This window comes from Arthrobacter sp. SLBN-53, from assembly GCF_006715585.1.
Taxonomy (GTDB): domain Bacteria; phylum Actinomycetota; class Actinomycetes; order Mycobacteriales; family Mycobacteriaceae; genus Mycobacterium; species Mycobacterium neoaurum_A.
On record NZ_VFNN01000001.1, the window covers coordinates 4,977,251 to 5,207,936 of the forward strand.

The window sequence follows — 230,686 nt, forward strand, 5'->3', positions numbered from 1 at the left end:
GGTTCGTAGGCGGGCGCGGAGGCGGCGACATCGGTCATGATCGAAGTCTTGCAGCCACGCGCGTACCGCGCGCGCTCAATGCGCGTCGGCCCGGTGAACGGATATGAGACGCTGCCCGCATGTCCGGTGTGCCCGAACTCGTCGACGTCCTGCCCCAGCATCGGTTCGACGAGCAATCGCTGGCCCGTTTCCTGGGCGGGCACGGTATCGACGGTCCGCTGCAGATCCGCCAGTTCCAGGGCGGGCAGAGCAACCCGACCTTTCACATCCGTAGTGCGACAGGACAATTCGTCCTGCGCAAGAAACCGCCCGGCGTGCTGCTGCCCAAGGCGCACGATGTGGCACGCGAGTACCGGGTGATGTCCGCGCTGGCCGACAGCGCGGTGCCGGTGCCCAGGATGCGGGTGTTGTGCACCGACGACTCGGTGCTGGGCACCCCGTTCTTCGTGATGGACCATGTGCCGGGCCGGATCTTCGCCGACCGGGTGCTGCGCGACGGGACACCCGCCGAGCGGGCCACGGTGTACCGGGACCTGGCCAGGGTGCTGGCCGCCCTGCACGCCGTGGACTGGCGGTCCGCGGGATTGTCCGATTTCGGGCGCCCGGAGGGTTATCTGGCGCGGCAGGTGGTGCTGTGGACCAGGACGTGGGAGACCGTCAAGGTCGAGGAGTGCGCCGAGATGGACCGGCTGGCGGCATGGCTGCCCGCGCACCTGCCGAGCACCGACGAGGCCTGTATCGCCCACGGTGACTACCGGCTGGGCAATGTGCTGCTGCATCCCACCGAACCACGCATCGTCGCCGTGCTGGACTGGGAGCTGTCCACCATCGGCCATCCGCTGGCCGATCTCGGCTATGCGGCGATGACCTATCACCTGCCCGGGGACAGCGACCCGCTGATGGGGGTGGCGGGGGAGGACCTGACCGGCACCGGGATCCCGGACGAATCCGCCTTCGTCGCCGAGTACTGCCGCCACGCCGGCCGCGAGATCCCGCAGGATCTGCCGATCTTCGTCATCTTCTCGATGTTCCGGTTGGCCGCGATCGTGGCGGGGGTGTGGCGGCGCGGTCTGGACGGTAATGCCGCCGACGCCCGCGCAGGCACCGAGTTGTTCCGCTCCCGCTACCGCGGGTTGGCCGAACGGGCCTGGGCGCTGGCCGGTGGGTGAGTGCGCGTCCGCTACACCGCGCTCAGATAGCGGCGGGTGATCACCCGCTGCGCCAGCCGGGTCACCGGACCGCCCAGCTTGCTCCACCACGTCGCGTGTCTGGAAAAGGCGGTCACCTCGGCATGCACCGAACCGTCGGTGGGGTCGTAGCGGACCGCGAACAGTTCCTCGCCGGTCTCGGGGTGCCCGGGCAATGTTCCGTAGGCGAAGCCACGGCGGTCCGGTTCGTCGAGCAGATAGACCACCCGACACGGCGCTCGCAGCGGCCAGAATCCCACGGTCACCTCGACCCCGACGGCGGCCGACGCGGCATCGGCATGGACCAGCACCCCTGCGCCGCGCTGCATGCCCCAGTGCAGGACGGCATCGGCGGCCTCCTCGAAGCGGGCGCGCCCGTGCCCGATCACCGCGGAGACCCGGACGTGCTGGTAGCCGGCGGGCAGCGGGCCGTTGGTCGCACCCACCTCGGCATAGGTCAGATCCATCCCTGCCACTATCGCAGGCGCGTGCGCTGCGGCGGTGCGGTCGTGCAATAACGTGACTGCCGTGACCATCGGCACCGCGCACCCCGGCGGCGGGTTCAACCCGCCCGAGCCGACCGACAAGGGTGGCCCCGACTACGGACGTTTCGTCGAAGCGGTCCGGACCCTGCAGGACCACGCGCGGGCCGCGGACGCGCCCGACGAGGTCATCAGCGAAGCGGCCGATCTGATCGAGAAGGCCTCGGCACTGCTGGCGCCCTATGAGGCCGACGAATGGCATTCCCCGTCGGGCCGCAGGCTCGACCTGCCCAACCGGGGCAACATCATGTCGGTCCCGATGGATCTGCGCGTCGCCGACGACCGGGTCACCGGCACCGTGCTGTTCCGCCGCTACCACCTCGGCCGCAACAGTGCCGTGCACGGCGGGGTGCTCGGACTGCTGTTCGACTCACTGCTCGGGTTCACCACCGCCAAGCTCACCAAGAGCTCCTACCAGCGCACGGCGCATCTGGGCATCGACTACCGCAAGATCGTTCCCATCGGGCGCGAGCTGCAGGTCGAGGCCGGTATCGACCGCATCGAGGGCCGCAAGATGTTCGTCAGCGGACGGCTGCTCGATGGTGCCGAGGTGCTCACCGAGGCCGACGCGCTGTTCGTGCGGCTGAAGCCGGGGCAGCCATGACCGATGCCGGTAAGCCCGACAAGCGGGCCTGGGCACGGTGGCGCGACACGCTGCGTGAGCGGCCGGTCGCCGACCTGATCTACCGATCGGTGGTGGGCGTGGTCGGCACCCTGGTGCTGATCGTCGGCATCATCGCCATCCCGTACCCGGGTCCGGGGTGGGCCATCGTCTTCCTGGGGCTGGGGATCCTGGCTACGGAGTTCCGCGCCGCGCAGGTCGTGCTGCAGTGGGTGCGGATCCGCTATGACCGCGCGATGGACTGGTTCGCCAGACAGCACATCGCCGTGAAGGCGCTGAGCGCGCTGTTGACGGCGGCCGTCGTCATCGCATCGCTGTGGCTGTTCGGGGCGCTCGCGCTGGTCGCCGGCTGGGTCGGAATCGATTGGTCCTGGCTGAAGAGCCCGATAGGCATCGGGTCGTAGGTATTGCGCTGGCCCAACACCGATAGCATGGTCGCGATTCACTCGAGCCGATGAGGAGATCCACCGATGACCGCCGCCGCCAGTAAAGCCCCCGCAGCCCCGATCCGGGTGGCTGCCGGGACTACCGCCGGGGCGGCGGTGCGCGAGGCGGGACTGCCCGAGCGCGGCGCGCCCGACGCCATCGTCGTCGTGCGGGACGCCGAGGGCCGGCTACGCGACCTGAGCTGGTCGCCGGACACCGACGCCGACGTCGAGCCGGTGGCCGCCGACACCGAGGACGGCCGCAGCGTCATCCGGCACTCGTGCGCCCACGTGCTGGCCCAAGCGGTGCAGGAGCTCTTCCCACAGGCCAAGCTCGGCATCGGCCCGCCCATCACCGACGGCTTCTACTACGACTTCGACGTCGCCGAACCGTTCACCCCGGAGGACCTGGCCAAGCTGGAGAAGCGGATGGCCAAGATCATCAAGGACGGTCAGCTGTTCTCCCGGCGCGTCTACGAGTCCAAAGAGCAGGCGCGCGAAGAGCTTTCCGGTGAGCCCTACAAGCTGGAACTGGTCGACGACAAGTCCGGGGCCGATGATCCGGAGGTGATGGAGGTCGGCGGCGACGAGCTCACCGCCTACGACAACCTCAACCCGCGCACCAAGGAGCGGATCTGGGGCGACCTGTGCCGCGGCCCGCACATCCCGACCACCCGCTTCATCCCCGCCTTCAAGCTGACCCGCAGCAGCGCGGCGTACTGGCGCGGCAACCAGAACAACGCCAGCCTGCAGCGGGTGTACGGCACCGCGTGGGAGTCCCAGGAAGCCCTCGACAAGCATCTGGAGCTGATCGAGGAGGCGCAGCGCCGCGACCATCGCAAGCTCGGCGTCGAGCTGGACCTGTTCAGCTTCCCCGACGAGCTCGGCTCGGGACTGCCCGTCTTCCACCCGAAGGGCGGCATCATCCGCAAGGAACTGGAGGACTACTCGCGGCGCAAGCACGAGCAGGCCGGCTACCAGTTCGTCAACACCCCGCACATCACCAAGGAAAATCTCTACATCACCTCGGGGCACCTGGAGTGGTACGCCGACGGCATGTTCCCGCCGATGCAGATCGACGCCGAGTACAACGAGGACGGCACGGTCCGCAAGCCCGGCCAGGACTACTACCTGAAGCCGATGAACTGCCCCATGCACCACCTGATCTACCGGTCGCGGGGCCGCTCCTACCGCGAATTGCCGCTGCGGCTCTTCGAGTTCGGATCGGTGTACCGCTACGAGAAGTCCGGCGTGGTGCACGGCCTGACCCGGGTGCGCGGCATGACCCAGGACGATGCGCACATCTACACCACCCGCGAGCAGATGCGCGATGAGCTGACCTCACTGCTGCAGTTCGTGCTCGACCTGCTGTCCGACTACGGCCTCGACGATTTCTACCTGGAGCTCTCGACCAGGGACCCGGAGAAGTCCGTCGGTTCCGACGAGTTGTGGGAGGAGGCCACCGCCACGCTGCGCGAGGTGGCCGAGGCCTCCGGGCTGGACCTGGTGCCCGATCCCGGCGGCGCCGCCTTCTACGGTCCCAAGATCTCGGTGCAGGTCAAGGATGCGTTGGGCCGTAGCTGGCAGATGTCGACCATCCAGCTCGATTTCAACATGCCCGACCGGTTCGAGTTGGAGTACACCGCCCCGGACGGCAGCCGGCAGCGCCCCGTGCTGATCCACCGTGCGCTGTTCGGTTCCATCGAGCGGTTCTTCGGGGTGCTCACCGAGCATTACGCCGGTGCGTTCCCGGCGTGGCTCGCGCCGGTGCAGGTGGTCGGGGTGCCCGTTGCCGACGCGCACCTTCCGTACCTGGAAGATGTTGCCGCGCAACTGCGTTCCCGCGGGGTGCGGGTCGAGGTGGACGCCAGTGACGACCGGATGGCCAAGAAGATCGTCAACCACACCAACCAGCGGGTGCCGTTCATGCTGCTGGCCGGTGACAAGGACGTCGACGCGGGGGCGGTCAGCTTCCGGTTCGGCGACCGCACCCAGGTCAACGGGATCGCCCGCGATGCCGCCGTGGACGCGATCGCCGACTGGATCGCCCGCCGCGAGAACGCCACTCCCACCGCGGATCTGCTGTCGGTGCCGACATGAGCGAGGACTCCGACGGCAACGACGCGATAGTCGACACCGGGGTCGGTGACCCCGATCATCTACAGCGGTTGTGGACTCCGCACCGGATGAGCTATATCGCCGAGTCGCCGATGAAGAAGGGTTCCGGTTCGGCGCAGTCGAAGGAACCCTTCACCGACATCCCCGCGATGTCGGATGAGGACGGCCTGATGGTGGCGCGCGGTGAACTGGTGTACGCGGTACTCAACCTGTACCCCTACAACCCGGGGCACCTCATGGTGGTGCCGTATCGGCGGGTGTCCGAGCTGGAAGACCTGAGCGCCGACGAGACCGCCGAGTTGATGGCCTTCACCCAGAAGGCCATTCGGGTGATCAAGGCGGTGTCCCGTCCGCACGGTTTCAACGTCGGGCTGAACCTGGGCACCTCGGCGGGCGGATCCCTGGCCGAACACCTGCACATGCACGTCGTGCCCCGCTGGGGCGGGGACGCCAACTTCATCACCATCATCGGCGGGTCGAAGGTGATCCCGCAGCTGCTGGGTGAGACACGCACACTGCTGGCCGACGAATGGGTAAGGCAGTCGGAGCAGCCCCCGCGATGAGCAACTTCTACCTGATGACCCGGGCGGCCTACACCAAGATTTCGGGACCGGTCGCCAGGGCGGCACTGCGCACCGGGCTCACCCCGGACAGCATCACCATCCTCGGGACGGCCGGCTCCATCGTGGCGGCACTGACGCTGTACCCGATGGGGCAACTGTGGTGGGGCTCGGTGGCGGTGTTCTTCTTCGTGCTGGCCGACATGCTCGACGGCGCGATGGCCCGAGAACGTGGCGGTGGAACGCGATTCGGCGCCGTGCTGGACGCGACCTGTGACCGCCTCAGCGACGGTGCGATATTCGGCGGACTGGTGTGGTGGGCGGCATTCAGTGCGCACAACAGCGCCCTGGTGGCGGCCGGACTGATCTGCTTGGTCACCTCCCAGGTCATCTCCTATATCAAGGCCCGCGCCGAGGCCAGCGGTCTGCGCGGTGACGGTGGCATCATCGAACGCCCGGAACGGCTGGTCATCGTGCTGATGGGCGCCGGATTCGCCGGGCTGTTCGGGTTGCCGATCCTGCTGGACGTGGCGATGTGGGGTCTCGCGGTCGCCAGCCTGGTGACCCTGGCGCAGCGGTTGCATGCCGTGCGGACCTCGCCGGGGGCCATGGATTCACTACCTGCCCCGGCCGAACCCGCCGAGGACGGTCAGTGAGCACGCCGTCGGCCGGACTGCCGAATGTGCGCGGTTTCCGGGTGCCGCTCGGCGGTCAGCTGTCCGACCTCGGGTACGCGGCGGGCTGGCAACTGGTGCGCGCCATGCCGGAGTTCGCGGCCCGCAACATGTTCGACGCTGGTGCGCTCTACGCAGCGCGCGGCGGCGGCCCCGCCCAGTTGCGCAAGAATCTGGCGCGCGTCATCGGGGTGCCGCCCGACCAGGTACCCGACGCCCTGGTCCGCGCCTCGCTGGCCTCCTACGGCCGGTATTGGCGCGAGGCGTTCCGGCTGCCGTCGATGGATCACGCCGCGGTGGCCGCGCGAGTGCAGGAACGTGTCGAGGGCCACCTCCATGTCGAGCAGGCGTTGCAGGCCGGGCGTGGGGTGATGCTTGCGCTGCCGCACAGTGGCAACTGGGATATCGCCGGGGTATGGATGGCCAACACCTACGGTCGGTTCGCCACCGTCGCCGAACGGCTCAAACCCGAGTCCCTGTACAACAGGTTCGTCGCCTACCGCGAGAGCCTGGGCTTCGAGGTGCTGCCGCTGACCGGTGGACCCCGCCCACCCTCGGAGATCCTTCAGCAACGGTTGCGCGACAACGGAATCGTCTGCCTGATGTCCGACCGCGACCTGACCCGGTCCGGTGTCCCGGTGACCTTCTTCGGTGAGCAGACCCGGCTGCCGTCGGGTCCGGCGAGGCTGGCGTGTGAGACCGGTGCGGCCCTGCTGCCCACCCACACGTGGTTCGACGGTGACGGGTGGGGCCTGCGGATCCACCCCCCGCTGGATACCTCCTCGGGTGATATCGCAGTGATCACCCAGGCGATGGCCGACCTGTTCGCCGACGGTATCGCCGAACACCCCGAGGATTGGCACATGCTGCAGCCGCAGTGGCTCGCCGATCTGTCGGCCGAGCGCCGCGCTCGCCTCGAAGGAAGCTAGGGGAGCGCATGCGCATCGGGATGGTGTGCCCGTACTCGTTCGACGTACACGGTGGGGTCCAGGCGCACGTGCTGCAGTTGGCCGAGGTCTTCCGCGCCCAGGGGCACGAGGTCAGTGTGCTGGCCCCGGCCTCCCCACACGTCAGCCTGCCCGAGTACGTCGTCTCCGGCGGCCGGGCGGTCCCGATCCCGTACAACGGTTCGGTGGCGCGGCTGCGTTTCGGCCCGGCCACCCACCGCAAGGTCAAGAGGTGGCTCATCGACGGCCAGTTCGACGTGCTGCATCTGCACGAACCGAACGCGCCGAGCGTCTCGATGCTGGCGTTGATGATCGCCGAGGGGCCGATCGTCGCGACCTTCCACACCTCGACGACGAAATCGTTGACGCTCAGCGTCTTTCAGGGAATGTTGCGGCCGCTGAACGAGAAGATCGTCGGCCGCATCGCGGTGTCCGATCTGGCCAGGCGCTGGCAGATGGAGGCCCTCGGCTCGGATGCGGTGGAGATCCCAAACGGGGTCAACGTCGCCGAGTTCGCCGACGCGCCGACGCTGGACGGTTACCCGCGGCCGGGGTGCGCGATCCTGTTCCTCGGCCGCTTCGACGAGCCGCGCAAGGGGATGGCGGTGTTGCTGGCGGCCCTGCCGCGGCTGGTCGAGCGGTTTCCCGATATCGAGGTGCTGATCGTCGGTCGTGGGGATGAGGCCGAATTGTCGGAGCACGCCGGCGAATACGCGCGCAATCTGCGTTTCCTGGGCGCGGTGGATGATGCGACCAAGGCGTCGGCCTTGCGCAGCGTCGACGTGTACTGCGCGCCGAACACCGGCGGTGAGAGCTTCGGCATCGTCCTGGTGGAGGCGATGGCGGCGGGCACCGCCGTGGTCGCCAGCGATCTGGACGCCTTCGGACGGGTGCTCGAAGGGGGAACGGCCGGTCGGTTGGTGGCCGTCGATGACGCCGATGCATTGGCCGATGGTCTGATCGAGGTCCTCGGCGATGACGAGGCCCGGCATGGTTACATCCGGGCCGCCGCAGTTGCCGTGCGGCGCTATGACTGGTCGGTGGTGGCCGGCGAGATCATGCGCGTGTACGAGACGGTGGGTGGCTCCGGTAACAAGGTGCAGGTCACGGGTACGGCGGGGCGGAGCACCGCATGATGATCTGGCTCGTCGTGCTGCTGGTGGTGCTGGGTGCGGCCCTGTTGCTGACCGGTAGCTGGGCGTATCTGACCGCCAACCGGCTCGATCGGTTACATGTCCGCTACGACATGTCCTGGCAGGCCCTTGATGCGGCGCTGGCCCGCCGCGCGGTGGTCGCGCGGGCGGTCGCGCTCGACGCCTACGGACACGGCCCGCAGGCGCAGCGGCTCGCCGCGCTGGCCGACGCGGCCGAGCGCGCCGACCGCCCGTCGCGGGAGGCCGCCGAGAATGCCCTCTCGGCGGCGCTGACACTGGTCGATCCGGCGGTCCTGTCCGCGGCGCTGGTGGCCGAACTGGCCGATGCCGAGGCGCGGGTACTGCTGGCGCGTCGCTTCCACAACGACGCGGTGCGCGACACCCTGGCGCTGCGCGAACGCCCCATGGTGCGGTTGCTGCACCTCGGCGGCACCGCCGCGCTGCCCACATATTTCGAGATCGCCGAACGTGCGGGCCTTGCCGCGCGCCACGGCGTGGCCCAACGGGTGTCGGCCCGGATCGTGCTGCTCGACGAGCACGGCTGTGTGCTGCTGTTCCGGGGTTCGGACCCGGCAGGCGACGGCAGCCGGCGCTGGTGGTTCACCGTCGGCGGGGCGGTGGAGCCCGGTGAGGAGCTCGCCGACGCCGCGGCGCGTGAACTGTTCGAGGAGACCGGCCTGCGGTTGACGGGGGAGCAGCTGGTCGGACCCGTCTGGCGTAGGGACGCCCTGATCGATTTCAACGGGTCGGTGATGCGCAGCGAGGAACACTTCTTCGTGCACCGCACCCGGCGGTTCGACCCGTCCAGCGCCGGCTACGACGAGCTGGAGCGCCGCTACATTCAAGGCCATCGTTGGTGCGATGCGACAATGATCGCCGAGCTGGACGCCAACGGAGAATCCGTATACCCCCGACAGCTCGGCGCGTTGTTGGCCAAGGCCGGCGAGCTCGCCGATGTGCGGGGTGCGGGACCGGGTACGCAGCCTCAGATCATTCGCTGAGGCTGCGGATTCAATTGTTTTGGTGCCACCTTTAGACTGGATCGGTACCTGAGTAGAGGAGATTGCGATGGAATTCGGCGAGCAGGGCAGCCAGACCGGTACCGCGCGGGTGAAGCGCGGGATGGCCGAGATGCTCAAGGGCGGCGTCATCATGGATGTCGTCACCCCCGAGCAGGCGCGCATCGCCGAAGCCGCCGGTGCCGTCGCGGTGATGGCTCTGGAGCGGGTGCCCGCCGATATCCGGGCCCAGGGCGGCGTCTCGCGGATGAGCGATCCGGACATGATCGAGGGCATCATCGACGCGGTCACCATCCCGGTGATGGCCAAGGTGCGTATCGGCCATTTCGTCGAGGCGCAGATCCTGCAGAGCCTCGGTGTCGACTACATCGACGAGTCCGAGGTCCTCACCCCGGCCGACTACACCAACCACATCGACAAGTGGCGCTTCACCGTTCCGTTCGTGTGCGGGGCGACCAACCTCGGTGAGGCGCTGCGCCGGATCACCGAGGGCGCGGCGATGATCCGCTCCAAGGGCGAGGCCGGTACCGGCGATGTCTCCAACGCCACCACCCACATGCGCAAGATCGGTGGCGAGATCCGCCGTCTCACCTCGCTGAGCGAGGACGAGTTGTTCGTGGCCGCCAAGGAACTGCAGGCGCCCTATGACCTGGTGGTCGAGGTGGCCAAGGCGGGCAAGTTGCCGGTCACGTTGTTCACCGCCGGTGGCATCGCGACGCCGGCCGATGCGGCGATGATGATGCAGCTCGGTGCCGAGGGCGTGTTCGTCGGGTCGGGCATCTTCAAGTCCGGCGATCCGGCGGCGCGCGCCGCGGCGATCGTCAAGGCCACCACCTTCTACGACGATCCCGACGTGCTGGCCAAGGTCTCGCGCGGGCTGGGTGAGGCCATGGTCGGTATCAACGTCGACGACATTCCGGCACCGCACCGGCTCGCCGAACGCGGCTGGTAGCCGGTGATGAGCGCTTGCGCGAAGAGCGGACGATAGTGGCGATCGAAGAGATCCTCGACCTGGAACAGATCGAGGTCAACATCTATCGCGGGGGTGTCTTCAGCCCCGAATCAGGTTTCCTGCAACGCACATTCGGTGGTCACGTGGCGGGGCAGTCGCTGGTGTCGGCGGTCCGGACCGTCGACCCGAAATTCCAGGTGCACTCGTTGCACGGGTATTTCCTGAAGGGCGGGGACGCGCGGTCTCCGACGGTGTACAGCGTCGAACGGCTTCGTGACGGCGGCTCGTTCTGCACCCGCCGGGTTTCGGCAATCCAGCACGGCGAGACGATCTTCTCGATGTCGGCATCGTTTCAGACCGATCAGAGCGGTATCGAGCACCAGGACGTCATGCCGACGGCGCCGCCGCCGGACGATATTCCCGACTTCAAGTCGGTCAGCCGGGTCTTCGACGATGCCAGCTTCCGCCAGTTCGACGAGTGGGATGTCCGCATCGTGCCGCGCGATCAAACCAATCTCTTGCCGGGCAAGGCATCTCAACAGCAGGTGTGGTTCCGCCACCGCGACCCACTGCCCGATGATCCGGTGCTGCACATCTGTGCGTTGGCCTACCTGTCGGATCTCACCCTGCTGGGGTCGGCGCAGGTGAACCATCCCGAAGAGCGCAAGCACCTGATGATCGCCTCGCTGGACCACGCGATGTGGTTCATGCGCCCGTTCCGCGCCGACGAGTGGCTGCTCTATGACCAGTCCTCACCCTCGGCCTGCGGTGGTCGCGCACTGACCGAGGGCAAGCTGTTCAACCAGTACGGCGAGATGGTCGCCTCGGTGATGCAGGAGGGACTGACCCGCTATCAGCGCGATTTCGTCCCGACGGCGAAGTGACGGTCAGGGTCGGGGTTCTCGCGCTGCAGGGTGACACCCGCGAGCACCTCGCGGCGCTCACCGAGGCCGGTGCACAGGCCTGCACGGTGCGTCGGCTCGCCGAACTCGATTCGGTGGACGCCCTGGTCATCCCGGGCGGTGAATCCACCGCGATGAGTCATCTGTTGCGCGAGTTCGAGTTGCTCGAACCGTTGCGGGCCCGGCTCGCCGACGGTATGCCCGCCTACGGGTCGTGCGCGGGGATGATCCTGCTGGCCACCGAGATCCTCGACGCCGGGGTGCCCGGCCGCGAGGCGCTCGCGCTACGCGGCATCGATATGACCGTGCGTCGCAACGCTTTCGGACGCCAGGTCGATTCCTTCGAAGAGTCCATCCCGTTCGCCGGGCTGGACTCCGACGTGCACGCCGTCTTCATCCGGGCGCCGTGGGTGGAACGGGTCGGAGAATCGGTGGAGGTGCTGGCCACCGCCGCCGGCCATCCGGTGGCGGTGCGCCAGGGCAAGGTCCTCGCGACGTCGTTCCATCCCGAGGTCACCGGCGACCGCCGGGTGCACCGGATGTTCGTGGAGTCGCTGCGCTGACTAGCGGATGGCCAGCCCGGTCAGGGTGCGGGCCATCACCAGGCGCTGGATCTCGCTGGTGCCCTCGAAGATGGTGAAGATCTTGGCGTCGCGGTGCATCCGCTCCACCGGGTACTCGCGGGTGTAACCGTTTCCGCCCAGGATCTGGATGGCCTCGTCGGTCACATAGGTGGCGGTCTCGCTGGCGACCAGCTTGGCCATCGACCCCTCCGCGGACTCGAAAGCCTTGCCGTTGCGCGCCATCCAGCCCGCCCGGTAGACCAGCAGGCGGGCGGCATCGATGCGGGCCTTCATATCGGCCAGCTTGAACGCCACACCCTGGAACTCGCCGATCTTACGGCCGAATTGCTCACGCTCGCAGGCATAGTCGAGGGCGTACTCGTAGGCGGCGCGAGCCACCCCGACGGCCATGGCACCCACGGTGGGCCGGGTGCGCTCGAAGGTGGCCATCGCGGCCTGGCCGTTGGTCCGCTTGCCTTCGCGCACCCTGGCGATGCGCTCGTCGAACTTCTCCTTGCCGCCCAGGATCAGGTTTCCGGGGATGCGCACGTCCTCCAGGACCACCTCGGCGGTGTGCGAGGCGCGGATGCCGTGCTTGAGGAACTTCTGGCCCTGGCTGAAGCCGGGGGTGTTGGGCGGGATGATGAACGACGCCTGCCCGCGGCTGCCGAATTCGGGATACACCGAGGCGACCACGATGTGGACCTCGGCGATACCGCCGTTGGTCGCCCACGTCTTCGTGCCGTTGAGCACCCACTCGTCGGTGGCTTCGTCGTAGCGCGCCTTGGTCAGGATCGAGCCGACATCGGAGCCGGCGCCGGGCTCGGAGGAACAGAACGCCGCGACCTTCGGGTCCTCGACGCTGCCGAACATCTGCGGCAGCCACTCGCCGACCTGTTCGGGAGTGCCGCCGCCGGCCAGCGATGCCGCGGCCAGGCCCGTGCCCAGAATGGACAGCGCGATGCCGGCATCACCCCAGAACATCTCCTCGAAGGCCACGATCATGCCGAGGCCGGAGGGCTCGGCGGCCTGCTCGGCGAAGAATTCCATGGAGTAGAGGCCGATCTTGGCGGCCTCCTTGATGATCGGCCACGGAGTCTCCTCGCGCTCGTCCCATTCGGGGGCAGCGGGCCGCACGACATCGGCGGCGAACTCGTGAACCCACTTCTGCACGTCGAGCAGGTCGGAGGACAACTCCAGGGAGAAGGTCATGGCCGAATCTTACTTTGGAGTAAGTTAACCAGGGAAGTGACTGTGGCTCAGTTAACACTTGTTCATCGGACGGTGCGACCGGCCGGAGCGTGCCCCGCCGCGCCGGTCAACCCAGTCTCTGCCCGTAGACTGGCCAACTGACGTTTCACCAGAAAGAGGGCGTACCTGCATGAGCGGCCATTCCAAGTGGGCCACCACCAAGCACAAGAAGGCGATCATCGACGCCCGTCGTGGCAAGAACTTCGCCAAGCTGATCAAGAACATCGAGGTCGCCGCCCGCACCGGCGGCGGTGACCCCGGCGGCAACCCCACGCTGTACGACGCCATCCAGAAGGCGAAGAAGAGCTCCGTGCCCAACGACAACATCGAGCGCGCGCGCAAGCGCGGCGCCGGTGAAGAGGCCGGCGGCGCCGACTGGCAGACCATCACCTACGAGGGCTACGGGCCCAATGGTGTCGCCGTCCTCGTCGAGTGCCTGACCGACAACAAGAACCGCGCGGCCGGTGAGGTCCGCGTCGCCATGACCCGCAACGGCGGCAACATGGCCGACCCGGGTTCGGTGTCCTACCTGTTCTCCCGCAAGGGCATCGTGACGCTGGAGAAGAACGGCCTCTCCGAGGATGACGTCCTTGCCGCGGTGCTGGAGGCCGGTGCCGAGGAGATCAACGACCTCGGCGACAGCTTCCAGGTGGTCTCGGAGCCCACCGACCTGGTGGCCGTGCGCACCGCGCTGCAGGATGCCGGTATCGACTACGACTCCGCCGAGGCCAGCTTCCAGCCCTCGGTGAGCGTTCAGGTCGATCTGGAGGGCGCCCGCAAGGTGCTCAAGCTGGTCGACGCCCTCGAGGACAGCGATGACGTGCAGGACGTCTACACCAACGTCGACATCCCCGATGATGTCGCCGCGCAGCTCGACGAAGACTAGGGCCCGAGGACTAGAACAGCGCGCTGATCGGGGTCTCCCCGGCGATCAGCTCGAAGGTGCGTCCCGCGGTGTCGGTATGGTCGAGCACCGCCAGTAGTACCGCCGCGACATCGGCACGCGGGATCTCGCCGCGACCGGTGGATTCGGCGATGTGTACCCGTCCGGTGCCGGCATCGTCCGTCAGCCGTCCCGGCCGCACGATGGTGCTGTGCAGGCCGGAGCGTGCCCGCACGTCGGCGTCGGCGTCGGCCTTGGCGCGGATGTAGGCGCGGTACACCTCGTCGTAGGCGTCATCGAGGCTGCGATCGTCGGCCGAGATGGCCGAGACCATGACATAGCGCGGCACCCCCGCGGCCTCGGCCGCATCGGCGAGCAGGATCGCGGCATCGCGGTCGACGGTCTGCTTGCGCGCCACGCCACTGCCCGGGCCTGCGCCCGCGGCGAAGACCACGGCATCGGCCCCGCGCAACACCTCGGCAAGAGCGGACGCCGATGTGTGCTCCAGGTCGAGCACCTCGGCGCTGGCCCCGACGGCCTCCAGGTCCGGCACGTGTGCCGGATTGCGCACCAGGCCCACGGCGGTGTCGCCGCGCTCGGCCAACAGCCTTTCCAGGATGAGGGCTATCTGACCATGTCCACCGGCGATGACGACGCGCATGTGTCCAGCCTGCCATGGCGTGTCCCTGCCGGGCGGTGTCGGTCCGGGCGGCTAACCTATCGAACAGGTGTTCTGATGTGAAGGGGTTGGCGTGCGGGTAATGGGAGTCGATCCCGGTTTGACGCGCTGTGGGCTGTCCATGATCGAGAGTGGTCGTGGCAGACATGTGACGGCGCTCGATGTCGACGTCGTGCGCACGCCCGCCGACGAACCGTTGCAGAAGCGGCTGCTGACCATCAGCGACACGGTGGAGCACTGGATGGACACCCACGTCCCCGATGTCATCGCGATCGAGCGGGTGTTCGCCAACCACAATGCCAACACCGCGATGGGCACCGCCCAGGCCGGCGGGGTGATCGCGCTGGCCGCAGCCCGCCGAAATATCGACGTGTATTTCCACACCCCCTCGGAGGTGAAGGCCGCAGTGACCGGTAACGGGCGCGCCGACAAGGCCCAGATCACCACCATGGTGACCAAGATCCTTGCGCTGCAACAGAAGCCGACCCCGGCCGATGCCGCCGACGCGTTGGCGCTCGCCATCTGCCACTGCTGGCGCGCGCCGATGATCGCCAGGATGGCCGAGGCCGAGGCCAAGGCGGCCGAACAGAAGAAGCGCTATCAGGCGCGGCTCAAGGCGGTGCGGGCATGATCGCCTCGGTGCGCGGTGAGGTCCTCGACATCGCCCTCGACCACGTCGTCATCGAGGCCGCCGGCGTCGGTTACAAGGTGATGGCCACACCGTCGACACTGTCGACGCTGCGGCGCGGGGCCGACGCCCGGCTGATCACCGCGATGATCGTGCGCGAGGACTCGATGACGCTCTACGGTTTCGCCGACGGCGAGGCCCGCGATCTGTTCACCACCCTGCTCGGGGTGTCCGGTGTGGGGCCGAAGATCGCGCTGGCCACGCTGGCGGTCTATGACGCCCCGGCGCTGCGGCAGGCGCTCGCCGACGGTGACGTCGCCGCGCTGACCCGGGTGCCCGGCATCGGTAAGCGCGGCGCGGAACGGATGGTGCTGGAACTGCGCGACAAGATCGGCGCGGTGCCCGGTTCCGGTGGTGTGGCCACGGCCACCGGACACGCGGTGCGCACCCCGGTGGTGGAAGCCCTTGTCGGCCTTGGGTTTGCGGCCAAACAGGCCGAGGAGGCCACCGACAAGGTGCTCGCCGACGATCCGACCGCCACCACCTCCGGCGCCCTGCGCGCCGCGCTGTCGATGCTGGGTAAGAAGTAGCCATGGGCCGTTTCGAGGACGAGGAACCCGAGGAGCGTGATGTCTCGCCGGCGTTGACCGTCGGCGAGGGCGATGTCGACGCCAGCCTGCGGCCGCGGTCGCTCGGCGAGTTCATCGGCCAGCACCGGGTGCGCGAACAGCTGCAGCTGGTGCTGGAGGGTGCCAAGAATCGCGGCGGCACACCGGATCACATCCTGCTGTCCGGGCCACCCGGCCTGGGCAAGACCTCGTTGGCGATGATTATCGCCGCCGAATTGAGCTCGGCGCTGCGGGTCACGTCGGGCCCGGCGCTGGAGCGCGCGGGCGATCTGGCGGCCATGCTGTCGAATCTGGTCGAGGGCGATGTGCTGTTCATCGACGAGATCCATCGCATCGCCCGGCCCGCCGAGGAGATGCTCTACCTGGCGATGGAGGACTTCCGGGTCGACGTCGTCGTCGGCAAAGGCCCTGGTGCGACGTCGATTCCCCTCGATGTCGCGCCCTTCACCCTGGTCGGCGCGACGACCCGGTCCGGAGCGTTGACCGGACCGCTGCGCGACCGGTTCGGGTTCACCGCCCACATGGACTTCTACGAACCCGCCGACCTCGAGCGGGTGCTGCATCGCTCGGCAGGCATCCTCGGTATCGGGTTGGAGGCCACCGCCGGTGCCGAGGTCGCGCGCCGTTCCCGCGGCACCCCACGTATCGCGAACAGGTTGTTGCGCCGCGTGCGTGATTACGCCGAGGTACGCGCCGACGGGGTGATCACCCGCGATATCGCCAAGGCCGCGCTGGCGGTGTACGACGTCGACGAACTCGGGCTGGATCGGTTGGACCGGGCGGTGCTCACGGCGCTGACCCGCAGTTTCAACGGCGGCCCGGTCGGGGTTTCGACGCTGGCGGTGGCGGTCGGGGAGGAGGCCACCACCGTCGAGGAGGTGTGCGAGCCGTTCCTGGTGCGCGCCGGGATGATCGCCCGCACCCCGCGCGGGCGGGTGGCGACCCCGTTGGCGTGGACACATCTCGGGCTGGAACCACCGGTTCGCGGTCTCGGTCAGCAGAGCGGCCTGTTTGAATAGTGGGCATGCTTGTCGCCGCACTGATCATCGCCGGCATCGCCGCGCTGCTGCACGTCTACATCTTCGTCATGGAATCGGTGACCTGGACCTCGCCGCGGACCCGCGCGACGTTCGGGATGAGCGCCGAGGAGGCGGTCGCCACCAAGGAGCTCGCCTTCAACCAGGGCTTCTACAACCTGTTCCTGGCGATCGTGTCCGCGATCGGGATCGCCGCCGTCGCAATGGGGCACAGCGGTATCGGGGCTGCGTTGATCCTTGCCGGGGTCGGCTCGATGCTGGCCGCGGCGCTGGTGCTGCTGATCTCCTCGCCGGACAAGGCGCGCGCCGCGATCAGTCAGGGTCTGTTCCCGCTGATCGCCGTCGTGCTGCTGGTGATCCACCTCGTCGGCTAGCGGTTTTCGCGGGGTCCGAGCTGGGTAAACACCGTTCGGCAGAGGAGGCCCCCATGACCGGTACACATGTTTCCCCCCGCGGCGGCAGGTTGCATATCGCGCGCAGCCGCGGTGCCCTCAGCGGAGTCCTGTTGATCGTCCTGGGGTTGTGGGGCGCCCTCATCCCATTCGTCGGGCCGTACTTCGACTTCGCCTACACACCCGATACGCCGTGGGCATGGACCATGGGCCGGGGCTGGCTACAGCTGCTTCCCGGCGTGGTGGCCGTCATCGGTGGCCTGTTGCTGCTGGTCTCGCGCAACCGCGCCACCGCCATGCTGGGCGGCTGGCTCGGCGTGGCCGCGGGTGCCTGGTTCGTGGTGGGTCGGGTGCTGGCCGCGCCGCTGGGTCTCGGCACGCCGGGCAGCCCCGTCGCGGTGACCGAGGCCAAGAGCGTGGCACTGGAGCTGGCCTACTTCTCCGGCCTCGGCGCGCTGATGGTGTTCCTGGCCGCCGCCGCCATCGGCCGCGTGTCGGTACGCAGCGTGCGCGATGTCCGGCTGCGTGACGATGACCGCGTGGATGACCGCTTGGATGACACGGTCACCAGGGACGGCGTCGACCACGACGACCACACCAGGGCCATCCCGCTGCACCACACGCCGGCACAGAGTCCGACCGCGACCGGTCCCATCGTGGCGACCGAACCGGACCACACGACGGTCCCGACCCGTCGCAGGGGACTCAAGGACCGCCTGTTCGGGTCGTCCAAGACCCCGGTGGCGCGCTGAGCGGCGGCCCGGGACCGGTCAGCGCAGTGCGGCGAGCGCCTCGGCCAGGATGTCGAGGGCCTCGTTCAGCAGTTCGTCGCTGATCGCCAGCGGCGGCAGGAAACGCAACACGTTGCCGTAGGTACCGCAGGACAACACGATGACACCCTTGGCGTGGGCGGCCGCGCACAGCGCCTTGGTCAGATCCGCATCGGGTTCGGTACCACCGGACTTGACCAGCTCCACGGCGATCATCGCGCCGCGGCCACGCACATCGCCGATCCGGTCGTCATCGGCCTGCATCCGGTGCAGCCGGTCCTTCATCAGCCGTTCGATGGCGCCGGCGCGGGCCACCAGGCCATCGGTCTCGATGGTCTCGATGGTCGCCAACGCCGCGGCGCAGGCGATCGGATTGCCGCCGTAGGTTCCGCCGAGCCCGGACACGTGCGGGGCATCCATGATCTCGGCGCGCCCGGTGACCGCCGAGAGGGGCAGCCCGTCGGCGATGCCCTTCGCGGTGACGATCAGATCAGGGTCGATGCCCTCGTGCTCACAGGCGAACATCGCGCCGGTCCGCGCGAAACCGGTCTGCACCTCGTCGGCGATGAACACCACATTGTTGTCCCGGCACCAGGCGAGCAGTGCGGGCAGGAATCCTGGTGCGGGGACGATGAATCCGCCCTCGCCCTGGATGGGCTCGATGATGACGGCGGCCAGGTTGTCGGCGCCGATCTGCTTGTCGATGACGGTGATGGCGCGCTTGGCCGCCAGTTCGCCGTCCTCTGCCAACTCCTTGCCGAATTCTGCGTCGCGGAAGGGATACGACAGCGGAGCCCGGTAGATCTCCGGGGCGAACGGGCCGAAACCGCTCTTGTAGGGCATCGATTTGGCGGTCAGCGCCATCGTGAGGTTGGTGCGGCCGTGATAGGCGTGGTCGAAGGACACCACGGCCTGCTTGCGGGTGTAGGAGCGGGCGATCTTGATCGCGTTCTCGACCGCCTCGGATCCGGTGTTGAACAGCGCCGAACGCTTGTCCCCGCTGCCGGGGGTGAGCCGATTGAGGTGTTCGGCCACGGCGACGTAACCCTCGTAGGGCGTCACCATGAAGCACGTGTGGGTGAACAGATCGACCTGGGCGGTCACGGCGTCGACCACCCGCGGAGCGGCGTTGCCGATGGTGGTGACGGCGATGCCCGAGCCGAGGTCGATCAGCCGGTTGCCGTCGATGTCCTCCAGGATGCCGCCGGCGGCACGTGCGGCGTAGACGGGCATCGTCGTGCCGACACCGCGGGCGACCGCGGAATTCTTGCGCTCGATCAGCGCCGAGGATTTCGGGCCGGGAATGGCGGTGGCGAGATGGCGGCTCTGTTCGACGGCAGGCACGGCTGACTCCTGTGGCGTTACGGGTGAAAACAGCAACTCAATCGCGGTCCATCTTCGAATCGCGTCGGTTCCACCCCATTGTGTCACGGTTTCCGTCGGTCGGGGCCGGGTTGCCCGGGTGACCGGCAAATCGGGGGAGCCGATAGTGGCACACTGGTGTGCCGTACCCGCTGACAACTGCGAAGGACAGCAGCTCCATGGATCTCGTCGTATTCCTGCCCCTCTTCATCATTCTGGGCGCCTTCATGTTCTTCGCGTCGCGCCGCCAGAAGAAGGCCATGCAGGCCACGATCGATCTGCACGAGTCGTTGACCGTCGGTGACCGGGTGCACACCACCTCGGGTCTGAAGGGCACCATCGTCGGTATCACCGACGACTACGTCGACCTGGAGATCGCCCCCGGTGTGGTGACCACCTGGATGAAGCTGGCCATCCGCGATCGCATCGAAGACCTCGACGACGATGATGACGCCGCCGACGATGACGAGACGTTCGAGAGCCAATCGGGCGCCGTCGAACTCACTGACCGCCCGACACCCAAGACTGACAGCAACTGAGCCAGGCTCACCGCGTACCCTCCCGGTAACGCAGTCCCTGTCAACGCCGTCCTTAATCGTTTCGAGGAGACCCAAGAACCGTGGCATCGTCTTCGGCGCCGGTCCACCCTGCCCGCTATCTGTCGCTCTTCCTGGCACTCCTCGTCGGTGTGTATCTGCTGGTCTTTCTGACCGGCGATAAGAATCCCGAGCCCAAGCTGGGTATCGACCTGCAGGGTGGCACCCGCGTCACACTCACCGCTCGTACACCCGACGGCTCGCGGCCCACCCGCGACGCTCTGATCCAGGCGCAGGAGATCATCAGCTCGCGCGTCGACGGTCTCGGCGTCTCCGGCTCCGAGGTCGTGATCGACGGTGACAACCTGGTCATCACGGTCCCCGGCAACGACGGAACCGAGGCTCGCAGCCTCGGCCAGACCGCCCGCCTCTACATCCGGCCGGTCATCCACGCGATGCCCGCCCAGCCGGCCGGTGACCAGCCGCCCGCCGAGGGTGCGCCCCCGGGGCTGCCGCCGGGTGGTCAGATCCCCGGCATGCCGCCCGGTATGGACCCCGGCGGTATGCCGCCGCTGATCGCACCGGCCGAGCCCGAGGCGCCCGTTCGGACGCCCGGTCAGCCGGGCGTCCCCGCCGCGCCGCCGGCCGCTCAGCCGCGGCCCTACCCACTGGAACCGGCACCCTCGCCGTCTCCGTCTCCGTCGCCCACACCCGCTCCGTCACCCGCACCGGCTCCCGGTACGCCCGCCTCGCAGGCACCTGGCGCGCCCAACGAAGACGCCTCGCTGGCCCAGCGCATCGCCGACGAGAAGCAGCTGCGCCAGAGCACCGATCAGAGCATCCAGCTGTTGGCACTGCAGTTCCAGGCCACCCGGTGCAACGAGGACGACGTGCTGGCCGGTAACGACGACCCGAACCTGCCGCTGGTCACCTGCTCGACCGATCACAAGAACGTCTTCCTGCTGGACAAGTCGATCATGAGCGGCGAGGAGATCCAGACCGCCGGATCCGGCTTGGACCAGCAGCGCGGCGATTACGTCGTCGACGTCGAGTTCAAGAGCGGCGGTTCGAAGATCTGGGCCGATTTCACCGCGGCCAACGTCGGGACCCAGACGGCCTTCACGCTCGACTCGCAGGTCGTCAGCGCCCCCGAGATCCAGGAGGCGATCCCCGGCGGACGCACCCAGATCACCGGGCAGTTCACCGATTCCTCGGCCCGCGAACTGGCCAACGTCCTCAAGTACGGCTCGCTGCCCCTGTCGTTCGAATCGTCGGAGGCCGAAACCGTCTCGGCGACACTGGGTTTGACCTCGCTGAAGGCCGGTCTCATCGCCGGTGCCGTCGGTCTGGCGCTGGTGCTGCTGTACTCGCTGCTGTACTACCGGGTGCTCGGCCTGCTGACCGCGCTGTCGCTGATCCTTGCCGGGGCCATGGTCTACGCCCTGTTGGTGTTGCTCGGCAGATGGATCAACTACACCCTCGATCTGGCCGGTATCGCCGGTCTGATCATCGGTATAGGCACGACCGCCGACTCGTTCGTGGTGTTCTTCGAGCGCATCAAGGACGAGATCCGTGAGGGCCGTTCGTTCCGATCGGCCGTGCCGCGCGGTTGGGCCCGTGCCCGCAAGACGATTCTTTCCGGTAACGCGGTGACCTTCCTGGCCGCGGCGGTGCTCTACATCCTGGCCGTCGGCCAGGTGAAGGGCTTCGCGTTCACCCTGGGCCTGACCACCATCCTCGACGTGCTGGTGGTGTTCCTGGTGACCTGGCCGCTGGTGTACCTGTCATCGAAGTCCACGACGCTGGCCAAACCGGCGTTCAACGGTCTCGGTGCCGTCCAGCAGATCGCCCGCGAACGGCGTGCCGCGCCCACGACAGGACGGGGTTAGTCAGATGTCGGCCAAGAATTCTTCTCCGGAGACGCTCGGGACCGAGGCAGGCACCGGATCGGCTCAACAGCACGGCTTCTTCGTGCGGCTCTACACCGGCACCGGCGCCTTCGAGGTCATCGGTAAGCGCAAGCTGTGGTACGCCGTCAGCGGTGTGATCGTCGGTATCTCGCTGCTGGCCATGCTGATCCGCGGGTTCGCCTTCGGTATCGACTTCGAGGGCGGCACCAAGATCTCCATGCCGGTCGACGGCGCCAAGGGGCAGGCCACCACCGAACAGGTCGAGACCGTGTTCGGTGAGGCCATGGGCGGCGCCCCCGAGACCGTCGTCATCGTCGGCAGCGGGCCGTCGGCCACCGTGCAGATCCGCACCGAGACGCTGAGCAACGAGGACACCGAGAAGGTGCGCACCGCGCTGTTCGATGCGTTCGCGCCCAAGGGCACCGACGGCCAGCCCAGCATTCAGGCCATCAGCGACTCGGCCGTGTCATCCACCTGGGGCGGCCAGATCACCCAGAAGGCGCTGATCGCGCTGGTGGTGTTCCTGATCCTGGTGTCGATCTACATCACCGTGCGCTACGAGCGATACATGGCGCTCGCTGCCCTGGCGGCGATGTTCTTCGACCTCATCGTCACCGCAGGTGTGTACGCGCTGGTGGGCTTCGAGGTCACCCCGGCCACCGTGATCGGTCTGCTCACCATCCTCGGCTTCTCGATCTATGACACCGTCATCGTGTTCGACAAGGTCGAGGAGAACACCGAGGGCTTCGAGCACACCACCCGCCGAACGTTCGCCGAACAGGCCAACCTGGCGGTCAACCAGACCTTCATGCGGTCGATCAACACCAGTCTGATCTCGGCACTGCCGATCATCGCGCTGATGGTCATCGCCGTCTGGCTGCTCGGCGTGGGCACCCTGCAGGACCTGGCGCTGGTGCAGCTCGTCGGCGTGCTCGTCGGTACCTATTCGTCGATCTACTTCGCCACGCCGCTACTGGTGACCCTGCGTGAGCGCACCGATGTGGTGCGCAACCACACCCGCAAGGTCATGCGCCGGCGCGCGGCGGTGGCCGCCAAGTCCGAAGGGGCCACCGAGCTCGACGATGACGATGCCGCCCAGGATCTGACCGCCGACGCCGTCGAGGTCAGCACCCCGGCCGGTCCGGCACCGGACAAGCCCGCGCCCGGTGCCAAACCGCTGCGGCCCAACCGACCGTCGGGCAAACGGCGGCCATAGTGCCGAGCGTGCGAGGCACCCGCAGCACCGTGCCGAGCGTGCGAGGCACCCGAGTGATAGTGCCGAGCGTGCGAGGCACCCGCCGCGCAGCTGCCGCCCTGGCCCTGGTGGCGGGGCTGGTCGTGGCGGGCTGTTCGGCAGGCTCCGACGGTGTCATCGACTACGCCGTCGACGGCACGCTGACCAGCTACAACACCAATACCGTCAGCGGTGCCGCCTCCGGCGGCCCGCAGGCGTTCGCTCGCGTGCTCACCGGATTCACCTATCGCGGTCCCGACGGGCAGACGGTCAGCGACCGGGACTACGGCACCGTCGCCGTGGTCGGCCGCGCACCGCTGATCCTGGACTACGAGATCAATGCGGCCGCCGTGTACTCCGACGGCAAGCCGATCACCTGTGACGACATGGTGCTGACCTGGGCCGCGCAGTCCGGGCGATTCCCGTTGTTCAACGCGGCCAGCACCGCGGGGTACCGCGATATCGCGACCGTCGACTGCGTGCCCGGACAGAAGAAGGCCCGGGTGACGTTCAATCCGGACCGCGGAATCGTCGATTACGGTTCGCTGTTCGGCGCGACCGCGCTGCTGCCCGCCCACGTGCTCGGCGATCAGCTCGGACTTGGGGAGGCCGGGGTCACCCGCGCCATCCAGAACCAGGATCTCCCGGCGGTCGACCGCATCGCCGCGGCGTGGAACGCCAGCTGGAATCTCGGTCCCGACACCGACATCAAGCTGTTGCCCTCGTCCGGGCCCTACAAGGTGGAGTCCATCACCGACCAGGGCGCGGTGGTGCTGACGGCCAACGACAAGTGGTGGGGCGCGAAGCCGGTGACCCCGCGGGTGACGGTGTGGCCGCGCGGAGCCGATATCCAGGACCGGATCAACGACGGCACCTTCGATATCGTCGATATCGCGGCCGGATCATCGGGCATCATCAACCTGCCCGCCGGTTACACCCGCACCGACACCCCGTCGGCGGGTATCGAGCAGCTGATCTTCTCCGCGCAGGGCTTGATGGCCGCGCCCCCGAACCGGCGGGCTCTGGCGTTGTGCACCCCGCGGGAGAACATCGCCCGCAACGCGCAGGTGGCGGTTGCCAACGCGCGTCTGAACCCGACCGCCGAGGACGCCCTGTCGGCCGCCGAGAGTGCCGTCGCGGCAGGGCAGTTCGTGGCGCCGGATATCGAGGGCGCCCGGCTGGCGCTGAACAATCAACCGCTGACCGTGCGCATCGGATACCAGAGCCCGAACCCACGGCTGGCCGCCACGGTGGGTGCCATCGCGCAGGCGTGCGGACCGGCGGGGATCACCGTCACCGATGCGGCGGGCGCCGGTGTGGGCCCGCAGAGCCTGCTCGACAATTCCGTCGACGTCCTCATCGGCAGCACCGGCGGCGCCGTGGGCAGCGGTTCCACCGGTTCGAGCTCGCTGGATGCCTACGACCTGCACACCGGTAACGGCAACAACCTCTCCGGGTACAGCAACGAGCGCATCGACGGCATCATCGACGCGCTGGTGGTGACCGCCGACCCCAAGGAGCAGTCCCGGCTGTTGGGGGAGAGCGGCCCCATCCTCTGGGCGGACGTGCCGACCCTTCCGCTGTACCGTCAGCAGCGCACCTTGCTGACCGCCAAATCGGTGGGTGCCGTCAGCAGCAACCCGACCCGCTGGGGAGCAGGATGGAACATGGACCGATGGACACTGTCGTGAGTTCGGATGCTGTCGTGAGTTCGGACGCTGTCGTGAATCCGGCACTGTCGTGAGTGATGCTGCGGCACTGATCAGCCGGCTGACCCGCGAGGTGGACGACTTCCCGAGCCCGGGTGTGCAGTTCAAGGACCTCACCCCGGTGCTTGCCGACCCGCAGGGCCTGGTGGTGCTGACCGACGCGCTGGCCGAGGTCGCCGAGGGAGCCGACCTGATCGCCGGCGTCGACGCCCGCGGCTTCCTGCTCGGCGCGGCGGTGGCACTGCGCCGCGGTACCGGGGTGCTGGCCGTGCGCAAGGGGGGCAAGTTGCCGCCGCCGGTGCATACCGTGTCCTACGACCTGGAGTACGGGTCGGCGACCCTGGAGATCCCGGCCGACGGTATCGAACTGGCCGGTCGCAACGTTCTGGTGATCGATGATGTGCTGGCCACCGGCGGCACGCTCGCCGCGGCAGCCCAGGTGCTGGAAAAGGCCGGGGCCAGGGTGATCGGTGCGGCCGTGGTGCTGGAACTGGTGGGTCTGAACGGGCGCGCCGCGATCCAACCACTACCGGTCACCAGTCTCATCACAGGCTGAGAGATATCCTCGAAGTCTTGACGATGGCGAGGAGGTGAACGTGGCCGGCGAAGACAACGTTGCGAGCGGCACCGGGCAGGTGGTCCAGACTCCGCCGTCGGCCGAGGCCGCCGCGGATACCGCCAAGATCAGCGCCTCACGCCGGGTGCGGGCCCGGCTCGCCCGGCGGATGACCGCCCAGCGCAGCCCCGTCAACCCCGTGCTCGAACCGCTGGTGGCGGTGCACCGCCAGTTCCACCCGAAGGCAGATCTGGCCATCCTGCAGCGCGCCTATGATGTCGCCGAACAGCGCCACGCCGACCAGATGCGCCGCTCCGGTGATCCCTACATCACCCATCCGCTGGCCGTGGCGAACATCCTCGCCGAACTGGGTATGGACACCACCACGCTGGTGGCCGCGCTCCTGCACGACACCGTGGAGGACACCGGGTACTCCCTCGACGAGCTCACCAACGACTTCGGCAGCGAGGTCGGCCATCTCGTCGACGGGGTGACCAAACTCGACAAGGTCGCCCTCGGTAGCGCCGCCGAGGGCGAGACCATCCGCAAGATGATCATCGCAATGGCCCGCGACCCCCGGGTGCTGGTGATCAAGGTCGCCGACCGGCTGCACAACATGCGCACCATGCGTTTCCTGCCGCCGGAGAAGCAGGCTCGCAAGGCCCGCGAGACGCTGGAAGTCATTGCCCCGCTGGCACATCGGTTGGGCATGGCGACCGTCAAATGGGAGCTGGAGGATCTGTCGTTCGCGATCCTGCACCCCAAGCGATACGAGGAGATCGTCCGACTGGTCGCCGACCGTGCGCCGTCGCGGGACACCTACCTGGCCAGGGTGCGCGCCGAGATCGGTTCGTCGCTGGCGGCCATGAAGATCAGCGCCACCGTAGAGGGCAGGCCCAAGCACTACTGGTCGATCTATCAGAAGATGATCGTCAAGGGCCGCGACTTCGACGATATCCACGACCTGGTCGGCGTCCGCATCCTGTGTGACGACATGCGTGACTGTTATGCCGCCGTCGGTGTGGTGCATTCGCTGTGGCAGCCGATGGCGGGCCGGTTCAAGGATTACATCGCCCAACCGCGGTACGGGGTGTACCAGTCGCTGCACACCACCGTCATCGGCCCGGAGGGCAAGCCGCTGGAGGTGCAGATCCGCACCAACGACATGCACGACACCGCCGAGTTCGGCATCGCGGCGCACTGGCGATACAAGGAAGCCAAGGGGCGCAACGGTGTTCCCGGTGGGCACACCGCCGCCGAAATCGACGAGATGGCGTGGATGCGACAGCTTCTCGATTGGCAACGGGAAGCCGCCGACCCCGGTGAGTTCCTCGAATCGTTGCGTTATGACCTTGCGGTGCAGGAGATCTTCGTTTTCACCCCGAAGGGTGACGTCATCACTCTGCCGACCGGGTCGACACCGGTGGACTTCGCCTACGCCGTGCACACCGAGGTCGGTCACCGCTGTATCGGGGCGCGGGTCAACCATCGCCTGGTCGCGCTGGAGCGCAAGCTCGAAAATGGCGACCAGGTCGAGGTTTTCACCTCCAAGGCCGCCAACGCCGGGCCGTCGCGGGACTGGCAGACCTTCGTCGTATCGCCGCGGGCTAAGGCCAAGATCCGGCAGTGGTTCGCCAAGGAGCGCCGCGAGGAGGCGCTCGAAGCGGGCAAGGATGCGATCGTGCGTGAGGTCCGCCGCGGTGGGCTCCCGTTGCAGCGGTTGATGAGTGCGGACTCCATGACGAACCTGGCCCGCGAACTGCACTACGCCGATGTCTCGGCGCTCTACACCGCGGTCGGTGAGGGCCACACCTCGGCTCGGCACGTCGTGCAGCGCCTGCTTGCCCAGTTCGGCGGCGACGAAGAGGCCGAGGACGAGATCGCCGAGCGGTCGACGCCGGCCACCATGCCGATGCGGCACCGCACCAGCGATGACGTCGGGGTGTCGGTTCCCGGCGCGGTCGGGGTGCTGACCAAGCTGGCCAAGTGCTGCACCCCGGTCCCCGGCGATGTCATCATGGGCTTCGTCACCCGCGGCGGCGGGGTCAGCGTGCACCGCACCGATTGCACCAATGCCGAATCACTTCAGGAGCAGTCCGAGCGCATCATCGAGGTGCAGTGGGCCCCCTCGCCGTCATCGGTGTTCCTGGTCGCCATCCAGGTCGAGGCGCTGGACCGGCATCGGTTGCTCTCCGATGTCACCCGCGTGCTCGCCGATGAGAAGGTCAACATCCTGTCGGCGTCGGTGACCACCTCCAACGACCGGGTTGCGATCAGCCGGTTCACGTTCGAGATGGGCGACCCCAAACACCTGGGTCATGTGCTCAACGTCGTGCGCAATGTCGAGGGTGTGTACGACGTGTACCGGGTGACTTCCGCGGCGTGAGCCGCGGTCCGGCTTGCGCGGCGTGAGCCGTTACTGCACCACGACTGCTTCGATGGTCACCGTGGTCGCGGGCTCGCCGTCGTCACCACCGCCGGCGACCCCAGCTGCCGCGATCTCGTCGAGCACCTTGAGCCCGCTGGGGTCGATGGCGCCGAACACCGTGTACGTCGGCGGTAGCTGGGAATCCTTGTACACCAGGAAGAACTGGCTGCCGTTGGTGCCCGCCCCGGCATTGGCCATGGCCAGCGTGCCGCGCGGATACAGCATGGGGGCGCGGATGGCCGGGTCGGTCAGCCGGAACTGGTTGGTCGGGTATTCGTTGGGAAATTGGTAGCCCGGTCCGCCGTCGCCGCTGCCCGTGGGATCGCCGCACTGCAACACTCCGAGCGTGTCGCTGGTGGTCAACCGATGGCAGGTGGTGTCGTCGAAGAAACCCTGCGCCGAGAGGCTGGCGAAATTGTTCACCGTGCAGGGCGCCTGGCCGTTGTCGAGCTGCAGGCCGATATAGCCGCGGTCGGTGCTGATCTCGGCCTCGATCGTCGCCGGTGTCGTGGGCACCCGGCCCATCAGCGGCGGATCCACCGGCTTGGCCGCCTTTTCCGGGGTCGGCAGGTACTGGCAGTTCGAACCGAGCGTCGCCGGCGCCTTGAACTCCGGCAGCGGTTCGACGACACCGGGGGTGGCCGAGTATCCCGGTGCGGACGGGTTGTAGTGCCGGATGTCCTCGATGACCGCGCGGGTGGCCACGATGGCCACGATCAGCACCAGCACACCGAAGGCGGTCAGCAGGTAGCCGAGCACCAGTCCGGCGATGGCCATCCCGCGGCCCTCGTCACCGCTGCGCTTGATCTGGTACAGCGAGATGTGCCCGAACACGATGCCCAGCGGGGCCACCAGGATCCCGCAGATCAGCGCCGCCACCGCCAGTGAGTTGGTGGGCCGCCGCTGCGGCGGATACCCGTACTGCTCCGGCGGGTAGCCGTACGGCGGCGGGACGCTCATCGGGTCGGTCGACAGCTCGGTCGGTCGCTCAGTCGACCGCGATGGTCTTCACCATCACCTTGGTCGCGGGTTCGCCGTCCTGTCCGCCCCCGGCTACGCCGCCCGCGGCGATCTTGTCCAGGGTGGCCAGTCCGGTCTCGTCGATGGTGCCGAACACGGTGTAGCCCGGCGGCAGCTGGGAGTCCTTGTACACCAGGAAGAACTGGCTGCCGTTGGTGCCCGCGCCGGCGTTGGCCATGGCCAGCGTGCCGCGTGGGTACAGCACGGGCTGCTGCAGCGCCGGGTTGTCGGGCTGGTACTGGTTGGTCGGGTACTCGTTGGCGAACTGGTAGCCCGGCCCGCCGGTGCCCTGGCCGGTCGGGTCGCCGCACTGCAGCACAGACAGGCTGTCGCTGGTGGTCAGTCGGTGGCACGGGGTGTCGTTGAAGTAGCCCTGCTGGGCCAGACTGGCGAAGCTGTTGGTGGTGCAGGGCGCCTGCGCGTTGTTCAGCTGCAGACCGATATTGCCCTGGTCGGTCGACATGCTGACGCTGACCTCGGCCTCATCCATCGGGATGGCGCCGGTCCGCGGCGGGTTGACCGGTTTGCTGGCCTTCCCGGCCGCCGGGTACTGGCAGTTCTGGCCGAGGCCGGCCGGCGCGACGAACGCGGGCAGCTTGCCGTCGGCGGCGGGCTGCGGGGCGTTGGGGTCGACCGTCGTGGTGGTGGACGCCGAGGCCGTGGTGTCGGAATCCTTGGTGGTGATCACGACCGTGGCCACCACGGCGCCGATGACGACGACCGCACCCACCGCCGAGGCGATGATGGTGAGCAGTCGCTGCCGCTTGGCCTGTGCGGCTCGTCGCTCCAGCTGCCGCTCCAGCTTGCGCTTGGCCGCTGCCCTTCGCTGTTCGTTGGTCGGCACCGCCGCTGTCCTCCTCATTCGCCGAACACGTCGGCAACGAGTGTGCCAGGCGTTTCTGAGTGTCGGCCGTGCGACCCGCGCGAATACCGGTCCGTCGAGTGGACATGGGAAACTGACCGGGTGCTGATGACCGGATTCCCGACGGGGGTGCTGGCGTGCAACTGCTACGTGTTCGCAGCGCACGCGGGCGCCGATGCCGTCATCGTCGACCCCGGGCAGTCGGCGTCGGCGCGGCTGCAGCGCATCCTCGACGAGCACCGGCTCACCCCGGCCGCGGTGCTGCTGACCCACGGTCACATCGACCACATGTGGTCGGCGCAGAAGGTGGCCGACCGGTACGGCTGCCCGGTGTACATCCATCCCGCCGACCGGGCCATGCTCACCGACCCGGTGCAGGGCCTGACCAGCGGCGGGCTGTGGGGGACGCTGGGCCGGCTGACGCTGGGCGCGGTGTTCTCCGAGCCCCGCCAGCTCGTCGAACTGCGCACCGATGGTCAGGTGTTGGACCTCGGCGGCATCCGGGTGAGCGTCGACCACACGCCCGGTCACACCCGCGGGTCGGTGTGTTTTCGCACCCAGGGGCAGGTGTTCACCGGTGACACGCTGTTCCAGGGTTCGGTGGGGCGTACCGACCTGCCCGGCGGCAGCGGTAATTCCCTGATCGACTCGATCATGACCAAACTGATGGTGCTCGACGACGACACCGTGATACTCCCGGGCCACGGCCCGAGGTCCACGATCGGCATCGAACGCCGCACCAACCCATTTCTCGAAGGCCTGGTTCTGTGACTGATTTCCGCGCCCCCAAGGGTGTGCCCGACTACTTCCCGCCCGATTCGGCGGCGTTCGTCGCCGTGCGAGACGGTCTGCTCGGGGCGGCCCGGCGGGCCGGCTACGGCGATATCGAGTTGCCGATCTTCGAGGAGACCGCGCTGTTCGCGCGCGGCGTCGGCGAGTCCACCGATGTGGTGAGCAAGGAGATGTACACCTTCGCCGATCGCGGTGACCGGTCGGTGACGCTGCGCCCGGAGGGCACCGCCGGGGTCATGCGGGCCGTCATCGAGCACGGTCTGGACCGTGGGGCGCTGCCGGTCAAGCTCTGCTACTCGGGGCCGTTCTTCCGGTACGAGCGTCCGCAGGCGGGCCGGTACCGACAGCTGCAGCAGGTCGGTGTGGAGGCCATCGGTATCGACGACCCGGCGCTGGACGCCGAGGTGATCGCCGTCGCCGACGCCGGATTCCGCGCACTGGGTCTCGACGGTTTCCGGCTGGAGATCACCTCCCTCGGCGATGACACCTGCCGTCCCCAGTACCGGGAGTTGCTGCAGGACTTCCTGTTCGCGCTCGACCTCGACGAGGAAACCCGCCAGCGCGCCCGGCTGAACCCGCTGCGGGTGCTCGACGACAAGCGACCGCATGTGCGGGAGATGACCGCCGACGCCCCGGTGATGCTCGATCACCTCTCCGATGCGGCCAAGGTGCATTTCGAGACCGTGCTGGCTCACCTGGACGCACTCGGTGTGCCCTACGTGGTCAATCCGCGGATGGTGCGCGGCCTGGATTACTACACCAAGACGACGTTCGAGTTCGTGCACGACGGGCTGGGCGCGCAGTCCGGTATCGGCGGCGGCGGCCGCTATGACGGCCTGATGAGTCAGCTCGGCGGGCAAGATCTTTCCGGGATCGGGTTCGGTCTGGGTGTGGACCGCACCCTGTTGGCGTTGCGTGCCGAGGGCCGCACGGTCGGTGCGACGAACCGGGTGGACGTGTTCGGGGTTCCGCTGGGCGAGGCGGCCAAGCTGGAGCTCGCCAAGCTGGCGGCTGCCCTGCGCGCCAACGGTGTCCGGGTGGATCTTGCCTACGGGGATCGCAGCCTGAAGGCGTCGATGAAGGGTGCCGACCGCTCCGGTGCGCGCTTGGCGCTGGTGGCGGGCGACCGTGATATCGAGGCGGGCACGGTCGGGGTGAAGGACCTGTCCAACGGTGAGCAGACCGATATCGCTGTCGACGCCGTCGTGGCCGAGGTGCTCTCCCGGCTGGGCTGACTTCCCGGCGAGCGTGCGTGTCTGCACCCCGACACGCCGCGGTCAGGGGTGAGTCGGCGCACGCTCGCCGGCCGAACCCGCACCAGCCCGCCGTGCTCGGCGATGATCCGCAGCGTGGGCACCCTCTAGGGTCGGGTGATGCGAGTTCTGGTGCAGCGGGTGAGTTCGGCGCGGGTGAGCGTCGACGGTGTGACGGTGGGGGAGATCAACCCCACCGGTCAGGGCCTGCTCGCGCTGGTGGGCATCACTCACACCGATGATGTGGCGCTGGCGGCGAAAATGGCCGAAAAGCTCTGGCGGCTACGCATTCTCGATGACGAGGCCGCAGCTGCCGATATCGATGCGCCGATCCTGGTGGTCAGCCAGTTCACCCTGTACGCCAACACCGTCAAGGGTCGGCGGCCGTCCTGGAACGCGGCCGCCCCGCGTCCGGTGGCCGAACCGTTGATCGACGCCTTCACCGCCGCGCTGCGCGAACTGGGCGCGCAGGTCAGCACGGGGGTGTTCGGCGCCGATATGCAGGTCGAGCTGGTCAACGACGGCCCGGTGACGGTGCTGCTGGAGCTGGATGCGTGATCGGTCGGCGAATGTCAGATGGCCACGACGGCGGTGCCGTCAGATTGCCATCGCCGCGCGCACCTCGGCCTCCGAGGACGATCCACCGGCGCCGCGTGAGGTGACCCGGCCCGACTCCAGGATGTAGTAGCGCTGCGCGGATTCCAGCGCGAAACCGATGTGCTGTTCGACCAGCAGCACCCCGAGATCGCCCCGCTGGGTCAGCGCGGTGATGGCCTGTTCGATCTCGTGCACCACCGAGGGCTGGATGCCTTCGGTGGGCTCGTCGAGGATGAGGCATTTCGGTGTGGTGATGAGGGCGCGGGCGATCGCCAGCTGCTGGCGTTGACCACCGGAGAGCAACCCGGCCCGCCGACCCAACAATTCCTTCAATGCCGGGAACAGGTCCAACTGTTCGTCGATGAGTGCCTTGCCGTTCTTACGGCCGTCGGCGACCACCTGCAGATTCTCGGCGGTGGTCAGCTGGCCGAAGGACTGCTGCCCTTGGGGCACATAGGCGATACCGCGCGCGACGCGGGCGCTCGGGCGGAGTTTGGTGATGTCCTCACCGTCGAACCGCACCGTGCCGGCACTGCATTTGAGCAACCCGACCGCGGCCCGCAACAGGGTCGTCTTGCCCGCGCCGTTGTGCCCCATCACGGCGGCCACGCCATCGGAGGGCACCTCCAGGGACACCCCGTGGATGACCTCCGAGCGGCCGTACCCGGAGCGGACGTCGACGAGTTCGAGCATCAGGATTCCTCTTTCAGTTCATCGGGCACGCCCTCGGCGCCTGCGGCCGCGGTGCCCAGATAGACCTCCTGCACCTTGGGGTTGGCCTGAACCTCGGCGACCGAACCCTCGGCGATCACCTGACCGCGGGCCAGTACGGTCACCGAGGTCGCGAACGCCCGCATGAAGTCCATATCGTGCTCGACCACGACGACGGTGCGCTCACCGCCGATGCGCCGCAGCAGGTTTCCGGTCTCCTCGCGTTCCTCGTGGCTCATCCCGGCCACGGGCTCGTCGAGCAACAGCACCTCGGCGTTCTGCACCAGCAGCATGCCGATCTCCAACCACTGCTTCTGGCCGTGTGCGAGCACCCCGGCCGGCTTGTCCGCCAACGCGGTCAATCCCGTTGTCTCCAGGGCCTCTTCGATGGCGGGTAGGACACCCGCACGACGGCGCAGCAGCGTCCACGCCGAGCGGCCCGCTCCCGCGGCGATATCGAGGTTCTGCAGCACGGTCAGCTGCTCGAAGACCGTCGCGGTCTGGAAGGTGCGGCCCACACCGTTACGGGCGATCTGGTGGACCTTCTTGCCCAGCAGTTCCACCCCGGACTTGCTGACCGACCCGGTGCCCGGCACCAGACCGGTGATCGCATCGATCACGGTGGTCTTGCCCGCACCGTTGGGGCCGATCAGGAACCTCAGGTCACCCTGGAACAGCGTCAGGTCGACGTCGCTGACGGCCTTGAAACCGTCGAAATCGACTGTCAGACCTCGTACTTCCAGATACTGGGTACCCATGCCGACGTTACCGCCTGCGGTGGGCTCCGGATGGTTGTCGGTCACGGTGACGCTCATGTGCTGGCTCCGGCCTTCTCGGATTCCGGTTCGGGATCGGGGTCGGGCACCGACACCGGGTCCGGCGCGTCGCCGTCACCGGGGGTGTCCTTGTTCTTGCGGCGCAGGAACACCGCCAGTCCGGCCAGACCCGCCGGGAAGAACCCGACGACCAGGATGAACAGCAGGCCCTGCCCGTAGATCCACCCCGAGGGATACTGCTCGGAGAACAGGGTCTGCGCCCACGCCACACCGATGGCGCCGAGCACCGGTCCCAACAATGTCGTCCGCCCGCCGATGGCCACCCCGATCAGGAACGCGATCGAGGGCAGGATGCCCACCTGCGACGGGCTGATGAAGCCCACGATGGGCGCGAACAGCGCACCGGCGATGCTGGCGAACAACGCGGCGGTCGTGTACGCGACGACCTTGATGTTCGCCGGATCGTAGCCCAGGAACCGGACCCGCTCCTCGCCGTCGCGCACCGCCACCAGCAGTTCGCCGTAGCGGCTCTGCATCAGCTGACGTACCACGGCGACGACCACCAGCAGGATGCCCGCAGCGATGAAGTACAGCATCTGCTTGTTGGCCGGATCGGCAAGGCGGAACCCGAAGAATGTCCGGAACCCGTTGAGCCCGTTGGATCCGCCGAGGCTCATCTGGCCGACGAGCAGGATGGCCAACGCGGCCGCCAGCGCCTGGGACAGGATCGCGAAATAGGCGCCCTTGACGCGGCGCTTGAACACGCCGAGTCCGAGCACCGCGGCGATGGCGGTCGGGATCAGCACGATCGACACCAGCGTCACCAGGGGAGAGGCGAACGGCGCCCAGAAGCCGGGCAGCTCACGGACACCCTGGATCTGCATGAAGTCCGGCACGCTGTTGCCCGCGAACTCGGCGTCGGCGATCTTGAGGTGCATCCCCATGATGTAGCCGCCGATACCGAAGAACACCCCCTGCCCGAGCACCAGCATGCCGCCGCGGCCCCAGGCCAGCCCGATACCGACCGCCACGATGGCATAGCACAGGAACTGGCCGAGCAGGCCGAGCCGGAACGTCGACAGCGCCGCGGGAGCCACGCCGAACAGCAGTACCGCCGCCACACCGAACCCGGCCCATGTCTGCCAGCGTCCAAGGATCGTTCTCACACCAAACTCCTTGTCCGGACGGTGAACAGGCCCTGCGGGCGGGCCTGCAGGAAGATCACGATGATGACGAACAGGATCACCTTGGCCAGCGATGCCGTGGTGTTGTACTCGATCACCGAGTTCAGGAAGCCGATGCCGAACGCGGCGATCACCGTGCCCTTGATCTGGCCGAGGCCACCGACCACGACCACCAGGAAGGCGTCGATCAGATAGGCCTGGCCGATCGTCGGGCTGGTGGAGCCGATCAGCGTCAGCGCCACACCCGCGACGCCGGCCAGACCCGACCCGATGAAGAAGGTCGTGATGTCGGTCTTGCGCGACGAGATACCGCTGGTCTCGGCGAGATCGCGGTTCTGCACCACTGCCCTGATCCGCCGGCCCATCGGGCTGGCCTTGAGCGCGACGGCCAGCGCGGTGACGCACGCGACGGCCAACACCAGGATGAAGATGCGGGTCTTGGGCACGACGGCACCGAAGATCTCGAACCCGCCGGACAGCCAGGACGGGGCGACGACGTTGACCGCCGGCGCGCCGAAGATGTCACGGGCCAACTGCTGCAGGACGAGTCCCACGCCGAAGGTGACCAGCAGGGTGTCCAACGGTCGGTGGTACATCCGCTGGATCAGGGTGACCTCCAGCAGTACACCGAACAATCCGCCGATGACGAAGCCGACGATCAGCGAGATGATCAGCGAGACACCGGCATTGGAGATGATCTGCTGGACGACGAAGGTGGTGTAACAGCCGGCCATGATGAATTCGCCGTGCGCCATGTTGATGACGCCCATCTGACCGAACGTGAGGGACAGGCCGAGTGCAGCCAGCAACAGGATCGAGCCGAGGCTCAATCCCGTTGCCAGCTGTCCGATGAGGACATCCATGCTGTTCTTACCCGGACAGGCCGGCGGCCCACGGGTAGGACTTCAGGTACGGGTCCGGCTCGATGGGTGCGGGGGATTCCCACACGGTGTAGATCAGACCGTCGGGCTTGATCTCACCGATGCGGGCGGTCTTGGTGATGTGGTTGTTCTCACCGTCGATGGTGACCTTGCCCTCGGGGGCGTCGAAGCTCACGCCACCGGCATTGTCCTGAATTGCCTTGACGTCGAACGACCCTGCCTTCTCTACGGTGTTCTTCCACAGGTGCACCGAGACGTAGGCGGCCTCCATCGGATCGGAGGTGGGCTTGTTCGCGCCGTAGGCCTTCTTGTACGCGGCTACGAACGCGTCGTTCACCGGGGTGTCGATGGTCTGGTAGTAGTTCCACGCCGTCAGCTGGTCGGTGACGTTCTGCACACCGATACCGCCGACCTCTTCCTCGGCGATGGACACCGAGACCACCGGCATCGCCTGCGGGGTCAGCCCGACGTTCTTGTATTCACGGAAGAAGGCGACGTTGGAATCACCGTTGAGGGTGTTGAACACCGCGTCGGCATCCGCGGTGCGGACCTTGTTGATGATCGTCGAGAAGTCCGTCGAGCCCAGCGGCGTGTAATCCTCGCCCTTGATCTCGATCCCGTTGGCCGCGGCATAGGCCTTGATGATGCGGTTGGCGGTCTGCGGGAAGACGTAGTCGCTGCCGACCAGGTACAGCGACTTGGTGCCCTTTTCCTTCAAATAGTCCAGCGCCGGGACGATCTGCTGGTTGGTGGTCGCCCCCGTGTAGAAGATGTTGGGGGAGGACTCCAGGCCCTCGTACTGGACCGGGTAGTAGAGCAGGGAGTTGTTGTCTTCGAACACCGGCAGCATGGCCTTACGGCTCGAGGACGTCCAGCCACCGAAGACGGCCGCCACGCAGTCGCTGTTGATCAGCTTCTGCGCCTTCTCGGCGAACACGGTCGGCTCCGAGGCGCCGTCCTCGCCCACCAGTTGGATCTGTTTGCCGAGAACACCGCCGCCGGCATTGATCTCGTCGACGGCCAGTTTGATGGAATCACGCACGGTGACCTCGGAGATCGCCATGGTTCCCGACAGTGAGTTCAGCGAGCCGACCTTGATGGTGTCACCGGAGGTGTCCACGCATGATGCGGCGGCGCTGCCGCCCTCGTCGGTGGCCTTGCTGCCGCAGGCAGAGAGCAGCATCGAGGCGGTGACCACGACGCTTCCCGCTAACAGAAATGATCTCTTCGACGTCGGTCGGAGGTGTGCCATCAACGGCCTTTCGTTCGAGTTCGGCTGTATGAGCGGAACTTTCGGACCCGTGTGGGTGTCGAATCGGCACGTTATGGGCGCGAGGTTTCTGTGAAATTTCTGTTTGTGACGAACAAATTAACCTCTTGCTCACGCCCTGTTTTCTCGCGCTTCGCGGCGTCTGGGCGACCGGTGTAACGATCCGGTAGCGTCCGGCGATGTGTTGGTCATGCGAAAAGCTACGAGCAAGATCGCGGCAAACGTCGGTGCAGCAGCGGGCGCGGCCGCCCTGCTGGCGGGTGCCGCACTGGCCTTCGGGCCTGCGGTCGCCCATGCCGAGCCGGAGGGCCAGTTGGTGCGGTACACCCTGACCTCGGGCGCGCCCTATCAGTTCCAGGTGTTCTATCTGACGGCTCAGCCGCCCAACATGGGTGCCTACAACGCCGACGCCTACGCATACGCCAAGCGCGAGACGATCACCGTCGGACCGGGGGCTCCGTGGGTCTTCGAGACCACGCTCGCCGACCCGCAGTGGGCGATCCTGCAGGTCAGCAGCACCACAAAGGGCAGCGTCGGTGCGCCGAACGCACACTGCGACATCGTGGCGGGTGACCAGGTCATCGCGGCTGCCGACAACCCCTACAGCCCGATCTGCCAGGGCAGTCAGTGGTAGTTCGCTGACCGCTTGACAAACCCTGTCGAACAATTGTTCGATAGGGTCATGCGGTGGGACGGGCAGGGGGTGCGGGTCGACGACGGCGCGTTGCCGGGCCTGGCTCGTCTCGGTTTCGTGCGCAGCGTGCGGACCCCGGAGTTCGACGGGATCACCTTCCACGAGATCCTGTGCAAATCGGCGCTCAACAAGGTGCCCGATGCGGCCATGCTGCCTTTTCGGTACACCGTCAACGGCTACCGCGGGTGCGCGCACGCGTGCCGCTACTGCTTCGCCAGGACCACTCACGAGTACCTTGACTTCGACCCCGGTGCGGATTTCGACACCGAGATCGTGGTCAAGACCAACGTGGCCGAGGTGCTCGCCCGGGAACTCCGGCGCAGATCGTGGACCCGGGAGACGGTGGCGCTCGGCACCAACACCGATCCGTACCAGCGTGCCGAGGGTCGCTATCGGTTGATGCCGGGCATCCTGGCCGCGCTCGCCGAATCCGGCACGCCGTTCTCGATCCTGACCAAGGGCACCCTGTTGCGCCGCGATCTGCCGCTCATCGCCGAGGCGGCCCATGACGGGGCCGGCGCGCGGGTATCGATCTCGTTGGCGATCGGCGATCCGGACCTGCAACGATCGATCGAACCCGGAACGCCGTCGCCGCAAGCCCGGCTGGCGTTGATCTCCGCGGTCCGCGATGCCGGGTTGGACTGTCATGTCATGGTGGCCCCGGTGCTGCCGCGGCTGACCGATTCCGTCGAACATCTCGATGCGCTGCTGTGTCAGATCGCCGATGCGGGCGCGACCGGTGCCACGGTGTTCGGCCTGCACCTGCGGGGCGCGACGCGCGGTTGGTTCATGTCGTGGTTGCAGCGCACCCACCCCCAGCACGTTTCCGAATACCAGCGGCTCTACCGGCGTGGTGCGTACCTGCCTGCCGAATACCGCGACGAACTCCGTACCAGGGCCGCTCCGCTGCTGGCCAGGTACGGACTGACCAGGCGATCGGCTGGTGTCGCGATGTCGGCACCGGCGACGCCAGCCGGCGCCGGTGCCGTTTCCTCCGAAGTCGCGGCACCGGCGCACCCCACCCTGTTCTGAGAAGAAATGTCGGTGCGCCTCGGTAGAATCGCACACAAGTTCGAACAGTTGGAACTGTCGGAGATGAGCGATGAGGCGCTCATCGACGCAGTAGCGGCCGCCACCCGCGAGGAGGCCGCCGCCGCAGCTCGCCGGCTGGCCCTCATCGCCGAGGTCACATCGCGCTGGTGCGATGACGAGGACGAGTTCTCCGCTTTGGCGTTGATCGACGGCTGGGCGCAGGCCAAGGCCCAGATCAGCGCGGCCTGCACCACCCGCCGCCCTTTTAACGCAGTCCCTGCAGCACCGCGCGAGCGACCGGGCTCGGCTCGTCGGCTTCCAGGTCGAGCTCGCCGGTGGGCTCCAGCGGTGGTTGCGCCATGAAGCGCGGCACGTTGCCGCGGTGGGCGGTGCCGGTATGTACGAGGAACGGATGGCACAGGTACACATCGCCGATGCGACCGGTGGCCTTGACGACGGAACAGTCCGCGGTCGCCGGAACGACGTGCTCGCAAACCGACATCCAGGGCGCACCGTCGGGACCATGGTGGGCCAGCACCGTCGGCACCGCAAGGTGGGAGCCGACCCGGATCATGGTGGGTGCGTCGTCCGGGCCGACATCGGAGAACAGGAACAGCATCAACAACGCGCGGCCGCGGGAGCGCAGGCTCAGCCGCATGCCGTCCTCGGCGTAAAAGGATGCTTCGACATGCCAGCCCGCGTCGCGGGCCGGTTCGGTGCTGGGAAAGCGTAGCGGGAAGGTGCCCAGGCCCAATCGGGGCCGCCATCGGCCGGGGCCGACCAAGGCGTTGTAGGCGGCGTGCAAGGCGTCGGTGTTGGCGGCGGCGGTGAACTCCGGCGTGGCCATGCCGGCCACCCGCACCAGTGATTCGGTCCAGGTGCTCGGGTCCGCTGGGTTCAACCCGATGGTCTGCCACAGCTGCTGCTGGCAGCGCAGGCCGAGCTCGCGATCGAAGGCCGACTCGATCTTGACGAAACCGTCGGCGATGAACCGGTCGACATCAAGCATGAGGCCATCGTGGCCAGACCGGCGCAGGAGGTACAAATTGTTTTTGGCGATCGGCTGTCGCCGTAGCCTTGAACCGTGACCCGACCCGCTCGGCGGCCCGACCGACGTACCCTCGCGACCACGGCGACGATCCTGGAGGCCGCCCAGCGGCTGTTCGCCGAGCGCGGTTTCCATGCGGTCACCATGGATGCCATCGCCGAGGAGGCTGCGGTGGCGGTCGGTTCGATCTATCACCACTTCGGCAACAAGGACAGCCTGTATCTGGCGTTGGTGGAGCGCGCGCTGGAGATCAACGAACAGGTGATGGCGCAGGCCTACACCGCCGATCGCACGCCGGTGGAACAGTTGATCGCCGCCAGCGACGCCTACTGTCGGTTCAATCTGGAGAACCCCGGCCACTTCCGCATGGTCGCTCTGCGGACGGTCGACATGCCGCCGGGGGAGCTGGCCGGTGAGGTCGAGCAGCGCATCGCCGACAAGGTGGAAGCGCTCGTCGGTGATGTCGCCGATGCCCTGCGTCGCGCCGATGCCGCCGGTCAGATCAGCTGTCCCGATCCCGGTCGCACCTCGGTGTTCCTGTGGTCGGCGTGGAATGGGGTGCTGGGCTCGCGCTGGCGACCGGACCGGCTCGCCCTCGACGATGCCGAATTGGAGCGGGTGCTCGCGGTCGGCAGAGACATCGTGATCCGCGGTCTGCGTACCGACTAAATTTTCTTGTAGTAGCGTTCAATTTTGTAGTACCGTTCAAAACATGGTGCTGGCGGCGGCGGTGCAACTGGATGCGAAGCTCGGTGATGTGTCGGCCAATCTTGTTGCCTGCCACCGGCTTGCCGATGAAGCGGGCGACGCCGGAGCGAAGATCATCGCGCTACCCGAGTTCTTCACCACGGGCATCGGTTTCCTTCGTGAACTGGTCGACGCGGCACTGCCGGTGGACGGCCCGGCCGCCGACCTGCTCTGCGACGTGGCACGCAGGCACGGCGCGATGGTCGGTGGTTCGTTCCTGTGTCGGGACGTCGACGGTCATATCCGCAACGCCTATCTGCTCGCCGACCCCACCGGCATCGTCGGGCGACACGACAAGGACCTGCCCACCATGTGGGAGAACGCCATCTACACCGGCGGTGACGACGATGGCGTGCTCACCTGCGGCGAGCTTTCCGTCGGCGCCGCCGTGTGCTGGGAGCTGATGCGCACCCGGACGGTCCGGCGGATGCGCGGCAGGGTGGATCTCGCCATGACGGGCTCGGGTTGGTGGTCGATCCCGCCCTGGCCGCCGCGGCGCCTCTTCGACCGTCTCGAGAAGGCCAATGCCGCGACCGCGCGGCGGGCGGCAACCGATTTCGCGCGCTATATCGGCGCCCCCGTGGTGCATGCCGCACACGTCGGCGAACTCGAGTGCCCGATGCCGTGGCTGCCGGTACGGTACCGCGGGCACTTCGAGGGCAATGCGTTGATCACCGACGCCACCGGAACGGTGGTGGCTCAGCGTTCCCGCGCCGACGGCGAAGGTGTTGTGCTGGCCGATATCACGCTCGGTCGGGCCACTCCGGTCGACGTTGCGCCGCACCGGTTCTGGCTGCACCGGCGTGGTGTCCTGCCGGCTGCGGTGTGGCACTACCAGCGTCTGCACGGGCGCCGTTGGTATGAGAGGAATGCGGTGAATCGATGAGCGTACTGGTGCAGATCGGACTGTTCGAGCTGGCCTTCGGAGCACTGCTCGGCTGGGCCGTCGCGGGTAACCTGCTGGCGCCCGAGATGATGAAGAGAGTGGGTATCGTCAGCCCGCGGCGCATCATGCAAGCCCATCTGGACTACATCATGATGGGTGTCATCCTGATCGCCGTCGGGTTGGCAGTGCCGCAGCTGGCGGCATGGATCGCCACCCTCGTGGTGCTGGGGACCCTGCTGAACCCGACGCTGTTCCTGCCGATGGCTTTCAACGAGAAGGTCACGAGCACAACGGTGTTCAAGGCCATCAGCCTGGTGTCCTTCGTGGCGACGAGTGTCGGTCTCGTCGGCGCCGCGGTCAGTGCGCTCTGAGGTGGCTGCTCAGACGGCCCGGCGCTGCGCGGCCGGTGACGATCGCCGGGTGAACCGATAGTCCTGCAGCGGTCCCCGGCGAGCGAACCACCGTGCGGCCGTGATGGTCTGCGGACGGTGATACACCGTCTCGCGGCGAGAGTTGACGAAATAGGTGCGCAGCCCCGGATTGCACTCGGTGAAATACAGATGCGCGGTTTTCCCGCGGCGGACCATCTTGTCGTTCCAACGCGCAAACGCCTCCGCGGTTACCGCGGCCACCTGGTCGGACCGGCCGCGGGTGTGCGCGATCACCCGGGCTGCATGCTGGGCCATCGTCTCGACGAAATCACACCAGGCGAACCCGACGAACCCGGTGGGACCCACGATCTCCCACCTGTTCGGCAGCCGAGGGTGTGCGGTGCCCGCGTAACTCTGCATGCCGTGAGTCCGATAGAACTCGGCCAGGTCGAAACCGTCGGTGCCCATGATCGTTGACGGACGGTATGTTTCGGGATCGGTCCACAGCTCGTAGCCGGTGGCGGCCACCAGCAGGTCGACCGGGCGCTCGACGCCGTCGACGGTGCGGATGCCAGTACCGGTGATGCGCTCGATCGGGGTGGTGATCAACCGGGTGTTCGAATTGTTCAGTGCCCGGAAGAACGCACTGGAGATCACCGGACGTTTGGCCACGATGCCGTAGTGGGGGACCAGCGCCGCGCGGGTCGCAGGATCGCGCACGGTGCACCGCAGCAGCAGCCGGTAGAGCGTCCGGCAGTAGCTGTCGTACAGCGGGATCAGTCGCGTCAACACCCGGTCGGGCAGTCGGGAGAAGACGTGCACCATCGGCGCCAGCATCACCACGTCCATCAGCACGCGGCCGGCGATGTTCACCGCCGGTAGCACCCCGGGGATGCGCAGGATCCGGCGTATCGGTGGGGACAGGTCGAAGTCGATCTTGGGCAGCACCCAGGCGGGGGTGCGTTGGTAGACGTCCAACCGGTCGGCCTCGGCGGACAGGGCGGCGGCGATCTGTACACCGCTGGAACCCGTGCCGATCACCGCGATGCGCTTGCCCGCGGTGTCGTAGGTGTCGTCCCAGGCGTCTGGCCGTAACAGCGTTCCGGTGAAGTCTTCGACGCCGTCGATGTCGAGGCTCGGTTTGGCGTTGACATACCCGCCCACCGAACTGATCAGGAAGCGTGCGGTCAGGTCGGCCCTGCCGCGAATGCTCAGCTGCCACAACCCGGCGTCGTCGTCCCAGCACTGCCGCGTCACCTCGGCATCGGCGATCAGGTGCCGATACAGGTCCATCCCGCGGGCGGTGTCCTGCAGATAGCGGTAGATCTCGGGGCCGGGGGCGAACAGCCGTGACCAGTCGGTGTTCGGGGCGAAAGACAGCTGGTACCACAGGCTGGGGATGTCGACGGCCAGCCCGGGATAGTGATTGTCGCGCCAGGTCCCACCGAAATCGCCAGCGCGCTCGATGATCACGAAATCTGTGATGCCATGCCGGCGCAGGTGATGTGCGGCGGCTATCCCACCGGGACCCGCCCCGATGATGGCCACCTCGTGATCGGGCCTGCTCACGTGCCCGGCTCGTGGGCTCCGGTCGAGACGTCCCACGCGTGATGGACGATATCGTGCAGGTGGTACACAGCGATGGTGGCGACGGTGAATTCGCTTCCGTTGCTACGCAACCCGCGCCGATCCCAGCCCTCCTCGGGCACCGAGTCATACCGCTGGGCCACGGCGTCGGCCGCTGCACGCAGCTCGCCGGCGACCGTCGTCGGATCCTGGCCGCCGTAGTCGTCGGCGATCGCCGTGGCGTCCTGGTCCCAGTTCGGGAACTGCGGATCGGTCTGGCTCAGCATCAACTGCACGCGGTGATCGAAAATGCGGTGCACATCGCGGATATGGCAACCGTATTCGAGATTCGACCAGACTCCCGGCGCCGGGCGGCTGCGAACCCCGGGCCGGGCGAGCCGGAGCTCCCAATCCGCCGCATCGCGCCGGATGTGTCCGGCGACGGCGGTCGGATGCACCGCCGCCGGATCGAATCCGCAGTCCGGGCAGGGCCGCCGCAGCACCCAGGTCCAGTCCTTGGTGTCGGGCTGGATATCGCTCAACGCAGGGCGCCCGGGGCGAAGGTGTCGCACTTGTCGGGCGCACCGGTCTGGTAGCCGGTGGTGAACCATTTCTGACGCTGTTCCGAGGAGCCGTGCGTCCAGGACTCCGGGCTCACCCTGCCGGTGGCCGCCTCCTGGATCCGGTCATCGCCGACAGCCGAAGCTGCCGACAACGCGTCGGCAATATCCTTGTCGCTCAACGGCTCTAGGAAGGTCACATCGGTGCCCTCCTGTTTGGTCGTCGCCGCGTAGTGCGCCCACACCCCGGCGTAGCAGTCGGCCTGTAGCTCGGTGCGCACCCCGCCGCCGGTCGGACCGGTCGGATCCTGCTGGGCGCGCCCCAGCACCCCGAGCAGGTTCTGCACGTGGTGCCCGAACTCGTGGGCCACCACGTACTCCTGCGCGAACGGTCCACCGCTGGAACCGAACTGGTCGCGCAGCACGTCGAAGAAGTCGGTGTCGAAATAGGCGGTCTCGTCGGCGGGGCAGTAGAACGGGCCCACCTCGCTGGTCGCGCCACCGCAGCCGGTGTTCACCGACCCGGTGAACAACCGAACCTGCGGACGGCGGTACTCGGGAAGCAGCTGCGTCCAGACCGCATCCACGGAGTTGCCGGTGGCCACCACCCGACACTGCACCTTCTCGTTGGCATCGGCGCCGGTCCGGCACTGCGCCAGATCGAAGCCGGGGGCCGAGACGCCCTCGGTGTCCATCCCGGACCCCTGATCCTGGGGGAGCACGCTGCTCGGATCGACCCCGAGGAACAGCGCCACCACCACCAGCAACAGGCCGCCGACGCCACCGCCGAGCGCGATGCGCCGGCCACCCCCGCCGCCGCGGCCGCTGCTGGAGGACGTGCTCGTGTCGATCTGCATGCCCTCGTTGAAGGTCATCGTCCCCACCCATCTGACGTGTCGGCGCCGTCTCCTGTTCAGATCGGGCTCAGCTTTGCACACTACGATTGCGCCGTGCCCTCTGTCGCCGAACTGTCGACGATCGTGCCGACCGTCCAAGGCCTGCTGCGCGGTACCACCGAGGGCGGAGTCGGAGTGTGGCGCGGAGTCGCCTACGCCGAACAGCCGGTGGGGGACCGACGGTTCCTCGGTCCCCAGCCGCTGCGCCCCTGGGACGGTGTGCGTGACGCGGTCACCCACGGCCCGCTGCCGCCGCAGGGCCGGTCCTTCGTCGGGGGCGGCCGCGACGACCCGAAGATCCGCGATGAGGCCTGCCTGACGGTCACCGTCTGGTCGCCCGACGTGTCGGCGTCGCTACCGGTCATGGTGTGGATCCCCGGCGGCGCGTTCGTCTACGGCGCGGGTCAGTTGCAGCTGTACAACGGTTCGCGGCTGGCCGCCAACGGCAACGTCGTCGTCGTCAACGTCACCTATCGGCTGGGAGTCTTCGGCGGTTTCGAACTCGGGGACCTCGGACCGGGATTCGACGACAATCTGTGTCTGCGCGACCAGATCGCCGCGCTGCGATGGATACGGGAGAACATCGGATCCTTCGGTGGGGACCCGACCCAGGTGACGGTGTTCGGTGAATCGGCCGGTGCCACCTCGGTGTTGGCGCTGCTGGCCAGCCCGGCCGCCGCGGGATTGTTCGACAGGGCCATCGCGCAGAGCCCGGCGTTGCCGCTGATCGCCGACCGCGAGGTGCGGGCCCGGCAATCGCACGCCTTCCTCGCCGAACTGGGCGTCGAGGCAGACGAGGTCAAGGCGCTGCCGCAGCGCCGGTTGCGCCGCGCCGCGGGCACGCTGCAGCTCAACAGCGTCGCGCACACCCCGACGTTGGCCTATGGGCTGACTCACGGGGTCGACCTGTTACCGCACCACCCGATCGAGGCGGCCCGCCGCGGCGCGGTCGCCCCCATCCCGCTGATCATCGGCACCAACAGCCACGAGGCCTCGATGTTCGCGTGGGGTAAGCCGCCGATGCTGCCCACGACGGCGGCCGGTGTCGAGGGCTTTTTCGCCCGCTGGGCACCGGATGCCCGAGATCGGGTGCTGGCCGCCTATCCGGGCTTCCCGCGTCGCCGGGCGCTGGTCGACTTCGGTTCCGACGCGATGTTCGGCGCGCCCACCTGGGCCTTCGTCGACGCCTACAGCGCGGATGCGCCGACCCACATGTACCGGTTCGACCACACCACCTGGACGCTCAAGGCGTTGGGGCTAGGCGCCACCCACGGCAGCGAGATCGTGCACATCCAGCACAGCTACAGCTCGTATCTGGGCCGCAAGTTGCATCCGCTGGGGCGACGGGTGCAGCCCTCGGTGGGCAGGCGCATGCAACGCACCTGGCTGGATTTCGCCACCGACGGGCTCAGCGAGTGGCCGTGCTTCGACACCCGGACGCGGCAGACCCGGGTGATCCGGTCCACCCGCGATATCACCGTCGCCGACCCCGACGCGGTGCGCCGACAGGCCTGGGCCGGCGTCTACTAGTACCTGGCGTCGGTATAGCGCCGCAGGTTGTGCAGGAAGCGCTGGAACATCCACGCCATCACCGGCCGGCCGGCGGCCATCCCCAGCCGAGCGGCGGCCCCGTTGGGCTTCATCGCCATCACCCAGGTCAGGTGGCAACCCTGGTCGGTCGGCACGATCCAATAGTCCTCGGCGAACGCGGCAATGCTTCTGGTCGAGGCCTGGTTGAAACGAAACGCCATGTGGCTGTGCGGTTCCCAGGCCAGGAACTCCTCGTCGCCGACGATTCCGCCGCGCATGGTGACGGTCCGGGTGGTGCCGATGTCATAGGGCTGGGGGCTGGTCCAGACCACCTTGGTGATGACCGAGGCCCACTGCGGCCAGGATCCGGCGTCGGAGAGCACCTCGAACAACTGTTCCGGGGAGATGGCCAGATCCACGGTACTGACGAACCGGAACGGCGCATCGGAGATGAAGTCCAGGTCGACACGCTCGCACGGATACATCGCCACCAGCCGACGATATATGCAGCCGCCGCCGGTTGGGCGTATCGGGGACGGCGTCGAAACCGGTAGACAGCCGTCTCTAGACTAGGAATTCTGTCGTCCGCTGACCACTCAAGGAGTTTTTCGTGCTGCGCAGTCACCCCGCCGGTTCGTTGCGGTCCACCGATGCCGGTCAGACCGTGACCTTGGCGGGCTGGGTTGCCCGGCGGCGTGACCACGGCGGCGTCATCTTCATCGACCTGCGCGACGCGTCGGGAGTATCTCAGGTGGTGTTCCGGGACGCCACGGTGCTCGAACAGGCCCACCGGTTGCGCGCCGAGTACTGCGTCTCGGTCACCGGCGTGGTCGAGGTGCGTCCCGAGGGCAACGCCAACGCCGAGATCCCGACCGGGGATATCGAGGTGAACGCCACCGAGTTGACGGTGCTGGGGGAGAGCGCGCCGCTGCCGTTCCAGCTGGACGAGACCGCCGGCGAGGAGGCCCGACTCAAGTACCGCTACCTCGATCTGCGCCGCGAGGGACCCGGTAACGCAATCCGGCTGCGCTCCAAGGTCAATGCCGCCGCCCGCGGTGTGCTTGCCGAGCACGACTTCGTCGAGATCGAGACCCCCACACTGACCCGCTCCACGCCTGAGGGGGCGCGAGATTTCCTGGTGCCTGCCCGGCTGCAGCCCGGCAGCTTCTACGCGCTGCCGCAGAGTCCGCAGCTGTTCAAGCAGCTGCTGATGGTCGCGGGCATGGAGCGCTACTACCAGATCGCGCGGTGCTACCGCGACGAGGATTTCCGCGCCGACCGCCAGCCCGAATTCACCCAGCTGGACATGGAGCTCAGCTTCGTCGAGGCCGATGACGTCATCGCGATCTCCGAGCAGGTGCTGCGCGCGGTGTGGTCGACGATCGGTTACGACCTGCCGACGCCGCTACCGCGGATCACCTACGCCGAGGCCATGCGCCGGTTCGGTTCCGACAAGCCCGATCTGCGCTTCGGCGTCGAACTGGTGGAGTGCACCGACTACTTCGCCGACACCAGCTTCCGGGTGTTCCAGGCTCCCTATGTCGGTGCCGTGGTGATGGACGGCGGCGCCTCGCAGCCGCGGCGCACCCTGGACGGCTGGCAGGAGTTCGCCAAACAACGCGGGCACAAGGGTCTGGCCTATGTCCTGATCGGCGAGGACGGCACGCTCACCGGCCCGGTCGCCAAGAACCTCTCCGACGCCGAACGGGACGGGCTGGCGGCCCATGTCGGCGCCAAGCCCGGCGACTGTGTGTTCTTCGCCGCGGGCACCGCCAAGGGCGCCCGCGCGCTGCTGGGTGCGACACGCATCGAGATCGCCAAGCGCCTCGAGTTGATCGACCCCACGGCGTGGGCGTTCACCTGGGTGGTCGACTGGCCGCTGTTCGAGCCCGCCGACGACGCCACCGCCTCCGGTGACGTCGCCGTGGGCTCCGGTGCCTGGACCGCCGTGCACCATGCGTTCACCTCACCGCAGCCCGGTTCGGTGGACACCTTCGATTCCGATCCCGGCTCAGCGCTGGCCAACGCCTACGACATCGTCTGCAACGGCAACGAGATCGGCGGCGGGTCGATCCGTATCCACCGTCGCGATGTGCAGGAGCGGGTGTTCGCGATGATGGGTATCGCCAAGGATGAAGCCCAGGACAAGTTCGGATTCCTGTTGGACGCGTTCACCTTCGGCGCCCCGCCGCACGGTGGTATCGCCTTCGGCTGGGACCGCATCGTGGCGCTGCTCGCCGGCACCGACTCGATCCGCGACGTGATCGCGTTCCCCAAGTCCGGTGGCGGTGTGGACCCGTTGACCGACGCGCCGGCGCCGATCACCGAGTTGCAGCGCAAGGAAGCGGGCATCGATCACAAGCCCGACCCCAAGTCCGACGCCAAGCCCGACGTAAAGGCGTGATTTCGGCGCGCTGACGATCGCTGGACGAACGTCAGCGCGCCGAAATCGGCAGGCGGGGAGTCACAGCCGCTCGAAGATGGTGGCGTTGGCCATCCCGCCGCCCTCACACATCGTCTGCAGCCCGTAGCGCGCACCGCGCTGCCGGAGGGCATGGACCAGCGTCGTGGTGATGCGGGCACCGCTGGCGCCGAGCGGATGTCCGATCGCGATGGCACCGCCATGGACGTTCACCTTCGCCAGGTCGGCGCCCACCTCGTCGGCCCAGCTCAGCACCACCGGTGCGAAGGCCTCGTTGACCTCGAACAGGTCGATGTCCGACAGCGCCAGCCCCGCTTTGTGTAGGACCTTCTCGGTCGCCGGGATGACGCCGGTCAGCATGTAGAGCGGATCGGAGCCGACAACGGTGGTGGTGTGCACCCGGGCCAGCGGGGTCAGACCCAGCCGGCGCGCGGTCGCTCCGCTGGTTATCATCACCGCGGCGCTGCCGTCGGACAACGGTGAGGAGTTGCCCGGGGTGATGTTCCAGCCGATCTGGCCGAAGCGCGCCGCGTAGGCCTCGGAGAAGAATGCCGGCCGCAGACCCGCGAGAGTCTGCACGCTGGTGCCCGGGCGGATGATCTCGTCGGTGCTCAGCCCGGCGATCGGCGCCAGCTCGTCGTCGAACAGCCCGTCCTTGGTGGCGCGGGCGGCCTTCTCGTGGCTGGCGGCGGAGAACTCGTCGAGCCGGGTCCGGGACAGCTGCCACTTGGCCGCGATCAACTCGGCGCTGATGCCCTGGGGGACAAGCCCTTCGGGATAGCGTTCGGCCATGCCGCGGCCGAACGGATCGCTGCCGGGTAGCACCGAGGAACCCATCGGCACCCGCGACATGGACTCCACGCCGGCGGCGATCACGATGTCGTAGGCGCCGGCCAGGACCCCCTGGGCGGCGAAGCTGATGGCCTGCTGGCTGCTGCCGCACTGGCGGTCGACCGTGGTGCCGGGCACTGTCTCCGGGAAGCCCGCGCCCAGCAGGGCATTGCGCGCGATGTTGACGGCCTGGTCGCCGACCTGGGTGACGGCACCGGCGATCACATCGTCGACCAGTGCCGGGTCGACACCGGTCCGGGTGATGAGTTCGCGAAGGCTGTGCGCCAGCAGATCGGCGGGCAGTACGCCGTGCAATGCGCCGCCGGGCTTGCCCTTGCCGATGGGGGTGCGCACCGCGCCGACGATGACCGCATCGCGATCCGAGTAACCACTCATGTTGTCTCCTGACAGGCTGGGTATTGCATTCGTTACTCTGATGGGAACGCGTGCCAGGTGTGATTCCGACCCGCCGACGAGGGTGATCTGCACGACAGTCGCGCGTCACCGAGATGGGCGAAGCACCCCCAAGAAATTATCCAGACCGTTAAAATTTCGCCGTCTACACGTGCAGGGGGGCCCACACGTGCCGGACACACTGTGGCAAGAAAGGGCCCCGGCGCATATGAGCCTTCCGGCTGACAACACGCTGGCGTATATGGATCAGGGTTCTTACCTGGCGCTTCGGGCGTTGGGACGAGGGCCGGTCATCCAATATGTCTGGATCTACGAACGCGGCGTCGACATGGACGGGCTGCGGCGCTTTCAGCGCAATCTCGCCCGTACCCTGCTCGGCCGCCGCCTGGAACGATCCTCCATCCCGTTGGGTCGCCACCACTGGGTGCCCTGCGGGGCATCCGCGGACATCGAGATCGCCGCCACCGAACGGCGCCGCGACGAGGTGTGGGATTTCGTGGCGGAGCGCGGCAATGTCCCGGTCGACCCCGAGCACGGGCCGCCGTGGCATCTGGCCGTCCAACCGCTGGCCGAGGGTGGATCGGTGGTCACGCTGGTGGTGTCCCACACCGTCGCCGACGCCGCCGCCCTCATCGAATCGATCACCCATGCCGTCAACGGCACCGGTCGCGAACTCGGCTATCCCGAGCCGCGATGCCTGAGTCGCCGGCAGGCGTTGCGGCGGGATCTGTTGGTCACCGCACGGTCGGTCCGTGAGGTGCCCGCCGCCGTGCTCGGCGCGGCGCGGCTGGCCCGCGCGCAGGCCGGTGACCTGTCCGAGTCGGCCAAGGCGGTTCCCGTCGCGGCAACCCGCAGGCACAATGAGCGGCTGGTCAGTCTGCCGACGGTCTCGGTGCGCGTGGATGCCGACGAATGGGATGCGCGCGCCAAAGCGCTTGGCGGAAGCAGCAATGTGCTGCTGGCCGGGATCGCGGCGCGCGTCGGGGCGGCCATCGGCCGTGTCGATGAAACCGGGCGGGTGATGTTGTCACTACCGGTCAGCGAGCGCATCGAGGGTGACACCCGGGGCAACGCGCTCAACACCATCACCGTGCTGGCCGACCCGGAACTCGCCCACGGTGACCTGCGCCCGATCCGCGCCGGCATCAAGGCCGCCCTTGTCGAGTTGGCCGCCACCCGCGAACAACTGCTCGCGCCGTTGCCGCTGGCGCCCTACACGCCCAAATTCCTGCTGCGCCGGCTGGAGAAGCTGGTCCTCAAGGTGGGTAAGCCGATCGGATCATCCAACAGCGGCGCGCTACCCGACGAGGTCAACCGGCCGGACGGGACTCCCGCGGACATGTTCGTCGCGCATTCGCCGGAGCCGGGCATCACCGCAGCCGATCTGGATCGGATGGGTGGTCGGTTGTTGCTGGCTGCCGGAACAGTCGGCGGTGCGGTGTGTATCTCGGTCACCTCATGGGAGCCGGGCGCGCCCAACACCAAGGAGGCCCTGATGCAGGCGGTCAAGGAAGCCTTCTACGATTTCGATCTCGTGGCGTCCATGGAGTAGGCCGCGCTGCGCGCCGACCCGCGTTGTGGTGGGATTCGGTGATGGGTATCAAAGTGGCGCTGGAACATCGGACCAGCTACACGTTCGACCGGTTGGTGGACATCCACCCGCATGTCGTCCGTCTCCGTCCGGCACCGCACTCCCGCACCCCCATCGAGGCCTACTCCCTGCAGGTCGAACCTGCCGACCACTTCATCAACTGGCAGCAGGATGCGTTCGGCAATTTCCTGGCCCGCCTGGTGTTCCCCGACCGCGCGCGCAGCCTGACCATCACCGTCGGGCTGATCGCCGACCTGAAGGTCATCAACCCGTTCGATTTCTTCATCGAGGAGTGGGCCGAGCACTTCCCGTTCCGCTACCCCAAAGAGCTGCTGGCCGACCTCGAGCCCTACCTGCGCCCGGTCGACGAGTCCGAAGATGGTTCCGGCCCGGGCGAACTCGTCCGCAAGTGGGTGCAGAACCTCTCCATCGCCGAGGGCACCCGCACCATCGACTTCCTGGTCAACCTGAACGCGGCTGTGCGCGCCGACGTCGGCTACAGCGTGCGCATGGAACCCGGTGTACAGACCCCGGATCACACGCTGCGCACCGGAATCGGCTCATGCCGCGACTCGGCCTGGTTACTGGTGTCCGTCCTGCGCCAACTCGGGCTGGCGGCCCGGTTCGTCTCGGGATACCTGGTGCAGTTGAGCTCCGATGTCGAGGCGCTCGACGGCCCGTCGGGACCCGCGGCCGATTTCACCGATCTGCACGCCTGGACCGAGGTGTACATCCCCGGGGCCGGGTGGATCGGACTGGACCCCACCTCGGCGCTGTTCGCCGGGGAGGGCCATATCCCGCTGTCGGCCACCCCGCACCCGGAATCGGCCGCGCCCATCACCGGGGCCATCGGACCGGCCGAGGCAACCCTGGACTTCAGCAATGTGGTGACCCGGATCCACGAGGACCCCCGCGTCACCCTGCCCTACACCGAGCAGTCCTGGGCGGCCATCAATGCCCTTGGCGACCAGGTCGATGCGCGCCTGGCGGCCGGCGATGTCCGGCTCACCGTCGGCGGTGAGCCGACCTTCGTCTCGGTGGACAACCAGACCGACCCGGAGTGGACCACCGCCGCCGACGGGCCCCACAAGCGCGAACGCGCGTCGGTGCTCGCCGAACGGTTGCGCCGGGTATGGGCACCCAACGGCCTGGTGCAGCGCAGTCAGGGTAAGTGGTATCCGGGAGAGCCGTTGCCGCGCTGGCAGATCGGACTGATGTGGCGCACCGACGGGGAACCACTGTGGAACGACCCAGCCCTGTTGGCCGATCCGTGGGCCGACCCCAAACCCGATCCCGCGCCCGCGGGTGCCGATGCCCAATTGTTGGCCGCCGTCGCCGACGGATTGACCCTGCCCGCCCGACAGGTGCGGCCCGCCTATGAGGACCCGCTGAGCCGACTCGCCGGCGCTGTCCGCCAACCCGCCGGTGACCCGGTCGAGGACGCCGACGACCTGGCCGTCGACGACGCTGCCCGCCGCGTCGCGCTGATGGACAGGCTCGACAAGCCGGTCGTCGAACCGGCCGCCCACGTCCTGCCGCTGCACCGCAGGACCGACGATTCCGGTTGGGCGAGTGCGGATTGGACATTGCGGCGCGGCCGGATCGTGTTGCTCGACGGCGATTCGCCCGCCGGTCTGCGGTTGCCGCTGAACTCGATCAGCTGGCGGCCCCCGCAGCCGACCTTCGCCACCGACCCGCTGAGCCCCCGCGGCGGCTTGCCCCGCGGGCCGGCGCGCCAGGCCCAGGCGGCGGTCGAGGATGCCGAGACCGCGCCGCCGACGGCGCTGGTCGCCGAGATCCGCAACGGCCTGCTGTACGTATTCCTGCCGCCCACCGATGCTCTCGAGCATTTCGTCGACCTGGTCGCCCGGGTCGAGGCGGCCGCCGCGGCCATCGAGACCCCGGTGGTGATCGAGGGTTACGGGCCCCCCGACGACGGACGGCTCACGTCGATGTCGGTGACCCCCGATCCCGGTGTCATCGAGATCAACGTCGCGCCCACCCGCAGTTTCGCCGAGCAGCGGGCGCAGCTGGAGACGCTCTACAACGAGGCGCGGCTGGCGCGGTTGTCCACCGAATCCTTCGACGTCGACGGCAGTCACGGCGGCACCGGCGGCGGTAACCACATCACCCTCGGCGGGGTCACGCCCGCGGATTCGCCGCTGCTGCGCAGGCCCGATCTGCTGATCTCACTGCTGACCTACTGGCAGCGTCACCCGGCACTGTCCTATCTGTTCGCCGGACGGTTCATCGGCACCACCTCCCAGGCGCCGCGTGTCGACGAGGGGCGCAGCGAAGCGCTCTACGAACTGGAGATCGCGTTCGCCGAGATCGACCGGCTGACCCAGGAGGGTGCCGCGCAAGCCTGGGTCACCGACCGCGCGCTACGGCACCTGCTGACCGATATCACCGGTAACACCCACCGCGCCGAGTTCTGCATCGACAAGCTCTACAGTCCGGACAGCCCGCGTGGGCGGTTGGGTCTGCTGGAGCTGCGCGGGTTCGAGATGCCGCCGCACTATCAGATGGCGATGGTGCAGTCGTTGCTGGTGCGGGCGTTGGTCGCGCGGTTCTGGGACGAGCCGCTGCGCGCCCCGTTGATCCGGCACGGGGCGAACCTGCACGGCAGATACCTGTTGCCGCACTTCCTGATTCACGATATCGCCGATGTCGCCGCGGACCTGCGTGAACACGGTATCGACTTCGACACCAGCTGGCTGGACCCGTTCACCGAGTTCCGTTTCCCGCGCATCGGCACCGCGGTATTCGACGGGGTGGAGATCGAGCTGCGCGGCGCCATCGAACCGTGGAACGTCCTCGGCGAGGAGTCCACCGCAGGCGGCACCGCCCGCTACGTCGACTCGTCGGTGGAGCGCGTGCAGGTGCGGCTGGTGGGCGCGGACCGCAATCGCTACATCGTCACCGTCAACGGCCATCCGGTGCCACTGCTGGCCACCGACAAGGCCGATATCCAGGTCGGCGGTGTGCGCTACCGTGCCTGGCAGCCGCCCAGCGCCCTGCATCCGACCATCACCGTCGACGGACCGCTGCGTTTCGAACTCGTCGACGCCGCCTCGGGGGTGTCCCGCGGCGGCTGTACCTATCACATCGCGCACCCGGGCGGCCGTTCCTATGAGCGCCCACCGGTCAACGCAGTGGAGGCCGAATCACGCCGTGGCCGCCGATTCGAAGCGACCGGATTCACACCGGGCCGGGTCGATATGGCCGCTCTGCGGGAGAAGCAGGCGCGCCAATCGACCGATATGGGCGCGCCAGGGATTCTGGACCTCCGCCGGGTGCGTACCGTGCTGCGGTGATGGTTGTACAAACAGAGATGACGGCACGCGCCGAGGACGTGCTCGCCGGTTACCGGAGTCGCCGCGCCCAACAGGCGTTGTTCGACGTCCGGGGCACCGTCGGCAACGGCTTCGACGAGTTCGTCGACGCCGCAGGTGCGATCCGGCCCGCCTGGCAGGAGCTGGCCGAATGCGTGGCCGAGCGGGGCCGCGACGGGTTGGACCGGCTGCGGGTGACCGTGCGCAACCTCGTCGACGACGACGGCATCACCTACGTGCACGTCGACAAGAGCGCCGCGGACACCGCCCCGGACGGTGGCGTCGCCGAGCCGTGGCATCTGGACGCGCTGCCGCTGCTGATCTCCACCGCGGATTGGGACACCCTGGAAGCCGGCCTGGTGCAACGGTCGCGGCTGCTCGACGCGGTGCTCACCGATCTCTACAGCGCGCGCGTCTCCCTCACCAGCGGGGTGCTGCCCCCGCAACTGCTCTTCGCCCACCCCGCCTACGTGCGTGCCGCCCACGGTATCGAGGTACCCGGCAGGCATCAGCTGTTCCTGCACGGCTGTGATGTCAGCCGCGCCGCCGACGGCAGTTTCCGGGCCAACGCCGACTGGACCCAGGCGCCCTCCGGTGCGGGCTACGCGCTGGCGGGCCGTCGTGTCATCGCCCACGCCGCCCCGGACCTGTACGAGCGCATCGCCCCGCGGCCGGCATCCCCGTGGGCACAGGCACTGCGGCTGGCGCTCATCGACGCGGCGCCCGAGGCCGCCGAGGAACCCGTGGTCGTCGTACTCAGTCCCGGCGCGCATTCCGAGACAGCCTTCGACCAGGCCTACCTGGCAAGCGTTCTCGGCTTCCCGCTGGTGGAGAGTGCCGACCTGGTGGTGCGCGACGGAAAACTGTGGATGCGTTCGCTGGGCACCCTCAAACGCGTCGACGTGGTGCTGCGCCGGGTCGATGCCGACTATGTCGACCCGCTGGACCTGCGTGCCGACTCCCGGCTCGGGGTGGTCGGACTGGTCGAGGTGCTGCGCCGCGGCGCGGCGACCGTCGTCAACACCCTCGGCAGCGGCATCCTGGAGAGCCCCGGGCTGATGCGTTTCCTGCCGGAGTTGGCCGAACTCCTGACCGGCGAGACGCCGCAGCTGGCGTCACCGCAGATGTACTGGGGCGGCATCGACGTCGAGCGCTCGCATCTGCTGACCCAGCTGTCGAGGCTGCTCATCAAACCGGTCACCGGGGGCAAGACCATCGTCGGTCCGGCGTTGTCGGTGTCGGCCCGCGAACAGCTCGCCGACCGTATCGGCGCGAACCCGTGGCAGTGGGTCGGCCAGGAACTGCCGCAATTCTCTTCGGCGCCGACCGATTTCCTGCCCGGTGGAGTGTCCGCGGCCGATGTCGGCATGCGCCTGTTCACGGTGGCCCAACGCGGCGGCTACGCCCCCATGATGGGCGGGCTGGGTTTCCTGCCTGCGCCCGGGAACGCCGCATACACCCTGGATACTGTTGCGGCCAAAGATGTTTGGGTCCGTACACCGGACCGCGCCAAGGCGGTGCCGACGCCCTCGGTGGACCTGCCGGTCATGACGCCGAGCCCCACCAGGGCGGTCAGCTCGCCGCGCGTGCTGTCGGACTTCTTCTGGCTGGGCCGCTACGCCGAACGCGCCGAGAACATGGCCCGGCTGCTGACCGTCACCCGCGAGCGCTACCACGAGTACCGATACCGGCAGGACATGGCCGAAAGCCAGTGTGTGCCGGTCCTGTTGGCCGCCATCGGAGTGATCACCGGCACCGACACCGGCTCCGGTGGCGACGATCACGAAGCCATCGCGATCGCACCGAGCACACTGTGGTCGCTCACCGCCGACCGGCGCCGCCCGGGATCGCTGGCCCAATCGGTCGAACGGCTCGGGCTGGCGGCCCGCGGCGTGCGTGACCAGATGTCCAACGACACCTGGATGGTGCTGGCCGCGGTGGAGCGCGCCGTCGGATCCCGGGCCCGCCAGCCGGAGTCGCAGGCCGCCGGCGATGCCTACCTGCTGACCGCGCACACCCAGACACTGGCGGGCATGCTCGCCCTGTCCGGGATGGCGGCCGAGTCGATGGTCCAGGACGTCGGCTGGACGGTGATGGACATCGGCAAGCGCATCGAGCGCAGTCTGGGGCTGACCGCGTTGCTGCGCGCGACCATGACGGCGGTGCGGGCTCCCGGCGCCGCCCAGACCGTCACCGAGTCGATGCTGGTGGCGTGTGAGTCATCGGTCATCTACCGCCGCCGGATGCTAGGCAAGGTCAGCGTCGCCGCGGTGGCGGATCTGGTGCTCTTCGATGCCGAGAACCCGCGCTCGTTGATCTATCAGTTCGATCGGCTGCACGACGGGCTGCGGCGGCTGCCGTCGTCATCGGGTTCGTCACGCCCGGAACGGCTGGCCGACGAGATCACCGCACGGCTGCGCCGGGTCGACCCGGCCGATCTGGAGCTGGTCGCCGCCGACGGCACCCATGCCGAGTTGGCCGATCTGCTCGACGGCCTGCACGCCGACCTGCGTGAGCTGTCCAAACTGATCACCGCCGCGCATCTCTCGCTGCCGACAGGCATGCAACCGTTGTGGGGTCCCGACGAGCGGAGGCAGCTACCGTGACGCAGGCAGCGACCCGGCGCTACGAGATCACCCACCGCACCACCTACCGGTACTCCGACGTCGTCACCGGCTCGTACGGCCGCGGCTACCTCACGCCCCGTGAGCTGCCGGGCCAGCGGCGCCTGTCGCACGAGCTGCTGATCGAGCCGGAGGCATCGGACAGCTCGATCAGTCGGGACGCCTACGGCAACACCAGCTCCTACTTCCACGTCACCGAACCGCATCGCACCCTGACCGTCACCGGTCGCTCGCTGGTCGAGGTCGACCCGCCGGCATCGGAGCTCTACGAGGGGCCGGCCGCGCGGGCACCGTGGGAGATATCGCGCCCCGTCGGCCCCGACGGGGCGCTGGCCTGCGAGTTCACCCTGGATCTCGCGCCCCCGGAGATCACCGACGACGTCCGCGCCTACGCGGCACCCAGTTTCGTTCCGGAACGACCGCTGATCGAGGTCCTGCGTGACCTGAACTCGCGGATCTTCCGCGATTTCACCTATCGGTCGGGCTCGACGACCATCTCGACCGGGGTGGCCGAGGTGTTGGCCGCCCGCGAGGGCGTGTGTCAGGACTTCGCCCGCCTGGCCATCGCATGCCTGCGGGCCAACGGCCTGGCCGCCAGCTATGTGTCCGGATATCTGGCCACCGACCCGCCGCCGGGCAAGGAACGCATGATCGGCGTCGACGCCACCCATGCCTGGGCGTCGGTGTGGACGCCGCAGAACCAGTGGCTGGGGCTGGACCCCACCAATGACCAGCTGGTCGACGAGCGATATGTGGTGGTCGGCTTCGGCCGGGATTACGCCGACGTGCCGCCGCTGCGCGGGATCATCTACACCGAATCGGAGAGTAGCGTTATCGAAGTCTCAGTCGATGTGGCGCCGAACTGACTCCCTGATGGTTTAGGCGTTCGCCGCAGCGGGCACCAGCTAGCGGCCGTGCGAACAGGGGAGAGCGTGCATGCGGGATTTCAATTGTCCGAAATGTGGACAGCGACTGGCTTTCGAGAACTCGAAATGCCTGTCCTGCGGTTCGGCGTTGGGCTTCTCGCTCGACGATATGGCCCTGCTGGTCATCGCCAGCGGTGACGAGAGCGAGCACGCGGGGGCGGTCGATGAGCACAACTATGCGTTGTGCGCCAACCTCTATGCCGCCGAATGCAACTGGTTGGTGAAGGTCGGTGAGGGGTCCGGATTGTGCGCATCATGCGCGTTGACACGGACCAGGCCGGCCGATTCCGACACCGTGGCGATGGCCGCCTTCGCCGCCGCCGAGCGCGCCAAGCGCCGGATGATCGCCGAGCTGACCGAGCTGAAGCTGCCCGTGGTCGGCCGCGATGATGATCCACGGTACGGGTTGGCCTTCGACCTGCTCTCCAGCGAGTTCGAGAAGGTCTTCACCGGCCACGCCGACGGGGTGATCACCCTCGATCTGGCCGAGGGCGACGATGTGCACCGCGAACAGCTACGGGTGTCCATGGAGGAGCCCTACCGCACGCTGCTCGGTCACTTCCGGCACGAGATCGGCCACTACTACTTCTACCGGCTGGTCAGCCCGGTCCCGGAGTACCTGGAACAGTTCAACGAGTTGTTCGGCGACCCCGACCTGGATTACCAGGCCGCGCTGGACCGGCATTACAGCGAGGGCGCGCCCGCGGGGTGGAAGAGCGATTACGTGTCGTCCTATGCCACCATGCATCCGGCCGAGGACTGGGCCGAGACGTTCGCCCACTACCTGCACATCCGGGACACCCTGGACACCGCCGCGGCGTTCGGATTGGCTCCGGCCGGAGCGACATTCGACCGACGGGTGTTGGGCCCCAGTGGTTTCGACACCATCATCGAGATGTGGCTGCCGTTGACGTGGGCGCTGAACATGGTGAACCGGTCGATGGGCCGCGATGATCTGTACCCGTTCGTGCTGCCGCCGGCCGTGCTGGAGAAGATGCGGTTCATCCATGCCGTGATCGACGAGATCACCTCGTCGCCGGACAAGCTGGCCGCGGTCGGCGGTGCGGCCTAGCGGCCGACCGGTTTTCCCTCAGTCGCTCGATCCGTGAGTCCGGCGCCGCTGCGGATCGGTTCGAACGCACCCGCAATCGGCAAAGCTCCGGCACCCAAGAATTCGTGTGGCATCGACGGCCTGCGCATGTGAGCCTCAGGCGTCAGTGTGCTTGCCGACAAGTGGGTGCGGGGATGTTGCGAAGCGCTGGCGCCTGCGACTTTCTATTGCGGTTGACGTGTCAATCAGGTAATTATGGTTGATCTACGCACAGCTGTCGGGGAGGTAGCGGATGTGCCAGTGGTGGGGCAAGGGGGGCCGCGGCCATGAATACGGTGTTGTGCGACGCTCGGGTGACACCCGATGGATCGGTTGTGGTGATCGAAGATGTCGGAGCCCGCGGACTCGGGAGCGTCTATCTGGACGGCGCCACGCCTGTCGTAGATCGGGCAGAACCCGTGCATACGCTGTGGGTGCGCACGATGAGTGTGCACGAAGCGGAGCTCCTCGGCGCGGGGGTTCGTGCGCGAGTGCTGGTCGGCACGGACACGGGCGGGCCCGGCACGCTGGTGTTCCGTGGAGAGCTCGCAGTGGGAAGTGGAGTACTGGCGATCGGAGATGCACGCAGCCCGGATCGTCAGCTTCTGTTTGGTGCGCCGGCCACACTGCATGTCAGCGTTTTCACTGAGAACTGCTTGGGCACAGTCCATTTTACTCATCCGCCGGAGGACTATCCGGTATCTGGCCCATCCGACGTAGTTGTTCTCATTGCGGACAATCCTGGCTTCAATCACGCGGTGTGCAACACGACGTTCGGGCGTTCGTGGTTTCGGCTACTGCCGAAGCATCTCTCCTCGCGACGCCCTCGCGCTCGACCGAGCGCTGCGCCCGGTCACGACAACGCACTATCGGGGCGTCGACCCGTCCGGGGTGGGTGCCATGGTGGGCGGCGGGGGTGAGATCCGCTCGGCCGGCGTTCAGGCTGTCCGTGGGCATGCCAAAGCATCGGCTTTCCTTTATTCGTCGACGGCATCACGGCGCGCAACGGCGGACGAAACCTGGCCTGCGCGTGCCGAGCGCAGAGTGGTCGCAGACAACTCGCCTGACGAACACCCTGTCCGAGCCCGACACCCAGAATCTCTGCCACGCCGATCAGGGCGACGGCGAAGGACCGGGAACCGCGATGTCGCATGACGTGGAAAAGCAGCAACCCCAACGGATCTCGGTCGACACCGCACCGGTTGGGAACGGGCTGGTGATCCGGGTGGCCGGTGTGGTGGACGTGCTGACCGCGCAGACCTTGGTCGAGCACCTCGACCGGGCGCTGGCCACCGCGCCGTCGACATTGATCATCGATCTCACCGAAGTCGGGTTCTTGGCGGCAGCAGGCATCGGGGCCGTGGTGCATGCGCACCGTATCGCCGGTCACGCCTGCAGTGTCGCAGTGGTGGCCGACAGCTACGTCGTACGTCGGCCGATCACCTTGACGAACACCGACCGGGAAGTGGCCCTCTGCGCGTCGATGCGGGATGCGCTCACGTTGCTTGACAGAACAGTCGATTAGCTCAGTCGGGCGGTCCATATGGGCGATCGGCTCGGGGGAGGTGTCGTCGTTGATCTGGTGGCTTGTTGCCGCGTCGCCGCGTGTACGGATTCTGTTCAACGCAGGGTGGGCGTTGCTGTGGTCGCTTGGATATGGCGCGGCAACCCTCGTGCCGCTCGGGGTGCACGGCGTGGGTTGGTGGCTGTCGATTGTCGGGGTCTCGGTGCTTGTCGCCGTTGCCGTCGCGGTATTGACCGCATGGTCCTCGAGTCGGTTCGGCGCGAGCACCGAGGCGGTGCTCGGCTCGTTGAATGCCGATCAGCGCCGCCAGGTTGCCAGGGTGTGGAGACGCGGACCGGTGCCGGCCGATCCGGTGGTGCTGACCGCCGCACTACGGCTGCACGACATTGTTGAATCGTCCCGCCAAGCAACCCGGCGGTCGCGGATCGTCGCGGGGTCCCTGATAGGCGCCGGGGTGGTGATGATTCTCGTTGGCGCGGCGCTGAGCAAATTCCGAACCCTTCCGGGCTCAGGACCGGTGCTCGTGGCGCTCGCGGTGGTTGCCGTTGTGCTCGGCGCGAGTGCTCTCGGGGCGCGTCGGCGGCGGCCGCGGTTGGCGCATTTGCGTGCGGTGGCGCAGTCCGATCCTGAGGTGGCTGCAGCTGTTGCGCAGGCCGATCCGGCTCCGGTGACCAGGGCCCAGCGTCTGCGCTGGGCTATCGCAGTCTTTGCCCTCGTCGGAGTGTGGACCAGCATGCTTAAAATCGGTGTCTGGATGAGCCCGCACCGCGCGGGTTGCCGCGCAGTCACCGCCGTCGTAGGCGAGGTCTACCACAACCGCTACGTTCTGTTGCGAGCCGACGCGGTCAAAGCTGGCGGCCCGGCACTGTCTCAGTTCCAGGAACTCTCAGATTCCCTGCGCCGCAAAGCGGATGGTGACTATGACGCCGACACCGCGCTACACCTGGACAGGATCGCTGTCCTGGCCGTGCAGGCCGTGGGCGTCGTCGAGCGGGCCCGTCAGCCCGAGAATGCGACTTCCCCGGATGCGCTCGCGGACAATCGGCACGCCTACCTCGTCCTGCTCGATGCGCTCATGGACGAGGAGGAAGCAGCCCAGGAGCAGTGCCGACGCTGACAACGAAGCAGGGGGAGTGTCGCCGGCCTGGTTAGCTGCTACTCGGGTGTCGGTCGGGCGATCTTGCAGCCTGGGTGGAGGTGGTGGTATCGGGAATGCCGGCTTTCTTGGCGGTCCGATCGGCGAGGTCCAGTAGTCGTCGAATACGTCCTGCGACAGCATCTTTGGTCATGGGTGGATCGGCGCGGCGGCCCAGTTCACTCAAAGCGAGGTCCGGATTGGCCAGGCGAAGCGCTGCGGTGGCTGTGAGATGCGCGGGTGCGGTGTCGCCGAGGATCTGCATCGCGCGCCGTACCCGTGCAGTGGACTCGGCGGCCGCTTCGGCCGCCCGCCGGGTGTTCGCCGACTCCAACGTGGGGCTTCGTCCGATTCCGTTCCGAGAGTGATTATGGTGGTGGCGATTTGCCCATAGGGCACTTGTTTCGGGAGCGCCGATTCGCGCCAGCAGCGTGGTGACGGCGTCGTCGTTACGCAGGACGACGCAGTCACGGCCGCGGATTTCACGTCGCTGCGCGGTGATCCCCAGGCGGCGTGCGACACCGGCCAGTGCTATCGCCGCTTCCGGGCCGGGGCTGTAGACGGTGAGTCCCCGGCGATGTCCGGTCGACGCCAGGTGACCGGTGGCGAGAATCGCACCGCGCCAGCCAGCTTCCAACTCCTCGCGGGCGCCAGCGACGATCCATGGAGGTATCCCGCTGACCGGTCGACCGCGGTGGTCGATCAGTCCGGTCTGCCGGGCGAGGTTCTCGGCGTGAATGACGCGCAGACGATAGCGATCGGCGCTGCCTGTGCTGGGGTGCACCCTGTTCAGCGTCGGTGCGGCGCCACACAGGTGAAAGATGTTGCTACGTAGGCGTTGGGCAGTGGGGAAGTGATCGAGCTCTGCATCGAGGACGATCGTGTTTCCAATGATGGCCAGCCCGCCGGCGAGCCGTAGCATCACCGCAACTTCGGCCCTGCGGGCCTTGGCCGTTCCTGGCGCAGCGGAGCCGAGCTCGTCCTTGACCAGGGTCACCGGTTGCCTTGGGGTCGACACGTCGTCGGAATAGCCCTGATGGCCAGGTTGATTCGCGGTGTGGGCAGCAGCCAGTCGCGCAGTCCGGGATTCCACCGTGCCGCCGGGGGCCGGTCCTCGGGAGACCATGGGCTGCGTCATCAGCTGCAATCCTTTCGGCTCGATCCGGTTGGTGGAACGGCTCGGGTGAAGACGGATCCACCGGCTATACAGGGGCCGCTGCGTGGCTTGAAAGGCCGTGGAGCTTTCTGATCTGGTGTGTCCATCGTGCTGTCGCGAGCAGCTCACCACCCGTGGACGGGTTCACTTTACATGGTGGTTGACATGTCAGTCAGTTATATGCGACTGTGGCGTTGCGCACGTGCTGAACTGGTCTGCGGGGGTACCGGGCCGTGTGTGGCAACGGGGGTTGTGCGTGTTGGCCAGTAGTCGCGCTGCGACATCGGTTGAAGGCAAGAGCGGTACAAAGCGGCCTGGGCGATGAGGTGGCGAATCGGAACCCGTTGTCGCGGTGGGCGTGCCCGTAAATGCGCATCGGCGCGCGCGATGACTGGGGCCGCCGCTGAGCCCAGCGAGCGCGGGTGGTCCAACGGGCCAGAAGGTACTGGCGTCGGCCGCAGCGTCGCGGCTTTTGCTGTCTGTTGTGGCGTGAGCGCAGTACCTGTTGCCGAGGGGTACGTCGGCCTTGCCGTACCGTATGAAAGGTGACTGTAAGGGAGCGCTCCGGTTGGAAAGCGCAGGTTATAGTTGGCTTTGCGTCGACACTGGTGTTTGCTCTACTCGTGTTCGTCAACTCGTTGCCGACCATTTCTCTCGCCGAGGACGGGACGTACAAAGTCGATGACTGCTCCGACTGCCGGCCTGTGCCCGGTACGTGGCAGACCTACGGCGGAGTCGAGACGCGCTGTGTATGGATGGTTCGCACGGAGGAGAAGGACGTTGTTGACCACGGCGAGTTCGCTCCGGGTGAGAGGGGACGTGTAGTGCTCCAAAAAGGTGAGTACCTCACGACAGTTGGTTGTGAGCCCTGGGTGTTGGTCGGCTGATCGGTCAGCTCGGCATTGTTGCGTGTTGACGTGTGGGCCCGCCGTTGCCGGAGTTTCTTTCCTGCGGTGGGTGAACCGTGTGGCCGGCTGTTCGGCGCGGCCGTTCAATTCAGGCGCAGGTATGTCTGTCCGCGCGGGGACAGCCGATAGCCGGTGCCCAGACTGATGGTCAGCCCGAGCCCTTTCAGCTGTCTGACCCTGCGCTTGACCCGCGCTGTGTCGGTACCGACCCGGGCGGCCAGATCCGGTGCCCGGACACCTTCGTTGTCGCCGATCAGATGCCGGCCTTGACCCGCGGGCGGTCCCACTTGCGCAGCACCAGGGTGATGGCGCCGGCCGCGATACCGTCGGCCGTGGCACGATCGAGCAACACATCTCGATGCTATGACGACCGGCATGTCGAATCGGCGGGTCCGCGGCGGGGCTTTCTAGGATCGGCCGCGTGACTGATCGATACGGCTCCGACATCCTGTCTCGAAACCCGCACACGCCTAAGCGCGTTCGCTCCGTCGAACACCCGGCCGAGCGTGGTCTGGTGGTCGAGGACCCGTCCAGCGGTTTCGTCGGCGCGGTGGTGCGTATCGAGAACAACCGGGTCGACCTGGAGGACCGCAACGGCCGGGTCCGCTCCTTCCCGCTGGGCCCCGGCTTCCTCGTCGAGGGCAAGCCGGTCATTCTGACGGTGCCCAAGCGTGCCCCCGCCGCGCCGGCCCGCACCGCATCCGGGTCGGTGGCGGTCGCCGGTGCGAAGGCGCGTGTCGCCCTGGCCAGCCGGATCTACGTCGAGGGCCGCCACGACGCCGAGCTAGTCGAACAGGTGTGGGGTGCGGATCTGCGCATCGAGGGTGTCGTCGTCGAATACCTGGGCGGTGTGGACGATCTGGCCGGGATCGTGGCCGAGTTCCAACCGGGGCCCGGGCGCAAGCTCGGCGTGCTCGTCGACCACCTGGTGGCGGGCTCCAAGGAATCGCGGATCGCCGCCGAGGCGATGCGCGCCAGCTCAGGTGACCATGTGCTGGTGGTCGGGCACCCGTACATCGACATCTGGCAGGCGGTCAAACCCGAGCGGCTCGGCCTCAAGCAGTGGCCGGTGATCCCGCGCGGTATCGACTGGAAACACGGCATCTGTGAGGCGCTGGGCTGGCCGCATGCCACCCAGGCCGATATCGCCGGCGCCTGGCAGCGCATCCGCGGCCGCGTCCGGGACTGGAACGATCTGGAACCGGCGCTGATCGGGCGGGTCGAGGAGCTGATCGACTTCGTGACCGCTTAGCGTTGAGGGGTGGCCGACAGTCTGTTCGACATGCCCGGAGATCCCCCTCCGGGTGACGCGCTGCCGACCGCCGCCAGTCCGCTCGCCGTCCGGATGCGTCCGGCCACCCTCGATGACGTGGTGGGCCAACAACACCTGCTCAAGCCGGGATCGCCGCTGCGCCGCCTGGTGGAGGGTTCCGGTGCGGCCAGCGTCATCCTCTATGGCCCGCCCGGTACCGGCAAGACCACGCTGGCTTCGCTGATCTCCGGTGCCACCGGCCGTCGGTTCGAGGCACTGTCGGCGCTGTCGGCCGGGGTCAAAGAGGTGCGCGCGGTCATCGAGGAGGCCCGTCGCGCCGCGATCCGCGGACAGCAGACGGTGCTGTTCATCGATGAGGTGCACCGGTTCTCCAAGACCCAACAGGACGCTCTGTTGGCGGCGGTCGAGAACCGGGTGGTGTTGCTGGTGGCGGCGACCACCGAGAACCCGTCCTTCTCCGTGGTGGCCCCGCTGTTGTCGCGATCGCTGATCCTGCAGCTGCAACCGCTGGGTGCCGACGATATCCGCGCCGTGCTGCAGCGCGCCGCCACCGACGAGCGGGGACTGGCGGGAAAGGTCGCGCTCGACGACGATGCACTGGAGCTGTTGGTGGCGCTGTCGGCCGGGGACGCCCGCCGCGCGTTGACGGCGCTGGAGGTGGCCAGCGAAACGGGTGAGCGGATCACCGTCGAGGTCATCGAGCAGTCGCTGGATCAGGCCGCGGTGCGCTACGACCGCGACGGTGACCAGCATTACGACGTAGTCAGTGCCTTCATCAAATCGGTGCGCGGCTCCGACGTCGACGCCGCCTTGCATTATCTGGCCCGGATGTTGACCGCGGGGGAGGACCCGCGCTTCATCGCCCGCCGGTTGATGATCCTGGCCAGTGAGGACATCGGGATGGCGGATCCCAGTGCGCTGCCGACCGCTGTCGCTGCGGCGCAGACCGTGCAGTTGATCGGGATGCCCGAGGCGCAGCTGAGCCTCGCGCACGCCACCGTGCACCTGGCCACCGCGCCGAAGTCGAATGCGGTGACCACGGCGCTGGGCGCGGCGATGGCCGATATCCGGGCGGGCAAGGCGGGGCTGGTGCCCGCGCATCTTCGGGACGGCCATTATGCGGGTGCCCAGAAGCTGGGCAACGCGGTGGGCTACAAATACGCCCATGACGCACCGGGTGGCGTTGCGTCACAACAATATCCGCCGGATGAACTGGTCGGAATCGACTACTACCGGCCCACCGGGTACGGCGCCGAACGCGAGATAGCGACCCGGTTGGAGAAGTTGCGCGCCATCATCCGAAGGAAACGCTGATGAAGACCCACCTGCTCGATCTGGACACCTCGCGTCGCCGCATCGTCGACCTCACCGACGAGGTCGCGCGGTTCTGCACGGGCAGGGGCGACGGACTGTGCAACGTCTTCGTCCCGCACGCCACCGCGGGCATCGCCGTCATCGAAACCGGGGCGGGCTCCGATGACGACCTGATCGACACCCTGGAACGTCTGCTGCCGCGCGACGACCGTTACCGGCACGCCCACGGTTCGCCCGGCCACGGCGCCGATCACGTGCTCCCCGGGCTGGTGTCACCGTCGGTCACGGTGCCGGTGGGTGACGGCACGCCGTTGCTGGGAACCTGGCAGAGCATCGTGCTCGTGGACCTGAACAGGGACAACCCGCGCCGATCGGTGCGGTTGAGCTTCGTGTCGGGCTGAGAACGGCGAACGGTACTGTGGTGCGGTCGTTGTATTCGCAGGTTGAACCAAAGGACAGCAGCACGTGCAGACACACGAGATCAGGAAACGCTTCCTCGATCACTTCGTGAAAGCGGGACATACCGAGGTGCCCAGCGCCTCGGTGATCCTCGACGATCCGAACCTGCTGTTCGTCAATGCCGGCATGGTGCAGTTCGTGCCCTTCTTCCTCGGCGCGCGTACCCCGCCGTACGAGCGGGCCACCAGCGTGCAGAAGTGCATTCGGACCCCGGATATCGAAGAAGTCGGTATCACCACCCGGCACAACACCTTCTTCCAGATGGCGGGCAACTTCAGCTTCGGCGATTACTTCAAGAAGGGCGCGATAGAGCTGGCCTGGACGTTGCTGACCAACCCCGTCTCCGAGGGTGGTTACGGCTTCGACCCGGAGCGCCTGTGGGCGACGGTCTACCTCGACGACGACGAGGCCATTCAACTCTGGCAGGAGGTCGCCGGGCTGCCGCTCGAGCGCATCCAGCGCCGCGGCATGGCCGATAACTACTGGTCGATGGGCATCCCCGGCCCCTGCGGCCCGTGCTCGGAGATCTACTACGACCGCGGACCCGAGTACGGCGTCGACGGCGGGCCGGAGGCCAACGAGGACCGCTACATCGAGATCTGGAATCTCGTGTTCATGCAGAACGAGCGTGGCGAGGGCACGTCCAAGGACGACTTCGAGATCCTCGGGCCGTTGCCACGCAAGAACATCGACACCGGCATGGGTGTCGAGCGCATCGCCTGTCTGCTGCAGGGCGTGGACAACGTCTACGAAACCGATCTGGTGCGACCCGTGATCGACAAGGTGGCCGAGTACGCGCCCCGGGGTTACGGCAAGGGCAATCACACCGACGATGTCCGCTATCGCATCATCGGCGATCACAGCCGCACCGCGGCCATCATCATCGGTGACGGCGTCAGCCCCGGCAACGAGGGCCGCGGTTATGTGCTGCGCCGTCTGCTGCGCCGGATCATCCGCGCCGCGAAACTGCTCGGGGTGGAACAGCCCATCATGAGCGAGCTGATGGTCACCGTGCGTGACGAGATGGGACCGTCCTACCCGGAGCTCGTCACCGACTTCGACCGCATCCACCGCATCGCGGTCGCCGAGGAGACAGCGTTCAACCGGACGTTGGCGTCGGGATCGCGATTGTTCGACGATGCCGCCGAGGCGACCCGCAGCGCCGGGAAGTCCACACTCTCGGGCGTCGACGCCTTCACGCTTCACGACACCTACGGCTTCCCGATCGAGCTCACCCTCGAAATGGCCGCCGAAGCGGGCCTCAGTGTGGACGAGGAGGGTTTCCGTGGCCTGATGGCCGAGCAGCGGCAGCGGGCCAAGGCCGACGCCGCCGCCCGCAAGCAGGCCCATACCGACCTGTCTGCCTACCGCGACCTTGTCGACGGTGGCCCCACCGAGTTCACCGGATTCGACGAGCTCGCCACGCAGGCAACCATTCTCGGCATCTTCGTGGATGGCACCCGGGTCCCTGTGGTCAGCCACGGCGGCGCGGACGGCACCGTCGAGCTGATCCTGGATCGGACCCCGTTCTACGCCGAATCCGGCGGCCAGATCGCCGACGAGGGCACCATCGCCGGCACCGGATCGTCGGAGACCGCCAAGGCGACCGTCACCGATGTGCAGAAGATCGCGAAAACTTTGTGGGCGCATCGGGTCCGGGTCGAATCCGGTGAGTTCGTCGAGGGCGACACGATCATTGCCGAGGTGGATCCGACGTGGCGCCACGGTGCCACCCAGGGACACTCCGGCACCCACATGGTCCATGCGGCGCTTCGGGAGGTGTTGGGCCCCAACGCTGTACAGGCGGGTTCACTGAACCGGCCGGGCTACCTGCGATTCGACTTCAACTGGCAGGGAGCACTGTCGGAGGCCCAGCGCACCCAGATCGAAGAGGTTGCCAACGAGGCCGTGCAGGCCGACTACGCGGTCAACACCTTCAATACCGGACTCGATCAGGCCAAGGCGATGGGCGCGATGGCGCTGTTCGGGGAGAACTACCCCGACGAGGTTCGGGTCGTCGAGATCGGCGGCCCGTTCTCGCTGGAGCTGTGCGGCGGAACGCACGTGCGCAGCTCGGCGCAGATCGGTCCGGTGACACTGCTCGGCGAATCCTCGGTGGGCTCGGGCGTGCGACGCGTCGAGGCATACGTGGGCCTGGAATCCTTCCGGCACCTGTCCAAGGAACGCGCACTCATGGCCGGGCTGGCCTCGTCGCTGAAGGTGCCGTCCGAGGAGGTTCCGGCCCGAGTGGCCAACCTCGTCGAGCGACTGCGCGCCGCCGAGAAGGAGCTCGACAAGGTGCGCCTTGCCAACGCCCGGGCGGCCGCGGCAAACGCCGCGGCAGGCGCCGAGACGGTCGGTAAGGTCCGTCTGGTGGCGCAGCGGATGGCGGGCGGGGTCTCGGCCGCCGACCTGCGCAGTCTGGTCGGCGACATCAAGGGCAAACTGGGCACCGAGCCCGGTGTGGTCGCCCTGATCGCCGAGGGGGAGGGCGACAGCGTGCCGTTCGTCGTGGCGGTGAACGCGGGCGCCCAGGACCTCGGTCTGAAGGCGGGCGACCTGGTCAAGGTGCTTGGCGGTCCGGTCAATGGCCGCGGGGGTGGGAAGGCCGATCTGGCCCAGGGTTCCGGTAAGGGGGCGGCGGGTATCGACGCGGCGTTGGCCGCGCTACGCGCAGAGATCTCCCGGAGCTAGCCGGTGCCACTGGACGTCGACCGCAGCCCCGACCGGCCCGGCCCCGATGACCCGGGACGCGGTCGGCGGCTCGGGGTCGATGTCGGCACCGTGCGTATCGGCGTGGCCAGCAGTGATCCCGACGGGATCTTGGCCACTCCGCTGGAGACGGTCAAACGGGAACGCACCGGACGACACCTTCGCCGGTTGGTGGCGCTGGTCCAGGAGAACGGTGTCGTCGAGGTGATCGTCGGGTTGCCGCGCACACTGGCCGACCGCTCCGGCTCGTCGGCCCAGGACGCCGTCGAGATGGCCGACAAGCTGGCCGAGCTGATCGCGCCGGTACCGGTGCGGCTGGCTGACGAACGACTGACCACGGTGAGTGCACAGCGGGCGCTCCGGGATGCCGGAGTGCGCGCCAAGAACCAGCGGGCCATGGTCGATCAGGTTGCGGCAGTGGGGATTCTGCAGACCTGGTTGGACCAGCGCCGGTCCGCATTAAGGGTGGCCGATGAGTGACCAGTGGGATTCGCAATGGAATACCGACCGCCATGAGCCGATCGCCGTGGGACCACCGCGGCGCCGGATGAATCGCGCCGAGCGCGCGCGGGCGCGGCGGTTGGCCCGACGCAGGCGCACCTACACGATTTTTGCGGTGGTGACGCTCGTGGTGGTCGTCGTCGGCGCGGTGTTCGTCGGTTCGCGACTGTGGCACAACATGTTCGGAAACAGCGGTGACTTCGCCGGCGGCGGTGTCGACGATGTCGTCATCGAGGTGCACAGCGGAGACACCACCACGGCCATCGGTCAGACCCTGCAGCAGCACAATGTGGTGTCTTCGTCGAAGACGTTCGTCGAAGCGGCCGCGTCCAACCCGGCGATCGCTGCGATCCAGCCCGGGTTCTACAAGGTCCGCACCGAGATCCCGGCGGCCAACGCCGTCGAACGCCTCGCCGATCCGGCCAATCGTGTCGGCCAGCTCGTCATCCCCGAAGGTCGCCAGCTCGACGATGTCGCCGACGTCAAGACCGATGCGGTGACAGATGGCATCCTGTCGCTCATCTCGCAGGCCTCGTGCGTCGATCTCAACGGCACCCGCGAGTGCGTCTCCGCCGAGGACCTCAAAAACGCCGCAGCCAGCGCCGACCCTGCGGCGCTCGCCGTCCCGCCGTGGGCGAACCCCGGCCTGGAGGCCATGGGCGACGATCATCGCCGGTTGGAGGGCCTGATTGCCGCGGGGAGCTGGAACGTCGACCCGTCGGGATCACCGGAGAGCATTCTGGCCGGACTGATCGGATCCAGCACGGCGATGTACGAGGCCAACGGCCTGCTCGACGCGGCGACCACCGCCAACATCACCCCCTACCAGGTGCTCGTGGTGGCATCGCTGGTGCAGCGCGAATCCAAGCCGCAGGACTTCTCCAAGGTCGCCAGGGTGATCTACAACCGGCTCGCCGAGAACCGGAAGCTGGAGTTCGACTCCACGGTCAACTATTCGTTGGACCGCACCGAGGTGGCCACCACCGATGCCGACCGGGCGCGCGTGACGCCGTGGAACACCTACGCCTCGCTGGGACTGCCCAAGACGCCGATCTGCTCCCCGGGGGCACCGGCGGTGGTTGCCGCGGAGAATCCGGCGATCGGGGACTGGCTGTACTTCGTCACCATCGATCTGCAGGGCACCACCAACTTCACCCGCGATTACGACGAGCACCTGGCCAATATCGAGATCGCCAGGCGTAACGGTGTGCTCGACAGTGCCCGATAGGCGGCCCGCCGCCGCGGTGCGCGATGGGCGGCCCGCCGCCGCGCCCGATGGGCCAGATGTCCGACGCGCCGCGGTGCTGGGTTCGCCGATCTCGCATTCGCGCTCACCAGATATCCATCTGGCGGCCTACCGGGCGCTGGGTCTGACGTCGTGGACCTACGACCGCATCGAATGCACGGCCGAACAACTGCCGGGACTGGTCGCCGGGCTCGGCCCCGAATGGGTCGGCCTGTCGGTCACCAAACCCGGTAAGTTCGCCGCACTGGCCACCGCCACCGAGCGCACCGAGCGCGCCGCGCTGGTCGGCTCGGCCAACACGCTGGTGCGCACCGACACCGGGTGGCGTGCCGACAACACCGATATCGACGGTGTCGTCGGCGCATTGGCCGACCATGTCGATGCCCCACAACGCGCGGCGGTGTTGGGTTCCGGTGGCACCGCGCCGGCCGCGGTCGCCGCGCTGGTGAGTCTCGGTGTGCGGCATATCGCCGTGTTGGCCCGCGATCAGGCCAAGGCTGCCGAACCGGTCGCCATCGGACGCCAACTCGGTGCCGATACCGAGTGGGTCGAACTGGGCCGGCCGGTCGCCGAGCTCGACGTCGCGGTGAACACGCTGCCCGCCGAGGTCGCCGCGAGATACGCCGACACGATCGCGACGGTGCCGGTGTTGCTCGACGCCATCTACGACCCGTGGCCCACGCCGTTGGCCGACGCCGTGGGCACCGCCGGGGGCCGGGTGGTCAGCGGACTGCAGATGCTGTTGCATCAGGCCGTCGCACAGGTCGAGCAGTTCACCGGCATGACCGCTCCGCAAGAGGTGATGAGAGCAGCCCTCGAACGGCCCTAGCCTCGACATATGGGGTGGGCCGCGGTGGGCGTGTGGTTGACCGCGCTGACCGTCTACGACCTGCGGCAACGCCGGCTGCCCAACGTGTTGACGTTGCCCGGCGCGCTGGTGGTGCTGTGCGCGGCGGCATACTGCGACCGAGGCATGCCCGCGCTCGCCGGCGCGGCCGCGCTGTTCGGGCTCTATCTGGTCATCCACCTCGCCGTACCCGGCCACCTCGGTGCCGGCGACGTCAAGCTCGCGCTCGGCCTCGGAGCACTGACAGGCGCCTTCGGCATCGATGTGTGGGCACTGGCCGCCCTGGCCGCTCCGCTGCTCACCGCGACCTGGGCGCTGACCGCCCGATTGTTCGGCCGTACAGATCCGCTCGCGCACGGGCCGGCCATGTGTGTCGCGAGCGCGGTGACCGTGGTGTTGGCGGTCGGCTGGATTTAGCGGCTCGGCCGCTGGGTTGGATTGAGCGGCTCGGCCGCTGGGCTGGATTGAGCGGCTCGGCCGCTGGGCTGGATTGAGCGGCTCGGCCGCTGGGTTGGATTGAGCGGCTCGGCCGCTGGGCTGGATTGAGCGGCTCGGCCGCTGGGCTGGATTGAGCGGCTCGGCCGCTGGGCTGGATTGAGCGGCTCGGCCGCTGTGGGACAATGGCACCCGTGTTGCGATGGACTACCGCAGGTGAATCCCATGGTCGCGCCCTGGTGGCGATGGTCGAGGGGATGGTTGCCGGGCTGGCGGTGACCTCCGAGGATATCGCCGCCCAGCTGCAGCGCCGTCGCCTCGGGTACGGTCGCGGCGCCCGGATGAAATTCGAGAAGGACCAGGTCACCCTGCTGGCCGGTGTGCGGCACGGCCTCACCCTCGGCGGACCCATCGCCGTCGAGATCGGCAACACCGAATGGCCGAAGTGGGAGACCGTGATGGCCGCCGACCCGGTGTCGGCCGAACAACTCGACAGCGACGCTGCCCGTAACGCGCCGCTGACCCGGCCGCGCCCCGGCCACGCCGATTACGCCGGGATGCTCAAGTACGGCTTCGACGACGCTCGCCCGGTGCTGGAACGGGCCAGTGCCCGCGAAACCGCGGCGCGTGTCGCCGCGGGCACCATCGCCCGGGCCTTCCTGCAGCAGGCACTCGGCGTCGAGGTGGTCTCGCATGTCATCTCCATCGGCGCCTCGGCGCCCTACGACGGCCCGCCGCCGCAGCCGCAGGACCTGGCCGCCATCGACGACAGCCCGGTCCGCGCCTTCGACAAGGACGCCGAGGCCGCCATGATCACCGAGATCGAAGCCGCCAAGAAGGACGGTGACACCCTCGGCGGCGTCGTCGAGGTCGTGGTCAGCGGTCTGCCCGTCGGATTGGGTTCGTTCACCAGCGGCGACAACCGCCTCGACAGCCAGTTGGCCGCCGCCGTCATGGGCATCCAGGCGATCAAGGGTGTCGAGATCGGCGACGGTTTCGAGACCGCCCGGCGCCGGGGCAGTGTTGCCCATGACGAGATCTACCCCGGGCCCGACGGCATCGTCCGGTCCACCAACCGGGCCGGCGGCCTGGAAGGCGGCATGACTAACGGGCAGCCCCTGCGGGTGCGGGCCGCCATGAAGCCGATCTCCACCGTGCCGCGCGCCCTGGCGACCGTCGATATGGCCACCGGCGACGAGGCCGTCGCGATCCACCAGCGCTCCGATGTGTGTGCCGTGCCGGCCGCAGGTGTGGTCGTCGAGACCATGGTGGCGCTCGTGCTGGCGCGCGCGGCCCTGGAGAAGTTCGGTGGTGACTCGCTGACCGAGACCAAGGCCAATGTGGACAGCTACCTGGCCGCGATCGCACAGCGCTCGGCCGGTCTGGAGCGCAGCGACTCGGGGAAAAACTCAGCGGCGCGGGCGGGATAAGCATGGCGCCCAAGGCTGTTCTGGTGGGAATGCCGGGCTCCGGCAAATCCACCATCGGACGGCGGCTGGCCAAGGCGCTGGGAGTTCCCCTACTGGACACCGACGTTGCCATCGTCGAGACCACCGGCCGCAGCATCGCCGACATCTTCACCGATGGTGAGCCTGCGTTTCGCGCCATCGAAGCCGACGTGGTGCGCAAGGCGTTGGCCGAACATGACGGTGTGGTGTCGCTCGGTGGTGGCGCGGTGACCACCCCGGCGGTGCGTGACGCGCTGGCCGGACATACCGTGATCTATCTGGAAATCAGCGCCGCAGAAGGGATTCGGCGTACCACCGGAAGCGCACGCCCGCTGCTGGCTGGGGAAGACCCCGCCGCGAAGTATCGGGCCCTCATGGACGCCCGGGTGCCGCTTTTTCGCGAGGTGGCCACCATGCGGGTCAACACCAACCGGCGCAATCCCGGCGCCGTGGTGCGCCATATCGTCACGCGCCTGCAAGGCTGCGGTCCGTCCCGGCCGCGCCGCCGACGCCGCCCAGCCTGGCGGCGACTCCCGACCGTTCTCAACCCGGCACCGACCACCGAGGCCCCGCCCACTCCGGCGGCGCTGGCCAAACGAGCAGAGGCACGCAATGAGTGAACCCGTGACCGATCCCGTCACCGTCGAAGTGCAGGTAGCACGGCCCTACCCGGTCATCATCGGCACCGGCCTGCTCGAGGATCTGGGCCGCACCCTGACCGGCCGGCACAAGGTCGCGATCCTGTACCAGCCGACGCTGGCGCAGACCGCAGAGGCGGTGCGTGAGCACCTGGCCGGCCTCGGCATCGACGCGCACCGCATCGAGATCCCCGACGCCGAGGCCGGCAAGGAATTGCCGGTCGTCGGTTTCATCTGGGAAGTGTTGGGCCGCATCGGAATCGGACGCAAGGACGCCGTCGTCAGCCTCGGCGGGGGAGCCGCCACCGATGTGGCCGGCTTCGCCGCTGCCACCTGGTTGCGCGGCGTCGACATCGTGCACGTGCCGACCACACTGCTCGGTATGGTCGACGCCGCCGTCGGCGGTAAGACCGGAATCAACACCGATGCCGGTAAGAATCTGGTCGGCGCGTTCCACCAGCCGCTGGCGGTGCTCGTCGATCTGGCGACGCTGCAGTCGCTTCCGCGCAACGAGATCATCGCAGGCATGGCCGAGATCGTGAAGGCCGGCTTCATCTCCGACCCGGTGATCCTCGACCTCATCGAGGCCGATCCGCAGGCCGCGCTGGATCCGGCCGGCACGGTGTTGCCGGAGCTGATCCGTCGTGCCATCGCCGTCAAGGCCGAGGTGGTGGCCGCCGACGAGAAAGAGTCGGCGCTGCGCGAAATCCTGAACTACGGGCACACGTTGGCGCACGCCATCGAACGGCGCGAGCGCTACAAGTGGCGCCACGGTGCCGCGGTCTCGGTGGGCCTGGTGTTCGCTGCTGAGCTCGGTCGCCTGGCCGGCCGACTCGATGATGACACCGCGGACCGGCACGCCCGGGTGCTGACATCGCTGGGGCTTCCGGTCAGCTACGACGCCGACGCGCTACCGCAGCTGCTGGAGTACATGGCAGGCGACAAGAAGAACCGGTCCGGGGTGTTGCGTTTCGTCGTGCTCGACGGATTGGCCAAGCCCGGCCGCCTCGAGGGACCGGACCCGACCCTGCTGGCTGCGGCCTACTCCGTGGTCGGTACGCGGTAGTCAGCTCTTGGCCGGCTCTTCGGGGCCGGGCTGGACCGCGGCGAAGACATCGGTGTCGGCGCGGTCCTCGTCGCCCTCACGGCGCCGGACGAACGGCGGAGCCTTCCGATCGACTCGCCAACGGCCGATGGTCACCGCGACCACGCCTGCCACGAACACCAGCAGCGCGGTGAACGCAGCGAACGAGGTCAGCTCGCTGAGCAGGCCGCCGGTGTAGAGCGCGGGGTAGAACAACCCGATGAACCAGCACACCAGGTCGCCCAGCAGCCCGGCGATCAGGCCGGCGACCAACCACACCATCGCCAGATCCTGGCGGCGGTCCGGGTCGCTCTGCGCGCGGGCGTCGGCGCGACCGTCGGCGTAGGCCCACAGCAGTACCGGAACGGCCAGGAACAAACCCAGCGTCGGGCTGATCCACCCGGCCTGCGTCGGGAAGGAATCCACCAGGACTCCTTGGATCAGACGCAGCACCACCACGACCGCGGCGAACACGAGTCCGCGCAGCAACCACTTGCTCATGAGGGCACAGCCTAGCGAGTAGCGTCATCGACCGTGACGATATCTGCACGCAGAGACCGGTTGCGGCAGCGGCTGGCGGCCGCCGACCTGGATGCAATGTTGGTAACGGACCTGGTCAACGTGCGTTATCTGTCCGGATTCACCGGTTCCAATGCTGCGCTTCTGGTGTTCGCTGAACGGGACACGCCGGTCTTGGCAACCGACGGTCGTTATGTAACGCAAGCCGCCGCCCAGGCGCCCGACGCCGACGTGGTCATCGAGCGGGCGGTGGGCCCCGCCCTGGCCGCTCGGGCCGTCGACGTGGTGCGCCGGCTGGGTTACGAGAGCCATGTGGTGACCGTCGACGGGTTCACGTCGTTGGAGCGCGCCGGAACCGGCGTCGAGTTCGTGCGGGCCGCCGGGATGGTCGAGCGGCTGCGCGAGGTCAAGGATGCCGGCGAGATCGCGATCCTGCGACTGGCCTGCGAGGCGGCCGACGCAGCACTGCACGATCTGGTGGCCAGCGGCGGCCTGCGTCCCGGCCGCACGGAGAAAGAGGTCCGGCGCGACCTCGAGTCGCTGATGCTCGATCATGGTGCCGACGGTGTCTCTTTCGAGACCATCGTGGCGACCGGATCGAACTCTGCCATCCCGCACCATCGGCCCACCGACGCGGTGCTGGCCGCCGGGGATTTCGTCAAGATCGACTTCGGTGCGCTGGTGGCGGGCTATCACTCCGATATGACGCGCACATTCGTGTTGGGCAGCGCCGCGGACTGGCAGCGCGAGCTCTACGCATTGGTGGCGACCGCGCAGGCGGCCGGCCGGGCTGCCGTGGTGCCAGGGGCGGAGCTGGCCGCGGTGGACGCCGCAGCGCGTGAGGTGATCGCCGATGCCGGCCACGCCGAGCACTTCGGGCACGGGCTCGGACACGGGGTCGGACTCCAGATACACGAAGCGCCGGGAATCAGTGCCTCGGCCGTCGGTACACTGCTTGCTGGCGCTGCGGTCACCGTGGAGCCCGGCGTCTACCTGCCCGGCCGGGGCGGTGTCCGAATCGAGGACACCCTGGTCGTCGGCAGCGAGGACGCACCCGAACCCGAATTGCTCACCCGGTTCTCCAAGGAACTGGCTGTCATCACCTGATCTAGGAGCTGTACACACGTGGCATCAACCGCCGACTTCAAGAATGGTCTCGTCCTGCAGATCGAGGGACAGCTGTGGCAGATCACCGAGTTCCAGCACGTCAAGCCCGGTAAAGGCCCGGCCTTCGTACGTACCAAGCTCAAGAACATCCTGTCGGGCAAGGTCGTGGACAAGACGTTCAACGCCGGTGTGAAGGTCGAGACGGCCACCGTCGACCGCCGGGACGCCACCTACCTGTACCGCGATGGTTCCGACTTCGTCTTCATGGACTCCGAGGACTACGAGCAGAACCCGCTGTCCGAAGCCCTGGTGGGCCGCCTTGCCGACTTCCTGCTGGAGGGCATGGCCGTGCAGATCGCGTTCCACGACGGTGCACCGCTGTACCTGGAGCTGCCGGTGACGGTGGAGCTCGTCGTCACCCACACCGAGCCGGGCCTACAGGGTGATCGCTCCAACGCCGGCACCAAGCCCGCGACCGTGGAGACCGGCGCCGAGCTGCAGGTTCCGCTGTTCATCAACACCGGTGACAAGCTGAAGGTCGACTCGCGTGACGGTTCGTACCTCGGCCGGGTCAATGGCTGAAGGCCGGACGAATGGTTGACCGTAAGGGTGACCGCGGTCGGCATCAGGCCCGCAAACGCGCTGTCGATCTGATCTTCGAGGCGGAGGCCCGCGGTATCACCGCCGCGGAGGCGGCCGATTCTCGCAACGCGCTGTCGCACACCCAGGCCGATATCTCGCCGCTGAACCCGTACACCGTGACGGTGACGCGCGGTGTCACCGAGCATGCCGCGCATGTCGACGATCTGATCTCCTCGCACCTGCAGGGGTGGACGCTGGACCGGCTGCCCGCGGTCGACCGGGCGATTCTGAGGGTCGCGGTGTGGGAATTGCTGCACGCCGAGGACGTACCCGAGCCGGTGGCCGTCGACGAGGCGGTCGAGCTGGCCAAGGAACTGTCCACCGACGATTCCCCGGGCTTCGTCAACGGCGTGCTCGGACAGGTCATGCTGGTGACCCCGCAGATCCGGGCCGCCGCTGCCGCACTGCGGCCGTCGGACGGCGCGGAGTAGGACAGTGCCGCAGGACTGGGCGCCGTACACGAGCCTGCAGGACGCGGCGTCGGTGTATCTGCGCGATCCCGATCTTGCGCTGGAGCAGTTGCGATCGGTCGTCGAGTTCCCCGGCATCGCGGCGTTCATCATGTCGCGCGGGGAGTCCGAGGAGCACTGGGGTACCGCGGTGTGGCAGGAGGTGGTGGCCACCGATGGGTTGCGTCTCATCCTGTGGCGCGCCGACGACGAGTTCGATGACGACCGGCGACAGTTGACCTCGTCGGTGCGCACCATTCTGCTCTCGACGATCAGCGACCACATCCTGAGCACCCAGTTCGAGGTGCTCTCCGACGGCACCCGGCGACTGGCCGAGGTTCGGCTGCGGATGTACACCCAGTTGGTGACCAGGGCCCGGCGCACATCGGCCACCGACAGCGATCTGTACTGCGAGTCCTTCCGCTATACGAAGACCGTCGACAGCGGGGGACTGGCGCAGATGGAGCGGCTGCTGCAGTTCGGCCGGGTGTTGTCGCGCTCGCTCTGAGTGCCCCGATTCAGTGCGCGGAGCCGGCCGCGCGTCCGATGACGTCGGCGAGTGCGCGGACTCCCTCGGCTAATTGGGCGGGGCTCGCGGCGCCGTAGGAGAGCCGGAGAAACGGTGCGGGCGGTTCGTTGACGAAGAAATGGCGTCCGTCGCCGACGAGTACTCCGTCGGCATACGCGGCGGCGGTCAGTACCCGGGTGTCGATGCCGTGCGGCAGCCTCACCCAAAGATGAATGCCCCCTTGCGGAATGGTGCCGATGCGGACGTCGGGCAGCGTGGTCCCGATGGCCGCGATCAACGCATCGCGTCGCGTCGCGAGTTCGGTGCGCAGGCGCTTGAGGTGGCGGGGCCAACCGGTCGACGTCAACAGGCTGTGCCCGATCTCCTGGATGAGCGGCGCCACACATATGTCGTCGGCGGTTCGCGCGGCTCGTAATCGTTCGCCGGCGGGTCCGCGCGCGATCACGGCGCCCAGCCGAAGAGCGGGAGAGGCGGATTTCGCCAGAGTCAGGATCGTGACGACGTGCCCGTGCGGATCCGCGGTGAACAGCGGCGGTGGTGGGTGCGCGTCGATGCCCAGATGTCTGGCCCAGTCGTCCTCCAGCAGAAATGCTCCGTACTTGGCCGCGATATCGAGAATCTGGGTCCGGCGTTGCGCACTGAGCACCGCTCCGGTCGGATTGGCGTAGCTGGGCTGTATGTAGACCAGGCGCGCCCTGGTTCGCTCGAGTTCCTCGGCGAGGCGTTCGACGACGATCCCCTCGGCATCGGCGGGCACCGATGCCACCTTCAGTCCCGCGCTCTGTGCGGCCAGAATTGCTCCGGGATAGCTGGGACTCTCGGTGATGACCGTGGCGCCGGGCTCGGCAAGGGTGCGCATGGCGAACACCAGGCCCTGCTGGCCGCCCGACACCACCAGCACATCGTTCGGGTCGGCGCGGTACTCGGCCGCTATGACCCGCCGAAGTTCCGGTAAGCCGGCGACCGGCGTGATCGCGTGGGAGCGAGAGCTCTTCGCCGATCGACTGGCGATGCGATGCAACTCGGCGGTCGGGGACAGTTCCGGCGCGAGGTACCCCCAGGACAAGGGAAGATGATCGGCCGTACCGTATCCGCCCAACCTGGCGGCGCGGTCGGCATCGACCCGTGCCGGGCCGAGAGCTTGCGTCTGCCAGGAGTAATCCGGTTCGGCGAGCCGCTGTCGTCCGGTGACGAAGGTGCCGCGCCCTGGTTCTGCGCGGATCAACCCCAGCGCGCTGAGCTCGGATAGCGCGGCCGAAACCGTTGCGGCACTTGCGTGATACTCACCGGAGAGTGCTCTGACTCCCGGCAGCTTGGTACCCGCGGGCAGGGCGGCGATACGGCCGAGCAGGGTGGTTGATATCTCTGATGCTCTGTTATCGTTATTCATGAGAATACTAGATAACGTTACTCCCTTTGTGAGCAGAGCGTTACTCAATCGCCCCGTTGCGACATTCCGCTCCGTCCGGACCTTCCTGTCAATCGCGATCAGCCGCTCGCCGTAGTGGCTGATCGGTGGCATTCCGGAGTCGAAAGGGGCTGCGAGTCAACACATCGAGCGGAGTAGAACCCGCGTGGCGCCGAACGGGCGCGCCGAACCAAATATCGAAAACACGATTCACATGGGAAAGAACATGGCTGACACAACCGCACCTGTTATCCGCACGCTCGAGGCCGCCGACGAGACTCGATGGCGTTCGCTGTTCCGCGCGTACCGGGAGTTCTACAAACTCGAGGAATCGGAGGAGATCGTCTCTCGTGGCTGGGGTTGGCTGATGGATCCACGCCACGAGTGCAAGGCGATCGTCGCCACGGTCGCCGGCGAACTGGTCGGCTTTGCGCACCACCGCCGGTTCTCCTCGCCGTACACCGGCTCGACGGGGATCTTCTTGGACGACCTTTTCACCGATCCCGTGGTGCGCGGAAAAGGTGTGGGACGAGCGCTCATCGGTCGGCTCACCGAGATGGCGGCAGCCGAGGGACGGTCGGTGGTCCAATGGGTGACCGCTGCGGACAATGTGCAAGCCCAGGCGCTCTATGACACGTTGGCCACGCGGACGGCGTGGGTCACCTACGAGGCTGCACCCGCGGCCAAGTAGTCGACGCCGGGCCCGGCCCACGTCTATCGGGTCGGGCCCGTGTCGCGCTTTCGTCAAAGTCGCTCGCTGACAGCGGGATTGGCGCCTCAGATTTTTCTTTGGTCTCGTCTGTCGCTGGTGTCACATTGTGGCGTGTTGTGTCGGTGGTCGCACGTATGTTCGAGTCATGGGATCGGATGTGGTGGCCAGCCGGGAGTCGGTGCAGCATGCCCTCTCCGATCGCGCCGCGTCGGTCAAAGCACTGTTGGATGCCGATTTCACCTGCTTTGACACGGCTGAGTTGTTGGCGATCCAGTCTGAACGCGAGGAACGTGCCCGCGCCGATGCGGCGGTCGATCACCGGATCCTAGCGGTGTTGATGGATCGGGCGACCGCCCATGAGATCGGGGGCAAGACCTGGGCCGATGTGCTGTCCACTCGGATGCGCCTGTCCGGGGCTGAGGCGGGCCGGCGGGTTCAGGCCGCCAAGCAGTTGGGCCCACGCCACGCCATGGGCGGAGAGGTGCTGGCGCCGTTGCTCCCGGCGTGTGCGGCTGCGTTGGCCGAGGGCACGATCAACGACGGGCATATCCAGGTCATTCGCGGCGCAGTGCACCAGGCCGCGAAACACACCAGTCCGGCCAAGTGTGCGGAGCTCGAAGAGATCCTGGTCTCGGTGGCGGCGGCCGCCGGTCCGGAGACGGTGCAGGCAGCGGCCACGCACGCGTTGATGTTGCTGGACCAGGACGGCCCCGGCCCGGACCTGGCCCGCCACAGGCGCGGGATCAGGATCGGCAAGCAAGATGCCGACGGGCTCACCCATATCAGTGGTTGGGTCGATCCCGAGCTTGCCGCCTATCTGGGGACCGCCTTCGATGCGTGGGCCCGGCCCGGGATCAACAACCCCGACGACGTGCAGCCGCAACACAATCCGGATCCCAATCCACTCGATGGGGACCTCGACGCCGACCTCCAGTCAGACGCAGAAGCAGAGAGTAACGCTGAGCCCGAACCCGAGATGGCGGCCGAGTATGACCTTGGGTCTGAGTGGGCGCCGAGCGTTGCTGATGTGCCCGAGTTCAAGACCTTCGACGATCTGGCCGACAGAATGGATGCCGTTTCTGCCGCCCAGGCCGCTGCTCCTCGGACAAGTATCGACTTCGAGGCGCTGGCCGACCCGACAGCTCTCCGCGACACCCGCACCGCTGCGCAACGCAACCACGACGCCCTCAAGGCCATCCTGCGCGACACCCTGATGTCCAAGAGGCTCGGCCAGCACAACGGGCTACCGGTCACCGTCGTGGTCTCGACCACCCTGGCCGAACTCGAAGCCGCCGCCGGCATCGCGGTCACCGGCACCGGCACCCTCATGCCCATGGCTGACCTGATCCGCCTGGCCGAGCACGCCCACCACTACCTGGTCGTCTACCGACACCACACCGCCGAACCGCTCTACCTGGGCCGCACCAAACGCCTGGCCACCAAAGCCCAACGCCTGCTGCTCCACAACCGCGACCGCGGCTGCACCCGCCCCGGCTGCACCCGATGCGCCAACCACTGCCAAGCCCACCACGCCGACCCCAGCTGGGCCCGCGGCGGACGCACCGACGCCCCCACCCTCGGGCTGGGCTGCCCACCGGACAACCGCCTCGCCGAACTGGGCTGGACCACCGCAATCGACCCCACCAGCGGCCGAGTCCACTGGCACCCACCACCACTACTGGACACCGGCGGCGACACCGTCAACCACCACTTTCACCCCGAGGAACTCCTCGGGAAGTTCCTGGGCGAACAGGGCGACGCCGAACAACCACCAGACCGGGACGAACCGGATGGCCGCGACATTGGCTGATCCCGATCCGTATGACGCGCAGCATTTCGATTCAGCGCGATCGGAAGTCGAACCAGCTTCGGCGAGGTGGCGCAATAACACATCGCGCCGCGATCGTGGCTGGTCCCTCGGGTACGACGGCGGCGTAATGGGTCCGCTGCCGCTATCCGGGCTGCTCAACGATCCGGGCGGCACTCGGATCGGTTTTACGGTGATCGGGTGGCAGCCACCGATCCGACACCGATCCGCCGCGCGCGGGCCGATCAGGCCCGTCCGGTCGCCGATCTGTTGCGCCATCAGATCCACGCCGGCGGTTATCCGGACAGCCTGCCCAGCGAAACCGAACTGGCCGCCGAATTCTCGGTCTCGCGCAACACCATCCGTGAGGCGCTCGGCGTTCTCAAGGACGAGGGCCTCATCGATCGCGGCACCCGAGTGGGCACCCACGTCGCCGTGCGCAAACTCGACCACGGCCTCGATGCGCTGGTCGGGCTGAAGGAGACCTTCAAGCACTACGGCGAGGTGCGCAACCAGGTCAGGGCCGTCCTCACCATGGCCGCCCCGCCCGCGGTGGCCCGCAAGCTCGAACTCGCCCCCGGCTCCGAAGTCGTCTATATCGAACGGCTGCGCTACCTCGGCGACCTCCCGCTGTCGCTCGACCTCACCTACCTCGCACCCGATATCGGGGAACAGGTCATCACCCATCCGCTGGAGACCAATGATGTCTTCGCCCTCATCGAGCAGGTCAGCGGTCGGCAACTCGGCTCGGCCGCGCTCGCGCTGGAGGCCGTCGCGGCCGACCCGCACTCCGCGGACACCCTGCAGGTACCCGACGGCGCAGCCCTGCTGATGCTGGAACGCCTCACCAGCCTCGACGACGGCCGTCCCGTCGACCTCGAGTACATCCGCATGCGTGGAGACCGGATCACCATGCGCGGCAACCTCTCCCGAAACCAGCCCGGTAGGAGCTCAGAATGACCCTCGTGAACAACCGCGTCGACGTCCCGGTGACCATCGACGAATCGCTGTGTATCGAAGGCTGCACTCTCTGCGTCGAGATCTGCCCGCTGGACTCGCTGGCCATCAACCCGGAGAACGGCAAGGCCTTCATGCACGTCGACGAATGCTGGTACTGCGGACCGTGCGCCGCACGCTGTCCCACCGGCGCGGTCACCGTCAACATGCCCTTCCTCATCCGCTGACACCGGCCCGTCGGCTCAGCCCCCACGAAAAAGGCCCCGTTGTGAAGAAACCACTCGTTGCGCTGCTCGCTGCCCTGACCGCGACCGTCACCGCCTGCTCACTGGACTCCAACAACTCCGCCGATGACGTCGTCGATGTCGTGATCGGCTACCAGTCCAAGACCATCAACACCGTGACCGCCGGAACCTTGCTGCGTGCCAAGGGATTTCTGGAACAACGGCTGGCCGACGTCACCGCGGAGAACGGCACCAAATACAACGTCGTCTGGCAGGACTACGACACCGGCGCACCCATCACCGCGCAGATGGTCGCCGAGAAGATCGACATCGGATCGATGGGCGACTATCCGATGCTCATCAACGGATCCAAGACCCAATCCAACGAGCGCGCCCGTACCGATATCGTCTCGGTGACCGGCTACCACCCCAAGGGTGCGCTGAACATGGTCGTCGTCGACCCCGCCTCACCGGCGCAGACGCTCACCGACCTGGCCGGCCAGAAAGTGTCGGCCAGCGTCGGGTCCGCCGGTCACGGCACCCTGGTGCGGGCGCTGGAGCGCGCCGGCCTGGACCCCAAGACCGGTGTCGACGTGCTCAACCAGCAACCGCAGGTCGGCGCCTCGGCGCTGGAATCCGGACAGGTTGACTGCCTTTCGCAGTTCGTCGCCTGGCCGGGACTGCTGGTCTACCAAGACAAGGCGCGGCTGCTGTACGACGGAGCCGAGCTGGACTACCCGACATTGCACGGTGTGGTGGTCCGCGAAGACTACGCCGACCGTCATCCCGAAGTGCTCGACGCCTTCCTGCAATCCCAGCTCGACGCGACCGAGTTCCTGAACGCCGAACCGTTGGAAGCCAGCCGGATCGTCGCCGACGGCAGCGGGTTGCCGCAGGAAGTCGTCTACCTGTACAACGGGCCCGGCGGCACCTCCTTCGACACCACGCTCAAACCGTCACTGGTCGACGCACTCAAAGGTGATGTGCCGTACCTCAAGTCGATCGGCGACTTCGCCGAACTCGATGTCGCAGGTTTCGTCAACGACGCGCCGCTGCGCAAGGCGTTCACCGAACGCGGCCTGGACTACCAGGCGGCGCTGGACGCGAACAGCGCGCCCACCGGCGGTGAACTGTGGCTGCAGGGCTCCGACTCCACCCAGAGCGTGGCCAACGCGACCGAACTGCTGCGCGCGGTGCGCGCTGCGGAGGCCGACGGTGCGACCGTGCGCGCGGCGTATGTCCCCGATGCCGAACTGGGCACCCGGTGGTTCGCCGACAAGGCAGTCTGGGTCAAGGACGGCCAGAGCTATCTTCCGTTCGGGACCCCGGCGGGCGCCCAGCGGCATATCGCGGCCCATCCCGGCGCAGCCGTCATCAGTTATCGCGAGGCCCTGGTGGGTGTGCAATGACCGCGGTACTCGATCCGCCGACCACAGCTAAACCGGTGACGACGAAACCGGTCACGCCGGGGGCTTGGCGACACCGACTGATTCGGCTGGCGTCGGTACTGGCCGCCGTCGGACTCTGGGAAATCCTGACCTCCAACGGTATCCGGTTCTGGTTGCGGTTCGACACGCTGCCGACGGTGACCGAGATCGGCGCCGCCCTGGCCGCCAAAGCCGTTACCCCGGAGTACTGGTTGGACCTCGCGCAGTCACTGATCCGCATCCTCACCGGTTTCGGTCTGGCCGCGCTGCTCGGCGTCCTCACCGGCATCATGCTCGGCCGTTCCGTGCTGTTCGCCGATATCTTCGGCCCGCTCACCGAGCTGGTGCGGCCCATCCCGGCCATCGCCGTGGTGCCGGTGGCGATCCTGCTGTTCCCCTCCGATGAAGCGGGCATCGTCTCGATCACCTTCCTGGCGGCGTACTTCCCGATCATGGTGAGCACCCGGCACGCGGTGCGGGCGCTGCCGACCATCTGGGAGGACTCGGTGCGCACCCTCGGCGGCGGCCGCCTCGACGTGCTGCGCCAGGTGGTGTTGCCGGGAATCCTTCCCGGCCTGTTCGGCGGACTGTCGGTCGGTATGGGCGTGGCCTGGATCTGTGTGATCTCGGCGGAGATGATCTCTGGCCGGCTCGGTGTGGGCTACCGCACCTGGCAGGCCTACACCGTGCTGGACTACCCGGGCGTCTTCGTCGGCATCATCACCATCGGGGTCCTCGGCTTTGCCACCGCCGCGGCCATCGAGCTGATCGGCCGCCGCGCCACCCGCTGGTTGCCGCGCGGCGAGGAAACCAACCGATGAGCACCGCCGTGGCCACCGGCATGGCGCTGGAGCTGCACGATGTCACCCTGTCCTACACCGGATCACCGGTGTTGCGCGGGCTGGAGCTGAGCGTGCAACCCGGCGAGATCCTGGTGCTGACCGGGCCGTCGGGATGCGGTAAATCGACCGTGCTGCGAGCACTGGCCGGTCTGTTGGCGCCCGACGTCGGCCGGGTGCTCGCCGACGGCGAGCTCGTCGCCGGCACCTCGCGGGACCGCGGAATGGTGTTCCAGGACAGCGCATTGCTGCCGTGGCGCACCGTCCGGTCCAATATCGAACTGGCGCTGAAACTTCGCGGCATACCGAAGTCGGGCCGCCGCGAACGCACCGAACGCTGGATAGAGGAGGTCAACCTCACCGGCTACGGCGACTACCTACCCAAGAGCCTGTCCGGTGGTATGCGCCAACGCGTGCAACTGGCTCGCGGCCTGGCCGGCGCCCCGCGCGCGGTCATGATGGACGAGCCGTTCGGGGCGCTGGATGCGCAGACGCGCGCCGCCATGCAGCGCCTGTTGATCGACACTTGGCGGGCGCACCCGACCACCATCGTCTTCGTCACCCACGATGTCGACGAGGCGCTCAAACTCGGCGACCGGGTCGCCGTGCTGGGCGGCGGCGGCCTGCGGCTGGTGCAGGAGGTACCCCGGCCTCGGACCGAGGGGCCGGACCGAAGCGCGCAACGTAGCGAACTCATCGACGCATTGGACAACTCATGATTCCCGATATCACCGATACGATCCGCCTCGACTGTGATGTGCTGGTGATCGGCGGCGGTACCGCGGGCACCATGGCCGCACTCACCGCCGCCGAGAACGGCGCCAGGGTGCTGCTCCTGGAGAAGGCCCATGTCAGGCACTCCGGTGCGTTGGCGATGGGGATGGACGGGGTGAACAACGCCGTCATCCCCGGCAAGGCCGAACCCGAGGATTACGTCGCCGAGATCACCCGGGCCAACGACGGAATCGTCAACCAGCGCACCATCTATCAGACCGCCACCCGCGGCTTCGCGATGGTGCAGCGGCTGGAACGTTACGGCGTCAAGTTCGAGAAGGACGAGCACGGCGAATACGCGGTGCGCCAGGTGCACCGTTCCGGGTCGTACGTGCTGCCCATGCCCGAGGGCAAGGACGTCAAGAAGGCGCTCTACCGGGTGATGCGGCAACGCTCTATGCGCGAGAAGATCCAGATCGAGAACCGGCTCATGCCGGTCCGGGTGCTGGTATCCGACCTGGGCGAGCGAAGCGACGGGAAAATTATGCGCAGGGCAGTCGGTGCCGCCGCACTCAACACCCGCACCGGGGAGTTCGTGTCCGTCGCCGCGAAGGCCGTCATCCTGGCCACCGGCCCCTGCGGCCGGCTCGGTCTGCCGGCATCGGGGTACCTCTATGGCACCTACGAGAACCCCACCAACGCCGGCGACGGCTACTCGATGGCCTACCACGCCGGCGCCGAACTGTCCGGAATCGAGTGTTTCCAGGTCAATCCGCTGATCAAGGACTACAACGGCCCGGCCTGTGCGTATGTGGCCAACCCGTTCGGCGGGTACCAGGTCAATGCCGAGGGGGAGCGCTTCGTCGACTCCGACTACTGGTCGGGGCAGATGATGTCGGAGGTGCACAGCGAGATCGAATCGGCCCGCGGCCCCATCTACCTCAAAGTGTCACATCTGCCGGACGAGACGCTGACCGCACTGGAAAACATCCTGCACACCACCGAACGGCCCACCCGCGGCACGTTCCACGCCAACCGCGGCCACGACTACCGCACCCACGATATCGAGATGCACATCTCCGAGATCGGCCTGTGCAGTGGACATTCCGCCTCCGGGGTGTGGGTCGACGAGCACGCCCGCACCACCGTGCCCGGTCTGTACGCCGCCGGCGATCTGGCCTGCGTCCCGCACAATTACATGATCGGCGCGTTCGTCTACGGCGACCTGGCCGGTGAGCACGCCGCGGGTTCGCTGGCCGATGCGCCTGCGCCGGCGGAGCTGCCCGCCGATCAGCTGGCGGCCGCCCACGAGCTGATCTATCAGCCGCTGCGTCAACCGGACGGCCCGCCACAACCCCAGGTCGAGTACAAGCTGCGCCGATTCGTCAACGACTATGTGGCACCGCCGAAGACCGCCGCGAAGCTGTCCATCGCGGTGCAGACCTTCGAGCGGATGCGCGAAGAGGTGGCCGGTATCGGGGCGCGGACCCCGCATGAGCTGATGCGTGCCGTGGAAGTGTCCTTCATCAGGGACTGCGCCGAGATGGCAGCCCGGTCATCGCTGACACGTACCGAATCCCGTTGGGGCCTCTACCATGACCGTGCCGACGTGCCGATGCGCGACGACCAGGAGTGGGGCTTCCACCTGAATCTGCGCAAGAATGCCGCCGGGGAGATGGAGTTCCTGAAACGCCCGGTTGCGCCCTATCTGGTGCCAGTGCCCGGATTGGACCATGTGCCGGCGAAGAGCCTGGACGCCCCGACGGTCGCGGTCGATCAGCCGGAGCTGTTCGGCGGCAAGGCGCCCGCGACCGTGGCGTCGCGGGTCGCCGAGCCCGCGGTGCAGCCACCGTCGCCGCGGATCGCCGCGGTGCTCGCCCTCGACGAACCGACACTGGTCGAGTTGTCGGAGTACCTCGCCGATGCCGATCCCGGCGTGCGGCGCACCGCAGTGGCGACCCTGGTGGAGAACCTGCCCGACGGGTACTGCCCGGCGCTGCTGGCCGCGCTCGGCGACGCGGACCGCGAGGTGCGCCTGCAGGGCGCGGACTCGGTGCGTGAGCTGGTCGAGGTGCTGCCCGATCCCGAAGCGATTGCCGTGCACCTGAATTCCGATGACCCGGTGGTGCGCGCCGCCACGGTGTACGTGCTGAGTTCCCGGCGCACCGGCGTCGCGGCCGACTACCGCCGGGCGGTGACCGACGGTGATCAGCGGGTCCGCATCGAGGCGGTACGCGCGCTGGTCTCCGTGGACGATGTCGAGGGCGTGGCCGCCGCGGCCACCGATGACAGCCGAGAGGTGCGCATTGCCGTCGCCAATGCGCTGGCGACGCTCGCCGCCGGCGGTGACACCGTGCGCGCGCTGCTCGCCGACCGCGATCCGCTGGTCCGCGCCGCTGCGCTGGCCGCCCTCGGGGTGCTCGGCGACGCCGATGCCGATGTGCCCGTCATCGAGCGGGCGCTGTCCGAACCGGCCTGGCAGATCCGGGTCGGCGCGGCCAGGGCGTTGTCCGGGGTATCGGCACCGCTGGCGGTGCCATCGCTGTCGCGGGCCCTCACCGACACCCATCTGGATGTGCGCAAGGCCGCCGTGCTGAGCCTGACCCGGTGGGCGGGGTCGGAGACCGCGGCGCGGGAGGCACTGGGCCTGGCGCTCAAGGATGTCGACGCCGACGTGCGGGCCTATGCCCGCAGGGCGCTCGAACCCGTCTAGAGTCCCAGTCCCTGATAGGTGCGGCGGACGAATTTCGGTTGCGCCATGCGCAGTTTCGCCAGTGAGGTGTTACCGGCCACCTGGGCGATATCGGAGGTCAGGTCCGGATAGTTCTGGATCAGGTACAGCACGATGACGTCATTGGCCGGGTCGGCCTGCCACCAGGTGCCGAATGCACCCGGCCAGCCGAAGGTGCCCAGCCCACCCGGGCCGAAGAAACGCTCGGACTTCGCGGGATCGGTGACCACCGACATAGACAACCCGAAGCCACGGCCGATCCAGAACGGCACGCCGAGGAAGTTGTCGCTCTTCTGTTCCTCGGTCAACCGATCGGTCCGCATCAGCCGTACGGACTCGGGGGAGAGCACCCGGACACCGTCGACCGTGCCGTCGCCCAGCAGCATCCTGGCGAACGTCAGATAGTCATCGGCGGTGGACAGCAGTCCACCCCCACCGGTGCAGAACTCGGGTGGGGTCAAGGCAGGCGGACCGATCACATCGTCGCGCAGTCCGGTTTTGTCGTCGAGGGCATACATGGTCGCCATCCGGCGCCGCTGGACCAGGCTGAGGGCAAAACCGGTGTCGGACATGCCGAGTGGCTCGAAGATCCGCTCGGAAAGCAATTCGTGCAGCGGCCGGCCGGCGATTCGGGAAATGGCGATACCGAGCACGTCGGTGCCGTGACTGTAGGTGATCCGCGCGCCGGGTTGGTGCACCAGCGGCAGCTTCGTCAGCTCGGTCAACCAACGCTGCTCGTTCTGGCGGTAGGACAACCGCCCGTACGCCTTGGCCAGTGGTCCGGTGATCGAGAACGGATAGGCCAGGCCCGCCCGGTGGGTCATCAGATCGTCGAAGGTGATGGGCCGACGCAGCGCCGTGGTGTCGTCCAGCGGGCCCTGCGGGTCGATGAGTACCCGCAACCCGTCGAGCTCCGGCAGCCATCGCGACACCGGGTCGTCGAGGCGGAAGTGACCCTGCTCCAGCAGTGTCATCGCCGCGGCGACGGTGACGGGCTTGCTCATGGACGCGATCCGGAAAATGGTGTCGCGCTGCATCGGCAGCCCGGCCTGCACGTCGCGGTGGCCGAGCTCGTTGACCTGGACGACCCGGCCGGCATGCCACACCAGCGTCACCGCGCCGGCGAGCAGGCCCGCGTCGATGGCCTCCGAGATGGAGGCGTGGTTGTTGTCGATGTTCATCACCGCTGACGTTAACGTGTGCCACATGCAGATGCGGAAGGTGGCTTTCGCGAGTTTCGTCGGCACCGCCATCGAGTTCTACGACTTCTACATCTACGGGACGGCCGCCGCGCTGATCTTCCCACATGTGTTCTTCCCCGAGATGGGGCCGACGATGGCCACCGTCTCCTCGTTGGGCACCTTCGCCGCGGCCTTCTTCTCCCGGCCGATCGGCGCCGCGGTGTTCGGCCACTTCGGAGATCGATTGGGACGCAAGCGGACGCTGGTGGCCACGCTGCTGATCATGGGCATCTCGACGGTCGGCGTCGGCTTGGTGCCCGGTGCCGCCACCATCGGCATCGCCGCGCCGATCCTGCTGCTGTGTCTGCGGTTGTGCCAGGGATTCGCGGTCGGCGGGGAGTGGGCCGGATCGGCCCTGCTGTCGGCCGAGTACGCACCGGCGGGCCAACGCGGCCGATACGGCATGTTCACCCAGCTGGGCGCCGGTGCCGGTCTGGCGGCCAGCAACCTGGTGTTCTTCACCGTCGCCGTCACCATCGGGGAGAAGAGTCAGGTGTTCCTCGATTGGGGCTGGCGGGTGCCGTTCCTGCTGAGCGGCCTGCTGGTCATCGCCGCGCTCTACATCCGGCTGCGCATCGACGAGACGCCGGTGTTCGCCGACGAACGGCGAAGCGGGCAGGTGCTGCGCGCCCCGCTGGCCGAGCTGATGCGCCTGCAGTGGCGCCAGGTCCTGCTGGCGGCCGGCTGCATGGTGAGCATCTTCACGATGAGCTTCCTGGGCGGCACCTACCTGCTCAGCTATGCCAGCACCACGATCGGGCATCCTCGCGCTCTGATCCTGGCCGTCGGTGTGCTCGCCGGGGTCGCACTGATGAGCACCACGGCGATATCGGCGATCCTGTGCGACCGCTACGGGCGTCGCCGGATCATCCTCGCCGGTTTCCTCGTCGCCCTGCCGTGGGCGTTCGTGGTGATGCCGCTGATCGACACCGGTTCCGCGGCACTGTTCGCGCTCGCCATCGGCGGCACCTTCGCGGTGTTCGGTGTCTCGTACGGACCGATCGCGTCCTTCCTGCCCGAGACGTTCGCCACGCGATACCGGTACACCGGCGCCGGACTGGCCTTCAATCTGGCAGGCATCGTGGGCGGCGCGCTGCCGCCACTGGTCGCGGGTCTGCTCGTCGACGACTTCGGCGGCTGGGCGGTGGGCCTGATGATGGCCGGATTCGTGGCCGTCAGCGTGTTGTGCACCTGGGCACTGCCCGAGACGAAGGGCACATCACTGCGCGACGAGGTCGGCGCGGCGGCCTGATAGGCTCTCCGACAGTTCGACGTCCTTTAACGATCCGTCCAGAGAGGCGGAGAAGGAGGTCCAGGTTGACTGTGGGCGAAGCGGTACCGAGCCCCGACCGGGAATTGATGTCCGCCGCGGATGTGAGCCGGACGATTTCGCGCATCGCGCATCAGATCATCGAGAAGACCGCACTGGACTCGCCGGATGCTCCGCGGGTGGTGCTGTTGGGCATCCCGACCCGCGGCGTCACACTTGCCGCGCGGCTCGCCGAGAAGGTCGAGGAGTTCTCCGGGGTGGCGCTGCCGCACGGGGCGATGGACATCACGCTCTATCGCGACGACCTGAACTTCAAACCGCCCCGCCCGCTGGAGTCCACCTCGATCCCGGCCGGCGGTATCGACGGTGCTCTGGTGATCCTGGTCGACGATGTGCTGTATTCGGGTCGCTCGGTGCGCTCGGCCCTGGACGCCCTGCGCGATATCGGCAGGCCCCGGATCGTGCAACTGGCGGTGCTGGTGGATCGCGGCCACCGGGAGTTGCCCATCCGCGCCGACTATGTCGGCAAGAACGTGCCCACCTCACGCGCCGAGAACGTGAAGGTGCGCCTGCAGGAACCCGACGGGGAGGACAGCGTGCGGATCGCACCGTATGGAGGACCTGACCGCTCATGAAGCATCTGTTGACCGCCGCGGAGCTGTCCCGCGACGAGGCGACTGCGATCCTCGACGACGCCGACCGGTTCCGCGAGGCACTGCTGGGCCGCGAGGTGAAGAAGCTGCCCACTCTGCGCGGGCGCACCATCATCACGATGTTCTACGAGAACTCCACCCGCACCAGGGTGTCCTTCGAGGTGGCAGGCAAGTGGATGAGTGCCGACGTCATCAACGTCAGCGCCTCGGGATCCTCGGTGGCCAAGGGCGAGTCACTGCGTGACACCGCCCTGACCCTGCGCGCTGCCGGTGCCGACGCGCTGATCATTCGGCATCCGGCCTCGGGTGCGGCGCAGCAGCTTTCGGAGTGGACCGCCGAGTCCGGCGGTAAGGGACCGTCGGTGATCAACGCCGGTGACGGCACCCACGAACATCCCACCCAGGCGTTGCTCGATGCGCTGACGTTGCGCCAACGGCTCGGCACCATCGCGGGCAGGCGGATCCTGATCGTCGGCGATGTGCTGCACAGCCGGGTGGCCCGCTCCAATGTCGAACTGCTCTCCACGCTCGGTGCCGAGGTGGTCTTGGTCGCTCCGCCGACACTGCTGCCGGTGGGTGTGGCCGGCTGGCCGGTGACGGTATCGCATGATCTGGACGCCGAGCTGCCCGCCGCGGATGCGGTGCTGATGCTGCGCGTCCAGGCCGAACGCATGAACGGCGGTTTCTTCCCGTCGGCGCGGGAGTACTCGGTGCTCTACGGATTGTCCGAGAAGCGGCAGGCACAGCTCGCCGACCATGCGGTGGTGCTGCATCCGGGACCGATGCTGCGGGGTATGGAAATCGCCTACTCGGTGGCCGATTCCCCGCAATCAGCGGTGTTGCAACAGGTTTCCAATGGTGTCCATGTGCGGATGGCGGTGCTGTTCCACCTGCTCGTGGGTGCCGACGCTGACGGAGTGGGAGTGGTGGCGTGAGTGTTCTGATCAAGGGCGTCCGCCTCTACGGTGAGGGCGACCCCGTCGACGTGCTGATCGCCGACGGCCAGATCACCCGGATCGAAGCGGGGATCGGGTCCGGCTCCGCCGACACCGAGATCGACGCCACCGGCCAGATCCTGTTGCCGGGCTTCGTCGACCTGCACACCCACCTGCGCGAACCGGGTCGCGAATACGCCGAGGACATCGAAACCGGTTCGGCCGCCGCCGCACTCGGTGGCTACACCGCGGTGTTCGCCATGGCCAACACCGACCCGGTGGCCGACAGCCCGGTGGTGACCGACCACGTCTGGCATCGGGGTAGGCAGGTCGGGCTCGTCGACGTGCACCCGGTCGGTGCGGTCACCGTGGGCCTGGAGGGCAAACAGCTCACCGAGATGGGGCTGATGGCAGCCGGTGCCGGTCAGGTCCGGATGTTCTCCGATGACGGTATCTGCGTGCACGATCCGCTGATCATGCGTCGCGCGCTGGAGTACGCCAACGGTCTGGGCGTGCTGATCGCCCAGCATGCCGAGGAGCCACGCCTCACCGTGGGTGCCGTCGCACACGAGGGTCCCCATGCCGCGAAGCTGGGCCTGGCCGGCTGGCCGCGCTCGGCCGAGGAGTCCATCGTCGCCCGTGACGCGATCCTGGCCCGCGATGCCGGCGCGCGCGTGCACATCTGCCACGCCTCCACCGCGGGAACCGTGGAACTGCTCAAATGGGCCAAGGCACAAGGGATCTCGATTACCGCGGAGGTCACCCCGCACCACCTGCTGCTCGATGACGGCGTGCTGGCCAGCTATGACGGCCGCAATCGGGTCAATCCGCCGCTGCGCGAGGCCAGTGACGTTCAGGCGTTGCGGCAGGCACTCGTCGACGGCGTGATCGACTGCGTGGCCACCGATCACGCGCCGCACGCCGAACAGGAGAAATGCTGCGAGTTCGCCAACGCCCGCCCCGGCATGCTGGGTCTGGAAACCGCGCTGTCGGTGATCGTCGAGACCATGGTGCAACCGGGCCTGCTGAGCTGGCGCGATGTGGCGAGGGTGATGAGCGAGGCGCCGGCGGCCATCGTCGGACTGCCCGACCAGGGCCGCCCGCTGGCGGTGGGGGAGCCGGCCAACCTGACCGTCGTCGAACCGGACACCACCTGGACGGTCACCGGATCGTCGTTGGCAAGCCGGTCGGACAACACGCCGTTCGAGTCGATGGAGTTGCCGGCGAAGGTGACGCTGACCCTGCTGCGCGGGAAGATCACCGCGCGTGACGGCCGGAGCCCCGCCGCATGAAGGCCCAGCGAGTAGCGGAGCGGATCGCGCATGAAGGCCCAGCGAGTAGCGGAGCGGATCGCGCATGAATGAAGGCACACTGATCGGGTCGCTCATCCTGGCGGCCGTCATCGCCCTGCTGATCGGGTTCTTCATCCGCAGGCTGCTCACCGGGTGGCGGCATCGCATCGAGCGGCAGGTCGAGATGATCGGCAACCTGCCCCCGCTGCCCGACACCGTCGGGCCTGCGCTGGCCGGGCCCACCAAGGGGCTCTACGTCGGCAGCACCATCGCACCGCATTGGAACGACAAGGTGGCCGCGGCCGCACTGGGCTTCCGGTCCAAGGGTGCGCTGACCCGCTATCCGGAGGGGATCATGGTGCAGCGCAGCGGAACCGGCCCCATCTGGATCCCCGACGAGTCCATCGTCGCGGTGCGCGGTGAGCGGGCGATGGCCGGGAAGGCCCTCACCCACGAGGGCATCGTGGCCATCCGTTGGACACTTCCGTCGGGTACCGAGATCGACACCGGCTTCCGGCCGGACGACCGGACAGAAACAAAGAACTGGGTCAAGGAGGACGAGTGACGGTCAGCGACAAGCGCAGCGGTACCGCGGAGCGTGCCCTGCTCGTGCTGGAGGACGGCCGGGTGTTCACCGGGACCGCCTTCGGCGCGATCGGACAGACGCTGGGTGAGGCGGTGTTCTCCACCGGCATGTCCGGCTACCAGGAGACGCTGACCGACCCGAGCTATCACCGCCAGATCGTGGTGGCCACCGCGCCGCAGATCGGCAACACCGGCTGGAACGGCGAGGACGGCGAGAGCCGCGACGACAGGATCTGGGTCGCCGGTTATGCGATCCGCGACGCCTCGCCGCGCCCGTCGAGCTGGCGTGCCACCGGCACCCTCGACGACGAGCTGCAGCGCCAGGGCATCGTCGGGATCGCCGGGATCGACACCCGGGCGGTCGTGCGGCATCTGCGCACGGCCGGCTCGATGAAGGCCGGCATCTTCTCCGGTTCCGCCCTCGCCGACGGCGCAGATGTGGACACCCTCGTCGACCGGGTGCGCAACCAGCCCTCGATGCTGGGGGCCGACCTGGCCGGTGAGGTGTCCACCGACTCGATGTACACGGTGGATCCCGCCGGCGAGCACCGGTTCACGGTCGCCGCGATCGACCTGGGCATCAAGACCAACACCCCGCGCAACTTCGCCAAGCGCTGCATCCGCACCCACGTGCTGCCCTCGGCCGCCACGTTCGCCCAGATCGCCGAGCTCAACCCCGACGGTGTGTTCCTGTCCAACGGGCCGGGCGACCCGGCCACCGCCGATCACATCGTCGAGGTCACCCGCGAGGTGCTCGGCGCTGGAATCCCGCTGTTCGGAATCTGTTTCGGTAACCAGATCCTGGGCCGCGCGCTGGGCCGGTCCACCTACAAGATGACCTTCGGGCACCGCGGCATCAACATCCCGGTGATCGACCACGCCACCCGCAGCGTCGCCATCACCGCGCAGAATCACGGGTTCGCCCTCGAAGGCGAGGCGGGTGAGGAGTTCGACACCGACTTCGGCAGGGCCATCGTCAGCCACACCTGCGCCAACGACGGCACCGTCGAGGGCATCAAGCTCATCGACGGGAGCGCGTTCTCGGTGCAGTACCACCCCGAGGCCGCGGCCGGTCCGCGTGACGCGGAGTACCTGTTCGACCAGTTCATCGACCTGTTGGGCCGCAAGGCGGGAGAGAAATAATGCCACGTCGTTCCGACCTCAACCACGTCCTGGTCATCGGCTCCGGGCCGATCCTGATCGGCCAGGCCGCGGAGTTCGACTACTCGGGCACCCAGGCCTGCCGCGTTCTGCGCGCCGAGGGCCTGCAGGTCACCCTGATCAACTCCAACCCGGCGACGATCATGACCGACCCCGAATATGCCGACAACACCTATGTTGAGCCGATCACCCCGGGCTTCGTCGAGAAGGTCATCGCCCAGCAGGCCGAGCGCGGCAACAAGATCGACGCGGTGCTGGCCACCCTCGGTGGGCAGACCGCCCTGAACACCGCGGTCTCGCTGTACGAGAACGGGGCACTGGAGCGCTACGGCGTCGAGATGATCGGCGCAGATTTCGATGCCATCCAGCGCGGCGAGGACCGGCAGAAGTTCAAGGACATCGTGGCCAAGGTGGGCGGCGAATCCGCCCGCAGCCGGGTGTGTTTCACCATGGACGAGGTGCGTGACACGGTCGCCGACCTGGGGTTGCCCGTCGTCGTTCGCCCCAGCTTCACCATGGGCGGCCTCGGCTCCGGTATGGCCTACTCGGCCGAGGATGTCGAGCGGATGGCCGGCGACGGCCTTGCCGCGTCACCGAGTGCGAACGTGCTGATCGAGGAGTCCATCTACGGCTGGAAGGAATACGAGCTCGAGCTCATGCGCGATCACCACGACAACGTGGTGGTGGTCTGCTCGATCGAGAACTTCGACCCGATGGGTGTACACACCGGTGATTCGGTGACCGTCGCCCCGGCGATGACGCTGACCGACCGCGAGTACCAGACGATGCGCGATCTGGGTATCGCGATCCTGCGCGAGGTCGGTGTCGACACCGGCGGCTGCAACATCCAGTTCGCCATCAACCCCGAAGACGGCAGGCTCATCGTCATCGAGATGAACCCGCGCGTCTCGCGGTCCAGCGCGCTGGCGTCCAAGGCGACGGGTTTCCCGATCGCCAAGATCGCCGCCAAGCTGGCCATCGGTTACACCCTCGACGAGATCGTCAACGACATCACCAAGGAAACCCCGGCCTGTTTCGAGCCGACCCTGGACTATGTCGTGGTCAAGGCACCGCGGTTCGCCTTCGAGAAATTCCCGGGTGCCGACCCGACGCTGACCACCACCATGAAATCCGTGGGTGAGGCGATGTCGTTGGGCCGCAACTTCATCGAGGCGCTCGGGAAGGTGATGCGGTCCCTGGAGAACAAGCGGGCCGGCTTCTGGACCGGGCCTGACCGCGACGCCTCCCTCGAGGAGCTGCTCACCGATCTGCGCACCGCCACCGACGGCCGCATCTACGACATCGAGCAGGCACTGCGCCTCGGTGGCACCGTCGAGCAGGTCGCCGACGCGTCCGGAGTCGATCCCTGGTTCGTCGACCAGATCAACGGGCTGGTGGCATTGCGCGCCGAATTGGTCGACGCGCCGGTGCTCGACGAATGGTTGCTGCGCCGGGCGAAGCACAACGGACTATCCGACCGCCAGATCGCCGCGCTACGTCCCGAACTCGCCGGTGAGGACGGTGTGCGGGCACTGCGTGAGCGGCTCGGCATCCGCCCGGTCTACAAGACCGTCGACACCTGCGCCGCCGAATTCGAGGCCCGCACGCCGTATCACTACAGCAGCTACGAGCTGGACCCCGCGGCCGAGACCGAGGTCGCCCCGCAGACCGAGAAGCCCAAGGTGCTGATCCTCGGATCGGGACCCAACCGCATCGGGCAGGGCATCGAGTTCGACTACAGCTGTGTGCACGCGGCGACCACGTTGAGCCAGGCCGGGTTCGAGACGGTGATGGTCAACTGCAACCCCGAAACGGTGTCCACCGACTACGACACCGCCGACCGGCTCTACTTCGAGCCATTGACCTTCGAGGACGTGTTGGAGGTCTACCACGCCGAGCAGGACTCGGGCAGTGGCGGTCCCGGCGTCGTCGGCGTCATCGTGCAGCTCGGCGGGCAGACCCCGCTGGGCCTGGCCGAGCGCCTCGAGCGTGCCGGGGTGCCGATCGTGGGCACCAAGCCAGAGGCCATCGACCTGGCCGAGGACCGTGGCCTGTTCGGTGAGGTGCTGGTCAACGCCGGCCTGCCCGCCCCGCGCTTCGGCACCGCCACCAGTTTCGAGCAGGCCCGCCGCATCGCCGCCGATATCGGCTACCCGGTGCTGGTGCGCCCCTCCTATGTGCTGGGCGGCCGCGGTATGGAGATCGTCTACGACGACGAGACCCTGCAGGGCTATATCGAGCGCGCCACCGAACTGTCCCCGGAGCATCCGGTGCTGGTCGACCGGTTCCTGGAGGACGCCATCGAGATCGACGTCGACGCGCTGTGCGACGGCACTGAGGTCTATATCGGTGGCGTCATGGAGCACATCGAGGAGGCCGGTATCCACTCCGGCGACTCCGCATGCGCGCTGCCGCCGGTCACCCTCGGCCGCACCGATATCGAGAAGGTCCGCCAGGCCACCGAGGCCATCGCGCACGGGATCGGCGTGGTCGGACTGCTCAACGTCCAGTACGCACTCAAGGACGATGTGCTCTACGTCCTGGAGGCCAACCCGAGAGCGTCCCGTACGGTGCCTTTCGTTTCCAAGGCCACCGCGGTGCCGCTGGCCAAGGCATGCGCGCGGATCATGCTGGGCACCACCATCGCCGAGCTGCGCGCCGAAGGTGTGTTGGTGCGCACCGGTGACGGGGCCACGGTGTCCCCCCACGCCCCGATCGCGGTCAAGGAGGCGGTCCTTCCGTTCCACCGGTTCCGCAAGGCCGATGGTTCCCAGGTGGATTCGCTGCTGGGCCCGGAGATGAAGTCGACCGGCGAGGTGATGGGTATCGACCGCGATTTCGGCACCGCGTTCGCCAAGAGCCAGAGTGCGGCCTACGGTTCGCTGCCCGCCTCCGGCACGGTCTTCGTCTCGGTGGCCAACCGCGACAAGCGCTCGCTGGTGTTTCCGGTGAAGCGGCTTGCCGACCTCGGGTTCCGGGTGCTGGCCACCGAGGGTACCGCGGAGATGTTGCGCCGCAACGGCATTCCGTGTGACGAGGTACGCAAGCACTTCGAGACCGAGAACGAATCCGGCACCGACGGGCGTCGCTCGGCGGTCGAGGTGATCCGCGCCGGCGAGGTCGACATGGTGATCAACACCCCGTACGGCAACTCCGGGCCACGCATCGACGGGTACGAGATCCGCTCGGCGGCGGTGTCGGTGAACATCCCGTGCGTGACGACGGTGCAGGGCGCGTCGGCCGCGGTGCAGGGCATCGAGGCCGGGATCCGCGGTGATATCGGGGTGCGCTCGCTGCAGGAGCTGCACAGCCAACTGGCCGAGAAGTGACCCCGTTCGGGGTGCGGCTGGCCCACGCCGTCGCGGCAAGGGGCGCGCTGTGCCCCGGGATCGACCCACACCCGGAGCTTTTGGCGGCATGGGGGCTTGGCGCCGGTATCGACGGGCTGCGCACGTTCAGCGAAATCTGCGTGCAGGCCTTCGCCGATGTCGCGATCGTCAAACCGCAGGTGGCCTTCTACGAGGCGTATGGCTCGGCCGGCTTCGCCGTGCTCGAGGCGACCATGGCGGCGCTGCGTGATGCCGGGGTGCTGGTGCTCGCCGACGCCAAGCGTGGTGATATCGGCTCGACCATGGCCGCCTACGCCCAGGCCTGGGCCGGCGATACCGCGCTGGCCGCCGACGCCGTCACCGCGTCGCCGTATCTGGGCTTCGAATCGTTGCGCCCATTGCTCGACCTCGCCGCCGCCAACGGCAGGGGAGTGTTCGTGCTGGCCGCAACGTCCAATCCCGAGGGCGCTGGTCTGCAGGGGGCGCTGGCCGGGGATCGCACCGTGGCGCAGACGATCGTGGACGCGGTGGGTGCGGAGAACCGCCGCACGGGCGCGGGGTCGGTGGGCGTCGTGGTGGGTGCCACGCTGGCGCAGCCGCCGGATCTGGAGGCGTTGGACGGGCCGGTGCTGGCACCGGGGGTCGGTGCACAGGGCGGCCGCGTGCAGGACCTCGGCCGGCTGGGGCCGCGGGTGCTGCCCGCGGTGTCGCGCGAGATCCTGCGCGCCGGTCCGGACGTCGAGGCGATGCGGGCGGTGGTCGCCGGGCTGCGTGAGCAGCTCACCCGGCTGGCCTGAGGGCCCCGTGCACCCTCCTGGCGTGCCGCTGTCGCCTCGATCGGGCGGTCATGCGTGGAAGGTGACCGCCCGCGGTGCGACCGGGCCCGCTCGACGACGCTACCGACCGGTAGCTCCGGGCCGGCGACACGCCCGACACGCCATGACCAGCGAAAATTTCTCATTCCACCGCCAGGATCGGTGTTTACCGGGGGTTCCGGTGACGCGCGCCGAAACCAGCGCCAACCTCGCTGAGGTGCGAAAACCCCCGTTATGCAGGCACATCGTGTGTGCAGGGGGCCGATCGGCAATGTGTCGGATCCGGCGCGGTGCGCTCGGCGCACGCTGTACACGCTGGTCTTTTGGCCGGATTACCCGGGGGTGGGGTTAGCTTTCGTCAGGATGCGTGGGTACGGTCGTCGTCGCTGGCTGGTTACGTGATCCAGCCGTGATGAAACAACAGATGGCGAGAGACGGAGGAACCCCGTGGCCCTTCCCCAGTTGACCGACGAACAGCGCGCGGCAGCGTTGGAGAAGGCTGCTGCCGCACGTCGAGCGCGAGCCGAGCTCAAAGATCGGCTGAAGCGCGGCGGCACCAACCTCAAGCAGGTGCTCACCGACGCCGAGACCGACGAGGTCTTGGGCAAGATGAAGGTTTCCGCGCTGCTGGAGGCCCTGCCCAAGGTCGGCAAGGTCAAGGCACAGGAGATCATGACCGAGCTGGAGATCGCTCCGACCCGCCGCCTGCGCGGCCTCGGCGACCGTCAGCGCAAGGCCTTGCTGGAGAAGTTCGACTTCTCCTGAGCGCGAACAAGTGAGAACCGGTGGTGGGCCGGGCAAGGCCGCAGTCGTGGTTTTGTCCGGCCCGTCCGCTGTCGGGAAGTCCACCGTGGTCCGCTGCCTGCGTGACCGGATTCCCGACCTACATTTCAGCGTGTCCGTGACGACACGCGCACCGCGACCCGGTGAGGTCGACGGTGTGGACTACAGCTTCGTCTCGCCCGCGCAGTTCCAGCGCCTGATCGATGACGACGAACTGCTCGAATGGGCCGATATCCACGGCGGCCTGCATCGGTCGGGAACCCCCGCGGCCCCGGTGCGCAGCGCGACGGCCGCCGGCGTGCCGGTTCTGATCGAGGTCGATCTGGCCGGTGCCCGCGCGGTGAAGGCCGCCATGCCCGAGGCGATCTCGGTCTTCCTGGCCCCGCCCAGTTGGGAGGCGTTGGAGGAGAGACTGACCGGACGGGGCACCGAGAGCCCGGAGGTCCAGGCCCGTCGCCTGGCGACCGCCAGGCAGGAACTCGCGGCCAAGGATGACTTCGACGTGGTGGTTGTCAACAGTCAATTGGAGTCAGCGTGCTCGGAATTGGTATCCTTGCTGGTGGCCCACTGAGCGATGGCGCCTCGCACCATGCGACGGCGCTGCCACACAGCCGTCAACTACATTTTCGCTAACGCCGAATCTTGATTACACCGGGAGATATTTCGTGAGCACGCCTGTCGAGAACATCGACGCCGCCAGCGCATACGACACACCGCTGGGCATCACCAATCCGCCGATCGACGAGCTGCTCGACCGCGCCTCCAGCAAGTACGCGCTGGTCATCTACGCCGCCAAGCGCGCGCGGCAGATCAACGACTACTACAACCAGCTCGGTGACGGCATCCTGGAGTACGTCGGCCCGTTGGTCGAGCCGGGTCTGCAGGAGAAGCCGCTCTCGATCGCCATGCGCGAGATCCACTCCGACCTGCTCGAGCACGCCGAGGGCGAGCAGTAGGGCCTTTCGGCTACATGGAGCAGAAGCGGATCGTCGTCGGTGTTGCCGGCGGGATTGCCGCCTTCAAGGCGTGCACAGTCGTGCGCCAGCTCAAAGAGGCCGGCCATTCGGTCCGCGTCGTGCCGACCGAGTCGGCGCTGAAGTTCATCGGTGCGGCCACCTTCGAGGCGCTGTCCGGCCAGCCCGTGCACACCGGGGTCTTCGAGAACGTCGACGAGGTGCCCCACGTGCGGATCGGCCAGCAGGCCGATCTCGTGGTGGTCGCCCCCGCCACCGCGGATCTGATGGCACGCGCAGCCGCCGGGCGTGCCGACGACCTGCTCACCGGAACGCTGCTCACCGCGCGATGTCCGGTGCTGTTCGCGCCGGCCATGCACACCGAGATGTGGTTCCACCCGGCCACCACCGACAACGTCGCCACCCTGCGCCGTCGTGGCAACATCGTGCTGGAACCTGCGTCGGGCCGGCTCACCGGCGCCGACACCGGCCCGGGACGGCTGCCCGAGGCCGAGGAGATCACCACTCTGGCCGGGTTGCTGCTCGAGCGCGGTGACGCGCTGCCCTACGACATGGCCGGGGTGAAGGTACTCGTCACCGCGGGTGGTACCCGCGAACCCCTGGACCCGGTCCGATTCATCGGCAATCGCAGTTCCGGCAAGCAGGGCTACGCCGTCGCCAGAGTGATGGCCCAGCGGGGTGCGGACGTGACCCTGATCGCCGGGAACACCTCCGGCCTGGCCGACCCGGCCGGCGTCGAGGTCGTGCACATCGGTTCGGCCGCCCAGCTCGGTGCCGCCGTGACCAAGCTGGCGCCCGAGGCGCATGTGCTGGTGATGGCCGCCGCGGTCGCCGATTTCCGGCCCGCCCAGGTGGCCACGGCCAAGATCAAGAAGCGCGTCGATGACGACAGCGCGCCCTCGGTCGACCTCGTGCGCAACGATGATGTGCTGGCCGGCGCCGTGCGGGCCAGGGCCGACGGCCAGCTGCACAATATGAAGGTCATCGTCGGTTTTGCCGCCGAAACCGGCGATGCCAACGGTGATGTGCTCTTCCACGCGCGGTCCAAACTCAAGCGCAAGGGCTGCGACCTGCTCGTGGTCAATGCCGTCGGGGAGGGTAAGGCGTTCGAGGTGGACCACAATGATGGCTGGATGCTGTCGGCCGACGGCACCGAAACGGCACTGGAGCACGGTTCGAAGACTCTGATGGCAAGCCGTATCGTGGATGCGATCGGAGCGCTCGTACACCGGTGACTTCGCGGTGCAGGTAACGGTTGCGCCAATCAAGATTTACCTGTTGGCTGCCAATGAGCACATCAATGATTTGACTGTCTAACTAATGGAGGATGCCACGTGAGCGCAGGTCGCTTGTTTACCAGCGAGTCGGTCACCGAAGGACACCCCGACAAGATCTGTGATGCGATCAGCGACTCGATCCTGGATTCTTTGCTGGCCGCAGATCCCAAGTCCCGCGTCGCGGTCGAGACCGCCGTCACCACCGGCCAGGTGCACGTGATCGGTGAGGTGACCACGTCGGCGAAGGAGGCCTTCGCCGATATCAGCCAGACGGTGCGTGACCGCATCCTGGAGATCGGTTACGACTCCTCGGACAAGGGCTTCGACGGCGAGACCGCCGGAGTCAACATCGGTATCGGCCGCCAGTCGCCCGATATCGCCCAGGGCGTCGACACCGCGCATGAGACCCGCGTCGAGGGCGCCGGCGATCCGCTGGATCTGCAGGGCGCCGGTGACCAGGGCCTGATGTTCGGCTACGCCATCAAGGACACCCCCGAGCTGATGCCGCTGCCCATCGCGCTGGCGCACCGGCTGGCGCGCCGGCTCACCGAGGTGCGCAAGAACGGCAAGCTGGCCTACCTGCGCCCGGACGGCAAGACGCAGGTCACCGTCCAGTACGACGGCACCACCCCGATCCGGCTGGACACCGTCGTGCTCTCCACCCAGCACGCCGAGGGTATCGATCTCGACGGCCAGCTGGCGCCCGATATCCGCGAGCAGGTGGTCAACACCGTGCTCGACGAGCTCGGTCACGAGACCCTGGATACCTCGGACTTCCGGCTGCTGGTCAACCCGACCGGCAAGTTCGTCCTCGGCGGCCCGATGGGCGACGCCGGCCTGACCGGCCGCAAGATCATCGTCGACACCTACGGCGGCTGGGCCCGCCACGGCGGCGGCGCCTTCTCCGGCAAGGATCCGTCGAAGGTGGACCGCTCGGCCGCCTACGCCATGCGCTGGGTCGCCAAGAACGTCGTCGCCGCCGGCCTGGCCGAGCGCGTCGAGGTGCAGGTCGCCTACGCCATCGGCAAGGCGGCCCCGGTCGGGCTGTTCGTCGAGACCTTCGGTTCCGAGACCGTGGACCCGGCCCGCATCGAGAAGGCCATCACCGCGGTGTTCGACCTGCGTCCCGGCGCCATCGTCCGCGATCTGGACCTGCTGCGGCCGATCTACGCACCGACCGCCGCCTACGGCCACTTCGGTCGCACCGATGTCGACCTGCCCTGGGAGCGCACCAACAAGGTCGACGAACTCAAGGCCTCGGTCTAGTCACCTTCTCTACGATTTCGGCGCGGAAACGTACGCTCACCGTACGTTTCCGCGCCGAAATCGCTATGTGCCGGCCGTGAACGCGTAATCGCGCAGCGGGAAGCTGCGGCTGCGCCACCACGCCTCCGGCGTGCTCGCCGGTCGCAGCGGCACATCGCCGTTGCGGTCGAAGTAGTAACTGTTCGCCAACGAGCAGCTGTCCTGCCAGAAGATCTGCCGGTGCCGTTTGCGCATCATCTCGTCGAAATAGCGCGCATTGGCCTCTCGGCGGACCTCGACCCTGGTGGCGCCGGTCCGCGTCGCCTCGCGCAGGCACCGCACGATATGGCGGGTCTGCGTCTCGATCAGGGCGAAGTACGACGAACCGACGTAACCGTAGGGCCCGCAGACGTTGTAGAAGTTCGGGAATCCCGGCACGCTGACACCCTCGTAGGCCTGCATCCGGTTCCGCGTCCAGAACTCGGCGAGCGACTCGCCGTCTGCCCCGATCAGCGGGAAGGTTCCCGAGTCGACGTCGAGCACTGCGAAGCCCGTCGCCAGTATCAGCACGTCGATATCGTGGGCGACGCCGTCCGAGGTCACCACGGCGGTCGGGGTGATCTCCTCGATGGGCGTGGTGATCAGCTCGACGTTGTCCCGGTTGAATGTGCTCAGGTAGCCGTTGTGGAACGCGGGTCGCTTACATCCCACCGCGTAACGCGGGGTCAGCTTGTCCCGCAGTACCGGGTCCTCGACCTCGCGGCGCAGATAGTTCAGGCCCAGCCGCCGGGTGCCGCCGCTGAGCGGGAACACGCTGTGGTACTGCGCGGACAGTGGGAAGGTCACCTCGACATAGGCCTGGCTGAGCGCGCGCTGCACGGCACTGCCGAGCGGCAGGCGCATGGCCCACCGCGCCGGGGCGGGCAGCGGCATGTCGAGCTTCGGGAAACACCAGATCGGCGTTCGCTGAAAAACGTTGAGCTGCTCGACGATCGGTGCGATCTCCGGGATCAGCTGCACGGCGGAGGCTCCGGTCCCGATCACCGCGACCCGCTTACCGGTCAGGTCGACACCGTGGTCCCAGCGGGCGGTGTGCATGGTGGTCCCGGCGAAGGTGCGCACCCCGGCGATATCGGGCATCTTGGGCACATTGAGCACGCCTGCGGCGTTGATCAGGTGCCGCGCCGCGATGCTGCCGCCGTCGGTCTGCACGACCCACAGGTTGTTCTCGGTGTCGAAACGGGCACCGGTGACCTCGGTGTCGAATCGGATCCGCGAGGCGATCCCGTACTTTTCGACACAGTGATCGGCATACGCCTTCAGCTCCCGACCGGGTGCGTAGGTGCGTGACCAATCCGGACTCTGTTCGAACGAGAATTGATAGGAGAACGACGGGATGTCCACGGCGATACCGGGATAGGTGTTCCAGTACCAGGTGCCGCCGACCTCGGCGCCGGCCTCCACGATCAGGTAGTCACCAAGCCCCGCCCGGTCCAGGGCGATGGCCGCACCGATACCGGAGAAGCCGGCGCCGATGATCAGCGTATGGACCTCCGGTGTCACGGGACTCACGGGTGAAGCGCGGTCCGCAGTGCGGCGATACCGCGATCGGTGGCCTCGGTCGCCACCGCCGATGCCAGGGCCAGGCTGACGAAGCCGTGCACCAACGTGGGTTCGTTGCTGTGCTGCACCGCGACCCCCGCCGCGGCCAGCATCTCGGCGTACTTCGTGCCGTCGTCACGCAGCGGATCATGCTCGGCGGTACCGATATAGGCGGGCGGCAACCCCGCCAGCGATTCGGCGTTGGCCGGTGCCACATCGGTCGGCAGGCCGGCCGGGTCGTCGAGGTCCACCCCGGGCAGGTACCAGGTCAGGAAGGCGTTCGTGACATCCCGATTGAGGATATAGGCGTCGGCATTCTCGATGAACGACGGTGCCGAGCGGTCGCCGACCGCCACCGGATACCACAGCAGCTGGAACACCAGCGGCGGGCCACCGGCATCGCGGGCCCGCAGCGCCATCACCGCCGAGAGGTTCCCGCCCGCTGAATCCCCGGCCACCGCAATGCGATTCGGGTCGCCGCCGAGCTCTGCGGCGTGTTCACCCACCCACTGCAGCGCCGCCCAGGCATCCTCGACCCCGGCCGGGAAGGGATGCTCGGGCGCCAGCCGGTAGTCGACCGACACCACGATGGCCTCGGCGCCCACCGAGTGGGCGCGCGCGACATGGTCATGGGTGTCCAGATCGCCGATCGCCCACCCGCCGCCGTGGTAGTACACGATGACGGGCAGGTTGTCGTGCTGTTCGACCGGCGGCCAGTAGATCCGGGCCGGAATATCGCGCAGCTCACCGGATCCGATGACGCGTTCCTCGATACGCAGTTGCACCAGCATGTTCGCTGGTGGTTTCAGCGCGCGGAACTTCTCCCTGGCCACCTCGACACCATCGTCGACGGAGAAGGCCAGGGGTACCGCATCCAGCAGAGCCTTGAGATCGGGATCGACGGCCGGGCGCGCAGAGGTCATGCCGTCAGGCTAACGCCCCGCGCAGTGCGGCGAGGCCGCGATCGACCGCATCGGTGGCGACCGGTACCACCCCGTGATAGCCGAGATAACCGTGCACGAGGGTCTCGGCGAGGTGGACCTGTGCGGTCACCCCGGCGTCGGTGAGCAGTTCGCCGTAGCGCACGCCGTCGTCACGCAGCGGGTCGTACCCGGCGACCGCGATATAGGCCGGCGCGACACCGGCCAGCGACGGCGCACGGGCCGGAACCAACGTGGCCGGCGGATTCTTCAGATCGGCACCCCCGGCGTAGAGCACCGAGAAGCCCCCGACGGCACCGCGCCCGAGGATCGGTGCGTCGGCATTCTCGGTGAACGACGGCAGCGAGGTGTCCCAGGTGGTGGCCGGGTACCACAGCAGCTGCATCCGCAGGTCCAGTCCGGCGTCACGGGCCAGCAGGGCGACCACCGCGGCCAGATTGCCGCCTGCGGAATCACCGGCGACGGCGATGCGGGTGGCGTCTGCGCCCAATTCGTCGGCGTGGGCGGCCACCCATTGCGTCACGGCCCAGCAGTCGTCGACCGCAGCCGGGTACGGATGCTCCGGGGCCAGCCGGTAGTCCACCGACACCACAACCGCGCCGGTGCCGACGGCGTGCTCACGCGCGGTGCCGTCATAGGTGTCCAGATCGCCGACCACCCAGCCACCACCGTGCAGGAACAGCATTACCGGCGGGCGGGAGTCCTGTATCGGCGGCCAGTACACCCGAACCGGCACGTCGGCGATGATGCGGTCCTCGGTGCGCAGCTCGGGGTGCACCTCCCGGCGTGGCAGTGCGCGGAAACGCTCGCGGGCCGCCTCGGCGCCACCGTCCATGGTCAATTGGAACGGCACCGCGTCCAGTACCTTCTCCAGGATGGGGTCCAAGGCGGGTCTGTCGGTACCGGTTTCAGGCATGGCAACACCGTACGCAGCGCGACGGACCCGTCTGCTGTGGGCTCTCGCGGTGGTGGTGGGCGCCGGTTACGGCATCTTCCTGATCACCGTCGCGCTGCGGATGCCCGCCGGTGCCGAGCTCACCGGGCAGTTCGTCCTGCAACCGGCGGTCAAGGCGGCCGCCGCGGTGCTGCTGGCGCTGGCGGCGTGGACGCACCCGGTGACCAGGGAGCGGCGCTGGTTGGTCGCGGCGCTGGTCGGCTCGGCCGCCGGTGACTACCTACTGGCCATGCCGTGGTGGGAACCGTCCTTCGTGCTGGGATTGGCCTCGTTCCTCGTCGCGCACCTGTGCTTCCTGGCCGCGCTGATCCCACTGGTGGCCCGGCAACGGTCCCGGTTGATCGCGGCCGGCCTGGTCGTGGTGGCCTGTCTGGGGCTGCTGGTGTGGTTCTGGCCGGCGCTGCTCGAACAGGGCATGGCGTTGCCGGTCACGGTGTACATCGGCGTGCTCGGCGCGATGGTCTGCGCGGCGCTGTTGGCCCGGCTGCCCACGCCCTGGACCGCGCTCGGCGCGCTGTGTTTCGCGGTATCGGACTCGATGATCGGCATCAGCAAGTTCGTCCTCGGCGACGAGCGGCTGGCGGTGCCGATCTGGTGGGCCTATGCGGCATCGCTGTTCCTGATCACCGCCGGATTCTTCTTCGGTCGCGCACGCGGGACGCGTGACTAGTGGGCGTGCGGTGACCCCGGCGACCCGACACCCCGCCGAGCACGAACCGATCGCGCGGGTGGTCCCGATGCTGTCGGTTCCACACCTGGACCGGGACTTCGACTATCTGGTGTCGGCCGAGCAGTCCGATGATGCCCAGCCGGGGGTCCGGGTGCGGGTGCGTTTCCATGGCCGCCTGGTCGACGCCTTCGTCCTCGAACGGCGTTCGGACACCGACCATGCCGGCAAGTTGGGCTGGCTGGACCGGGTCATCTCACCCGAGCCGGTGTTGACGCCCGATATCCGCCGCCTGGTCGACGCGGTGGCCGCACGCTATGCCGGGACCCGCCCCGACGTGTTGCGCCTTGCGGTGCCACCGCGACATGCCCGGGCCGAGAAACCCGCACCGCCGTCGGATCAGGCTGATCTCGCGCCTGTCGATAGTTCCGCGTGGAGCGCGTACGGCCGGGGTGAGCAGTTCGTCGCCGCCTTGGGCGACGGCCGGGCCGCGCGGGCGGTGTGGCAGGCGCTGCCCGGGGAGAACTGGGCCGACCGGCTCGCCGAGATCGGCGCGGTGACCGTCCAGGCCGGTCGCGGCGCGCTGATCATCGTGCCCGACCAGCGTGACGTCGATGCCGTGCACCGCGCCGCGGTGGCCCTCGTCGGTGACCAGGCGGTGGCGTTATCGGCCGGGCTGGGGCCCGCACAGCGGTACCGGCGCTGGCTTTCGGTGCTGCGTGGGCAGTCCCGGTTGGTGATCGGCACCCGCAGCGCGGTGTTCGCACCCATCGCCGAGCTGAGCCTGATCGCCGTCTGGGACGACGGCGACGACTCGCTGTCCGAGCCGCGCGCACCGTATCCGCACGCCCGCGATGTCGCGATGCTACGAGCCCACCAATTGCGTTGCGCGGCAGTCATCGGCGGCTATGCCCGCACCGCCGAGGCGCACGCGCTGGTACGCAGCCGATGGGCGCACGACCTGGTGGCCACCCGGGCGGTGGTGCGTCAGTACGCGCCGCGGGTGGTCGCGCTGGACGACAACGCCTTCGATCACGCCCGCGATCCGGCCGCCCATACCGCCCGGCTGCCGTCGATGGCGTTACGGACGGCACGCACGGCCCTGGAAGCCGGGCACCCGGTGCTGGTGCAGGTGCCCAGGCGTGGTTACATCCCGGCGCTGGCGTGTGCGAAGTGCCGGACCGTGGCACGCTGCCGGCACTGCACGGGCCCGCTGCAGCTCACCGGGCGCGACGCCCATGGCGCGGTGTGTCGCTGGTGTGCCCGCACCGATCTGATGCTGCGCTGCGCCAACTGCGGTTCCGACGCCGTGCGGGCCGTCGTGGTGGGCGCGCGGCGCACCGCCGAGGAACTGGGTCGCGCGCTGCCGGGTGCCAGCGTCGTGACCTCCGGGGGAGATTCGGTGATCTCGACGGTGCCCGCCAAGCCCGCCGTCGTGGTGTCGACCCCCGGTGCTGAACCGGTGGCCGCGGGTGGGTACGGCGCGGCGCTGCTGCTGGACGGCTGGGCGCTGCTGGGCCGCCAGGACCTACGGGCCGCCGAGGACACCCTGCGCCGCTGGATGGCCGCATCGGCACTGGTCCGCAGCCGCGCCGATGGTGGCACCGTGGCCGTCATCACCGAGTCGGCGATCCCGACCGTCCAATCGTTGATCCGCTGGGATCCGCTGGGGCATGCCGAATCCGAACTGGCCGCCCGCGATGAGGTGGGGCTACCACCCGCGGTGCACCTCGCCGTGCTCGACGGGGTTCCCGAGGCGGTGCACGCCCTGCTCGATGCCGCTCGGTTGCCCGACGACGCGGAGCCACTGGGTCCGGTGGACCTGCCGCCGGGGGCCCGCCGGCCGCCCGGTCTCGCGGTGGACAGCCCGGTGGCGCGCATGCTGGTGCGGGTGCCGCGATCCGGTGGCCTGGACCTGGCCGCGGCGCTGCGGCGGGCGGTGAATTCGCTGAGTTCGCGCCACGATCACGAGCCGGTTCGCGTCCAAATCGACCCGTTACACATAGGCTAGCCACGACGGCGGCGGGAGGTGCGTGATGGGACGGCTGTTCAAGATGCTGATCCCGTTGCTGCTCATCGCGTTTGGCGTGCTCTGGCCGGTGGTTTTCAGTGCCGGGTTCGACGGCGCCGACGGTAACGACGGCGCGCCCGCCGAGGATCCGGTGCGCATCACCGACTACCGTGCGCACTACAGCGTCGCCGCCGACGGCGATCTGCACGCCGTCGAGACCATCACCGGTGACTTCCCATCCGGCCGGCACGGCATCTTCCGCTACTGGGACATCACCAACCGCAACGATCCGAACGTGCGGCAGGTGCCCGATGTCGAATCGGTGCTCCTCGACGGTGACCCCGAGCCCTACCAGATGCTGTGGGAGGGCCGGGAACGGTTCCGGGTGGCCAAGATCGGCGACCCGGACTGGACCCTGGACCCCGGCAGCCACGTCTACGAGATCCGCTACTCGGTGCCCGGCGTGCTCGATCCGGGATCCTCGGGCGCCGGCCGGGATTTCCCGTCCGGGACCGGGCGCGACGAGTCCGAGACGGTGTTCTTCTGGACTGTGGTGGCCCCGGGCTGGAACAACCGCATCGACAACGCCGACATCACCGTCACGCTGCCTGCACCGGTCACCGGCGCGCAGTGCGCGGCCGGCTACGGCCGTGGCCGGGCGTGCACCGAACTGACCGCACAGGGCAGGACAGTGACACTGTCGGCTCAGAACCTTGCGCCGCACACCCCGCTGACGGTGCGTGCCGGGGTGGACATGCCGACGCCTGCACGTGCCGAGGTGCCGTGGAACCACCACTGGGACCGGGTTCTCGGCCAATCGGTCACCCCGGTGATCATGCTGCTGGGGTTCTCGGCGCTCGCCGGGGCGATCGCGCTGCTGTGGTTCCGCAGCACCGTCGAACCCGCGCCCGGCTTCGGGCTGCAGTACGCGCCGCCGCCCGGACTGGGGCCGGTACAGGTCGAGTACATCCGAACCGAATCGGTTCCCAAGCACGGCCTCACCGCGACGCTGTTCTACCTCGCCGAGCGCAAGCTCGTCGAACTACGCCAGGTCAACAGCGACCAGTGGAACGTGACCGGCATCGCGAACCCGGACGCCTGGGCCGCCGCCGACCAGGTCAGCTATCAGGTCGGCTCGGCGCTCGGGGTCATCGGCGTCGGGGCGGAATTCCAGGCCAAGAAGTCGGCGAAGTCCGGTAAAAAACTCAGCACTGCCAAGGAACGGATGACCGAGACGGTCAAGGCGTGGGCCTTCGATCACGGCTTGCTGGTCAAACGGCGCAAAGAGCTCTGGCTGCGCACGGCCAACGCAGTGGCCGCCATCCTGATGGTCTGTGGATTCTGTCGGTGGGGATTCCCGACCACATTGTGGGGCCTGCCGTTCGCGACCTTCTTCCTGTTCTCGGCCGCCTCCTGGGGCGACGGTATCGGCACTCGGCGTACCGAGGCCGGCCGCGTGCTGTGGTCGCAGGCCGGCGGCTTCCACCGACTGCTGTCCACCGACTCGGCCGAGAGCCGATTCGATTTCGCTGCCCGCAAGGATCTCTACACCGCCTACATCCCGTTCGCGGTGGCCGCGGGCACCGCGGCCCTGTGGGCGCAGAAGTATCAGGCGAGTACCGGTGTGGTTGCACCACAGCCGGATTGGTACAACTCGTCGTCATCGACGGGCAGCTCATCGAGTTTCAGCTCGGATGGACCGAGTTTCGACAGTTTCGAGTCAGCGTTGTCATCGTCGATCGGCGCCTACACCGCATCGCAGTCGTCCTCATCCGGTGGCAGCAGTAGCAGCAGCGGAGGCAGCAGTGGTGGCGGCGGAGGCGGCGGCGGAGGAGGAGGAGGTTCATGGTGAGGGCCGTGCTCGTTCTGGTGTTACTGCTCGCCGTGGCGGTGTTGGTCGTCATCGTGGTCGGCTACAACAAGCTCAAATCTGCCGATCTGCGGGTGTCGGAGGCGCTCTCGGGAATCGACGTCGAACTGACCCGGCGAGCGTCGCTGATCCCCAGTCTGGTGCATACCGTCGGCACCTTCGCCGCCCACGAACAGGTCGTCCTCGACCGGGTTGCCCGGGCCGGCGCGGCGCTGGACGCCGCTGCCGGTGGAGCCTCGGTGACCCAACGCAGCGCGGCCGAGAGCCAGCTCGACAGCGCGGTCGGCCGGGTGCTCGCGCTCGGGCAGAGCTATCCGCAACTCGGCTCGTCGAACAATTTCCTGAACCTGCAGCAGAATCTGACCGATACCGAGAACAAGCTGGCCTTCGCGCGTCAGTACTACAACGATGCGGTGGCCGGCGTTAATCGACTGATCACCACGATGCCGTGGATGTTCGTCGCGCCGATCGCCGGGGTGAGCGAGCGCGAGTTCTATCAGACACCACGTCTTACCTAGACTGGCGCGGTGCGCCTTCTCTTTGCCGGTACCCCCGAACCCGCGTTGCCCTCGCTGCGCACACTCGTGGACTCCGAGAATCACGACGTGATCGCGGTGCTGACCCGACCGGATGCGGCGGCCGGACGCCGGGGCAAGCCCACGCCCTCACCGGTGGCGCAGTTCGCCGCCGAGCGGGGTATCCCGGTGCTCAAGCCCGAGCGGCCCAACAGCGCCGAGTTCGTGGCCGAACTCGCCGAGCTGGCACCCGATGCCTGCGCTGTGGTGGCTTACGGGGCGCTGCTGCGCGACGAACTACTGGCCGTACCCACCCACGGTTGGGTGAACCTGCACTTCTCGCTGCTGCCCGCCTGGCGCGGTGCCGCACCGGTGCAGGCCGCGATCGCCGCCGGTGACACCGTCACCGGGGCGACCACCTTCCGCATCGAACGCGACCTGGACTCCGGACCCATCTTCGGGGTCGTCACCGAAACCGTTGCGCCCACCGACACCGCGGGTGATCTGCTTGCCCGACTGTCGGTTTCGGGCGCCGGATTGCTGGCGGCCACGATGGACGGTATCGCCGACGGCTCGCTGACGCCGGTGCGTCAGCCCGCCGAAGGGATTACGGTGGCCCCGAAGATCTCCGTGGACGCGGCGCGGGTGCGCTGGGAGTTACCCGCCCATGTCGTCGACCGGCGCATTCGGGCCGTCACGCCGAACCCGGGGGCGTGGACCATGATCGGTGACGTTCGGGTGAAGGTGGGACCCGTGCGTCCCGACGAGGACAAGGAGCTCGCTGTGGGCGAGATCGAGGTGGGCAAGCGCGATGTGTGGATCGGTACCGGCTCGAATGCGGTGGTACTCAGCTGGATTCAACCACCGGGCAAGAAGCCGATGAGCGCCGCGGATTGGGCGCGTGGGGCGCGGCCGGACGCATCGGTGCGTGCGCTGTGACCCGCCCGGGACAGGGCAGGGGCGGGCGCCCGCCGCATCGCCAGGGCCAGCGCGGTCCGCAGCGCAAGGGTCCGCAACGTACTCCGCTGGATCCGGCTCGCCGGGCCGCCTTCGACACCTTGCGTGCGGTCACCGAGCGGGATGCCTATGCCAACCTGACACTTCCGTCATTGCTGCGCGAGCGCGGGATCAGCGGGCGCGACGCCGCATTCGCCACCGAGCTGGCCTACGGCACCTGTCGGGTCCGCGGTCTGCTGGATGCGGTCATCGTTGCTGCCGCGGGCCGGGACGTGGACCGCATCGACCCGGTACTGCTGGATCTGCTTCGGCTGGGTGCCTATCAGCTGTTGCGCACCAGGGTTGATGCGCATGCGGCGGTGGACACCACCGTCGACCAGGCCGGAATCGAATTCGATTCGGTGCGTGCCGGTTTCGTCAACGGAGTACTGCGCAAGATCGCGGGTCAGGACGAGGCCGCCTGGGTGGCCGAGCTCGCGCCGTCGTCGACCATCGACCCGGTCGGCCATGCCGCGTTCGTGCACGCCCACCCGCGCTGGGTGGCGCAGGCCTTCGTCGATGCGCTCGGCGCCCAAGCGGGTGAGTTGAATGCCCTGCTGGCCAGCGATGACGAGCGCCCGGTGGTGCATCTGGCCGCTCGGCCGGGAGTGCTGACCGCGGCCGAGCTGGCCGAACAGGCCGGCGGCACCGTCGGCCGGTACTCGCCCTATGCGGTCTATCTGCCCGGCGGCGACCCGGGCGATGTCGCCGCGGTGCGCGATCGTGCGGCGCTGGTGCAGGACGAGGGCTCGCAGCTGGTGGCGCGGGCGATGACGCTGGCCACGGTCGAGGGTGATGACGGCGGCAGGTGGCTCGACCTGTGTTCCGGACCGGGCGGCAAGACGGCCCTTCTCGGTGCATTGATCCAGTCGTCGTCGGGCATGCCGTCGGCCCGGGTCACCGCGGTGGAACCGGCCGACCACAGGGCCGATTTCGTGGTGCAGAACACCTCGGGCCTGCCGGTCGATGTGCTGCGGGTCGACGGGCGTGAAACCGGCCTGGAGGCGGGGAGTTTCGATCGGGTGCTGGTCGACGCGCCATGCACCGGGCTCGGCGCGTTACGGCGCAGGCCCGAGGCGCGGTGGCGGCGTCAGCCGGGTGATGTGCCCGCCCTGGGCCGGTTGCAGCGGGAGTTGCTGGGCTCGGCGATCGGCCTCACCCGGCCCGGCGGAGTCGTCTTGTACGCGACCTGCTCTCCGCACCTGGCAGAGACGGTCGGGGTGGTCGCCGATGCGCTGCGCAGACACCCGGTGACCGCGCTGGACACCCGGGAGTTCTTCCCAGAGGTGGACGGATTGGGTGACGGACCGTACGTGCAGCTCTGGCCCCATCGGCACGGTACCGATGCGATGTTCGCCGCGGCACTGCGGGTGGGCTCCCCGAAGGATTGAGGGCGAGCGAAGCGACGGGAGGATTCGAGGGCGAGCGCAGCGACGGGGAGGATTCGAGGGCGAGCGAAGCGACGGGGAGGATTTGAGGGCGAGCGCAGCGACGGGACGGGCAAAAAGTAGGCTGACCGGCATGGCAGGTCAAACTCCCAGCGCTCCGCTGATCGCCCCGTCCATCCTGTCCGCGGATTTCGCCAGGCTCTCCGATGAGATTGCCGCGGTGGCCGGCGCCGATTGGTTGCACGTGGATGTGATGGACAACCATTTCGTCCCGAATCTGACGCTCGGCCTTCCGGTGGTGGAGAGCCTGCTCAAGGCGACCGACATCCCGATGGACTGCCATCTGATGATCGAGCAGCCCGAGCGGTGGGCTCCGCCGTATGCCGAGGCGGGGGCCTACAACGTCACCTTCCACGCCGAAGCCACCGACAACCCGATCGGGGTGGCGCGCGATATCCGTGCCGCTGGTGCCAAGGCCGGACTCTCGGTGAAGCCCGGCACCCCGCTTGAGCCCTATCTGGAGATCCTGCGCGAGTTCGACACCCTGTTGGTGATGTCGGTCGAACCCGGATTCGGTGGGCAGAAGTTCATCCCGGAGGTGCTGTCCAAGGTCGCCACCGCCCGGCGCTTGGTGGATGCCGGTGAGTTGACGATCGTGGTCGAGATCGATGGTGGTATCAACGCCGACACCATCGAACAGGCCGCCGAGGCCGGGGTGGACTGTTTCGTGGCGGGGTCGGCGGTGTACAGCGCCGAGGATCCTGCCGATGCGGTGGCCCGCTTGCGCAGGCAGGCCGCGGCAGCCTCTCCGCACCTGACGCTGTGACCCCGGAAGCCGCGATGCGGCTGGCGATCGAGCAGTCCGAGCGGGTGAAGGGTGCGACGTACCCGAATCCGCCGGTGGGCGCGGTCATCCTGGATGCCGGGGGAGAGGTGGTGGGCGTCGGCGCGACCGAACCCACCGGCGGCGCGCATGCCGAGGTGATCGCCATGCGGCGAGCTGGGGAACTGGCACGTGGCGGCACGGCGGTGGTGACCTTGGAGCCGTGCAACCATCACGGTCGCACCCCGCCGTGTGTGGACGGATTGTTGGCTGCCGGTGTGGCGCAGGTGGTGTACGCGGTGGAAGATCCCAATCCGATCGCCGCCGGAGGTTCGTCGCGGTTGCGTGATGCCGGTGTGGTGGTGCGATCCGGGATCGAGGGCGGCGCGGTGGCAGGTGGCCCGTTGCGGGAGTGGTTACACAAGCAGCGCACCGGGTTACCGCATGTCACCTGGAAGTTCGCGACGAGTGTGGACGGCCGCAGCGCGGCCGCCGACGGCAGTAGCCAGTGGATCACCAGCGAGGCCGCCCGTGCCGACGTTCACCGGCATCGCGGCACGATCGAGGCCATCATCGTCGGTACCGGAACGGTCTTCGTCGACGACCCGACGTTGACCGCCCGCCGTCCGGACGGCAGTCTCGCCGAGCGTCAACCCTTGCGGGTGGTGGTTGGTGAGCGCGAGATCTCCTCGGAGGCAAATGTTCTCAACGACGATTCCCGCACGATGGTGATCCGAACCCATGATCCGCACGAGGTGATCAGGGCGCTGTCCGATCGCACCGCGGTGTTGTTGGAGGGCGGGCCGACGTTGGCGGGCGCTTTCCTGCGGGCCGGTGTGATCGACCGGATCCTCGCCTATGTGGCGCCCATTCTGCTGGGCGGTCCCATCACCGCCGTCGATGATATCGGCGTATTGAACATGGCAGGCGCTCAGCGGTGGCGCTTCGATGCCATCGAGCCGGTCGGACCGGACGTGCGACTCAGTCTGGTGCCCAACTGATCTTGGCGCTGTGAGGGCCCCCACATTCATGCCGTGAATGTGACATCAGATGAATTGCCTGGTAGCGGGCGTGCAACGGGTGTCGCGGCGAGCCGGCATGGTGGCTGCGCCGGTACAGTTCAAGAGAGCGCCCTTCACCGACGAGTAGCGCGTGATGAGCACTAGTAAAGGACGTGAGCATGACTGCTTTGCAGGACTGGCTCAGCATCAGCCCGATGAACCCCCATGCCGTGAAGGCGTTGTTCCTCGACCTGCTGCGGGTGGGCGCCGACCGCCCCCAGCGCAGCCACGGTCCCAAGATCATGCAGCCCGGGCTGGAACGCTGCTGATTTGCTGAAACTACCGATCCGGTAGTGCAGGCGCCTCCGGCCTAAATGCCGGAGGTGTAAAAGGTAGCGCCCATATCTCCGTCCCGATCCGCAATGATGGCTCGCGTGAGGGTACTTCCGCTCGAAACGGTCGAGTCGGAAGGGAGAGGGCGGTGGTCATGAGGGTGCAGCGGGACGAGCCCGGTGTGGAGCGTCTTCTTTCGCTGGCGCCGCTGACTGTGTTGGAACTCGATCCCGCCGAGGTGGTGACCTGCGCCGCTGCGGCGGGTTACGACGCCGTCGGGTTGAGGCTCATCCCCGCGACCGAGCAGGAACCGGTGCGACCGACCATCGGCGCCACGCCCTTGATCAGGGAAACCCGCCGCCGTCTTGATGATTCCGGCCTGCGGCTACTGGACGTCGAGGTGGTGCGGTTGGTGCCGGAGACGGTCGTCCGGTCCGATTTCGAGGGCATCCTGGAGACCGGCGCCTTCCTCGGGGCCGGTGAGGTCCTGGCGACGGGATATGATCCAGATCGCCAGCGCACTGCGGACAATCTTGCCGAATTGTCCTTGCTTGCTGCCGAATACGGGATGACGGTCAATATCGAGCCGATGCCGTGGACCGCGGTACGTGACGTACACGAGGGTGCCGCACTTGTCGCCCAGTGCCCGGTGCCCACGGGACTGTTGATCGACGCCATCCACTACGACCGGGCGGGGACCAGTCCTGCCGAGCTGGAAGTGCTGCCGCGCGAGTGGATTCGGTACATCCAGATCTGTGACGCGCCGGCCGAGCAGCCAGCGACCATGTCGGAGATCATCCATCAGGGCCGCTGTGCGCGGCTGTTGCCCGGAGCGGGCGGCATCGGGCTGGTGTCGATGCTGCGCGCGCTGCCCGCCGAAGTGCCGGTCAGCGTGGAGGCTCCACTACACAGCGACGCACCGGCGACGGTGCGCGCCGCACTCGCAGCCAAGGCCGCTCGGGATGTGCTGGCGCTCGCGGCAGACAGTGACTGGTCACCGTTGTTCCGGTCCGCCTGACAGATCGCGGATCACAGCACGGTGCAACCACTTCGCCGGGCGGTTGCCTTTTGCGGCGCGCTGCTGCTCTTGATCGCGATGATCGGGGTGGGTGCGCACTTCGTGGGGTTGACCAGCACGCTGGTGGCCTGGGCTGCTTCGTTCACGCCCATTGCCGTGCTGGTAGCCGCGGGGGCACTGCTCGCCGCGGTGGTCGGGGGGCGGCGTTGGATGGCAGCAGCGGCGGCCGTGGTGCTGGGCATCGGTGTCGCGACGCAGGCGCCGCTGTATCGGGATGCTACCGATGAGCTGGTGTCCGGGGTTTCGATACAACTGATGCAGGCCAACATTCGGCTCGGTAGTGCTGATCCGAAGGCCCTACGGGATGCCGTAGAAGCCCAGTCTGCCGACCTGCTGACGGTCATCGAGTTGACCGACGAGGCGGTGGCCAACCTGGCCGCCGCCGGCCTGGGCCGAACGCTGCCGTACTCGTGTGAGCGGCCACGTACCGGTGGCGGCGGTGCGGGCATCTATTCTCGATACCCATTGCGTGACTGCGCTCAGCTCGACGGATTTGTGCTCAACAACCTGCGGGCGGTCGCCGATATCCCGGACATGGGGCCGAGCGCGGTGTACGCCCTGCATCCGCTTCCGCCCTATCCTGAGCCGGCTTGGAAGTGGGTATTCGAGCTCAAGAGGCTGCGACCGATCTTCCAGAACGAGCGGTACCCGATGCTGGTAGGCGCGGACTTCAATTCGACATACGACCACAAGCAGTATCGCGACCTGATCGCCAACTCGGCACGTGCCGATGCCCCGCCGCTGGTGGATGTCGCCGAAAACGTTGGCGCCGGTGTGGTTCCCACATTTCCGGCGGGACGACTCATCCCGCCGGTACTGGCCATCGACCGGATTCTCGCTCGTGGTTTCGAACCGATCTCCTTTCGGCGATTCGCGCTGCCCGGTTCAGATCACATGGGCGTGGCAAGCACGCTGGCCGTGCCGCAGCGCAACTCGCAGTAATCACCGAGTCCGATCCTGTGATGTGTTGGTGTGCGGCATCTTTCGTACTGATGCCTTCATGTGGTCTGCGTCATACCCTAAGAGGTAGCTGACAATTTCATGTGAGTGCTCGCTAGTGTCGTTCTCGCAATCAAACCTCTGAGCGGCGGGCCGCATCTGCAGCATGTCTGCACTGCGCATCCCTGGGTCTTCCGAATGTGAAAGGCAATGAAAACCTTGACAGATACGGTGGAGGGCACGGGTGTCGAGCAAATGACGAAATCCATTCGGATCGAATCGTGCGCGGCCGACAGCAAATATGCGGTGAATCGCGAGCATCACGACCGGGGGCGCGGAACGGATACCGGTGAGCATGCCGACGGGTCTGGTCGGCCCACGGTCACCGTGGTCATCCCGACCCGCAACGAGGCGCGGAACCTGCCCTACGTCGCGAAGCGGATGCCCGCGGTCGACCAGATCGTGGTGGTCGACGGCAACTCCGTGGACAACACGGTCGACGTCGCTCGGCAACTGTGGCCAGAGGCATTGATCGTCAACCAAACTCGTGGCGGCAAGGGGAACGCCCTCGCCTGCGGATTCGAGGTCAGTACGGGTGACATCGTGGTGATGATCGATGCGGATGGGTCGACCGATCCTGCTGAGATCCCGGATTTCGTGGGCGCTTTGATTGCCGGTGCGGACTTCGCCAAGGGAAGTCGCTTCACCGAGACGGGAGGCAGTGATGACATCACCAAACTGCGCCGCCTCGGGAACAAGGGTCTGAACTGGCTGGTGAACCGACTTTTCGGCACCGGCTTCACCGACCTGTGCTACGGCTATAACGCATTCTGGCGGACTCATCTGGAGGTGTTGGATCTGCCACGAACCGACGTGACCGAGGCGCAGTGGGGCGACGGATTCGAGATCGAGACCGTCATCAACGTTAGGGTCGCGCTCAACGGCCTCGCGATCCAGGAGGTCAGCAGCTTCGAAGGCAAGCGGATCTACGGACGCAGCAACCTCAATGCCGTGACCGACGGACTGCGGGTGCTGCGCACGATCGGCCGGGAGCACAGGCGCCGTTCCGCCCGTATCGGGATGGCACGAGCGGCTGCTTCCACGCGATGAGTAGGGTGCGCGAGAAGCTGGGTCACACGTTGGCGCTGAGCCAGAGTATCGGCCTGCCCGCCGCGGTGAGCCTGGTGGCGCGGCGGGCACTGGGCATGTCCCGGCCTGTGACTGTCCGGTGTGGCGCACACCGCTTGACGGTGCGTCCCTGTGACAGCGATCCCTTTGTGCTGGCCCAGATTTTCACCGCGCGCGAATACGACGCGCATCCGTTCTGGATGGCGCGACTGAATGCGGTGGCGTCCGAGATCGCGTGCGCCGGTGGAGTTCCGGTGATCATCGACGCGGGCGCAAATGTGGGCTACTCCGCGCTGTATCTGGCCGAACACTTCCCGGGCGCAGTGATTGTGGCCGTGGAACCCGACCCCGCCTGCGTGCGGTTGATCGAGCGGAACTGCGCGCACCATCCGCAGATCAGGCCGGTGCACGCCGCGTTGTGGAGTCATGGTGACGGAGTGGATCTCAGCGCCGGTGACGAGGGATCGTGGGCGAATCGGGTCGCCGACAGGGGCGCCACCCCATCGGTGACCCTGGAGACGCTGCTGGACGGCATTGCCGGTGCGGTGCCATTCATCGTCAAGCTCGATATCGAGGGCGCCGAATCCGAAGTGTGCCAAGCTTCGCCGGCGGCCATCGCCTCCTTCGCCTGCATCATGATCGAACCACATGACTGGATGCTGCCCGGATCTGGTGGCCTGGCGCCGCTCTACGATGCGGTGGCCGGCAAGAAGATGGACACCCATATCCGTGACGAGACGCTGATGCTCTTCGATTGCTCGGTGCTGGAGGCGCACAGTCGCGTACGAGTTCACCCCTGACTGTTCTGATGTAGTGCAGTGCAGCGCTATTGGCGTCATCGGCGAATCGCCCTGGCGCCCATCGGTGTTTCCCGCTGCAGTGCAAAACTTCCTGATGAACCCCTCAGTATGCGGCCCTACCAGGATAGGTAGGGCTTGTAAGAAATATTGCGCTGCAATAACATTCGCGTCGGTCTCATCTGACCGATCATCAATCAAGTAAATCTAGGAGAACCGTGTCACTCGCTGTTCCCGTGGCCTCGGGGCGTGACTTCTGGTCTGCGCCATCGACATCCACGCCTCTGAAGAAGAGGTTGCTCATCGCATCCGTCGCGATGACGGGCGCGTCGGTCATCGCCGTGACGCCTGTTGCGCAGAACCTGCCGGCGTTGGAGGCTGCGCAGCAGCGCGCGGTCGAGCTCGCCGCCTTCGAGAATCCCTTCGCAGTGCTCGGTGCCACGTTCTCGAAGGCCTTCGAGAATCTGAACAACCGTGGTACCGATATCTCGGCCACTCTGCTGCCCAATCTGTCGACGATCCTGGGCAACGAGGAGCTCCAGCGCGAGTTGTCGGTGCTGCTGTTCCGTCCGGAGACGGTGGCCCAGCAGTTGCAGGATCGGCTTGCCGAGCATCAGGCGACCCTGCAGACCGGGTGGGAGCAGTCACAGGCCGGCTGGGCCGCGCACAACGAGCTGCTGCCGGGTGTCCTGGAGCGGGCCAACAACGAACTGGCGGCGGGTAATTTCACCGAAGCCTTCGCTCATATCAACGACTGGTTCATCTTCGGTCTTGGCGCGGCGGGTTGGCCGCTGTACCCGAGCTTCGCCGTGCCGGGCCAGGTTGCCAATGCCGTCGGCGCTCCCGCCATCGCGGCCATCCTGGATGCGCTGCTGGTCGGAGACACCACGCTGGCCGGTTATCCCCATGCCATCATGGTTCCGTTTGTGAGCGCCATCTTCCGGTTCACCGACAGCCTGGACGAGATCCGTGCCGCGGCAGAGCTCGGTGATGTGGTGACGGCGATCAGCCACACGGTCAACTTGCCGATCAAGGTGCTCGGAGCGTTCCTCAACGGCTACAGCCCCAGCATCGCCGAGGACTGGAATGTCTTCCCGGGCTTGCTGACCCCGGGTGGGCCCATCGACTCGTTCCTGGTGCAGTATCCGTCGCTGATCGCCAATGCGCTCAGGGCACTCACCGGACAGCCGGCCGTGGAGAGCGGCGCCGAGACGCTCGACAAGGTATCGTCGACCGCTCTGGCTGCCGAGGGTGACACGGTGACGCTCAGTGTCGAAACGGGCTCCGGTGCAACGCCGGTCGAATCGGTGTCCTCGGGTACCGAAGAGCCGGCCACCGATGGCGAAACTGCCGAGCCGGGCACCTCGGTTCCGACCGAAGAGGCTGGTTCCGCGGAAGAGACGGCCACCGAGGATGCCGGCGCGGCGGTCGATCCGACCACGCCGGTTGTCTCCGAGGAGACCACCGCCGGCGATGCAGCTGCCGGTGAGAGCGCGGACGCCGATGCCGAGGCAGACAGCAAGGCTGACGCGAAGGCAGACGCCACGGCCGACAGCAAGGCCGACAAGGACGCCAAGGCCGACAAGGAGGCCAAGGCCGACAAGGAAGCCAAGGCCGACAAGGAAGCCAAGGCCGACATGAAGGATGCCAAGGCTGACAAGTCCGGCAGCAAGACTGACAAGGCTGATAAGGCTGACAGCAAGGCAGATAAGTCTGACAAGGCAGACAAGTCTGACAAGGCAGATGCGAAGTCCGGGTCGTCGGACAGCAAGCCGTCCAGCAGCTCGTCGGGTAGCTCCAGCAGCTCGTCCAGCAGCTCGTCGAGCACCTCGGGTAGCTCCAGCAGCGACTGAGGCTTCGGCTAGCGCAGAACAGAATACGGCCCCCTCACCCGAGGGGGCCGTATTTTTGTGCTCGGTTCCAGCTCAGCGCTGCGCGCGGATCATCTCGGCGACCCGTCCGACGTGTGGCTCCCGCACCACCGAATCGTGGTCACAGTTGATCCGCTGTACCGACAACTCCCCGGTGAGCAGTTGCGGCCACACACGTTCGTCGTCGCGGTTGAAGCTGCTGAGAATCAACAGCGTCCGGCCCGGATAGGGGCGGGGGCGGTGTAACCGGCCGACCCGCACGCCCACCTCACGCAACGCTGCGACCTTCTCGTCCGGTGTGCCGTCGAGGATTCCGGCCAGTGGCAACCACAGTCGCTGCCGCCAGAGTTCGCGTGGCGCCGTCGGAGGTTGTTCCAGCAGTGTGGAACCGACATCGGGTAGTTCCCGCCGTGCAGCGCGAACGGTCCGCGGGGGCAGGAACGGGTCCAGCAGGGTGACGAGTTCCACCTGGTGGCCGAGCGCCCGAAGCCGGTTGGCCACATCGATGGCGATGAACGCACCGAGCGAGTGGCCTGCCAACCGGTACGGACCCATCGGCGGCAGAGCCAAGAGGTCACTCAGGTGCCGCCGAGCTGCCCTTCCGATCGTCCAATCCGGGAATGCGCGGTTCTCCAGACCCTGCGCTTGAAAAGCGATTACGGCGGTGTCGACACCCAGCCGGTCGGTGAGCGGCACGAACGACAGTGCGGAGGCGCCCGCCCCGGCGAAGCAGAACAACGTTGATCGGGTGTGCTCGCCGGGGGCGCGCAGCACCACCGTGGTGGGGCGGATTCCCCTATCCCGCAGACCCGCAACGCCGGCCCGACGGGTTCGCACTACTTCGGTGAACTGGGCGACAGTCGGGGCGGTGGCCAAATCCGAAGCAGCCAAACGCACCTCGTGCTCCCTTCCGACGAGGCTGATCATTCGCTGGACGTTGAGTGAGTCGCCACCGAGTGCATAGAAGTTCTCGTCCCGGCCGACCTGATCGAGCCTGAGCACCTCGGCCCAGGCGGCCGCGATATGCGATTCGAGACCGGCAGCCGGTGGGATGATCGGTCCGCGGGTGGGTGCCGGCAGTGCCCGCCGGTCGACCTTACCGCGCTCATTGCGGGGGAGCTCCTGCAGCATCACCACGTTGGTGGGGACCATCCATGCCGGCAGCCTGGTGTGTAACTGGGCACGGATATCGGCCACCGCGGGACTGCGCAGTTCGGGGTCGGGGGCCACGTAGGCCGTGAGCACTGGAGTTGCGGAATGCTGGTCGGCGACGACGAGCGCCTCGCGAACCCCGGGGCAGTCGAGCAGCGCGGCTTCCACTTCGGCCGGCTCCACCAGGTAGCCACGGATCTTGACGGCGGCATCCATTCGCCCCAGCACGACGAGCGTGCCGTTCTCGTTGATCCTGGCCCGGTCGTTGGTGACGAATGTGCGGCTGCCGTCGGGATTGGTCGTGAAGGTGGTGGACGCGCTGTCTGCCCTGAGGTATCCGGCGGCGACATAGGGGGAGGTGACGGTCAGTCGGCCGAGTTCGTCGATACCGAGTTCCTTGTGCGGAACGGCAACGCCGGCCGGGATGACCCCCGCGGGGACCTCCTCGTCGGGCCAGATGTCGAAATGCGCGATGCCCAGTGTCTCCGAGGATCCCGCCCAGTTCGTCAGTACGGCGTATGGCGCGAGCTCCCGCGCGCGTCGTAGGACGTTGCCGTACACCGGCTCACCCGTGGTCACGATGCGCTGCACACCGGCCAGAGTGCGACCGCAGGCCGCCTCGGTCAGCGACTGCAGGAACGACGGCGTGCACATCACGATATCCACGTCCGCGAGCCGGTCGATCGCCGCCTCCGGTGTGCTGTTGCGTGGGTCGATCGCGATGACCTGGGCACCCGAGAGCAGGGCGCCGACGAGGACGTTCATCCCGGCGGCGAAGCTCACCGGCATGCACAACGCGACGCGACTGTCCTCGACGATGCCGAAGCGGTCACGGTGCAGAATCCAGTCGCTCAACCAGGTTCCGTGCACATGCAGCACGGCCTTGGGTTCCCCGGAGGAGCCCGAGGTGAACTGGATGCTGGTGACCCGCTGGCGGTCGAGCGCCGCAGAGATGCCCGGCGCGCGGATGCCTTGCGGTGGTGTGTCTGCGGGCCAGACGTCGCATCCGTCGGCGATCTGTCGAGCCGGGGTGTGGTCCGAGTCGTCGACGATGACAGTGTCGACGTGGCGGCCTTGTTCTCGCAGGGCATCGAAGATGTGGGTGATCCGGTCATGGGGCAGACCGGGATCCAACGGCACCAGCGGTGCGCCGGCGGCGAAGCTTCCCAGAATCACCGCCGCGATCTGCGGGCTCAGATCAGCCACCATGGCCACCGGCGCTTCTGGGTCGCGTCGCCGGCGCAATGCGTGTGTCCACACCGCGGCGGCGTCTTTGAGCTCTCCGTAGCTGATGGAAGCGGTCTCCGTGCGCACGGCCACACTGTCGCGCTTGCGCTCGGCGATCTCCTCGAATCGTTGGTTCACCGAGTCGAATTCGATCGGTGCGGTACGGCTCAGGTCCGGCCTCGTCGGGGTCGCGCGGACCGGGCTGTCGAGGGCCTGGCCGCTCGGGGTGGCGGCCACCCGGCGCAGTAATGCCAGGGTGGGGCCGAGAACGACGAGCGTGATGAGCAGTTCGCCTGCGACGTAGGTGTATCCGACCGCGTTGATACCCCACTCGGGCGTGCTCATGATGACACCGACCACCACCAGCACGCCGAGCAGCACCTGGGAGATGACGGCCAGTCGCAGCTTGCGCTGCAGCCGGGCCAGCGCGGTGTAGATGGTCGTCAGCGCCACCGCGGGTAACACCAGGGCCATCGTCCGTATCAGCGTGGTGCCGTTGGCCGCATAATGCGGGCCGAGGATGCCAAGGATTAACGGGGCGGTGGCCATCAGCACCACGCAGCCGGCGACCGCGGATCCACCGCACAACAGCACAAAGCGCTTGGTGCACGCCCACACGTCGGCGCCCGGGGTGGATGCGGTGGCGATGAACGGCGCCGCGGTGGCCACGATCAGCGCACCCAGCGTGTTGACCACTAGCCAGCACATCGAGAAGTACGCGTTCATCTCGGTTCCGAGCTGTGCCACCACGATCAGCGGTACCAAAAGCGGCACGATCACGTTGATGGCATTGATCGCGTAGGAACTGGCGAAGAAGTTGACCAGCTCGCGACGGTCGGGCAGGTCGGCCGTTCCGGTTCGGGCACCCGTCTCCCGGCGGATGACGACGATGGCGATGACGCCGGTGATGACGGCCGCAGGCAGCACCCATGACCAGACGATCGCCGAACCCGTCGCCAGCGGGATCATGGCCGCGACGATGATCAGCTTGGCGATGGATTGACTGATGTTCTTGGTGGCGATGGCACGGGCTCGACCCAGCCCGATCAGGATCTGGTCCTGCAACGCATAGATCGCCAGGATCACCACGAACAAGGGGAAGAACAGTAGGTCAATCGGATCCGGGAACAACTGGGCGCGGGGTCCCAGGACGGTGAACGCGGCGCCGAACACCATTGCCGTCGCGGCGACGAACATCATGCCTTGACGGACGATGCTCTTCGTCCGGTAGCCGGCCAGCGGGAGGAAGCGCTCGTACAGGCTGCCGAGGCTGAAATTGGCAAGGATGGCGATCAGCGTCGCCGAGGTGATGATGGCCGATGCGCGACCGACTTCGGCGGTGTCATATCCGCGCGCGGCGACGGTCCAGAACACAAATCCCAGTACGCCGGTGGCTGCACTGGAGGTCATGACCGCGGCGATGTCGATGCTCAGTCCGCCGCGTCGCGGGGTGGCGGCGACGACAGATGGTGTCCGGTCGCTCAGATCCGCTGCCGGCGAGGACTTTTGTCGTGATTCCAGGGTGTCGGGTCGGCCGATCGTGGGCATGTGGCGGTGTTCCTAGCGGGAGGTCGAATGAGGCGTTAGCGCCACCAGGTGGAGGATACTGAGTCCTCTCCGAATTGGTTAGCCTACCCAAAGTAGTGATGCTCATCATACTGGTAGGGGTAGCGGCCAGTTTCGTCGTCGTAGTTGCTAGTCTCCAGCGGTTGAGTCGAACTCTATTGCCGGGACGGCGATTTCGTCACTGGTGAGGCGTCGTGGGCCGAATCGAGGACTCCGCGGCCAAGGAGGGTGAGGTAGTGCGTCCGAGTGTTCTATCCCGGTTCACCGGATGGGTGTCGTTGGCGCCGTTGCTCTTTTTTGCCGCCGAGTGGGTGGTGTCCGCGTCCTGGCGCGGTTTCTACGGCTATCACGAGGACCTGCTCGGCCCGCTCGGAACCGCCTTCTGCGGCCCGGTGGGCAACTGGCCGTGCAGCGAGCTGTACCGGGTGATGAACATCGCCCTGGTGGTGGCCGGCTTGGCTGTCGTATTCACCGCCGCCGGACTCTTCGCCCAGCGGGTGACCGATCGGGCTGGTGCGCTGTTGCTCGTGGCGGCGGGACTCGGCCTGGCAGTCAGCGGCGCGATCACCCAGAACGTCAGCTACACCGGCAATCTCACCGCCATCATGGTGTTCATGACCCTCGGGTCGGTGGGGGCGTTTCTGATCGCGACCAGTTCGACGACCCGGATGACGGGGGAGCGGCGCCTGGTGGCCGTGCTCGCGTCGCTGGCCAGTCTGATCGGGTACTTCGCCTATGTCGGTGGTGTGGACATCGTCGGACCAGGTGGGGTGCAGCGGTTGTGCATCTACGGAATCCTGGTCACCGTCATCACAGTGGGCACCGTTGGATTGACGAAGACGCCGGCCGCCATCGCCGACCTACCAGCCGAGCACACCCGATGATCGCCAACGGATTTCGTCGATGACAGCCACGCTGGAGGCCGGTTCGGGGACCTCGAGCTCCGGTGGACCAGAGGTGGGGGTGAGCCGCCGTGTGCCACTGCTGCGGGTGCGCATGGCCGATCTGGCGGTGGCCGGCGCAGTGGCAGGTGTCCTTGCCCTGACGGGCCTGCCCGATGTGGCGCGCGGGATCGCTCTGCTCGCGTTCATCGCGATAGGACCCGGCGCTGCTGTGCTGAGCTGGGTGCCGGTTCCCCGGCGGGCGCTGTTGTCGACGGTTCCCGTTCTCGGCGCCGCGATCACCACGCTGGTGGCCATGACGGCGATGTGGTCCTACCGCTGGAATCCGCCCGAGATCTTGTGGACCCAGATCATCGCCGTGTGCGTCAGCAGTGGCTACTGGTACTACCGCAATCCTGATCGCGCCGGCTCCGGCGTGCGCTGGCGGACGGTCCCGAACCCCACGGCGGACCACCGGTCGGTTGTACGCAAACACCTTTCGCTGGTGCTCAGCGCTGCTGCGGTCCTCGTCTGGGTGATTGCCGTACCGGGTCTGCCTGGCGTAGATGCGAGCTACTACGGCCTGCTGTTCTCCGGCACCGGGCCGCTGTTGGCGGTGTGTATCGTGCTGTGCGCATCGGCGTTGCTGGTCGCGGTGCGCGACCGCAGGCTGATCCCGGCCGCGGTGGCCGTTGCGGCAGCCATCATCGTCTCCCGTGTGACCACATTCGTGGCCACCGAGGTACCGCTCTACGACTGGACCTACAAACATCTGGCGGTCGTCGACTACATACTCGTGCACGGGCGTATCGCTCCGGACGGGACCGACATCTACGCCCAGTGGTCGGCCTTTTTCGTCATGTTCGCCTGGTTCAGCGACGTCACCGGTGTGCAACCGATCATGATCGCCCATGTCTTCGCGCCGATCGTCCATGTCCTGATCGCGCTTGCCGTGTACTGCGCGGCGCGGGTGATGGGTCAGTCGCGTCGCACCGCACTCACCGCGGCGTTCCTGGCCGAGGTGGTCAATTGGGTTGGTCAAGACTACTTCTCACCACAGGCATGGTCGTTGGTGTTGGCCTTCGGGATGATCGTGCTACTGCTGGCCTCACCGCGCAGCGGCCCGGCCGGCGTTCTGGCAATCGTCGTGTTCGCCGCCGCGGTGCCCACCCATCAGCTGACCCCGTTCTGGGCTGTCGCCGTCGTGTGTCTGCTGTGCCTGGTGCGGCGCGCGCGACCGTGGTGGATCTCGGTGGTGATGGTCGCGATCGTGGGCGGCTACCTGCTGCTCAATCTCGAAGCGGTGCTGCCCTACGGGGTGTTCTCCGGCAGCAGCCCGGTGAGCAACGCCACCAGCAATATCGTGAGTTCGGGTATGCCCGCCAAGGATTTCACCTCGATCGTGGTCCGATCCTTGTCGCTGGTGGTCGTGGTCACCGCATTCGGTTGTGCCTTGTGGCGGTGGCGGCGCAAGAAACCCGTTGTGGCGCTGGGCATCGTGGCGTTCTCGTCATTCGGTTTGCTGCTGGGGCAGAACTACGGTGGCGAGGCGATCTTCCGCGTCTACCTCTACGCGATACTGGGTTGCGCGATCCTGATCGCACCGGCCGTGGTCGGTGCGGTGGATCGCCGCCGTGCCGGCATGCGCGGGGCGTCGAGTCGGCTGATCGCGGTACTCTGCCTGAGCGGGCTCTCGTTGGCCGGCCTGCACGGTTATGTGGCGCTGTGGCCGATGGTGGTGGAGACCCGTGCACAGATCGACCTGATGAACTCGATCACCGAGGGTGCCGATCCACGCACTCGGCTGGTGATGATCCGCCCGAGCGGCATGCCCACCCGGGTCAACGCGGACTATGCCGAACTGACGTTGTTCAACCCCTATTTCGACGAATCGATAGCCTACGACCTGTGGGATGGCCGCGATCCTCGGCTACCGGAACTCAAGGCGAACTTCCCGGCCGATGATGACATCGCCACCTTGGACGACAATGCGACACGGGAGGCCTACATGGCGTACCTGATGTTCAGCGAACAGTCGAACAAGGCGGTGCGCTACTACGGCGATTATCGCCCGGAGGCCATCGAACTCTTGCAGGATGCGCTGCGGGCATCGCCGAACTGGACGGTCTTCTACGAAAACGGTGCCACCCTGGTGTTCCGGAGTATCAACCAGGAGAAGGCATCCGACTAGCCGGATCGGCTCAGCCGGCCCGGCGCATCGGATCACGGCGGCGACCCTGGCGTCGGCCCCGCCACAGCGCCAACGGCCCGCCGAGAACCGATAGGACCTCCGTCCGACCGATCGCCCGCGGGATGCTGTCGCCGAGATCTGCCGGCGGAATCATGATCGCGCCGTACCCGGCGCCGGCGCGCACCGATGACCGGAACTGTCTGCGCGCCACGGAGAATGCCAACCGGCGATGAGCCGGTTCGCATAACACCTTCGTCAACCAGGCGCCGAGGCCGAGACCGTAACCGCGCGCCTGGGCCAGCAACGCAGTGCTGTCACTGCGATGGCGGTGCCAGACGATGGCCGCCGGTTCGTTGACCAGGGTGTGTCCGGCGGCCACCAGCCGGAAGAACATGTCGATGTCCTCGCCGCCCTTGGTCAAGGTGCCCGCACCCAGCGCCTCGTCGAAGCCGCCCATCTCGAAGGCCGCACGGCGTCTGATGGCGAAGTTGGCTCCGGTGCCATAGACGCCGACCTGGAACGGGAACAGCGGCAGGTCGCGCGGCGGTGCGGCCATCGAGTATGCGCGCGGTGCCAACGTGCCGGCCCAGGACACCCGCTGGTCGAAGTAGACCTGCGCCGCCGTGCGGAGTTCCCCGCTGGGCACCATTCCACAGACGCAGGCGATATCCGGGGACCGGGCGAAACCGCGAGCCAGTCCCTGCAGCCAGTACGGGTCGACCACGACATCGTCGTCTGTGAACGCCACGATGTCATGCCGGGCGGCATGCAGACCTGCATTACGGGCATTGGACAGCCCGGCAATGGGTTCCAGCACGCGTCGGATGCGGGCATCGCCGGCCGCGGCGACCACCCGTGCCGTCGCATCGGTCACCGGCGCGTTGTCGACCACGATGATCTCGAAGTCGGGATAGTCGATGGCCGACAGTGATTCCAGGGCGCCGGCCAGATCCTCGGGCCGTTCCCTGGTGCACAGCACGACCGATATCGGCGGGGCTGGATCTGTTGCGGGCACATCCAGCAGCGGGGTGGACCCCGGAAGGTCCAGGGTGACGGCGTCGCCGACGATATCGGCCTCGACGAAGTCGATGGGTTGTGACCGGTCGCGCAACAGGATCCGGGCCCGTCGATATCCGTCCGATCGCGTGATGTTCACGGTGACTCGACCGTTGTGATCTCCCACCCGGTCGATATCGAGGCATCCGATCCAGCGCGCGTGCGCACCGTCGGGCACCCCGCCCTGCGCCATCACAGGTCCGATTGTCACAGCGGTATTCATAGTTCGGTGACCCTTACCCAGTCGACGAGCATGGTGGCGGGCAACGGTGTCGACGCATCGGCAGGGCCCGGCCAGTCGCCACCGACGGCGAGGTTCAGTAACAGCTGGAACGGCGCGTCGAAGACCCATGTGGCGCCCTCTTCGAGGTTCAACGGCGTGACCGTGAGCAGGGTCGTATCGTCGACGCCGGTGACGATTCGGCCAGGTGTGCGTTCGACCCAGTAGGTGCGGAATACTCCGGCGAGCGGGAAGGGTATTGGACCCGCTGCCGACATCTGTTGTCCGCGTTCGGTTCCGCTCTGCGGAGCGTGCACGCCGGAATGCCATTCGGTGGCCTGATTGAGCGTCTCGATGACGTCGATCTCCCCGGCGGCCGGCCAGCCGACCTCGTCGAGATTGGCGCCGAGCAGCCAGAACGCGGGATGCAGGCCCGCACCCGCGGGCAGCGCGATCCGCGCCTCGGCGCGGCCGAAGGTGAACGCGAAGCTGCCGTTGGTGTCGATCCGTGCCGAGGTGATCTGTCCGTCGGTGCCCCGACGCGCGGTCAGGGCCAAATGCCCATTGCCATCCAGCGCGATGTTGTCCGGATGGTCGGTGTAGATCTGGGCCTCGTTGTTGCCCCAGCCGCCGCCGCCGGTCGCGATCTGCCAGATCCCGTCGGGCGGAGCGCCGGCGGGGCCGTCGAACTCGGAGTTCAACAGAATGCGCGGCGCGCCGGCGGCCGTGTCGGCGGTGCCCAGCAGAGCGCAGGCGCCGACCACCGTGCCGACGACGAGCACCACGCCACCCTTGCAGAGGGCCGATAGGCTCGATCTCACGCCGGTACCTCCGCGGATCGTGCGCTCAGTGCCAGACCTGTCACGTAACCCGCTGTGGTGTAGCCGAATCCGATGACCAACGCGAGCACGCGGCGGGGGTTTCCGCGGGCCCGCCAGGCGCCGGACGGCAGGGTGCGGGTGGTGTAACGGCGCTCGCTGGACAGGGCCGCTTGACGACCGGAGATCCGGGTCAGCACGGCCTTGGATCGACCTTCCTGGTAGCACCGGCGGGTGAAGTACCCCAAGGTGGCCCGGTCGGCCGGAACATGATGATCGACGAGGAAACCGGTGTGCCGGATGATGCGGTGGCCCGGGAATCTGGCGTGCAACTGGACACCCATCAGTGTTTCCTCACAACCTGCGAGCAGATCCCCGACTCGACCGAGTTCTTTTGAGAATCCCTCGATCTCGACGAGCGCCTTGCGGCGTGCTGCCATCGCTGCGCCGATGGGGTTACGGATCTGTTCCCCGCAGTCCGGTAATCCCCGGTAATCGCAACCGACGACCCAGCCGAACTCGTCGGGGAACCAGCGGGGGGCTGACCCGCCGGCCCACTCGGCTCGCACCGCGCCGCCGATGGCGACCACGCTCCGATCCTCGAATGCGGCACGCGCGTGGTCGAGGGCACCGGTCGCCAGCACGGCGTCGTCGTCGACGAATACCACGACATCGCCGCGTGACCGGGCGACGCCGGTATTGCGTGCACCTGATAGCCCGTGCTCGAAGAGGTTGGCAATCAGTGTGATCTGTTCGGGAAGCGTGCTCTGCAGGTCGGCCAGCAGATCGTCGTTGTGGTCGACCACCACGATGATCTCATCGCGAGCATCGATCTGGTCGAGTGTTGCTCGTACCCCCCGCAGCACCTGGGTGCGCCGAGCGGCGGTATAGCAGCAGATGACGACCGACAGACCTACCGCGGACACGGCAAGACCGTCGTGCGCTGATACGGGCGGCACGGCATCGACTCCAGGGATACGCGACGGGGCGCGGCAGTAAGGTGAATTTGTTTTCAGGCCAGACTATCTCAGTCGGTGCCCGTCAGGTCGGCTACGGTCTGGGGAAGGAGGTTCAGCGCCTCGGCGACCGCGTCCGGATCATGCGCCGATCGGTGGAATTCCACAGTGAACCAAAGGTTTTCGGCAACACCCACCGATGTGACGGTGAGGCCCCGCGGGGTTGCCGGGTCACTGGCGACCAGCATGCAGGCGCGGCGGCGATCGGTGAACGGCCATGCACCGTTGCGTTGCGCCCAGCCGAGATTGGAGTGCAGCAGTTGAGGCGGCGGTGCAACGGCGGGGGAGCCGATGGCGTCTCGATCCTTGTGCCGGCGCGCTTTGGCCGTACCCACCAACAGATTCGCCACCGGGCGGCCCGTTCGGGTGGCCCGTGTCATGGCACGTTGCAGTGCGGCCGGGCCGCCCGCCTGGTCGAGCGTGAAATCCAGTCCTGCCGAGAATGATCCGAGTGTGTCTTTGCCGCTGGGCAGGTATCGGCGGACGTCGAAGGGGATCTTCACCGTGTCGGACACGCTGACCCCTGCCCGGCCGAACGCCTGGTGCAACGCGTAGGTGAACAGTGCCACCATGCTGACACCGGGCAGCGCGGCATCGCGGCGCGCACGCATCTCGCCGAGCTGCCCGGCGGTCAGTCCCAGCACGCGGGTGGTGGGAGAGCAGACCGACCCCGGATCGGGACCGGGGTCGGTTCTCCGTTCGATTCCGGCTTTCACCGACCGAAGGCGGTCTGCCGCCAAAAGTTTGGCGACGCGCACCGGGTGCGGGGCGAACGTCTTCATGGCTGCGCTGCGCAACGGGTGCGGTGTGCGTGCATAACGGTGCCAGGTTGCTGCATCACCAGGATCGGTGAGCCCGAACAGCACGTCGAGCAATGTATGGATGAGCGGGATCTCACCGAGCCCGTGACTGAAATCGATGGCCAACCACTGACCGGCGGCAGCCACCGTGACGGCGCGGTCGTCCAGGGAGCGGACGGTGTGCAGCAACTCCGTCGGGTGTGCGGGGACCGACGGCGGCGCGATCGAGTGCAGTCGTGGTGCGCAGACCGGATCGACGTGCTCCCAACGGGTACTCGCCGGCGACGGGTCCAGACAGAGCCGGGCGACCGGTCCCGCCGCGGTCATGGCATCGAGTCGTGCGGCGAGTAGATCCGGTGCGGGCAGCGTCAGCGGCCCGACGACGATGGCCGAGCGACGCCTGCTGTGCACCGCGTCCAGAGTCGCCACCGGTACGCGCAGCGCCTGCGCCACGCATCGATCGGCAACCAGATAAGACATGACGCAGCGACCTTAGCAATGTCGGTCGCCGATGGTGGGTCTACCTTTTGTGACGCGGTCCGTCACACCGTATGCGGAGGGTGAGCTCAGCGGTCAGGACTGCGGAGATGCCGGAAATGTGGCGTTGCCAGCAGTTTTCGCGATATCGCCGTCATCGTGGTCAGGCTCGACGACTTCGCCACGGCTGCTGATGAAGACCGCGGCGAGGGCGCCCACCAGGCATACGACTGCGGTGATGGCGAAGATCTCGCCGTACTGCATGGTGTATGCGGTCCGGGTGTTCTCCATGAGCTGCCTGCCGGCGTCCATCATGTTGGTGGTGTTGACCACCGGCAGCGACGCCAGGATCTGGTTGAAGCGATACAGGCCCCATGCCGACAGGGCCGCCATGCCGATGAGCATGCCGATCATCCGAGAGACGACCACCGCGGCCGAGGCGATTCCGTGTTCGGCCGACGGTACGACCCGCAGGGCCGCCGACGTGAGCGGACCGATCACCAGGCCAAGACCGAAGCCGGCAAGTGCGAGGTCGGTGTCGAAAGCGGGCAGCGTGAACAGGCCCAGATCGTGACGCGCCGACAGCACATCGACGGTCCAGTGCGAGATCAGCCAGTACCCGAAGGCTGCGATGATCAGGCCGGTCACCGCGATCGGTCGGTCACCTATCCGGGTGGCCAACCATCCACCGAGCAGTGCGCCGATCGGCAGCGCGATGAGGAAGCGCAGCAGCAGCACGACTGCTTCGTTCTTGTCCATGCCGAGCACGCCCTGGCCGAACAGCTCCACATTCACCAGCGTCACCATCAGTGCCGCGCCGGCGCACAGTGATGCCCCCAGGGCAGCAAGGAACGGCCGGAACTTCACGCCCGCGGGTTCCATGAGGCGGGTAGTGGCCCGCTTCTCCCAGACGAAGAATCCGATGATGGTCACCACGGCGACGATCAGCAGTGGGATGCCGTAGCTCGGCAGCAGGTTCTTGCCGTCGGGTGACGGATTGTAGAGGCCCACGACCGCCGCGCCGAGCGCGATGGCCAGCAGTACCCCGCCCACGACATCGACCTTCTGCTGTGGCTGATCCTTGTCCCTGGCCGGAACACTGAAATGGATCATCACCATCGCGACTGCAGCCATGGGGATGTTGATCCAGAAGATGTCGCGCCAGGTGTTCAGCGCCCACACCACGGCGATTCCGTACAGCGGACCCAACACACTGCCCAGTTCCTGCGCCGCGCCGATACCGCCGAGCACGGTCGCGCGGCCGCGGTCGGACCACAGATCGGCCGCCAGCGCCAGGGTCACGGGCAGCAGTGCGCCACTGGCGATACCAAGCAGGGTGCGTCCGACGACCAGGGTGGTCAGATCACCGGCAAGCGCGGTCACCGTCGAGCCGACCATGAAGCCGAGCAGGCCGGCCTGCAGGATCAGCTTGCGGCCGAACCGGTCGGAGGCCTTGCCCAGCAGCGGCATCGCTGCGATGTAGCCGAGCAGATAGCTCGTCACGATGGGCGTGACCTGCTGAATCTGGTTTATCGGTATGCCGACGTCACGCATGATGTCGGTCATGATGGTGATCACGACGTAGGTGTCGAGCGCACCGAGGGTGACCGCGAGGCCACCCGCACTTATTGCCAGGCGGCGGTTGGTACCCGCGCGCCCCCCGGCTCGGTGGCTGGTGGCCGCCGACATCAGGTGGCGGGCTTCGTGACGGTGACCTGCTTACCCCAATCCGACAGCGTCATCGTGATGGTGTTGCCTGCGGACGGCTCCAGCATCACCTGAGCCAACTGGTGCTCGCCGTCCTCACGAATCCAGGCGGTGCCCGGGGCCGGAGTCGTCGCGTTGAGCTGGGGTGCGATCTTGTTGACCGCCTCGGGCGGGACGGTGCCGGTGATCTTGACGGCATCCGAGCCGCCGATGGCCTCGCGGCCGACGGCCTTGGCGTCGGTGAAGCTCGACAGCACGTTGGCCAGTCCGTTGTCGGGGTTCAGGATCGCGGAGATGTCATAGATATCGGCGGCAGGACCGAAGTTCTGCATGTTGCCGCCCTTGGTGATCGCACCGTAGAGGTCGCCGTCGACGACGACGAAGCCGACGTCGGTGAGCTTCTGGCCGAGGAAGAGAAGATCGGCGCTGCCCTGCGCGGCGACTGCGGGCGCATTGGTCAGGTCACCGCTGAGGTGGGCGATGGGTAGTTCCTTGATCTCACCGCCCACGGCGAGTTCGAGGTGGACGCTCTGTTGGGCGCGTGTGGTGGCCGCCGACTCGGTCAACAAGGTCGCGGCGTCGGGGAGCGGAGCGTCGTTGGTCTTCGACGAGCAGCCGACGAACGCGAGGGCCATGATCGCGGCGAGAGCGGGAAGGAGGATTCGGACTGCACGGGGGCGCGTCTGCATGTTCTGCATCGTAGTGGAGCGCTCTGGATGGACGTCCGATACATGCAGCGCACTAACCTGTGGGCATGTTCACCGGAATCGTGGAAGAACTCGGAGAAGTGGTCGGCAAGGAAGATTTGCCCGATGCCGCCCGCTTTGTGATTCGGGGGCCGGTGGTCACCTCCGATGCAGGTCATGGCGATTCCATCGCGGTGAACGGCGTATGTCTGACGGTGGTCGAAGTTCGCCCGGACGGTGCTTTCACCGCCGATGTGATGGCCGAGACACTGAACAGGTCGAGCCTGGCCGCCGTCGGCGTCGGCAGCCGGGTCAACCTGGAGCGGGCGGCCGCGGTCAACAGCAGGCTCGGAGGACACATAGTCCAGGGCCACGTCGATGGCACCGGGACGGTGGTCTCGCGGTCGCCGTCGGAGAACTGGGAAGTCGTGCGGATGTCGCTACCGGCGTCGTTGTCCCGCTATGTCGTGGAAAAGGGTTCCATCACGGTCGACGGCATCTCGTTGACGGTGTCCGGGTTGGGGCCGGATTGGTTCGAGGTTTCGCTGATTCCGACGACGCTGGGACTGACCACCCTCGGCTCCGCGGAGGTGGGCACCCCTGTGAATCTTGAGGTTGATGTGATTGCGAAGTACGTCGAGCGGCTACTGGGAGAACGCGAGCGCTGACGCTTTTGCTTCGCTCTTCGCAGAATCAGCAACGTCGCGAGGTCAGCTCCACAACATCCGGGGAACGTCGCGATCTGGTCCGGAGGCGAATAATTTTTTTCGTCGGTCGACGGTTCCGGCGGTATCGCCGCGCGCGATTGTGACCGTTCCTGACACGTGATTGCCGCGTAGTTAAAAGCGAATAAGTGTTTACCTCGGTCCGTCATCCTCGACCGCTGAGACGGGGCACTTGACAGCGCCTATCCGCATGTCGAAAGTGCAGCGTGGCCGCCTGATTCTGGGTGATTCGGCGGGGTTTGTCCGGTCGGCTCCGGTACGTCTGGTACGCGAGGGTTCCGGTGCATGGACTGTGGGTTGGCTGTGGCTTTGTTGCTGGCGCGCCCACCGGCGCCTTTCCGATCGTGAGATTTGCCCCCCGGATTGATCGATTGCGTCAACGGGAGCGCCGACAGGCAACGAAATCCCGGACAAAACTTCCGCCGAAGTTGCTTTTCAGTTATTGACCAGCGTGTTAACTTACGCCGCAGTCAATACCCATCGGTTTGTCCTTGCGGACGGCCGAAGGCCCGTCACAGCGGTCGATGTCGAGGAGCACTATGGCAACCCATCGGAAGAATTCGTCGAAGAAGCGGATGCGCGCCGGCGAGTTCGCCGTGGCAGCATTCCTCGGTCTCGCGGTCACCGCCGCCCCTGCCGTCGCTGCCGCGGACACCACCGACGGACCGTCGACCGGACCGGCCTCGGATTCCGACCACAAGGCCAGTGACAACAACGGCGCGTCCAACGGGGCCGGTGGCTCGGGCACCGTCAAGACCGGTGGCCTCGGCACTTCCGAGGATGACTCCGATGACCGCGGGTCCGGTACCCGGACCGGTGGCCTCAAAGAGCGTGATGAACCCAACGCCGACGACGGCCTCAAGACCGACGGCCTCAAGAGCGACGGCCTCAAAAACGACGGCCTCGAAAGCGACGAGCCCGCCGGCAACAAGGTTCTCGAGGGCACCGACGGCAGCGGTGTCGAAAACGGTGCCGAAGGCGGTGATACCGGCGCGGGTACGACCCCGATCGTCGAGGAGCAGCCCGCTGGGGAGGGTACCGGCACCGCCACCACGGGCGAGGCCGGCACCGGGACGACCACGACCGAACAACCCGGCACCAGCGGCACCCCCGGAGGTACCAGCGGAGAGGGCGCCACGACCGAACCGGGAACCCAATCACCGGTCACCGTTCCCGGAGGCGAGGGCGCCGAGGTGCCTTCCGGAACCGTCGACGGCCCCTCGGACAACGCGCCGGTCGTCGCCCCGGTCACCGTGCCCGAGGTCGGGCACTCGGCCCCGTACGCATCGCTGGCCGGCTCGGATCCCACGCCCACACCCCCAGCACTGGCGTCGGCGCTGTTCGATATCGACATCGTCCCCAAGCCCCCGGTCATCCCGGCCTTCGAACCATTCATGGGAATCGTCAATGCGCTGGCGGGGTTCGTCGACGCCATCTTCCCGCAGTACGCCGCCGATCCGATCCTCAACCCGACCCAGGTCGCGGCCGGTTGGGTGATGACGCTGTTCGCCGGTTTGCAGGGCACCTACTGGAACGGCGAGCCGACCCCGTTCACCTTCGGTGCACTGGTCCTGGTGACGGCGGCATACAGTCGCTACGAGCGGTTGGCGACAAACCAGTTGCCGGGTGAGCCGACCGTGTCGGCCGGTCCGCTTCCGTTGACCTGGAAGCTCAAGAGCATCGACCCCAACGGCGACCCGCTGGTCTACTCGGTGGACCTGAGCGGACAGCCGAGCAACGGCCTCATCACCATGAGCCCGGACGGCACCTTCAGCTTCGTGCCCAGCTCGCTCGATGACCTCAACAACGGCACCGATGTCACGTTCACCGTCCGGGTCAACGACAGCCTGGGCTTCCTCGACCATCCGTTGACCCCGGACGGCAACGATGCGTACTACACGGTGACCTTCCGGTATCCGGGCCTGGGCATCAACAACCTGCCGTACTTCGGTTCGGGCGGACACGCACAGGTGACCGGCTACGACCCCGTCACCGGCAAGGTGACCATCACCGCGGCGGCCACCGATGCCGACGGCGATCCGCTGACCTACACCGCTTCCGCCTTGTGGGGCAGCGTCGTTCGTAACGAGGACGGCACGTTCACCTACACCCCGACCGATGCCGCCCGCCACGGTGCCGCGGCACTGCTCGGCGTGAAGAGCGATCTGATCTCCATCTGGGCCAATGACGGCCGCGGCGGCATCACCCTGCTCCCGACCGTCGTCAGCGTCGACATCGTCAGCGCCAACAACCCGCCGACGATCACCGTGGGCACCTCCACCACCGAGCCGATCACCGGCATCATCACCGGCTCCTTCGAGGTCAAGGACGACGACGGTGACCTCGTCATCGTGACCGGCGATGTGGTGACCCCGCGCGGCGGCATCGTCGTGGTGACGCCGTTCGGCTACATGTACACCCCGACCCTTGCGGCGCGCTCGCAGGGCGGCACCGACACCTTCACCGTCACCCTCAACGATGCGCACGGCGGTGTCGTCGAGGTGTCGGTCACGGTGACCATCAATCGCATCAATTCCAACCCGATCGGTGGCATCACCGTCGCGCTGCCGGACTCCGACGGTGTCGTCCGCGGCACCGTCGCCGCCACCGACTTCGACGGTGACGACCTGACTTTCACGCTCGCCAACGGTGCCTCCTCCGGCCACAGCGCCAACGGCGGCATCGTGCTGCTCAACACCGACGGCACCTTCACGTTCATCCCGAAGCCGGCCGGTCTGCTCGGCGGCCTCACGCTGGACTCATTCGAGGTCCACGTCTCCGACGGTCGCGGCGGCACCACGACCACCACGGTCACGCTGTCCGCCGACCTGGACATCGATCCGGTGGTCACGTCCAACGTCGACGGTGTGGTCAAGGGCGGGCTGCAGATCAGCAACAACGCCAACACCGGCCTGCTGACCTACAGCGTGGGCAGCGGCCCGAGCAAGGGCACGGTCACGGTCAATGCCGATGGCACGTACACCTATACGGCGACCACGGCGGGCTGGAACGAGTCCGACACGTTCACCATCGTGGGCACCGTCGACGGCCAATCGATCACGGTGGCGACCGTGACGGTGGTCCCCAAGCCCAATGTCGCGCCCACCGCCCCGCTGATCGGCGGAGACACCGTGATCGGCGGCTCCGGCATCGCCTCGGGCACCGTGCACGCCTCGGACGAGAACGGCGACACCCTGCACTACAGCGTCGACGGCCCCGGTGGCAGCTCGACGAAGGTACTGTCCAACGGTGCGATCGTGACCGTCGACCAGAACGGCAACTGGCATTACATCCCGGGCCTCGACAGCGGAGATCCGGTGTTCGGCGCCATCGCGTTGTCCACCTTCACGATCTACGTCACCGACGGCAAGGGCGGTCAGGCCAGCACGCTGATCACGGTCAACACCCACAACCTGAATATCCCGGTGACCAAGTCGGGCAGTAACGGCACGGTGACCGGAGGGTTGACGTTGACCGCTGCCGAGCAGGGGTTGATGACCTACAGCGTGGGCAACGGTCCCTCCAAGGGCACCGTGACGGTCAATGCCGATGGCACGTACACCTATACGGCAACCTCGGCCGGTTGGAACGAGACCGACACGTTCACCATCGTGGGCACGATCAACGGCCAGTCGATCACCGTCGCCGAAGTGTCGCTGGTGCCCAAGTCCAATACCGCGCCGACCGCCCCGCTGTTGGGCGGGGACACGGTGATCGGTGGTTCGGGTATCGCCTCGGGCACGGTGAATGCCTCGGATGCCGACGGGGACACCCTGCATTTCAGCGTCGACGGCCCCGGCGGTTCGTCGACGAAGGTGTTGTCCAACGGTGCGATCGTGACCGTGGATGCCAACGGCAAGTGGCATTACATCCCCGGTCTGAACAGTGGTGACCTCGGTGGTTTGGTCTCCTCGATCGCGTTGTCCAGCTTCACGATCTATGTCACCGACGGCAAGGGTGGTCAGGCCAGCACGCTGATCACGGTCAACACCCATGAGCTCGATATCCCGGTCACCAAGGTGGTCAACAACGGCACGGTGACCGGTGGGTTGGGGCTGTCTGCCGGTGAGCAGGGGTTGATGACCTACAGCGTGGGCAACGGTCCCTCCAAGGGCACCGTGACGGTCAATGCCGATGGCACGTACACCTATACGGCGACCACGGCGGGCTGGAACGAGTCCGACACGTTCACCATCGTGGGCACGATCAACGGCCAGTCGATCACCGTCGCCGAAGTATCGGTGGTGCCCAAGTCCAACGCCGCCCCGACGGTGGATCCGATCGATCTGGTCACCGTGGTGGGCGGATCGGGTATCGCGACCGGCAACGTCAGCGCCACTGATGCCAACGGTGACACCCTGCATTACAGCGTCACCGGCTACGGCGGTGCGTCGACGAAGGTGTTGTCCAACGGTGCGATCGTCTCGGTCGACCAGAACGGCAAGTGGTCCTATATCCCCGGCCCGAACAGCGGTGTCCTTGGCGTCATCCTGGCCTCCTCGTTCACGGTGTACGTCACCGACGGCAAGGGGGGAGAGGCCAGTACGCCGGTGGTGGTCACCACCCATGATCTGAACATCCCGGTGACCAAGTCGGGCAGTAATGGGACGGTGACCGGTGGGTTGACGTTGACCGCTGCCGAGCAGGGGTTGATGACCTACAGCGTGGGCAGTGGTCCGTCCAAGGGCACCGTGACGGTCAATGCCGATGGCACGTACACCTATACGGCAACCTCGGCGGGTTGGAACGAGTCCGACACGTTCACCATCGTGGGCACGATCAACGGCCAGTCGATCACCGTCGCCGAAGTGTCGCTGGTGCCCAAGTCCAATACCGCGCCGACCGCCCCGCTGTTGGGCGGGGACACGGTGATCGGTGGTTCGGGTATCGCCTCGGGCACGGTGAATGCCTCGGATGCCGACGGGGACACCCTGCATTTCAGCGTCGACGGCCCCGGCGGTTCGTCGACGAAGGTGTTGTCCAACGGTGCGATCGTGACCGTGGATGCCAACGGCAAGTGGCATTACATCCCCGGTCTGAACAGTGGTGACCTCGGTGGTTTGGTCTCCTCGATCGCGTTGTCCAGCTTCACGATCTATGTCACCGACGGCAAGGGTGGTCAGGCCAGCACGCTGATCACGGTCAACACCCATGAGCTCGATATCCCGGTCACCAAGGTGGTCAACAACGGCACGGTGACCGGTGGGTTGGGGCTGTCTGCCGGTGAGCAGGGGTTGATGACCTACAGCGTGGGCAACGGTCCCTCCAAGGGCACGGTCACGGTCAATGCCGATGGCACGTACACCTATACGGCGACCACGGCGGGCTGGAACGAGTCCGACACGTTCACCATCGTGGGCACGATCAACGGCCAGTCGATCACCGTCGCCGAAGTGTCGCTCGTTCCCAAGGTGAACAGCGGGCCCTCCTCCAAGCCCCTCGACGGTGCGGTGATCACCGGCGGGTCGGGCATTGCGACCGGCAACGTCGGCGCCAGCGACGATGACAACGACACGTTGCACTACAGCGTCACCGGCTACGGCGGTGGGTCCAGCAAGCTGCTGGGCAACGGGGCCATCGTGACCGTGGACGCCAACGGCAAGTGGTCCTACGTGCCCGGCCTGAACAGTGGTGTGCTCGGCGCCATCGTCGGATCGAGCTTCACGGTGTACGTCACCGATGGAAAGGGCGGTCAGACAACCACTTTCGTGACCGTCACAACTCACGATCTGAATCTCCCCGTCACCACCTCGAACTCGGGTGGAAACGGCATCGTCACCGGTGCAGTGCAGTTGACCGGTGCCGAGCAGGGAGTGCTCACCTACAGCGTGGGTAATGGTCCGAGCAAGGGCACCGTGGCGATCAATGCCGACGGCACCTACACCTACACCCGCACGGTCGCGGGACACACCGGCGGCCCGACCGACAGTTTCGAGATCCTCGGCACCGTCGGTGGTGTCAGCATCGTCGTCGCCACGGTCACCGTCACTCCGACCTTGAGCAACGCCGCTCCGACCGCCGGGCAGACCACGATCACGGAATCCTCGCTGGGTGGTGACTTCCTGGGAATCCGCACGCAGAACACGAAGGGTAAGGTCACCGCGGCCGACGCCGACGGCGATGCGATCACCTATCCGGGTGGCTCGATCATTCCGGCGATGTACAGCACGGCCAACGGTGGCTCGGTGTCCTTCTACTCGGACGGCACCTTCACCTACGCGATCACCAAGTCCAACAGCTACTTCCACGGTGCGGCCGCGATCGGTGCCAGCGGCCTCGCGGTCAAGGACACCTTCACCATCACCATCACGGACGCGCTGGGCGCGAGCACCACGATCGTGGTCGAGGTGCCGGTCGAGAAGCTCAACGCGAAGCCTTCTTCGAGTGTGTCGACCAGTGCCAGCTCGGACGCACTCGGCGTGGTGCGTGGCACGTTGAACGGGTCAGACAACGACGATGACACGTTGACCTACAACCTCGTCGGAGCCACCGGAGGCTCGGCGTACACCGCCAACGGTGGCATCGTGACGCTGTCGGGCAACTCGTTCACCTACATCCCGACCAAATCCGGATCGACCACGGATACGTTCACGGTGACGGTTTCCGACGGCCACGGCGGCACCACCACGGCGACCATCTCGGTGGCGCAGGCAACGCCGTCGCCGGTGACGGTCACCAACGGGGGAGCCAACATCCAGAAGGTGACCCTGAACGTGCCGGCCGCCGACGCGTCGCTACTGACCTTCAGTGTCGGAACGCAGGGCACCAAGGGATCCGTCGTCCGTAATGCCGATGGGACCTACACCTACACCCGGAACTCGGGCTTGGGGCATTCGACGACACCCAACGACACATTCACCATCGTCGGCACCGACGCCAGTGGCAAGACGGTGACGATCGCCACCGTGAACGTCGCACCGACGATCCCGAATGCGGCGCCCATCGGCGGTGCGGTCACGATCACGAGTTCCTCGCTGGAGGACAACACCGTGATCGGCATCGGGACCTGGAAGCAGCGGACCTCGGGCTCGTTGGCTGCCTCGGACTCCGACGGCGACGCGGTCAGTTGGACAGCGGGTACGTTCTCGACGGCCAATGGCGGGTCCGTCGTGGTCAATGCGAACGGAACGTTCAGCTACACCATCGACAAGGGGTACTCGTACTTCCACGGTGCAGCCAAGGTCGGTGCCAGCGGAACGGCCTTCGCCGACAACTTCTCCGTGACGGTCAACGACGGGTTCGGCGGTAGCACAACCTATTCGGTCAATGTGAACATCTATGCGCACAATGATCCGCCGAGTGTCAGCGGTGGAGTGCGGACCTGGTTGACGAACAACTGGACCAGTGTCTTCGGTTCGGGCAGCAACGGTGATTCGGTCGACACCGCGGTCACCGCCCAGACCGGGGGCGGATCGGCGAGCTACAACTCGACGTGGGGCACCCTGAACACCAGCGGGAAGTCGTCCGGGAACACCGTGACCGTGACGGCCACCGAGACCGAGTATTACCAGGTCATCAATGGTGTCGTGCAGGTCGGGACCCTGTCCAGCTCGTCAAGGACGTTCACCGTGTAGTCGGTGCTTCCACCACACTCCGACTCGACACACTCCAGGGAACCCGCACATGACGATTGACGATCTGCCCCGCATCTTCGATGTGCCGAAGGGACTGTCCGACGGCGTCGGCATCACCGCGGTGCCTCACCTCGGGGTCACATCGCAGGTGATAAGCACCGGGTTTGTCGTACGGTCCAACGAGCCACCGACAGCGACGGTGGAGGTCGGTAACCCGCATCCGGTGACCGGGGCGATCTTCGGATCTGTCACCGCGGTCGACCAGGGCAATGGTGCGACCAGCTACGGGCCCACGCTGTTCACGACCGCCAAGGGCGGGTTGGTGTCGGTCGGTGCGACGTCGGGTCACTTCACCTATACGCCGTCGGTGCAGGCGCGTCAGTTCGCGCGGGTCAGCGCGGAACCCTCAGATCAGGTCGACACGTTCACCGTCACCGTCACCGATCTCTACGGACGGCACGTCGATGTCGAGGTGACCGTGGGCATCCTCGTTGCCGGCGTGCCACCCTCCGGTGCGGCGACCGTGTCCTTGCCCGCCGAGAGCGGGGTGGTGACCGGCTGGATCGAAGGTGCCGCGTGGGACGGTGGCAAGCTCACCTTCAGCCTGCAGAATTCCTCGAATCCCGCTGACTCCACCGCTGAATCCGCGTACTCGGAAAAGGGCGGGCTGGTTCGACTCGACACCGTCAGTGGACAGTTCACGTTCGTTCCCCGCATCTCCACCGCTGCCATCCCCGGCCTGGACACCGACCGGTTCGTCGTCACCGCGATCGACGCCCACGGCGGCACCGCCGATATCGTGGTGCGGCCACTGGCACATTTGCGATTGCAAGCCGAAACCGTCGGCACGGCGCCCGATGTCCAGTGGGGAAGACTCGCGATCGCCGCCGCCGCGAACGGCCCCATCGGATTCAGCCTTGGTCGGCCCCCCAAGAAGGGCGCCGCTCGGGTCGACGTCGACGGCTCCTACGTCTACACACGCACTCCCGGCCTGGGACACGGCATCACCGCCGATGACTCGTTCACCATCATCGGCACCGACGACTTCGGACGCTCCATCACGGTCGCAACCGTCGAGGTGTGCCCGCCGCTCGCCGACATGTCGCCCGTCACCGGCCGCGCACAGATCACCGAGTCGGCGGTCAACACCGCCGGTGTGCAGACCACCCGCGGGCGTATCGTCGCGATCGCGGCCGACGGGCGCCCGGTGCGGGTCGACGGCGGGGGATTACCCGGCAACACCGTCATCTCCGCCAAGGGCAGCACGGTGACGGTCAACGAGGACGGCACGTTCACCTACTCCACCGCCCTGAACACCACGATCGGGCATGCCGCGGCCGCGGCGACGGCGCTCGCGGCCGACAAGCTGGACCATTTCACCGTCACCGCCGAGGACGGCACCCTGGTGGTGGTGCCCATTCATCTGCTCCCGCACAATCGGCTGCCCGTGCAATCCACTGTCGGCGGCAGCGGACGGCTCGGCCTGCTCAAGACCGCTTCCTGGACCACCACGGTGGCCGATCCCGACGGTGACGACATCACTTTCACCATTGTCCAGGCCAACCCTCGCGGCACGGTCTCGGTGCACCGCACCCGGACAGGCGCATTCCAGGTGGACTACACGTCGACCTCGGGTAGATGCGGCAGGTTCCACCCGAGCGAGACCTTCGTGGTGCGGTACTTCGACGGCCACGTCTGCCCGGACGGATCACCGTCCTGTGTGAGCGTGACCTACACGTTCTGAGGCTGCGGCCTCGCGTTGTCGCCCGCCGATCCCGCTGGGGACCGGCGGGCAATAACTGCTGGGGGGCCGTGGTTCATACTGGTGTAACTGTCCGTCCTGCGCAGCTGCTGCCGCGGGATGGGCGCAGACGAACTGATGAAGGTGGCACAGACATGTTTCGGCCAGCGATGACGAGGCGACGATGACACGGCTGGATTCCGTCGAAAGGGCGGTAGCCGACATCGCGGCGGGTAAGGCGGTCGTGGTCATCGATGACGAAGACCGCGAGAACGAGGGCGACCTGATCTTCGCCGCGGAGAAGGCCACTCCCGAGCTCGTGGCCTTCATGGTGCGCTACACCTCCGGGTACCTCTGTGTGCCCCTCGACGGCGCCATCTGCGACCGGCTGGGCCTGTTGCCGATGTATGCGGTCAACCAGGACAAGCACGGCACCGCCTACACCGTGACCGTCGATGCCAAGAAGGACGTCGGAACCGGTATCTCGGCCTCCGACCGTGCCACCACGATGCGTGTGCTGGCCGATCCGACGGCAGTCGCCGAGGACTTCACCAAACCCGGCCACGTGGTGCCGCTGCGCGCCAAGGACGGCGGCGTGCTGCGCCGTCCCGGTCACACCGAGGCCGCCGTCGACCTGGCCAGGCTGGCAGGCCTGCAGCCCGCCGGCGCGATCTGCGAGATCGTCAGCCAGAAGGACGAAGGCTCGATGGCGCAGACCGACGAGCTGCGGGTCTTCGCCGACGATCACGGGCTCGCGCTGATCTCCATCGCCGACCTCATCGAATGGCGGCGCAAGCACGAGAAGCACATCGAACGCGTCGCCGAGGCCCGCATCCCCACCCGCCATGGCGAGTTCCGGGCGGTCGGCTACACCTCCATCTACGAGGATGTCGAGCATGTCGCGCTGGTGCGCGGCGACATCTCCGGGCCCGAATTCGACGGTCACGACGTGCTGGTCCGCGTGCACTCCGAGTGCCTGACCGGCGACGTTTTCGGCTCGCAGCGCTGTGATTGCGGCCCCCAGTTGGACGCCGCGATGGCAATGGTGGCGCAGGAAGGGCGCGGCATCGTGCTGTACATGCGCGGGCACGAAGGCCGCGGAATCGGCCTGCTGCACAAGCTGCAGGCCTATCAGTTGCAGGATGCCGGCGCCGATACCGTCGACGCGAATCTGGAACTCGGCCTGCCTGCCGACGCTCGCGACTACGGCATCGGTGCCCAGATCCTCGTGGACCTCGGTGTGCGGTCGATGCGCTTGTTGACCAACAATCCGGCCAAGCGGGTGGGCCTGGACGGGTACGGCCTGCACATCACCGAGCGGGTGCCGCTGCCGGTGCGGGCGAACGCCGAGAACATCCGTTATCTGATGACCAAGCGGGACCGGATGGGCCACGACCTGACCGGTCTGGAGGATTACGACCAGGCTCAGCCCGGTGGAGCGCTGTGAGCGGGCATACCGGTGCCATCCCGGACCTGCCGGATGTGGACGCCTCGACGGTGTCGCTGGGCATCGTGGTGAGCACCTGGCATGCCACCATCTGTGATGCGTTGCTCGACGGTGCACTGCGCGCCGCAGGCAAGCTCGGGGTGACCGACCCGGCGGTCGTGCGGGTGCACGGCGCCATCGAGATTCCGGTGGTCGCGCAGGCCCTCGCTGCCAAGTACGACGCCGTCGTCGCGTTGGGCGTCGTGATCAGGGGCGAGACACCGCATTTCGACTATGTCTGTGATGCGGTGACCCAGGGCCTCACGCGGGTGTCGCTTGATCTGTCCACCCCGGTGGCCAACGGCGTGTTGACCACCAATACCGAGCAGCAGGCGCTCGCCCGGGCCGGACTGCCCCAGTCGACCGAGGACAAGGGTGCTCAGGCCGCCGCCGCGGCGCTGTCGACTGCGCTGGTGCTGCGCGACCTCGCGTCATGACCCGGTCGAGCGACCATCAGGACTGGGACCTGCAGGTCCGACCGCATCTGACGCCGTATTTCGTCTACGGCGCTGCCTTCCTGATCGCCGCGGCCCACATCACCGTGGGATTCCTGTTGAAGGTCGGGTCCAGCGGTGTGGTGTTCCGTACCGCCGATCAGGTGGGCATCGCGGCGGTGGGTCTGGTGATCGCATCCTGTGTGCTGCTCCTGGCGCGCCCACGGTTACGCGTCGGGCCCGCCGGTATCGCCGTGCGTAACGCCTTGGGCTACAAACTGATTGCCTGGCCCGACGTCGTGGACGTGTCCTTCCCGCCCGGTGCGCGCTGGGCGCGTATCGACTTGGCCGACGACGAGTACACCGCGGCGATGGCGATCCAGGCCGTCGACAAGGAGCGCGCGGTGGTGGCCATGGATCAGGTGCGCACGCTCATGCGCCGCTATCAGAACGAGATCAATTCACCGTCAGCGTCATCGTGACCTCTGGCGCGTCATCACCCGCGTCGGCATCGCCGGCCACCATGGTGAACCCGAGGCTGTCGTAGACCGCCAAGGCCGGGGCGTTGTCGCGGTGGACGCGCAAGTTGACGCGGTGCACTCGCTGGCTGCGCGCCCAGTCGACCGCCCCGGCGACCAGGGTGCGACCGAGCCCGCGGCCCCGTGCCGTCGGATCCAGCCACAACGAGTACAGGTACACCGATTCCGGACCCTGGCGCTGGGCACCGATCAGGCCTACCGCCCGGTTGTCGATGACGAGCGCGAACTGGGCGTGTGCGCGTAGCCGGCGGCGCCACTGCGCGGCGGTGAACGTGCTCTCGTGCCGATAGTGCGGACTACGGTCGCCCAACGAATCGGTGAGCGCCCGCAGTCGCATACCGGCGAACGCGCGCCAGTCCGTCTCGGTGAGCCGGGTCACGCGCGCCTGCCCCATGCCCATGGCTCCAGTATCACAGTCAGACGCTCGGGTAGGATCGACAAGTCGATGAGTACCTTGGATTTCGTATCAGCCTCGGCTGACGGTATCGCCGATGCCGGCGTGCCGCTCGTCACCGCACCGACCCTGATCTCGGGTCTGGGCTCGCACCCCGCTCTGACGGCACCGCTGATCGTCGGACGTCCACCGGCGACCGCGTTGATCTGGCGCAGACTGGCTGCGGTGGCCGACTTCTACGGCACCGATATCCCCGCCGAGGACGCCTTGGCCGATACCCTGGACGATCTGCTCGCCCGGGCCGACGCCGGTGCCGTGCTTGCCGCCGAAGTGCTGGTCGTGCCGATCCACGGACGAACCCAATTCCTGGTCTCCGGCGCCACGATCGACCCCCACCGCGACGAACCCGTTGCTTTGGATGTGCGGCCCTACCGCCCGGTGCCGCAATGGCGCCGGATCGCGGTCGACACGACCAGCCGGGCCGCCGATGATCTCGCCTGCCGGGAACTGGCGGCCGCCGGATTTGTCGACGTGGCCGACGCGCAGGGGGACCGGATCGGGCGGCCACAGTGCGGTGCGCTGATCTTCGACACCGAGCGGGGCCGCGTCGGGACCGGTGCCGACGTGCTCGATCTGTTGATCGCGGCCGGGCTGGCCGATGAGCTGCCCCGCACCGACGAGCCGGTCGATATCGGCAATGCCGTCGCCGCGTGGTTTGTCTCGCCGCGATTCGAAATCCATCCGGTGACCGCCATCGGCGATCGCCGATTCGAGGTGAATGCATGACGTTCCGGCCGGAGTCCTTCGACGCGTTGGTGATCGACGGCTACTCGTTCACAGCGGGCACGCTCTCGCTGGGCTACACCCTGCGCGGACCGGAGCCGATGACGTTCGCCGAGGTGATCGACTTCGGCGAGACCCTCGGCGGCGCCCAGCCGCATCCGCTGCTGGCCCGACTGCTCGCCCTCACCTGTGCGCTGAGCTACTACAAGGCCGCCGCACCCCCGCGGATCGAGATCGCCTTCGGTACGCACGAGTTCGAGAAGCACTATCTGCGCACCCTGATCGAGGGCGGGCTCGGGGAATTCGCGTATCGAAACGACCTTCCCGCGGCGCTGACCCCGCAGGTCGACGGGCCTCCGGCGGCTGACGTGCCGGTCACCGATGACTTCGACGCCGATGCCACACCGCTGGTGCCGGTCGGCGGTGGCAAGGATTCGGTCGTCAGCATCGAGGCGTTGCGTGGTCACGGGGTGACCCCGATGCTGTTCAGCGTCAACCGGTATGACCCCATCGACCGGTGCATCGAGGTCAGCGGACTGAGCAGCGTGCACGTGCGGCGCCGCATCGATCGGGCGCTCATCGAGGCCAACGCGAACGGTGCTCACAACGGCCATGTGCCGGTGACGGCCATCAACAGTGTGATCGGCCTGATCGTCGCGCAGGCCAACGGATTCGGGCCCGTCGTGCTGTCCAACGAGCGCTCCTCCAACATCGGCAACATCGAGTGGCTGGGCCGCGATATCAACCACCAATGGTCCAAGAGCCTGGCCTACGAGACACTGTTGCGCGACACCCTGACGCGACACGGATTCGCGCCCGACCGTTACTTCTCGCTGCTGCGCGGCTTGTCCGAATCCGAGATCGCCGACCGCTTCGCCCGCTGCGCCGAATATTTCGACGTGTTCACCAGCTGTAACCGACTGTTCGCACTCGACCCGGCCAAGCGGGCGACCTCCTGGTGCGGCGTCTGTCCGAAATGTCAGTTCGTCTTCGTGCTGCTGGCTCCGCGACTGGGCCGGCCCACGCTGGAGCGGATCTTCGGACGCAACCTGTTCGACGACACCGGCCACAGTGCGGGTTTCGCCGACATCCTCGGCATCGGGGTGCACAAACCGTTCGAATGCGTGGGGGAGTACTACGAGGCCGCCGAGGCGATGCTGGCGGTGCTCGACGACCCGCAATGGCAGGATCTGCCGCTGGTGGTCGAGTTCGGCCGCCACCGCGATGCCCTCGCCGCGGTCGCCGTCGACCACGACTCCGGACCCGCGCGCCATCACGTGCCCGACCGTTATGCGATGTTGCTCGATGATTGAGCTTTCCGGGCGCATCGTCGGTATCTGGGGGCTGGGCAAGGAAGGGCTCTCGATGGCCCGGACGGCGTCCGCCCACGGTGCCGAGCGCATCATCGCGGTGGATGACCGGTCCATCGACGGCAGCGCGCCGGATATCGAGCGGCTGACCGTCCACTACGGTCCCGATGCGCCGAACACGCTGCGGGACACCGATATCGTGTTCGTCAGTCCCGGCGTCCCATGGCAACATCCGATCTTCCAGGACATGCGGCACAACGGCCCGCCGGTATCCAGTGCGGCCGACTGGTACATGACCCGCCACGGCGCCCAGACCATCGGCGTCACCGGCACCAAGGGCAAGAGCACCACGGCGTCGTTCCTGGCCCACCTGCTGGCCGGTCTCGGTGTGCAGGCAGTCGCGGCCGGCAATATCGGCACACCGCTTTCGGATCTGTCCCCGGCGGCCGGGCAATGGGTGGTGGCCGAGCTGTCCAGCCAGCAATGCGCGCTACTGAGCACCTCACCTGCGGTGGCCGTGATCACCAACCTCTACCAGGACCATCTGGACTGGCACGGCGACATTGCGTCCTACTACTCGGCCAAGGCTGCCGTGTTCGCCCGCGGCGCAAGGGTTCTGATCACCACCGCCGGGGTGACGTCCGCGCTGCGCGGCGTCGGCGTCGAGGAATTCCCGCCGGTGCACGAGCTGTCGACGACGGATGTGTATCGACCGGCGGGTGACTCGGTTTTGGCGTACCCGCACAACGCGATCAATGCCGCGCTGGCCGCTGCTGCGGCCGCCGAGGTCCTCGGCAGGCCGGTGACCGAAGCCGAGATCGACTCCGCGGCAGCCAACTTCACCGGGCTGCCGCACCGACTGCAGACGGTGCGTACCGCGGCGGGCAGGCGCTGGATCGACGACACGCTGGCCACTACCGGGGAGAGTGTGGTGGCCGCATTGTCGGCGATGCCTGCCGACTGCCGTATCGCGCTGATCGTGGGTGGGATGGACAGATCGCTCGATTACCGGCAGATCGATGAGTTCCTGCGTGCGGGTACCCGCGATGTCACCCTGATCCAGGCTCCCACCAACGGAGCACTGATCGGGGCCGGTTTCGCCGGGGCTCATCCTGACCGCGTCCACCGGGTCGAGGGCCTGCAGGAGGCGGTGCAGGTGGCCGCCGGACTGCCCGGCATCGACGTCGTGCTGCTGTCACCAGGGGCGGCCAGCTACGACCTCTACCGCAACTACGAGGCCAAAGGCGCAGCATTCTGCGCTGTCATCGACAGCCTCTAACCTGGACCTGTGCCAGACCCCGCGACCTACCGCCCGGCGCCGGGTTCGATTCCTGTCGAACCCGGTGTCTATCGGTTCCGCGACCCGCACGGCCGGGTGATCTACGTGGGCAAGGCCAAGAGCCTGCGCAGCCGCCTCAACTCCTACTTCGCCGACCTGTCGGCGCTGGCGCCGCGGACGCGCCAGATGGTCACGACTGCGGGCAGCGTCGAGTGGACCGTGGTGAGCACCGAGGTCGAGGCGCTTCAGCTGGAGTACAACTGGATCAAGGAGTTCGATCCTCGGTTCAACATCCGCTACCGCGACGACAAGTCCTATCCGGTGCTGGCGGTCACACTCAACGAGGAGTATCCGCGGCTGTTCGTCTACCGCGGCCCGCGCCGCAAGGGTGTCCGCTACTTCGGTCCCTACGCGCACGCCTGGGCGATCCGAGAGACGCTGGACCTGTTGACCCGGGTGTTCCCCGCCCGCACCTGCTCGGGCGGGGTCTTCAAACGACACAGCCAAATCGACCGGCCGTGCCTGCTCGGGTACATCGACAAGTGTTCGGCGCCGTGTGTGGGCAAGGTGGACGCCGCCGCCCACCGCAAGATCGTCGAGGACTTCTGCGACTTCCTTGCCGGTAAGACCGACCGGTTGGTGCGTGATCTGGAAAAGCAGATGAACTCCGCGGCAGAGGATCTGGACTTCGAGCGTGCGGCCAGATTGCGTGATGACATCGGGGCGCTCCGGCGGGCGCTGGAGAAACAGACCGTCGTGTTCGGCGACGGCACCGACGCCGATGTGGTGGCCTTCGCCGACGACGAGCTGGAAGCTGCTGTGCAGGTGTTCCACGTGCGCGGCGGTCGGGTGCGGGGGCAGCGGGGGTGGGTGCTCGAGAAGGCTTCGGAGCCGGAGGCGACCAGTGTTGCGGAGCCGGAGGCGACCGGTGTTGCGGAGCCGGAGGCGACCGGTGTTGCGGCGACCGGTAACTCGGGACAGGCGTACCTGGTCGAGCAGTTCCTCACCCAGTTCTACGGTGACCAGGCCGAATTGGGTGCCGGCGGTGCCGGCACCGTGTCCACGGATGAGGCCACCACACCGGTGCCGCGCGAGGTGCTGGTGCCGGTGTTACCGGACAACGCCGAAGAATTGACCACCTGGCTGAGCGAACTGCGCGGCTCGCGGGTCCGGTTGCGGGTCCCGGTGCGCGGCGACAAGAAGGCGCTCGCCGAGACGGTGCACCGCAACGCGAAGGAGGCGCTTGCCCAGCACAAGCTCAAGCGCGCTGGTGATTTCAACGCGAGATCTGCTGCGCTGCAGAGCATTCAGGACTTCTTGGAGCTCTCCGACGCGCCGCTGCGCATCGAATGTGTCGATATCAGCCATGTGCAGGGCACCGACGTGGTCGCGTCGCTTGTCGTGTTCGAGGACGGCCTGCCGCGAAAATCCGACTACCGGCACTACGCCATCCGAGAGGCAGCCGGCGACGGGAGATCCGATGACGTCGCCTCGATCGCCGAGGTGACCCGCCGCCGGTTCGCCCGCCACGTCGCCGATATCGAACAACCGATGGTGGCCGAAGGTAAATCCCGCAGATTCGCCTACCCGCCGAACCTGTTCGTGGTCGACGGTGGCGCGCCGCAGGTCAATGCCGCCCAGGCCGTCCTCGACGATCTGGGGATCACCGATGTCGCGGTGATCGGGTTGGCCAAGCGGCTCGAGGAGGTCTGGGTCCCGAACGAGCCCGATCCGGTGATCATGCCGCGCACCAGCGAGGGGCTCTACCTGCTCCAGCGCATCCGCGATGAGGCGCACCGGTTCGCCATCACCTTCCATCGCAGCAAGCGGTCCAAGCGGATGACGGCCTCGGCGCTGGACTCGGTGCGAGGACTCGGGGAGCACCGTCGCAAGGCGCTGGTGACGCACTTCGGTTCGTTGGCTCGGCTGCGGGCGGCGAGTGTCGCGGAGATCACCGCGGTACCAGGTATCGGGGTGGCCACGGCCGAGGCCGTCCTTGCGGCGCTGGCCGGTGACGCCCCGGTCGTTTCGGACCCACCGGGAGCCGATGTGAACAATGATCGTGACGAGACGGCATATGACGCGGCCGCGCCGGCCGGGCAGACCGCGTCAGATACGACTACGGCAGATACGACTACGGCAGATACAACTACGGCAGATACAACTACGTCAGATACAACTACGTCAGATACAACTACGGGGTGACGAACCAGGGCATGAGCGAAGAATCAGGAATCGACGTCGTCCTGGTCACCGGATTGTCCGGTGCCGGCCGGGGCACCGCCGCCAAGGTGCTCGAGGATCTCGGCTGGTATGTCGCCGACAACCTGCCCCCGGAGCTGATCGCCCGGATGGTCGATCTGGGGCTGGACGCGGGGTCGCGGATCACCCAGCTCGCGCTGGTGATGGATGTCCGCTCGCGTGGTTTCACCGGCGACCTCGACTCGGTGCGCAACGAATTGGCGACCCGGGGGATCACCCCGCGTGTGCTGTTCATGGAGGCCGCCGACGACATCCTCGTGCGTCGGTACGAGCAGAACCGCCGGAGTCATCCGTTGCAGGGCAACCAGACCCTTGCCGAGGGCATCGCCGCCGAGCGCACGATGCTGGCCCCGGTCCGGGCGAGCGCGGATCTGGTGATCGACACCTCGAAGCTCGCGGTACCCGCGCTACGCGAGAGCATCGAGCGCGCGTTCGGGGGTGAGGCGGTCGCCGAGACCAATGTCACCGTCGAGTCCTTCGGCTACAAGTACGGCCTGCCGATGGACGCCGATACCGTCATGGACGTCCGGTTCCTGCCCAACCCCCACTGGGTGGACGAGTTGCGACCGCACACGGGCCAACATCCGGCGGTTCGGGATTTCGTGCTCGGGCAGGACGGGGCCGCCGAGTTCCTGGACACCTACCATCGACTGCTTGGCGTCGTCATCGACGGTTACCGCCGGGAGGGAAAGCGCTACATGACGGTGGCCATCGGTTGCACCGGCGGCAAGCATCGCAGCGTGGCGATCGCCGAAGCGCTCGCCGGGCTGCTGCAGGAGGGTGACGCGAACTTGACGGTACGGGCACTGCACCGTGACCTGGGACGCGAGTGAGAGTCACGTCATGAGCTCACCGCGCATCGTCGCCCTCGGCGGAGGGCACGGTCTGTATGCGACGCTGTCGGCTGCCAGACGGCTCAGCCCGCACGTGACCGCCGTCGTCACCGTCGCCGACGACGGCGGGTCGTCGGGCCGGCTACGCAGCGAACTGGACGTCATCCCGCCGGGTGATCTGCGAATGGCGTTGGCGGCGTTGGCCTCCGACAGCCCGCATGGCCGCCTGTGGGCGACGATCATCCAACACCGGTTCGGCGGTAGCGGCGCATTGGCCGGACACCCCATCGGAAACCTGCTGCTCGCGGGTCTGAGCGAGGTACTCGCCGATCCGGTGGCCGCGCTCGACGAGCTGGGTCGCATCCTGGACCTCAAGGGTCGCGTGCTGCCGATGTGCCCCGTGGCGCTGCAGATCGAGGCCGACGTGGCGGGCCTGGAATCCGACCCGCGGATGTTCCGGGTGATCCGCGGACAGGTGGCGGTCGCCACCACCGTCGGGCAGGTGCGCCGGGTGCGGCTGCTGCCCGGCGACCCGCCGGCGACCAGACAGGCCGTGGACGCCATCATGGCCGCCGACCTGGTGGTGCTCGGCCCCGGCTCGTGGTTCACCAGCGTCATCCCGCACGTGCTGGTTCCCGGACTGGCCGCGGCGCTCAATGCCACCACCGCGCGGCGGGCGCTGGTACTCAACCTGGCCGCCGAGCCGGGGGAGACCGCCGGGTTCTCCGCCGAGCGGCACATCCATGTCCTGGCCCAGCACGCACCGGGCTTCCGTGTCGACGAGATCATCATCGACTCCTGCCGGGTGCCCAGCGACCGTGAGCGCGAGCAACTGGTGCGGACCGCGGCACTTTTGGGTGCTCAAGTAGAGTTTGCCGACGTTTCCCGACCTGGTACACAGTTACATGACCCGTCGATGCTGGCCGCCGCGCTGGAAGGTGTGCGGGTGCGTGGACCGCAGCCCGGCGTCATCGGCGAGCAACCGACAACCCCCGCGCCGGTCCGGCCGGGCGACCTGCGACATGGAGAACACGGGCAGCGATCAATGAACGCACCAAGGGGGGACGACTCGTGGCGATGACGGCCGAGGTCAAGGACGAGCTGAGTCGTCTGGTCGTGAGCTCGGTCAGCGCACGCCGCGCCGAGGTGTCGGCGCTGCTGCGGTTCGCGGGGGGCCTGCACATCGTGGCGGGCCGGGTCGTGGTGGAGGCCGAGGTGGATCTCGGCATCATCGCCCGCCGCCTGCGCAAGGACATCTACGACCTGTACGGCTACAACGCCGTGGTCCACGTCCTGTCGGCCAGCGGCATCCGCAAGAGCACCCGGTATGTGGTTCGGGTGGCCAAGGACGGGGAGGCCCTGGCCCGCCAGACCGGGCTGCTGGACCTGCGCGGCCGACCGGTGCGCGGGCTGCCGGCCCAGGTGGTCGGCGGCAGCGTCGCCGATGCCGAAGCCGCTTGGCGCGGAGCGTTTTTGGCCCACGGTTCACTGACGGAACCGGGGCGTTCCTCGGCGCTGGAAGTCAGCTGCCCCGGCCCGGAGGCCGCCCTGGCTCTCGTCGGCGCGGCCCGTCGTCTCGGGATCAGCGCAAAGGCCAGGGAGGTGCGCGGCAGCGACCGCGTCGTGGTGCGCGACGGAGAGGCTATCGGCGCCCTGCTCACCAGGATGGGCGCGCAGGACACCAGGCTGACCTGGGAGGAACGGCGGATGCGCCGTGAGGTCCGGGCCACCGCCAACCGGCTGGCGAATTTCGATGATGCCAACCTGCGCCGCTCGGCCAGGGCCGCCGTCGCTGCCGCCGCTCGGGTGGAGCGCGCGCTGGACATCCTCGGGGACACCGTGCCGGATCACCTGGCCCAGGCCGGCCGGCTTCGGGTGGAGCACCGGCAGGCATCCCTGGAGGAACTGGGCCGGCTTGCCGAGCCGCCGATGACCAAAGACGCCGTGGCAGGCCGGATTCGGCGGCTGTTGTCGATGGCGGATCGGAAGGCGAAACAGGACGGTATCCCCGATACCGAGTCCGCGGTCACACCGGATCTTCTCGACGAGGCCTGACCTGTCCTGGGCCCATGAGTGCCCGATCCCGACAGAGGGGCGTCGTCCGCGATGAAGTTGATTGTCGAGCTGATCCGCCCCTACCGGTGGATGGTGGCGGGCATCTTCGGGGTACTGCTGATCCAGATCGCGACGGGCCTGGCCGCGCCGTGGCCGCTCAAGGTCGTCCTCGACAGCGTGATCGGCGACCGCCCGCTGCCCGGCTGGCTGCACGGGTTGCTGCAACCCGTGCTCGGCGGCGAGAGCAGGATGCACATCGCCGGACTCGCCGCGATCATGGTGCTCGTCATCGCAGTGGTCGCCGCGATCGCGTCCTACGTGGCCAATTACCTGACCGAGACGGTCGGTCAGCGCATCGGCAACGATCTGCGGACCCGCGCCTATCACCACCTCCAACAGCTGTCGCTGAACTACTTCGACACCCATCGGGTCGGGCCGATCCTGAGCACACTCACCGATGACGTCGACACCATTCAGGGGTTCGCATCGGCTTCCACGCTGGGTATCGCGACCGACCTGCTGACCATCGTCGGCATGTTGGCCATGATGCTGTGGTTGCAGTGGGATTTCACGCTCATCGCGCTCGCCGTCGCACCGCTGCTGCTGCTGTTCGTATCCCGGATCCGCAAGGCCGTCAAGGTGGCGACCCACGAGGTACGTCGTCGGGAGTCCGACATCGTGGCGGTCGCCGAGGAAGGCCTGCAGTCCATCCGGGTGGTGAAGGCGTTCGATCGCGAGGAACTGCAGGAGCGCCAGCTGGCCGTCGTCGGGCAGCAGGCGGTGGATGCCGCACTCAACGCCCGCCGGGTGAAGTCGGTGGTCTCGCCGATCGTCGCGGTGGTCGTGGCGGCCTGCACCGCCGTGGTGCTGTGGCGGGGATCGGCGCTCATCCTGGCCGGCGCCATGACCGCAGGCACGCTGACCGTGTTCATCTCCTACCTGGCTTCGTTCTTCAAGCCCGTACAAGATCTGGCCAAGCTCACCAACACCATCGCCATGGCATCGGTCGGTGTGGAGCGTGTCAACGAACTGTTGACCGCCGAGGCCACCGTCGAGGAGAAGGTCGATGCGGTCGAGCCCGCCCGTATCCGTGGCGCGATCGCCTTCGACCGGGTCGCGTTCAGCTACGACGCCGAAACACCCGTCCTGCGTGATGTGACCTTCGATGTGCAGCCCGGACAGTTGGTCGGCGTCGTCGGGCACACCGGCAGCGGGAAGTCGAGTCTGGTCAGCCTCATCCCGCGGTTCTACGACCCGAGCATGGGAACCGTGCGCATCGACGGGGTGGATGTGCGCGATTACAAGCTGCACGAACTACGCCGCCAGATCGCCTACGTCCTGCAGGACACGGTGCTGTTCCGCGGAACCATCCGGGACAACATCGCCTTCGGCAGGCCCGACGCCGGACACGATGAGATCGTCGAGGCGGCGAAGCTGGCCAACGCCCACGAGTTCATCTCCGATATGCCGCAGGGGTACGACAGCGCGGTCGGGGAGCGCGGCATGACCCTGTCCGGCGGCCAGCGCCAGCGCATCGGTATCGCCCGCGCGCTGATCCGCGACAGCCCGATACTGATCCTCGACGAACCGACAGCGGCGTTGGACGCCGAGTCCGAACGGCTGGTGATGACGGCGCTGCAACGCTTGATGGCGGACCGTACCGTCATCACGATCGCCCACCGACTCAGCACCATTCGAGATTCGGACAAGATCGTGGTGCTCGAAGAGGGCAGGGTCGTCGAACAGGGCACCCACGAAGAACTGCTCACCGCGCGTGGTCGCTATGCCGACCTGCACCGCATCCAGTACGAGGACGATGCACCATGAACCGTTCGCTGATCATCCTGCCCGACGACTCGGCGCAGCCGGTGCTCGATGCGATACACGGCGCCACCCGGTCGGTCCGGATCAAGATGTTCGCCTTCACCCACGACGCCCTCCTGCAAGCGGTAGTGGCCGCGCACCGTCGCGGCGTGCAGGTCAAGGTGATGCTCAATCCCGAACGTCGCGACGGTGAGACCGACAACGACGCCGCTCGGGAGGCCTTGGAGCGGTTCGGGATCGAGGTCCGGGCCAGCAGTCCGGCCTTCGACCTCACCCATGAGAAGTCGATGGTCATCGATGACGAGCACGCATTCGTCGAGTCGCTGAACTGGACGCACGAGAATTTCACCCACACCCGCGACTACGCGGTGGTCACCCCCAGCGCCTACGAAGTGGCCGAGATCATCGATTGTTTCGAGGCGGACTGGGCGCGGGAGGACTTCGATCCCGGCGACGGCGCGCACCTGATCTGGTGCCCCGCCAACGGCAGGCACCGTATCGCCGATTTCATCGACAGCGCCCAACACACCCTGTTCCTGCAGAACGAGCGGTATCAGGACCCCGTCATCATCGAGCGGCTGGTGCGCGCCAAACGCCGCGGGGTCAAGGTGCATGTCATGGCCCGCGCCGCGCACCATCTCAAGGACGGAAAGCTGGTCGAAGGTGTCAGCGGCATGCGGATCCTCGACGATGTCGGCATCAAGATCCACCGTCTGAAACACATGAAACTGCACGCCAAGATGATTTTGGCCGATCATGAACGGGCCGTCGTCGGCTCCATCAACTTCACGCCGGGCAGTTTCGATCACCGCCGCGAACTGGCGATCGAGGTGACCGACCACCAGATCACCAGTCGTCTCAACGAGGTGGCCCACCACGACTGGAAACACTCCGAGCGGATGGACCTCAGCGATGCCGGGCTGATCGCGGATCTGACCGGTCGCGACCCGCGCGACATCGATCAACTGGCATTGCACGAGCCGGAGGACCGAGCGCCCATCTGACCAGCGTGCACACGCTCACACCGGCACCACTAGGCTGGTGGGCGAGCAGTTCACCGCGATTTTTCCCACAACCGCGATTTCCCCACAACTAGGAGAGACACGTGACCATCCGGGTAGGCGTTAACGGCTTCGGTCGAATCGGACGCAACTTCTTCCGCGCCCTCGACGCGCAGAAGGCGGCGGGCAAGAACACCGACATCGAGATCGTCGCTGTCAACGACCTGACCTCGAACGCGACGCTGGCGCACCTGCTGAAGTTCGACTCGATCCTCGGCCGGCTGCCCTACGACGTCAGCCTGGAGGGCGAGGACACGATCGTCGTCGGCGACCAGAAGATCAAGGCGCTCTCGGTCAAGGAAGGCCCGTCGGCGCTGCCGTGGGGCGACCTCGGCGTCGACGTCGTGGTCGAGTCGACCGGCATCTTCACCAAGCGTGACAAGGCGCAGGGCCACCTCGACGCCGGTGCCAAGAAGGTCATCATCTCCGCGCCCGCCAGCGACGAGGACATCACCATCGTGCTCGGCGTGAACGAGGACAAGTACGACGGCAGCCAGAACATCATCTCCAACGCGTCGTGCACCACCAACTGCCTCGGTCCGCTGGCCAAGGTCCTCAACGACGAGTTCGGCATCGTCAAGGGCCTGATGACCACCATCCACGCCTACACCCAGGACCAGAACCTGCAGGACGGCCCGCACAGCGATCTGCGCCGTGCCCGCGCCGCCGCCATCAACATCGTGCCGACCTCGACCGGTGCGGCCAAGGCCATCGGCCTGGTGCTTCCCGAGCTGAAGGGCAAGCTGGACGGCTACGCCCTGCGGGTGCCGATCCCCACGGGCTCGGTCACCGACCTGACCGCCGAGCTGAAGAAGTCGGCGACCGCCGACGAGATCAACGCCGCCATGAAGGCCGCGGCCGAGGGCAAGCTCAAGGGCATCCTGAAGTACTACGACGCCCCGATCGTCTCCAGCGATATCGTCACCGACCCGCACAGCTCGCTGTTCGACGCCGGACTGACCAAGGTCATCGACAACCAGGCCAAGGTCGTCTCCTGGTACGACAACGAGTGGGGCTACTCCAACCGCCTCGCCGATCTGGTTGCGCTGGTCGGTAAGTCGCTGTAGTTCGCGATCATGGCGATCAAATCACTGTCTGACCTGCTCGCCGAAGGTGTTGAAGGTCGGGGCGTCCTGGTGCGCTCCGACCTCAACGTCCCCCTCGACGACGGCGGGAACATCACCGATCCGGGGCGCATCATCGCCTCGGTCCCGACGCTGAAGGCGCTCGCCGAGGCCGGTGCCAAGGTCGTGGTGACCGCGCACCTGGGCCGCCCCAAGGGCGAGCCGGATCCGAAGTTCTCCCTCGCCCCCGTCGCGGCGGCGTTGGGGGAGCGCCTCGGCCGCCACGTGCAGCTGGCCGGCGATGTCGTCGGCACCGATGCGCTGGCCCGCGCCGAGGGCCTCACCGACGGTGATGTGCTGCTGCTGGAGAACATCCGCTTCGACGCGCGCGAGACCAGCAAGGACGATGCCGAGCGGCTCGCGCTGGCCAAGGCGCTCGCCGGACTGGTCGAGGCCGCCGACGGAACCCCCGGTGCGTTCGTCTCCGACGGGTTCGGTGTCGTGCACCGCAAGCAGGCCTCGGTGTATGACGTCGCCACGCTGCTGCCGCACTATGCGGGCACGCTGGTCGACACCGAGGTCAAGGTGCTCGAGCAGCTGACGAGCTCGACCGAGCGGCCGTACGCCGTGGTGCTCGGCGGATCCAAGGTCTCCGACAAGCTTGCGGTGATCGAGAACCTGGCCACCAAGGCCGACAGCATTGTCATCGGTGGTGGCATGTGCTTCACGTTCCTTGCCGCACAGGGCGTTTCGGTCGGTTCCTCGCTGTTGCAGGAGGAGATGATCGATACGTGTAAGAAGCTGCTGGAGACCTACGGTGACGTGATCCACCTGCCCGTGGACATCGTGGCGGCCGACAAGTTCGCCGCTGATGCCGCGGCCGAGACGGTGGCCGCCGACCAGATCCCCGACGGCAAGATGGGCCTGGACATCGGGCCCGAGTCGGTCAAGCGGTTCAGTGCGCTGTTGTCCAACGCCAGGACGGTGTTCTGGAACGGCCCGATGGGTGTCTTCGAGTTCGAGGCGTTCTCGGCGGGCACCAAGGGTGTCGCCGAGGCCATCATCGGGGCCACCGGCAAGGGTGCGTTCAGCGTCGTCGGCGGTGGCGATTCCGCGGCCGCGGTGCGCCTGCTGGGTCTGCCCGAGGACGGCTTCTCGCACATCTCGACCGGCGGCGGGGCGTCGCTGGAGTATCTGGAGGGCAAGACCCTCCCCGGTATTGACGTTCTGGAGGCGTGAGACATGGCACGTAAGCCGCTGATCGCCGGCAACTGGAAGATGAACCTCAATCACTTCGAGGCCATCGCCTTGGTGCAGAAGATCGCATTCGCCTTGCCGGACAAGTACTTCGACAAGGTCGACGTGACCGTCATCCCGCCGTTCACCGATCTGCGCAGTGTGCAGACGTTGGTCGACGGGGACAAGCTGCGGCTCACCTACGGCGCGCAGGACGTCTCGCAGCACGACTCGGGTGCCTACACCGGTGAGATCAGCGGCGCGTTCCTGGCCAAGCTCGGTGTCACCTTCGCCGTCGTCGGTCACTCCGAGCGGCGCACCTACCACGGTGAGACCGACGAGCTGGTGGCCGCCAAGGCTGCCGCCGCGCTCAAGCACGGCCTCACCCCGATCGTGTGCATCGGTGAATCGCTGGAGGTCCGCGAGGCAGGCAACCACGTCGAGTTCAACGTGGAATCGCTGCGTGGCTCCCTGGCTGGGCTCAAGGCCGACCAGATCGCCCAGGTCGTCATCGCCTACGAGCCCGTCTGGGCTATCGGCACCGGCCGGGTGGCCAGCGCGGCCGACGCGCAGGAAGTGTGCGCTGCGATCCGGGCCGAGCTGGCCGAACTGGCCTCCAAGGAGGTCGCGGCGACGGTGCGGGTGCTCTACGGCGGTTCCGTCAACGCCAAGAACGTCGGCGAGATCGTCGGGCAGACCGACGTCGACGGCGCGTTGATCGGCGGTGCCTCACTGGACGGTGAGCAGTTCGCCACCCTGTCGGCCATCGCGGCCGGCGGGCCCCTGCCCTGATCTGCCCTGATCGCGAGGTGATTTCGGTGAGATTCCGTGCGGCTGGAGCACGTTTTCGCACCGAAATCACCTCCGTGTAGGCTGACCGGCATGGAACTCGCCCTGCAGATCGTGCTTGTCATCACCAGTCTGTTGACGGTGTTGCTGGTACTGCTGCACCGCGCCAAGGGCGGCGGCCTGTCCACCCTCTTCGGCGGTGGCGTGCAGTCCAGCCTGTCCGGGTCGACCATCGTCGAGAAGAACCTCGACCGGTTGACCCTCTTCGTCATCGGCATCTGGCTGGTGTCGATCGTGGGCATGGCGCTGCGCATCAAATACAACGCCTGATCGGTGGGGTGGTGACCCCCGGCTCTGCGATATCGGCACCGCGCACCGATAATTGACTGATGGCAGACAGCACCGACAGCACTCTGGAACCCATCGGCTCGGTGCAGCGCACCAACGTCGGTCGCGAAGCCACCGAACCGATGCGAGAAGATATCCGGTTGCTCGGCGCGATTCTCGGTGACACGGTCCGGGAACAGAACGGCGACAACATCTTCGACCTCGTCGAAAAGGCGCGGGTCGAGTCTTTCCGGATCCGGCGCTCAGAGATCGACCGTGGCGAGCTGGCCGATCTGTTCCGCGATATCGACGTCCATCAGGCGATTCCGGTCATCCGCGCCTTCACCCACTTCGCCCTGTTGGCCAATGTCGCGGAGGACATCCACCGTGAGCGACGTCGCGCCGTGCACGAGGCTGCCGGGGAGCCGCCGCAGGACAGCAGCCTGGCCGCCACCTATCGCAAACTCGATGGCGCCCAACTGGACGCGAGCGTGGTCACCGCGGCCTTGACCGGTGCGCTGGTGTCCCCGGTGATCACCGCGCACCCCACCGAGACCCGCCGCCGCACGGTCTTCGACACCCAGCACCACATCACCGAACTGATGCGGTTGCGGCTCCACGGACACACCCGCACCGACGGCGGCCGGGACATCGAAACCGAACTGCGCAGGCACATCCTCACGTTGTGGCAGACGGCGTTGGTCCGGTTGTCACGCCTGAAGATCTCCGACGAGATCGAAACCGGGCTGCGGTACTACCCGGCTGCATTCCTGGATGTCATCCCACGGGTCAATGCCGAGGTGCGGGACGCGCTGCAGCAACGTTGGCCGGGCACACAGGTGCTGGCACAACCGATCCTGCGGCCGGGATCGTGGATCGGTGGCGACCGTGACGGTAACCCCAATGTCACCGCCGAGGTGGTACGGCTGGCCACCGGGCGCGCCGCCTATACAGCCTTTGACCACTATTTCGGCGAGATCTGCGCGCTGGAACAGGAACTGTCGTTGTCCTCGCGGCTGGTGCGAACAAGCCAGGAGATGGCCGCGCTCGCCGATGCCTGTGCCGAACCCGCCCGCAGCGACGAGCCCTACCGTCGGGCCCTGCGGGCGATTCACGCCCGGCTGACCGCGACCGCCATGCAGATCCTGGATGACCAGCCCGCACTCGAGCTCGACCTCGGTCTGGAACCCTACGAGACGCCCGAGCAGTTGTTGGCAGATCTGGATACCGTGGATGCATCGTTGCGTGACAACGGCTCCGCGGTGCTGGCGGACGATCGACTGGGTCGACTCCGAGAAGCGGTGCGGGTGTTCGGTTTTCACCTGTCGGGTCTGGACATGCGGCAGAACTCCGAGGTACACGAGCAGGTGATCGCCGAGTTGCTGGCCTGGGCGGGTGTCCATCCGGACTACGCCTCGCTGCCCGAGGAGGCGCGGGTCGAATTGTTGGCCGCCGAGATCGGCACCCGCCGTCCGCTGGTCGGACCCGGCGCGGAGTTGTCCGACTTGGCCGCCAAGGAGCTCGGCATCGTCCGGGCCGCCGCCCGGGCGGTGAAAGTATTCGGGCCACAAGCCATTCCGAACTACATCATCTCGATGTGCCAGTCGGTATCGGACATGCTGGAAGCCGCGGTCCTGCTGAAAGAGGCCGGACTGCTCGATGCCACCGCCGGTGCCGTCTACGCACCGGTGGGCATCGTCCCGTTGTTCGAGACGATCGATGACCTGCAGCGCGGCTCGGCCATTCTGGAGGCCGCATTGGACCTCCCGGTCTATCGGGCGTTGGTGACCGCACGTGGTGACCAACAGGAGGTCATGCTCGGCTATTCGGATTCCAACAAGGACGGTGGGTACCTGGCGGCCAACTGGGCGCTCTACCGCGCCGAGCTGGACCTGGTGGATTCGGCACAGCGGACCGGAATCCGGTTGCGGCTCTTCCACGGTCGAGGTGGCACCGTCGGTCGCGGCGGTGGTCCGAGCTATGACGCCATCCTGGCCCAGCCGCCCGGTGCGGTGAAGGGATCGCTGCGCATCACCGAACAGGGCGAGGTGATCGCCGCCAAGTACGCCGAGCCGCGGATCGCCCACCGCAACCTGGAGACCTTGCTGGCCGCCACCCTTGAGTCGACCCTGCTGGATGTCGAGGGGTTGGGGGAGGACGCCGAGGACGCCTACCGCGTGCTCGACGACCTCGCGGCCCGCGCCCAGCGCGCGTACGCCGAATTGGTGCACGAGACACCGGGATTCGTCGAGTACTTCAAGGCCTCGACCCCGGTGAGCGAGATCGGCGCGCTCAACATCGGCAGCCGGCCGACATCGCGCAAACCGACCACTGCCATCTCGGATCTGCGGGCCATCCCGTGGGTGCTGGCCTGGAGCCAATCCCGGGTGATGCTGCCGGGCTGGTACGGCACCGGCACCGCCTTCGAACAGTTCGTCGCCGGTGACGATACGAAACTGGAGATCCTGCGCGACCTCTACAACCGATGGCCGTTCTTCCGCACTGTGCTGTCGAACATGGCGCAGGTGCTGTCGAAATCGGATCTCGGCCTGGCGGCCCGCTATTCGGAGTTGGTAGCCGACGAGGAGCTGCGGGCGAGGGTCTTCGACAAGATCGTCGATGAGCACGAGCGGACCGTCCGCATGCATGGACTGATCACCGGCCAGGATGACCTGCTTGCCGACAACCCGGCGTTGGCCAGGTCGGTGTTCAACCGGTTTCCGTACCTGGAACCGCTGAATCACCTGCAGGTGGAATTGCTGCGCCGATACCGGTCCGGGGACGATGACGAACTGGTGCAACGCGGCATTCTGCTGACGATGAGCGGGTTGGCCAGCGCTCTGCGCAACTCGGGATAGTTGCACAGCGCCAGTGTGACGCTTCAGCACATCGGTGACGATGGCGCCGCATCACGGTGACCGCGTCCTTTGCGGTCGGGGCGTGGTCGAGCCCGGGGCCGGGCCGAAGTGTCACCATCAGAAGCGCCCGGACCGTCACCGATGTCCCGCGAGATAACACTTGCGTAGTAACCATACTCGACGTATACTCGAACACAAGTTCGAATGTAAAAGCATCCAAGGTCCGATCAGCACGGGGGGGCCTGCACCGCGACTGTTGTCGCCGAGGGGTTCGACGGTCCCGTGATGGACCGCCAGAGCCAATTGCCAAAGTCTTCGATGAACTTGCCTGCCCCATCAGAATCCTCGAAAGCTTGGGTATCGGCATGGACGCCACCTACCTCGATTCGTTTGTCGACGCTCTGATCGACGATCTCGCTCCAGTGTCATCGGAGGTTGATGTCGGGCCGGGCTTGGGTCGGTTGGTGGGTTGTCCGCGCCCGGTGGTCGATGACGAGGCGTTGTGGGGTGTGTTGGCTGCGGCGGTGTCGGCGCGGAATCTGTTGGACTTTGTGATCGCCGCGGCGGTGGTGGCGGCCGAGCGGGCCGGTGTGCCGGGGCGGCGGCACCTGCGCACCGGGGCTGATCTGTTGAGGTTGTTGGGGATGGCCCCGGGTGCGGCGGCCCGGGCGGTACGGGTGGGGCGCGCCGCATCGTCGTTGCCGGCGTTGACGATCGCGCAGCGGTTGGGTGGGATCGGTATCGAGTTCGCCGACGCGGTCGGCAAAGGTGTCGCGCACGTGGAATCCCGAGCACTGTTGTCCGAGGACGATCGGGCGGCGGTGGTGCGTGCGTTGATGGTGCAGACCTCCCCGGCCGAGGTGGCCGCCAAAGCCCGGGCGATCGGCATCGACCGTGTCGCCGCGCTACCGGTCGAGCAGCGGGTGGTGCCGGTGGCCGAGGACACCTCGCTCAACGAGATGACGCTGGTGCAGAACGCTGAGGGCCGGTTCGAGGCCACCCTCGATCTGGACGTGACGACTGGGGAAGAGTTGTGTGCGGCGTTGGATCCGTTGTGCCGGCCAGTCCCGCTACCGGATGGGTCGCTGGATCCGCGTCCGATCAACAATCGGCGGGCGGAGGCGTTGGGGCAGGTGCTGCGTACGTTTTTGTCGCAGTCGAGGCGTCCGATGTCCGGTGGGGTGCTCCCGCGCGTCACCCTGATCCGACCGGTGGCCCCGGGCGTGGGTGGGGAGGTGGTGGATCGGTTGGGGTTCGGTGGCCCAATCTCCGCGGCGACCGCCGAGTTGATCGGCTGTGATGCGACGTTGACGTCGGTGATCGTCGACCACGCCGGGGTGCCGTTGGATGTCGGGCGCGCCCAGCGGTTGTTCACCCCCGCGATCCGTAAAGCGCTGGCCGTCCGTGACGGTGGGTGCGCCCATCCCGGGTGTGGGCGGCCGGTGTCGTGGTGCGATGCCCACCACATCCAACCCTGGAGCGCCGGGGGCACCACCAGTGTGGACAACGGTGTGCTGCTGTGCCGGCTGCACCACAGTCTCATCCATCACGGTGGCTGGCAGGTCTACCTCGGCCGCGACCGGCACCCCTGGTTCATCCCACCCCACACACCCGGTGAACGCGAGCCGGCACACCTGCGCTCCCACACCCGCCGCACCATGACCGACCTAACGGCGGCGGCGTGACTGGGTCCACCGCACAGAGGTTCACGAAGCAGCTTGACAACTACACAGTGAAAACGGCCGGCAGGGTCATTGGCGGTTGCGCGGAGCGTGGTCAGTCGACCTAGAAGGGTGGTCTGCCGCGCTAGACGTGGGCCGCTCGGCGCAGCTGGGAGACCAGACCGCGGACCGCGCTCTCGACTACCGCGATCGGGGTGGCGATGGCCTCACCGAGTTCGACGATCGCTTCCACCCGCGCGACGATGAGCTCGAGGCGTTCGACCATCGCGATCAGCCGGGGTGCCAGCTCGTCGATGCTGTTGATCGTCGAGTTGAAGCGGTCCAGCGTGACATCGAGCTCGCCGATCGAGTTGTTCAGCGTCACCACGGTGCGGTCGAGGTCGGTCAGCAGAGTTTCCACCTGCACGACAGTGGCATCGGCGTTCAGCGCTGCCTGCGTCAGCGTCCTGATTCGCCTGGTAGCCGGGCGGGCCCGACCACCGCTTCTGTCTGCCATGAAATCAGTATGCGGTCGAGGGAACCGAATCGGGCGCAGGTGCGTCTGATTCTGTATGGCGAAGTTCTGTTACGGGAGCCCACGGCTACACCCAGAACCGGGATCGGCGCGTGCGGTGGCCGATTACCTGGCCGGATACGGTGAGGCGCTGGCGGACAGTCGGTCGGACTGCTTGCCGGACCAGATGGCCGAGGACTGACATCAGGGACGCTGACATCGGGCGGCTCCCAGATCAGGTGCGCTGGTATCACGCGGCCCGCAGATCAGGCGACCCGCCGGTCAGGGGAGAGCGGCGGTCAGGCCGGCAGCTTGCTCGCCGATGCCTTGTCCAGCAGCCACACGGTCTTCTCGCGGCCGACCGCACCTGCGGCCGGGATGTCCACCGCGTCGGCCCCGCCGATCGCCGCGGCCACCGCGTCGGCCTTCTCCTCGCCGGCCACCACCAACCACACCTCCTTGGCGCGTCGCACGGCGGGCAGGGTCAAGGTGATCCGTCGCGGCGGGGGTTTCGGGGAGTCGGTCACGGCCACCACGAGCCGGTCGGTTTCGCGTACCGCGGGAGTGTCGGGAAACAGCGAGTTGATATGCCCTTCGCCGCCCATGCCGAGCAGATGGACGTCGAACTCCTCGGGCAGCAGTCGTTCGTAGGCGCGCGCGGCACGTTCTGGATCATCGCCGAACTCGCCGTCGGAGGCGGCCATGGCGTGCACATTCTCGGTGGGAATCGAGATGCTCTCCAGCAGCGCTTCGCGGGCCTGTCGGAAGTTGCGGTCGGCGTCGTCATGCGGCACGAAACGCTCGTCGCCCCAGTAGAGATGGACCTTCGCCCAGTCGATGTCCGGGCTATACCCGGTGACCTGGCGCAGCATCTCGATGCCGACGGTGCCGCCGGTCAACACCACGTCGGCGCGGCCACGGTTGACGATCGCCGACGTGATGACGCCCACCAGACGCGCGGCGGCGGCCTTGGCGAGTTCCTGCGCATCGAGATAGGTCTCGATCACCTGCTCAGACATAGCTCACCCTATCGATTCCCTGAAGTGCTTCGAAGTAGATCTCGTCGGCGTCGAGGCGCCGCATGTCCTCGGCCAGGCAGTCGCGGGTCTCCCGGCGGGCCAACGGAATCTGGGCGTCCGGTTTGCCGGTCCTGGTCAGCGTCGCGGTGACACCGTCCTGTGGCCGGCTCAGCGTGATCGTCTCGCTGGCCCGGGTGAGCTCGACCTTGAGCTCGCCGACGGCGCGGGTCACCGGGCAATCCAGCCGCCCGGCCAGCCAGCCGGCCAGAATGTCCAGGGCGGGTTCGTCTTTGAGTCCGGACACCACGACCTGGGTGATCGGTTCGTGGGGTGCTTGATCGACCGCCGCGGTCAGTAGCGCCCGCCAGTACGTGATGCGGCTCCAGGCGAGATCGGTATCGCCGGGGGTGTAGCCCGACAGCCTGCTCTTGATACAGGCCAGCGGATCCTCGCCGTTGGTGGCATCGGTGATACGTCGAATCGCCAACGTGCCCAGCGGATCCTGCGCAGGCACCGGCGGCGCGAGGTCCGGCCACCAGGTCACCACGGGAGTGTCCGGCAGTAGGAACGGGGTGACCACACTGCTGGCATGGTTGGCCAACGGGCCGGACAACCGGAGCACCACCACCTCGTTGGCGCCCGCGTCGCTGCCGATTCGCAACTGAGCATCCAGGCGCGCGTCCAGGCTCAACCGGTCGCCGGGAATCACCACGATCACCCGGCACGGGTGCTCACGGCTCGCCGCATTGGCCGCCTCGATCGAATCCTCCAGCACCGCTTCGGTATCCGGAGCGATCACCAGTGTCAGCACCCGGCCCAGCGTGATGGCGCCGCCCTCCTCACGCAGGGCGACGATCTTCTTGTTGATGGCACCGGTATTGGTGTCTGGCAGGTCGATGATCATCGCTGGGCTCCTCGATTCTCCGCGCGTGCGCCCGTCACGGCCGCCGCCACTCGCGTCCGACGCGGCGCAACATCTCGAATGCCGATTCCGGGCCCCAGGTGCCGGACTCGTAGGTGTCGGGTGTGCCATGCGACGCCCAGTAGTCCAGCGCGGGATCCAGGATCTTCCACGACAGTTCGACCTCGGCATTGACCGGGAACAGCGACGGCTCGCCGAGCAGCACGTCCAGGATCAGCCGCTCGTAGGCCTCCGGGGACTCCTCGGCGAACGCCGAACCGTAGGAGAAGTCCATGCTGACATCGCGGACCTCCATGGCGTTGCCCGGCACCTTCGAGCCGAAGCGCAACGTGATGCCCTCGTCGGGCTGCACCCGGATCACCAGGGCGTTCTTACCGAGTTCCTCGGTCATCGTCGCGTCGAACGGCAGATGCGGTGCCCGCTTGAAAACCAGGGCGATCTCGGTGACCCTGCGGCCCAACCGCTTTCCGGTGCGCAGATAGAACGGCACGCCGGCCCAGCGGCGGGTGTCGACATCGACGGTGATCGCGGCGAACGTCTCGGTGGTGGACGTCTGGGAGAACCCCTCCTCGTCGAGCAGCCCGACCACCTTCTCGCCGCCCTGCCAGCCCGCGGCGTACTGGCCGCGGGAGGTGGTCTGGTCCAACGGTTCTGCCAACCGGCTGGCGGCCAGCACCTTGATCTTCTCGGCCTGAAGTTCGGCGGGGGAGAAGCTCACCGGCTCCTCCATCGCCGTCAGCGCCAGCAGCTGGATCAGATGGTTCTGGATGACATCGCGGGCCGCGCCGACACCGTCGTAGTAGCCGCCCCGACCACCCAGACCGATGTCCTCGGCCATGGTGATCTGGACATGGTCGACGTAGTGGGCGTTCCAGATCGGCTCGAACATCTCGTTGGCAAAACGCAGCGCCAGGATGTTCTGCACCGTCTCCTTGCCCAGATAGTGGTCGATGCGGAATACCGACGACTCCGGGAACACGCTGTTGACCAGGCCGTTGAGCTCCTCGGCGCTTTTCAGGTCGTGGCCGAACGGCTTCTCGATGACCACCCGGCTCCAGCTGTCGCCGTCCTTGGCGGCCAGGCCCGACCGGGACAGCTGCTCCAGCACCTGCGGGAACGCCTTCGGCGGAATCGACAGGTAGAACGCGTGATTGCCGTTGGTACCCCGCTCGACGTCGAGGGTGTGCAACGTCTCGGCCAGGTGTCCGAAGGCCTCGTCATCATCGAAGGCGCCCTGGACGAACCGGAACCCCTCCGCGAGGCGGTCCCAGACCTCCTGCCGGAACGGGGTCCGCGCATGTTGCTTGACCGCGTCGTAGACGACCTGGCCGAAATCCTCGTCGGCCCAGTCCCGACGAGCGAAGCCGACGAGGGCGAAGCTCGGCGGCAGCAGCCCGCGGTTGGCCAGGTCGTAGATCGCCGGCATCAGCTTCTTGCGGGCCAGATCGCCGGTGACCCCGAAGATCACCACCGCACACGGCCCCGCGATACGGGGCATGCGCTTATCGCGCTTGTCCCGCAGCGGGTTGTGCCATGTCGATGCCTCGGCTGTGCTCATCGCGTGTCCTCTGCTGTCGCGTCGGAGAGGCTGGTTCCTCGGCCTGTTTCTCGGCGGCTTACTTCTTGGCGGCGTCGAGCTGTCCCTGGGTGGCCTCCATCAGCTCGGCCCAGGACTTCTCGAACTTCTCCACGCCCTCTTCCTCGAGGGTGATGAACACATCGTCCTTGTCGATGCCGACCGCGACCAGGGCGTCGAACACACCCTGCGCCTCGGCGGCGGTGCCGCTGACCGTGTCACCGGTGACCACGCCGTGGTCGGCAACGGCGTCCAGCGTCTTCTCCGGCATGGTGTTCACCGTGTTGGGTGCCACCAGCTCGGTGACATAGAGGGTGTCGGAGTAGTCCGGGTTCTTGACCCCGGTCGACGCCCACAGCGGACGCTGGGCGCGGGCACCGTCGGCCTTGAGCGCGGCGAAACGCTCACCCCCGAACAGCTCCTCATACGCCGCATAGGCCAGGCGGGCGTTGGCCACACCGGCCTTGCCGCGCAGGTCGAGCGCCTCCTTCGAACCGATCTTCTCCAGGCGTGCGTCGATCTCGGAATCGACCCGCGACACGAAGAAGGACGCGACCGAATGGATCTTGGACAGATCGTGGCCGGCCTCCTTGGCCTTCTCCAGGCCCGTCAGGTAGGCGTCGATGACCGCCTTGTGACGCTCCACCGAGAAGATCAGCGTGACGTTCACCGAGATGCCCTCGGCGATGACCGCGGTGATCGCGGGCAGACCGGCCTGCGTGGCAGGGATCTTGATCAGCAGGTTGGGCCGGTCGACGATCTTCCACAGCTCGATCGCCTGCAGGATCGTCTTGTCGGAGTCGTGCGCCAGGCGCGGGTCGACCTCGATGGAGACCCGGCCGTCGACACCGTCGGTGGCCTCGTAGGTCTTGGCCAGTACATCGCAGGCATTGCGGACATCGTCGGTGGTGACGGTGCGGATGGTGGCATCCACATCGGCGCCCTGGGCGGCCAGCTCGTTGACCTGCTCGTCGTAGGCATCACCCTTGGACAGCGCGGCCTGGAAGATCGACGGGTTGGTGGTCACCCCGACGACGCTCTTGGTGGCGATCAGATCGGCGAGGTTGCCGGTCTGCAACCGCTCGCGCGACAGGTCGTCGAGCCAGACGGATACCCCGGCGGCGGATAGTGCGGCCAGATTTTCATTCTGAGACATGGTTTTTCGCCTTACGTTTAGTTGTCGACGACCGCGGTGCGGTCAATTGTCCAATGTGCGTTCGGCGGCGGCGACGACGTTCTCGGCGGTGAAACCGAACTCGCGGAACAGCGTCTTGTCGTCGGCGGATTCGCCGTAATGCTCGATCGAGACGATCTCGCCGGTGTCCCCGACGAGCTTGTGCCACGGCTGGGCGATCCCGGCCTCGACGGCAACGCGGGCCGACACACCCGGGGGGAGCACCGAATCGCGGTATTCCTTGGGCTGGCTCTCGAACCATTCCACGCACGGCATCGAGACCACGGCCGCCACCACATCCTTCTCGGCAAGCAGCTTCTTGGCCTCCACGGCCAACTGCAACTCCGAACCGGTGGCGATGATGATGACGTCCGCCTCCGTCGCGTCACCTCCGCCGAGCACGTAGCCACCCTTGGCGACACCGTCGGAATCGGTGCCCTCCAGAACCGGGATGCCCTGGCGGGTCAGGATGAAACCGACCGGGCCGCTGCCGTTGCCGCGGGCGATGATGCTGCGCCAGGCGTAGGCGGTCTCGTTCGGGTCACCGGGACGCACCACCGACAGGTTGGGGATGGCCCGCAACGCCGCGAGGTGTTCGATCGGTTGGTGGGTGGGGCCGTCCTCGCCGAGGCCGATCGAATCGTGCGTCCAGATGTAGATGGTGTCGATGTCCATCAGCGAGGCCAACCGCACCGCGGGACGCATGTAGTCGGAGAACTGCAGGAAGGTTCCACCGAACGCGCGGGTGGGACCGTGCAACACGATGCCGGACAGGATGGAGCCCATCGCGTGCTCGCGGATGCCGAAGTGCAGCACCCGGCCGTACCAGTCGGCGGTGAAATCGTCGGTGGAGATGCTCGGCGGGCCGAACGACTTCACACCCTTGATGGTGGTGTTGTTGCTGCCGGCGAGATCGGCTGAACCGCCCCACAATTCGGGCAGCTTGGGGGCGACGTCGTTGAGCACCTGCCCGAACGCGGCGCGGGTGGCCACGGCCTTGGAGCCGGGCTCCCAGTACGTCAGGTCGGCGTCCCACCCCTCGGGCAGCTCCTCGGCGGTGAGCCGGTCCAGCAGTTTCTTGCGCTCGGGCTCACGCTGCGCCCAGGCGTCGAAATCGGTCTGCCACTTCTCGTGCGCCTCGCGGCCGCGGTCGACGAGCTTGCGGGTGTGCTCGATGACCTCGGGGCGGACCTCGAACTTCTTGTCCGGATCGAAGCCGAGGATCTTCTTGGTCGCGGCGACCTCGTCGTCACCGAGTGCCGAGCCGTGCACGCCACCGGTGTTCATCTTGGTGGGGGCGGGGTAGCCGATGATGGTGCGCAGCGAGATGAACGACGGCTTGTCGGTGACCTTCTTGGCCTCCTCGATGGCCTTTTCGATCCCGACGACGTTCTCGCCGCCCTCGACCTCCTGCACGTGCCAGCCATAGGCGCGGTAGCGGTCGGCGACGTTCTCGCTGAGGGCGATATCGGTGTCGTGCTCGATGGAGATGTGGTTCTTGTCGTAGAAGACGATCAGGTTGCCCAGCTGCTGGGTACCGGCCAGCGACGAGGCCTCGCTGGTGACGCCCTCCTCGATGTCACCATCGGAGGCGATCACATAGATGTAGTGGTCGAACGGGCTGGTGCCCGCCGGGGCGTCGGGATCGAACAGGCCGCGCTCATAGCGAGCGGCCATCGCCATGCCGACCGCCGAGGCCAGACCCTGGCCCAGCGGGCCGGTGGTGATCTCCACACCCTTGGTGTGCCGGAACTCGGGGTGGCCGGGGGTCTTGGACTTCCAGGTGCGCAGCGCCTCGATGTCCTCCAGTTCCAGACCGAACCCGCCCAAGTACAGCTGAAGGTAGATGGTCAGGCTGGAGTGCCCGCAGGACAGCACGAAGCGGTCGCGGCCGATCCAATGGGTGTCCGACGGGTCGTGGCGCAGCTGACGCTGGAACAACGTGTAGGCCAGCGGGGCCAGGCTCATGGCGGTACCGGGGTGGCCGTTGCCGACCTTCTGCACGGCGTCGGCGGCCAGTACCCGCACGGTGTCCACGGCGGCCGTATCGACCTCGGCCCAGTCGTCGGGATGGTTCGGTTGTGTGAGGGCAGAGATTTCTTCGACGGTGGTCACTACCTTCACTCCTACTTTCGCCAAAACGGTGGACTGACTACCTGAACCACCCTAGTGCCGTCGAATCATCCGGCGCAGGCCGGTCAGGACCCGCGGGGCGGCGCTCACCGTGGGATTCACCCGGGAACCGACCCTGCGGTGTCGGGCCGATCCGGGTGCGGTCTACCATCGTCTGTAGTAGAAGCCCGCGTGACCGCTGCCCGAGGAGTTATTTGCGTGAGCATTCGCGAGCGCCGTTCGGTCAGTAGGGAACCGAGTCGGATCCGCACCACGGTGTTGGCGTACGTGGCGTTGACCAAGCCGCGCGTCATCGAGTTGTTGCTGGTGACGGCCATCCCGGCGATGTTGTTGGCCAACCGTGGCACCGTCGATCCGGTACTCATACTGAACACCCTCATCGGCGGAATGATGGCCGCGGCCGGAGCCAACACGCTCAACTGCGTGGCCGATGCCGATATCGACAAGGTCATGAAGCGCACCGCGCTGCGGCCGTTGGCCAAGGCCTCGGTGCCCACCCGCAATGCCCTGATCTTCGGGCTGGTGCTCACGGTGGGCTCGTTCGCCTGGCTGTGGTGGACCACCAACCTGCTCTCGGGCGTGCTCGGCCTGGTGACCATCGCGTTCTACGTGTTCGTCTACACGTTGCTGCTCAAACGCCGCACCTCGCAGAACGTCGTGTGGGGCGGCGCTGCCGGCTGCATGCCGGTGATGATCGGCTGGTCGGCCGTCACCGGCACCATCCAGTGGCCGGCGTTGGTGATGTTCCTGATCATCTTCTTCTGGACGCCGCCGCACACCTGGGCGCTGGCCATGCGGTACAAGGAAGATTACAAAGCCGCCGGCGTGCCGATGCTGCCCGTGGTGGCCACCGAACGCCAGGTCACCCGGCAGATCCTGATCTATACCTGGTTGACCGTGCTGACCACGCTCACCCTGGTGCTGGCCACCGGGTGGCTCTACGCCGCGGTCGCCACACTGGCCGGTGTCTGGTTCCTGGTGATGGCCCATCAGCTCTACTCCGGGGTCAAGCGCGGCGAGCCGGTGAAGCCGCTGCGGCTGTTCCTGCAGTCGAACAACTACCTCGCCGTGGTGTTCTGCGCGCTGGCGGTGGACTCGGCGCTGGCGCTGCCCCAGTTGTTCTAGGCTGTTACGCACGTAACTCGGGCGAAATATCGCGGTAGCCGTCCCGGCCTACGGTCTGGGACCTATGCGGAAAATTCTGACTCATCCGGCGATGCAGATCGGGGTCGCCGCGATCGGCGGCATCCTGTTCGGCCTCGCGGTCGGTGACTGGGCGGGCAATCTCAAGTTCGTCGGCGACATGTTCATCCGGCTGATCCAGATGTCGATCGTCCCGTTGGTGATGGCTTCGGTGATCGTGGCCACCGGATCGATGACCGGCACCGGCACCGGGAAGATCGCCGCCCGCACGTTCGGTTGGATGCTGGGGTTCTCGGTGATCGCGGCGCTGCTGGCATGGCTGCTCAGCGTGCTCATCCGGCCGGGGGCCGGCATCGAGTTCACCGGACCCGTCGACGCCGGTCTGCAGGAGTCCGCGCAGGAGGCCCTGGGCTGGCAGGACACCCTGCTCAACTTCGTCTCCACCAACATCTTCGCCGCGATGTCGACGGCGACCATGGTGCCGATCATCGTGTTCTCGCTGCTGTTCGGGATCGCGCTGCGCATTCAGGTCACCAGGACCGGCGACACCCGGGTCCTGAGCTTCGTCGACCAGATCCAGCAGATCGTGCTGACGATGATCCGGCTGGTCATGTACATCGCGCCGATCGGTGTGTTCTGCCTGCTGGCGGCGCTGGCCGGCGATATCGGATTCGCCGTGGTGACCACCGCGCTGAAGTATCTGGGCGCCAACCTCGCCGGGGTGCTCATCCTGTTCGTGCTGTTCGTCGTCGTGGTGACCGTCCGGACCCGGCTCAATCCGTGGCTGCTGCCGGGAAAGCTCACCGAACAGACCGCGATCGCCGTCACCACCACCAGTTCGGCGGTCACCTTCCCCACGGTGCTGCGCAACACCGTCGAGAAGGTCGGGGTGAGCCAGAAAGTGGCCAACTTCACCCTGTCGGTGGGCCTGACGATGGGCTCCTACGGTGCGGTGCTCAACTACATGATCGTGGTGATGTTCCTGGCCCAGGCCGGGGATATGGAGCTGAGCATCGGGCAGATCGTGCTCGGCATGGGATTGGCGATCCTGCTCAACATGGGCACCATCACCGTTCCGGGCGGATTCCCGGTGGTGGCGATGTTCCTCGCGACATCGCTGGGGTTGCCGTTCCAGGCCGTCGGTCTGCTGATCGCCGTGGACTGGTTCGCCGGGATCTTCCGCACTTTCCTCAATGTCAACGGTGACACCTTCGTCGCGATGCTGGTGGCCGACGCCGACGACGAGATCGACCGCGACGTGTACTACGGCAGGAAGACCGTGACCGCAGAGGAGATCGACCTCGACCAGTATCAGGACGCGATGGCGCGCGCCGACGCCGCGGACTGAGCGCTGGTTACCATCTGGCGGTATGACAGTGCGGTGGTCGGTGCGGGTACTGGCCGGGATTCTGGTGTTGCTGGCGCTGACGGCGTGTGCGGGCGGTGCGCCACCCGCACAACCCGGCGCCGCCGAGGACTTCGCCGCCGGCGGCGCCACCGCAGCGCCGGCTCCGCTGACCGGACCGGCGCAGAAGGCGCCACCACCGCAGGCACCGCCGGTGCCGCCGACCGTCTCGCGGGACATCGTCAAGACCGCGACCATGACCATCACGGTGGCCGATTCGGGCGATCCGGTCACCGCCGCGGACAAGGCGGCCGGCATCGCCGGTGACGCCGGCGGCCGGGTCGACAGCCGCACCGAGTACGGCGGCTCGGCGTCGGACCCGGCGCGCGTCACGCTGATGTTGCGCGTGCCCGCCGACAAGCTGGACGGGGTGATCGAGGGCCTCAAGGGGTTGGGCAGCGTGGACGCGCTGGATGTCCGGGCCGAGGACGTCACCAGCCAACGTGTCGATCTGGACGCCCGGATCAAGGCATTGCAGACCTCGGTGGATCGGCTGCTGGCGATCATGCGTGACGCGCGTGATCCCTCGGCGCTGATCGAGGCCGAGAACGCCCTGTCGCAACGCCAGGCCGATCTGGACAGTCTGCGTGCCCAGCGGGCGGCACTCGGCGATCAGATCGCGCTGAGCACCGTCACCGTGGATCTGGTGGCGCCGGTCGTCGGCGGACCCGCACCGCGGCAGTATCAGGGCTTCTTCGGCCAGGTCGAGCGGGGCTGGGATGCCTTGGTGGACACCGGAACCCACATGTTTCTGCTGGTCGGCCTGATGTTGCCGTGGGTCGGTGCGGCGCTGGTGCTGCTGGCCGTTGTGTACACGGTGATCCGCCTGGTCAGGCTGCGGCGTTAGGGCACCAGCACGATCGAGCCGACCGTGCGACGGCCCTGCAGATCGGTGTGCGCGCGGGCGGCCTCGGCCAGCGGATAACGCTCGCTGACGGTGATGGTGATCGAGCCGTCGGCGATGGCATTGATGAGCTCGCCTGCCCGCCAGGAGAATTCGTCGGCGGTCCGGGTGTAGGCGCCGAGGCTGGGGCGGGTCAGGAACACCGAGCCCGCGGCGTTGAGGCGCTGCGGGTCGAACGGAGGCACCGGGCCGCTGGCGGCGCCGAACAGTGCCAGCGTGCCGCGCACGGCAAGGCTGGCCAGGCTGGCCTCGAATGTCGACGCGCCGACACCGTCGTACACAGCGGCGACCCCGCCACCGGAGAGCTTCTTGACGGTCGCACCGAACTGCTCGGCATCCTCGGGATAGTCGAGAACCTCGATCGCACCGGCCTGCCGGGACAGTTCGGCCTTCTCCGGCGTCGAGGCTGTGGTGATCACCTTGGTGCCCAGGCTGGTGGCCCACTGGGTCAGGATCAGGCCGACCCCGCCCGCGCCGGCGTGCACCAGGATGGTGTCACCGGGCTGCACGGCGTACACCGACTTGAGCAGATAGTGCGCCGTCATGCCCTTCAGCAGCGCCGAGGCGACCTGGTCGGGGGCCACGCCCTCGGGCACGTAGGCCACGAAATCGGCTGGGGCGACGCAATAGTCGGCATAGGCGCCGACCGCGTTGGCGGTCACCACCCGGTCACCGACACTGAGTGCGGCCACGTCATCGCCGACGGCGGCGATGGTGCCGCACACCTCGGTGCCGGAGATGAACGGCGTCTCCCGCGGGTAGAGGCCCGAGCGGAAGTAGGTGTCGATGAAGTTCACACCGATCGCCTCGGCGCGGATGAGCACCTGACCGGGGCCGGGGGCGGGCTCGGGCTTTTCGACGTAGGTCAGGACCTCAGGTCCGCCGGTCTGGGCGACTTCGATGGCATGCATACCCCCTATCATCCACGTGTGAAGCTCGCCCGGCCTGATCTCCTCCATCCGCGCATCGTCCTCGCCAGCTGTGCCGCCCTTCCCGAAGGGGACAGTGATGACGACGGGCTGGTCAGCGCGCTGCGCGGGCGCGGCCTACATGTGCAGTGGCGTCCCTGGGACGACCCGGCGACCCTGGAGGCCGACCTCGTGGTGCTGCGCGCCACCTGGGACTACACCGAGCGCATCGCCGAATTCCTGACGTGGACCCGTGCGGTGCGCAATCTGCTGAACCCGCCGGACATGGTCGCCTGGAACACCGATAAGCACTATCTGCTGGACCTGGCCGATGACGGATTACCGATCGTGCCGACGCGCTACTTCGCGGCCGACGAGACGGTCCGGGTGCCCGACGGTGAGGTGGTGGTCAAACCCGCCGTCGGTGCCGGTTCGGCCGGCGCTCAGCGGTTCGTCGACGCCGAGTCCGCACGTGCGCATGCGACCCGATTGCAGGCCGATGGGCGCGCCGTGCTCGTGCAGCCCTACGACCCGCGCATCGCGGTCGGTGAGACTGCGCTGGTCTTCCTCAACGGCCAACCCTCGCATGCGTTCACCAAGGGCCCGATCCTGCCGCCCGCCGGACGGGAGCCCGAGTTCGAGGAGACCGGCACGTTCGCCGCCGAGAAGCTCGGGTCCGCCGACCCGTCCGAGGAGGTGTGGGAGCTCGGACATGCCGCGGTGGCAGCGGCCACCCGCCGCTTCGGCATCGCCGCCGGGGAACTGCTCTACGCCAGGGTCGACGTCATCGGCGGCGCCGAGGATCCTCGCCTGCTGGAATTGGAACTGGTCGAGCCCTCGCTGGGCTTTCGTCAGCTCCCGGCGACCGAAAAGCAGCGTGCCGAACGCGAATACGCGATCGGTGTCGAATCCGCGTTGCAGCGGCTGGGTCTCGGTCCGCTGTCCCGCCGGGACCACTAGCTCGCGATCGGATCGCCGTGTTCGATGCCGATGATGTGCAGCGCGTCGCGCTGTCGTTGCCCGAGACCGTCGAGAAGGAGCGCTGGGGGCACCCCACGTTCGACGTGGCGGGCAGAATGTTCCTCACCATCCCCGACGATCAGACGTCATTTGCGGTGCGCTGCCCACGGTTCGACCGCGAGGAGCTGATCGCCGCCGAACCGCACAAGTTCTGGGTGCCGCCGCACGAAGCCGCGTCGGCGTGGGTCCGGGTTCGGCTGGACGCCCTGGAGGACCCTCAGGAACTGCACGACATCCTGACCGATTCCTGGCGTCAGGCGGCCCCCGGCAGGCTCACCGATACCTAGCACTCCTGATGATGGACTGCTGATCACGCCGAGTCGGCGAGGCGTACCCCGGTCTGCACGTCGAACCGGTGCACCTCGCGGGCGGACAATGCGACGGGTGTGCCGACCGGGATGGCGCTCAGGGCCGCCGCGTCCACCACGCTGGTCAACTGCTGATCGGCCGCCCGCAGCGTGACGATGGCGCGGGGACCGAGCAGTTCGACGAGTTCGACCACCACCGAGGCCTGCGCGTCCGGGGTCAGGACGAGATCGTCGGCGCGCACCCCGATGGTGACCGTGGCCGCATCCGGTCCGCCGACATCGATCCGCACACCGGCACCGGTGCGCAGTTGCCCACCGGTCACCGCGCCGTCGATCAGGTTCATCTTCGGGCTGCCGACGAAGGTGGCCACGAAGGTGTCCGCCGGTCGCCGGTAGACCTCCGCGGGCGGCCCGGCTTGGGCGATGCGACCCTCGCGCATCACCACGATGCGGTCCGAGAGTGTCATCGCCTCTTCCTGGTCATGGGTCACGTACAGCGAGGTGATACCCAATTTGCGCTGCAGGCGCAGCAATTCGGTACGGGTCTCCACCCGCAGCTTGGCATCGAGATTGCTCAGCGGCTCGTCGAACAGGAACACCGCGGGCTCGCGGATGATGGCCCGCCCGATGGCGACGCGCTGTTGCTGACCGCCGGACAGATCCTTGGGCTTGCGCTCGACCAGCTTGCCCAGACCGAGCGATTCGGCGACCTCGTCGGCCCGGCGCAGCGCCTCGTCACGACCGATCTTCTTGGCGCGTAACGGGAACGCGATGTTCTCGCGCACCGTCAGATGCGGGTAGAGCGCATAGTTCTGGAACACCATCGCGATATCACGATCCTTGGGCTCCAGGTGGGTGACGTCCCGGTCGCCGATGTGGATGGTACCGCTGCTGACCTGTTCCAGTCCGGCAAGCATGCGCAGCGAGGTGGTCTTACCGCACCCCGACGGGCCGACCAGGACGGTCATGCTGCCGTCGGCCAACTCCAGATCGAGATCCGAGACCACCGTGGCCGCCCCGTAGGACTTGCCGACTCCTGTGAACCTCACCGATGCCATGGAAAATGCAACCTCGCTTGTCTAGTACTTGACCGCGCCGCCGCTGATCCCCTGGACCAGGCGTCGTTGGATGAAGAAGCTCGCGACCACGACCGGGATGATCGCGATCATGATCGCCGCGCTCATGGTGCCGATCTGGACACCGCGGAACGTGTTGAAGTTCGCGATCGCCACCGGCAGGATCGCGGCGTTACCGGGGGCCAGGATCAGCCCGTAGAACAGGTCATTCCACGACAGCGTGAAACCGAAGATCCCTGCCGCGCCGATTCCCGGGTACACCTGCGGCAGGACCACCGTCCGGAAGGCCTGCCAGCGGGTGAACCCGTCGACACGGGCCTGCTCCTCCAACGAGGCGGGCACCGCCTCGAAAAAGCCGATCAGGAACCAGGTCACCAGCGGTAATACGAAGGACAGATGCGCGAAGACGACCGGGACGATGGTGTCGGTCAACCGCAGGGCATGCGCCATGGTCAGGAACGGGAACACCATGACCGCCGGCGGAACCACCTGCGCGGCAAGCATTCCGAAGCGGGTCAGCGATCCGCCCGCGCGGTACTTGGCGATCACATAGGCACCCATGCTGCCCACCACCAGGCTGATCGCCACGGTGACCACACCGACCAGCGCGCTGCGTCCCGCCGCAGCGAACACCCCGGAGTCGAATACCGCCTGCCAGTTGGCCAGGTTGGGGGTGAACGCGATGAGGAAGGGTTCCGACATCTGCTCGGGTGTCTTGAAACTGGCCAGCGCGACCCAGGCGATGGGGAAGAGCACGAAGATGAAGGCCGCGGTGAGAAATGCCAGCCTCAGCACCTCCAGGGGGCGCACGTTCGCGCGGGCGGGGCTGTGGGTGCTCATCGGGCCGCGCTCCGTTCGGCCGCGCGGTTGCGCTCCATGGCGCGGAAGGCCACCACGATGACGGCCAGCACGAGCACCAGCACGATGAAGGCCATCGCGCTGGCCTGGGCCAGCCGGAAGAACTGGATGCCCTCCAGGTACATGTAGAACTGCAGCGTCTGGGTTTCGGTGCCCGGCCCGCCGCGGGTGGTGGCGTAGACGTACTCGAACACCCGCAGGGCGTCCAGGCCCCGCAACAGCACCGCCACGGTGAGTACCGGGGCGAGCATGGGGATGAGCACCCTGCGCAGCCGGTACACCGGACCGGCCCCGTCCACCTTGGCCGCCTCCATGGGTTGCTTGGGCATGGATTCCAGTCCGGCAAGGATCAGTAGCACCATGAACGGCGTCCACTGCCAGACATCGATGAAGGCCAGTGTCAGCAAGGCCTTTCCGGCGCCGAAGAAGTCGTAGTCGGCACCGACGGCGTGCAACAGCGCCGGGACCGCACCGATCTGGTCGTTGAGCAGGAAGCGGAAGATCAGGCCGACGGCGATGGGGGTGATGAACATCGGTGCCAGCACGATGGCCCGGGACAGGTCCTTGGCCCAGCGCTGCTGATGCAGGGCCAAGGCCAGGGCGAAACCGAGCACCAGTTCGGCACTGACGGCGATCAGCACGTAGCAGCCGGTGGTGGCGAAGGCCTCCCAGAACGCCGAATTGGACAGGGCGGAGGTGAAGTTGGCGGTACCGACGAAGTCGGGTTGGCCGCGATCGGTCAGCTTGTAGTCGGTCACTGACAGATACGCCGCGTAGCAGAGCGGGAACCCGACGGCCACGGCGAACAGGGCGAGCAGTGGCATCAACATGCCACGCGTGAAACTCATCGGTGCCACCCCCGCCGCGTGCCGGTCGTGACCGCCGGATTCCCTACGGTCACTGCTGGATCCGCTCCGCTGCTGCCTGCGCGTCACGCAGGGCGTCGGCGACGCTCTTGTTCCCGGCGGCGGCATCGTTGAGCTCGGTGCCCACGGCCTGGATCATCTCCTCGCCGCCCTTGCCCTGGGTGAGCGGGGACGCATCGGCCAGGATCTCGCCGACGGTCTTGTAGTAGTCCGCACCGTAACCGTCGGACAGCACCTTCTGGTTGGTCAGCGAGCTCTGTCGCACCACCGCACCACCGTTGGCGACGCGTTCGGCGTCGATGTCCGGCGAGGTCACCCAGGACGCGAACGCCCAGGCCGCGTCGGCGGCGCCGGAGTTGGCCGGAATGGCCCAGCTCCACAGTCCGAGTGCGGATTTGCCGCCGGGGATGGGGGCCAGCGCGAATTGGCCGGCCCGCGGGCCGGCGGCACCTTCGGGATCGTTGAGCGCGGGCAGGTTCCAGTTGTAACCGATCATCGATGCCGCATTGCCGCCGGAGACCGAACGGAATGCCTCGTCGAAGCCCCAGGACAGGCTGTTGGCCGGTGCGGCGGTCCGGTAGGTCTCGATATAGGCCTCCAGCGCCCGGGCGGCCTCGGGGGTGTCCAGGGTGGGCTTGCCGTCGGCGCCGTAGATCGAGCCGCCCGCGGCGAACAGCCAGTTGGCCCATTCCTCGAAGATCTTGTAACCGCGCTGCGGTTGCATCGCGATACCGGCCCGCTCGGGGGTCTTCAGCCGTTGCGAGGTGGAGACCAGTGCGTCCAGATCGGTGGGCACGCTCTGCCCGGCAGAGGTGAGATCACCGGTGTTGTAGATGTAGCCGAGCGCGTAGTTGTAGAACGGCACCCCGTAGGTGGTGCCCTCGACATCGGTGATCGCGGTCAGCGAGTCGAAGAAATCGTCCGGCCGATAGTCGGTGGTGGCGGCGATGCGGTCGTTCAGCGGCTCAAGGAAGCCGGCATCGGCGAAATCGTCCATCCACGGGTTGTCCACCACGATCAGGTCGTAGGCGGGCTCGGATGCCTGGAACGAAGACACCAGCCGGTCGCGCATCTGATCGAAGGTCATGGTCTCGATCTCGACCTTGATATCGGGGTACCTCTGGTTGAACTGTCCGACAAGGCCTTTGACGATGTCGGTATCCGGCACGTTCTCCATCAGCACCCGCACGGTGGCGTTGGTGTCGGTGGGCACATCGCCCACGCCGGAGGAGGTCTGCTCGCCGGAACCACCGCTGCCTGCGCAGCCGGCGAGGGTGAGGCTGGTGGCGGCGATGATCGCTGGCAACCAGCGCAAGGTTGGAATTTTCATGGTCCTCTTCTCTTTGTCCGCGTGGATCGAGTGGGTACGGGAACGGGATAACTCAATCCATATAGGCACCGCCGTTGACGGACAGTGCTTCTCCGGTGATGAACCGGGCGTCCTCGGAGACCAGGAAGGCCACCGCGCGCGCCACATCATCGGGGGTTTGCAGGCGGCCCAGCGGGGTGGCGTCGATCCAGGACTGCCGGACACCCTCTGGGGTGGAGCCGCTGAGGGTGGCCTCCCACTCCAGTTCACGGCTCTGCATCGGGGTGGCGACGAAGCCGGGACACACGCAGTTGACCGTGATGTCGTTGGCCGCCAGCTCGAAGGCCATCGCCTGGGTGAGGCCGAGCACGCCGAACTTGGAGGCCACATAGTCGGCGAGGAAGGGCACCCGGCCCTGTTTGGCGGCCATGGACGCGGTGTTGACGATCGTCCCGCGGACTCCGGTGCGGATCATCGCCCTGGCGGCGGCCTGCCCGCACAGGAACACACCCTTGAGATTGATGTCCAGGCTGCGGTCGAGCTGTTCTACCGAGACGTCGACGAAGCGGGCCATCGCCGAGATGCCGGCATTGCTGACCCACGCGTGTACGCCGAGGCGGTCGGCCACATCATCGGCCAATGCGGTGGCGGCGGCGGCATCGGTGACATCGAGGCGGGCCGCCTCGTGCCCGGACCCGGCGAGGCCGGCACGGGTCTGCTCGGCGGCCGCGGCGTCGATATCGGAGACCACCACTCGCCATCCGCGCTCGGCAAGGGTGGTGGCGATGGCCCGGCCGATCCCCGATCCGGCGCCGGTGACGACGGCGGTCTGGTGGTGGGAGTTCTCGAGGGTGGTCATGGCCGGGCCTTTCGGGCGATGCGGTGGGATATCGGGGTGAGCACGTCGCCGAGTTCGCGCCACTGGGCATAGGCCTCGGCGTATCGGTCGACGTTCTTCGGGTTGGGGACCACGGGTTCGCCGAGGGTCTGGAACTTGGCGGTGCTGTCCCAGCCTTCCAACAGTCCCGTGCCGACCGCGGCGATGACGGCCGCGCCGAGCGACGCGCCGGGGTGCCCGACGACGGGGGACAGCGGTGTGTCGAGGACATCGGCGAGGATCTGCTTCCACAGCACCGATTTGCTGCCGCCGTTGGTCACCAGCGCGCGCTGCAACCCCACTCCCATGGCGGCGAAGACCTCGGTGTGGTGTTTGAAGCCGAACGCGATGGCCTCAAGGACCGAGCGGTACATGTCGGCGCGGGTGTGTGCCAGGTCCAGACCGACGAACGCGCCACGCAGGTCCGGATCATGTAGCGGGCTCTTCTCGCCGAGAAAGTAGGGAAGACAGAGGATTTCGGCCGGATTGCGGGTCTGCGCCTCGTCGTCGAGGGCGACCAGGTCGATGCCCCCCGACAGCGTCTGGAACCAGCGGATCAGGCTGCCGCTGGTGGCCATGCACCCGTTGGGCAGCCACCGGCCCGGCACCGGATGGGCATCGAGATAGAGCCGGGCGTCGATGACCGGTGTGTCGGCGGCGGCCAGGATGTCCCCGGCGCCGCCGAGTTTGACCAGCCAGTCGCCCGCGGTGTTGATACCCGCGGCGTAGGCCGACAGGACGTGATCGGCGCCGCCGACGATGAGCGGCAGTCCGGCCTGCAGCCCGGTGGCCGCGGCAGCCGCGGCGCTCAGTTCGCCGGCCTGGGTGCCCGGCGCCAGCACCGGGGGCACCAGTTCGGGGGACAACCCGGCCGCGGTGTACATCGGCTCGTAGCGCTCACCCTCGACGGTGCCGAGCCCGGATTCCAGCGCCCAGTTCAGTTCGACGTGGGCGGGGGCCCCGAGCGCCATCAACACCCAGTCATAGGAGCCGACCAGGTGGGCGGTGGCGGCCCAGTGCTGCGGCTCATGGTGTTGCAGCCACAGCGCCGTCGGCGCCACCGATTGCTGGGTGATCGCCGAACCGGTGGCGCGCAGGACGGCCGCGTCATCCAGGGTGCTCTTCAGTTCGGCGATCTCGGCGGTGGCGCGGGCGTCGTTCTGCAGCAGGGCACGCCGTACCGGTGCGCCGTCGCGATCGACCGCGATGACGGCCGGGACCATGCCGGTGGTGGACAACGCGGTGATGCGGTCGCTGCCGACACCGGACTCGGCGAGCACCTCGCGGATGCCGGCATGGACATTGCGCAACCACTGGGCGGGGTCGGCCTCGGCATGACCGGGTGCATCGGAGAACAGGCGGCTCTCGTGGGTGGCCTGGGCGATGATGCGCGCGCGAGCGATGTCGACGAGCACGGTCTTGGTGCCGGTGGTGCCGATATCGATGCCGATCGTGAACTCCGGCATGCCATCCCTTCGGTCGGTCGCTACGTGTTTCTGGCGGTGGGACCACAATACTGACTCTGTTATATTCTCACAATAGGTGAGCGTCAATCACGAATAATCACGCAATCCTGCTGGATTTATGTGATTAAGTAACATAGGTTTAACCCACCACCGCGCTTGAACGCGACGCTCTTCCATCCCGTGAAGCTCTGAAAACCCATGAAGCGGAGAGGCAATCCCCATGACCAGTTGGCTCGATGACGTATTCGGTGTGCAGAAGCCGGTGATCGCCATGCTGCACCTGGCCGCGCTGCCCGGTGATCCCGGATTCGATTCGGCGGCCGGGATCAAGGCCGTTGTCGAGCGCGCCAAGCAGGAGTTGGACGCGCTGCAGTCCGGTGGTGTCGACGGCGTCATGGTCTCCAACGAGTTCAGCCTGCCCTACCTGACCAAGACCGAGCCGATCACGGCGATCACGATGGCTCGGGTGATCGGCGAGCTGCTCGGCGATTTCGCGGTGCCCTACGGCGTCAACGTGCTGTGGGACGGGCGGGCATCGATCGACCTGGCGGTGGCCACCGGTGCGCAGTGGGTGCGCGAGATCTTCACCGGCGTCTACGCCAGCGATTTCGGCCTGTGGGACACCAACGTCGGTGAGGTGGCCCGGCACCGGGTCCGCATCGGCGGCGCGGGCGTCAAGCTCCTGTTCAACATCGTGCCGGAGTCCGCGGTGTACCTGGCGCAGCGGGACCTGGCTTCGGTCACGGCCACCACCGTCTTCGCGACCAAACCCGACGCGATCTGCGTGTCCGGTCTGACCGCCGGCGCGTCCACCGACACCCAGGCGCTGCGCGTGGTCAAGGACAATGCCGGCGCGGTACCGGTTTTCGTCAACACCGGTGTGCGCGCCCACAACGCCGCGGAGCAACTGTCGATCGCCGATGGTGCGGTGGTCGGCACGTACTTCAAGGAGGACGGCAAGTTCGAGAACCGTGCCGTGGCCTCGCGAGCCGCCGAACTGATGGACGCGGTCAAGGAATTCCGTACCTCGTTATGAACGAGGACTTGCGGCTACTGGCGATCGAGGCGGCGCGCCGCGGCGCGGCGGTATGCATGCAGCACTGGGGTGAGCAGGTTCCCGTCGCCACCAAGGCCGCCGCGGGTGACGTGGTGACCGCGGTGGACACCGCCGCCGAACAGACCGTCCGGGAGATCCTGCTCGCGGCCCGCCCCGATGATGGTGTGCTCGGTGAGGAGCTGGCCGAACAACTCGGGACGGGACCGGTGCAGTGGGTCGTCGACCCGCTCGACGGCACGACCAATTACGTGCGGCGGCTGCCGTTCTTCGGTACGTCGGTGGCGGCGCGCTCGCGCGCGGACGGGTCCTGGTTGGCCGGCGCGGTGTGCGCGCCGGCCCTGGGCACCACCTGGAGCGCGGCCAAAGGCCTTGGTGCCCGGCTCGACTCGGGCAGCGGTGACGTTCCGCTGCCGCTGGCTCTGATGGAGTCCTCGGTGCGGCTGCTCGGAACCGGGCTGTCGTATGACCCGGGTCACCGGCGGCGCCAGCTGCGCGATCTGGGGGCGGTGATGACCGAGTACACCGATATGCGCCGGTTCGGGGCCGCCGCCCTGGACCTTTGCCTGCTCGCCCAGGGCAGCCTGGACGCCTTCGTCGAAGATGACCTGGCAGTGCACGATTGGGCCGCCGGTGCCCTCATCGCCGAGGAGGCCGGCGCGACGGTGTCGCGGGCCGAGGACGGCGGGGTCTCAGCGCGTCGACGCTGAGCGTTCGGCGTTGACACACACCACCGAGACACCCGAGGCGCGCAGTGCCTCGACGGTGGGGTGTGTCGAGGGTCCGTCGGTGACCAGGATCGAGATCGCCGACACCGGCGCGACATTGATCAGCTGCACCCGGCCGAGCTTGGATGCGTCGGCGGCGACGATCACCCGGTCCGCCGACCGCATGGCCGCCTGCTTGACGTTGCCTTCTTCGCGGTGGTACTCGGAGGCGCCGCGCTTACCGTCCACCCCGGCGATCCCCATGACATAGGTGTCGCAGTTGTAGCGCAGGTAGAAGTCCTCGGCCTCGGCGCCGATCAGGCTCAGCTCGCCGGGGCGCACCTTGCCGCCGGTCAGCAGGATCGTGGTTTCCGGTTCGTCGGCCAGTTCGACGGCGACCAGCACACTGGGGGTGATCACCGTCAGGCCGAGATTGCGGCCCTTGACGGCGCGGGCCACCGCCAGCACCGTGCTGCCGCTGTCGAGGATGACCGTCTCGCGGGGGCGCAGCAGATCGGCCACCGCATGGGCGATGTGCAGTTTTTCGTCGGCGGAGTCGGCGGCGCGCGCATCGAAGGACGGTTCGGTGGATTTCCCGCCGTAGGCGATGGCACCGCCGAGGACGCGGCGGGCGATGCCCTGCTCCTCCAACCGCTCGATATCGCGCCGGATGGTCATCTCGGAGACGTCGAATTCACCCGCCAGCGTGGCGAAGTCGACCTCGCGGTCGGTGTGGATCCGGGCGGCGATGGCCGCCCGCCGGGCGTGCGCGCTGAGGCCGGCGGTCATGACCGAAGTCTATGTGAAAGATGTGAATCAATCACACACCATCGCTGATCCGAGGCGGATCAGGCAGCGGTGGCGACGGGCTCCGGCGCCGGGGTCGTGCGCCGCTCCCGCATCGACGCCCACAGCGCGGCCGTGGCGGCCGTACAGGCTCCCGCCCCGGCCACGTGCAGCGCGACGAGGGCCTCGGGGACACCGGTGAAGAATTGCACGGCGCCGAGTGCGCCTTGGGCGATCACCAGCACGACGACCGCGACCAGCCGGATCCGCACCGGCCGTGGGGCGCGGACGGCCAGCAGGGCAAAGCCCAGCGCCACCACCAGCGACAGATAACCGATCAGCAGGGTGGAGTGCATGTGCACCAGCGTGGTGATCTCCACCTCGAGGCGGGGGACCGGCCGCTCGGGACTCTTGTCGCCGGCGTGCGGGCCCGCGCCGGTGACCATCGTTCCGGTCACCAGGACCGCCGAGAGCGCCAACCCGCTCAGTGCCGTCAACTGCCGCAGCGGTCTGGGCACCACCGCGGCCGGGGTGCCGTCATCGGGTTCGCCGATCTTGGCGAACAACAACACCGCCAGCCAGACCATCGCCATCGACACCAGCAGGTGGATCGCGACGGTCCACCACAGCAGACCGGTGAGCACGGTGATACCGCCGATGACGGCCTGCAGGACCGTGGAGGCCGGCATCAGCCACGCATAGAGGAGGACCTCACGGCGGCGCCGGGCGCGGGTCACGGCGATGACCGCGGCCGCCGCGGTGAGCACCACCAGGAAGGTCAGCATCCGGTTGCCGAACTCCACCGCCTGGTGGATGCCGGGTACCTCGGGATGTGGCACCGGGGTGAAACTTCCGGGGAAGCACTGCGGCCAGGTCGGGCAGCCCAGACCCGATGCCGTGACGCGCACGATGGCACCGGTGACGGCGATTCCGCCCTGGGTCAGGATGACCAGGAAGGCCACGATGCGCTGGGTCCGCAGGCTGGGCATCGGCAGCATGTCGACGAGTCGCAGGAAGAGTCGTCCGACAGCCACGGATCCGATGGTAGAGCAGCGCTAACTACGCGATGTAGTAGGGGCGGCGTAGTAGGGGCGGCGTAGTAGAAGCGGCGACCCGCTCAACACCAGATCGCCAGGCGCCGGCCAAGCGCATCGACCTGCGGCGGGTCCGGGAGGCTGAACGCCGCCCCCGTCGCGATGCGGTGTGCGCTCCACGCGGCGGCGGCCGCATCGAGCACGTCATCGGCGGGCACTGCCGCCGCGGCGCCGAGATCCTCGGGGATATCTATCCCGTGCCCGGCCAGCACGCGTAACCGGGCCCGCTGGCCGCGCCAGCTCTTCTTCTTACCGTCGTCGGTCGTCAGGCCCATCTGGCGGAAGGACAGCTCGGGATGCACCTCGAACAGCGGCAGCGCGGAATCGGCGTGCAGCGCCTCGGCTTCGAGGAACTTCTGCCGCAGACCCCAGGTCTGGATGCTGATCCCGGACCCGGTGAGTTCCCTGGCCGTCACGCAGGCGGCCGCGTGATCGGGGGCGTCGAACACCGGCCGCGGCGGCATCAGGAACAGGCTCGACGATCGCGCACCCAGTCGGCGCTGAGCGGCCCGATCGGAGGTTCGTACCGCGTCGTCGAGCAGACCGAGCGGAATGTCCACGCCGACCACCCGGGCATCGGGCACCGCCGCGACGAGCGCGGCCAGGCGCGGGTCGACATGTGCCGCGCGATAACGTCCGTCGCGCAATTCGATGCCGACCCAGCCGCCCTTCCAGCCGTCGACACCGAGGGTGATCACCGCCGTCAGGTGAACCGGAACCAGCGCAGCGCCGCCAGCGCCGACAGCACGCCCCAACCGGCCAGCACGGCGACCCCGAACCAATCCACCGACAGCGTCATCGCCTGCGTCAGCGCCTCGGTCAGCGCTCCGGACGGGGTGAGCCGGGCGACCCAGCGCAATGCCGCCGGAACCGGGCCGCCGTCGAGGGTCAGCGCCCCGAGACCGGCGAAGACGAACCACAGCAGGTTCGCCAGCGCCAGCACGATCTCCGCGCGCAGCGTGCCACCCAGCAGTAGACCGAGCGCGGCGAACGTCGCCGTACCCAGCGCGATCACCACCGCGCCCAACGCCAACGCCGCGACCGGTGGCCGCCAGCCCAGCGCGATACCGATGCCGCCCAACAGGATCGACTGCAGGAAGACCACGGTGACGACGGCAAGGGACTTGCCTGCGATCACCCCCCATACCGGCAGGGCGGTGGCACCCAGCCGCTTGAGCGCCCCGTACCGGCGGTCGAACGCGACGGCGATGGCCTGGCCGGTGAACGCCGTGGAGATGACCGCCAGCGCCATGATGGCCGGCGTGAAGGTCGCCGCCCGGTTGTCCCCGAACTCGCCGAGCGGCAGCAGGGTGAGGCCGACCAGCAGGGTGATCGGGATGAACATGGTGAGCAGCAGCTGTTCGCCGTTGCGCAGCAGCAGTTTGAGCTCAAGACCGAACTGGGCTCGCAACATCGCACCGACAGCGGCGGGCCGGGGATCGGGGGAGAAGGTCCCGGCGGCAAAACGATTCGTGCTCATCTCAGCTCCCGGCCGGTCAGATCGAGGAAGACATCCTCCAGGCTGCGTTGCTCCACCCGCATGTCGGTGGCCAGCACGTTCACCCGGGCGCACCATGCGGTGACGGTGGCGAGCACCTGCGGATCGATCCGTCCTTCCACCAGGTACTCACCGGCGGTGGTCTCACCGGCCCGGTAGTTCTCCGGCAGCGCCGAGACGAGCAACGACAGGTCGAGCCGCGGCGGCGCGGTGAAGCGCAACTGGTTCTCGGCACCGCTGCGCATCAGCTCCGCCGGGGTACCCGCGGCGACGGTGCGGCCGTGATCGATGATGACCAGCCGGTCGGCCAACTCCTCGGCCTCGCTCAGATGGTGGGTGGTCAGCACGACGGTGACGCCGTCGCGGCGCAGCGCGTCGATCAGTTCCCACACCACGATGCGGGCGTGGGCGTCCATGCCCGCGGTCGGCTCGTCGAGGAACACCAGCTCGGGCCGCCCCACGACGGCGCAGGCCAGCGCCAGGCGCTGCTGCTGGCCGCCGGAGAGCCTGCGGTAGGTGGTGCGGGCGGCATCGGTGAGACCGAGGGTCTCGAGCAGCCACTGCGGGTCGAGGGGATCGGCGGCATAGGAGGCCACCAGGTTCAGCATCTCGCCGGCGCGGGCGGCCGGGTAGCCGCCGCCGCCCTGCAACATGACCCCGATCCGCTCGCGCAACCGGGCGTTGTCCGCCGCCGGGTCAAGGCCGAGGATCTCGATGCGACCGGAATCCGGGCGCAGGAATCCCTCACACATCTCCACGGTCGTGGTCTTACCGGCGCCGTTGGGTCCGAGGAGGGCGAACACCTCGGCCCGGCGCACCTCCAGATCGAGATTGTCGACGGCGGCGGGAGCCGAGGCCGGTCCGTAGCGTTTGGTCACCCCGAGCAGGCGTACGACAGCGTCAGAACCGGTGGTCACGGAGATTCAGCGTAGGCGTCGGGTCTGGCAGCCGGTGGCTCTGGTCCGGGTCGCGGGTCGTCGGGGCCCGGCGGCCCCAGTGCGCGCCACGGCAGATGCCGGTAGGTGATGGCGATGATGATCAGCACGATCACCGCGCTGGCCAGCGTGGCATCCAGAATCTGGAACAGCGCGAACCGGTCACCGTTGGCGGTCGGCCCGAAGATGCCCACCACCAGCGTGATACCGATCGCCGACCCGCGGAATCCCGGTCGGGTGGCCCAGGTGGCCAGCGGGATGATCGCCCACAGCAGATACCAGGGCTGCACCACCGGGAACAACAACACGCTGGCGCCCAGCGCGACGCCGAGGCCGCCGACCGGATGCAAACGACCGCGCAGCACGGCCAACAACAACCAGCTCACCAGGACCGCGATGATGATCACACCGATACCGCGGGTAAGTCCGAGCACAGATGTCGTGTGGTCGCCGAGGCCCAGCAGGATGCCGACCTGGCCGGTGCCCAGGGCGATCAGCGTCGGCGGGGACATCCAGGATCGGACGACGTTTGCCGTGCCGAGGGTGAACACCCAGCCGAAGCCGAGACCACTGGCCCAACCGATGATCGCCATCACGGTCAGGGACAGCGCGCCCAGCGAGAAGCTGGCGGCGAGGAACGCTTTCACGGTGCCACCCCAGTGCCAGGCCAGGGCCATCACCACGAAGCCCATCGCCAGCAGGGCGGGCAGTTTCACCTGGGAGGACATCGTGATGAGCACGGTGCCCGTGGCGAGCATCGCCGCGGCGTGCGGTGGCAGCCGCCAACTGTTTTCACGCACCCCGTCGATACCGCGCAGCGCGAACTCGGTGCCGGCCAGCATCAGGCCGAGCATCAGCGCCTCGTTGTGGATGCCCGCGACCAGGTGCATGAACAACAACGGGTTGCACGGGCCCAGCCAGAGCGCGCTGACCTCGGCGACGCCGCAGCGTCGGGCCAGTCGCGGGGTGGCCCAGACGATCAGGCCGACGCCGACGAGCACCACCAGCCGGTGGCACAGCACCGCAGCGACGATGTTGTCCCCGGTGAGCACCGAGATGCCCTCACCGATCCACAGGAACAGCGGGCCGTAGGGGGCCGGGGTCTCGCGCCACAGGCTGGGCACCGAGAGGGTGAAGACATGGTCGAGCCCGAGCCCGGGAGCCGGGCCGACCTGGTAGGGGTCCAGCCCGATCCGGGCTATCTGACTCTGCGCCAGATAGGAGTAGACGTCCTTGCTGTACATCGGCGGGGCGAACAGCAGGGGCAGCAGCCACAGCACCAGGGTGCGGTCGAGCTGGCTGCGGGACATCTTGTGCGGTCCGAGCGCGAAACGCCCCAGCATCAGCCACGCCAACGCCATCATCACCGCGCCGGTCGTCGTCATCGTCAGCGATACGGTCTGGATGCGCGACGGCAGGTTGAGCAGTCGCACGCCGAACGTCGGGTCCTGGACGACGGGCCGAGCACCCGCGCCGAGCGCGCCGATGGCCATCAGCACCGTCCCGGTCGCGCCGAAAACCCTGGTCCGGCGCAGCGAGACGACCTCGGCATTGTTCAGCGGCGAACCGACGGCTCGCTCGTCGGCATGCCAACGGGCGACCGCGGAACTGAAGGACCCGAGGGCGGTCATTCGAGCAGCGTAACGGCCGCCGGCAAGCGGCCTGTCCGGGTAAGGGTTACCTTGGTGGAACCGCTGATCGAATTCCGTCACAATGGTGTTGTGAAATTACGTCAGGAGACTTCCGTCGCCACTGGCGGCGCGCTGTCTTCGGTCTCCACCGATGGGCATACCCGCGGAGCCATCGTCCAGCTGCTGCTGGAAGGGCCGGTCACCGCGGGGGATATCGGGACGCGGCTGGGCATCTCGGCGGCCGGCATCCGTCGGCACCTCGACGCGCTCATCGAGGCCGGTGACGCCGAGGCCAGTGCACCGGCGGCCTGGCAGCACAACGGTCGGGGCAGGCCGGCCAAGCGGTATCGGCTCACCGCCGCGGGCCGCGGAAAGCTCACCCACGCCTACGACGACCTCGCCGCGGCGGCCATGCGCCAGCTACGGGAGATCGGGGGCGATGACGCCGTGCGCACGTTCGCGCGCCGCCGGATCGACGATCTGCTCGCCGGGATCGACGATGCCGTCGTGACCGGTGATGTCGAGCAGACCGCCAACGAGGTCGCCGCCGCGCTGACCGAGGCCGGTTACGCGACGTCCACGGCGCCGGTGGCCGGGCCGTTGCCCGGCGTGCAGCTCTGCCAGCATCACTGCCCGGTATCGCATGTCGCCGAGGAGTTTCCGGAGCTGTGTGAGGCCGAGCAAGAGGCCTTCGCGGAGATCCTGGGCACCCATGTCCAGCGGCTGGCCACCATCAGCAACGGTGACTTCGCCTGCACCACGCACGTTCCACTGAGCTCGACTCCGGCCGCCGCCGGCGAGCCCACCGACGATCGGCACGCAGCCCGCGCCGATTCCACCACCACACAAGGAGTGTCGCGATGACCCTCACCCCCGAGACACCATTGACCCAGGAGGAAACCATTGCCTCCCTGGGCAATTACGGTTACGGCTGGTCGGATTCCGACGTTGCCGGCGCCAGTGCCCAGCGCGGTCTGTCCGAGGCGGTGGTCCGCGACATCTCGGCCAAGAAGAACGAGCCGGAATGGATGCTCGACATCCGGTTGAAGGCGCTGCGGACCTTCGACAAGAAGCCGATGCCCAACTGGGGTTCGGACCTGGACGGCATCTACTTCGACAACATCAAGTACTTCGTGCGCTCCAGCGAGAAGCAGGCCGCCACCTGGGACGACCTGCCCGCCGATATCAAGAACACCTACGACAAGCTGGGCATCCCGGAGGCGGAGAAGCAGCGGCTGGTCTCCGGTGTCGCCGCCCAGTACGAGTCCGAGGTCGTCTACCACTCGATCCGCGAGGATCTCGAGGCCCAGGGCGTCATCTTCCTGGACACCGACTCGGGGCTGCGTGAGCATCCCGAGCTGTTCCGGAAATATTTCGGCACCGTGATCCCGGCCGGTGACAACAAGTTCTCCGCGCTGAACACCGCGGTGTGGTCGGGCGGTTCGTTCATCTATGTCCCGCCGGGCGTGCACGTCGACATCCCGCTGCAGGCCTACTTCCGGATCAACACCGAGAACATGGGCCAGTTCGAGCGCACCCTGATCATCGCCGACGAGGGCTCCTATGTGCACTACGTCGAGGGCTGCACGGCGCCGATCTACAAGAGCGATTCGCTGCATTCGGCGGTGGTGGAGATCATCTGCAAACCCAATGCGCGGGTGCGGTACACGACCATCCAGAACTGGTCGAACAACGTCTACAACCTGGTGACCAAGCGCGCCCGCGCCGAGGCCGGCGCCACCATGGAGTGGGTCGACGGCAACATCGGGTCCAAGGTCACCATGAAGTACCCGGCGGTCTGGATGACCGGTGAGCACGCCAAGGGCGAGGTGCTCTCTGTCGCCTTCGCCGGCGAGGGCCAGCACCAGGACACCGGCGCCAAGATGCTGCACCTGGCTCCCAACACATCGAGCAACATCGTGTCCAAGTCGGTTGCGCGCGGTGGTGGGCGCGCCTCCTACCGCGGTCTCGTCCAGGTCAACAAGGGTGCGCACGGCTCGAAGTCCAGCGTGAAATGCGATGCGTTGCTGGTCGATACGATCAGCCGATCCGACACCTACCCCTATGTCGACATCCGCGAGGACGATGTCACGATGGGCCACGAGGCGACGGTCTCCAAGGTCAGCGAGGATCAGCTGTTCTACCTGATGAGCCGCGGCCTGACCGAGGACGAGGCGATGGCCATGGTGGTGCGCGGTTTCGTCGAACCGATCGCCAAGGAGCTGCCCATGGAGTACGCCCTGGAGCTCAACCGGCTGATCGAACTGCAGATGGAAGGCGCGGTCGGTTAGTGGGCGAGCGAAGCGACGGGAAGAGAATTAAGTGAGTTCAGGTATCACCCAGGCAGTGGAGGGCACGGCCAAGAGCGGTTCGGTGCTCAACCTCAACAAGGGAGAGCAGTTCGCGTCGTTCGACGTCAACGCCTTCGAGGTGCCCGCCGGGCGCGACGAGGTGTGGCGGTTCACCCCGCTCAAGCGGCTTCGCGGCCTGCACGACGGCTCGGCCCCGGCGACCGGCTCGGCGCTTATCGAGGTCAGCGAGCGTCCCGGTGTGACGGTCGAGACCGTCGCGCGTGACGACGAGCGTCTCGGCAAGGGCGGTGTGCCCGCCGATCGCGTTGCCGCACAGGCGTACTCGGCGTTCAGTCAAGCGACGATCGTGACGGTCGGCCGGGCCGCCGAGGTGGCCGAGCCCATCGAGATCACCATCGACGGTCCCGGTGTGGACACCGTGGCCTACGGGCATCTGCAGATCCGGGTCGAGGAACTGGCCCGCGCCACCGTCGTCGTCGACCTGCGCGGCAGCGGTGTCTACGCCGACAACGTCGAACTGATCGTCGGTGACGCGGCCACGCTCGGGGTCATCTGGATCGCCGACTGGGCCGATGACACCGTCCACGTCAGTGCGCATCACGCCAAGCTCGGCAAGGATGCGACCCTGAACCATGTCAACGTCACCCTCGGTGGTGATGTGGTACGGACCGCGGCCACCGTGCGGTTCACCGCTCCCGGCGGCGACGTGAAACTGCTGGGCACCTACTTCGCCGACGACGGGCAGTTCTTCGAGTCGCGCCTGCTGGTCGACCACGCGTACCCCAACTGCAAGTCCGATGTGCTGTACAAGGGTGCACTGCAGGGAGATCCGGAGTCCCGCAAGCCCGACGCGCACACGGTATGGGTCGGTGACGTCCTGATCCGCGCCGAGGCCACCGGCACCGACACCTTCGAGATCAACCGCAACCTGGTGCTCACCGACGGTGCCCGCGCCGATTCGGTGCCCAACCTCGAGATCGAGACCGGTGAGATCGCCGGTGCCGGACACGCCAGTGCCACCGGGCGATTCGACGACGAGCAGCTGTTCTACCTGCGCGCCCGCGGCATCCCCGAAGAGCAGGCCCGCCGCCTGGTGGTGCGCGGCTTCTTCAACGAGATCATCGCCAAGATCGCCGTGCCCGCCGTACGCGAGCGCCTCACCGAAGCCATCGAGAAAGAGCTGGCCACTACTGAATCGGGAACCAACTGATATGACCACCCTGGAAATCAAGGACCTGCACGCATCGGTCTTCACCGCCGAGAACGACGAAGTCCCGATCCTCAAGGGCGTGAACCTGACCGTGAATTCGGGGGAGACCCACGCCGTGATGGGCCCCAACGGATCCGGCAAGTCCACGCTGTCCTACGCCATCGCCGGGCATCCCAAGTACACCGTCACCTCCGGGTCGATCACCCTGGACGGACAGGACGTGCTGGAGATGTCGATCGACGAACGCGCCCGCGCCGGACTGTTCCTGGCGATGCAGTACCCCGTCGAGGTGCCCGGCGTGTCGATGTCGAACTTCCTGCGCACCGCCGCGACCGCGGTCCGTGGCGAGGCCCCGAAGCTGCGGCACTGGGTCAAAGAGGTCAAGGGCGCGATGGCGGATCTGGAGATCGATGCCGCGTTCGGTGAGCGCAGCGTCAACGAGGGCTTCTCCGGCGGCGAGAAGAAGCGCCATGAGATCCTGCAGCTCGGCCTGCTCAAGCCGAAGATCGCCATCCTCGACGAGACCGACTCAGGTCTGGACGTCGACGCCCTGCGCGTCGTCAGCGAGGGGGTGAACCGGTACAAGGAAGCCGAGAACGGCGGCGTGCTGCTGATCACGCACTACACCCGGATCCTGCGTTATATCCAGCCGCAGTTCGTCCACGTGTTCGTCGGTGGCCGCATCATCGAGTCCGGCGGGCCGGAACTGGCCGACGAACTCGAGACCAACGGCTACGTGCGCTTCACCCACACCGCGACAGCCTAGGAAGGAGTTCTCCAGATGACGCTGTCCGACATCCGTTCCGCAGCACTGGATCCGGAGGGGATCGCCCGCATCCGGGCCGACTTCCCCATCCTGAGCCGGGTGATGCGCGGCGGGTGTCAGCTGGCCTATCTGGACTCCGGTGCGACCTCGCAGAAGCCGCTGCAGGTACTCGATGCCGAACGCACCTTCCTGACCACCTCTAACGGCGCGGTGCACCGCGGTGCCCATCAGCTGATGGAGGAGTCGACCGATGCCTACGAGCAGGGTCGAGCCGATATTGCGGCGTTCGTCGGTGCCGATGACGATGAGCTGGTGTTCACCAAGAACGCCACCGAGGCCATCAATCTGGTCGCCCACACGTTGGGGGACCGGCGCTTCGCGAACGCGGTCGGGCCCGGTGACGTCATCGTCACCACCGAGCTCGAGCACCACGCCAATCTGATCCCCTGGCAGGAGCTGGCGGCGCGTACCGGGGCGACGCTGAAGTGGTATGCCATCACCGCGGACGGCCGGATCGATCTGGACAGCCTCCAGCTCGACGAACGGGTGAAAGTGGTTGCCTTCACCCATCACTCGAACGTCACCGGCGCGGTGGCTCCGGTCGCCGAATTGGTGGCGCGGGCCAAGGCGGTGGGTGCGCTGACCGTGTTGGACGCGTGCCAGTCGGTGCCGCATCAGCCGGTGGACTTCCATGCCCTCGACGTGGATTTCGCGGCCTTCTCCGGGCACAAGATGTTGGGCCCCACCGGGATCGGAGCCCTGTACGGCAGGCGCGAGCTGTTGAACCAGCTGCCGCCATTCCTGACCGGCGGTTCGATGATCGAAACCGTCACCATGGAGAAGGCCACCTACGCCGCGGCGCCACAGCGATTCGAGGCGGGCACGCCGATGACCTCGCAGGTTGTCGGATTGGCTGCGGCGGCGCGGTATCTGACGGCGATCGGTATGGCGAACGTGCAGGCGCACGAGAACGAGTTGGTCGCCGCCGCGCTGGCCGGCCTGGCCACCGTGCCGGGTGTGCGCATCATCGGCCCGGCGGGTACCGAACATCGCGGATCCCCGGTCAGCTTCGTCGTCGACGGGATCCACGCCCACGATGTCGGCCAGGTACTCGACGACGACGGAGTGGCCGTGCGGGTCGGTCACCACTGTGCCGCGCCCCTGCATCGCCGGTTCGGCATCAGCGCCACCGCGCGTGCCTCGTTCGCGGTGTACAACACCACCGACGAGGTGGACCGGCTGGTGGCCGGGGTCCGGCGCGCGGTCGAGTTCTTCGGGCGGTGATCGCGTGAGAATGGAACAGATGTACCAGGAAGTGATCCTGGACCACTACAAACACCCGCACCACCGCGGGCTGCGGGATCCGTTCGATGCCGAGGTGCACCACGTCAACCCGACCTGCGGTGACGAGGTGACGCTGCGGGTGCGGCTCTCGGGTGATTCGGACACAGTGATCGACGTGTCCTACGACGGTCAGGGCTGCTCGATCAGCCAGGCTGCCACCTCGGTGCTCACCGATCAGGTGATCGGCCAGACCGTCGGGGATGCCCTCAAGACCGTCGCCGCGTTCACCGAGATGATCTCCTCGCGTGGCAACATCGCCGGTGACGAGGATGTGATCGGCGACGGTATCGCCTTCGCCGGTGTGGCCAAGTATCCGGCGCGGGTGAAGTGCGCGCTGCTGGGGTGGACCGCTTTCAAAGCTGCGCTGGCCGAGGCCAGCCATGAGGACGTTGAGGACAAGCGATGAGTGAACCCAAGACCGGTAACGACGAGTTTCTCGCCGATCTGGAAGAGGCGATGCGTGACGTCGTCGATCCCGAACTGGGGATCAATGTGGTGGACCTCGGGCTGGTCTACGGCCTGAACGTCGAGGATGGTGAGGCCGGCACCGTCGCGCTGATCGATATGACGCTGACATCGGCGGCATGTCCGCTGACCGATGTCATCGAGGATCAGTCCCGTAACGCGCTCGTGGGCCCCGGTCTGGTCGATGAGATCAAGATCAACTGGGTGTGGAATCCGCCGTGGGGGCCGGACAAGATCACCGACGACGGCCGCGAGCAGTTGCGCGCGCTCGGCTTCACCGTCTGACCCGTTGTGCGCGAGGTCGGCGCGAGTCGGCCAGCAAACAGTCGGAACGGTACGCCCGTACCAGTTTTGTCGCCGAAACAGCACGACCATCCCGACGGGTGTCCGCCATCGTCGTTAACTGAACCCCGCGCTGGCGACGAGACGTTCGGTGTCACGGGCCAATTCGGGTCCCGGGTGCCGCAATTTCGCTCCCGCATTCCGCCATATGGCCGTGTCGTGTCGGTTATTGTTCGGCATGCGACGGTCCGCCGCCGCAGGCACGTTCAAACATTTGGTGGCAAAACGAGTTTCAGTGCGGCGACCGGCGTATCTGGTTCGGCGCACTGGTAGCGGTCTGCTGTGTGACGATTTGATTTTGCGCTGGGCATGATCGGCAGATGGTGGTATGCCGCCGCGGTGCCCGCCGATGTCACGCCCTCCCGCCTTTACGTTCGGTGAAGGAGGACAGCGTCTATGCCCACGACTGATATGGCCACGACTGATATGCCCACGGTTGATGAGGCCCGCAAGCGGTGTGAACGTCGGCTATGGCTCGGAGCGGGGATGATGACCGCCGGTCTGGCCGCTGCGATCGCCTCCGGGCAGGGGATGGCCGACGCGACGGCCGACGAAGGGTCGACCACCAGCAGCGCCAGTGCTGCTGGCTCGGCCGGTGACCCGTCCGCGCCGGCTACGTCGGCGCCGAGGACCGACGCCGGACGCGACTCGTCGCAGGCCGAATCCGGCTCGGCCGGTCGGCTCTCGGGCGATGCCGACTCGCATGCTGACTCGGATGCTTACTCGACAGGGCCGACCGGTACTCGCGGGCAGCGCAGTCCGTCCCGGCTGAGCGAGACCATGCGATCCCCGGCGCGGCGCGAGGCGTCCACCCGCGGCGACGAATCCGACTCGATGGCGGAGTTCGGCCGGCCGCGGACCGTCGCGGTCGCCGATATCGCGGTCGGATCCGGGGGCGGGATCGAAACCGATTCGCCGACAGCGGCTCCGGTGAGCGATACGGTGGCCGAACCTGGTGCGGTGATCGTCGAGGAGTGGCCCGACAAACCCTACGACCGACGACGCTCGGAGTCCGACATCCGGCGTGGGCAGACCGGTCGCGACGACGACCATGCCGCCGGCCGTCCCGGCGGCGACGAACAGAGCGACCGGTCCCCGTCGGTCGACGAGGATCGGGGCTCATCGGAACCAGCTGTCGCGCAGAGCGGTTCGTTGAAGGCGACCGCCTCGGCCGAGGCTGCCGAACCCGCCGCGCTCGGCTCTATGGTGCATGAGGTGATGGCACGCCTTGGCCTCGGTCCGGTGATGCAGGTGCTCGATCACATCCGTACCGAGGTCACCGCGCTGATCCAGCGCGCGTGGTCGCAGGTCCGCACGCTCTTCCTCGGACCGTCGGCCAACCCGGTGGTGGTGCCCCCCGACACCGCGCCGGGCAATCCCTCGGCAGGCACCTCCGATCCGGTGTTGTTGTGGGAGACGAATTTCACCTCGTTGGACGAGGCGATGCAGTCGTGGTCGCTGCAGAGCGGCCGGTGGGGTCAGTCGGCCGGTGAGAACCAGTACTACACACCGGATTTCTCCAATGTCACCGTCGACGAGAACGGCTACCTGGTCATCAGCGTGCGCCGCGAGGCCACCCCGGACAATGCGGCAGCCCCACATGATTACACGTCCGCGCGGGTGGTGTCCTACGGAAACCAGTCCGTCATGCCCAACAGCAGGATCGTGGCCCGCATCCAGATGCCGTATGCCGAGGGTCTGCTGCCTGCTTTCTGGATGGTCGGTCTGGAACCCGGCCACGAGTTCGACTGGCCGCGTCAAGGTGAGGTGGACATCGCGGAGTATCCGGGCTTCGGCTCCGCCGACGGCAGGACACAGTGGACCGGCAACATCCACGGACCCGCGGCCGGTGACAACACCGTCGACGTCAAACTGCACGATGTGGGCGCCGATATCGGCACCGACCTGTCCGCGGGGTTCCACGAGTACGGCATCGACTGGTACGAAGACCGCATCGTCTGGCATGTCGACGGTGTGCAGACCGGTCAGGTGACCAAGGCCGAGTACGAGGCGATGGGCGGTGACTGGACGCCGTTCTCCGGCGCCTGGCCGCACTACCTGATCATGAACGTGGCGGTGGGCAATCCGTGGACCGGTGATCCGGATCCGGCGGCGGCATTCCCCGAACAGCAGATGAAGGTGGATTGGGTGCGCGTCTACTCACTCGACGGGGTCGCAACCTGATGGCAGGCGGGACATACTGGGAATTGGCACCGGGAATTGGGATTGCCGCCCCGACGTTAGGAAGAACGTGAGTACAAAGGACATCACCGCAGCCGAATTCAAGTCGGTCATCGATGACAACGAGATCGTCATCGTCGACTTCTGGGCGACCTGGTGCGGTCCTTGTCGCGCCTTCGCCCCGACGTTCGGAGCGTCGGCGGACAAGCACCCCGATATCGTGCACGCCAAGGTGGACACCGAGGCCGAGCCCGAGTTGGCACAGGCCGCCGAGATCCAGGCCATCCCGACCCTGATGGCCTTCAAGAAGGGACACCAGGTGTTCCGTCAGTCCGGCGCGCTCGGTCCCGCTCAGCTCGAGGAGCTGATCACCAAGATCAAGGAGTTCGACGTCGACGCGGCCATCGCGTCGCAGCAGAACTGACGGTCGATCGTCGACTGAGCCATCGGGCGGGCCGTGCCGCGATAACGTGCACGGCGTGACTGAACACAGTGAATTCGTAAAGGTCTCCCAGCCGGCGCCCGGCGTGGCGTTGGTCACGTTGAACCGGCCCGAGCGGATGAACTCGATGGCATTCGACGTCATGGTGCCGCTGCGCGCCGTGCTGGGCGATCTGCACCATGACAACTCCGTCCGGGTGGTCGTGCTGACCGGTGCCGGCCGGGGGTTCTCCTCCGGCGCCGACCACAAGTCCGCCGGCTCCGTGCCCCATGTCGACGGTCTCACCAGGCCCGCGTTCGCGCTGCGGTCCATGGAGGTCCTCGACGAGGTGATCCTGGCGTTGCGCCGGCTGCATCAGCCCGTGATCGCCGCGGTCAACGGTGCGGCCATCGGCGGGGGCCTGTGCCTGGCGCTGGCCTGCGATATCCGAATCGCCGCGGGTGGGGCGTACTTTCGGGCGGCGGGTATCAACAACGGGCTGACGGCCAGCGAGCTGGGCTTGTCCTATCTGCTGCCGCGGGCCATCGGGGCGTCGCGGGCCTTCGAGATCATGCTCACCGGTCGCGATGTCGACGCGGCAGAGGCCGAGCGGATCGGGTTGGTGTCCAGTGTGGTACCCGATGACGAGCTGTTGGCACGCTGCTTCGAGACCGCGCAGCGGATCGCCGCGTTCTCCCGGCCGGGAATCGAGTTGACCAAGCGCACGCTGTGGAGTGGACTGGACGCCGGTAGCTTGGAAGGCCATATGCAGGCCGAGGGGCTGGGGCAGCTGTATGTGCGGCTGCTCACCGCCAACTTTGAAGAAGCGGTCGCGGCGCGCAAAGATAGGCGGTCGGCCGTATTCACCGACGACAGATGACGACAACCCGAGGAGAGCAGCAGCGTGATCACCGCAACGGACCTGGAGGTCCGCGCCGGGGCGCGCACTCTGCTGTCGATCGAGGGTTCCGCGCTGCGCATCCAGCCCGGCGACCGGATCGGCCTGGTGGGGCGCAACGGCGCCGGTAAGACCACCACGATGCGCATCCTGGCCGGTGAGGGTGAGCCCTATGCGGGCAAGATCGAGCGCATCGGCGAGATCGGCTATCTCCCGCAGGACCCCAGGGAGGGTGACCTGGACGTGCTGGCGCGCGACCGGGTGTTGTCCGCGCGCGGCCTGGACACCCTGCTGTCGGATCTGGAGAAGCAACAGGTGCTGATGGCCGAGGTCGCCGACGACGCGGCCAGGGACAAGGCGGTACGCCGGTACGGCCAACTGGAGGAGCGGTTCGCCGCCCTCGGCGGCTACGCGGCCGAGAGCGAAGCCGGCCGTATCTGCGCCAGCCTGGGACTGCCCGACCGCGTGCTCACCCAGCCGCTGCGCACCCTCTCCGGCGGTCAGCGCCGCCGTGTCGAGCTGGCCAGGATCCTCTTCGCCGCGAGTGACACCGGCTCGGGATCGGCCACGACACTGCTGCTCGACGAGCCCACCAACCACCTCGACGCGGACTCGATCGGCTGGCTGCGCACGTTCCTGCAGAACCACACCGGCGGTCTGGTGGTCATCAGTCACGATGTCGAGCTGTTGGCCGATGTGGTCAACCGGGTCTGGTTCCTCGACGCCGTTCGCGGCGAGGCCGATGTCTACAACATGGGTTGGCAGCGTTATCTCGATGCGCGCGCCACCGACGAGCAGCGGCGCCGGCGCGAACGTGCCAATGCCGAGAAGAAGGCGGGCGCGCTGCGGGCGCAGGCGGCGAAGATGGGCGCCAAGGCCACCAAAGCCGTTGCCGCGCAGAACATGCTGCGTCGTGCCGAGCGGATGATGGCCGAGCTCGATGACGAGCGGGTGGCCGACAAGGTGGCGCGCATCAAGTTTCCGGTACCTGCACCGTGCGGTAAAACACCCTTGGTGGTGAAGGGTCTGACCAAGACCTACGGTTCGCTGGAAGTGTTCACCGGCGTCGATCTGGCCATCGACCGGGGCTCCCGCGTGGTGGTGTTGGGGCTCAACGGCGCAGGCAAGACGACGTTGCTGCGATTGCTGGCCGGTACCGAAACTCCTGACGCCGGTGGGCTTGTCCCCGGCCATGGCCTCAAGATCGGCTACTTCGCGCAGGAACACGACACACTCGACAACGCCGCGACCGTCTGGGAGAACATCCGGCACGCCGCACCGGACACCGGAGAGCAGGAACTACGAGGTCTGTTGGGCGCCTTCATGTTCACCGGGCCGCAGCTCGATCAGCCTGCCGGCACCCTGTCCGGCGGTGAGAAGACGCGGCTGGCGTTGGCCGGTCTGGTGGCCTCCACGGCCAATGTGCTGCTGCTCGACGAGCCGACCAACAACCTCGATCCGGCTTCCCGCGAACAGGTTCTCGACGCGTTGCGCAGCTATCAGGGCGCAGTGGTGCTGGTGACGCACGATCCCGGCGCGGCCGAAGCCCTGGACCCGCAGCGGGTGGTACTGCTGCCGGATGGCACCGAGGACTTCTGGTCGACCGAGTACCGGGACCTCATCGAGCTGGCATAGGGCCTTCTGCAAGGCTTTTCGTCGATTTACCCCCGCATGCGTTTTACCGGTTCCTAGTCTGGGTACTCGCGCACACGGATCGGGAGTGGGGAGAAATCGATGACTGAATCCGACAAGTCCCGTGAGCAGGTGCTGTCCGACTTGCGCAGCGCCTACGAGCGCGGCGCGAGTATCCGCTCGCTGGTTGCTCAGACCGGCCGGTCCTACGGATCCGTGCACAGCATGCTGCGCGAGTCGGGCACCCGGATGCGCAGCCGGGGCGGACCCAACCATCGCAGGCGCGCCAGCTGACCCCTCGGCGGTGCCTCAGCCGGGCTGGCGCACCGACTCCTCGACGAGGTCGAGCACCGCGCTGAGGTTCTCGGTGTCCTCGCCGGAGGCCAGTCGGGCGACCAGACCATCGAGCACGAGGTCCAGATAGGTCTGCAGCACCGCCCCGGGCACATCATCGCGCAGGCGCCCGGCCTGTTTCTGCTTGCGCAACCGTTCCGTGGTGGCCGCCGACAATTCGGCGGACCGCTCCGCCCAGCCCTGATGGAAGGCCGGGTCGTTGCGCAGCTTGCGCGCGATCTCCAGACGAGTCACCAGCCAGTCGAACTGATCCGGTGCGGCCAACAGGTCGCGCATCACCTGGATCAGGCCCTCGCGCGCGGCCACATCGGCCATCCGCTCGGCATCCTCGCGAGCCAGCTCGAAGAACAGGGTGTCCTTGTCCTTGAAGTGGTGGAAGATGGCGCCGCGCGACAGCCCGATGGTGTGTTCGAGCCGCCGCACGGTCGCCTTCTCGTAGCCGTACTCGGCGAAACAACGCCGAGCGCCGTCGAGGATCTGGCGACGACGTGCCGCCAGATGGTCGTCGGTTACCCGTGGCACGGGTGGTTCCCGCTACTTCTTCCGATCTCCTAGTTCGCCTTGAGCATGTTGCGCAGCACGTATTGCAGGATGCCGCCGTTGCGGTAGTAGTCGGCCTCACCGGGGGTGTCGATACGCACCACGGCGTCGAACTCGACCTTGGAACCGTCCTCTTTCGTGGCGGTGACATGCACGGTCTTCGGCGTCTTGCCCTCGTTCAGCTCGGTGATGCCCGCGATGTCGAAGGTCTCGGTGCCGTCCAGCTTCAGGCTGGCCGCCGATTCTCCGGCCGGGAACTGCAGCGGGATGACGCCCATGCCGATCAGGTTGGACCGGTGGATGCGCTCGAAGGATTCGGTGATGACGGCGCGCACTCCGAGCAGTGAGGTGCCCTTGGCAGCCCAGTCACGCGACGAACCCGAACCGTATTCCTTGCCGCCCAGCACAACCAGCGGGATGCCTGCCTTCTGGTAGTTCACCGATGCGTCATAGATGAACGCCTGCGGCGCGTCCTTCGCACTGGCGGACTGGGTGAAGTCGCGGGTGTAACCGCCCGAGACGTCATCGAGGAGCTGGTTCTTGAGGCGGATGTTGGCGAAGGTGCCGCGGATCATCACCTCGTGGTTGCCACGGCGGCTGCCCAGCGAGTTGTAATCCTTGCGCTCCACGCCATGGGCGTCGAGGTACTGCGCGGCCGGGGTGCCCGGCTTGATCGCACCGGCCGGGCTGATGTGGTCGGTGGTCACCGAATCACCCAGCAGGGCAAGCACTCTCGCACCGGTGATGTCGGCGACCGGCTCCGGATCGGCGGGCATGCCGTCGAAGTACGGCGCCTTGCGCACGTAGGTGGAGTCCTCGGCCCATTCGAAGGTGTTGCCCTCCGGGGTGGGCAGCGAACGCCACCGATCGTCACCCTTGAACACGTCGGCGTAGGACTCGGTGAACATGTCCCGGTTGATCGAGGAGGCGATGGTCTCCTGGATCTCCTGCGACGTCGGCCAGATGTCTTTGAGGAACACGTCGTTGCCGTCGTGATCCTGGCCCAGCGGATCGGTCTCGAAGTCGAAGTCCATGGTGCCCGCGATGCCGTAGGCGATGACCAACGGCGGGGAGGCCAGGTAGTTCATCTTGACGTCGGGGGAGATGCGGCCCTCGAAGTTGCGGTTACCCGACAGCACCGCGGTCACCGACAGGTCGTTGTCGTTGATGGCCGCCGAGATCTCGTCGGGCAGCGGACCGGTGTTGCCGATGCAGGTGGTGCAACCGTAACCGCCCAGGTAGTAGCCGAGCTTCTCCAGGTAGGGCCACAGGCCGGCCTTGTTGTAGTAGTCGGTGACCACCTGGCTGCCGGGCGCCATGTTGGTCTTGACCCACGGCTTGGAGGTCAGACCCTTCTCGACGGCCTTCTTGGCCAGCAGTGCGGCGCCGATCATGACCGACGGGTTGGAGGTGTTGGTGCACGAGGTGATGCCCGCGACCACGACGGCGCCGTGATCGAGCACGAACTCGCCCCGTTCCTCTGAGCGCACGGTGACCGGCTTGGACGGCCGTCCCTCGGCGCCGTTGGACGCGTTCGGGATGACCGCTCCGTCGTCGGCGAACGACAGCGTCGCCGAATCGCTTGCGGGGAAGGACTCTTCGATCGCCTCGTCGAGCTTGGTCTCCGGCGCGGGGTGGTTCTCCTCCACGTAGTTGTGGATGTCCTTGCGGAACGCATTCTTGGCATCGGTGAGTTCGATGCGGTCCTGCGGACGCTTCGGGCCGGAGATCGAGGGCACCACGGTGGACAGGTCGAGCTCCATGTACTCGGAGAAGACCGGCTCTTTGTCCGGGTTGTGCCACATGCCCTGTTCCTTGGCGTACGCCTCGACCAGCGCCAGCTGCTCCTCGCTGCGCCCGGTCAGCCGCAGATAGTTGATGGTCTCCTCGTCGATCGGGAACATCGCTGCGGTGGAACCGAACTCGGGGCTCATATTGCCCAGGGTGGCGCGGTTGGCCAGCGGTACCTCGGCAACGCCCTTGCCGTAGAACTCGACGAACTTGCCGACCACGCCGTGCTTGCGCAGCATGTCGGTGACGGTCAGCACCACGTCGGTCGCGGTGACGCCCGGCTTGATCTCGCCGGTCAGCTTGAACCCGACGACACGCGGGATCAGCATCGAGACGGGCTGGCCCAGCATGGCGGCTTCGGCCTCGATGCCGCCGACGCCCCAACCCAGCACGCCGAGGCCGTTCTCCATCGTGGTGTGGCTGTCGGTGCCCACACAGGTGTCCGGGTAGGCCACCCCGTTACGGGTCATCACCACGCGGGCGAGGTATTCGATGTTGACCTGGTGCACGATGCCGGTGCCCGGGGGGACGACCTTGAAGTCGTCGAAGGCGCCCTGACCCCACCGCAGGAACTGGTAGCGCTCGCCGTTGCGTTCGTACTCCAGCTCGACGTTGCGCTCGAAGGCGCCGGCATTGCCGAAGACGTCGAGGATGACGGAGTGGTCGATGACCATCTCGGCGGGGGAGAGCGGGTTGACCTTGTTCGGGTCGCCGCCGAGGGTCGCGACGGCCTCGCGCATGGTGGCGAGGTCGACGATGCAGGGAACGCCGGTGAAGTCCTGCATCAGCACGCGCGCGGGGGTGAACTGGATCTCGATGCTCGGCTCGGCCGAGGGATCCCAGTTCGCGATGGCCTCGATGTGCTCTTTGGTGATGTTCGCGCCGTCCTCGGTGCGCAGCAGGTTCTCCGCGAGCACCTTGAGGCTGTAGGGCAGTTTCTCGGTTCCGGGTACTGCGTCGAGACGGTAGATCTCGTAACTGTTGTCCCCGACGGTCAGCGTGTCGCGGGCACCAAATGAGTTCAAGGATGAATTGGCCGTGTTGTCGTTGCTCACATCAACTCCCGGTTAGATCCTGCCGGCGACGGGCTGTGTCGGCGGCATGCTGACCCTAACAGTACGCTTGTCCTGCAAGGCGGGGAGGGTCGGGTCCAGTCTTGTCCAGTCCTCGGCTCGATGCGAGCCCGTCGGGCAGATTTTCTCCCCACGCGCCGACCGGTGAGTCGGATGTTCCAGCGCCGGATGCGCGGCGGTACGGTGCGGTGGTGACCGGACCGCATGTTGTGCCACACCTTCCCGCCTACATCCCGCCGGGGATCGACATGAACCTGGTCAAGGATCAGGTGCGCGACGGTGGCGTCAGCGCTCCGGCCGGAGCGGATATCGCCGGTCTGCGCGAGGTCGTCTCGACCGCGAAGGCCGAGGGCATCGACCTCAAGATCGTGGTGATCGACCAGAACCCGCCGATCGACACCCCGCTGCGCGATATCGCCACCGAGGTGGGTCAGGACTTCCCGGGATCGACCGTGCTGGCCATCAGCCCGTTCTATGCGGGCACCTACAGTCAGGAATTCGACAGGGTCACCCTCGAGGCGGGTCAGGACCTTGCGAAAACGGGCGATCCCGTCCAATCTTCGAAGAATTTCGTCACCGAGTTGCAGACCCCGGACTTTCCCTGGGCGCCGTTTACCGCAGTGCTTGTGCTGGCCGTTGCCGCGGCCGCAGTTTTGACCCGTGTACTGCAGGTTCGAGCCAAGCGGGCCGTTGCTGAAACGGCACCTCCTCCGTCGGCCGAGTAAACGCCGCAACCCCTTTCTCGAATTCGAATATCACTATTCGATAACGCTGTTTCCAATTACATTCATGTAATTTGTGACTAAAGTTTCTTTAGGGCGTGATGTGACGTACGGTGCAAACAGTGTTTGGTGTTGCAGCTGTGGTTGATGTGACTGCTGACACTCATCCGCAGTGCCGTGTAGTCCGCGTTGAGCCCTAGGAGACCTGAGTCCCATGAGACGCACCCCAGGCGCCTCCGCGTCCCGCTTCTACGGACGGATCTGCGCAGTCCCGGTCACCGTCGGCCTGTTGTGCGCCGGCGTGCTGCCCGATGGCCCGATCGCCGCACCGATCGCGATCGCCGATCCGGCCAAACCCGAGGGCATCGCCGCCCTCGTGGCGGCCGTCGCCGACGCCAACCAGAAGCTGCAGGATCTCGGTGCCGCCGTGCAGCTACAGCAGGAGAGCGTCAACAAGGCGCTGCTCGACGTGCAGAACGCACGCGACAACGCCGCCGCCGCGGCCGCCGAGGTCGAGGCCAGTCGGCGCGGTGTCGACGATGCCAACACCGCCATCGCCGACGCGCAGCGCCGTGTCGACACCTACGCGGTGGCCGCCTACGTCAACGGTCCGTCGGCCTCCTATCTGACCGCCGCCGATCCCGAAGCCGCATTGCAGACCGCCGCCGCCGGGCAGGCCCTGGCCGTCAACTCCCAGCAGGTGATGGGCGATCTGCAGAAGGCGCGCACCGAGCAGGTCAACCGCGAGTCCGCGGCCAGGCTGGCCAAAGAGAACGCCGACAAGGCCGCCGCCGACGCGCAGTCCAGTCAGGACGCCGCCGTCGCCAGCTTGACCCAGGCGCAGCAGACGTTCGGGTCCCAGCAGGGCGAGCTCGACCGGCTGACCGCCGAACGCGCTGCCGCACAAGCGAAGCTGGACGCCGCGCGGCCGCTGGCGGCTCCCTCGGCGCCGGCCGCGACGACACCGGCCGGACGAGCCCCGGCCGGACGAGCCCCGGGTACGCCCGGTCCGGCCGCCCCTGGCGCCAGCGCGGACTGGGACCGCGCCCCCGGCGGAGCCCCGGCCCCGGCGCAGGCCAGCCAGTGGGATCTGACGCTTCCCGCGATTCCCAGCGCCTTCGTCAGCGGTGATCCCATCGCCATCATCAACGCGATCCTGGGCATCATGCAGACATCGGCCCAGCTGACCGCCGACATGGGTCGCAACTTCCTGCAAAAGCTCGGCATCCTGCCCACCCCTACCGGTTTCACCAACAACGGGGCCATTCCCCGGGTGAACGGCCAGGCGGCGTCGGAGTACGTCATCAAGCGGGGGATGTCGCAGATCGGCGTGCCGTACTCCTGGGGTGGCGGCAATGCCGCAGGCAAGAGCAACGGTATCGACGGAGGCGCGGGCACAGTCGGTTTCGACTGCTCGGGGCTGGTGCTCTATGCCTTCGCCGGCGTCGGTATCAAGCTGCCGCACTACTCCGGCGCGCAGTACGACATGGGCCGCAAGATCCCGACCTCGCAGATGCGCCGCGGCGATGTCCTGTTCTGGGGGCCCGGCGGCAGTCAGCACGTCGCGATCTACCTGGGCAACAACCAGATGCTCGAAGCCCCCTACACCGGTTCGACCGTCAAGATCTCGCCGGTGCGCACCAGCGGGATGACCCCGTACGCCGTTCGTTACATCGAGTACTAGAAGCACTGACTACAAAGCACTGACTACGTAGGGAATTCCTTGAACTCCACACGCTTTCGTACATTGACCCGGGTGCTGGCAGCACTGGCGGTGGCCGCCGCGATGGCCATCGGTGCCGCAGCGCCCGCCACCGCCGACCCCGGCGAGTGGGACCCGACGCTGCCCGCGCGCCCGAGTTCGGGCGCTCCGGGTGATCCGGTGGCGATCGCCAACGCCTCGTTCCAGGTCAGCAAGATCGCGCTGGAGACCACCCAGAGCCTCGGGTCGAAGTTCCTGCAGTCCATCGGCTTGGCACCCGCTCCGGCCGCCTCGACCGGCGGCCTGCTGCCCGGCGCCCGGGTGCGTGGCCCGCAGGCCATCGAGTACGTCATCCGCCGCGGCGGTTCCCAGATCGGCGTTCCGTACTCGTGGGGCGGCGGCACCCTGACCGGTCCCGGCCCCGGTGTCGACTACGACGACGGCAAGATCGGTTACGACTGCTCGGGCTTCACCCGGTACGCCTTCGCCGGTGTCGGTGTGCAGATCCCCAAGTACTCCGGCGATCAGTACACCTCCGGCGGTCGCGCCATCTCCCCGTCGCAGGCCAAGCGCGGCGACTTGATCTTCTGGGGCCCCGGCGGCAGCCAGCACGTGGCCATCTATCTGGGTGGCGGCAAGATGCTGGAGGCCTCCGGTTCGGCGGGCAAGGTGACCGTCAGCCCGCTGCGCACGGCGGGCATGTCCCCGCACCTGGTGCGCGTCATCGAGTCCTGAGCCCACGGCACGCCGGGCGGGCGACGTCGACGGATTCCGGACTGCCTGGAATAGTTGACGGCGGACGCCCGGCCAGCTCGGCGGTCGCCACCGAAGTCCAGCGAGTTTGTTGTAGATCGACCGTGGGAGGAAGCTAGATGACGTCACCGAGTGGGCCGCCGCAGGGCGCCGGAGGCTATCAAGGCCCGGCCCCGACGCAGGGCTACCCGCCCGGCACGCAGAGCGCACCGCCCGCGGGTTCCGGCCTGCAGCAGGAGGTACACACCCTCGAGCGCGCGATCTTCGAGGTCAAGCGCATCATCGTCGGTCAGGACCGCCTGGTCGAGCGCATGCTCGTCGGTCTGCTCGCCAAGGGGCACGTGCTGCTGGAGGGCGTGCCCGGTGTGGCCAAGACCCTCGCCGTGGAGACCTTCGCCAAGGTGGTCGGCGGAACCTTCGCCCGCATCCAGTTCACCCCCGACCTGGTGCCCACCGATATCGTCGGTACCCGCATCTACCGGCAGGGCCAGGAAGAGTTCGATATCGAACTCGGTCCGGTGGTGGTGAACTTCCTGCTTGCCGACGAGATCAACCGCGCGCCCGCCAAGGTGCAGTCCGCGCTGCTCGAGGTCATGGCCGAGCGCAAGATCTCCATCGGCGGAAAGACCTTCCCGCTGCCGACGCCGTTCCTGGTGATGGCCACCCAGAACCCGATCGAGCAGGAGGGTGTGTACCAGCTGCCCGAGGCGCAGCGCGACCGCTTCCTGTTCAAACTGAACGTCGACTATCCCTCGCCCGAGGAAGAACGCGAGATCATCTACCGCATGGGCGTCAAACCGCCTGAGCCCAAGCAGATCCTGAACACCGGGGACCTGCTGCGGCTGCAGGAGGTGGCCGCCAACAACTTCGTGCACCACGCGCTGGTCGATTACGTGGTGCGCATCGTCACCGCGACCCGTGAGCCGGAGAAGTTCGGCATGCCCGACGCCAAGGCCTGGATCGCCTACGGTGCCTCGCCGCGCGCCTCGCTGGGCATCATCTCGGCATCGCGGGCCCTGGCGCTCGTGCGCGGTCGCGACTACGTGATCCCCCAGGATGTCGTCGAGGTGATCCCGGATGTGCTGCGGCATCGTCTGGTGCTCACCTATGACGCCCTGGCCGACGAGGTCTCGGCGGAGACCGTGATCAACCGGATCATGCAGACCGTCGGTCTGCCGCAGGTCAATGCCATTCCGCAGCAGGGTAACTCGGCGCCTCCCGGGGTGCCCGCCGCGGCGGCGGCCGGCGGTCGGTGACCGGGACCGGGCCGGATCGTTCGGCTCCGCCGAAGCCAGGACGGACGGTCGACCTGCCCTCGCTCAAGCGCGGCGAGATCCGCGATCCCGCACTGAGTGCGGCGCTTCGCAAACTCGAGCTCACGGTGCGCCGCAAGCTCGACGGTGTACTGCACGGTGACCACCTCGGTCTGATCCCCGGGCCCGGCTCCGAGCCGGGGGAGTCCCGGATGTATCAGCCGGGCGACGATGTCCGCCGGATGGACTGGTCGGTGACCGCGCGCACCACCCAGCCCCACGTGCGGCAGATGATCGCCGACCGGGAGCTGGAAACCTGGTTGGTCGTGGACGTCTCGTCCAGCCTGGACTTCGGCACCACCGGCTGTGAGAAGCGTGATCTCGCGGTCGCCGCGGCGGCGGCCATCACCTTCCTCAACAGCGGGGGTGGCAACCGGATCGGGGCGGTGATCTCCAACGGTGAGACGATGAAACGGGTGCCCGCGCTGTCGGGTCGACTGCACGAGCAGGAGTTGTTGCGTGCCATAGCGACAACACCGCAGGCGCCGCTCGGTGTGCGCGGTGACCTGGCCGGTGCCATCGACGCGCTGCGCCGGCCGGAGCGCCGCCGGGGGATGGCCGTCATCATCAGTGACTTCCTCGGCCCCATCGATTGGATGCGGCCGCTGCGGGCCATCGCGGGCCGCCATGAGGTGCTGGGCATCGAGATCATCGATCCCCGTGATGTCGAGCTACCCGATGTCGGCGATGTCGTCCTGCAGGACACCGAGTCCGGGGTGACCCGCGAATTCACCATCGACGAGAAGCTGCGCGACGATTTCGCGAGGGCCTCGGCCGCTCACCGCGCCGAGGTCGCCCGCACCCTGCGGCGCTGCGACGCACCGCTGCTCACCTTGCGCACCGACCGGGACTGGATTGCCGACGTGGTGCGCTTCGTCGCGGACCGGCGCCGGGGCGCCATGGCGGGTGGGCGATGAGCGCTTGCGCGAAGAGCAGACAAGCTCCGATGAGCGTGGTTGGGGCAATCGATACTGAAATGACTAGGCACACATGACATTGCCGTTGCTCGGGCCGATGAGCCTGTCGGGTTTCGAACACAAATGGTTCTTTCTCTTCCTGCTCGCGGTGTTGGGGCTCGTCGTCCTCTACATCGTGGTGCAGCGGGCGCGTAAACAGCGGATCCTGCGATTCGCCAATATGGAACTGCTGGAGCGGGTTGCACCCAAGCAGCCCAGCCGGTGGCGCCATCTACCCGCCATCCTGCTCGTCGCCGCGTTGACCCTGCTGACCGTCGCGATGGCCGGACCGACCAATGACGTACGGATCCCGCGTAACCGGGCCGTCGTCATGCTCGTCATCGACGTCTCGCAGTCCATGCGGGCCACCGACGTGGCGCCCAGCCGGCTCGTCGCCGCCCAGGAGGCGGCCAAGCAGTTCGCCGATCAGCTGACGCCCGGTATCAACCTCGGCCTCATCGCCTATGCAGGTACCGCCACGGTCCTGGTGTCCCCGACGACCAATCGGGAGGCCACCAAGAACGGGATCGACAAGCTGCAGCTGGCCGATCGGACCGCCACCGGCGAGGGCATCTTCACCGCCCTGCAGGCCATCGCCACCGTCGGCGCAGTGATCGGCGGCGGTGACGAGCCCCCGCCGGCGCGCATCGTGCTGATGTCCGACGGCAAGGAGACGGTGCCGTCGAATCCGGACAATCCCAAGGGCGCCTATACCGCCGCGCGCACCGCCAAGGACCAGGGTGTGCCGATCTCGACGGTGTCCTTCGGCACGCCGTACGGGTATGTCGAGATCAACGAACAGCGGCAACCGGTGCCGGTCGATGACGAGATGCTGGCCAAGATCGCCGAACTCTCCGGGGGCGAGGCCTTCACCGCCTCCAGCCTAGAACAGCTCAAGGCGGTGTTCAGCTCGCTGCAGGAGCAGATCGGGTACGAGACCATGAAGGGCGATGCCAGTGTCGGCTGGCTGCGTCTGGGTGCACTGGTGCTCGCGCTGGCGGCGCTGGCGGCGCTGCTGATCAACCGCCGCCTGCCCGGCTAGTAACGGGCGGTGCCGGCCGCCAGCGGCGGGTACTCGCCCGAGCGGCGACCATCGACAGTTGCGCCGGCGAACTGCAGCGCGGCCAGCAGCTCGGGTTCCACCGCCGGTCGCAGACCGGGATCGGACACCGAGTCCAGCCGCTGCAGCTGTCCCTGCGTCAGCTCGATATCGAGCCCTGCCAGGTTGGTCTGCAGATGGTCGAGTCGACGTGCGCCGAGGATCGGCACGACGGTCCCGGGGCGGGCGCGCAGCCAGGCGAGTGCGACGGCGGCCGATGTGGTCTCCAGCTCTTCGGCGACCTCGCCGACCGCCTCGATGACGTCGAACTCGCCCTCGGTCGGACCGCCGACAAAGGCGGCACGCGCCGAGTCGTGCACCTGCGCCCCGCGGCGGTACTTACCGGACAGGAAGCCGTTCTGCAGGGGGCTCCACGGCACCAGCGCCAGGCCCTGGTCGAGTGCGAGCGGCGCCACCTCGGCCTCGACCCCGCGGTTGAGCAGCGAGTAGCCGATCTGCAGCGCCACCAGTGGCGTCCAGCCCTGCAACAGTGCCAGCGTCTGGGCTTGGGCGGTCACCCAGGCCGGGATGTTGGAGAACCCCAGGTACCGGATCTTGCCCGCGCGGACGAGGTCGTCGAGGGTGCGCATGGTCTCCTCGATCGGGGTGTGCCGGTCCCAGTTGTGCAACCAGTACAGGTCGATGTGGTCGGTGCGCAGCCGGCGCAGGCTCTCCTCGAGCTGGGCGATGATCGAGCGTCGGCCTGCGCCGCCGCCGTTTGGGTCGCCGGGGAACATGTTGGTGAAGAACTTGGTGGCCAGAATGACACGATCACGCCGGTTCGGGTGAGCGGCGAAGTAGTCACCGAGGATCTTCTCGGAGTGTCCGTTGGTATAGAAATTGGCGGTGTCGATGACGTTGCCACCGTGCTCGAGGTAGCTGGAGATGATCGTCCTGGCCTCGTCGGGGCTGCAGCCGGCGCCGCCGGCATCTTCGCCGAAGGTCATGGCGCCCAACGCGAATGGGCTGACGCGCAGGCCGGAACGGCCGAGGGTGACGTAATGGTCGAGCGACATCGAGATCTCCTTGATCGGGCTGGTGGTTACTCGTTTCATGCAACCGTGCGGCCCGGTCCAGCGGTAGACCGATCCGATCTGATTCCTGCCTGATCCACGCAACCATGGCGGTATCGGGCAGTTCGTGATTCTCTGAGCACATGACCGCCGGGCACATGACCACCGGGCACATGACCACCGAGCACATGACCACCGAGCACATGACAGCGGAGAGCACCACCGCGGCCATGCTGTCCGAACTGCGCCGGCTGGTGGACACCCATGCGGCGACGTCGATGACCACGACGATCGACGGTCTGTTGCTCTCCCGGGTCGACACATCGGAGCCGGAGTACTCCCTGACCGAACCGTTGCTCGTGGTCATGGTGCAAGGCGCCAAGCGGCTCCTGCTCGGTGACCGGATGTTCGAGTACCGCGACGGCGACATGCTCGTGGTGGCCGCCGAAATGCCGGTGAGCGGGCACTTCGTCGGAGCCGATGCCGCCACACCGGCACTCGGTGTCGGGCTCGTCCTGCGCCCGGCCGCAATCGCCGAACTGCTGCTCGCCGCTGGCGGCCGACTCCATCCGGCAAATGTCCGCGGGCCGGCGGGCCCGGCCATGGCCAGCGGGCCGGCCGAACCCGCGCTGCTCGACGCGGTGCTGCGGCTGACCCGGTTGGTGGAGCATCCCGACGATGCCGCTGTGCTTGCCCCGCTCGTCGAACGAGAGATCCTGTGGCGACTGCTCACCGGTCCGCACGGGGCACTGGTGGCCCGTATCGGCACCACCGGCGGGGTCTCGGCACATATCAACCGGACCATCCGCTGGATCCGCGACAACTATGCCGAGCCGCTGCGGATCGCCGATCTCGCGGCATTGGCCGGAATGAGTCCCTCGTCTTTTCACCGGCACTTCCGTGCCGCCGCGGCGATGAGCCCGCTGCAGTTCCAGAAGCAGATCAGGCTCCAGCAGGCACGGGCGTTGCTGGCGGCCGATGCCGGCGATGTCGCCGGAGTCGGACACCTGGTGGGCTACGACAGCCCCACCCAGTTCAGCCGGGAATACCGTCGGATGTTCGGTGCGCCACCACGACGGGATGCGGCCCGGGGGAGTGCGCCGGCCCCGCCGCTGCCGTGATCGGCCGTGATCGGCCACGGTGATGCGATTTCGGGACTGTGCAAGTCAGGCACTAAGTTGGCCTACATGAGTGAGAGCGCTGCTACCGAAGCGACCCCGGTCGGCCGTCCCCCATTCGTCTCCCGCTCGGTGCTGGTCACCGGTGGTAACCGCGGTATCGGTCTGGCCATCGCCCAGCGGCTGGCCGCCGACGGCCACAAGGTGGCCGTCACCCACCGCGGATCCGGTGCCCCCGAGGGGTTGTTCGGGGTGGTCTGTGACGTGACCGACAACGACGCGATCGACCGGGCGTTCAAGGAGGTCGAGGAGCATCAGGGGCCCGTCGAGGTGCTGGTGTCCAACGCCGGTATCTCCAAGGACGCGTTCCTGATGCGGATGACCGAGGAGCGTTTCACCGAGGTCATCAACGCCAACCTGACCGGCGCGTTCCGGGTCACCCAGCGTGCGTCGCGCAGCATGCAGCGCAATCGTTTCGGCCGCATCATCTACATCGGCTCGGTGTCGGGCATGTGGGGCATCGGCAATCAGGCCAACTACGCGGCCGCCAAGGCCGGCCTGATCGGGATGGCGCGGTCGATCTCGCGTGAGCTGTCCAAGGCCGGCGTGACCGCCAATGTCGTCGCCCCGGGCTATATCGACACCGAGATGACCCGCGCGCTCGACGAGCGCATCCAGGCCGGGGCATTGGAGTTCATTCCCGCCAAGCGAGTCGGCACCGCCGCCGACGTCGCCGGCGCGGTCAGCTTCCTGGCGTCCGAGGACGCGGGATACATCGCCGGCGCGGTCATCCCCGTCGACGGCGGTATGGGAATGGGTCACTAGACCTACCGCCGCGGCAGCGCCACGAGAAAGGAAACCAGGACATGTCAGGACTTCTGCACGGTAAGCGCATCCTCGTCACGGGGATCATCACCGACAGTTCGATCGCGTTCCACATCGCCAAGCAGGCCCAGGAGGCCGGCGCCGAGCTGGTGCTCACCGGGTTCGACCGGATGAAGCTGATCCAGCGCATCGCCGACCGGCTGCCCAATCCGGCACCGCTGCTGGAACTCGATGTGCAGAACAGCGAGCACCTCGATTCGCTGGCCGGCCGGATCACCGAGGTGATCGGCGAGGGCAACAAGCTCGACGGTGTGGTGCACTCGATCGGTTTCATGCCGCAGACCGGGATGGGCGTCAACCCGTTCTTCGACGCGCCCTACGAGGATGTCGCCAAGGGCATCCACATCTCGGCCTACTCGTACGCCTCGCTGGCCAAGGCCACCCTGCCCGTCATGAACAGCGGCGGCAGCATCGTCGGCATGGACTTCGACCCGACGCGCGCGATGCCCGCCTACAACTGGATGACGGTCGCCAAGAGCGCCCTGGAATCGGTCAACCGGTTCGTCGCGCGAGAAGCGGGACCGTTCGGTGTCCGCTCGAATCTTGTTGCCGCAGGCCCGATCCGCACGCTGGCGATGAGCGCCATCGTCGGTGGTGCGCTCGGTGCCGAGGCCGGTGACCAGATGCGCCTGCTCGAAGAGGGCTGGGACCAGCGCGCTCCCGTCGGCTGGAACATGAAAGACCCGACCCCGGTGGCCAAGACCGTCTGTGCCCTGCTCTCGGACTGGCTGCCCGCGACCACCGGCACCATCATCTACGCCGACGGCGGCGCCAGCACCCAGCTGCTGTAGGAAGGCGTGCAACCCCATGCACTTTGACGCGCTGCTGCTGCTGTCCTTCGGTGGGCCCGAGGGACACGATCAGGTGATGCCGTTCCTGGAGAACGTCACCCGCGGTCGCGGGATCCCGCCCGAGCGGCTGGCGGCGGTCGCCGAGCACTACCACCACTTCGGTGGTGTCTCGCCGATCAACGGCATCAATCGGGCGCTCATCGAGCAGATCGAGGGCGTGCTCGCCGACCGGGGCCGCGATCTGCCGGTGTACTTCGGCAACCGCAACTGGGAGCCGTTCGTCGAAGACACCGTTACTGCGATGCGCGACAACGGCGTTCGCCGGGCCGCGGTGTTCTCGACGTCGGCATGGGGCGGCTACTCGGGATGTGCGCAGTACCAGGAGGACATTGCCCGGGCCCGATCCGCGGTCCCCGATGATGGCCGCGGTCCGGCACCCGAACTGGTGAAACTGCGCCAGTACTTCGATCATCCGCTGTTCGTGGCGATGTTCGCCGACGCCATCGCCGACGCCGCCGGGACCCTGCCCGCCGAGCGGCGTGCGGGGGCGCGACTGGTGTTCACCGCACATTCCATCCCGTTACGGGCGGCCAACCGGTGCGGCCAGGACCTCTACGAGCGGCAGGTGGGCTACGCGTCTCGGCTGGTGGCGGCCGCGGCCGGTTATGCCGATTTCGATCTGGTCTGGCAGTCCCGGTCGGGCCCGCCGCAGGTGCCGTGGCTGGAACCCGACGTCGGGGATCATCTCGAGGCGCTCGTCGAGCGTGGGGTCGACGCGGTGATCGTCTGCCCGATCGGTTTCGTCGCCGACCACATCGAGGTCATCTGGGATCTGGACAGTGAACTGGCCGAGCAGGCCGACGCCGCGGGCGTGGCACTGGCCAGGGCGACCACTCCCAACGCACAGCGCCGTTTCGCCGAACTGGTGGTCGGCCTGATCGACGAGCTCCAGTCGGAGCAGGCTCCGGCCAGAGTCGTTGGACCGCAACCGGTTCCCGGCTACGGAAACAGTCTCAACGGGAACTTCTGTACCCCTGCGTGCGTCCCGGCGCCCGCGCAGGCGGGTCGTCCCGGCTCGGGTCCGGCCACCCGCTGAGCGGTACCGGGCCGGCGATCAGCGCCGCCAGGCCGAGTAGAGGATCGCGCTGATCGCTGCCAGCCTGGCCGTGCGCACCACCGAGGCCAACGGCCGCAGGGTGTCCGAGGCGATCTGAACCTCCGAGCTGGTCTGCAGCCCGATCGGGATCAGGCCGGAACTCGCCGTGATGATGGCGTCGATATGTGCCGCGTTCTCCAGCACCCGCAGCGCCCGCTCGGGGGTGTGATCGGGCAACCGGTGCAAACGTGTCGCCTCCAGTAACTGCTCGACCATGCCACGCGGATCGTCGATGTCGGCGACGCCGATACCGGCACTCAACGCGCTCAGGGCGTCGGCCGCCGAGCGTACCGAAGACCGCAGCGTGTACTCGGCCTCGCCGAGATCGTGATGCTCGAGCACGACGGGTCCGGGCACGGAGTAGAGCGTCCACGCCAGTGACACCGGATCGGGTTCGTAATCGGGATCGTCGATGTCCTCGTAGGCGTATTCGGGCACCATCCCCACCAACCGGCCGGGATGCGTGCCGACGATCATCGCCTCGCCCATCGTCACCGCATCACGCTGGAACTGGGTGTCCGGCGGAAGGCCGCGCACATCGCCGGGCACCGGCAGCACCAACGCCACCGCGGGGGCACCGGCGGCCGGTCCGGCTGCGGTGCGCATGCTCTGCAGCAGCGACATGGTGCCGGAATGATTCAGGTCCGGCCACGGAAGCCCGGTGGTGCCGGCCGCGACCGAATCGTAGGCCGTAACGGAATGCTTTGGCGCCCATTGTGATAACGCGTCGAGGACATCGTCGGGGGCGGCGACACCCGCAAGCCAGGCGTTGACCCATACCGTCAGCGAAGCACTCGGGCACCACATAGTTTCCGCAGTGTAGTTGTCGCCTGCCGGAACGGCCGGATTCGCTAGGCTGGGAACATGCCTGCATGGATCTGGCTGGTCGCGGCCCTGGGACTGGCAGGAGCAGAAGCCCTCACCGGTGACATGTTCCTGCTCATGCTCAGTGGCGGTGCGCTGGCCGCGGCCGGGGCGAGCTTCGTGTTCGACTGGCCGATCTGGGCCGACGGCGCGGTGTTCCTCGTCGTCTCGGTGCTGCTGCTGGCGCTGGTGCGCCCGGCGCTCAAGCGCCGGATGCTGTCCGGGGTGGGCCTGCCGGATCCGGCGAAGGCCTTGGAGGGTCGCGCCGCACTGGTGCTCGCCCCGGTCTCTCGGGATGCCGGCCAGGTCAAGCTGGACGGCGAGGTGTGGACGGCGCGTCCGCTCAACGACAACGATGTGTTCGAAAGCGGGGACCAGGTGACCGTCGTGCACATCGACGGTGCCACCGCGGTGGTCTCCAAGATCTAGACCGCAACACCCGGTCCGGGCCGCCACGTCGTCTGGACCGAAGAGTCGAACCCGGAGGGGGATCTGATGGACGGTGCGATTACCGGATTGGTACTACTGGCGGTGCTGGTGATCTTCGCGGTGATCATCGTCGCCAAATCGGTGGCTCTGATCCCACAGGCGGAGGCGGCGGTCATCGAACGCCTCGGCCGTTACAGCAAGACGGTGTCGGGTCAGCTCACGCTGCTGCTGCCGTTCGTCGACAAGATCAGGGCCCGGGTCGATCTTCGCGAGCGGGTGGTGTCCTTCCCGCCGCAGCCGGTGATCACCGAGGACAACCTGACCGTCAACATCGACACCGTCGTCTACTTCCAGGTCACCGACCCTGCCAAGGCGGTCTACCAGATCAGCAATTACATCGTCGGCGTCGAGCAGCTGGCCACCACCACGCTGCGCAACGTCGTCGGCGGGATGACCCTGGAGCAGACGCTGACCTCGCGTGATTCGATCAACGGGCAGTTGCGCGGGGTGCTCGACGAGGCGACCGGCCGCTGGGGTCTGCGCGTGGCCCGCGTCGAGTTGCGCAGCATCGATCCGCCGCCGTCGATCCAGGACTCGATGGAAAAGCAGATGCGTGCCGATCGCGAGAAGCGCGCCATGATCCTCACCGCAGAGGGCAGCCGCGAGGCGGCCATCAAGGCCGCGGAGGGCCAGAAGCAGGCACAGATCCTGGCGGCCGAGGGCGCCAAACAGGCCGCGATCCTGGCCGCCGAGGCCGACCGACAATCCCGGATGCTGCGCGCGCAGGGTGAGCGCGCCGCGGCCTACCTACAGGCGCAGGGGCAGGCCAAGGCCATCGAGAAGACCTTCGCGGCGATCAAGAAGGGCCGCCCCACCCCGGAGATGCTGGCCTACCAGTACCTGCAGACGTTGCCGCAGATGGCGAAGGGGGAGGCCAACAAGGTGTGGCTGGTGCCCAGCGATTTCGGCTCCGCGCTGCAGGGATTCACCAAGATGCTCGGCGCGCCCGGTGAGGACGGCGTGTTCCGCTATACCCCCTCGCCGGTGGATGACGGCCCGACGAAGTCCGACGAGGAGGAGGCCGAGGAGGTCGCCGACTGGTTCTCCACCGAGACCGATCCGGCCATCGCCCAGGCGGTCGCCAAGGCCGAGGCCGAGGCGCGCAATCCGGTGCCGCCGCTGGGCGCGCCGACGCCGTCGCCGGCACTCGGCGGACCCGCGGGGGCCGTCGGTTCGCAACCACCGCAGCAGGACGGCGCCCATCGCGCGCCATGACCACACCCCGAGCCGGTAGTTGACGCCCGCGTACAATTTTTGCTGCTTGAGGACCGCGTGCGTGGTCTAATGGCATATTGACTGGTTGCTGACGACAGAGCTGGCCCCGTGCCGGTCAGAGGACGAAATGGCGGCGCTATGACGAGAGTGTGCGTACCGGGCGCACTGGGTGCATGCCTGCTGTCCGGGGCACTGCTCATCGGTGGTCCGGCCGCCATCGCGTTGGCCGACGACGGTCCCTCCGGCGGCGGGACGGGAGGAACGTCCTCGGTGGGCTCGGGTGGTTCCACCGGAACCGCGCCGACGCCCGGTACACGCACCCAGACCGATTTCGGCTCGACGGTGCGGGATTCGATCCGTGACACCCTCCGCGATGTCCGCAACACCCTCGGCACGCTGGGTTCGCCCAATACCCGGCCGCAGCCGGCAATCGGCACCCCGGGCACCGACATCGAGCAGCAGAACGAGCTGATCCTGCATCCCGGCGATCCCGACGCAACCACCGACGCGACCCCCGATGTCACCCCTGAGGTCGCCATCGGGATCGTGGCGCCGACCGTCGCAGCGCCCGATACCGTCGCCGCAGCGGTCCCACCGGTCACCTCGGCGCCGCAGCCCACCAACGATCCCGAACCGGCGCCCGCCCCGTCGGCCGGTAACACGCCGCGATCCGGCGCACCGGAGACCAAGACCTCGACCCCCGCCCGTCCGCTCCCGTTCGCCAAGGTGCCCGATGCGATCGCGACCTTCGGCAACACGATGACCACCGTGCTGGGCTCCACCCACGACACGGTGGCGGCGGTACCGGCGCTGCTGGCCCTGTTGCCGACGTCGAAGGACCCCATCGCCGATGTCATCTCCACCATGGAATCCATGCTGGGCTCGGTGAACACCTCGGTCAGCGCCATCATCGCGCTACCCGCCGACCTCAGCGCGCTGATGGGCGTGCCCGTCGTCATGAGTCCGGACGCCCCGCTGACGGCCACGCCGCGGTCGGTCCGGATGGCGCCCTCGACCGACCTGTCCGACATGATGCTGGCGCCCGTGCAGGCCGCCGATCCCGCCGGGACACTACTCAGCGAGATGCCTGCGCAACCGTCGCTGCTCTCATCGCCGACGACCGTCGCCCTGCGAACGGCCGCCCCCGCTGTCCCGATTCCCGTCGGACTGCGCGGTATCGCCACCTCTTCGGCGCCGGACTCGTTCCTCGACCGGGCGGTCAGCGAGGTACTGCTTCCGCTGTCACTGGCCGCGCTCGCGGCGGTGGCGCTGCCCGGCGTGGGCGGACTGCTGGTGATCCTCGGACTCGGCATCCGCATCGGGTACCGGCAGGCAAAGGCGGGATGGGCCGTCCACGTGGCCGGCTTCGGACGTTTCGCCGGGGCAGGACCGCTCGGTGTGGTCCGGTCCGGTTCGATGGTCGCGCTACACATCCCGCGCGGCATCAGGAACAAGGCGGCGGGCGGAAGCCCCGCGGTGGTGCGGTTCCTGGACCGCTCCGACAAGGCGGCCTGACTCAGCCGTTCTGCGCGGTGCTGTTCTCGGCGGTGCTGCCCTCCACGGCAGGCTGTCGATCGCCATCGTGATGGTGACGATGCGCCCGGATCTCGTAGACCAGACCGGCGATGCCGATGGCGGCGGTGCAGGCCGAGACCAGGAACAGCAGCGGGCTGATGTTGCCGGTCAGGGCGTCGCCGAGGATCACCACGGCGGCTGTCCCCGGGATCACACCGACCAGTGTGGCGACCGCATAGGGCAGCAGCCGGACCGCGGACGCGCCGGCGGCGTAGTTGAGCACCGCGAACGGCACAGCCGGGATCATCCGCATCGACAGCACCGTCACCCAGCCCCGTTCGCGCAGGCGGGCATCGAGGGTGTCCACCCGCGGATGGCTCACCAGCCGGCTGAGCTGCCAACCGGCCGCGCGCACCAGCACGACGGCGATCACGGCGCTCACGGTGCTGGCCACCACCGCGAGCCCGATACCGAGCAACGGTCCGAACAACAAACCCGCCGACAGGGTGAATGCGGTTCGGGGAAAAGGGAAGACCGTCATCACGGTGTGGGCGGCGAAGAACACCAGGGGAAACCACGGGCCGGCCGCGGTGGCCCATTCCCGCATCTGTATCGCGGTCGGCAGCGGCACCAACAGTGCCACTGCGACGAGAATCACAATCGTGGCGGCGATGCCGAGGACGCGCCGGCGCGGCAGTTGGGCCGCGGTGCCCGTCACCGTGGCTGCGACGGTGCGCAGCGTGCTGACGACGGGTTTCACGTGTTCCAACCCTACGGGGCGCGGCGCAGGGACGGTGCACACCACGGTTGGCGATCCGGCGGGGGAGCCCGCCCACTGCACGAAGGGGTGGTAACGATCATTTAGCCTCATGAGGAGTTCACCCGCCCCACACTGCGAAAACAGGAGTCACATGTCCTCGAGCGTGATGGAATCGGACCGCGAGCGCTGGCGCTCCGGGGTGGCGGCCGTGCTGGCGAAAAGCCTGCGCCGCGAGGTGGCCGACCTGCCCGAGGAGCCCGAGCGGCTGCTCGACTCGCCCACCTACGAGGGCTTCCCGGTGCGGCCCCTCTACACGAGTCTCGACGGACATTCCGAACCCGCACTTCCGGGTCAGTGGCCATTCGTCCGTGGCGGTGACGCCCGCCGCGATGTGCTCAGTGGATGGAAGGTAGCCGAGGAGTTTCCGGCCGGGCACGGCTCCGCGGCCGACGCCAACAACGCCGCGCTGCTGGCACTGACCGAGGGCACCAGCGCACTGGTGCTCAAGGTGGGGGCCCATGGCGTGGCCGCCGAGGAGTTCGCCCAGCTGGTACAGGGCATCTACCTGGATCTGGTTCCGGTGGTCCTCGACGCCGGAGCCAATTACGCGGATGCCGCCGCCGCGCTGCTCCCGCTGTTGGCCGACTTCGACGACGACCAGAATTCGCGACTGTCGGTGGATCTGGGTGCCGACCCGTTGACCGCGCCGCTGAGCGGCCGGGCCGCCCCGGAGCTCGCCGATGTGGTGACGGTGGCGGCCGGGATCGCCGGCAGGCAGGGTATCCGGGCGATCACGGTGGATGGTCCCGCGCTGCACAATCTCGGTGCCAGCGCCGTGTGGGAGCTGGCCGCCGTGGTGGCCGCGGGTGTCGAGTATCTGCGGGCGCTCGTCGCCGCGGGCCTCAGCCCGGCACAGGCCCTCGGACAGATCAGCCTCCGGCTGGCGGCCGATGACGATCAGTTCACGACCATCGCCAAGATGCGCGCGGTGC

The 230,686-nt window shown here is 67.4% G+C and carries 206 protein-coding genes (2 of these 206 cut by a window edge); 149 read left to right on the top strand and 57 right to left on the bottom strand.

Going from position 1 to position 230,686, the window contains the following annotated elements; genetic code table 11:
* A protein-coding gene (locus tag FBY28_RS23975) for a glycogen/starch/alpha-glucan phosphorylase (protein ID WP_141869676.1) crosses the window boundary here: on the bottom strand, positions 1–38 show its 5' portion. 2,455 nt of this gene lie to the left of the window's left edge; only the first 38 of its 2,493 coding nucleotides appear in the window; the start codon lies at positions 36–38; its stop codon lies beyond the left edge, outside the window.
* 81 nt (positions 39–119) lie between these two features.
* On the opposite strand from FBY28_RS23975, the gene FBY28_RS23980 reads away from it, so the two are divergent.
* Positions 120–1,169, top strand: a complete 1,050-nt coding sequence (locus FBY28_RS23980; protein ID WP_141869677.1) for a phosphotransferase family protein — start codon at positions 120–122, stop codon at positions 1,167–1,169.
* 11 nt (positions 1,170–1,180) lie between these two features.
* Here FBY28_RS23980 and FBY28_RS23985 read toward each other — a convergent pair whose 3' ends face one another.
* The gene (locus FBY28_RS23985) at positions 1,181–1,654 is read right to left on the bottom strand and encodes a DUF1990 domain-containing protein (RefSeq protein WP_141869678.1); all 474 of its coding nucleotides are present in this window, start codon (positions 1,652–1,654) and stop codon (positions 1,181–1,183) included.
* 61 nt (positions 1,655–1,715) lie between these two features.
* On the opposite strand from FBY28_RS23985, the gene FBY28_RS23990 reads away from it, so the two are divergent.
* The 11 genes from FBY28_RS23990 to pdxT all read left to right on the top strand — a co-directional run bounded on the left by FBY28_RS23990 (position 1,716) and on the right by pdxT (position 11,665).
* On the top strand, positions 1,716–2,333 hold the full coding sequence (locus FBY28_RS23990) for a PaaI family thioesterase (RefSeq protein WP_174241729.1): 618 nt from the start codon (positions 1,716–1,718) through the stop codon (positions 2,331–2,333).
* Positions 2,330–2,755: a TIGR02611 family protein gene (locus FBY28_RS23995; RefSeq protein WP_141869680.1), complete on the top strand. Its 426-nt coding sequence runs from the start codon at positions 2,330–2,332 to the stop codon at positions 2,753–2,755. Before FBY28_RS23990 ends, FBY28_RS23995 begins: the two co-directional genes overlap by 4 nt.
* Before the next feature lie 66 nt (positions 2,756–2,821).
* Complete coding sequence (gene thrS / locus FBY28_RS24000) at positions 2,822–4,876, top strand: threonine--tRNA ligase (RefSeq protein ID WP_141869681.1); 2,055 nt, start codon at positions 2,822–2,824, stop codon at positions 4,874–4,876.
* Entirely contained in the window at positions 4,873–5,457 is a 585-nt protein-coding gene (locus tag FBY28_RS24005; protein WP_141869682.1) for an ATP adenylyltransferase, read from the top strand. Before thrS ends, FBY28_RS24005 begins: the two co-directional genes overlap by 4 nt.
* On the top strand, positions 5,454–6,110 hold the full coding sequence (gene pgsA, locus FBY28_RS24010; RefSeq protein ID WP_141869683.1) for a phosphatidylinositol phosphate synthase: 657 nt from the start codon (positions 5,454–5,456) through the stop codon (positions 6,108–6,110). Before FBY28_RS24005 ends, pgsA begins: the two co-directional genes overlap by 4 nt.
* Positions 6,107–7,057: a phosphatidylinositol mannoside acyltransferase gene (locus tag FBY28_RS24015; protein WP_141869684.1), complete on the top strand. Its 951-nt coding sequence runs from the start codon at positions 6,107–6,109 to the stop codon at positions 7,055–7,057. Before pgsA ends, FBY28_RS24015 begins: the two co-directional genes overlap by 4 nt.
* A gap of 8 nt (positions 7,058–7,065) precedes the next feature.
* Positions 7,066–8,211, top strand: a complete 1,146-nt coding sequence (locus tag FBY28_RS24020; protein ID WP_141869685.1) for a glycosyltransferase family 4 protein — start codon at positions 7,066–7,068, stop codon at positions 8,209–8,211.
* A complete protein-coding gene (locus tag FBY28_RS24025) occupies positions 8,208–9,230 on the top strand; it encodes an NUDIX hydrolase (protein ID WP_141869686.1) in 1,023 nt (340 codons plus the stop codon). The genes FBY28_RS24020 and FBY28_RS24025 overlap by 4 nt, the downstream gene beginning before the upstream one ends.
* 67 nt (positions 9,231–9,297) lie before the next feature.
* Positions 9,298–10,200, top strand: coding sequence for a pyridoxal 5'-phosphate synthase lyase subunit PdxS (gene pdxS, locus FBY28_RS24030; protein ID WP_019511267.1), 903 nt, complete (start codon positions 9,298–9,300; stop codon positions 10,198–10,200).
* 35 nt (positions 10,201–10,235) lie between these two features.
* A complete protein-coding gene (tesB, locus tag FBY28_RS24035; protein WP_141869687.1) occupies positions 10,236–11,084 on the top strand; it encodes an acyl-CoA thioesterase II in 849 nt (282 codons plus the stop codon).
* Positions 11,081–11,665 carry a pyridoxal 5'-phosphate synthase glutaminase subunit PdxT gene (gene pdxT / locus FBY28_RS24040; RefSeq protein WP_141869688.1) on the top strand — a complete coding sequence of 195 codons (585 nt, stop codon included), beginning with the start codon at positions 11,081–11,083 and terminating at the stop codon, positions 11,663–11,665. The genes tesB and pdxT overlap by 4 nt, the downstream gene beginning before the upstream one ends.
* Here the strand turns inward: pdxT and FBY28_RS24045 are convergent, their stop codons facing one another.
* On the bottom strand, positions 11,666–12,877 hold the full coding sequence (locus FBY28_RS24045) for an acyl-CoA dehydrogenase family protein (RefSeq protein WP_141869689.1): 1,212 nt from the start codon (positions 12,875–12,877) through the stop codon (positions 11,666–11,668).
* Between the two features lie 169 nt (positions 12,878–13,046).
* On the opposite strand from FBY28_RS24045, the gene FBY28_RS24050 reads away from it, so the two are divergent.
* Positions 13,047–13,802 (top strand): YebC/PmpR family DNA-binding transcriptional regulator, encoded by a 756-nt coding sequence (locus FBY28_RS24050; protein ID WP_141869690.1) that lies wholly within the window; start codon positions 13,047–13,049, stop codon positions 13,800–13,802.
* A gap of 10 nt (positions 13,803–13,812) precedes the next feature.
* Here FBY28_RS24050 and FBY28_RS24055 read toward each other — a convergent pair whose 3' ends face one another.
* Complete coding sequence (locus FBY28_RS24055) at positions 13,813–14,460, bottom strand: SDR family oxidoreductase (protein WP_141869691.1); 648 nt, start codon at positions 14,458–14,460, stop codon at positions 13,813–13,815.
* Between the two features lie 100 nt (positions 14,461–14,560).
* Between FBY28_RS24055 and ruvC the strand changes: the two genes are divergently transcribed.
* The 5 genes from ruvC to FBY28_RS24080 are packed head-to-tail and all read left to right on the top strand — an operon-like array spanning position 14,561 to position 17,916.
* Positions 14,561–15,109, top strand: a complete 549-nt coding sequence (gene ruvC / locus FBY28_RS24060) for a crossover junction endodeoxyribonuclease RuvC (RefSeq protein ID WP_019511273.1) — start codon at positions 14,561–14,563, stop codon at positions 15,107–15,109.
* Positions 15,106–15,696, top strand: coding sequence for a Holliday junction branch migration protein RuvA (ruvA, locus tag FBY28_RS24065; RefSeq protein ID WP_141869692.1), 591 nt, complete (start codon positions 15,106–15,108; stop codon positions 15,694–15,696). Before ruvC ends, ruvA begins: the two co-directional genes overlap by 4 nt.
* 2 nt (positions 15,697–15,698) lie before the next feature.
* A complete protein-coding gene (gene ruvB / locus FBY28_RS24070) occupies positions 15,699–16,754 on the top strand; it encodes a Holliday junction branch migration DNA helicase RuvB (RefSeq protein WP_019511275.1) in 1,056 nt (351 codons plus the stop codon).
* A 5-nt stretch (positions 16,755–16,759) separates the two neighbouring features.
* Complete coding sequence (locus tag FBY28_RS24075; protein WP_141869693.1) at positions 16,760–17,146, top strand: DUF1304 domain-containing protein; 387 nt, start codon at positions 16,760–16,762, stop codon at positions 17,144–17,146.
* Between the two features lie 53 nt (positions 17,147–17,199).
* On the top strand, positions 17,200–17,916 hold the full coding sequence (locus tag FBY28_RS24080; RefSeq protein ID WP_141869694.1) for a hypothetical protein: 717 nt from the start codon (positions 17,200–17,202) through the stop codon (positions 17,914–17,916).
* An 18-nt stretch (positions 17,917–17,934) separates the two neighbouring features.
* Here the strand turns inward: FBY28_RS24080 and gabT are convergent, their stop codons facing one another.
* Entirely contained in the window at positions 17,935–19,278 is a 1,344-nt protein-coding gene (gabT, locus tag FBY28_RS24085; RefSeq protein ID WP_141869695.1) for a 4-aminobutyrate--2-oxoglutarate transaminase, read from the bottom strand.
* A 197-nt stretch (positions 19,279–19,475) separates the two neighbouring features.
* Between gabT and yajC the strand changes: the two genes are divergently transcribed.
* The 6 genes from yajC (at position 19,476) to FBY28_RS24115 (ending at position 27,627) form a co-directional block, all read left to right on the top strand.
* On the top strand, positions 19,476–19,835 hold the full coding sequence (yajC, locus tag FBY28_RS24090) for a preprotein translocase subunit YajC (RefSeq protein WP_019511279.1): 360 nt from the start codon (positions 19,476–19,478) through the stop codon (positions 19,833–19,835).
* An 80-nt stretch (positions 19,836–19,915) separates the two neighbouring features.
* The gene (gene secD / locus FBY28_RS24095; protein WP_141869696.1) at positions 19,916–21,721 is read left to right on the top strand and encodes a protein translocase subunit SecD; all 1,806 of its coding nucleotides are present in this window, start codon (positions 19,916–19,918) and stop codon (positions 21,719–21,721) included.
* Positions 21,722–21,725: 4 nt separating this feature from the next.
* On the top strand, positions 21,726–22,958 hold the full coding sequence (gene secF, locus FBY28_RS24100) for a protein translocase subunit SecF (protein ID WP_141869697.1): 1,233 nt from the start codon (positions 21,726–21,728) through the stop codon (positions 22,956–22,958).
* 68 nt (positions 22,959–23,026) lie between these two features.
* Positions 23,027–24,667: an ABC transporter substrate-binding protein gene (locus FBY28_RS24105; protein ID WP_141869698.1), complete on the top strand. Its 1,641-nt coding sequence runs from the start codon at positions 23,027–23,029 to the stop codon at positions 24,665–24,667.
* A 49-nt stretch (positions 24,668–24,716) separates the two neighbouring features.
* The gene (locus FBY28_RS24110; protein ID WP_141869699.1) at positions 24,717–25,241 is read left to right on the top strand and encodes an adenine phosphoribosyltransferase; all 525 of its coding nucleotides are present in this window, start codon (positions 24,717–24,719) and stop codon (positions 25,239–25,241) included.
* A gap of 169 nt (positions 25,242–25,410) precedes the next feature.
* Positions 25,411–27,627 carry a RelA/SpoT family protein gene (locus FBY28_RS24115; RefSeq protein ID WP_216848247.1) on the top strand — a complete coding sequence of 739 codons (2,217 nt, stop codon included), beginning with the start codon at positions 25,411–25,413 and terminating at the stop codon, positions 27,625–27,627.
* A 30-nt stretch (positions 27,628–27,657) separates the two neighbouring features.
* Here FBY28_RS24115 and FBY28_RS24120 read toward each other — a convergent pair whose 3' ends face one another.
* Complete coding sequence (locus FBY28_RS24120) at positions 27,658–28,629, bottom strand: peptidylprolyl isomerase (RefSeq protein WP_141869701.1); 972 nt, start codon at positions 28,627–28,629, stop codon at positions 27,658–27,660.
* Between the two features lie 28 nt (positions 28,630–28,657).
* Entirely contained in the window at positions 28,658–29,551 is an 894-nt protein-coding gene (locus FBY28_RS24125) for a peptidylprolyl isomerase (protein WP_174241731.1), read from the bottom strand.
* Positions 29,552–29,659: 108 nt separating this feature from the next.
* Between FBY28_RS24125 and FBY28_RS24130 the strand changes: the two genes are divergently transcribed.
* The 3 genes from FBY28_RS24130 (at position 29,660) to dtd (ending at position 32,154) form a co-directional block, all read left to right on the top strand.
* Entirely contained in the window at positions 29,660–30,322 is a 663-nt protein-coding gene (locus tag FBY28_RS24130) for an MBL fold metallo-hydrolase (RefSeq protein WP_286178519.1), read from the top strand.
* Entirely contained in the window at positions 30,319–31,578 is a 1,260-nt protein-coding gene (gene hisS / locus FBY28_RS24135) for a histidine--tRNA ligase (RefSeq protein ID WP_141869703.1), read from the top strand. Before FBY28_RS24130 ends, hisS begins: the two co-directional genes overlap by 4 nt.
* A 138-nt stretch (positions 31,579–31,716) precedes the next feature.
* Positions 31,717–32,154: a D-aminoacyl-tRNA deacylase gene (gene dtd, locus FBY28_RS24140; protein WP_141869704.1), complete on the top strand. Its 438-nt coding sequence runs from the start codon at positions 31,717–31,719 to the stop codon at positions 32,152–32,154.
* 39 nt (positions 32,155–32,193) lie between these two features.
* Here the strand turns inward: dtd and urtE are convergent, their stop codons facing one another.
* Genes urtE through urtA form a run of 5 tightly spaced genes read right to left on the bottom strand, consistent with a single transcriptional unit; the run spans position 32,194 to position 36,943 of the window.
* Positions 32,194–32,886, bottom strand: a complete 693-nt coding sequence (urtE, locus tag FBY28_RS24145; protein ID WP_141869705.1) for an urea ABC transporter ATP-binding subunit UrtE — start codon at positions 32,884–32,886, stop codon at positions 32,194–32,196.
* The gene (gene urtD, locus FBY28_RS24150; protein ID WP_141869706.1) at positions 32,886–33,719 is read right to left on the bottom strand and encodes an urea ABC transporter ATP-binding protein UrtD; all 834 of its coding nucleotides are present in this window, start codon (positions 33,717–33,719) and stop codon (positions 32,886–32,888) included. Before urtD ends, urtE begins: the two co-directional genes overlap by 1 nt.
* A complete protein-coding gene (urtC, locus tag FBY28_RS24155; RefSeq protein WP_141869707.1) occupies positions 33,716–34,846 on the bottom strand; it encodes an urea ABC transporter permease subunit UrtC in 1,131 nt (376 codons plus the stop codon). Before urtC ends, urtD begins: the two co-directional genes overlap by 4 nt.
* Positions 34,843–35,727, bottom strand: a complete 885-nt coding sequence (urtB, locus tag FBY28_RS24160) for an urea ABC transporter permease subunit UrtB (protein WP_141869708.1) — start codon at positions 35,725–35,727, stop codon at positions 34,843–34,845. Before urtB ends, urtC begins: the two co-directional genes overlap by 4 nt.
* Positions 35,728–35,734: 7 nt before the next feature.
* On the bottom strand, positions 35,735–36,943 hold the full coding sequence (gene urtA, locus FBY28_RS24165; protein WP_019511294.1) for an urea ABC transporter substrate-binding protein: 1,209 nt from the start codon (positions 36,941–36,943) through the stop codon (positions 35,735–35,737).
* A gap of 262 nt (positions 36,944–37,205) precedes the next feature.
* Here urtA and FBY28_RS24170 point away from each other — a divergent pair, with 262 nt between their 5' ends.
* Together FBY28_RS24170 and FBY28_RS24175 are read left to right on the top strand one after the other, a co-directional pair.
* Entirely contained in the window at positions 37,206–37,649 is a 444-nt protein-coding gene (locus FBY28_RS24170) for an Rv2576c family protein (protein ID WP_174241732.1), read from the top strand.
* Positions 37,650–37,697: 48 nt separating this feature from the next.
* Entirely contained in the window at positions 37,698–38,741 is a 1,044-nt protein-coding gene (locus FBY28_RS24175; protein WP_141869710.1) for an Rv2578c family radical SAM protein, read from the top strand.
* A gap of 265 nt (positions 38,742–39,006) precedes the next feature.
* Here the strand turns inward: FBY28_RS24175 and FBY28_RS24185 are convergent, their stop codons facing one another.
* Positions 39,007–39,750, bottom strand: coding sequence for a phytanoyl-CoA dioxygenase family protein (locus FBY28_RS24185; RefSeq protein ID WP_141869711.1), 744 nt, complete (start codon positions 39,748–39,750; stop codon positions 39,007–39,009).
* 75 nt (positions 39,751–39,825) lie between these two features.
* Between FBY28_RS24185 and FBY28_RS24190 the strand changes: the two genes are divergently transcribed.
* Genes FBY28_RS24190 through FBY28_RS24200 form a run of 3 tightly spaced genes read left to right on the top strand, consistent with a single transcriptional unit; the run spans position 39,826 to position 41,793 of the window.
* The gene (locus FBY28_RS24190; RefSeq protein ID WP_141869712.1) at positions 39,826–40,458 is read left to right on the top strand and encodes a TetR/AcrR family transcriptional regulator; all 633 of its coding nucleotides are present in this window, start codon (positions 39,826–39,828) and stop codon (positions 40,456–40,458) included.
* Positions 40,459–40,501: 43 nt separating this feature from the next.
* Positions 40,502–41,422 carry a carbon-nitrogen hydrolase family protein gene (locus FBY28_RS24195; protein ID WP_141869713.1) on the top strand — a complete coding sequence of 307 codons (921 nt, stop codon included), beginning with the start codon at positions 40,502–40,504 and terminating at the stop codon, positions 41,420–41,422.
* Entirely contained in the window at positions 41,419–41,793 is a 375-nt protein-coding gene (locus tag FBY28_RS24200) for a hypothetical protein (RefSeq protein ID WP_174241733.1), read from the top strand. Before FBY28_RS24195 ends, FBY28_RS24200 begins: the two co-directional genes overlap by 4 nt.
* A gap of 9 nt (positions 41,794–41,802) precedes the next feature.
* Here FBY28_RS24200 and FBY28_RS24205 read toward each other — a convergent pair whose 3' ends face one another.
* From FBY28_RS24205 to ypfJ, 3 genes are read right to left on the bottom strand one after another with little or no spacing between them, the layout of a single operon-like run.
* Positions 41,803–43,362 carry a flavin-containing monooxygenase gene (locus FBY28_RS24205; protein ID WP_141869714.1) on the bottom strand — a complete coding sequence of 520 codons (1,560 nt, stop codon included), beginning with the start codon at positions 43,360–43,362 and terminating at the stop codon, positions 41,803–41,805.
* Entirely contained in the window at positions 43,359–43,901 is a 543-nt protein-coding gene (locus tag FBY28_RS24210; RefSeq protein ID WP_141869715.1) for a DinB family protein, read from the bottom strand. Before FBY28_RS24210 ends, FBY28_RS24205 begins: the two co-directional genes overlap by 4 nt.
* Positions 43,898–44,794 (bottom strand): KPN_02809 family neutral zinc metallopeptidase, encoded by an 897-nt coding sequence (ypfJ, locus tag FBY28_RS24215; protein WP_141869716.1) that lies wholly within the window; start codon positions 44,792–44,794, stop codon positions 43,898–43,900. Before ypfJ ends, FBY28_RS24210 begins: the two co-directional genes overlap by 4 nt.
* A 75-nt stretch (positions 44,795–44,869) precedes the next feature.
* Here ypfJ and FBY28_RS24220 point away from each other — a divergent pair, with 75 nt between their 5' ends.
* The gene (locus FBY28_RS24220) at positions 44,870–46,345 is read left to right on the top strand and encodes a carboxylesterase/lipase family protein (RefSeq protein WP_141869717.1); all 1,476 of its coding nucleotides are present in this window, start codon (positions 44,870–44,872) and stop codon (positions 46,343–46,345) included.
* Here FBY28_RS24220 and FBY28_RS24225 read toward each other — a convergent pair.
* Entirely contained in the window at positions 46,342–46,830 is a 489-nt protein-coding gene (locus FBY28_RS24225) for an SRPBCC family protein (protein ID WP_174241893.1), read from the bottom strand. The genes FBY28_RS24220 and FBY28_RS24225 overlap by 4 nt on opposite strands.
* Positions 46,831–46,955: 125 nt before the next feature.
* Between FBY28_RS24225 and aspS the strand changes: the two genes are divergently transcribed.
* Positions 46,956–48,749 carry an aspartate--tRNA ligase gene (gene aspS / locus FBY28_RS24230; protein WP_141869719.1) on the top strand — a complete coding sequence of 598 codons (1,794 nt, stop codon included), beginning with the start codon at positions 46,956–46,958 and terminating at the stop codon, positions 48,747–48,749.
* A gap of 60 nt (positions 48,750–48,809) precedes the next feature.
* Here the strand turns inward: aspS and FBY28_RS24235 are convergent, their stop codons facing one another.
* Complete coding sequence (locus FBY28_RS24235; protein ID WP_141869720.1) at positions 48,810–49,994, bottom strand: thiolase family protein; 1,185 nt, start codon at positions 49,992–49,994, stop codon at positions 48,810–48,812.
* Positions 49,995–50,253: 259 nt separating this feature from the next.
* On the opposite strand from FBY28_RS24235, the gene FBY28_RS24240 reads away from it, so the two are divergent.
* The 7 genes from FBY28_RS24240 to FBY28_RS24270 all read left to right on the top strand — a co-directional run bounded on the left by FBY28_RS24240 (position 50,254) and on the right by FBY28_RS24270 (position 62,220).
* The gene (locus FBY28_RS24240) at positions 50,254–51,564 is read left to right on the top strand and encodes a hypothetical protein (RefSeq protein WP_216847927.1); all 1,311 of its coding nucleotides are present in this window, start codon (positions 50,254–50,256) and stop codon (positions 51,562–51,564) included.
* 41 nt (positions 51,565–51,605) lie between these two features.
* On the top strand, positions 51,606–54,920 hold the full coding sequence (locus FBY28_RS24245; RefSeq protein ID WP_141869722.1) for a transglutaminase family protein: 3,315 nt from the start codon (positions 51,606–51,608) through the stop codon (positions 54,918–54,920).
* Positions 54,920–57,544: a circularly permuted type 2 ATP-grasp protein gene (locus FBY28_RS24250; RefSeq protein ID WP_141869723.1), complete on the top strand. Its 2,625-nt coding sequence runs from the start codon at positions 54,920–54,922 to the stop codon at positions 57,542–57,544. The genes FBY28_RS24245 and FBY28_RS24250 overlap by 1 nt, the downstream gene beginning before the upstream one ends.
* The gene (locus FBY28_RS24255; protein ID WP_141869724.1) at positions 57,541–58,428 is read left to right on the top strand and encodes a transglutaminase family protein; all 888 of its coding nucleotides are present in this window, start codon (positions 57,541–57,543) and stop codon (positions 58,426–58,428) included. The genes FBY28_RS24250 and FBY28_RS24255 overlap by 4 nt, the downstream gene beginning before the upstream one ends.
* A gap of 70 nt (positions 58,429–58,498) precedes the next feature.
* Complete coding sequence (locus tag FBY28_RS24260) at positions 58,499–59,560, top strand: zinc-binding metallopeptidase family protein (RefSeq protein WP_141869725.1); 1,062 nt, start codon at positions 58,499–58,501, stop codon at positions 59,558–59,560.
* 1,048 nt (positions 59,561–60,608) lie between these two features.
* A complete protein-coding gene (locus FBY28_RS24265; RefSeq protein WP_216847928.1) occupies positions 60,609–61,103 on the top strand; it encodes an STAS domain-containing protein in 495 nt (164 codons plus the stop codon).
* 40 nt (positions 61,104–61,143) lie between these two features.
* Positions 61,144–62,220, top strand: coding sequence for a hypothetical protein (locus FBY28_RS24270; RefSeq protein ID WP_141869726.1), 1,077 nt, complete (start codon positions 61,144–61,146; stop codon positions 62,218–62,220).
* A 31-nt stretch (positions 62,221–62,251) separates the two neighbouring features.
* On the opposite strand, the gene whiA (FBY28_RS24275) is transcribed toward FBY28_RS24270, so the two are convergent.
* Entirely contained in the window at positions 62,252–63,526 is a 1,275-nt protein-coding gene (whiA, locus tag FBY28_RS24275; RefSeq protein WP_216847929.1) for a DNA-binding protein WhiA, read from the bottom strand.
* Between the two features lie 491 nt (positions 63,527–64,017).
* Here whiA (FBY28_RS24275) and FBY28_RS26500 point away from each other — a divergent pair, with 491 nt between their 5' ends.
* The 12 genes from FBY28_RS26500 (at position 64,018) to aroB (ending at position 76,241) form a co-directional block, all read left to right on the top strand.
* Positions 64,018–64,281, top strand: coding sequence for an Rv1352/Rv1906c domain-containing protein (locus FBY28_RS26500; protein WP_524912048.1), 264 nt, complete (start codon positions 64,018–64,020; stop codon positions 64,279–64,281).
* 442 nt (positions 64,282–64,723) lie between these two features.
* Entirely contained in the window at positions 64,724–65,554 is an 831-nt protein-coding gene (locus FBY28_RS24285; RefSeq protein ID WP_141869727.1) for a DUF3097 domain-containing protein, read from the top strand.
* 30 nt (positions 65,555–65,584) lie between these two features.
* Complete coding sequence (locus tag FBY28_RS24290; protein ID WP_174241895.1) at positions 65,585–66,889, top strand: replication-associated recombination protein A; 1,305 nt, start codon at positions 65,585–65,587, stop codon at positions 66,887–66,889.
* Positions 66,889–67,290 (top strand): secondary thiamine-phosphate synthase enzyme YjbQ, encoded by a 402-nt coding sequence (locus FBY28_RS24295; RefSeq protein WP_141869729.1) that lies wholly within the window; start codon positions 66,889–66,891, stop codon positions 67,288–67,290. The genes FBY28_RS24290 and FBY28_RS24295 overlap by 1 nt, the downstream gene beginning before the upstream one ends.
* Positions 67,291–67,354: 64 nt before the next feature.
* Positions 67,355–70,042, top strand: coding sequence for an alanine--tRNA ligase (gene alaS, locus FBY28_RS24300; RefSeq protein WP_141869730.1), 2,688 nt, complete (start codon positions 67,355–67,357; stop codon positions 70,040–70,042).
* Between the two features lie 3 nt (positions 70,043–70,045).
* Positions 70,046–70,540: a Holliday junction resolvase RuvX gene (ruvX, locus tag FBY28_RS24305; RefSeq protein WP_174241734.1), complete on the top strand. Its 495-nt coding sequence runs from the start codon at positions 70,046–70,048 to the stop codon at positions 70,538–70,540.
* Positions 70,533–71,789, top strand: coding sequence for an endolytic transglycosylase MltG (locus FBY28_RS24310; RefSeq protein WP_141869731.1), 1,257 nt, complete (start codon positions 70,533–70,535; stop codon positions 71,787–71,789). The genes ruvX and FBY28_RS24310 overlap by 8 nt, the downstream gene beginning before the upstream one ends.
* Positions 71,779–72,636, top strand: coding sequence for a shikimate dehydrogenase (locus FBY28_RS24315; RefSeq protein ID WP_286178454.1), 858 nt, complete (start codon positions 71,779–71,781; stop codon positions 72,634–72,636). The genes FBY28_RS24310 and FBY28_RS24315 overlap by 11 nt, the downstream gene beginning before the upstream one ends.
* 9 nt (positions 72,637–72,645) lie before the next feature.
* A complete protein-coding gene (locus FBY28_RS24320; protein ID WP_141869732.1) occupies positions 72,646–73,071 on the top strand; it encodes a prepilin peptidase in 426 nt (141 codons plus the stop codon).
* 212 nt (positions 73,072–73,283) lie between these two features.
* Positions 73,284–74,519: a chorismate synthase gene (aroC, locus tag FBY28_RS24325; protein WP_141869733.1), complete on the top strand. Its 1,236-nt coding sequence runs from the start codon at positions 73,284–73,286 to the stop codon at positions 74,517–74,519.
* Positions 74,520–74,521: 2 nt separating this feature from the next.
* Positions 74,522–75,157, top strand: coding sequence for a shikimate kinase (locus tag FBY28_RS24330; RefSeq protein ID WP_141869734.1), 636 nt, complete (start codon positions 74,522–74,524; stop codon positions 75,155–75,157).
* Positions 75,150–76,241, top strand: a complete 1,092-nt coding sequence (gene aroB / locus FBY28_RS24335; protein ID WP_141869735.1) for a 3-dehydroquinate synthase — start codon at positions 75,150–75,152, stop codon at positions 76,239–76,241. The genes FBY28_RS24330 and aroB overlap by 8 nt, the downstream gene beginning before the upstream one ends.
* Here the strand turns inward: aroB and FBY28_RS24340 are convergent, their stop codons facing one another.
* Complete coding sequence (locus FBY28_RS24340; protein ID WP_141869736.1) at positions 76,242–76,760, bottom strand: B-4DMT family transporter; 519 nt, start codon at positions 76,758–76,760, stop codon at positions 76,242–76,244.
* Between the two features lie 33 nt (positions 76,761–76,793).
* On the opposite strand from FBY28_RS24340, the gene FBY28_RS24345 reads away from it, so the two are divergent.
* The 4 genes from FBY28_RS24345 to FBY28_RS24360 are packed head-to-tail and all read left to right on the top strand — an operon-like array spanning position 76,794 to position 79,484.
* Entirely contained in the window at positions 76,794–77,885 is a 1,092-nt protein-coding gene (locus FBY28_RS24345) for a M24 family metallopeptidase (RefSeq protein WP_141869737.1), read from the top strand.
* A gap of 18 nt (positions 77,886–77,903) precedes the next feature.
* Complete coding sequence (gene efp, locus FBY28_RS24350) at positions 77,904–78,467, top strand: elongation factor P (protein WP_141869738.1); 564 nt, start codon at positions 77,904–77,906, stop codon at positions 78,465–78,467.
* Positions 78,468–78,478: 11 nt separating this feature from the next.
* A complete protein-coding gene (nusB, locus tag FBY28_RS24355) occupies positions 78,479–78,958 on the top strand; it encodes a transcription antitermination factor NusB (protein ID WP_030135246.1) in 480 nt (159 codons plus the stop codon).
* Positions 78,959–78,962: 4 nt separating this feature from the next.
* Positions 78,963–79,484, top strand: a complete 522-nt coding sequence (locus FBY28_RS24360) for a hypothetical protein (protein WP_141869739.1) — start codon at positions 78,963–78,965, stop codon at positions 79,482–79,484.
* Positions 79,485–79,494: 10 nt separating this feature from the next.
* On the opposite strand, the gene FBY28_RS24365 is transcribed toward FBY28_RS24360, so the two are convergent.
* Positions 79,495–80,895, bottom strand: coding sequence for an aminotransferase-like domain-containing protein (locus tag FBY28_RS24365; protein WP_141869740.1), 1,401 nt, complete (start codon positions 80,893–80,895; stop codon positions 79,495–79,497).
* A 244-nt stretch (positions 80,896–81,139) separates the two neighbouring features.
* On the opposite strand from FBY28_RS24365, the gene FBY28_RS24370 reads away from it, so the two are divergent.
* The 8 genes from FBY28_RS24370 (at position 81,140) to FBY28_RS24405 (ending at position 90,306) form a co-directional block, all read left to right on the top strand.
* Positions 81,140–81,604, top strand: a complete 465-nt coding sequence (locus FBY28_RS24370) for a GNAT family N-acetyltransferase (RefSeq protein ID WP_141869741.1) — start codon at positions 81,140–81,142, stop codon at positions 81,602–81,604.
* A 166-nt stretch (positions 81,605–81,770) separates the two neighbouring features.
* Entirely contained in the window at positions 81,771–83,435 is a 1,665-nt protein-coding gene (locus FBY28_RS24375; RefSeq protein ID WP_141869742.1) for an HNH endonuclease signature motif containing protein, read from the top strand.
* A 198-nt stretch (positions 83,436–83,633) separates the two neighbouring features.
* On the top strand, positions 83,634–84,392 hold the full coding sequence (locus FBY28_RS26340; RefSeq protein ID WP_141869743.1) for a GntR family transcriptional regulator: 759 nt from the start codon (positions 83,634–83,636) through the stop codon (positions 84,390–84,392).
* Positions 84,389–84,616, top strand: coding sequence for a 4Fe-4S dicluster domain-containing protein (locus FBY28_RS24385; RefSeq protein WP_019514073.1), 228 nt, complete (start codon positions 84,389–84,391; stop codon positions 84,614–84,616). Before FBY28_RS26340 ends, FBY28_RS24385 begins: the two co-directional genes overlap by 4 nt.
* 41 nt (positions 84,617–84,657) lie before the next feature.
* Positions 84,658–86,022 carry an ABC transporter substrate-binding protein gene (locus FBY28_RS24390; RefSeq protein WP_141869744.1) on the top strand — a complete coding sequence of 455 codons (1,365 nt, stop codon included), beginning with the start codon at positions 84,658–84,660 and terminating at the stop codon, positions 86,020–86,022.
* Entirely contained in the window at positions 86,019–86,861 is an 843-nt protein-coding gene (locus FBY28_RS24395; protein ID WP_141869745.1) for an ABC transporter permease, read from the top strand. The genes FBY28_RS24390 and FBY28_RS24395 overlap by 4 nt, the downstream gene beginning before the upstream one ends.
* Positions 86,858–87,598, top strand: coding sequence for an ABC transporter ATP-binding protein (locus tag FBY28_RS24400; RefSeq protein ID WP_141869746.1), 741 nt, complete (start codon positions 86,858–86,860; stop codon positions 87,596–87,598). Before FBY28_RS24395 ends, FBY28_RS24400 begins: the two co-directional genes overlap by 4 nt.
* On the top strand, positions 87,595–90,306 hold the full coding sequence (locus FBY28_RS24405) for a fumarate reductase/succinate dehydrogenase flavoprotein subunit (protein ID WP_141869747.1): 2,712 nt from the start codon (positions 87,595–87,597) through the stop codon (positions 90,304–90,306). The genes FBY28_RS24400 and FBY28_RS24405 overlap by 4 nt, the downstream gene beginning before the upstream one ends.
* On the opposite strand, the gene FBY28_RS24410 is transcribed toward FBY28_RS24405, so the two are convergent.
* A complete protein-coding gene (locus FBY28_RS24410) occupies positions 90,303–91,505 on the bottom strand; it encodes a serine hydrolase domain-containing protein (protein WP_141869748.1) in 1,203 nt (400 codons plus the stop codon). The two genes, FBY28_RS24405 and FBY28_RS24410, sit on opposite strands and share 4 nt — an antisense overlap.
* Positions 91,506–91,530: 25 nt before the next feature.
* Here FBY28_RS24410 and FBY28_RS24415 point away from each other — a divergent pair, with 25 nt between their 5' ends.
* The 13 genes from FBY28_RS24415 (at position 91,531) to metK (ending at position 105,905) form a co-directional block, all read left to right on the top strand.
* On the top strand, positions 91,531–92,817 hold the full coding sequence (locus tag FBY28_RS24415; protein WP_141869749.1) for an MFS transporter: 1,287 nt from the start codon (positions 91,531–91,533) through the stop codon (positions 92,815–92,817).
* 65 nt (positions 92,818–92,882) lie between these two features.
* The gene (gene pyrR, locus FBY28_RS24420) at positions 92,883–93,470 is read left to right on the top strand and encodes a bifunctional pyr operon transcriptional regulator/uracil phosphoribosyltransferase PyrR (protein WP_286178459.1); all 588 of its coding nucleotides are present in this window, start codon (positions 92,883–92,885) and stop codon (positions 93,468–93,470) included.
* Complete coding sequence (locus FBY28_RS24425; protein WP_141869750.1) at positions 93,467–94,423, top strand: aspartate carbamoyltransferase catalytic subunit; 957 nt, start codon at positions 93,467–93,469, stop codon at positions 94,421–94,423. The genes pyrR and FBY28_RS24425 overlap by 4 nt, the downstream gene beginning before the upstream one ends.
* Positions 94,420–95,715, top strand: a complete 1,296-nt coding sequence (locus FBY28_RS24430; protein WP_141869751.1) for a dihydroorotase — start codon at positions 94,420–94,422, stop codon at positions 95,713–95,715. The genes FBY28_RS24425 and FBY28_RS24430 overlap by 4 nt, the downstream gene beginning before the upstream one ends.
* Positions 95,716–95,779: 64 nt before the next feature.
* The gene (locus tag FBY28_RS24435; protein WP_141869752.1) at positions 95,780–96,280 is read left to right on the top strand and encodes a PH-like domain-containing protein; all 501 of its coding nucleotides are present in this window, start codon (positions 95,780–95,782) and stop codon (positions 96,278–96,280) included.
* Positions 96,277–97,443 carry a glutamine-hydrolyzing carbamoyl-phosphate synthase small subunit gene (gene carA, locus FBY28_RS24440; RefSeq protein ID WP_141869753.1) on the top strand — a complete coding sequence of 389 codons (1,167 nt, stop codon included), beginning with the start codon at positions 96,277–96,279 and terminating at the stop codon, positions 97,441–97,443. The genes FBY28_RS24435 and carA overlap by 4 nt, the downstream gene beginning before the upstream one ends.
* The gene (gene carB, locus FBY28_RS24445; protein ID WP_141869754.1) at positions 97,443–100,790 is read left to right on the top strand and encodes a carbamoyl-phosphate synthase large subunit; all 3,348 of its coding nucleotides are present in this window, start codon (positions 97,443–97,445) and stop codon (positions 100,788–100,790) included. Before carA ends, carB begins: the two co-directional genes overlap by 1 nt.
* Positions 100,787–101,587, top strand: coding sequence for an orotidine-5'-phosphate decarboxylase (gene pyrF, locus FBY28_RS24450; RefSeq protein WP_141869755.1), 801 nt, complete (start codon positions 100,787–100,789; stop codon positions 101,585–101,587). The genes carB and pyrF overlap by 4 nt, the downstream gene beginning before the upstream one ends.
* A 465-nt stretch (positions 101,588–102,052) precedes the next feature.
* Positions 102,053–102,370 (top strand): integration host factor, actinobacterial type, encoded by a 318-nt coding sequence (gene mihF, locus FBY28_RS24455; protein WP_011894593.1) that lies wholly within the window; start codon positions 102,053–102,055, stop codon positions 102,368–102,370.
* A gap of 85 nt (positions 102,371–102,455) precedes the next feature.
* On the top strand, positions 102,456–102,959 hold the full coding sequence (gene gmk / locus FBY28_RS24460) for a guanylate kinase (RefSeq protein WP_286178520.1): 504 nt from the start codon (positions 102,456–102,458) through the stop codon (positions 102,957–102,959).
* A 94-nt stretch (positions 102,960–103,053) separates the two neighbouring features.
* Complete coding sequence (gene rpoZ / locus FBY28_RS26345) at positions 103,054–103,344, top strand: DNA-directed RNA polymerase subunit omega (protein ID WP_030135265.1); 291 nt, start codon at positions 103,054–103,056, stop codon at positions 103,342–103,344.
* Between the two features lie 14 nt (positions 103,345–103,358).
* Positions 103,359–104,597, top strand: coding sequence for a bifunctional phosphopantothenoylcysteine decarboxylase/phosphopantothenate--cysteine ligase CoaBC (coaBC, locus tag FBY28_RS24470; protein WP_141869756.1), 1,239 nt, complete (start codon positions 103,359–103,361; stop codon positions 104,595–104,597).
* Between the two features lie 99 nt (positions 104,598–104,696).
* Positions 104,697–105,905, top strand: coding sequence for a methionine adenosyltransferase (gene metK / locus FBY28_RS24475; protein WP_141869757.1), 1,209 nt, complete (start codon positions 104,697–104,699; stop codon positions 105,903–105,905).
* Positions 105,906–105,968: 63 nt separating this feature from the next.
* Here the strand turns inward: metK and FBY28_RS24480 are convergent, their stop codons facing one another.
* Genes FBY28_RS24480 through FBY28_RS24490 form a run of 3 tightly spaced genes read right to left on the bottom strand, consistent with a single transcriptional unit; the run spans position 105,969 to position 109,343 of the window.
* A complete protein-coding gene (locus FBY28_RS24480) occupies positions 105,969–107,456 on the bottom strand; it encodes a flavin-containing monooxygenase (RefSeq protein WP_174241736.1) in 1,488 nt (495 codons plus the stop codon).
* Entirely contained in the window at positions 107,453–108,409 is a 957-nt protein-coding gene (locus FBY28_RS24485; RefSeq protein WP_141869758.1) for an alpha/beta hydrolase, read from the bottom strand. Before FBY28_RS24485 ends, FBY28_RS24480 begins: the two co-directional genes overlap by 4 nt.
* A 4-nt stretch (positions 108,410–108,413) precedes the next feature.
* Positions 108,414–109,343 (bottom strand): alpha/beta hydrolase, encoded by a 930-nt coding sequence (locus FBY28_RS24490; protein ID WP_141869759.1) that lies wholly within the window; start codon positions 109,341–109,343, stop codon positions 108,414–108,416.
* Here FBY28_RS24490 and FBY28_RS24495 point away from each other — a divergent pair.
* From FBY28_RS24495 to FBY28_RS25830, 14 genes are all read left to right on the top strand, one after another.
* Positions 109,342–110,052, top strand: coding sequence for a lysoplasmalogenase (locus tag FBY28_RS24495; protein ID WP_141869760.1), 711 nt, complete (start codon positions 109,342–109,344; stop codon positions 110,050–110,052). The two genes, FBY28_RS24490 and FBY28_RS24495, sit on opposite strands and share 2 nt — an antisense overlap.
* Before the next feature lie 10 nt (positions 110,053–110,062).
* Positions 110,063–112,060 (top strand): primosomal protein N', encoded by a 1,998-nt coding sequence (locus FBY28_RS24500; RefSeq protein ID WP_286178460.1) that lies wholly within the window; start codon positions 110,063–110,065, stop codon positions 112,058–112,060.
* Positions 112,061–112,085: 25 nt separating this feature from the next.
* On the top strand, positions 112,086–113,912 hold the full coding sequence (locus FBY28_RS24505; protein ID WP_141869761.1) for a DUF2207 domain-containing protein: 1,827 nt from the start codon (positions 112,086–112,088) through the stop codon (positions 113,910–113,912).
* Positions 113,906–114,448, top strand: a complete 543-nt coding sequence (locus FBY28_RS24510; RefSeq protein WP_023985705.1) for a LemA family protein — start codon at positions 113,906–113,908, stop codon at positions 114,446–114,448. Before FBY28_RS24505 ends, FBY28_RS24510 begins: the two co-directional genes overlap by 7 nt.
* A 9-nt stretch (positions 114,449–114,457) precedes the next feature.
* Complete coding sequence (gene fmt / locus FBY28_RS24515) at positions 114,458–115,384, top strand: methionyl-tRNA formyltransferase (RefSeq protein WP_141869762.1); 927 nt, start codon at positions 114,458–114,460, stop codon at positions 115,382–115,384.
* Complete coding sequence (locus tag FBY28_RS24520; protein WP_141869763.1) at positions 115,381–116,832, top strand: RsmB/NOP family class I SAM-dependent RNA methyltransferase; 1,452 nt, start codon at positions 115,381–115,383, stop codon at positions 116,830–116,832. Before fmt ends, FBY28_RS24520 begins: the two co-directional genes overlap by 4 nt.
* Before the next feature lie 130 nt (positions 116,833–116,962).
* Entirely contained in the window at positions 116,963–117,655 is a 693-nt protein-coding gene (rpe, locus tag FBY28_RS24525) for a ribulose-phosphate 3-epimerase (protein WP_141869764.1), read from the top strand.
* Entirely contained in the window at positions 117,652–118,653 is a 1,002-nt protein-coding gene (ribD, locus tag FBY28_RS24530) for a bifunctional diaminohydroxyphosphoribosylaminopyrimidine deaminase/5-amino-6-(5-phosphoribosylamino)uracil reductase RibD (protein WP_174241737.1), read from the top strand. The genes rpe and ribD overlap by 4 nt, the downstream gene beginning before the upstream one ends.
* Before the next feature lie 179 nt (positions 118,654–118,832).
* Positions 118,833–118,982 carry a hypothetical protein gene (locus FBY28_RS25915; RefSeq protein ID WP_174241738.1) on the top strand — a complete coding sequence of 50 codons (150 nt, stop codon included), beginning with the start codon at positions 118,833–118,835 and terminating at the stop codon, positions 118,980–118,982.
* 158 nt (positions 118,983–119,140) lie between these two features.
* Positions 119,141–120,004, top strand: coding sequence for a sugar phosphate isomerase/epimerase family protein (locus FBY28_RS24535; protein WP_141869765.1), 864 nt, complete (start codon positions 119,141–119,143; stop codon positions 120,002–120,004).
* A 21-nt stretch (positions 120,005–120,025) separates the two neighbouring features.
* On the top strand, positions 120,026–121,006 hold the full coding sequence (locus tag FBY28_RS24540) for an endonuclease/exonuclease/phosphatase family protein (RefSeq protein WP_141869766.1): 981 nt from the start codon (positions 120,026–120,028) through the stop codon (positions 121,004–121,006).
* A 207-nt stretch (positions 121,007–121,213) separates the two neighbouring features.
* Positions 121,214–122,113 (top strand): glycosyltransferase family 2 protein, encoded by a 900-nt coding sequence (locus tag FBY28_RS24545; protein WP_286178462.1) that lies wholly within the window; start codon positions 121,214–121,216, stop codon positions 122,111–122,113.
* Positions 122,110–122,931, top strand: coding sequence for an FkbM family methyltransferase (locus FBY28_RS24550; protein ID WP_141869767.1), 822 nt, complete (start codon positions 122,110–122,112; stop codon positions 122,929–122,931). The genes FBY28_RS24545 and FBY28_RS24550 overlap by 4 nt, the downstream gene beginning before the upstream one ends.
* A 314-nt stretch (positions 122,932–123,245) precedes the next feature.
* A complete protein-coding gene (locus FBY28_RS25830; RefSeq protein ID WP_160145525.1) occupies positions 123,246–124,781 on the top strand; it encodes a hypothetical protein in 1,536 nt (511 codons plus the stop codon).
* A gap of 72 nt (positions 124,782–124,853) precedes the next feature.
* Here the strand turns inward: FBY28_RS25830 and FBY28_RS24560 are convergent, their stop codons facing one another.
* Positions 124,854–128,726 carry an AMP-binding protein gene (locus FBY28_RS24560; protein WP_141869768.1) on the bottom strand — a complete coding sequence of 1,291 codons (3,873 nt, stop codon included), beginning with the start codon at positions 128,724–128,726 and terminating at the stop codon, positions 124,854–124,856.
* Positions 128,727–128,980: 254 nt separating this feature from the next.
* On the opposite strand from FBY28_RS24560, the gene FBY28_RS24565 reads away from it, so the two are divergent.
* Both FBY28_RS24565 and FBY28_RS24570 read left to right on the top strand, forming a co-directional pair.
* Positions 128,981–129,628 (top strand): DUF998 domain-containing protein, encoded by a 648-nt coding sequence (locus FBY28_RS24565; protein WP_216847931.1) that lies wholly within the window; start codon positions 128,981–128,983, stop codon positions 129,626–129,628.
* Between the two features lie 19 nt (positions 129,629–129,647).
* A complete protein-coding gene (locus FBY28_RS24570) occupies positions 129,648–131,816 on the top strand; it encodes a hypothetical protein (protein ID WP_216847932.1) in 2,169 nt (722 codons plus the stop codon).
* 10 nt (positions 131,817–131,826) lie between these two features.
* Here FBY28_RS24570 and FBY28_RS24575 read toward each other — a convergent pair whose 3' ends face one another.
* The 6 genes from FBY28_RS24575 to FBY28_RS24600 form a co-directional block, all read right to left on the bottom strand.
* On the bottom strand, positions 131,827–133,083 hold the full coding sequence (locus FBY28_RS24575; RefSeq protein WP_216847933.1) for a glycosyltransferase family 2 protein: 1,257 nt from the start codon (positions 133,081–133,083) through the stop codon (positions 131,827–131,829).
* An 8-nt stretch (positions 133,084–133,091) separates the two neighbouring features.
* Positions 133,092–133,913 carry a glycoside hydrolase family 16 protein gene (locus FBY28_RS24580; protein WP_141869770.1) on the bottom strand — a complete coding sequence of 274 codons (822 nt, stop codon included), beginning with the start codon at positions 133,911–133,913 and terminating at the stop codon, positions 133,092–133,094.
* A complete protein-coding gene (locus FBY28_RS24585) occupies positions 133,910–134,836 on the bottom strand; it encodes a glycosyltransferase family 2 protein (protein WP_141869771.1) in 927 nt (308 codons plus the stop codon). Before FBY28_RS24585 ends, FBY28_RS24580 begins: the two co-directional genes overlap by 4 nt.
* A gap of 101 nt (positions 134,837–134,937) precedes the next feature.
* Positions 134,938–136,206: a hypothetical protein gene (locus tag FBY28_RS24590; protein ID WP_141869772.1), complete on the bottom strand. Its 1,269-nt coding sequence runs from the start codon at positions 136,204–136,206 to the stop codon at positions 134,938–134,940.
* Positions 136,207–136,299: 93 nt separating this feature from the next.
* Positions 136,300–137,892 carry an MFS transporter gene (locus FBY28_RS24595; RefSeq protein WP_141869773.1) on the bottom strand — a complete coding sequence of 531 codons (1,593 nt, stop codon included), beginning with the start codon at positions 137,890–137,892 and terminating at the stop codon, positions 136,300–136,302.
* Positions 137,892–138,599 (bottom strand): LppX_LprAFG lipoprotein, encoded by a 708-nt coding sequence (locus tag FBY28_RS24600; RefSeq protein ID WP_174241740.1) that lies wholly within the window; start codon positions 138,597–138,599, stop codon positions 137,892–137,894. Before FBY28_RS24600 ends, FBY28_RS24595 begins: the two co-directional genes overlap by 1 nt.
* 65 nt (positions 138,600–138,664) lie before the next feature.
* Here FBY28_RS24600 and FBY28_RS24605 point away from each other — a divergent pair, with 65 nt between their 5' ends.
* The 6 genes from FBY28_RS24605 (at position 138,665) to FBY28_RS24630 (ending at position 151,038) form a co-directional block, all read left to right on the top strand.
* Positions 138,665–139,264, top strand: a complete 600-nt coding sequence (locus FBY28_RS24605) for a riboflavin synthase (protein WP_141869775.1) — start codon at positions 138,665–138,667, stop codon at positions 139,262–139,264.
* Between the two features lie 596 nt (positions 139,265–139,860).
* Positions 139,861–146,895 (top strand): Ig-like domain-containing protein, encoded by a 7,035-nt coding sequence (locus tag FBY28_RS24610; protein WP_160145526.1) that lies wholly within the window; start codon positions 139,861–139,863, stop codon positions 146,893–146,895.
* A gap of 49 nt (positions 146,896–146,944) precedes the next feature.
* A complete protein-coding gene (locus FBY28_RS24615) occupies positions 146,945–148,639 on the top strand; it encodes a VCBS domain-containing protein (RefSeq protein ID WP_160145527.1) in 1,695 nt (564 codons plus the stop codon).
* A 181-nt stretch (positions 148,640–148,820) separates the two neighbouring features.
* Entirely contained in the window at positions 148,821–150,083 is a 1,263-nt protein-coding gene (locus FBY28_RS24620) for a bifunctional 3,4-dihydroxy-2-butanone-4-phosphate synthase/GTP cyclohydrolase II (RefSeq protein WP_019513470.1), read from the top strand.
* Positions 150,080–150,559, top strand: coding sequence for a 6,7-dimethyl-8-ribityllumazine synthase (gene ribH / locus FBY28_RS24625; RefSeq protein WP_019513469.1), 480 nt, complete (start codon positions 150,080–150,082; stop codon positions 150,557–150,559). Before FBY28_RS24620 ends, ribH begins: the two co-directional genes overlap by 4 nt.
* A complete protein-coding gene (locus FBY28_RS24630) occupies positions 150,556–151,038 on the top strand; it encodes a PH domain-containing protein (protein WP_141869778.1) in 483 nt (160 codons plus the stop codon). The genes ribH and FBY28_RS24630 overlap by 4 nt, the downstream gene beginning before the upstream one ends.
* Here FBY28_RS24630 and FBY28_RS24635 read toward each other — a convergent pair.
* Positions 151,013–151,495 carry a GNAT family N-acetyltransferase gene (locus FBY28_RS24635; protein WP_141869779.1) on the bottom strand — a complete coding sequence of 161 codons (483 nt, stop codon included), beginning with the start codon at positions 151,493–151,495 and terminating at the stop codon, positions 151,013–151,015. The genes FBY28_RS24630 and FBY28_RS24635 overlap by 26 nt on opposite strands.
* 45 nt (positions 151,496–151,540) lie before the next feature.
* Between FBY28_RS24635 and FBY28_RS24640 the strand changes: the two genes are divergently transcribed.
* From FBY28_RS24640 to FBY28_RS24710, 15 genes are all read left to right on the top strand, one after another.
* Positions 151,541–152,275, top strand: a complete 735-nt coding sequence (locus FBY28_RS24640) for a hypothetical protein (RefSeq protein ID WP_141869780.1) — start codon at positions 151,541–151,543, stop codon at positions 152,273–152,275.
* The gene (locus FBY28_RS24645; RefSeq protein ID WP_141869781.1) at positions 152,272–153,585 is read left to right on the top strand and encodes a MurL-like N-terminal domain-containing; all 1,314 of its coding nucleotides are present in this window, start codon (positions 152,272–152,274) and stop codon (positions 153,583–153,585) included. Before FBY28_RS24640 ends, FBY28_RS24645 begins: the two co-directional genes overlap by 4 nt.
* Positions 153,578–154,861 carry a UDP-N-acetylmuramoyl-L-alanine--D-glutamate ligase gene (gene murD / locus FBY28_RS24650; RefSeq protein WP_141869782.1) on the top strand — a complete coding sequence of 428 codons (1,284 nt, stop codon included), beginning with the start codon at positions 153,578–153,580 and terminating at the stop codon, positions 154,859–154,861. The genes FBY28_RS24645 and murD overlap by 8 nt, the downstream gene beginning before the upstream one ends.
* A gap of 9 nt (positions 154,862–154,870) precedes the next feature.
* Entirely contained in the window at positions 154,871–157,066 is a 2,196-nt protein-coding gene (uvrC, locus tag FBY28_RS24655) for an excinuclease ABC subunit UvrC (RefSeq protein WP_141869783.1), read from the top strand.
* Between the two features lie 11 nt (positions 157,067–157,077).
* Positions 157,078–157,956, top strand: coding sequence for an RNase adapter RapZ (rapZ, locus tag FBY28_RS24660; RefSeq protein ID WP_141869784.1), 879 nt, complete (start codon positions 157,078–157,080; stop codon positions 157,954–157,956).
* Positions 157,957–157,966: 10 nt separating this feature from the next.
* Positions 157,967–159,037, top strand: coding sequence for a gluconeogenesis factor YvcK family protein (locus tag FBY28_RS24665; RefSeq protein WP_141869785.1), 1,071 nt, complete (start codon positions 157,967–157,969; stop codon positions 159,035–159,037).
* Positions 159,028–160,011 carry a DNA-binding protein WhiA gene (gene whiA, locus FBY28_RS24670; protein WP_019513460.1) on the top strand — a complete coding sequence of 328 codons (984 nt, stop codon included), beginning with the start codon at positions 159,028–159,030 and terminating at the stop codon, positions 160,009–160,011. Before FBY28_RS24665 ends, whiA (FBY28_RS24670) begins: the two co-directional genes overlap by 10 nt.
* A 51-nt stretch (positions 160,012–160,062) precedes the next feature.
* On the top strand, positions 160,063–161,838 hold the full coding sequence (locus tag FBY28_RS24675) for an ABC transporter ATP-binding protein (protein WP_141869786.1): 1,776 nt from the start codon (positions 160,063–160,065) through the stop codon (positions 161,836–161,838).
* Positions 161,835–162,839, top strand: a complete 1,005-nt coding sequence (locus FBY28_RS24680; protein WP_141869787.1) for a phospholipase D-like domain-containing protein — start codon at positions 161,835–161,837, stop codon at positions 162,837–162,839. Before FBY28_RS24675 ends, FBY28_RS24680 begins: the two co-directional genes overlap by 4 nt.
* 101 nt (positions 162,840–162,940) lie before the next feature.
* Positions 162,941–163,963, top strand: a complete 1,023-nt coding sequence (gene gap / locus FBY28_RS24685; RefSeq protein WP_019513457.1) for a type I glyceraldehyde-3-phosphate dehydrogenase — start codon at positions 162,941–162,943, stop codon at positions 163,961–163,963.
* Between the two features lie 9 nt (positions 163,964–163,972).
* Positions 163,973–165,199 carry a phosphoglycerate kinase gene (locus FBY28_RS24690; RefSeq protein ID WP_141869788.1) on the top strand — a complete coding sequence of 409 codons (1,227 nt, stop codon included), beginning with the start codon at positions 163,973–163,975 and terminating at the stop codon, positions 165,197–165,199.
* Between the two features lie 3 nt (positions 165,200–165,202).
* Positions 165,203–165,988, top strand: coding sequence for a triose-phosphate isomerase (gene tpiA, locus FBY28_RS24695; protein WP_141869789.1), 786 nt, complete (start codon positions 165,203–165,205; stop codon positions 165,986–165,988).
* A gap of 90 nt (positions 165,989–166,078) precedes the next feature.
* Positions 166,079–166,315, top strand: coding sequence for a preprotein translocase subunit SecG (secG, locus tag FBY28_RS24700; protein ID WP_019513454.1), 237 nt, complete (start codon positions 166,079–166,081; stop codon positions 166,313–166,315).
* A 59-nt stretch (positions 166,316–166,374) separates the two neighbouring features.
* Positions 166,375–169,170: a phosphoenolpyruvate carboxylase gene (ppc, locus tag FBY28_RS24705; RefSeq protein ID WP_141869790.1), complete on the top strand. Its 2,796-nt coding sequence runs from the start codon at positions 166,375–166,377 to the stop codon at positions 169,168–169,170.
* 353 nt (positions 169,171–169,523) lie between these two features.
* Positions 169,524–170,855: an HNH endonuclease signature motif containing protein gene (locus tag FBY28_RS24710; protein ID WP_216847934.1), complete on the top strand. Its 1,332-nt coding sequence runs from the start codon at positions 169,524–169,526 to the stop codon at positions 170,853–170,855.
* Between the two features lie 121 nt (positions 170,856–170,976).
* On the opposite strand, the gene FBY28_RS24715 is transcribed toward FBY28_RS24710, so the two are convergent.
* Positions 170,977–171,348 carry an ATPase gene (locus FBY28_RS24715; protein WP_174241741.1) on the bottom strand — a complete coding sequence of 124 codons (372 nt, stop codon included), beginning with the start codon at positions 171,346–171,348 and terminating at the stop codon, positions 170,977–170,979.
* Between the two features lie 55 nt (positions 171,349–171,403).
* Here FBY28_RS24715 and FBY28_RS25835 point away from each other — a divergent pair, with 55 nt between their 5' ends.
* A complete protein-coding gene (locus tag FBY28_RS25835) occupies positions 171,404–171,547 on the top strand; it encodes a hypothetical protein (RefSeq protein ID WP_160145528.1) in 144 nt (47 codons plus the stop codon).
* 97 nt (positions 171,548–171,644) lie between these two features.
* Here the strand turns inward: FBY28_RS25835 and pgl are convergent, their stop codons facing one another.
* Genes pgl through tkt form a run of 5 tightly spaced genes read right to left on the bottom strand, consistent with a single transcriptional unit; the run spans position 171,645 to position 178,151 of the window.
* Positions 171,645–172,364 carry a 6-phosphogluconolactonase gene (gene pgl, locus FBY28_RS24720; protein WP_141869792.1) on the bottom strand — a complete coding sequence of 240 codons (720 nt, stop codon included), beginning with the start codon at positions 172,362–172,364 and terminating at the stop codon, positions 171,645–171,647.
* Entirely contained in the window at positions 172,357–173,268 is a 912-nt protein-coding gene (gene opcA, locus FBY28_RS24725) for a glucose-6-phosphate dehydrogenase assembly protein OpcA (RefSeq protein ID WP_019513101.1), read from the bottom strand. The genes pgl and opcA overlap by 8 nt, the downstream gene beginning before the upstream one ends.
* A gap of 34 nt (positions 173,269–173,302) precedes the next feature.
* A complete protein-coding gene (gene zwf / locus FBY28_RS24730; protein ID WP_141869793.1) occupies positions 173,303–174,844 on the bottom strand; it encodes a glucose-6-phosphate dehydrogenase in 1,542 nt (513 codons plus the stop codon).
* Between the two features lie 58 nt (positions 174,845–174,902).
* A complete protein-coding gene (gene tal, locus FBY28_RS24735; RefSeq protein ID WP_141869794.1) occupies positions 174,903–176,018 on the bottom strand; it encodes a transaldolase in 1,116 nt (371 codons plus the stop codon).
* Positions 176,019–176,060: 42 nt separating this feature from the next.
* Positions 176,061–178,151, bottom strand: coding sequence for a transketolase (gene tkt, locus FBY28_RS24740; RefSeq protein ID WP_141869795.1), 2,091 nt, complete (start codon positions 178,149–178,151; stop codon positions 176,061–176,063).
* Positions 178,152–178,367: 216 nt separating this feature from the next.
* On the opposite strand from tkt, the gene FBY28_RS24745 reads away from it, so the two are divergent.
* The 3 genes from FBY28_RS24745 (at position 178,368) to FBY28_RS24755 (ending at position 181,564) form a co-directional block, all read left to right on the top strand.
* Positions 178,368–179,294 (top strand): heme o synthase, encoded by a 927-nt coding sequence (locus FBY28_RS24745; protein ID WP_023985720.1) that lies wholly within the window; start codon positions 178,368–178,370, stop codon positions 179,292–179,294.
* A 64-nt stretch (positions 179,295–179,358) separates the two neighbouring features.
* A complete protein-coding gene (locus FBY28_RS24750) occupies positions 179,359–180,660 on the top strand; it encodes a dicarboxylate/amino acid:cation symporter (RefSeq protein WP_141869796.1) in 1,302 nt (433 codons plus the stop codon).
* A 22-nt stretch (positions 180,661–180,682) separates the two neighbouring features.
* Entirely contained in the window at positions 180,683–181,564 is an 882-nt protein-coding gene (locus FBY28_RS24755; RefSeq protein WP_141869797.1) for a DUF4349 domain-containing protein, read from the top strand.
* Here FBY28_RS24755 and FBY28_RS24760 read toward each other — a convergent pair.
* Positions 181,561–182,532 (bottom strand): quinone oxidoreductase family protein, encoded by a 972-nt coding sequence (locus FBY28_RS24760; RefSeq protein ID WP_174241742.1) that lies wholly within the window; start codon positions 182,530–182,532, stop codon positions 181,561–181,563. The genes FBY28_RS24755 and FBY28_RS24760 overlap by 4 nt on opposite strands.
* A gap of 18 nt (positions 182,533–182,550) precedes the next feature.
* Here FBY28_RS24760 and FBY28_RS24765 point away from each other — a divergent pair, with 18 nt between their 5' ends.
* Positions 182,551–183,489 (top strand): ATP-grasp domain-containing protein, encoded by a 939-nt coding sequence (locus FBY28_RS24765; protein WP_141869799.1) that lies wholly within the window; start codon positions 182,551–182,553, stop codon positions 183,487–183,489.
* A 17-nt stretch (positions 183,490–183,506) separates the two neighbouring features.
* Positions 183,507–183,836: an MmcQ/YjbR family DNA-binding protein gene (locus FBY28_RS24770; RefSeq protein WP_141869800.1), complete on the top strand. Its 330-nt coding sequence runs from the start codon at positions 183,507–183,509 to the stop codon at positions 183,834–183,836.
* A gap of 23 nt (positions 183,837–183,859) precedes the next feature.
* On the opposite strand, the gene FBY28_RS24775 is transcribed toward FBY28_RS24770, so the two are convergent.
* The 6 genes from FBY28_RS24775 to FBY28_RS24800 are packed head-to-tail and all read right to left on the bottom strand — an operon-like array spanning position 183,860 to position 190,309.
* Entirely contained in the window at positions 183,860–184,915 is a 1,056-nt protein-coding gene (locus FBY28_RS24775; protein WP_141869801.1) for an ABC transporter ATP-binding protein, read from the bottom strand.
* A gap of 21 nt (positions 184,916–184,936) precedes the next feature.
* Positions 184,937–185,773 carry a carbohydrate ABC transporter permease gene (locus FBY28_RS24780; RefSeq protein ID WP_141869802.1) on the bottom strand — a complete coding sequence of 279 codons (837 nt, stop codon included), beginning with the start codon at positions 185,771–185,773 and terminating at the stop codon, positions 184,937–184,939.
* Positions 185,770–186,639, bottom strand: coding sequence for a carbohydrate ABC transporter permease (locus tag FBY28_RS24785; RefSeq protein ID WP_141869803.1), 870 nt, complete (start codon positions 186,637–186,639; stop codon positions 185,770–185,772). The genes FBY28_RS24780 and FBY28_RS24785 overlap by 4 nt, the downstream gene beginning before the upstream one ends.
* A 49-nt stretch (positions 186,640–186,688) precedes the next feature.
* Entirely contained in the window at positions 186,689–187,987 is a 1,299-nt protein-coding gene (locus FBY28_RS24790) for an ABC transporter substrate-binding protein (protein WP_141869804.1), read from the bottom strand.
* 52 nt (positions 187,988–188,039) lie between these two features.
* Entirely contained in the window at positions 188,040–188,825 is a 786-nt protein-coding gene (locus FBY28_RS24795; RefSeq protein ID WP_141869805.1) for an SDR family NAD(P)-dependent oxidoreductase, read from the bottom strand.
* The gene (locus FBY28_RS24800) at positions 188,822–190,309 is read right to left on the bottom strand and encodes an FGGY-family carbohydrate kinase (RefSeq protein WP_141869806.1); all 1,488 of its coding nucleotides are present in this window, start codon (positions 190,307–190,309) and stop codon (positions 188,822–188,824) included. Before FBY28_RS24800 ends, FBY28_RS24795 begins: the two co-directional genes overlap by 4 nt.
* A 220-nt stretch (positions 190,310–190,529) precedes the next feature.
* On the opposite strand from FBY28_RS24800, the gene FBY28_RS24805 reads away from it, so the two are divergent.
* Complete coding sequence (locus FBY28_RS24805) at positions 190,530–191,345, top strand: BtpA/SgcQ family protein (protein ID WP_141869807.1); 816 nt, start codon at positions 190,530–190,532, stop codon at positions 191,343–191,345.
* Positions 191,342–192,073 (top strand): inositol monophosphatase family protein, encoded by a 732-nt coding sequence (locus FBY28_RS24810; RefSeq protein WP_141869808.1) that lies wholly within the window; start codon positions 191,342–191,344, stop codon positions 192,071–192,073. The genes FBY28_RS24805 and FBY28_RS24810 overlap by 4 nt, the downstream gene beginning before the upstream one ends.
* On the opposite strand, the gene FBY28_RS24815 is transcribed toward FBY28_RS24810, so the two are convergent.
* The 6 genes from FBY28_RS24815 to mptB all read right to left on the bottom strand — a co-directional run bounded on the left by FBY28_RS24815 (position 192,056) and on the right by mptB (position 198,014).
* Positions 192,056–192,859 (bottom strand): DeoR/GlpR family DNA-binding transcription regulator, encoded by an 804-nt coding sequence (locus FBY28_RS24815; protein WP_141869809.1) that lies wholly within the window; start codon positions 192,857–192,859, stop codon positions 192,056–192,058. The two genes, FBY28_RS24810 and FBY28_RS24815, sit on opposite strands and share 18 nt — an antisense overlap.
* A 59-nt stretch (positions 192,860–192,918) precedes the next feature.
* On the bottom strand, positions 192,919–193,890 hold the full coding sequence (locus tag FBY28_RS24820) for a COX15/CtaA family protein (protein WP_141869810.1): 972 nt from the start codon (positions 193,888–193,890) through the stop codon (positions 192,919–192,921).
* 83 nt (positions 193,891–193,973) lie between these two features.
* Complete coding sequence (locus FBY28_RS24825) at positions 193,974–194,648, bottom strand: DUF429 domain-containing protein (RefSeq protein ID WP_141869811.1); 675 nt, start codon at positions 194,646–194,648, stop codon at positions 193,974–193,976.
* Between the two features lie 5 nt (positions 194,649–194,653).
* The gene (locus tag FBY28_RS24830; protein WP_141869812.1) at positions 194,654–195,430 is read right to left on the bottom strand and encodes an ABC transporter permease; all 777 of its coding nucleotides are present in this window, start codon (positions 195,428–195,430) and stop codon (positions 194,654–194,656) included.
* Complete coding sequence (locus tag FBY28_RS24835; protein WP_141869813.1) at positions 195,427–196,365, bottom strand: ABC transporter ATP-binding protein; 939 nt, start codon at positions 196,363–196,365, stop codon at positions 195,427–195,429. The genes FBY28_RS24830 and FBY28_RS24835 overlap by 4 nt, the downstream gene beginning before the upstream one ends.
* On the bottom strand, positions 196,362–198,014 hold the full coding sequence (gene mptB / locus FBY28_RS24840) for a polyprenol phosphomannose-dependent alpha 1,6 mannosyltransferase MptB (RefSeq protein WP_141869814.1): 1,653 nt from the start codon (positions 198,012–198,014) through the stop codon (positions 196,362–196,364). The genes FBY28_RS24835 and mptB overlap by 4 nt, the downstream gene beginning before the upstream one ends.
* A 90-nt stretch (positions 198,015–198,104) precedes the next feature.
* Between mptB and FBY28_RS24845 the strand changes: the two genes are divergently transcribed.
* The 12 genes from FBY28_RS24845 (at position 198,105) to FBY28_RS24900 (ending at position 209,879) form a co-directional block, all read left to right on the top strand.
* A complete protein-coding gene (locus FBY28_RS24845) occupies positions 198,105–198,878 on the top strand; it encodes a helix-turn-helix transcriptional regulator (RefSeq protein WP_286178466.1) in 774 nt (257 codons plus the stop codon).
* Positions 198,879–198,898: 20 nt separating this feature from the next.
* Positions 198,899–200,305 carry a Fe-S cluster assembly protein SufB gene (sufB, locus tag FBY28_RS24850; protein ID WP_524912049.1) on the top strand — a complete coding sequence of 469 codons (1,407 nt, stop codon included), beginning with the start codon at positions 198,899–198,901 and terminating at the stop codon, positions 200,303–200,305.
* Between the two features lie 31 nt (positions 200,306–200,336).
* Positions 200,337–201,536, top strand: a complete 1,200-nt coding sequence (gene sufD / locus FBY28_RS24855) for a Fe-S cluster assembly protein SufD (RefSeq protein ID WP_141869817.1) — start codon at positions 200,337–200,339, stop codon at positions 201,534–201,536.
* A 1-nt stretch (position 201,537) separates the two neighbouring features.
* Positions 201,538–202,302, top strand: coding sequence for a Fe-S cluster assembly ATPase SufC (sufC, locus tag FBY28_RS24860; RefSeq protein WP_141869818.1), 765 nt, complete (start codon positions 201,538–201,540; stop codon positions 202,300–202,302).
* 15 nt (positions 202,303–202,317) lie between these two features.
* Positions 202,318–203,586, top strand: coding sequence for a cysteine desulfurase (locus FBY28_RS24865; protein WP_141869819.1), 1,269 nt, complete (start codon positions 202,318–202,320; stop codon positions 203,584–203,586).
* Between the two features lie 10 nt (positions 203,587–203,596).
* A complete protein-coding gene (gene sufU, locus FBY28_RS24870; protein ID WP_174241900.1) occupies positions 203,597–204,052 on the top strand; it encodes a Fe-S cluster assembly sulfur transfer protein SufU in 456 nt (151 codons plus the stop codon).
* Complete coding sequence (locus FBY28_RS24875; RefSeq protein ID WP_141869821.1) at positions 204,049–204,396, top strand: metal-sulfur cluster assembly factor; 348 nt, start codon at positions 204,049–204,051, stop codon at positions 204,394–204,396. Before sufU ends, FBY28_RS24875 begins: the two co-directional genes overlap by 4 nt.
* 546 nt (positions 204,397–204,942) lie before the next feature.
* Entirely contained in the window at positions 204,943–206,637 is a 1,695-nt protein-coding gene (locus FBY28_RS26125) for a family 16 glycosylhydrolase (RefSeq protein WP_216847936.1), read from the top strand.
* A 67-nt stretch (positions 206,638–206,704) separates the two neighbouring features.
* Entirely contained in the window at positions 206,705–207,058 is a 354-nt protein-coding gene (gene trxA / locus FBY28_RS24885; RefSeq protein ID WP_019513133.1) for a thioredoxin, read from the top strand.
* 55 nt (positions 207,059–207,113) lie between these two features.
* On the top strand, positions 207,114–207,935 hold the full coding sequence (locus FBY28_RS24890) for an enoyl-CoA hydratase (protein WP_141869822.1): 822 nt from the start codon (positions 207,114–207,116) through the stop codon (positions 207,933–207,935).
* A 24-nt stretch (positions 207,936–207,959) separates the two neighbouring features.
* Complete coding sequence (locus tag FBY28_RS24895; protein WP_141869823.1) at positions 207,960–209,588, top strand: ABC-F family ATP-binding cassette domain-containing protein; 1,629 nt, start codon at positions 207,960–207,962, stop codon at positions 209,586–209,588.
* A gap of 99 nt (positions 209,589–209,687) precedes the next feature.
* Positions 209,688–209,879, top strand: a complete 192-nt coding sequence (locus FBY28_RS24900) for a helix-turn-helix domain-containing protein (protein WP_023985727.1) — start codon at positions 209,688–209,690, stop codon at positions 209,877–209,879.
* Between the two features lie 15 nt (positions 209,880–209,894).
* Here FBY28_RS24900 and FBY28_RS24905 read toward each other — a convergent pair whose 3' ends face one another.
* Together FBY28_RS24905 and acnA are read right to left on the bottom strand one after the other, a co-directional pair.
* Positions 209,895–210,461 carry a TetR/AcrR family transcriptional regulator gene (locus FBY28_RS24905; protein WP_019513137.1) on the bottom strand — a complete coding sequence of 189 codons (567 nt, stop codon included), beginning with the start codon at positions 210,459–210,461 and terminating at the stop codon, positions 209,895–209,897.
* Between the two features lie 29 nt (positions 210,462–210,490).
* The gene (acnA, locus tag FBY28_RS24910; RefSeq protein WP_141869824.1) at positions 210,491–213,325 is read right to left on the bottom strand and encodes an aconitate hydratase AcnA; all 2,835 of its coding nucleotides are present in this window, start codon (positions 213,323–213,325) and stop codon (positions 210,491–210,493) included.
* A gap of 209 nt (positions 213,326–213,534) precedes the next feature.
* On the opposite strand from acnA, the gene FBY28_RS24915 reads away from it, so the two are divergent.
* The 6 genes from FBY28_RS24915 to FBY28_RS24940 all read left to right on the top strand — a co-directional run bounded on the left by FBY28_RS24915 (position 213,535) and on the right by FBY28_RS24940 (position 219,831).
* Positions 213,535–214,068 carry an Rv1476 family membrane protein gene (locus FBY28_RS24915; RefSeq protein ID WP_174241744.1) on the top strand — a complete coding sequence of 178 codons (534 nt, stop codon included), beginning with the start codon at positions 213,535–213,537 and terminating at the stop codon, positions 214,066–214,068.
* 211 nt (positions 214,069–214,279) lie between these two features.
* Complete coding sequence (ripA, locus tag FBY28_RS24920; RefSeq protein WP_141869825.1) at positions 214,280–215,749, top strand: NlpC/P60 family peptidoglycan endopeptidase RipA; 1,470 nt, start codon at positions 214,280–214,282, stop codon at positions 215,747–215,749.
* A 72-nt stretch (positions 215,750–215,821) separates the two neighbouring features.
* Positions 215,822–216,502, top strand: coding sequence for an NlpC/P60 family peptidoglycan endopeptidase RipB (gene ripB / locus FBY28_RS24925; RefSeq protein WP_216847937.1), 681 nt, complete (start codon positions 215,822–215,824; stop codon positions 216,500–216,502).
* A gap of 137 nt (positions 216,503–216,639) precedes the next feature.
* The gene (gene moxR1 / locus FBY28_RS24930) at positions 216,640–217,776 is read left to right on the top strand and encodes a chaperone MoxR1 (protein WP_019513142.1); all 1,137 of its coding nucleotides are present in this window, start codon (positions 216,640–216,642) and stop codon (positions 217,774–217,776) included.
* Entirely contained in the window at positions 217,773–218,750 is a 978-nt protein-coding gene (locus tag FBY28_RS24935; protein ID WP_141869826.1) for a DUF58 domain-containing protein, read from the top strand. Before moxR1 ends, FBY28_RS24935 begins: the two co-directional genes overlap by 4 nt.
* Positions 218,751–218,823: 73 nt before the next feature.
* Complete coding sequence (locus FBY28_RS24940) at positions 218,824–219,831, top strand: VWA domain-containing protein (protein ID WP_141869827.1); 1,008 nt, start codon at positions 218,824–218,826, stop codon at positions 219,829–219,831.
* On the opposite strand, the gene FBY28_RS24945 is transcribed toward FBY28_RS24940, so the two are convergent.
* Positions 219,828–220,943, bottom strand: coding sequence for an aldo/keto reductase (locus tag FBY28_RS24945; protein WP_216847938.1), 1,116 nt, complete (start codon positions 220,941–220,943; stop codon positions 219,828–219,830). The two genes, FBY28_RS24940 and FBY28_RS24945, sit on opposite strands and share 4 nt — an antisense overlap.
* A 101-nt stretch (positions 220,944–221,044) precedes the next feature.
* Here FBY28_RS24945 and FBY28_RS24950 point away from each other — a divergent pair, with 101 nt between their 5' ends.
* The 4 genes from FBY28_RS24950 to FBY28_RS24965 all read left to right on the top strand — a co-directional run bounded on the left by FBY28_RS24950 (position 221,045) and on the right by FBY28_RS24965 (position 224,791).
* Positions 221,045–222,022 (top strand): AraC family transcriptional regulator, encoded by a 978-nt coding sequence (locus FBY28_RS24950; RefSeq protein WP_216847939.1) that lies wholly within the window; start codon positions 221,045–221,047, stop codon positions 222,020–222,022.
* Positions 222,023–222,088: 66 nt separating this feature from the next.
* Positions 222,089–222,844 (top strand): 3-oxoacyl-ACP reductase FabG1, encoded by a 756-nt coding sequence (gene fabG1 / locus FBY28_RS24955; protein WP_023985731.1) that lies wholly within the window; start codon positions 222,089–222,091, stop codon positions 222,842–222,844.
* Positions 222,845–222,885: 41 nt separating this feature from the next.
* On the top strand, positions 222,886–223,695 hold the full coding sequence (inhA, locus tag FBY28_RS24960) for an NADH-dependent enoyl-ACP reductase InhA (protein WP_141869828.1): 810 nt from the start codon (positions 222,886–222,888) through the stop codon (positions 223,693–223,695).
* Positions 223,696–223,711: 16 nt separating this feature from the next.
* Positions 223,712–224,791, top strand: coding sequence for a ferrochelatase (locus FBY28_RS24965; RefSeq protein ID WP_141869829.1), 1,080 nt, complete (start codon positions 223,712–223,714; stop codon positions 224,789–224,791).
* 18 nt (positions 224,792–224,809) lie between these two features.
* Here the strand turns inward: FBY28_RS24965 and FBY28_RS24970 are convergent, their stop codons facing one another.
* The gene (locus tag FBY28_RS24970; RefSeq protein ID WP_141869830.1) at positions 224,810–225,658 is read right to left on the bottom strand and encodes an Rv1486c family protein; all 849 of its coding nucleotides are present in this window, start codon (positions 225,656–225,658) and stop codon (positions 224,810–224,812) included.
* Between the two features lie 57 nt (positions 225,659–225,715).
* Between FBY28_RS24970 and FBY28_RS24975 the strand changes: the two genes are divergently transcribed.
* The 3 genes from FBY28_RS24975 to FBY28_RS24985 all read left to right on the top strand — a co-directional run bounded on the left by FBY28_RS24975 (position 225,716) and on the right by FBY28_RS24985 (position 228,934).
* A complete protein-coding gene (locus tag FBY28_RS24975; protein WP_019513151.1) occupies positions 225,716–226,144 on the top strand; it encodes an NfeD family protein in 429 nt (142 codons plus the stop codon).
* Positions 226,145–226,210: 66 nt separating this feature from the next.
* A complete protein-coding gene (locus tag FBY28_RS24980; RefSeq protein ID WP_141869831.1) occupies positions 226,211–227,419 on the top strand; it encodes an SPFH domain-containing protein in 1,209 nt (402 codons plus the stop codon).
* A 138-nt stretch (positions 227,420–227,557) separates the two neighbouring features.
* Positions 227,558–228,934, top strand: coding sequence for a hypothetical protein (locus FBY28_RS24985; protein WP_141869832.1), 1,377 nt, complete (start codon positions 227,558–227,560; stop codon positions 228,932–228,934).
* Between the two features lies 1 nt (position 228,935).
* Here the strand turns inward: FBY28_RS24985 and FBY28_RS24990 are convergent, their stop codons facing one another.
* Positions 228,936–229,694: a TVP38/TMEM64 family protein gene (locus FBY28_RS24990; protein WP_216847940.1), complete on the bottom strand. Its 759-nt coding sequence runs from the start codon at positions 229,692–229,694 to the stop codon at positions 228,936–228,938.
* Between the two features lie 151 nt (positions 229,695–229,845).
* On the opposite strand from FBY28_RS24990, the gene mutA reads away from it, so the two are divergent.
* On the top strand, positions 229,846–230,686 hold the 5' portion of the coding sequence (mutA, locus tag FBY28_RS24995) for a methylmalonyl-CoA mutase small subunit (RefSeq protein ID WP_141869833.1). It continues 995 nt past the right edge of the window; the window shows 841 of its 1,836 coding nt (coding positions 1–841); its start codon is at positions 229,846–229,848; its stop codon lies off the right edge, out of view.

Bases quoted from the DNA above. Each gene is read 5' to 3' on its own strand.
- FBY28_RS23980 (WP_141869677.1), top strand. From the start codon at position 120: ATGTCCGGTGTGCCCGAACTCGTCGACGTCCTGCCCCAGCATCGGTTC.
- FBY28_RS23985 (WP_141869678.1), bottom strand. From the start codon at position 1,654: ATGGATCTGACCTATGCCGAGGTGGGTGCGACCAACGGCCCGCTGCCC.
- FBY28_RS23995 (WP_141869680.1), top strand. From the start codon at position 2,330: ATGACCGATGCCGGTAAGCCCGACAAGCGGGCCTGGGCACGGTGGCGC.
- thrS (WP_141869681.1), top strand. From the start codon at position 2,822: ATGACCGCCGCCGCCAGTAAAGCCCCCGCAGCCCCGATCCGGGTGGCT.
- FBY28_RS24005 (WP_141869682.1), top strand. From the start codon at position 4,873: ATGAGCGAGGACTCCGACGGCAACGACGCGATAGTCGACACCGGGGTC.
- pgsA (WP_141869683.1), top strand. From the start codon at position 5,454: ATGAGCAACTTCTACCTGATGACCCGGGCGGCCTACACCAAGATTTCG.
- FBY28_RS24020 (WP_141869685.1), top strand. From the start codon at position 7,066: ATGCGCATCGGGATGGTGTGCCCGTACTCGTTCGACGTACACGGTGGG.
- FBY28_RS24025 (WP_141869686.1), top strand. From the start codon at position 8,208: ATGATGATCTGGCTCGTCGTGCTGCTGGTGGTGCTGGGTGCGGCCCTG.
- pdxS (WP_019511267.1), top strand. From the start codon at position 9,298: ATGGAATTCGGCGAGCAGGGCAGCCAGACCGGTACCGCGCGGGTGAAG.
- FBY28_RS24045 (WP_141869689.1), bottom strand. From the start codon at position 12,877: ATGACCTTCTCCCTGGAGTTGTCCTCCGACCTGCTCGACGTGCAGAAG.
- FBY28_RS24050 (WP_141869690.1), top strand. From the start codon at position 13,047: ATGAGCGGCCATTCCAAGTGGGCCACCACCAAGCACAAGAAGGCGATC.
- FBY28_RS24055 (WP_141869691.1), bottom strand. From the start codon at position 14,460: ATGCGCGTCGTCATCGCCGGTGGACATGGTCAGATAGCCCTCATCCTG.
- ruvC (WP_019511273.1), top strand. From the start codon at position 14,561: ATGGGAGTCGATCCCGGTTTGACGCGCTGTGGGCTGTCCATGATCGAG.
- ruvA (WP_141869692.1), top strand. From the start codon at position 15,106: ATGATCGCCTCGGTGCGCGGTGAGGTCCTCGACATCGCCCTCGACCAC.
- ruvB (WP_019511275.1), top strand. From the start codon at position 15,699: ATGGGCCGTTTCGAGGACGAGGAACCCGAGGAGCGTGATGTCTCGCCG.
- FBY28_RS24075 (WP_141869693.1), top strand. From the start codon at position 16,760: ATGCTTGTCGCCGCACTGATCATCGCCGGCATCGCCGCGCTGCTGCAC.
- FBY28_RS24080 (WP_141869694.1), top strand. From the start codon at position 17,200: ATGACCGGTACACATGTTTCCCCCCGCGGCGGCAGGTTGCATATCGCG.
- yajC (WP_019511279.1), top strand. From the start codon at position 19,476: ATGGATCTCGTCGTATTCCTGCCCCTCTTCATCATTCTGGGCGCCTTC.
- secF (WP_141869697.1), top strand. From the start codon at position 21,726: ATGTCGGCCAAGAATTCTTCTCCGGAGACGCTCGGGACCGAGGCAGGC.
- FBY28_RS24115 (WP_216848247.1), top strand. From the start codon at position 25,411: ATGACCGCCCAGCGCAGCCCCGTCAACCCCGTGCTCGAACCGCTGGTG.
- FBY28_RS24120 (WP_141869701.1), bottom strand. From the start codon at position 28,629: ATGAGCGTCCCGCCGCCGTACGGCTACCCGCCGGAGCAGTACGGGTAT.
- FBY28_RS24125 (WP_174241731.1), bottom strand. From the start codon at position 29,551: ATGAGGAGGACAGCGGCGGTGCCGACCAACGAACAGCGAAGGGCAGCG.
- FBY28_RS24130 (WP_286178519.1), top strand. From the start codon at position 29,660: ATGACCGGATTCCCGACGGGGGTGCTGGCGTGCAACTGCTACGTGTTC.
- dtd (WP_141869704.1), top strand. From the start codon at position 31,717: ATGCGAGTTCTGGTGCAGCGGGTGAGTTCGGCGCGGGTGAGCGTCGAC.
- urtE (WP_141869705.1), bottom strand. From the start codon at position 32,886: ATGCTCGAACTCGTCGACGTCCGCTCCGGGTACGGCCGCTCGGAGGTC.
- urtD (WP_141869706.1), bottom strand. From the start codon at position 33,719: ATGAGCGTCACCGTGACCGACAACCATCCGGAGCCCACCGCAGGCGGT.
- urtB (WP_141869708.1), bottom strand. From the start codon at position 35,727: ATGGATGTCCTCATCGGACAGCTGGCAACGGGATTGAGCCTCGGCTCG.
- FBY28_RS24170 (WP_174241732.1), top strand. From the start codon at position 37,206: ATGCGAAAAGCTACGAGCAAGATCGCGGCAAACGTCGGTGCAGCAGCG.
- FBY28_RS24175 (WP_141869710.1), top strand. From the start codon at position 37,698: ATGCGGTGGGACGGGCAGGGGGTGCGGGTCGACGACGGCGCGTTGCCG.
- FBY28_RS24185 (WP_141869711.1), bottom strand. From the start codon at position 39,750: ATGCTTGATGTCGACCGGTTCATCGCCGACGGTTTCGTCAAGATCGAG.
- FBY28_RS24195 (WP_141869713.1), top strand. From the start codon at position 40,502: ATGGTGCTGGCGGCGGCGGTGCAACTGGATGCGAAGCTCGGTGATGTG.
- FBY28_RS24200 (WP_174241733.1), top strand. From the start codon at position 41,419: ATGAGCGTACTGGTGCAGATCGGACTGTTCGAGCTGGCCTTCGGAGCA.
- ypfJ (WP_141869716.1), bottom strand. From the start codon at position 44,794: ATGACCTTCAACGAGGGCATGCAGATCGACACGAGCACGTCCTCCAGC.
- FBY28_RS24225 (WP_174241893.1), bottom strand. From the start codon at position 46,830: ATGTATCCGTGCGAGCGTGTCGACCTGGACTTCATCTCCGATGCGCCG.
- FBY28_RS24235 (WP_141869720.1), bottom strand. From the start codon at position 49,994: ATGAGTGGTTACTCGGATCGCGATGCGGTCATCGTCGGCGCGGTGCGC.
- FBY28_RS24240 (WP_216847927.1), top strand. From the start codon at position 50,254: ATGGATCAGGGTTCTTACCTGGCGCTTCGGGCGTTGGGACGAGGGCCG.
- FBY28_RS24245 (WP_141869722.1), top strand. From the start codon at position 51,606: ATGGGTATCAAAGTGGCGCTGGAACATCGGACCAGCTACACGTTCGAC.
- FBY28_RS24250 (WP_141869723.1), top strand. From the start codon at position 54,920: ATGGTTGTACAAACAGAGATGACGGCACGCGCCGAGGACGTGCTCGCC.
- FBY28_RS24260 (WP_141869725.1), top strand. From the start codon at position 58,499: ATGCGGGATTTCAATTGTCCGAAATGTGGACAGCGACTGGCTTTCGAG.
- FBY28_RS24290 (WP_174241895.1), top strand. From the start codon at position 65,585: ATGCCCGGAGATCCCCCTCCGGGTGACGCGCTGCCGACCGCCGCCAGT.
- FBY28_RS24295 (WP_141869729.1), top strand. From the start codon at position 66,889: ATGAAGACCCACCTGCTCGATCTGGACACCTCGCGTCGCCGCATCGTC.
- FBY28_RS24310 (WP_141869731.1), top strand. From the start codon at position 70,533: ATGAGTGACCAGTGGGATTCGCAATGGAATACCGACCGCCATGAGCCG.
- FBY28_RS24320 (WP_141869732.1), top strand. From the start codon at position 72,646: ATGGGGTGGGCCGCGGTGGGCGTGTGGTTGACCGCGCTGACCGTCTAC.
- FBY28_RS24330 (WP_141869734.1), top strand. From the start codon at position 74,522: ATGGCGCCCAAGGCTGTTCTGGTGGGAATGCCGGGCTCCGGCAAATCC.
- aroB (WP_141869735.1), top strand. From the start codon at position 75,150: ATGAGTGAACCCGTGACCGATCCCGTCACCGTCGAAGTGCAGGTAGCA.
- FBY28_RS24340 (WP_141869736.1), bottom strand. From the start codon at position 76,760: ATGAGCAAGTGGTTGCTGCGCGGACTCGTGTTCGCCGCGGTCGTGGTG.
- nusB (WP_030135246.1), top strand. From the start codon at position 78,479: ATGGTTGACCGTAAGGGTGACCGCGGTCGGCATCAGGCCCGCAAACGC.
- FBY28_RS24365 (WP_141869740.1), bottom strand. From the start codon at position 80,895: ATGAATAACGATAACAGAGCATCAGAGATATCAACCACCCTGCTCGGC.
- FBY28_RS24370 (WP_141869741.1), top strand. From the start codon at position 81,140: ATGGCTGACACAACCGCACCTGTTATCCGCACGCTCGAGGCCGCCGAC.
- FBY28_RS24375 (WP_141869742.1), top strand. From the start codon at position 81,771: ATGGGATCGGATGTGGTGGCCAGCCGGGAGTCGGTGCAGCATGCCCTC.
- FBY28_RS24385 (WP_019514073.1), top strand. From the start codon at position 84,389: ATGACCCTCGTGAACAACCGCGTCGACGTCCCGGTGACCATCGACGAA.
- FBY28_RS24395 (WP_141869745.1), top strand. From the start codon at position 86,019: ATGACCGCGGTACTCGATCCGCCGACCACAGCTAAACCGGTGACGACG.
- FBY28_RS24400 (WP_141869746.1), top strand. From the start codon at position 86,858: ATGAGCACCGCCGTGGCCACCGGCATGGCGCTGGAGCTGCACGATGTC.
- FBY28_RS24405 (WP_141869747.1), top strand. From the start codon at position 87,595: ATGATTCCCGATATCACCGATACGATCCGCCTCGACTGTGATGTGCTG.
- FBY28_RS24410 (WP_141869748.1), bottom strand. From the start codon at position 91,505: ATGAACATCGACAACAACCACGCCTCCATCTCGGAGGCCATCGACGCG.
- FBY28_RS24415 (WP_141869749.1), top strand. From the start codon at position 91,531: ATGCAGATGCGGAAGGTGGCTTTCGCGAGTTTCGTCGGCACCGCCATC.
- FBY28_RS24425 (WP_141869750.1), top strand. From the start codon at position 93,467: ATGAAGCATCTGTTGACCGCCGCGGAGCTGTCCCGCGACGAGGCGACT.
- FBY28_RS24435 (WP_141869752.1), top strand. From the start codon at position 95,780: ATGAATGAAGGCACACTGATCGGGTCGCTCATCCTGGCGGCCGTCATC.
- carB (WP_141869754.1), top strand. From the start codon at position 97,443: ATGCCACGTCGTTCCGACCTCAACCACGTCCTGGTCATCGGCTCCGGG.
- coaBC (WP_141869756.1), top strand. From the start codon at position 103,359: ATGGAGCAGAAGCGGATCGTCGTCGGTGTTGCCGGCGGGATTGCCGCC.
- FBY28_RS24485 (WP_141869758.1), bottom strand. From the start codon at position 108,409: ATGACCTCTGCGCGCCCGGCCGTCGATCCCGATCTCAAGGCTCTGCTG.
- FBY28_RS24495 (WP_141869760.1), top strand. From the start codon at position 109,342: ATGGCAACACCGTACGCAGCGCGACGGACCCGTCTGCTGTGGGCTCTC.
- FBY28_RS24490 (WP_141869759.1), bottom strand. From the start codon at position 109,343: ATGCCTGAAACCGGTACCGACAGACCCGCCTTGGACCCCATCCTGGAG.
- FBY28_RS24505 (WP_141869761.1), top strand. From the start codon at position 112,086: ATGGGACGGCTGTTCAAGATGCTGATCCCGTTGCTGCTCATCGCGTTT.
- FBY28_RS24510 (WP_023985705.1), top strand. From the start codon at position 113,906: ATGGTGAGGGCCGTGCTCGTTCTGGTGTTACTGCTCGCCGTGGCGGTG.
- rpe (WP_141869764.1), top strand. From the start codon at position 116,963: ATGGCAGGTCAAACTCCCAGCGCTCCGCTGATCGCCCCGTCCATCCTG.
- FBY28_RS25915 (WP_174241738.1), top strand. From the start codon at position 118,833: ATGACTGCTTTGCAGGACTGGCTCAGCATCAGCCCGATGAACCCCCAT.
- FBY28_RS24535 (WP_141869765.1), top strand. From the start codon at position 119,141: ATGAGGGTGCAGCGGGACGAGCCCGGTGTGGAGCGTCTTCTTTCGCTG.
- FBY28_RS24545 (WP_286178462.1), top strand. From the start codon at position 121,214: ATGAAAACCTTGACAGATACGGTGGAGGGCACGGGTGTCGAGCAAATG.
- FBY28_RS24550 (WP_141869767.1), top strand. From the start codon at position 122,110: ATGAGTAGGGTGCGCGAGAAGCTGGGTCACACGTTGGCGCTGAGCCAG.
- FBY28_RS25830 (WP_160145525.1), top strand. From the start codon at position 123,246: ATGACGGGCGCGTCGGTCATCGCCGTGACGCCTGTTGCGCAGAACCTG.
- FBY28_RS24560 (WP_141869768.1), bottom strand. From the start codon at position 128,726: ATGCCCACGATCGGCCGACCCGACACCCTGGAATCACGACAAAAGTCC.
- FBY28_RS24570 (WP_216847932.1), top strand. From the start codon at position 129,648: ATGACAGCCACGCTGGAGGCCGGTTCGGGGACCTCGAGCTCCGGTGGA.
- FBY28_RS24590 (WP_141869772.1), bottom strand. From the start codon at position 136,206: ATGTCTTATCTGGTTGCCGATCGATGCGTGGCGCAGGCGCTGCGCGTA.
- FBY28_RS24595 (WP_141869773.1), bottom strand. From the start codon at position 137,892: ATGTCGGCGGCCACCAGCCACCGAGCCGGGGGGCGCGCGGGTACCAAC.
- FBY28_RS24600 (WP_174241740.1), bottom strand. From the start codon at position 138,599: ATGCAGACGCGCCCCCGTGCAGTCCGAATCCTCCTTCCCGCTCTCGCC.
- FBY28_RS24605 (WP_141869775.1), top strand. From the start codon at position 138,665: ATGTTCACCGGAATCGTGGAAGAACTCGGAGAAGTGGTCGGCAAGGAA.
- FBY28_RS24610 (WP_160145526.1), top strand. From the start codon at position 139,861: ATGGCAACCCATCGGAAGAATTCGTCGAAGAAGCGGATGCGCGCCGGC.
- FBY28_RS24615 (WP_160145527.1), top strand. From the start codon at position 146,945: ATGACGATTGACGATCTGCCCCGCATCTTCGATGTGCCGAAGGGACTG.
- FBY28_RS24620 (WP_019513470.1), top strand. From the start codon at position 148,821: ATGACACGGCTGGATTCCGTCGAAAGGGCGGTAGCCGACATCGCGGCG.
- FBY28_RS24630 (WP_141869778.1), top strand. From the start codon at position 150,556: ATGACCCGGTCGAGCGACCATCAGGACTGGGACCTGCAGGTCCGACCG.
- FBY28_RS24635 (WP_141869779.1), bottom strand. From the start codon at position 151,495: ATGGGCATGGGGCAGGCGCGCGTGACCCGGCTCACCGAGACGGACTGG.
- FBY28_RS24640 (WP_141869780.1), top strand. From the start codon at position 151,541: ATGAGTACCTTGGATTTCGTATCAGCCTCGGCTGACGGTATCGCCGAT.
- FBY28_RS24645 (WP_141869781.1), top strand. From the start codon at position 152,272: ATGACGTTCCGGCCGGAGTCCTTCGACGCGTTGGTGATCGACGGCTAC.
- murD (WP_141869782.1), top strand. From the start codon at position 153,578: ATGATTGAGCTTTCCGGGCGCATCGTCGGTATCTGGGGGCTGGGCAAG.
- rapZ (WP_141869784.1), top strand. From the start codon at position 157,078: ATGAGCGAAGAATCAGGAATCGACGTCGTCCTGGTCACCGGATTGTCC.
- FBY28_RS24665 (WP_141869785.1), top strand. From the start codon at position 157,967: ATGAGCTCACCGCGCATCGTCGCCCTCGGCGGAGGGCACGGTCTGTAT.
- FBY28_RS24675 (WP_141869786.1), top strand. From the start codon at position 160,063: ATGAAGTTGATTGTCGAGCTGATCCGCCCCTACCGGTGGATGGTGGCG.
- FBY28_RS24680 (WP_141869787.1), top strand. From the start codon at position 161,835: ATGAACCGTTCGCTGATCATCCTGCCCGACGACTCGGCGCAGCCGGTG.
- FBY28_RS24690 (WP_141869788.1), top strand. From the start codon at position 163,973: ATGGCGATCAAATCACTGTCTGACCTGCTCGCCGAAGGTGTTGAAGGT.
- tpiA (WP_141869789.1), top strand. From the start codon at position 165,203: ATGGCACGTAAGCCGCTGATCGCCGGCAACTGGAAGATGAACCTCAAT.
- secG (WP_019513454.1), top strand. From the start codon at position 166,079: ATGGAACTCGCCCTGCAGATCGTGCTTGTCATCACCAGTCTGTTGACG.
- ppc (WP_141869790.1), top strand. From the start codon at position 166,375: ATGGCAGACAGCACCGACAGCACTCTGGAACCCATCGGCTCGGTGCAG.
- FBY28_RS24715 (WP_174241741.1), bottom strand. From the start codon at position 171,348: ATGGCAGACAGAAGCGGTGGTCGGGCCCGCCCGGCTACCAGGCGAATC.
- FBY28_RS25835 (WP_160145528.1), top strand. From the start codon at position 171,404: ATGGCGAAGTTCTGTTACGGGAGCCCACGGCTACACCCAGAACCGGGA.
- pgl (WP_141869792.1), bottom strand. From the start codon at position 172,364: ATGTCTGAGCAGGTGATCGAGACCTATCTCGATGCGCAGGAACTCGCC.
- opcA (WP_019513101.1), bottom strand. From the start codon at position 173,268: ATGATCATCGACCTGCCAGACACCAATACCGGTGCCATCAACAAGAAG.
- zwf (WP_141869793.1), bottom strand. From the start codon at position 174,844: ATGAGCACAGCCGAGGCATCGACATGGCACAACCCGCTGCGGGACAAG.
- tal (WP_141869794.1), bottom strand. From the start codon at position 176,018: ATGTCTCAGAATGAAAATCTGGCCGCACTATCCGCCGCCGGGGTATCC.
- FBY28_RS24750 (WP_141869796.1), top strand. From the start codon at position 179,359: ATGCGGAAAATTCTGACTCATCCGGCGATGCAGATCGGGGTCGCCGCG.
- FBY28_RS24755 (WP_141869797.1), top strand. From the start codon at position 180,683: ATGACAGTGCGGTGGTCGGTGCGGGTACTGGCCGGGATTCTGGTGTTG.
- FBY28_RS24760 (WP_174241742.1), bottom strand. From the start codon at position 182,532: ATGCATGCCATCGAAGTCGCCCAGACCGGCGGACCTGAGGTCCTGACC.
- FBY28_RS24775 (WP_141869801.1), bottom strand. From the start codon at position 184,915: ATGGCATCGGTGAGGTTCACAGGAGTCGGCAAGTCCTACGGGGCGGCC.
- FBY28_RS24780 (WP_141869802.1), bottom strand. From the start codon at position 185,773: ATGAGCACCCACAGCCCCGCCCGCGCGAACGTGCGCCCCCTGGAGGTG.
- FBY28_RS24785 (WP_141869803.1), bottom strand. From the start codon at position 186,639: ATGAGTTTCACGCGTGGCATGTTGATGCCACTGCTCGCCCTGTTCGCC.
- FBY28_RS24790 (WP_141869804.1), bottom strand. From the start codon at position 187,987: ATGAAAATTCCAACCTTGCGCTGGTTGCCAGCGATCATCGCCGCCACC.
- FBY28_RS24795 (WP_141869805.1), bottom strand. From the start codon at position 188,825: ATGACCACCCTCGAGAACTCCCACCACCAGACCGCCGTCGTCACCGGC.
- FBY28_RS24800 (WP_141869806.1), bottom strand. From the start codon at position 190,309: ATGCCGGAGTTCACGATCGGCATCGATATCGGCACCACCGGCACCAAG.
- FBY28_RS24805 (WP_141869807.1), top strand. From the start codon at position 190,530: ATGACCAGTTGGCTCGATGACGTATTCGGTGTGCAGAAGCCGGTGATC.
- FBY28_RS24810 (WP_141869808.1), top strand. From the start codon at position 191,342: ATGAACGAGGACTTGCGGCTACTGGCGATCGAGGCGGCGCGCCGCGGC.
- FBY28_RS24815 (WP_141869809.1), bottom strand. From the start codon at position 192,859: ATGACCGCCGGCCTCAGCGCGCACGCCCGGCGGGCGGCCATCGCCGCC.
- FBY28_RS24830 (WP_141869812.1), bottom strand. From the start codon at position 195,430: ATGAGCACGAATCGTTTTGCCGCCGGGACCTTCTCCCCCGATCCCCGG.
- mptB (WP_141869814.1), bottom strand. From the start codon at position 198,014: ATGACCGCCCTCGGGTCCTTCAGTTCCGCGGTCGCCCGTTGGCATGCC.
- sufC (WP_141869818.1), top strand. From the start codon at position 201,538: ATGACCACCCTGGAAATCAAGGACCTGCACGCATCGGTCTTCACCGCC.
- FBY28_RS24865 (WP_141869819.1), top strand. From the start codon at position 202,318: ATGACGCTGTCCGACATCCGTTCCGCAGCACTGGATCCGGAGGGGATC.
- sufU (WP_174241900.1), top strand. From the start codon at position 203,597: ATGGAACAGATGTACCAGGAAGTGATCCTGGACCACTACAAACACCCG.
- FBY28_RS24875 (WP_141869821.1), top strand. From the start codon at position 204,049: ATGAGTGAACCCAAGACCGGTAACGACGAGTTTCTCGCCGATCTGGAA.
- FBY28_RS26125 (WP_216847936.1), top strand. From the start codon at position 204,943: ATGACCGCCGGTCTGGCCGCTGCGATCGCCTCCGGGCAGGGGATGGCC.
- FBY28_RS24900 (WP_023985727.1), top strand. From the start codon at position 209,688: ATGACTGAATCCGACAAGTCCCGTGAGCAGGTGCTGTCCGACTTGCGC.
- ripA (WP_141869825.1), top strand. From the start codon at position 214,280: ATGAGACGCACCCCAGGCGCCTCCGCGTCCCGCTTCTACGGACGGATC.
- moxR1 (WP_019513142.1), top strand. From the start codon at position 216,640: ATGACGTCACCGAGTGGGCCGCCGCAGGGCGCCGGAGGCTATCAAGGC.
- FBY28_RS24940 (WP_141869827.1), top strand. From the start codon at position 218,824: ATGACATTGCCGTTGCTCGGGCCGATGAGCCTGTCGGGTTTCGAACAC.
- FBY28_RS24945 (WP_216847938.1), bottom strand. From the start codon at position 220,943: ATGAAACGAGTAACCACCAGCCCGATCAAGGAGATCTCGATGTCGCTC.
- FBY28_RS24950 (WP_216847939.1), top strand. From the start codon at position 221,045: ATGACCGCCGGGCACATGACCACCGGGCACATGACCACCGAGCACATG.
- fabG1 (WP_023985731.1), top strand. From the start codon at position 222,089: ATGAGTGAGAGCGCTGCTACCGAAGCGACCCCGGTCGGCCGTCCCCCA.
- inhA (WP_141869828.1), top strand. From the start codon at position 222,886: ATGTCAGGACTTCTGCACGGTAAGCGCATCCTCGTCACGGGGATCATC.
- FBY28_RS24965 (WP_141869829.1), top strand. From the start codon at position 223,712: ATGCACTTTGACGCGCTGCTGCTGCTGTCCTTCGGTGGGCCCGAGGGA.
- FBY28_RS24970 (WP_141869830.1), bottom strand. From the start codon at position 225,658: ATGTGGTGCCCGAGTGCTTCGCTGACGGTATGGGTCAACGCCTGGCTT.
- FBY28_RS24975 (WP_019513151.1), top strand. From the start codon at position 225,716: ATGCCTGCATGGATCTGGCTGGTCGCGGCCCTGGGACTGGCAGGAGCA.
- FBY28_RS24980 (WP_141869831.1), top strand. From the start codon at position 226,211: ATGGACGGTGCGATTACCGGATTGGTACTACTGGCGGTGCTGGTGATC.
- FBY28_RS24985 (WP_141869832.1), top strand. From the start codon at position 227,558: ATGACGAGAGTGTGCGTACCGGGCGCACTGGGTGCATGCCTGCTGTCC.